Genomic DNA, 230,686 nt, shown 5'->3' on the forward strand with positions numbered 1-230,686 from the left:
TCACCAGAGCCTGTGCCTCGGGGCTGGCATCCAGCATGGCTTGGACGGCGCGCAGATAAACCTCTGTCTTGCCGCTGCCGGTGCTGCCATAGAGCAGGAAGGGGCCGGGGTTTTGCGCAATCTGCTCGAAAACCGAGGACTGCTCGGCGCTGAGCGCTATCAAAGGCATTGCGCTGCTGGCGTCAGGCGTATGAGCCACCGTCTCGGCGCTCGCCAGTGCTGTTTCGGCGGCCTGTGCCTTCCTGTGCTTGCCGGCTGGCGTCTTGGCTGTCTTGGGCGAAGCCAGCCGCCGGGCCAGTTGCTCGGGCGACATCTCGCGCAATTGTGGTGGCAGGGCGGCGACGGCGATTTCGCCGAGGCTGCGCTGGTAATAGTAGGCGGCAAAGGCCACCAGCCGTCGCCAGGCCTGATCCAGTGGCGCTATGCCCTGCAGCTGGGCGGCAATGCTGCGCAGCTCCACCCCATCGGGAATCGCTTCCGGGGCGGCCGGCGTATCCCAGACCACGCCCAGCAACTCCCTTTTTCCCAGGGGAACGCGTACCAGCGTGCCGGGCTCCAGCGGCGCGTCGCTACCGTAGCTCAACAGATCACCTACGGCGCTATGGGCAGGGGTCTGGACGGCAACGTGAACAGTATGGGACATGGGCTGGGATAAGGGGAAAGTGCTGCCAGGGCCGCAGCTTCTCAGAGCTATAGCAGATTTTGAGGCCTGCCAAGGCTTTGCGCTCTGTGGATAACTTTGTGAGAAAAAATACGCGCCAAAGCTCCAGTCAAGTCTGGTTCGCATCTGGAAGCCAGCGGGAGAACTGGGTGCATCAGTAATTAATAGATTAAAAACAAATACTTATATGTATTTCTGGTGATTTTCCGAGATGGGGCAGACGGGGCGCATGCAGGGACTCTGCCTTGCCAGATCTGTGCATAAATCAGGTGGTGAGGCACTGTCAACCGAGAACCTCCCTAAACTTAACTGCGCGCAAACCATGGTGCAAAGTCCTTAACTTCCCAAAAAAATAGCAGGAATGCAAGCAGCCGCGAGACCTGATGCCTCCTCAGAACATCCACATGTGGATAACTTCCTTCAATCGAGGCGGGAAGAAGTGAAAAAATAAAAAAGCGCCAAACACTGCTGGCGCCGAATTTCGAGAGTTCTGAGATTTAGTGGTTTGAAATCAATAACTTACCGCTTTTGTTCTGCGTCGTAGGCCAGGGATTGTCGTCCAATAACCACTTGATCTGCTTGGGTGATACGACCTTGTGATGCTGCAACCAACGCCCGGCAAGGCCGTTGTTGCAGCGGGAATCAGCCCTGAGCGCGCTGCAGGCGCGAGTGCTTGTGCACAGCTTCGACCAGCGCGGCCACATGTTCGGGCGGGGTGAACTGGCTGATGCCATGACCCAGATTGAAGATGTGGGTGGGGCCGGTGGTGCGTTTGTCGGTATGGGGCTTGCCAAAGCTGTCCAGCACGGCGCGCGCCTGGGCGGCGACCTGCTCGGGCGCGGCAAACAGCACATTGGGGTCGATATTGCCCTGCAGCGCCTTGCCGGGGCCGCCGATCTCGCCGCCCACGATGGCGCGAGCCTTGCCCAGATTGGCGGTCCAGTCCAGACCCAGCACTTCGCAGTCGATGTCCTTCATGTCGGGCAGCCAGATGCCTCCGCCCTTGGTGAAGACGATACGGGGCACATCGCTGCCGTCCACGCCGATGCGCTTGAGCCCGGCCAGCACGCGCTTGGTATAGGTCAGGCTGAATTCCTGGAAAGCGCCGTCGGCCAGCACGCCGCCCCAGCTGTCAAAAATCATCACGGCCTGGGCGCCGGCATCGATCTGGGCGTTCAGGTAGGCGGCCACGCTGTCGGCGTTGACTTCCAGGATGCGGTGCATCAGGTCGGGGCGCGAGTACATCAGCGACTTGACGGTGCGGTAGTCATCGCTGCCCTTGCCCTCGGTCATGTAGCAGGCCAGAGTCCAGGGGCTGCCCGAGAAGCCGATCAGGGGCACACGGCCATTGAGCGCCTTGCGGATATTGGTGACGGCGTCAAACACATAGCGCAGCTTGTCCATGTCGGGCACGGCCAGCTCGGCCACGGCGGCCTCGTCGCGCACGACCTTGGCAAAGCGCGGACCTTCGCCTTCGGCGAACGACAGGCCCAGGCCCATGGCGTCGGGTACGGTCAGGATGTCGCTGAACAGAATGGCCGCGTCCAGAGGGAAGCGTTCCAGCGGCTGCAGGGTCACCTCGGTGGCGTAGTCCACATTGGTGGCCAGGCCCATGAAGCTGCCGGCCTTGGCGCGGGTGGCCTTGTATTCGGGCAGGTAGCGTCCCGCCTGGCGCATCAGCCACAGGGGCGTGTAGTCAGTAGCCTGGCGACGGCATGCGCGCAGGAAGGTGTCATTGGTCAGGGGGGCGAAACTCATATGTCGATTGTCGCCCACTCCGGCTTTCCCATTCACCACAATCCCGAGCAGCAATTCAGCTCTCTGTGCAGGGATGGCGGCTGCCATGGTTTGTCATGCAACCGTCATCCAAGTGTCGCGCGGGCTTCATCTGCGTTTTCCACAATGACGCCACGCAGACACACCGTGTGGCACAGGCAGGCCGCCAACTGCGTCCAACACCGGAGGAAAGCAGACATGAGGCATCCCGAGATTCTTGATGCGCTGAATGGCCAGAGCATCGCGACGACACCGTCATCGGCTCCCTCGCTTTCCCATCGCCCCGCCAGTCCCGCACACGCTGCAGCGCCCGCTTTGCGCCTGCAGGTGCGCTGGGCCCGTCATCTGGACGAGGTCCGCCAGGCCCAGCGCCTGCGCTATCAGATCTTTGCCGAAGAAATGGGTGCCGTGCTGCAGACACCCGTGGCAGGTCACGACATCGATGTCTTCGACGATTTCTGCGAGCATCTGATGGTCTGTGATGAAGAGCAGAACAAGGTGATCGGCACCTACCGTCTCCTGACCCCCGCTCAGGCCCAGCGCGCCGGCGGTCTGTACAGCGATCAGGAGTTCGACCTCTCGCCCATCCACGCCTGGCGTGCGCAGATGGTGGAGCTGGGACGCAGCTGCGTGCATGCGGAGCATCGCCAGGGCGGCGTGATTCTGGCGCTCTGGGGCGCGTTGGCCGAGTTCATGCAGCGCAACCAGCTGGAGGCCATGGTGGGCTGCGCCAGCATTCCCATGCAGTACCCCGGTCTGGCCCATGGCGAAGGCCCGGCACGCATCTGGCAGCAGCTGCGCCAGAGCCATCTGGCCGAGCCCGAGTTGCAGGTGCGCCCGCGGGTGGCGCTGCCCGAGGAGCTGGCATGTGTCAGCAATGTCTCGGTGGATGCGCTGAAGGTCGAGCCGCCAGCGCTGATCCAGGGTTATCTGCGCGCCGGTGCCAAGGTGCTGGGGGCACCGGCCTGGGATAGCGACTTCAATACCGCCGATCTGCCCATCATGATGCGCATGCAGGATCTGCCTTCTCGCTATCGCCGACTGTTCGGACGCATGAAGTCTTGAGGCGGGAGCAGAAATCAAAAAGCCTGCGGCCGATGTCGCAGGCTTTTTGCATGGCAGGGCGTGCTATGCGGCGTGGCTGGGCTCATCTTCCAGGCCTTCGGCAAACAGGCCCAGCGCGGTAACCATCAGGCCCAGCATGAGGAAGGCATAGGCCGCAATGGACAGCACCAGGCTCATGCTGTAGCCCCACTGGAGAACCGAGCAGGCCCATTCCCAGGAAGCATAGAGCGCGGTGCACTGATTGCTGGCTGGCATGTGCACATACCAGGTGACGGCGATCCACATCAGGACCAGCATCACCACCGTGGTGCGCAGCTTGTGCGAGGGGGTCTGGTCCATGTTCTTGAGCAAGACCAGTGGTATGGCTCCGCCCCAGACAAACATCATCAGCCAGCTGAAGGCCGGCGCCTGTGCCAGTATCTGCTGCAGCCAATGCATCTTGGGCATGCTGTTGATGCTGGCCAGGATGTCCCAGGCAAAGGGCAGGGCCAGTCCGGCAATGGCCAGGCTGGCTAGCGCCAGTGCACGCAACAGGCAAAGACGTTTGTGAGACGGCTGATGGATAAGGTTGGCATGCATGGCTTACCTCCTGTGCAGTTCAGGCGGTCCGCAGCAGTCAACGCGTGCAAGGCTGGCAAAGGCCGAAAACTGCGGTTGCACCTGGCTTGTGGGCAATTCCAGTCTAGAGCTTTTGTCCGGTTTGTGCCATAGGTGCTGCCCTCCTGCGTAGAGTCGCGTTCCAGCGCGAATCGAAGCCAGACCGGAACCCGCCGGTTTGACAGGAGCGAGGCTGGTGTGCCGAGTCGTAAAGTTGATTGCGCCAGGTTCATGAACCCCGCCGACTCTGGCTTCTGCCGGCTCACGGGACTAAGCTTTGCATGCTCGACTCGGGGCGCCGGGCAAAGGAGTTCTTATGCTGAGCCAATCTGCTGTGACGACGATGCTGCCGGTAATGGATCTGGCGCGGGCCCGCGCTTTCTACGAGGAATGCCTGGGTCTGCAGCCCGGGGAGCTGCGACCCGACGGGAAATTTGTCTATCGGGTGGGCGGCAGCGCCCTGGCCCTGTTTCCCAGACCTGGCGGCACCAAGGCCGAGCACACGGCCATCAGCTTCCAGGTGTCCGATATCGCCGCGAGCATTCGGGAGCTGAAAGGCCGGGGCGTGGTGTTTGAAGACTATGACTTTCCTGATTTCAAGACCGTCGACCATGTCTGCGTGCTGGGGGCCGAGAAAGCCGCCTGGTTCAAGGACACGGAAGGCAATTACCTCTGCCTGCACGAGGAGCTGGAGCAGGCATGAGGGGGCGCAGCGCCCGGCACGCAGGGGCGACCTAGATCTGCTGGAGCGCGTCCAGCACTTCGCTCTTGGAGAGCAGCTCGCTCATCACCACCGGCGGCTTGCCGGGCAGGTACAGCACATAGACGGGGACGCCGCTGCGTCCCAGTGATTGCAGTGCCTGGGTGATGGCCGGGTCCTGGCGCGTCCAGTCGGCGCGTAGCAGCTGCACCTTGTGCTGCTCGAAAGCTGCCAGCACCTCGGCATTGCTCAGCGTGGTGCGCTTGTTGACCTGGCAGGTCACGCACCAGGCGGCCGTGAAGTCCACAAACACCGGCCGGCCCGAGGTCTGGGCAGACTGAACCTTGTCTGCCGACCAGGGTTGCCAGAGTTCACCGGCCTGTGCCCTGACCTGATTCGCAGGCTCGGCCTTGATCAGCGGCAGTGCGTAGTAGGCCACACCAATGGCCAGCAGCAAGGCGACAGCGCCGAGGCTCATGCGGCTCTTGCCGCGCAGGCCCAGGGCCCAGATCAGCGCGGCCAGCACCAGCAGCAGGGCCAGCAGGGCCGCGGCGGCATCCATGCCGCCCTGGTGGCCCAGCACCCAGACCAGCCAGACCACGGTGGCAAACATGGGGAAGGCCATGGCGTGGCGGAAGGTCTGCATCCAGGGACCGGGGCGGGGCAGCCAGCTCACGACGGCGGGCACGAAGCTGGCCAGCAGATAGGGCAGGGCCATGCCCATGCCCAGTGCGGCAAACACCGTCAGCGCCTGCGCCGCAGGCATATCGATGGCAAAGCCCAGAGAGGCACCCATGAAGGGCGCCGTGCAGGGCGAGGCAATGGCCACGGCCAGCACGCCGGACAGAAAGGAGTCCAGTATCGGGTTGCGTGCCTGGGCGCTGGCAATGCTGCTGGGCAGCAGACTGCCGAACTCGAACCAGCCGGCCAGATTCAGTCCCAGCACGGTGAACAGCGCTGCCAGCAGCGAGACCACCACGGGCGACTGCAGCTGGAAGCCCCAGCCCAGTTGCTGACCGGCCGCGCGCAGGCCCAGCAGCAGTGCGCCGAGTGCCACAAAGGACAGCACCACGCCGGCAGCATAGGCCAGGCCGCCCAGTTTCTGGGCCTGGCGGTTCTGGCCATGCACCGCAAACCCCAGTACCTTGATGGCCAGCACGGGAAATACGCAGGGCATGAGGTTGAGGATCAGACCGCCGATCAGGCCGCCCAGCAGGGCCGCCCAGAGGCTGCCTGCACTGGCCGTATTGCCCGCAGGTACGGCCTGTGAAGCGGTCTTGTTGGCCTCCAGAGCTGCGGCCAGGGCCGGAGAAACGCCTGCGAGCGCGGGGGCGCTCCAGCGGCCCTGCACGGCCAGCTCGCTGCGCCAGCCAGCGCTTTCGCCCCGCTCCAGCGCAGCAGCGCGCTCAGCGGGCGGCAGGGCCAGCACCACGGCCAGTTGCGCCGCGGTTTCGCCGCGCATATCGGACAGGGGCATGTTCTCGCCCACCCAGACGTTACCGTCCCAGTGCTGCTTCCAGTCCTTGCCCGACTCTGCGGCATGCTTGAAGGTGTCGGCGTTCTCGGGATAGAACTCCAGTGTCTTGCCCTTCAGGCTGGGGGGCAGTCCGGGTATGCGCAGTGTCACGCGGTCGTCGGGCAGTTTCGTGCCTTCGGCCTTGCCGGACTCGACAAGGGCCTGGCCGCCCTGGCTCAGCGCCTGCGGTTGGTCGGCCTGGGCCTGCACAAAGGCCTGGCTTTGCGGAGCGCTGCTGCCCTGAACGGGGATCTGCAGTTGGAAGTTGCCGGACTCGGGAATGCATTCCACGCGGCAGACCAGCCATTCGGCGGCCAGGCCCAGGTCCACCATGCCGGAGGCCGGTGCCTTGAAATCGGCCGCGACCTTGATGGGTACGGGCAGCAGCACCGTGTCCTCATAGCCATAGTTGACCAGGGGCCCTACGCGTAGCGCATGAGGCAGCGGCCATGCGATGGGGCCAGCCTCCAGGCCTGGGGGCAGCTGCCACTGCAGCACCGTGGGTAGGCCCGAATCGCCGGCATTCTTCCAATAGGTATGCCATTCGGGCTGATGGGTGATCTTCAGCCCCAGCCAGAAGACCTGGCCGGCGGTGATGCCCTCGGGGGCCTGGGCCACCAGCTCGGCCTGCACGCGCGGCGTCTGCACGGTGGCGCCACCCGAAGCCGAATTCTTCAGCAGGATCTGCGCGCCGGCACCGGTGGAGAAGGCACAGACCCAGACGGCCAGCGCCAGCATCAGCCAGAGTGAAAGGCGCTGCGAGAGGCTGCGGGGTCCGGTGGTCAGGGAAAGGGCTTGAGAAGACATGGCGGACGGTGGGAGTCTGTGGCGGTGTTTTTGGTTCCCTGCACGGGGGCGGCTGATTGGCAAAACCAATGCTTGCATAGGCGCATGGTATTGGACAGAGGGCGCGGGCGGACTCCATCATGGCCCGGCCAACAAGGCTCAAACAGCCCGCAGCCGGAGCCGGTCGCAGGAGTCCGTTGCCGGGCAATTACAGGAGACAAGCATTATGGTGAATACCTCACGCCGCCGCTTTCTTGCCACCTCGGCAGCCTGTGCTGCCACCGCGCTGCCCTGGCATGCGGCCGCTGCGTCAGCCTATCCGGACAGGTCGGTACGGGTCATCGTGCCGTTTCCGGCCGGAGGCACCACGGACGTGGTGGCGAGGCTGGCCATGCAAAAGCTCGGCGAAATCACGGGCCAGTCCTTTGTGGTCGACAACAAGGGCGGCGCCAACGGCGTCATCGGCTCCGAACTGGCAGCCCGCGCCGCACCCGATGGCTACACGCTGCTGATGAACACGGCAGGAGCGCAGACCCTGAGTCCCGTGCTCTACAAGACCGGCTACGAGGCGCTGGCCAGCTTCGAGCCCATCAGTCATCTATGCGATGTCGGTTTTGTGGTGATTGCGCGCAAGGACCTGCCCGTCAACAGCATGCAGGAGCTGATCGCCATGGCGAAGCAGGGTCGGCCGCTGAGCGCCTCCTCGGGCAGCAGCATGATCTCGCTGATCACCGAGCAGTTCAAGAAGGTGGTCGAGGTGCCCGGCATCGTCAATGCCCAGTACAAGGGCACGGGCGCGCAGATGCAGGCCGTGGTGGCGGGCGAGGTGGACTTCTCGTTCGATTCCTTCACCTCGGTGGAAATGATTCGCGCGGGCAAGGTCAAGGCCCTGGCCGTGCTGCTGCCCCAGCGTGCACCGGCCTTTGCCCAGGTGCCAACGCTGCGCGAGCTGGGCGTCAGTGGCATGGATTTCAGTTCCTGGTCGGGCCTGCTGGCGCCCAAGGGCACACCGCAGGAGATCGTGGGCTATCTGGCCCAGCAGATGGACAGGATCATGCAGATGCCCGATGTGATGGCCAGGCTCGCCGGCTACAACTACCTGCCGCGGCGCAGCACGCCCCAGGAGTTCGGACGGCTCATCGCCGCCGACCACGAGCGCTGGAAGCGCGTCGTCAAGGAAACGGGCATCACCCTGGGTTAGCGTCGCGCGGTGGCCCCCCCGCATCCGCGGCCAGGGTGGCCACGGTACTGGGCGGCTGGCCACCCACCTCGGCAGGGATGGCGATGCGCTCGCAGGGGGCGGCCCGGGCTATAAGTGCATCGCTGTCCACGGGGGCTTCTGCTTGCTCTGCGGCCGGCGTCTGTTCCCGGGCCGGCTCTGCAGCCGGGATGGCGGCCTGGGCCGGCAGCATGTGCGCCTTGCGCCAGTTGCCCCAGCGGTAATAGGCCAGCATCATCAGCATGGAGCAGACGGAGCTGATGGGAAAGCTCCACCAGATGGCATCCACGCCCATCACGGGTTGCAGCCAGCGTGCCACGGGAACGCGTATGCCCCACATGGCGATCGCCAGAATCAGCACCGGCGCCATGACGGCTCCCGTGGAGCGCACCACGCCGGCCAGCACAAAGGTCACGCCGAAGAAGAGGAAGGAGCCAATGGCAATGTGGTTGAGGTGGCGGGCCACCTCCAGCGAGGGGCTGCCGCCGGGCAGAAACCAGCCCAGCACATGACGGTCCAGCAGCACGATGAGGACGATCAGGCTGCCGGTCAGCAGAAGATTGCCCAGCATGCCGGCATTGGCCGTGGCGCTGACACGCTTCCAGAGGCCCGCGCCCACGTTCTGCGCCGCCATGGACGAACAGGCGGCGCCTATGGCCATGGCCGGCATCTGCACATAGGTCCATAGCTGCAGCGCGGCGCTATAGGCGGATGCCGTCTGCACGCCATGCTCGTTGACCATGGAGATCATGGCGATCATGGCCAGCGAGATCATCACGATCTGCACGCCCATGGGCAGGCCCTTGACCACCAGAGTGCGTACGATCGTCAGATCGGGCTTGAACAGCCCCAGCTGCCGGCGACCTATCCACAAGGGGTGGCGGCGCAGACGCAACCAGCCCAGCAGAGCCGCAAAGCTCACGGCATTGGCAATCAGCGTGGCGACTGCCGAGCCCTGGATGCCCATGCGCGGCACGGGGCCCCAGCCAAAGATCAGCAGAGGGTTGAGGGCCATGTCCAGCGCCACGACGACGAGCAGAAACCAGAACGGCGTTCGGGTGTCTCCCGCGCCGCGCAGGGCGGCCGTCACAAAGCTGAACATGAACAGCAGCGGAATGGCCAGAAAGATGACTTTGAGATAAGCCTCGGCCAGCGGCAAAGCCGCCTCGGGCGTGCTCATCCATTGCATGAGATGGCGCGACAGCGGCCAGCCCAGCACGGCAATCAGCAGTGAGACAACACCAAAAAACGTCGCACTGGTGCCAAGCACACGTTTGGCCTGCGCGATGTTTTTCGACCCCATGCTCTGGGCGATCAGGATATTGGTTGCCATGCTGATGCCGAACACCGCGCCGATCAGTGCAAACATCACGTTGTTGGCATTGGCGGTGGCCGTCAGTGCGGCCTCGCCCAGGTGACCGCCGACCCAGATGGCATTGACCGAGCCGTTGAGCGACTGCAGCACATTGCCGGCCAGGATCGGCAGGGCAAAGACCAGCAAGGTGCTGGCGATCGGGCCCTGGGTCAGGTCGCGGGTCTGGGGCTTGGAGTTGGCGGTGCGCGCACTCTGGCGCGAGGCGCTGGCGGAGGCTTCAGGCATCGGCCCATTGTGGGGCATGTCGACTGGTTGCGGTTGACGGGCGGTGGGCCCGGAATCCGGGGCATGTGGTGGTTTCGGGGCGCTGGCGCAGCTACGATGATGGCCATGAGCAATACCCCGACCACTCCCGCAAGCGCGCTTCCCCGCTGGCCCTCGCGCTTCTGGGCCCAGGCCTCGGCCCATGACTTTGCCCTGGCCCAGAGCAATGGACTGGCCGCAGACACCGTGGCCGTGCTGCCCGTGGCGGCGGTGGAGCAGCATGGTCCGCACCTGCCGCTGTCGGTGGATGCCCGCCTGATAGAGGGCGTCATCGATGCCGCTCTGGCGCAGCTGCCAGCCGAGCTGCCGGTGCTGTTTCTGCCGCCGCAGAACATCGGCTTTTCGGTCGAGCATACGCACTATGCAGGCACCTTGAGCCTGCAGCCGGCCACGCTGATTGCGCTGTGGACGGAGCTGGGCGCGTGCGTGGCGCGCGCCGGCATCAGGAAGCTGCTGCTGCTCAACGGTCATGGCGGCCAGGTCAGCGTGATGGACATCGTTGCGCGCGAGCTGCGCATCCGGCATGGCCTGCTGGTCTACAGCGCCAGCTGGTTCGGGCTGGTGGACGATGCGGCCAACCAGCAGTTCTGCGCGCATGAGCATCGCTTCGGCATTCACGGCGGCGAAGTGGAGACCTCGATGCTGCTGCACCTGGCGCCCGAGACCGTGCATATGGAACGTGCGCAGAACTTCGCTTCGAGCTCTGAGCAGCGGGCCGGCAAATACCACTTCATCGGCAATGGCCGCAGCGCCAAGCTGGGCTGGGCCATCGAGGACTACAACCCGGCCGGAGCCGTGGGCAACTCCGCCGCCGCGACGGCCGAGCGCGGCGCGGCCATGGTGCGTTCATCGGCGCAGGGCCTGGTGGGGTTGCTCGGCGAAATTCATGACCTGCCCCTGAGCACGGTCGGAAACCAGCCGCAGCCGCTTTGAATTCAGGAGCTTATTGCGCAATAGTAGTATGTATTTCCGATACATTTTGTATTGAAAATAAATGCTGTCAGTCGATACAAGCTACTTAAAAGATAGCAAAAAAACAGAAAGGCCCTGAAAGGCCACTGCAGCAATCTGTTTCATCGCGGGCCTCGTTCAACGCAAGCCGCCAAAAACTGGCGTGCTCCATGCGCGCGACAGCGAGCAAGACCTGGGCGGCGCCGCCGCCGCGCAGCGAGGCTGTCGTCCCCTTCCGGTGCGAAGCACCAGAGAGGGGGAAGGCGAGCCAGCGCCATAGATCTGCTCGCAGACACCGTAGGGCAGCGGCCGCAGCCTCTGTCAACGCCCTGAAAAACCGGCGCGGTCCCGCAAAGAGACACCGAGCAAGACCTAGGCGGCCCCCGCCGCCGCGCAGCGAGGCTGTCGTCCCCTTCCGGTGCGAAGCACCAGAGAGGGGGAAGGCGAGTCAGCGCCATAGATCTGCTCGCAGCCACCGTAGGGCAGCGGCCGCAGCCTCTGTCAACGCCCTGAAAAACTGGCGCGGTCCCGCAAAGAAACACCGAGCAAGGGCCGCCCCGCAGCGAAGGTGTTGTCCCCCTCCCATAGCGCGAAGCGCGTAGAGAGAGGGGGAAGGCGCGCCAGCGCCACAGGGGGAGCTTACTGTTTCGCAATCTTGGCCGTGGTGATGACATCGCCCCAGCGCTTGATTTCCGACTGCAGCAGCTTGGCGGTCTGCTCGGGGGTGCTGGCCTGGGCCTGCACATTGAGCTCGCGCAGCTTCTTGGCGACCTCGGGGTTGTTGACGGCGGTGTTGATTTCCTTGTTCAGGCGCGCGATCACGGGGGCGGGCGTCTTGGAGGGGGCGGCCAGCGCATTCCAGGACGAGGCCACAAAGCCCTTGACGCCGGATTCCTGGGCTGTGGGCACATTGGGCAGCAGCGGCGAGCGCTTCTCGCCCGTCACCGCGAGCAGGTTCACGGCCTTGGAATTGATCTGTCCCATGATGGGCGTGAGAATTTCCACGGCCGCATCGATCTGCTTGCCGCGCAGCGCGGTCACCACGGCGGGCGTGCCGTTGAAGGGCACGATCTGCGCGTCGATGCCGGCCGTGGTCTTGAACAGCTCTGCCGCCAGGTGCTGGGTGCTGCCCACGTTGATGCTGCCCAGGTTCAGCTTGCCGGGATTGGCCTTGGCATAGCTCACGAGTTCGCCCAAATTCTTGAAGGGCGATTTGGCATCGGTGATGACGCCGATGTCAAAGTAGCCCAGCGTGGAGATGGGCGTCAGATCCTTGACCATGTCGAAGGGCAGATTGTTGAACAGATTCACCGTGACGGCGCTGCCGTTGGACATGAGAAACAGCGTATGGCCATCGGGCGCCGCCTTGGCCACGGTGTCGGCCGCGACGATACCGCCCGCGCTGGGCTTGTTGTCGATGACCACGGGCTGGCCGAGCTGGGTGGACAGTTGCTGGGCCACCACACGGGCCGTCACATCGGCCACGCCCCCGGCCCCGAAGGGAACGACGATGCGGATGGGTCGGTTGGACAGGCCTTCGGCCTGGGCGGTGGCGGCAAATCCGCTCAGCAGGGCAGCCCCCGCTGCGGCACTGATCAGGGATTGGGTAAAACTGCGGCGTTTCATGCTTGTCCTTCTGTCTGAAACTTTTATCCCGAGAGTGTGCCGCCGAAAGATGCCCGCAGGCAGCCGCAAAGCGTTCTGTCTGCTATGCCGCACAGGTATGGCTAGTTACCGCTTGCTTGCAGGGTATCCATTTCCCAGTGATGCATGACCTCGCGCACTATCAGCAGGGCGGCTGCATGCTCGGGGGTCTGCGGCATCTGCGGATCGGCATGGCCAGGCTGCTGGGCCTGGCGCGCCAGCAGCTCGAACAGGTTCTCGATGGCCTCGCGTGACGCCTGGGGGGCTTGTGGATCGGCCGTGGCGCCATGGATCAGTTGCCGCAGCAGCGGGTCTGTCGTCTGCAGCAGACTGGCGCCTGCAGGCAGCCAGCGCCCGGCCGGCATGACGGCATCCTCGACATCGGCAATCGCGTTTTCCAGCATCAGCGCATTGGGCATGCGCTGGGCAAAGGCCTTGACCAGGGTGGCGATGCCGATGGGCAGCCGGTGCTGCTGCGCGCCTATGTCAAGCGTCAGCGTCGTATCGCCAAGACTGAGAAAGATGGAGTCCATTGCGGCCTTGTAGCACTTTGCGTTGGCCGGCTCCGGGCCTGAGGGGAGTCAGGCGCTGGTGATCCAGCTTCTGTATTCGGCGCTATCGAGATGGTTGAGCGTGTTGAAGCTTTGCAGCATCAAGCGCTTGGGACTGATGCTGAACTCCGTCACGGCAATATTGCGCAGTCGCATATTGAGGGCGATGGTCACCTCGGGCGCGGTGCCAAGCACCTGGCCCACGGCAGTGGAGATGGGGCCGCCGCTGCTGACCAGCAGCACGTTGCGGCCGCTGTGCTGGTGGCGTATCTCCTCGAGCACCTGGTGCACGCCGTCCGCAAAGCCGTTCCAGTCGGGCATGCCCTGCGGGCTGATGGTGCCTCCCATCCATTGCGCCAGTGCGTCGCACAGCAGGCGGAAATGATGGCGGTACAGCTCGGGCGTATCGGGCCTGGGCAGGGGGGCCGGGTGGATGGCGCGCAGCAGGGCTTCGCTGTCGTACTCGTTGAGTCCGGGGCGGTTTTGTGCCTCGGGGCTGGACGCGCTGTCCAGGCCCTGGACGATGCCGGCCAGCGTCTGCTGATGGCGCTTGAGCGTACCCGCATAGACGGCGTCGAACTTCAGACCTCGCTCACGCCAGTATTCGCCCAGACGCACGGCCTGTTCCTGGCCGCGTGGGCTGAGCTGGTCGTAATCATCCGCGCCAAACGAGGCCTGGCCATGGCGCACAAGGTAGAGGTTTCCCATGGCGCGGATGTTGGGCCTTGCCCGCTTGCGGCGCTGTCATGCCTGCGACCTGCTGGCGCTTGGGCGACAGCGCCGGGATGCCTATTTCCGCAACCGACGTCCGGATTGGCGTGCGGGCAGGGCATGCCTCTCGGTTAAGATAGTTGAGAGCTATTCTCAAAAACATAAAAACACGCTCCGCTTTCGATACTGGTTCACGGATCTCCTGCACTTGGCTGGCAGGAGACTTGCCGGTTTCGAGGCGGAGCGTGTTTTTTATGCCTGTCCACCTCCTGGAGCCCTTCATGTTTCGACGACCCCTGTTTGCACTGGCCGCCGTTGCCAGCCTGTGCGCCCCTGCGCTGTCCGCCCACGCCGAGGACATCACGCTCTACACCACCCGTGAACCGGCACTGATCCAGCCCTTGCTGGCGGCCTTCACGGCGCAGACCAAGATCGGTGTGAAGACGGTCTTCGTCAAGGACGGCCTGCTGGAGCGCGTCAAGGCCGAAGGCCCGCGCTCGCCTGCCGATGTGCTGATGACGGTGGACATCGGCAATCTGGTGGATCTGGTGGACGGCGGCGTGACCCAGCCCGTCAAGTCCAGCGTGCTGGAGGCGGCCATTCCGGCCCAGTTGCGCGCCGCAGACAACCAGTGGTTTGCGCTGTCCATGCGGGCCCGCGTGCTGTATGCCGAAAAGGACATGAAGATCGGCGCCTTCCGCTATGAAGACCTGGCCAAGCCCCAGTTCAAGGGCAAGGTCTGCAGCCGTGCCGGCCAGCACCCCTACAACACGGCACTGATCGCCGCCATGATTGCCCATGACGGCGAAGCCAAGACCGAGCAGTGGCTCAAGGGCGTCAAGGCCAATCTGGCGCGCAAGGCCACGGGCGGCGACCGCGACGTGGCGCGTGACATTCTGGGCGGCATCTGCGATGTGGGCCTGGCCAACACCTATTACGTGGGCCATATGAAGGCGGCCAAGGAAGGTACGGACGCACGCAAGTGGGGCGATGCCATCAAGGTCGTCAAGCCTACTTTCAACGATCCCAAGAGCGGCACGCATATCAATATCAGCGGCGCCTCGGTGGCCAAGCACGCACCCAACCGCGATCAGGCCGTGAAACTGCTGGAGTTCCTGGTTTCCGAGCCGGCCCAGAATATGTACGCCCAGGCCAACTACGAGCACCCTGTGCGCAAGGGCGTGGCGCTGGACCCCGTGGTGGCCCAGAGCATTGGCGAGATCAAGATCGATCCGCTGCCGCTGACCGAGATCGCCAAGCACCGCAAGGCTGCCAGCGTGCTGGTCGACAAGGTGGGATTCGACAAGTAAACACCCCTGAGCGGCCCCGCCGCTTCCCCTCTCTCTACGCACTGCGCGCCAGGGGAGGGGACGACAGCATCGCAGCGGGGCGGCGGGGCCGCCGAGGCCGTTGCTCGCTGTCCCTTGCTTAGGAGCATGCTTGTTTTAGCATTGCGCTCCTGTTTGAGCCCCTTTGCTGGGGCATGTCTGTTTCTGGGCGTTGGTCTTGTCGTGATCGTTTTGTCTTGATGTTTTCTTTTCTTCGTTCAGGGCTCAGGCCCGTCGGGCCGGTGTGGCAGGGCGCAAGCTGGTTGATTGCGCTGGGGGTGTTTGCGCCCATTGCCTCGCTGGCCTGGCTGGCGCTGGGCTCGGACTGGGCGCACTGGCAGGATCTGCTGCGCTATGTGCTGCCCGATGCCGCCGCCAATACGGCCTGGCTGCTGGGCGGGGTGGGCCTGGTGGTGCTGGTGGTGGGCACGGGCTGCGCCTGGCTGGTGACGGCCTGCGATTTTCCGGGACGGCGCTGGCTGCACTGGGCGCTGCTGCTGCCGCTGGCCATGCCGGCCTATATCGTTGCCTTTGCCTATCTGGATCTGCTGCACCCCATAGGCCCGGTGCAGGGCGCGCTGCGCTGGTTGCTGGGTTACGACAGCCCGCGTCAGTGGCGCCTGCCCGATCTGCGCTCCATGGGCGGTGCGATCTTCGTGCTGGGGTTCACGCTCTACCCCTATGTGTATATGACGGCACGGGCCATGTTCATGACCCAGCCGGCGCATCTGATGGAGGCCGCCCGCTCGCTGGGTGAGACCCGCTGGGGTGCTTTTTGGCGCGTGGCCCTGCCCATGGCGCGACCGGCGCTGGTCGTGGGCCTGAGCCTGGCGTTGCTGGAGACGCTGGGCGATATCGGTGCGTCCGAGTTTCTGGGCGTGCACACGCTCACGGTATCGATCTACACCACCTGGGTCACGCGCTCCGATCTGGCCGGTGCCGCGCAGATTGCCTGCTCCATGCTGCTGGCCGTGGTGGCCCTGGTCTGGCTGGAGCGTCAGGGCCGCAGTCGCCAGCGCTTTGGCTCGGCCCAGCGCATGAGGGCCATAGCGCCGCACCGTCTGCCGGCAGGCAGGGCCTGGCTTGCCACGCTGGCCTGCAGCCTGCCGGTGCTGATCGGCTTTGCCGCACCGGCGGCCTATCTGGCCTGGGAAAGCGGCAAGCGTCTGCTGCAGGGCTCGGGCGTCTCCGAGGGCCTGGTCTCCAGCCTGCTCAACACGCTGGGGCTGGCGCTGGGCGTGACCCTGATCGCGGTGGCTGCGGGTCTTGTCGTGGCCTGGGCCACGCGCGCCGGCATCAGCACGCGAGCGCCATCGCGCTGGCCTGCACAGCTGGCGGCGCTGGGCTACGCCGTGCCGGGCACGGTGCTGGCCATCGGCCTGTTGACGCCGGCGCTGGCATTCGACGCAGGGCTGGCCCAGCTGTTCGGCATGGACGGCCTGCCGCTGATGGGGCAGGGGATTGTGCTGGTGGCCGCCTGCGTGATTCGCTTCCTTGTCATGCCCGTGGGCGGGATCGAGGCCGGTCTGGTGCGTATCCCGCCGACGCTGGAGCAGGCCTCGCGCCTGCTGGGCGAAAGCCGCCTGGGCACGCTGCGTCGCGTACACCTGCCGCTGCTGCGGCCTGCCATGGCCACCAGTGCCATGCTGGTGTTTGTCGATGCCATGAAGGAACTGCCCGCCACCTTGCTGCTGCGCCCGGCCGATTTCGATACCCTGGCCACCTGGCTCTATGCCGAAGCCGCGCGCGGCACCTATGAGGAGGGCGCGATCGCCGCGCTGTGCATTGTGGTCGCGGGGCTGGTTCCCGTCATGCTGCTGGCGCGTGCCCAGCTGTCGGGTACTCAGCGATGAATGTGCACGAAAATCGGCTCAAGCGCTTATGGATATTGCGCAAGCAGCTATTGAATATGAATAGGATGAGCAGGACTTGTGCAAACAAGAATGCAGCAACAGCCGGCCTCCCGAGGCAGTCGCTCTGCCAGAACCTGTTTGCCCAAGTCTTGATGAAGTGACTGCATGACCGCCTCTCTACAAATTGCGCAGCTGCAACTGGGCTATGAAACGCCTACGGGTCTGCACACCGTGCTACAGGGCTTTGATCTGCAGGTGCCTGCAGGTCATATCGCCAGCCTGCTGGGTCCCTCGGGTTGCGGCAAGACCTCCGTGCTGCGTGCGATCGCGGGCTTCGAGCCGGTGCATGCGGGCAGCATTCATCTGGGCAAGGTGCTGCTCTCCGGCCCCGGCACGCATCTGCCTCCCGAGCAGCGCCGTGTGGGCATGATGTTCCAGGAGTACGGGCTGTTCCCGCATTTGACGGCAGTGCAGAACGTGGGCTTCGGCCTGCGCCGCATGGGCAAGCCAGAGCGCGACAAACGTGTGCAGGAGCTGCTTGCCGTGGTGGGGCTGGCGAATTCAGGTGGCAAGTTCCCGCACGAGCTGTCCGGCGGCCAGCAGCAGCGTGTGGCGCTGGCCCGCGCCCTGGCGCCGTCCCCGGCCTTGCTGCTGCTCGATGAGCCATTTTCGAACCTCGACGCTGCCACGCGAGAGCGCCTGACGCTGGAGGTGCGCGACATTCTGCGGTCTGCCGGGCAGACGGCGATTCTGGTCACGCACAACGCGCAGGAAGCCGAAACCATGGCCGACCAGATCTGCAGGATGACGCCGGCTGAGCTCTGAGTCGGCCCTGAGGTTTAAAGCAGGACGCGGCCTGAGGTCACGGTCACGGTGTGGCCGCCCACCCAGAGCTTGCCGTTGGCGGCGGTCTGCACATGAACCTGGCCGTCACGACCTACGCAAACGCCTTGCGCGGCGCTATAGGGCGTCTGCAGCAGACCTTCGCCCGTCAGCCATTGGGCCAGCGCTGCATTCAGGCTGCCGGTGACTGGGTCTTCGCTCGCTGTCTCACCCACCAGGGCGCGCACTTCCAGACGCGGCGGAGCTGAGGTCACTTTTTCTTGAGCGGCTTCTTCAGCCTGCTTGGCAAAAGCGCGGGCCTCGCGGCTGGAACGTCCAATTAGCGGGGCATCCTCTTCCACCTCATAAATGGCCGCCAGACCGGCTTTGGCTCCCAGCTTCTTGAGCGCTCCAAAGTCCGGCTCCACACTCAGCACCGTATCGGGGTGTTCGAGCAGCAGGCCCAGCCAGGGCGAGCCGTTATGGAGGCTGCGCGCCATCAGCAGTTGTTCACGCTGCAGGCCCAGCGCCTGCAGCACGGGGGCCAGCTCCTCTTCGGGAATTTCCTGGGAGTCGAGTGAAGGGGCTTCGAAAAACAGAGCGCCTTGCGCATCGCAGCCAATGGCTACCAGGCCTTTTTTGCACTCCTGCAGTACCTGTTCGGGGTTGCGCGGCTGGCCGCCCTGGGCCAGCCAGGCATGGCAGCTGCCCAGCGTGGGGTGGCCGGCAAAAGCCAGCTCGCCTGCGGGCGTGAAGATACGCAGCTGGTAGTCGGCGCCCGCAGCCAGCCCCTCGGGCGAGGGCTGCAGCACAAAAGTGGTTTCCGACAGATTGGTCCAGCGTGCGAAGGCCTGCATCTGGGCCTCGCTCAAGCCATCGGCACCCAGCACCACCGCCACGGGGTTGCCGAGCAGCGCGGTGCGCGTGAACACGTCCACGGTCATATAGGGGCGAGAGAGAGGGCTGGTATGTGCGGAGGCAGACATGGGCAGCGATTGTCGGCAAAAAGAAAAACCGGCGCTGCACGGAGGTTCGTGTCAGGCCGGTCGATGGGGCATTGCACATGCCATGGGGTATCAGAGACAGCGAGGAAGCGCCGCCGCGCACCGAGGCTGTCGTCCCCCTCCGGCGCAAAGCGCCAGAGAGGGGGAGGCGGCAAAGCCGCTCAGGGGGCCTTCAGATCACAGGCTGGCCTTGATGGCGTCGGCCAAAGATTTGATGCCGACGTTGATCTGCTCGGCAGACACCGTCACGTACGACAGACGCAGCGTGTTGTTCTGCGCATCGCCGGCATAGAAAGGCGCGCCGGGCACAAAAGCCATATTGCGCTCCACGGCCTTGGCCAGCAGGGCCTGGGCGTCCATGCCCGCAGGCAGCTTGACCCAGAGGAACATGCCGCTCACGGGACGTGTCCATTGCACGTCGAGGCCGGCCATCTCGCGCTCCAGGGCCATCAGCATCACATCGCGCTGGGCCTTGTACATGGCGCGGATGGTGGGCACATGGCGGTCCAGGAAGCCGTCCTTGATGACTTCGGCTACCACGCGCTGGTTGAAGCTGGGGGTGTGCAGGTCGGCAGCCTGCTTGGCCTGGGTCAGCTTGCCATACACGGACTTGGGCGCAACGATGAAGCCGATGCGCAGGCCCGGGGCCAGCACCTTGGAGAACGAGCCCATGTAGATCACGCCCTCGGGGTTGCGTGCAGCCAGGGGCAGGGGAGGCTCCTGTTCGTACCAGAGGTCGCCGTAGGGGTTGTCCTCGATGAGGGGAATGTCCAGTTCCCTGGCCTTGTCGACCAGGGCCTGGCGGCGCGCATCGCTCATGGTGCGGCCGGTGGGGTTCTGGAAGTTGGGCAGCACATAGGCCAGGCGGGCCTTGCCGGCACCGCTGCCGATCTGCTTGGCAAAGTCCTCGATCAGCATGCCTTCGTCATCGCTGTCCACGCCCACGGCCACGGGCTCCATGGGAGTGAAGGCCTGCAGGGCGCCCAGGTAGGTGGGCTTTTCGACCAGCAGACGGCTGCCCTTGTCCAGGAACACCTTGCCGATCAGATCCAGCGCCTGCTGGCTGCCGGTGGTGATCAGGATCTGCTCGGGATCGACGTTCCAGGGCAGGAAGTCGGCGATCGCCTGACGCAGCGGGGCAAAGCCTTCGGTGGTCGAGTACTGCAGGGCCGCGGCACCGTCACGCTGCATCACGGTCTGGCAGGCTTCGGTGAACGCGTCCAGGGGGAAGGCCTTGGGGGAAGGCAGGCCGCCAGCCATGCTGATGATGCCGGGGCGGTCGGTCAGCTTGAGGATCTCGCGGATGGCGGAGGAATTCATCTTGGCAGCACGTTCTGCCAGCGTCCAGGTTGTCATAAAACAGTACTCGATCTCTACGTTGCCAGCCCGGTCAGGGCTGGCCGGTGTGCACTCTCACGCCATTGTCGGGCATGTGCCGGCCCGAGCTTGGGGCTCGGAATGCAATCGCTGCGGCGCACAAGGCGCTGCAACTATGCACCAGCAGGTGGGGCTTATTGTGTCGCGGCCGGTTTGCCTGTGTGGGCTGGCGGGCAATTGCGACGGTGTGGTCTGCAGTCGGTGAGGCCGCAGACCGTGACCATAGCCCTGTGTGGAGGGCGGCCAAGAGAGGTTGATGGACTCAATATACGCCTGAGACCATTACAGTACCTATACAGACAGTCTCACAATTATGGCTTCTGTATTGGTACTCGCTTCAATACAGTTCGCGGCACATCACCATGTCCATCTCCCTGTCCCGCCAGGCGGCCCTGACCCTGACCCAGCAACTGGCCGAGCGTCTGGCCGAACGCATACGCACCAGGCTGCTGCCCGCAGGCGCGCGCCTGCCTTCGGTGCGTGAATGTGCGCGCCAGCAGGGCGTGAGTCCGTACACGGTGGTGGCCGCCTACGACCTGCTGCAGGCCCAGGGGCTGGTCGAGGCCAGGCCGCAACGCGGCTTCTTTGTGCGAGATATTGTGCAAAATCCGCTTCAAACGCAGGAGGGTAAAGCGCAGATAGCTATCAATGAGGGGGCGCTCAATACCCCGGTAGGCATCCCGCCGGGCACGCGCATCAACGCCACCATGCTGATCCGCGGCATGTTTGTGGAGAGCGTGGCCGGCAAACCCCAGCCCGGTGCCGGTGTGCTGCCCGCCGAGTGGCTCGATGCCGGCTTTCTGGTGGCGGCCATGCGCAAGGTCACCAGCGGGCAGGCGCTGCGCGAATCGCTGGTGCGCTACGGCGAACCCATGGGCGACAGCCGGCTGCGCGAGGCGCTGGCACGTCGCATGCAGCGCATAGGCATCGCGGCGGGGCCGGGCCAGATCATCACCACCCTGGGCGCGACCCAGGCGCTGGACATCGTGAGCCGGGCCCTGTTGCAGCCCGGCGATCCGGTGATGGTGGAAGAGCCGGGCTGGGCCGTGGAATATGCGCGCCTGGCCGCCATGGGCATGCGCGTGCTGCCGGTGCCGCGCGGGCCCGAGGGGCCGGACATGGCGGTGATGCAGCGCTATTGCGAGACCATGGCCCCCAAGCTCTATGTGAGTGTCAGCGTGCTGCACAACCCCACGGGTTACAGCCTGAGTGCGGCCAGCGCCCATGAGGTGCTGCAGATGGCGCAGCGTCATGGCTTTTATGTGGTGGAGGACGATAGCTACTGCCATATCGCACCCGATCATGCGCCGCGCGTGTCGGTGCTGGACCGGCTGCAGCGCAGCATCTACATCAGCGGCTTTGCCAAGGTGCTGGTGCCCAACTGGCGCCTGGGCTATCTGGCAGCGCCGCCCGAGCTGGTCGAGAGACTGCTGGACACCAAGCTGCTGTCCACCCTGTCCACGCCGACCCCCATGGAGCAGGCGCTGGCCCTGTGCATGGAGCAAGGCCAGCTGCGCCGCCATGCCGAGCGGCTGCGCCAGCATCTGGCCCAGGCGCGCACGCGCAGCGTGGCGCTGGCTCAGGCTGCCGGTTGCCGTTTTGTGGCCGAGCCTGCGGGCATGTTCGGCTGGGTGGATACCGGTGTGGATACCGAGGTGCTGACCCAGCTGCTGCTGGATCAGGGCTACATGATTGCCCCTGGTGCCATGTTCCATGCCAGCCGGGGCTCCAGCACCTGCATGCGCATCAATTTCGCGACCACGCAGGACGCCGCCTTCTGGCGGGTCTTCGAGCGGGCGGTGGCCCAGATGCGGGCCCAGGCACAGAAGTTGTAGAACGTGTTGACGATCTCCTCGCGCCGCGACAGAGTAGAGATCGTCAACACGTTCTTAGCCCAGCTGGATGGGGCCCTGATGGATATGGCAGCCGGTGCGCTGCAGCAGCTCGCCAAAGGCGTCGGACATGAGATAGTCGAACTCCACGGGGCGCTGCCTGCCTATGGCATCGCCCTCCACCACGCCGCTGGCCGGGTGGCACATCAGCAGGCCGCCAGCCGCCATATGCGGCAGCCAGCCGGCCATCTGCCTGCCATAGCTGGCGGTGTCGGGGGCATCAAAGCCATAGACGCCGCCAAAGCCATGGTTCATGGGGATGTCTGCATGGCGTAGCCGTCTGGTGGTGGCCCAGCCACCCAGCAAGGCAATGATGGCGGCCTTGGGGCTGCGCCACAGACCTGCGGCCGGTGCCGTGGAGCGCACCCAGGGCATCTCGTGCGCGGCGTAGCGGGCCTGGAGTTCCTGCTGCATGGCCGCTCGCAGACCCGGCAACTGATGCACATGCTGGTGGCCGTCTATGAAGTCCGGGGCCGTGCCCATGACCTGCTCGAAAGCATCGAGCTGTTCGCGCCAGGCCTGGCGCATCAGACCCTGCGGCATCTGCCGTGCATAGGCCAGGCGCAGTACCGTGCCCAGCGCCTGGGCTCCATGCTGTCCGCCATGGTCTTCGGTCAGATTGAAATGCAGACCCACCGAGAGCCGGGGACGCAACGCCCTTAATGCCGGCGCGGCTTGCAGCCAGAGTGGCGAGGTGGTCATGCAGCTGGTGGCCGACAGACGACCGGCAAGCGTCAACTGCTGCACGGCGTCGTCCACCAGCGGATGCAGGGCGTAATCGTCGGCACACAGCAGGATGGCGCGGGGGGCTTTCATGTGATTCATGCGGTGCTGCTTGCCTTGAAGGCCCAGAACTTGCTCATGACAAAAGTGCCTATGGCCACCAGCACCAGCACGGCGGCCAGACTCCAGAAGTAATGCCAGTGCAGCCAGTTCAGGGCGATGTAGTACAGCGCCTCGTTGGCGATAAAGGAAAGACAGGCCACGGCAAAGAATTTCGCCACCACCGGCCAGCCCCTGGCCTGCGCTGCTGAAAAAGTGAGCAGGGCATGACCGTTGTAGCTGACCACAAAGGCCACGAGAAACGCCAGCACATTGGCACCGAGCGGTGGCAGGCCCAGCAGTGACACCAGCAGGCCGACCACCGCCAGATGCGTGGCTGCTGCCGAGCCGCCCACCAGCACGAACTGCAGCAGCTGCGGCAGGCGGCGCAGTCTTTGCAGCGCGCCCACGATCACGATGGCTCGCGCAGCGGGCTGCGGTCTTCATCATGGGCCACCAGGTAGATGGGGCGGCGCTTGACCTCTTCGTAGATGCGACCGATGTACTCGCCCAGAATGCCGATGGACAGCAACTGCACGCCCGAGAACAGCATGATGCTGGCGGCCAGTGTGGGCCAGCCGCGCAAAGGGTTGCCAAAGAACAGGGCTTCGGCCGCAATCCACAGGCCATAGGCCAGAGCCAGCAGGGAAATGCCGGCTCCCACCATGCTCCAGACGCGCAGGGGCAGGGTGGTGAAGGAGGTCAGTCCCAGGAGGGCCAGAGACCCCAGGCGGCGCAGATTGAAGCTGGAGCTGCCCGCCGCACGGTCCCGGGGAACAAAGGGCAGGGCGACGGTCTTGAAGCCGACCCAGGCGTACAGACCCTTCATGAAGCGATTGTTCTCCGGCAAAGCCTTGAGGGCATCGACGACCTTGCGGTCCATCCAGCGGAAGTCGCCTGCGTTCGGCGGCATCTTGACCGAGCTGCCCGAGTTCATCACGCGGTAGAACAGCTGGGTGCCCATGCGCTTGGCGCCGCTTTCTGCGCCGCGGTCGGCGATCACGCCATAGATCATCTCGTAGCCCGATTGCCACAGCTCATGCATTTCGGCCAGCATCTCCAGCGGATGCTGGAAGTCGGCGTCGATCAGCAGCACGGCATTGCCCCGGGCGTGGTCTATGCCGGCAGACAGCGCGGCTTCCTTGCCAAAGTTGCGCGACAAGGCGAGATAGCGCAGCGGCAGCTCCTGCGCCAGACGCAGGCTCAGCTCATGCGTGGCGTCACGGCTGCCGTCGTTGACCACCACGATCTCGAAATCGGGCGTCAAGGCCCGAACCGTCTCGGCCAGCGCACGCAGAAACCCCTCGATATTGGCTTGTTCGTTATAGGCCGGCACCACGCAGCTCAGCCTCAGCGGCTGGCGCGGCAACTGGGCTGGCGGGGCTGCGGGAGCATATTCGGCGTGAAAATCGGTCATGGGGCAGGATTTTCGCGCAAGTCTGTAACTGCTTGCTGGGCCGGCCATGGTTTGCACTGCTTCAAAAAGGCCGTCGTTATACTCACGCCCCTATTGCTCCTGCTTCTTTCCTGATCGTCTGATGACCGCTGCTCAACGCGAATCTCTTGTTCTTGGCGGCCGTGCCGTTGCCGCCTTGCTCGCCGTATACGGCGTGATCTGGCTGGCCATTCACTGGGTGACGGCCCTGGCCGCGCCCGGGGACAACGTGGAGCAGCTGATCTGGATTCACTCCCTGGAGCTGGGCTATTTCAAGCATCCGCCGATGCCGACCTGGATCATGGCCGCCTCCGCGGCTGTCTTTGGTCCGTCCATAGGGCTGACCTATGTGCTGGGCGGCGTGCTCACACTGGGCTCATTGGCGATTTTCTGGAAGCTGCTGTGCGATATGCGGGGCCGGGCCTATGCGAGCGTGGGTCTGCTGGCGGCGCTGAGCATCACCTTCTATTGCGGGCGGCTCTACTACTACAACCACAACGTCGTGATGATGCTGTGGATTTCGCTGGCCGTGGCGCTGACCTGGCATGTCACGCAGAAGCCATCCCTGGCGGGTTGGGCCTGGCTGGGCCTGGTTTCGGGCCTGGGCATGCTCAGCAAATATCAGTATGTGCTTGCGCTGGGCGTGATCGGCCTGTGGTGGCTGCGCATTGGCGCCTGGAAGAACCCGGTCCATGTCAAAGGAGCAGCACTGGCTGCTGCGGTCGGCCTGCTGGTGCTGTCTCCTCATCTGTACTGGCTGAAAACCCATGACTGGATGCCCATGCATTACGCAGAGCGCACGTCCCTGGGTCTGCACCTGGATACGGCCGCGCGCATCAAGATGTCCTGGACGTTTGCGGTGGACTGGATCTTCAACCGCTGCATGCCTGCCTGGATCGTGCTGGGTGTGGCTCTCTGGTGGGGACGCCGCAGGGCGGGCAAGACTGGAGCGCAGACTGCGCCTGCCAAGGAGGTGCCAGTCGACGCGGACAGGTTGCTGCGCGAGTTCTGGCTGCTCTGGGGCCTGGTGCCGCTGCTGGCCATGCTGGTGCTGTGCCTGTTTACGGGCTCCTATCTACACCTGCAATGGGGCACGGCCTTCATGTTCCTGTGCGTGCCGGCCGTCATGGAGTGGGCGCGCTCGCCACGGAGCTGGGGTGCAGCCGGGGACATGCGTGCCGCCTGGCTGACGTTTGGGGTTCTGCAGGCGCTGCTGTTGCTGCAGTTCTGGCTGGCTTCGCCCATGGGGCTGTCGGGCTACAAGAGCACCCATCAGAACCATATCCCCGTGGACAAGATCGTGGAAGGTCTGGCGCCGGCGGCGCATCAGGCACTGGGCGGCCCTGTGGACATCATCATCGGTCCGCAGGCGCTGGCCGGGCGTATTGCGATGGAGCTGCCCGAGCGTCCGCGCGTCTATGTGGAGCGCAATCTGCAATACAGCCCCTGGATTCGTGAGGAGGAGCTGCCGAGCGCCCGCATCATCGAGGTGGTAGTGGCCCCGGACCCATTGCCTGAAGGCTTCACCCGCGCCTATGGTGTCTGGGCCTGGCGGCCGGTGAAGATCGCCAAGGGCGAGCACTGAGACCTGCCACAACAAGAATAGGCGAGCCTCTGGCTCGCCTTTTTGCTGGAGTTGCCGATTCGAGCCTAGCTGGCTGCGTGATAGATGCGTGCGCGGCCGGTCTGCGATGCGCCGCGCAGGCTGCTTTCGTAGGTGCTGTCTTCGGCCGCAGGCACCAGTGCCTTGGTACGGCGCTGGTTGAGCACGGAAAGCCGTGCCAGCTGGTCACGGACCAGGGAGATTTCGCGGTCCAGATTCTGCGCGCGCTCGCGCAGTGCAGGCGTCCAGTCGTCGGCCGAAAAGCGCCTGGCGAGCTGGGAGAACGCCACCATGGCGTCCCGCAGGCGGGTGCTGGACTGTTCCAGCGCGGATGCGTCCGGTGACTGCAGCGATGCCGAAACGGTCTGAATCACCGCATCCAGCGAATCGAGCATTTCCTGCAAGGTCATCGGGTCAGCCTCTGTTCGGGAGTTCAGCCGCGGGCGCTTCAGCCGCGGGCGTGAACCAGGAATTCTTCGGTATTGGCCAGCAGCTTGTCTGCCACGGCCTCGGCGTTGACGCGGAAGCTGCCATTGGCAATGGCTTCGCGCATGGCCTTGACGCGATCGGCATCAAAGTCGGTGTTGGTACGGCTTTGGCTGTCCAGGGCGCGGGCCGAGGACGAAAAGGACACGGGCACACCGGCGGTGCGCTCGGACAAGCCTTTGGTCGATTCTTCGGTGGCAACCGTGGTTGCGGATTTCGGGGCCTGCTTGGCGGCTGCAGCGGTCTGCTGCAGGTCCGGCTTATTGCCTATCTTCATGCTGGTTCTCCAATCGCCCTGTATCGGCGTAGGGCGCTGTAGCCTTGCTTTCGACAAGGGCGCGTAAAACTTGAGGAATATTTGGCACGGTCTTTAAAGTGAGTATGCACTCTCTTGTTATTGAACCAGAACCACGCCACTGGCATTGACCGTTCCTGTGACAAGGCGGCCATTATCCATGCGAACCCGTACCTGTTGCCCTTCTCCGGCTGCTGCCATCGCCTTGCCCGAGCCGGCAACGCTGAAACCGCCACCGTTGACCATCACCTGCACGGGCGATCCCGCCGTGAACAGGGCCGGCGGGCGCACCATGTTCTGGCGCAGAGCCTGCCCCGATGTCAGCGGACGCGCCGCGACCATGCCGATGAAATCCTCAGCATTGGCGAATACGGCAGCGCTGTCCTCGGCCCAGTCCACTTCTGCGGGGACGGCGTCCTCGGCGCTCAGCGTCTTGCCGGCGGGAATATTGCCCTGCGCTACCCAGGCCGGGCCATAGGCTCGCACGGTGATGGGAAGGAACACGTTCCAGGGCACGCTGCCCTGCACGCAGCGCAGGCCCAGCCGGGTGCGACCCCAGAGGCGACTGCCCGCAGGCAGATAGGGCTCGACCTTGGCGCAGGCTGCCAGTCGCAGACGCGAGTCCAGCTGGCCCATCTGGACCTCCATGCGCAAAGCCATGCCGTTGCCGGCCTGCACGGTCTCAGCCGACGGCTGGTGCAAAGCCGCATCGACAAAGCGCTGTCCGATCTGGCTGAGCTGCGCTGCGCCATCCTGGGCCTGTGCGCCAGCCGTCAGCAGCAGGGCGCCCAGACCCCATGCCGCAGCCAGGCCTTGAGAGGGGCGAAGGCGCGGAGATAGGGAAAAGCGGCCAGACATGCATCAATCCTTTGAAGTATCCGCAGACACAGGGCTGCAGACGATGCTGGCAAATATAGGCGCGACCCGGCTTGCGCAATGGCTTGAAGTGCCAGCGCAATACCGCTTTCTTCGCGCTTTAGTTTGCGCTGCCGATTTTCATAATCCTCGCATGCCGCAGTCCGTGGGCTCCGGCATCCCCGAATTCTGAAAGCGAGGCCGCAATGCTGAACAAAATGACCGAACGACTGGACTTCCAAAGCGAGGCGCTGCTGCTGCGCGCCGAGCGCCAGCGTGCGATTGCCAGCAATATCGCCAATGCCGACACCCCTGGTTATGTGGCGCGCGACTTCAATTTCCGCGAAGCCTTGATGGCCGCGACCAGCGGTCCCAAGCCCTTGACCCAGGCCAGCGTCACGACGGCAGGCCATATCCCGCTGCAGGCGCAGATGTCGGACGAGGCACTCAAGGCCAAGCTCGGCTATGCGGTCAATTCCCAGCCCAGTCTGGACAACAACACCGTGGATCTGGATCGCGAGCGCGCCAACTTTGTCGACAACTCCGTGCGCTACGAAGCCACGCTGCGCTTCATCAACGGCCAGGCCAAGACCATGCTCAGCGCCATTCAAGGCCAGTAAGCCCAGGAGCTCAACCATGTCCATGTTTTCCATCTTCAATATCTCGGGCAGTGCGGTCAGCGCCCAGTCCCAGCGTCTGAACGTGGTGGCCTCCAATCTGGCCAACGTCGATGCCGTGGCCGGCCCCGACGGCAGCGTCTACAAGGCGCGCCAGGTCGTGTTCCAGACCGTGCCTATGGGCAATGACGGCAGCGCAGGCGTCAAGGTCAATGCCATCAGCGAGGACAACACGCCCGGACGCCGCATCCACGACCCCAGCAATCCGCTGGCCGATGGCGAGGGCTATGTCACCCACTCCAACGTGAGCGCCGTGGACGAGATGGTCAACATGATCTCGGCGTCACGCTCCTATCAGAACAACGTGGAAGTCATGAACACGGCCAAGACGCTGCTGCTCAAGACTCTGCAAATGGGCCAGTAAGCCCGGGAACACACACATGATCTACGGCGCAAGCAGCGTGGACGGCACCACGACCAACACCACCAGCAATACCAAGAACTCGGTAACCGACCCCAACGAGGCGCAGGACCGCTTCCTCAAGCTGCTGGTGGCCCAGCTCAACAACCAGGACCCCATGAATCCCATGGACAACGCGGAAATGACCTCGCAGATGGCGCAGATCAACACCGTGACTGGCATTCAGCAGCTGAACCAGACCATGGCTTCCATGTCCAGCCAGTTCTCGGCCATGCAGGTGCTGCAAGGCACTTCCATGATCGGCCGCACGGTGCTGACGGAGGGCAACACCCTGGGCGTGGCGGCCGACGGCACGCATACCGCAGCCTTCGATCTGGAAAACCAGGCGGCCAGCGTCAAGATCCAGATCACCACGGCCAGCGGCGAGCTGGTGGACACCATCGATCTGGGGGGCGGCACGGCCGGTCGCAACTACTTCACCTGGGAAGGCAAGGACAAATACAGCGGCGACTCCTCGCAGCTGCGCTACAGCGTGGTTGCCACCAATGGCACGACCGCCGTGGCATCCACACCGCTGGCGCCCCATGCCGTGATCGCCGCCAGCTCGGCCAACGGCGCGCTGTCGCTGGAACTCGATAACGGCAGCAGCGTGGCTTATTCCGGCATCAAGGCCGTTTACTGATTGAGGAGCACATCATGGGTTTTCAACAAGGTCTCTCGGGCTTGAACGCCGCCAGCAAGAATCTGGACGTCATTGGCCACAACATCGCCAACTCCAGCACCACGGGCTTCAAGGCATCGCGCGCCGACTTTGCCGAAATGATCGCCAGCGCCATCGGCTCGGCCAGCGGTCAGAGCAGCGGCATCGGCGTCAACGTGGCCGCCGTGTCCCAGCAGTTCCGGCAGGGCTCCATCACTTCGACGGGCAACAACCTGGACCTTGCCATCAACGGCAACGGCTTTTTCGTGGTCAAGCAAAGCGACGGCAGCATCGCCTATACGCGCGCCGGCAACTTCGGTCTGGACAAGGAGGGCAACCTCAAGACCGTGGACAACGACAATGTCATGGGCTATGTGGTCGATCCCACGACCGGCAAGATCCAGTCGGGCGCCACTCCCGTGCCGATGAGCTTTCCCACAGGGCAGCCGATTCCCGCCAAGCAGACTTCCACGGTGAATGTGGAGCTGAATCTGGATGCGCGCGCCACGGCTGCCGCCGGCGACGCGACGGCCACGCCTCCCGTGGCTGCCACGCCGCGTGCCACCTATGGCACCTCGCTCAATGTGTATGACACCCAGGGCACGGCCATTCCCGTCAATCTGTATTTCGAGAAAGATGCCACAGGCAACACCTGGAACATCTTCAACTCGCTCGATGCCTCGGCCACTCCCATCGGCACGGCCGTGTTCGATGCCAGCGGCAAGCTCACCAGCGTCACGCCGAACGCCCCGACCACAGGATCGGGCACCACGCTGGACCTGAGCATCAGCGGCGGCACGGCCAATCCCAACGGCCTGCCCGCATTCGACGTGGCCTTCGATTTCGGCGGCCTGACCCAGTTCGGCACCAAGTTCGCCGTCAGCAGTCTCAAGCAGGACGGCTACACCTCGGGCGCGCTGACCGGCATCAATGTGGGCCGCGACGGCTCCATCGTGGCTTCCTACTCCAACGGCGTCACGCGTACCGAAGGTCAGATCGCCCTGGCGGCCTTCACCAATACCCAGGGTCTGGGCTCCATCGGTAACAACAAATGGGTGGCCACCTCCGACTCCGGTCCTGCGCTCAATGGTTCGGCCCAGACCGGCACCTTCGGCTCGCTGCAGTCGGGTGCGCTGGAAGAGTCCAACGTGGATCTGACGGCCGAGCTGGTCAACATGATGACGGCGCAGCGCTCCTATCAGGCCAACGCCCAGACCATCAAGACGCAGGATCAGGTGTTCTCCACCCTGGTGAATCTGCGGTAACGGGTAAGCCTCTGAGGCGCTTTGCGCCTCCTGACGGGACGCCCAGGCTGAGCGCCGGCATCCGGGGGAGGCGGAAAAAGCGAGTGATTTGACGCAAGAAAGGTCAGCATGGACAGAATAATTTATACATCGATGACTGGGGCCAATGCGGCTGCCCAGCGTCAGGCCGTGCTGGCCCACAATCTGGCCAATGCCGGCACCAACGGCTTTCGCGCCGAGATGTCCACCTTCCGCTCGGTGCCGCTGCAGGGCACGGGAGCCGGCACGCGCGTGTTTGCGCTGGAGGCCACCTCCGGCTATCAGGACACTCCCGGCCCAGCCCAGCGCACCGGTCGTGCGCTGGATGCCATGGCCATGGGGCGCGCCTGGTTTGCCGTGCAGGGGCTCGATGGCCAGGAAGCCTACACGCGCAACGGCGTGTTCGAGATCTCGCCCGAAGGGCAGCTGGTCAACAGCAATGGACAGGCCGTGCTCTCCGACGGCGGTGCGCCCATCGATATCCCGCCCGAGTCCACGATTTCCCTGGGCTCGGACGGCACGCTGACCGCCAAGATGGGCAATCAGCTGCCCGTGGCCGTGGGGCGCGTCAAGCTGGTCACGCCGCCCGTCGACGAGCCGCTGGTGCGCGGCGATGACGGCTTTTTCCGCGCGGCCCAGGGCGATGCACTGCCCAACGACGAGACGGCACGCCTGCTGTCGGGCTCGATCGAAGGATCGAACGTGAACTCCGTCGAAACCATGGTCGGCATGATCGCCGCCTCGCGCCAGTTCGAGCAGCAGATGAAGCTGCTGCAGACCGCAGAAACCAACGATAAATCCGCCAGCCAGCTGCTGAGCATGAACGGCTGATAGCCAAAGGAATACGTCATGATCAATTCGCTGTTCATTGCCAAGACCGGCATGGAAGCCCAGCAGACGCAGCTGGACGTGATCTCGCACAATCTGGCCAACGTCTCCACCACGGGCTACAAGCGCGCGAATGCGGTCTTCGAGGATCTGATCTATCAGAACCTGCGCCAGTCGGGTTCGCAGACCACCGAGCAGAACCAGCTGCCTACAGGCTTGCATCTGGGCCTGGGCGTGCGCACAGTGGCAACCAGCCGCAACTTTCTGCAGGGCAGCCTGCAGCAATCGAGCAATGCGCTGGATGTGGCCATCAACGGCAACGGCTTCTTCGAAGTCAATATGCCCGACGGCACGATTGCCTATACCCGCGACGGCTCGTTCGAGGTCGATTCCCAGGGCCAGCTGGTAACTTCCAGCGGCCTGCCCGTGGCCAATGGCATCACCATCCCTCAGGGCGCGACCAAGGTGTCAATCAGCCATGACGGCGTGGTCAGCGTCACCATGCCCGGCCAGGCTGCGCCGCAGCAGGTGGGCAATATCGCAATGAGCCAGTTCATCAATGCCGCGGGCCTGGAGCCGCGCGGCCAGAACCTCTACGTCGAGACGGCCTCCTCGGGACAGCCCCAGCAGGGCACGCCCGGCACCAACGGCCTGGGCACGATTCAGCAGGGCTATCTGGAAGCCTCGAACGTGAACGTGGTCCAGGAGCTGGTGACCATGATCCAGACCCAGCGCGCCTACGAAATGAATTCCAAGGCGATCCAGACTTCCGACCAGATGCTGGCCAAGCTGGCACAGCTCTGATTGATCACCATGTATTGAGGAGCAGCTTGCGCTTGACACATATGGTTTTCAGATCAATTCGATGCTGATTTCCATTCTGAGAAAGCGGTAGAAGCTCTGATTTCAATAGCGTGCATTGCGCACGCAGGGCACAAGGGGCGAAGCGCCTGACTGCCAAGGACTTGCCGCCATGTTCAAAGCCATTGTTTCCCATTGCCCGCCGCTCTGTGCCCTCGCCGGGGCCCTGCTGGTTTCGGGCTGCGTCACGCTCAATCCACCGCCGCCCGTGGACATGCCCTCGACGGCACCTCCCGTGCTGCAGCCGCGCGAGCAGACGGCCCAGAATCCCACCGGCAGCCTGTTCAATGCCAGCCGCTACCGCCCCATGTTCGAGGATCAGCGCGCCCGCATGGTGGGCGACTCGGTGACGGTGCAGATCGTCGAGCGCGTTTCGGCCAGCCAGAGCACGGACTCCAAGGTCGGGCGAGCCAACGAGCTGAGCACGGGCATCACCTCGCTGCCGCTGCTCAGGGGCGGCGCCGAGAAGACGGTGGCCGATGCGCTCACCCTGGGGGCCGAGAGCAAGAACGACTTCAAGGGCTCGGGAGCCACCAGCAGCAACAACACCTTCACAGGCTCGATTGCCACCACCGTGGTCGATGTGCTGCCCAACGGCCATCTGGTGATTGCCGGCGAGAAGCAGATCGGTGTCAACCACAACGTCGATGTGCTGCGTTTCACGGGAACAGTGGACCCGCGCTCGCTGCGTCCGGGCAGCACCGTGGCATCGACCCAGGTGGCCAATCTGCGCGTCGAATCGCGCAGCCGTGGCCAGGCCGGTGAAGCCCAGTCAATTGGCTGGTTGTCCCGGTTCTTTTTGAACGTTATGCCGTTCTGATTCTTCCGAGAATGGGCAGTATGAAAGTACTGTCCACGCTCCTGTCACTGCGCCCTGCGCACACCGCCTTGCTGGTGGTCGCAGCCCTCGGCGCCAGCGGGCTCACCCTGCCTGCGCATGCCACACGCATCAAGGAGGTTGCCGCCATCCAGGGCGTGCGCAGCAACCAGTTGACAGGCTACGGTCTGGTGGTCGGCCTCGATGGCACGGGCGACCAGACCACGCAGATGCCCTACACCAAGCAGGCGCTGGCCAATTATCTGGAGCAGATGGGCATCGCCCTGCCGGCCACGGGCAATGCGGCCCAGTTGCAGCTCAAGAACGTGGCGGCGGTGATCATCACGGCCGAGCTGCCGGCCTTCGCTCAGCCCGGCCAGGCCATAGACATCAATGTCTCCTCCATGGGCAACGCCAAGTCGCTCAAGGGCGGCACGCTGGTGGCGACACCGCTGCGCGGCGCGGACGGCGAGATCTATGCGCTGGCCCAGGGCAATGTGGTGGTCGGCGGAGCCGGGGCTGCGGCCGGCGGCTCAAAGGTGCAGGTCAACCACCTGAACGCGGGCCGCGTGCCGCAGGGCGCGCAGGTGGAGCGTGCAGTGCCAACCCCCGTCAACCAGGGCAGCACGATCACGCTGGGCCTGAATCAGACCGACTTCCAGACTGCCGACAAGATGGTGCGCGCCATCAACCAGCGCCTGGGTGCCGGTACGGCCATGGCCTTGGACGGCCGCACGGTGCAGGTCAACGCACCCATCGACCCGGGCTCGCGCGTGCGCATGATCGCCGAGATTCAGGAGATGCCCATCGAGACCTCCAAGCCGGCGGCCAAGGTGGTCATCAATGCCCGCACCGGCTCCATCGTGCTCAATCAGGCGGTGACCCTGGGCCCCTGCGCGATTGCCCACGGCAACCTGTCCATCACCATCAGCACCACGCCGGTCATCAGCCAGCCCGCACCGTTCTCGCAGGGGCAGACCGTGGTGGCGCAGAAGTCCGATATTCAGGTCAAGCAGGAGCCCGGCAAGGTCATCAACATGCCCAATTCGCCCCAGCTCACCGATGTGGTGCGGGCACTGAATTCGCTGGGCGCCACGCCCCAGGACCTGCTGGCCATCCTGCAGGCCATCAAGGCCGCGGGCGCGATGGACGCCGAGCTGGAGGTGATATGAGCACGTCATTGCCCCATTCTTCATCGCTGGCGGCCAGCAATGCGCTGGCTGTCGATGCACGTTCGCTCAATGCGCTCAAGACGGCGGCCGGCGAGAACAGCCCCCAGGCCGCACGCGAGACCGCCAAGCAGCTCGAATCGCTGTTCATGCGCGAGATGATCAAGAGCATGCGCGAGGCGACCATGAAGTCCGGTCTGCTCGACAGCGCGCAGGGCAATCTCAGCACCGACCTGCTGGATCAGCAACTTTCGGTGGCCATGGCGGGACAGCCCGGCGGTCTCACCGATGCCATCAGCAAGCAGCTGGCGCGCAGCATGGGAGTCGACGCCGCCGAGGACGCCGAAATTGCCGTGCCTTCCACCCTGAGCCTGAGCCGCAATGCCTGGCGCAATGTGGGCAGCAACGGCGCCTGGAGCGGCAGCCGCAGCCAGGCTGCGCAAACGATCAATGCCTATGCACCGGCTCCCAAGGGCCGCGACAATTTCGTCACGGCACACACCGGCGCGGCCCAGCGCGTGGCCAGCGAGAGCGGTATCCCGGCTCACTACATGATCGGCCAGGCAGGGCATGAGACGGGCTGGGGCAGGAGCGAGATCCGCAACAAGGACGGCAGCAACTCGTTCAACCTGTTCGGCATCAAGGCCGGCGGCAGCTGGACGGGCAAGGTTGCCGAAGTCACGACCACCGAATACATCAATGGCGCGCCCAAGAAGGTGACGGCCAAATTCCGCGCCTATGACTCCTACGAGGAGTCATTCCGCGACTACGCACGCCTGATCGGCAGCAATCCGCGCTACGAAAAAGCCATGGCCCAGACCGGTTCTGCCCAGGCCTATGCCAGCGAGCTGCAAAAGGCCGGCTACGCCACCGATCCGGCCTATGCGCAAAAGCTCAGCCGCGCCATCCAGAGCGTGGCCCAGGTCGCAGTCGCCAACGCCGGCAGCACCAACGTCGCAAGCCGTCTGGGCGCCAGCGCCCGTGCCGCCCAGATCAACAAGATCACCGAGAACCAGTCATGAGTCTTCTGAACGTGGGCGCACGCGCCCTGATGGCCAACCAGATCGCCCTGCAGACCACAGGGCACAACATCGCCAACGTCAACACCGCGGGCTACTCGCGCCAGAGCGTGGCCTTCCAGACCTCGGCGGGTCAGAACATCGGCAACGGCTATATCGGCAACGGCGCCGATGTGGCCACCATCTTGCGCAACTTCAGCGAGCTGCTCAACCGCCAGGCCGCAGCGGCCAGCGCGGTCAGCGCATCGGACGCGGCGCGCTCGCAGTCGCTCAATCAGATGCAGGAAGTGTTTTCGGGCGGCAGCAATGGTTTGGGCGCTGCAGTCAACGACATGCTGAATTCCTTTGCCGATGTGAGCAGTGCCCCCACGGATCTGACTTCGCGCAACGTGGTGCTCACACGCATGAATGAGCTGGCTGCGCGCTTTCGCTCGGCTTCCGGTCAGCTCGATGAGCTGGACTACAACACCAAGCAGCAGATGACCAACGATGTGAACGTGGTCAACAGCCTGGCCAGCCAGGTCGCGTCGCTGAACTCGCAGATCAGCCGGGCTGTGGCGACTGGCGGTGTGCCCAACGACCTGCTGGATCAGCGCGATCAACTGGTGCGTGACATCAACAAATATGTGCAGACCTCGCAGGTCGACGCCGGCGATGGCTCCATCACGCTGTTTGTAGGCGGCAGCCAGCCGCTGGTGATGGGGCAGACTGCCGCGCAACTCAGTCTCAAGGAGTCTGTGCAATACCCTGGCAGCGGCCAGATGAGCCTGTACTTCCAGCAAGGCAGCGGGCAGACGGTGGAGCTGACGGCCAATATGGTTGGTGGCGGTGAGCTGGCGGGTCTGCTGCAATTTCAGAACTCCGACTTGACCGAGGGCCGCAATTTGCTGGGCCGCATGGCGGCCACGCTGGGTGCTGCCATGAATCAGCAGCAGCAAAGCGGCCTGACGCTGGATGGCAAGCCGGGCGCTGCCCTGTTCACCGTGCCCAGCACGGTTGTGGGGCATACCTCGATTGCCGGCATCACGGCGCAGGCGCAGTTTGTGGATACGGCTTCCACCAGCATTCCAAAGACGCCGCTGGATTACACGGGCTATCAAGCCTCCGATTACAAGGTGCTGTTCAAGGACAACGGCGCGTTGTCACTGATTCGTCTGTCGGACAACAAAGTCACGGATTTTGCCGATATCAATGAGCTGGCAACGACCACGGTTGACGGTTTGCGCTTCAATGTATCGGGTGCCGGAGCAAAAGGCGAGTCCGTCCTGTTTCAGCCCTATGCCAATGTTGCGCATGACTTCAAGGCCCTGGTGTCCTCGCCGCGCGATCTGGCTGCAGCCAATCCGATTACAGCGGGCATGTCGCAGAGCAACAAGGGCAATCTGCAGCTGGCGGGACTGAAAGTCAATTCGGGTGACTTCACGGTGCCGCCTACGACTACCGGTGTGCAACTGAGCTTTCAAACCGATGCGCAAGGCAATATCAGCTATACCGTTTCGGGCTCCAGCAATGCTGGCAGCAACGTCAGTGGCAAGCCCTATGTGTCTGGCCAACCGATTGAGGTCGATGGCTGGTCCATCACGCTGACGGGGACGCCTCACGACGGCGATTCGGTACTGGTGGGCGATGCGCTGGATCCTCAGTATGGTGACGCCTATACGCGCAATGCCGGCAATGCGGGGGCCTTTATGGATCTGCGCGACGCCAAGGTGTTTGATGGTGGTACCAGTCTCAGCGACGGTTACTCGGCACTGATCGCTCAGGTCGGCACACGCACCCAGAGTGCCAATTACGCCGCCAAGCTCTCCAGCACGATTGCCGACAATCTGGAGGCTGACCGCACGGCTGTGTCGGGAGTCAACCTCGACGAGGAAGCCGCCAAGCTGCTGCAGTTCCAGCAGGCCTACCAGGCCTCGGCCAAGATGCTGCAGGTGGCACAGGGAATTTTTGACAGCGTGGTTCAGGCCGTGGGCCGCTGATCCGCAACAAGGAGCCAATCATGACCAATATCGCCCGCGTTGGCACGGCCAGCATGTATGACAGCTCGGTTCGCAACATCAATTCGCGCCAGAGCAATCTGGTCGACCTGATGGACAAGATTACCGCTGGCAAGCGCGTGCTGCGCGCCAGCGACGACCCGGTGGCGGCCGCCCAGGCCGAGCGCGCCCGTACCAGGCTGACACGCACCGAGTCCGATCAGCGCTCTCTGGACGCGCAACGAAATATCATCTCCTACGGCGAAGCGACTCTGGGCGAGGCCAACAAGGCTTTGCAAGACTTCCGCGATCTGCTGGTGAATGCGGGCAATGGCACGTTCAACCAGACCTCGCGCGATGCATTGGTGGCGCAGATGACGAGCCTGCGCGACCAGCTCATGGGCTATGCCAACCGCAAGGACAGCAATGGCTTGCCGCTGTTTCGCGGCCTCGACAGCTCCGAGCAGCCCGTGCAGGGCTACACGTTTGCGGGCCAGCCCGGTCAGTCCGGCAGTGGCGACAACAGCATTCCCAACTCGCTCGATGGTGCAGCGGCATGGATGAATGTGCCGACCGGAAACGGCGTGCTGGAAGTCAATGCAAACCAGAGCAACAAGGGCAAGGCCTGGGCCGATGTGGGCGTGATCTCGGACCCGTCCGCCGCAACCGCGCTGACCACGCCCGTCAGCGTCGAGTTCTCCATGGATGCCGACGGCAAGCCTCAGTACAGCCTGGATGGCGGAGCGACCTTCAAGCCTTACAAATCGGGTGAGGCGATCGAGGTGGCTGGCATGAAGCTGACCATCACGGGCGAACCTGCCGCCGGCGACAGCTTTACCGTGTCACCCAGCCAGCGCTCGAACATTTTCAGCGTGCTGGACAAGGCGATTGATGCCGTGCGCAACGGCAGCAATACCGATGGCTCCACGGCGACGGGGGCATTGACCCATGCCATCGCCAAGGGCCTGGCGGAAATCGATACCGGCATGAGCCGTATGCAGACCGTGCAGAGCTTTGCGGGTGACTTGCTCAACCGTGCCGATCGCATTGAAACCGGACTGTCCGCACAGTCGTTGCAGCAAGAGGCTGACCGCTCAAGAGCCGAAGATCTGGATATGATTCCCGCGCTTTCTGAAAAAGAAACCCAGACCGTGGGTCTGCAGGCGGCTCTGCAGTCTTATGCTCAGATCCAGAAGCTGTCACTGTTCAACTACATCGGCTGATTCCTGCGGGCTCTGCCCGTCTTGATGTCTCGTCGTTCACCTGTCCAAATCCTCCATGACCCAGTCTGCCCTCAGCTCTTTGACTCTTGGTTATCGGCCGCTCTGGGGACGTACGCGACGCCTGGCAGGGATTCAGCTTTATGTGCACGAGGACTCTGGCAGCTCTGCCGACATGGCGCATTTTCTGCGCACCGTGGATGAGATCTGGAGCCGTCAGGCGCCGCCGCTGCTGATATCGCCACAGTCCCGCCAGGTTCTGTGCAATCTTCTCGAGCATGCACCTCAGGGTAGCCCCTGGATCGAGGTGCGCGGTGACTGGTTGCAGCAGGATGAAGGTATTTACGAGCTGGTGCAGAAGGCCAAGGCGCGCGGGCTGATGCTGGTCTGGGGAGGATCGCTGGCCGATGTGCCCGATGCCGATGCGGCGCGCTGCTTTGCCAGCAGCCTGCTGAGCCTGCCGCCGCAAGGAGCCGCAGGACTGCCCAATGTGGTGCGCCCAAGCCAGCCGGCAAAGGATGCAGACAGGGAGGCCGCTTCGGGCTTTTTTGCCACCCAGCCCCTGAATCTGCTGGACGGCCAGATGTACCAGAGCCTGCAGAGCCTGGAGCTGGCGCGCTCCTGTCTCGACGAGCACGAAGCGGCCGCCGTGGCCGGCTGGCCTGTGGCAGACACCATGCAGGCTTTTCGGCTGCAGCAGCCCCAGCCCTCGCGCGATGCGCTCTTCAGGCTGATGAAGGCCATCGACAAGGAGCAGTCCCTGGATGTGATGGAAGAGATACTGGGTTCGGACCCGGTGCTGGCCTATCGCTTTCTGCTCTATACCAACTCGGCCGCGCTGGGCTTGCGCCGCGGCGTGGACTCGCTGCGCCGCGGGCTGGTGATGTTGGGGCTTGGCACGCTGGAGCGCTGGCTGGCCGACCAGCTGCCCCATGCCTGCACCGAACAGGATCTGGTGCCTCTGCGCACCCAGGTCGTGCTGCGCGCAAGGCTGGCCGAGCAGCTGATCGAGGCCGGGGTGAGCCTGGACCTGCAGCGCGAGATGTATTTGTGCAGCCTGTTTTCGCAGCTGGATCTGCTGCTGCATGAGCCGGTGGCCACCATCTTGCGACGCACACCGCTGAATGAGCGTATCTTCGATGCCATCGTCACGCGCACCGGTCCCTATGCGGCCGTGCTGCAGATGAGCCAGGCCCTGGAGAGCCGCGACCCGGCGCCCATCCGGCAGTTGCGCGAGCAGGAGGATTGGGAGGCCGAGGACCTCAACCGGATGCTGCTGCGCATGCTCGGTGAACTCAGGCTGGGCATGCCCCAGGCTCAGACCTGAGTGTCCGGATGAAAATTCACTGAAAACAGGCCTAATCCCATTGCAGATGGGGGATGGCAGCTATCAAACTGATGAATGTGCGATGGGGCAGAGTCGTGCATAAGCAGGGCTTGGCTGCCGCTTATCCACGCATTGCAGGGGCGCCGGATTCGGACAATTGGGACATCCAATCCGTCCGTGCGCCATGTCCGAATCCCAAGACAAAAACCTGCCCGCCACCGAACGCAAGCTGCAGAAGACGCGTGAAGACGGCCAAGGTGCGCGCTCGCGCGATCTGTCGCACCTGGCCATTCTGGGCACGGGCGCTTTGCTGGTGCTGATGGGCACCCAGCCCATGATGAATCATCTGCGCGAGGCCATGGCCCAGCAACTGGTGTTCAATGCCGTGACAGCCAAGACTCCGGCGCTGATGCTGGAGCGCTTTCAGTCCATGCTGATGCTGGGTCTTGGAATTTCCGTGATCTTCGCGCTGGTGACCACCACGGCCTCGGTGCTGTCCGGCGTGGCTGCAGGTGGCTGGATCTTCAGCTTCAAGCCCATTCAGCCGCGCTTTGGCAAGCTCAATCCCTTGTCTGGCCTCAAGAATCTGTTCTCCAAGCAGCAACTGACCACGGTGGTCAAGATGGTGTTCCTGACCATCGTGCTGGGCTTCGTGGCCTGGAAGTACATGAGTGCCAATATTGCCGAGATTGCATCGGTTTCGGCCCAGCCATCGCCCATGGCGCTCGCCATGGTGGGCTCCTGGCTGACCACGGGCGTCACCCTGCTGCTGGTCGTGGTGCTGCTGGTGGCCCTGATCGATGTGCCGTTGCAGGCCTTTCTCTTCAAGTCGCGCCTCAAGATGAGTCATGAGGAGGTCAAGCAGGAGCACAAGGAGTCCGAAGGCAACCCGCAGCTCAAGGGCAAGATCCGCCAGAAGCAGCGCGAGATCGCCGACCGGGCCAGCGTCTCGGCCGTGCCCAGAGCCGACTTTGTGGTCACCAACCCTACCCACTATGCCGTGGCACTGCGTTATGACGATGCCACCATGGCCGCGCCCCAGGTGATTGCCAAGGGCACGGATCTGGTGGCGCTCAAGATTCGCGAAATCGCGGGCGCGCATCAGATCCCGGTGCTTGAGTCGCCCATGCTGGCGCGCGCTCTCTATGCCCATGCCGATCTGGATCAGGCCATCCCCGCCGCGCTTTACACGGCCGTGGCCCAGGTGCTGGCCTATGTCTATCGTCTCAAGGCTGCACTGAGCGGCCAGGGTCCCATGCCCGATGCGCTGGGCGAGCCCCCCGTGCCTGTGGAGCTGGATCCGCACCGTGGCCGCACCCAGCCTGCGGCGGTCGATGCTGCTGCGCAGCAAGAAGGTAATCTGTGATGTCGTCGAATCCTCTGCAACTGTTCCAGAAGTGGTCTGGCTCCAATGCCGGCGCCCTGCAAGGGATGACTACTCCCATTCTGGTGGTGGCCATTCTGGGTCTGATGGTGTTGCCCGTGCCGCCCTGGCTGCTGGACACCTTCTTCACCCTCAATATTGCCGTGGCGCTGATGGTGATGATGGTGGCGGCCTACATGATCAAGCCGCTGGATTTCGCGGCCTTCCCTTCGGTGCTGCTGCTGACCACGCTGATGCGCCTGTCGCTCAACGTGGCGTCGACGCGCGTGGTACTGATGGAGGGCCACACCGGCCCCGGCGCCGCGGGTGCGGTGATCGAGGCTTTCGGCCACTTCCTGATCGGCGGCAACTTTGCCGTGGGTCTGATCGTGTTCAGCATTCTGGTGGTCATCAACTTCGTGGTGATTACCAAGGGCGCAGAGCGTATTGCCGAAGTCTCGGCCCGCTTCACACTGGACGCGATGCCCGGCAAGCAGATGGCGGTGGACGCCGATCTGAACGCCGGCCTGATCGACGAGAAGGAAGCCAAGCGCCGCCGTGCCGAAGTGGGCGAGGAAGCCAATTTCTTCGGCTCCATGGACGGAGCCAGCAAGTTTGTGCGCGGCGACGCGATTGCCGGCATCTTGATTCTGGTGATCAACGTCATCGGCGGCCTGATCATCGGCATGGCCCAGCACGGCCTGACCGCGGGCCAGGCGGCCGACAGCTATATCCTGCTGGCCGTGGGCGATGCGCTGGTGGCGCAGATTCCGGGTCTGTTGATCTCGGTGGCCTCGGCCATGGTGATCTCGCGCGTGGGCAAGGAATCCGATATGGGCCGCCAGATCGTGCAGCAGCTGTTCATGTCGCCCAAGGTGCTGGGCATCACGGCCGGCGTGATGATCCTGCTGGGCCTGATTCCCGGCATGCCGCATCTGGTGTTCATCAGCATGGGGGCATTGCTGGGCTGGGGTGCCTGGATGCTGGACAAGCGGGAGAAAGCCCGCGTCGCAGAAGAAAACAGCGCCGCGGCACCCCAGCAGCAGGCTGTGCAGGGTGACGGCGAAGCGAGCTGGGACGATCTGCAACCCGTGGATCTGCTCGGCCTGGAGCTGGGTTACCGCCTGATTGCCTTGGTGGACAAGAGCCGTCAGGGCGACTTGTTGACGCGTATCAAGGGTGTGCGCCGCAAGTTTGCACAGGAGGTGGGCTTTCTGCCCCCGGCCGTACATGTGCGCGACAACCTGGAGCTCAAGCCCAGTGCCTATCGCATGACGCTGCGCGGCGTCATGGTGGGTGAGGGCGAAGCCTTCCCCGGCATGTTCCTGGCCATCAATCCCGGCGGCATCACCACGCCGCTGATAGGCACGGCCACGACCGATCCTGCCTTTGGCCTGCCCGCGCACTGGATTGACGAGCGGCAGAAGGAAGCGGCACAAATGGCCGGTTTTACCGTCGTTGATTCGGAAACCGTGATGGCGACGCATTTGTCACACTTGATGCAAGTGCACGCGGCCAAGCTGTTGTCTCGTACTGAGACGCAGCAGCTCGTTGACCATGTGGCCAAGCTGGCCCCCAAACTCATCGAAGAAGTCATCCCGAAAATGGTGCCCATCACAACGTTCCAGAAAGTGCTCCAGCTGCTGCTGGAGGACTCTGTGCACATTCGTGATATCCGCACCATCATCGAGACGCTGGCCGAAAACGCCACGCAGACGGCCGATCCGGTGGAGCTGGCGCGTCGCGTGCGCATTGCGCTGTCGCCTGCCATCGTGCAGCAGATCTACGGTCCGACCCGCGAGCTCAATGTGATTGCCATCGAGCCCGGCCTGGAGCGTCTGCTGGTGCAGGCACTGTCGAACCCCAATGCGCCATCGCTGGACCCCGGCGTGGCTGAAATCCTCACACAAAAAGCGGTCGATGTGGCCAACCAACAGGAAGAGCTGGGTCTGCCCGCCTGCCTGCTGGTGCCGGACGTCATCCGCAACTCTCTTGCCAAGCTGCTGCGCCGTGTGGCGCCGCGTCTGCAGGTGCTCGCGCACAGCGAGATTCCCGAGACGCACACCATCCGCATCGGCCCGATTCTTAAAGGTGCAACCGCATGAATATCAAACGCTTTTACGCCCCGACTGCCCGTGAGGCCCTGGCCAAGGCGCGCATGGTTTTTGGCGACGGCACCCTGATTCTCTCCAACCGACAGACGCCGGATGGAGTGGAAGTCATGGCCACGGCCGAAGAGACCCTTCAGGACATGGATGCCGGCATGCAGACCGGCTCGCCCCTGCAAAAGGCACTGGAGCGCCGCGCAAGTGACGAAGGCATGAGCCTGCGCAAGGAGCACTCGCCTCTGGCCCCCGCTGCTGCCAGGCGCAGCCGGGGCGGTGAAGCCATGAGTACGCTGGAGCATGTGCAGGCGCGTCAGACGGCCAAGGAAGAGCAGGCCCGCGAGATGCAGATTCAGGCCAAGCCGGTCAAGGCCATCAATGAACTGGCCCAGCATTCCGTGCAGGACGATGTGGAGCAACTGTCCATGAGCACGCTGACCTTCCAGGACTATGTGCGCGAGCGCATGCTGCGCCGCCGCCATGAGTCGTCGCTGGACAGCAGCGAAGCGCTGCCCACCTTTGCCCAGCGCGTGCAGGAGCGCAACAACGAGCGCCCTGCCATGGCCGCCAAGTCTCAGGCAGCCAGCGCTGCGGTGATCCGCCACAATCCTCTGCGTCCCGAGAAGATCCAGCTCAAGGAAAGCGCCAGACCCGTCAGTACGGCTGCACCTCAGAACTTCATGCAGGAGATGCAGTCCATGAAGGATCTGATCGAGGAGCGCTTCAACACGCTGACCTGGCTGGGCCAGACGCGTCAGAACCCGATCCAGTCCAGCCTGATGCACAAGCTCATCCGCGCCGGATACTCGCCCGCACTTGCACGTGCGCTGATCGAGAAGCTGCCAGAGACGCTCTCCGCCGGCGACGCCGTGCGCTGGCTGATGCAGGTGCTGGAGCGCAATCTGCGCACCGATGCAGCCCAGCCTGCCATCTACGAGCAGGGCGGGGTGTTTGCCCTGGTCGGCGCGACCGGCGTGGGCAAGACCACCACCACGGCCAAGCTGGCGGCGCTGTGCGCGGCCAAGCATGGTCCCGCATCCGTGGGTCTGATCACGCTGGATACCTATCGCATCGGTGGCCATGACCAGTTGCGCACCTATGCCCGCATGCTGGGCATGGTGGCCCATCAGGCCCATGACAAGGCTGCGCTGCAGGACCTGCTCGGACTGCTGCAGAGCAAGAAGATGGTGCTGATCGATACGACCGGCGTGGCCCCGCGTGATCCGCGCAAGGACGAGATCATGGATGTGCTGGCCATTGAGGGCGTGCAGCAGCTGCTGGCCGTCAATGCAGCCGCTCAGGGCGATGCGCAGGACGATGTCATGCAGGCCTTCAAGGCGCGCGGATCGCAACACGCCATCCTCACCAAGGTCGATGAAGCCGTGAAGGTTGGTCCTTCGGTGGACACGCTGATCCGTCATCAGATCCAGCTGCGCGGCGTGACCAATGGCCAGCGCGTGCCCGAAGACTTCGAACGCGCCAATGCGCAACTGCTGGTCTCGGCCTCCATGCGCTCGGCGGCCAAGTCGGCCTTTGATCCCCAGTCGCTGGATCTGGACTTCTTCTTCACCCCTTCGTCCGCCAGCAGCGCAGAGGCTGCCCATGCTTGAGCGTCGCTCGCCATTGCATCAGGGCATGGCTCTGCATGTGAGCGATGCCAGCACCGCAGGCTTGCGCGTGCTGGCCGTGCTGCACAGCGCATCGGGTGCGGCTGCCGAGCAGGCCGTGCTCTGGCCGTTGTGCGCCCAGTTGCAGCGCCTGGGGCAGAAGGTGCTGGTGCTCGATGGCAGCCAGGCCGAATCCTTTCACACGCCAGGTCTTGCCCAGCTGCTGGCGCAGCATGCCTGGCAGGCTCAGGCGGGACTGCGCGCAAGCGTCGGCGACGCCCAGTCGGTGGCCAGCCTGCCCGCGCGACTGGGCCTCAAACAGCTCAAGGCCTCTGCCGACGAGATGGGGCTGGACATGCTGACGGCCCTGCAAGCCTATGTGCGCGGCTACACCACCGTTCTCATCTATGCGAGCAGCGAGACCCTGACGCCGCTGCTGCAAGGCCAGGGCCTGCAGCCGCTGCTGGTCGTGCCACCCGATTCCGAACACCTCATTGAAAGCTACCGTCAGCTCAAGCATCTGGCCTTGTTTGCCGGTGTAGAGTGCACGATTGCCGCACTGGAGGCACCGCTCGCGGCTGATGGTCCGCAGAAATACGACTGGAGCCGCAAGCAAAGCAGCTCGCAGACAGCCAAGCAAAACGCTCAGACACGCTTGCAGCGCCTGAATGCACTGCTACAGTGTTCGCAGCGCCATCTGGGCGATGCCCCGGTGCTCATGCGCTTGCGCTGGCGTCAGGCCAGCGATCTGCATCAGCTCACGCTGCACATGCTCAAGACGGCCTGCATCCTGCCCATGCAGGCCCAGCCCACGGCGGCTGCCGCGCCTGAATCCCTTGTCTGGAGCCATTGACTGCCATGTACACCGCCAAAGGCCAACTCGACCGCGACGCGCTGATTCGTCAGCATGTGCCGCTTGTGCGTCGAATTGCCTTGCACATGATCGCCAAACTGCCACCGAACGTCGAGCTGGATGACCTGATCCAGGTAGGCATGATCGGTCTGGCCGAAGCGCTGTCGCGCTTCGAGAGCGAGCAAGGCGTGCAATTCGACACTTTCGCCAGCCAGCGCATTCGTGGCGCCATGCTGGACGAACTGCGCGAAGGCGACTGGATGAGCCGTAGCTCACGCAAAAGCCAGAAGGAAATCGAGCAGGCGCTCAACCGCCTGGAACAGCGCCTGGGCCGGCCCCCGCTGGAGTCGGAGATCGCGGCCGAGCTGGGCATGGCCCTGGACGACTATCAGTCCCTGCTGGGCAAGGTGCGCGGCACGCAGCTGGTCTATCTCGAGGACATAGGCGGAGGTGACGGCGACGACGGCGACGACTATCTGGAGCGGCATGTGGCTGACTCTGGTGCCGACCCCTTTGCCTTGCTGCGTGACCAGCGCATGCGCTCCGCATTGGTCGAGGCCATCAAGGCCCTGCCGGAGCGCGAGCAGTATGTGATGGGCATGTACTACGAGCACGACATGAACCTCAAGGAAATCGCCGCCGTGCTCGGCGTGACCGAGTCGCGGGTCTGCCAGCTGCACAGTCAGGCCATCGCCCGTCTGCGCACCAAGATGCGCTCGCATTGAACACCTGAAACGGTCCGCCAGGAGAGCGGGCCATTGACCAGAACAAAGCCGCCGCTTGGGCAGATCCCATCTGCCCAAGCGGCGGCTTTGTTTTTGCAACGCAGCGGCATGGCTGCGTTTTTCTGCTTCATTGTCGATAGCGTTTGGCGTTCTGCGGCATTGGGTTCATGGATGTCTTGATCGTCGCTGCAAGCAAAAAGCCCTGTTGCATCGCTGCAGCAGGGCTTGGCTTGAGTGGCTTTGCAATCAGTGCATCACATGCGGCTGGCCGTCAAACATGTGCTCGAAACTGGCCAGCCAGGGCTCGGCGAGCACGCGAATCTGGGCATCGTTGCGCAAGATGCGTTGCATGATGCGCGCCTTTTCCTTGCGCAGTTCGGGCGCCAGCTTTTCGTCACGCGAACGAAAGCGCAGCTGCTCGATCAGCACGGCACAAGTGCCCTCATAGCGCGCAACACCGTCCCAGTCCTTGGCCTGGGCGGCCTGCAGCATCTTGGCGCTGCTTTCCTCAATGGCGCGGTAGAAGTCGATCAATGTGTGCTCCATATATGCATTGTTTTATTGCCCGGCTGCAGCAGCGGGAGCGGAACCGATTTCTTGCCAGCCTTGGGCGACAGGCTCCACCAGCGAGACTACCTCTTCCACGGCCTGCACGTCATTGCGCAAATTGGCATGAGTCAGGCGCTGGATGCAATAGTCATACAAGGCGCCCAGGTTAGCGGCAAGCTCTCCGCCCTGTTCGCGGTTGAGACTGCCCTTGAGGCCTTCTTCCAGGATGCGCACCGCACGACCCAGTTGGGTGCCCTTGACCTCTACCTCGCCGCGCTCAATCGCGCCGCGTGCAGCATTCAGGTTCTGCAACAGCCCTTCAAACAGCATCTGAATCAGGCGATGTGGCGATGCGCTTTCCACGCCAGACTGAGCACCTACCTGGCGATAGGCACTCGCAGCGCGGGAAAAAGAGGGGGTATACATGGCAGGCTTCCTTGTCAACGACTTACCTTGGATATCGGCAGTCGCTTTCCAAAATCAAGTTTTTTTTGGCCCCGTGCAGAACTGAGCCGCTTTACGCAAAGCGCGAATCTTCAGCTGCTCTTGTTCCAGGCAGCAATCTGGTTCTGCATATAGGTGCTGAGCGCCGAGATGGAGGACATCTGCGAGTCCAGTGCCGAGTATTGACGCGTCAGTTTGGCCTCCAGCGTCGTCGCTCCCGCGTTGATCTTGTCCTGGTCCTTTAGATTGCTCTTTTTGCGCAATTCGAGTGAGTCGGTCTTGCTGTTCAGCGTTCCGTCATAGGCCAGCAGCTCATCCGTGAATTTCTTCATGCTCACGGCAATGCCGCCACCGGTTCCATCGCTGGAAGACTTGGCTGCGAAAAGCGACTTGAGGGCGTCGGGTGAGTCCAGGGCCTTGTCCAGCTTTTCGGACTTGGTGATGCTCAAGGTGCCATCCTTGTACTCGATACCGATATCCGCCAGGCGCTTGAGATCGCCCGTGGCATTGCTGGCCGAGCCGCTGAGCAGGGAGCGCAGGCTGCTTTGCAGACTGATCGTGGCTGAATCGCCCTGGAACAGTCCCGATGGATCGTTTTCGTCGGTCGAGGATGTCTGTTTGCCGCTCTCGTCCCGCATGCCCTTGGTGGTCTTGGTCAACAAGTCGTTCAAGGCATTGAAAGCGTCTACAAAGTCCTGAATGTTCTTCTTGGTGGCGGTCTTGTCAGCCGTCACGGAGACGCGCGCAGGCTTGTCCACATTGGTCGCCTGATCGACGGTCACCTGGTTGACCGTGATCTTCAAGCCCGGCAGCACATTGTCGAAGTTGTCAGTGCTGGAGGCTTGCGTCACACCATTGATGGTGATCTTGGCATCCTGCGCCCCTTGGTTGGCAGGGATGGAGAAACTGCCCACGGCGGAGCCGCTATCCGTCACGCTGAATGCCGCATCTGCCCCCGTCGCCTTGGAGCGAAGCATCAATTGCTCGTTGCCTGCGCCATCACGCATCACCAGAGCCTGCATGCCGGAGGCCTTTTCATTGATTTTCGCGGCCAGCGTGGTCAGCGTGTCGCTGCTGGTGTAGTCGACATTCACCGGTACGCCAGTCTTGGTGTTCTGGATGCTCAACGTGCCTGCCGCACCCATCTTCTGATCCACGGCACGCGCAGCGTTCACCGATGTCTGCGATCGAGCGAGCTGGGTCACCGACACGTCATACGTCGCCGCGCTGGTAATGCCCGACACCGTCATCGACACTGCGGAGTTGCTGGAGTTGATGGTCATCGAATTCCAGCCGCTATCGCGCGTGAGCTTGGCATTCGCATCGGCCAGCGTGCTCGACAGCGACTTGATCTGAGCATAGGTCGAAATCTGGGTCTGGATGGTCTGCTGTTTGACCTGCAGTCCTGCCAAAGGCTGCTTTTGCAGAGACACCATCTTGCTGATGATGTCCGAGACATTCAGGCCACTGCCAATACCCACAGAGGAAACTGCCATTTTCTACTCCTTGCGGCCGTGGACTCCCGCAGTCCATGCCTATCACTGCCGCCCATTCTGGGGCAAGAAGAAAAAATCAAAAGCATGAAAAGCAGCATGAGGCCTTGTCTATCGCGGCTTTGGACTCGGGCCTCACAGCTTTTCCCGCCTCTTTCTCGGCTTTTTGGATGAGAACTTGAGTGCTTTTTACAGGCGCATGCAAAAAAGGCGGTCTCGCATTTGCAAGACCGCCATCAAAAAGCAAACTTTCACTAGAGCTTGCCTGCGATGCCTCTCATCGAGACGACGCAGGCAGCTACCGTCATCAGCGCAGCAGGCTCAGGACCTGCTGGGGCAGCTGGTTGGCCTGGGCCACCATCGCCGTGCCGGCCTGCTGCAGGATCTGCGTGCGGCTCAGGTTGGCGGTTTCCTTGGCGAAGTCGGCATCGGTGATGCGGCCGCGGGCTGCAGTGATGTTCTCGCTCTGGATGTCGATGTTCTCAACCGATTTCTCGAACCGGGTCTGGATGGCACCCAGGTCACCTCGGGAAGAGTTCACCTTGTCAATGGCCTTGTCGATACGCTGCAGAGCTTCCCAGGCACCAGATTGAGTGCTGATGTCCACCTGGTCAATGCCCTTGCCGCCGCCCGCGGTGGCGGCACCGGCCGTAACGTCCACTGCTGCGATGCTGCTGCCCGTGTCAATCTTGACGTTGGCAATATCGTCGCCATTGGCCTGATTTTCGGTGGCGCGCAGCTCGATCTTGGTCTTGTCGTCGCTCAGGAAGGCTGTCACGCCGGTGTCGGCCGTCTTGGAGTTGATGGCCGCCACCACCTTGCCCAGGGCTTCGTCCTCGGTCACATTGGCATCCTTGGCAATCTTGACCGAAGTCTCGGTGCCATTGGAGCCCGTGATCTTGATTGTCACATCGCCAGCCGAGATCGATGCCTGTGCCTGTGTCTTGACCGTTGCCGCAGTGACATCCGCTGCCTTGCCGTAGGTCGAGTTGCCGAGCTCATCGACCTTGGTATTGGCCAGAGCGCCCACGGTGATGTTGTCGCCGGAGTTGGCGCCCACCTGGAAAACTGCACCGGTGAAGCCACCGTCGAGCAGCTTGGCACCGTTGAAGCTGGTGGTCTTGGCCACGCGGTCCACTTCATCACGCAGCTGGGACAGTTCGGACTGCAGGGCTTCGCGGTCACTCTTGCTGTTGGTGGCATTGCCCGACTGCACAGCCAGTTCGCGCATGCGTTGCAGCATGTCGCCGACCTTGCCCAGCGCGCCTTCAGCTGTCTGGGCCAGGGAAATACCGTCATTGGCGTTGCGCGATGCCACGGACAGGCCGCGCACCTGGGTGCTCATGCGCTCGGCAATGGCCAGGCCGGCGGCGTCGTCCTTGGCGCTGTTGACACGCAGGCCCGAAGACAGGCGTTGCATGGAGGTCGCCAGCGAGTTGCCAGACAGCCCCAGATTGCGTTGTGCATTGATGGACACAACATTGGTGTTAATGGTCATTGCCATTTGAGTTTCCCCTTTTTCTAACGCTCACTCGGTGATATGGAATCCGATGGTTGGGAGCACACGAAAAACATGCGCATTTCCATCGACTCCTTTTTTTCAGGCAGTCTGGCTACCCGTTCTTGCCAAAGCCCTGCACTGAAGCTGGGGAGTTGCAGTGCAGGGCCTTGTGTTCATGTCAGGCCTCGCTGTAAGAGCGCATCGTCAAGGCCTGACTTCATTACTTCAGCAGGCTCAGCACTTGCTGAGGCAGCTGGTTGGCCTGGGCCACCATGGCCGTGCCTGCTTGCTGCAGAATCTGTGTGCGGCTCAGGTTGGCGGTTTCCTTGGCAAAGTCTGCATCAGTGATGCGGCCACGCGCTGCCGAGAGGTTCTCGCTCTGGATGTCGATGTTCTCGATCGACTTCTCGAAGCGAGTCTGGATGGCGCCCAGATCGGCACGGGCAGAGTTCACCTTGTCGATGGCCTGATCGATACGCTGCAAGGCTTCCCAGGCACCGGATTGGGTGCTGATGTTTACTTTGTCAATTCCCTTGCCGCCAGCTTCGGTGAAGCTTGCCGCGTCCACCGAGGCAATGCTGCTGCTGATCGAAATATTGGAGAGCGCATCGCCATTGGCGGGGTTTTCGGTCGCACGCAGCTCGATCTTGGTCTTGTCGTCGCTCAGGAAAGCTGTCACGCCTGTGTCTGCAGTCCGAGTATTGATGGCTGCGATCACCTTGCCCAGGGCCTCGTCCTCGGTCACGTTGGCATCCTTGGCAATCGTGACGTCGGCTGCTGCCTTGCCATTGGCGCCGGTGATCGTGATCGTCACATCGCCAGCCGAAATCGCCGCCTGCGCTTCAGATTTGACCGTTGCTGCGACCAACCCACCCGTCACTTCGCCATAAGCAGACTTGCCCAGCTCATCCACCTTGGTATTAGCCAAAGCTCCCACCGTGATGTTGTCGCCCGAGTTCGCACCCACCTGGAACACACCACCGGTGAAGCTGCCGTCCAGCACCTTCTGACCGTTGAAGGTGGTGGTCTTGGCCACGCGATCCACTTCGTCACGCAGTTGCGAGAGTTCGGCCTGCAGGGCTTCGCGGTCAGACTTGCTATTGGTGGCATTGCCCGACTGCACGGCCAGTTCACGCATGCGTTGCAGCATGTCGCCGACCTTGCCCAAGGCACCTTCTGCCGTCTGGGCCAGAGAAATCCCATCGTTGGCATTGCGAGAAGCCACGGACAGGCCACGCACCTGGGTGCTCATGCGCTCGGCAATGGCCAGGCCGGCCGCATCATCCTTGGCGCTGTTGACACGCAGGCCCGAGGACAGGCGTTGCATGGAGGTCGCCAGCGAGCTGCCCGACAGGCCCAGGTTGCGCTGGGCATTGATCGAAACAACGTTGGTGTTGATGGTCATGGCCATGATGGAATTCCTTTATGCAGACGGTATTGATGAATGGTTTGCTTGGTTGCCGGAGCCTTGCATTGCGGGCCTCTTTGGGCTTTGCTTGCCGCTTTTGCGGCTTGCCTGCTCCGTACAATGCAGTTATCGGGCTGTATTTTTTTTTCTTTAGCGTTTTTTCATCTCGCCCGCAGCAAGTCGCCCAAGGGCTTGCTGCGCCGGGCAGATTCTTTACAAAAGCCTCCGTATCAACAGCAGCATGCTGAACAGGCTTTTGGGCGTGAGTCCGCTTCATGGCTGAGAACCAGCCGGTGATGCCGGGGGCTTGGGAAAGCAGCAAGAAGGCGGGCAATTGGCGCTTTATTCGGTCGTATGCAGGTCAGCGGTTCATAGAAAAATCCTCTCATCGCTAGGTTTGCCAATCGCTTAACCAATGTCTTTGGTCACTGCAGCGATGCTCCAAGCCCTAATTCCGGAGGTTTCTAGACATGGCTGCTACCATCAACACCAACATCATCTCGATCAACGCCCAGCGCAATCTAGCCCTCTCAGGCACGTCGCTGGCGACCTCCATGCAACGCCTGTCCTCGGGCCTGCGTGTCAACAGCGCCAAGGATGACGCAGCCGGCCTGGCCATTGCCGAACGCATGAATACACAGGTGCGCGGCCTGCAGGTTGCATCGCGCAATGCCAACGACGGAATTTCCCTGGCCCAGACGGCCGAAGGTGCGTTGGGCAAGGTCGGCGACATGCTGCAGCGTATGCGCGAGTTGGCCGTGCAAGCCGGCAATGCCACCAACAGCAAGAGCGACCGCGAAGCGCTGCAGGCCGAAGTCAAGCAGCTGTCCTCCGAAATCGATCGTGTTGCCAAGCAGACCAATTTCAACGGCCAGAAGCTGCTGGAGGGCAGCTTTGCGGGTGCGGTGTTCCAGGTGGGCGCCAACTCTGGCGACAACATCACGCTGGGCGCTTTGGCAGATACACGGTCCTCGCAGCTGTCCTCGGTGTCCTATGGACAGTCGACAGTCTCCCCCGTTGCGACTGCCCAGCCCATTGCTGCAGGCCAGCCCCTTGCCGATTTCAGCACCGCTGCCGCCGATGTGACCATCACCGTTGGTGGTGGCTCTGCGATCAACCTGGGGCCACTGGCCGCAGCAGGCAGTCCCCAGGAGCGCCTGGGACAGATCGTGGAAGCCATCAACAACAAAACCGGTGATACCGGCGTGACCGCCTACCTGACCAAGATTGATGGTTCCGAGAACTACCAGGTGGACATCCTGTCCAACAAGCTCGACGGCAGCGGCAACCCTGTGTCCGTGACTTTTGGGGGCGCCGACTTCAGCGCGCCAAGCGTGGGCCTCAACCCTGCGGCCAATCCAGCTGGCATCAGCTTGACCGGTGGCGCTGCCCCTGCTGCAGGTTCCGTCAGCAAAGCTCAGGGCATCGAAGACATTGATGTATCCACCCAGGCGGGTGCCTGGGTTGCCTTGCAGAAGATCGACAGCGCCGTAGACCAGATCAACAGCGCACGAGCCACGCTGGGCGCCATGCAGAGCCGCTTCGAGAACGCGGTCAACAATATCGACATCCAGTCGGAAAACCTCTCGGCCGCACGAGGACGCATCGTTGATGCAGACTTTGCCAAGGAAACCGCCAACCTGAGCCGCACACAGATCCTGCAGCAGGCCGGCACGGCCATGGTGGCCCAGGCCAACCAGATTCCCCAGCAAGTGCTGCAGCTGCTGCAAAAATAATGTCTCGGGGTGGTGCTTCGACGCCGCCCAAGCTCTCAACTTTTAAAAATAAGCTGTTATCGCTTGCCAGTCTTTGCTTTCAGATAGAAATCTATTTGAAAGCGAGGCATAGCAAGCAGTAGCAGCTATTTTTTTATCATTTCTCGCTGTTCGGTAATTGCACTACCGCTGATAACATCAGCTATCCGCCACACAGGCTCAAAGACGGAAATCCAGCGGTGGCATGCGCATGGCCATCGCCCCTTGTCGAAGGGGGAGTCTGGTATTTCATCATCTATCTGCATTAAAAATGAAAAATCTGACTATCATTAAAAATAATGATAATCCTCCTCCGCTGGTTTCCATATTGATGGCTACATATAATCATGCGCCATATATAGAGCAAGCACTAAAAAGTATTCTTGAGCAAAAAACAAGTTTTGATTTTGAGCTGGTTGTTTGCGACGATGCCTCGACCGACAAAACAGCGGACATCGTAAAAGAGTTTCAGAAAAAATATAAGAATCTTACATTGCTGGAGCAGCCGAGCAATAGTCGCGGTATCAACAATCATTTTGACGGCTACCAATACATCAGCAGTAAATATATTGCCTTCTGTGAAGGAGATGATTACTGGGTTTCGGATGCAAAACTGGAAAAGCAAATAAATTTCCTAGAAGAGAATCCAGATTTTTCTGTGTGTGTCCACAAAGTGGAAATGCAGTTCGAGAAAGCCACATCTAACCAAAAGCAATACGTTTACAAAGATTTAGCCTCCAGCGACGAAAGAATTCGAGAAGGTATTTTCTACGCCGATGAACTGATTTCCAACTACTTCCTACATACAAGTTCATTTGTTTTTCGATATAGATTCAGTGAAGGCCTTCCCAAGTGGTTTAGAAAGTGGATGACGTTTGATCATGCCATACTGATGCTGCACGCGGTCGAAGGAAAAACAAAATACTTTGATGAGGTGATGAGTGTCTGGCGAAGAAATGAAACCGGGTTCTCATGGCTGCAAAATGTAGACAAAGGCGCCTTCTTCCAAAAGGAAGGCCATGGCTGGATAAATATTTATCAGGAAATGGATAAATTTTTTGCAGGTAGATTTCATTATCAGATCCGAGAGAGGATTTTGCTTTCCATACGCAACATGGTGAGCAATCATCTTGAGACGGGCAACCTTCCTGCAGCTCAAATAATACTGGAAAAGTATGAGGAATGGTGCGGAAAATTCTTTAAGGATAATGCTCCAATATTCCGTGCCATGGAGCTGGCTTTTCCAGACGATAAAAATTACGCACCTCCATGGCAGACAATAAAGAACTCTCCGCCAAAAATTAAAAAAGTTGGCGGTATGAAAAAGCTGGATGTGGAAATTATTTCCGAGGTCGAAGACAGCATTTGGCAAAGCTGGACAAAGGATAAAGAGTTTTCGACATTCTCATCGTTCAATTCAGCTTTGATAAATTGGGCATACAACCAGAGAATAAAAACCTTATGGCTGCCAAGTACTATTGCTGCTACATTGATAGAGCAATTGAATGCATTGAAAATACCCTATTATATATATTGTGTTAATAGTGATTTCTCTCCAAATATAGATTTCATAGAGCAGGCAAAATCTGGCGACGCGATTCTGATTCAGTCCTGGCTGGGTCAACCACTCCCGGAAAATATAAATAATGCCATTGCAACGCATAAGAATATTTACTGGATCGAGGATCGCTCGCAAACGAGCACTCCATCTCATAATAATGAGGCGGATGTCACCATCTACACACCTGTCCAAGTGCTGGGCGTTCCAGATGGGTGCATATTAGTTGGAAATGGCTTATCCAGTTTGCAGGAAATTGCTCCTGAAACAATCATCGATGAAAATTCATGGATTGAGCAGCACCAGAAATTGCTGGTGCAACAATTAGATTGCAATTCTCAGGATTTTTCAGAAGTCCTTAGTCAGGCTATTGCTATCAAAAATCCCATGCCAGTGGGTGCCATGAGTTCCTTGAGCATGGCTATGCTCAAAAGAATTTCTGCTCCATCTGTTATTTCTCGAACGCAATGCAATTTCAACTTCTTGAATGAAAAGTTGGGAAATTATTCATTCCTCAAAGAAAATAAGAATATAAATTTTGCCCCAAATTTCTTTCCATTTGTACTGCCAGATCACATTCCTGCACCTTTTTTCATAACTGCATTGCATCATCACGGAATTTTGTGTGAGGCTGTTTCCAATCAGCTTAAGGAAGTCGGGGCATTGACTTTGTTGGTGAGCAAGATAGTTCTTCTGCCATGCAATCATCAACTAGATCAAGAAGATGTTGAACACATTTCCAATGAAGTATTGAAAATACTTGGTGGAAACTCAAGATTTGGAACTCCTGGGACACGACCAGCTTAGTTGATGAAAGAAAATCATGGCATTCCTCACGCAAGACCAGATAAATGATATCGGCTTTAAGTATGTAGGGAAAAATGTAAAAATAAGCGAGAAAGCCTCTATTTACAATCCCGATAGGATCCAGATTGGAGACAATTCCCGTATTGATGATTTTTGCATCATTTCCGGGACATTGATAATCGGGCGCAATGTACACATTGCGACTTTCTGCAATGTGGTTGGTGGGGAACCTGGAATCACGCTGGAAGATTTTTCGGGCCTTGCTTTCGGATGCCATGTTTTCACGCAAAGTGATAGTTATGCGGGCGATGCCTTGACCAACCCAACAGTTCCTCAGCGCTACAGAAAAGAAACTAAAAAACCAATCCTGATCAAGAAGCATTCGATTGTTGGAACCAACTCCATTATTTTCCCCGGTGTCATTCTGGCCGAAGGAACATCTGTGGGGGCCAATTCAATGGTTACAAAGTCCACAAAAGAATGGACTATCTATTTTGGTAATCCTGCAAAAATAATAAGATCAAGAAAGCAGGATGCACTAAGACTAGAAAAAGAATATCTTGAATCAGAAGAAAACAGATAGCTAGAAATGAACGCTAAAGTAATCGAGTTTATTGGGCCCAGCGGGATTGGTAAAACCACATTTTTCAATCATTTAAAAGGTGTAATTGACCCTGCTTGGTTGGGAATGGATGATGTCAGAGAAATCGCAAAGACTCAAAATGTCAGTGAACCTGATGACATTGTCAGAACGATAATTTATCGTAAGAGAGAGAATGTCGAGAAGCTCAATCGATCGGAATTTCAGAAAAAGTTCATTGGTGATTATTTTAATGAAATTATCACATTGGATCAGCTTGTTTCAAGCTCAAAGAATTTGAAGTTAATAAATGATGATGGCGTATTTCACAATTTTTCAAAAGAAATATTAAGCGCATCAAAAGAGAAATATAACGAAGTTCAGAAGCTTCTTCTTAACAGGAAAATTATTTACTTCACAGCATCTTCAGAAAAGATACTGGATAACCTAAAGGAGCGTCATCAGAAAACCCCCGGTGCTTCTAATGATTGGTATGGGTATACACAAAAAAACTCAATATCAATCCAAGAGATGATAGAAATTTCTGTGAATGAAAGTGAAGAGATTTACAATCTAGTTAAATCGATGGGTGCTGCAGTAATGCGCATCAATTTGGACGAGGACAATATGGAAAATATAGAGAAAGCCCAGAATTTTATCGATGAGCATCCATGCTCAGTTGACTTCATAACTAAAGAAGATTTTATTCGCACCGCTGAGCTTAATAACAGCAAGCATTGGAAGACTCAGCCTTTGGAAAACCGGTGGGAGTACCATGAAAAATCGATTCAAATACTGAAATCACTGCAGATCAGCAATCCCGATGAAGTGCTGGAAATTGGTACAGTGGGCATGCAGTTGCTACCAGGCAGCGAAACCATGGATATCGAGGGTTACTGGAACTATGAAGGGAAAAATCCAACGTATCTACACGATGCCAGAAAAACGCCATGGCCTCCTGAGAAGAAGTACAAAGCGATTGTGGCCTTGCGCGTTTTTCAGTATCTGGCCCCTTTTCAAGATATCGCATTCAATGAAGCCAAAAAACTAGGCGAGAATCTTATAATTGTCACTCCTAGAGGTAGGGAATATATTCCCAAAGGTATGGAGGAAACAAAAGGGATAACATATGAGGAATTCCTGAAATGGAATGATGGAAACCCTCCAGATTTCCACCAGGAAATGAAACTTGGTGATTTTTATTACTGGAATTTCAAGAAATAACAATGAGATGCATTGATTGCACCTGTTTCATGTGCGAAATCAATGCATCTTTAATGAAGCATCATTAAAAATGAAAATAAGCATAATGCAGCCGTATTTTTTTCCATACATTGGATATTATCAGCTGGCTTATTCAGTGGATGAATTTATTTTCTTTGATGATGTCAACTTCATAAAGAAGGGCTATATTAACAGGAACGAAATTCTCCTGAATAAAGAGCGTTTTAGGTTCAATCTACCTATTCATGGTATCAGCCAGTTTAAAAAGATAAACGAACACTTCTATATTGAGGATTTCAGGAAGTTCAAGAATCACCTCACATTGGCTTATAGGGATGCCCCATTCTTTATGCCAGTGATGAGTATGATTGAGGAAATTCTTCAGTCGGAGAAATTTAACGTTGCAGAGATAAATTCAAAAACGCTGATATATGTTTTTCAATATCTGAAGATTCCTCGCTTATTCTCCTTCTCATCCGATCTGGATATTTCTGACTCCTACAGCGGAGAAGATAGAATTATCGAGATCTGCAAATTGAAGAAATGTAGCAGCTATCACAATGCTGCAGGAGGCAGAAATTTATACAAGAAAGAAAGTTTCTCCAAGAATAATATAGATATTGGATTCATGAAGAATGAAACTGAGAATTACATGCAAGGTAATTCCAGATTTATTTTTGAAAAAAATCTTTCCATGCTTGATGTTCTTATGTGGTGTCCTCCACAGAAAATTGTGGAGTTGCTCAAGCAGTATAAAATTGAAAGCTAGAAAATTTCAGCTCTGGAACAAACCCTCGAATATCTTGATGACTCTATTCTTCTGCGACGAGTTCATTTCCAGGAAAAATGGCAGCCCAAGCAGGGTTTTGTCCAGCAACTGCGCGTGAGGAGCATCCAGGCATAGCGTATGGGGTGGATGCAATGCAGGCATATTGGATAGCAATGGCTGATACCAACGCCTCGTCATAATATTCGCTGACTTGCAGTTTTTTTCTAACTGATTACGCATTACCTGATCAGGAAGACGAGCACACAACAACGTGGGTGCCATCAAGGAGCCGCCAGTACCACTTTTTTGCCATGTTAAACGGTAGGCACTTGCTTTATCCAATTCCTGGATCATCTCAGCCTGCAAATCCCGGCGTTGTTTTGCTCGCTGCTCCCATTTTTGTAAAGACACCAGGCAAATGGCTGCATGGTATTCACTCATTTTGGCATTGGTGCCACATTGACTGAGTGCTCCTATAGGCAAACCAGCGGCCGGATTTAGATTGATTCCAAAATTTGAAAGTTGCCGTACATGCTCAGCCAGACCTGGCCGTGTAGAAACGACCACCCCACCTTCAACGGCAGGCAGGCTTTTGGTCGCATGCAGACTGAACACCAAAGTCCCCTTCTTGCCTTGCAACCATTGACTACCATACGCAGCAGCAGCATCGATGACAACAGGGATTCCGGTCTCTTTCTCAAACAGCTCCCACGCCCCCATATCATGCGGCATACCGAATGTTGCAACAGGCATCACGGCATCGATCCGCGTCTGGGCGCAGGCTGTCCGAGCTATTTCCGGGGTCAGCATCCATGTATCTGCATCCACGTCAGCCAGCACCGCCTGATACCCTGCTCGCAATACAGCTGTAGCTGTAGCAACAAAAGTAAAAGCCGGCACCAGAATACGTGCATCTTTGGGTAAATTCAAGGCTTGAAGCACCAGCTCCAGACCCAGAGTTGCATTTGCGACTGTCGTGATGAATTCATTACTCAGGTCAAACTTTTCAGAGAATCTAGTTTCTAGCTCCTTTACCAAGGGACCAAAATTCGTGTAACTTCTGGATGCATGTATACGTTCCCAGAATGGCAGTATTTCTTGAGGCTCAGGAATATCTGGAACCAACAAAGGCAGTACGTCTATCTTTTTATTATCATCCATTGTGCTCTCCAATTAGATAAAATTCTCTATTTTTTCATTCACATGAAGAAATTCTTTTTTATCATTAATGAAGTTGATCCACATTAGACGATATGCTTTCTCCAACCCTTTAACCATTCTAGGGAAATTCATTAAGAAACTATTCCTTAATAACTCCCTCGCTTCATGACGCTGCCGTTGCATTCTCGAAGGATCATCTATTATTTTTAAGACGCAATCTATGTAGTCGTCCTCATTCTCTGCAATTTCACCGCCAAGCTTCAAGCTGCGCAAGGCGCGACTGGTCGTTGCACCAATATCTTCTTTTACATCCAAGGCAACAATTAATAGCCCCATCCATAAAGCATGCAGGGTGGTGGTGCCCCCGGAAACAGGCGAAGTATCCAGTGCTATATCCGCGATGTGACCAAGCTCCATGAACCTGTCCAACGGCTGCTGGTGCAGCACCGAAACGCGATCCAGCGGTAAATTTGCGGCTTCTACTCTGGGCTGCATATGTGCTTGTGCGGCCTCTGGATTTTCCTCTTTTACCATAATGATCAGGCGAATATCTGTTCTTTTATGCAGAATACGTGCCCACAGGCGAAGCATTTCATCGGTTATCTTTGAGGAGTTATTCAGAGATATTAAGGTGGGATACCCGTTTCGAAGCATGGGAGGCTCTTCACATAACGGGGCATAAAATGGTGGTGTATAGCAAAATGGGAAATCTAGACGAAACAATGTCTCGAAATAATTTTTCTCAACACTTGCGGGGCCTCCCAAGCGGTAATCCATGGCCTTCATCCCCAGCGTCTGCATATAGCCCAGCCAGGTCACCTGCACGGGGGCGGCACGGCGCGCGAAAACGCCCAGGCGGTGGCCCTGTGTATATCCGGACAAGTCCACGAGCACGTCGATTTCGTCCTGACGGATTCTTTCGCACAGCGCTTCATCGTCCATCTCCATCACATCCAGCCAATGCGGCACCAGGGAGCGCATGTGTTCAGTGGTGCTGTCGCTGGGGCCATTGGAGTAGACATGCACCTCGACGTTGTCCGGATTGTGGTGGGCCAGCACGGGCTGCATGAAAAAGGCCACCGAGTGCTGGCGGAAGTCCGCCGTTACGTAACCTACCCTGAGCTTCTTGCGCGGGCTGCGGTCTGCCACCTTCAAGGGTTTGGCCTTGCGCGTCAGCGGATCGGCAAAGCGCCTGCCCCAGTCGCGTGCCGCTTGCAGTGCCAGCATGGGGTCACGACTGGTGTGTGCGTGGATGTAGGCGCGCATCATCCATTGCGGGCCAAGATTGCCTTTCTTGGCAACCTTGTCTATCAGGTCACAGGCTTCCTGCTTGCGTCCCGTGCTGAACAGGGCCATGGCCATCAGATGCTCGGCCTGGACTTCCCTGGGATCAAGCTCCAGCACCGTCTGCAGCGCCTCGATCGCAGGCTTCCAGTCCGACATGCGCGTGTAGGCCAGGCCGATCAGCAGCCACAGTTTCGGATTGCGAACGTCCTGCGCCACCTGCTGCATCAAGGCGGTGAGCGCAGGCACAAACTGATTGGTCTTGATCAGCTGATGGATCTCTTCAAGCTCCGATGGCGTGGCTTGCTGCGGTGTTGAGTTCGCGGTGGTGGAGGGGGAAGACATTGGTACCCAGAGAAATGCAAAAAGTGCACTGGCATGCTGTGCGTAGAGAGCCCGATATGGTGCCACCTCAATATACCTGTCGCACTCTTGGTCATCGGCGAGTTAAGACCCCCAATAGCAGCCCATGAACAGGTACGTCTTTACCTTTCAATTCGGCTGCCGCCCTACAAAAGAGCCTGAAGCTGCCGATCTAGAGAGCAATCACCCGGCTTTTTTCCGTTAACAATCACGGCCCGCCCCCTCACAATCACTTCCCATGCTTGTTCTCATCGGTTATATCGTCGCCTTCGGCTGCATCTTCGGCATGTATGTGCTGCACGGCGGCAGCGTGGGCGTTCTTGTCAAGGCGCTGCCGTTCGAGATGGTGACCATTGGCGGTGGCGCCCTGGGCGCATTCATCGTCAGCAACCAGCCCAAGGTGCTCAAGGCCACAGCCAAGGCGATCCCTTCGGCGCTCAAGCCCTCGCGCTACAACAAGGCGCGCTATATGGAAGTGATGGCGCTCCTGTACGAGCTGCTGCAGAAGGCGCGCAAGGAAGGCCTGATGTCGATCGAGTCCGATGTGGAAGATCCGCAGTCCTCGACGGTGTTCCAGAACTATCCGCAGCTGATGGCCGACCACCATGTCGTCGAGTTCCTGACCGACTATCTGCGCATGATGGTCTCGGGCAATCTCAACTCGCATGAGATCGAGGCGCTGATGGACAGTGAAATCGAAGCCCATCATGCCGAGGCCCATGCCCCGGTGATGGCACTGAATCGTCTGGCGGGCGCCCTGCCGGCCTTCGGCATTATTGCGGCCGTGCTGGGTGTGGTGAACACCATGGCTTTCGTGGGGCAGCCCCCGGCGGTGCTGGGCGGCATGATTGCCTCGGCGCTGGTGGGTACCTTCCTCGGGATCTTGCTGGCCTATGCGCTGGTGGAGCCCATGGCCGCGCTGCTGGAGCAGCGTGCGCAGGATGCGGCCAAGGAGTTCGAGTGCATCAAGGCGACGTTGCTGGCCAGCATGCAGGGCTACAACCCGGGCACGGCCATCGAGTTCGGCCGCAAGGTGCTGTTCTCCACCGAGCGCCCAGGCTTTCTGGAGCTGGAGTCGCACGTCAAGGGTAAGAAGTGATGAGTGCCCGCTCTCGCCAGTATGTTGTGATGGAGCGCTGCCATGGCTGACAAGAAACTGCAGCCCATCATCATCAAGCGTGTCAAGAAGACCGCCCATGCCCACCATGGTGGCGCCTGGAAGATTGCCTATGCCGACTTTGTGACGGCGATGATGGCCTTCTTCTTGCTGATGTGGCTGCTGGGTTCGACCGCTCAGGGCGAGTTGCAGGGGATTGCCGCGTATTTCAATTCGCCGCTGAAGGTGGCGATGTCGGGTGGCAGCGGTGCGGGCAACAGCTCCAGCATCGTGCCAGGCGGCGGCAACGACCTCTCCAAGGTGCACGGCCAGGTGCGTCGTTCCGAGTCCGAGGACAATGCCAACCGCCGCTCCAGCCAGACCATGGGAAGGGCCGATGAGTCCGCGCGCGACGCGCAGCGTCTGCATGCGCTCAAGGCCAAGGTGGACACCATGATTGCCAACAATGCGCGCCTGAACGAGTTTCGCTCGCAGATTCGCACGGAGATCACGCATGACGGCCTGATGATTCAGATCGTCGATGACCAGAACCGCCCCATGTTCGACAGCGGCAGTGCCGTGGTCAAGCCCTACATGCGCGATATCCTGCGCGAGATCGGTGCGGCCATGGGCAATGCAGAAAATCGCATCAGTCTCTCGGGTCACACCGATGCCGCGCCCTACGGCAATGCCGATCGCGGCTACAGCAACTGGGAGCTGTCGGCCGACCGCGCCAATGCATCGCGCCGCGAACTCGTGGCTGCCGGCATGCCGCTGGATAAGCTGGCGCGCGTGGTGGGCATGTCAAGCAGCGACCTGCTGCTGCCCGAGGAGCCGCGCGCGGCGCAGAACCGTCGCATCACGATTACCGTGCTGACCAAGGAGGCCGAGCGCCGTGTGCTGGGCAACGACAAGGAGCGCAGCATGGAGCGCGTGGCCAGTGCCGAAGAGGCAGCCAGCACGATCAACCAACCCAAGGCCCGGCGCGCAGTACCCAGCGCTGTCGACAAGCAGTCTCTGGATGCCAAGGAAGAGTTTGTTGTAACAAACCCTGAAGTTGCTACAGAGGCTGTCGAAAAGCCTGACAATGCACGTCCAACGCCATGAGGTTGACAAATTGTTACCATCACGGCGTGAAAACTTGTTCCCACGCACCTATTCCGACCGAAAGGGCCTCTCGTGGCTAATGCCCTGCGATTTTTGATTGTTGACGACTTCTCCACCATGCGCCGCATCGTGCGCAATCTGCTCAAGGAGAGTGGCTTTGCCGATGCCGATGAGGCCGAAGATGGTGTGGTGGCCATTACCAAGCTGCGTGCTAGCAAGTTCGACTTTGTGGTGACCGACATCAACATGCCGAACATGAACGGCTTTCAGCTGCTCACCGAGATCAAGCAGGATGAAAAGCTCAAGCATCTGCCGGTGCTGATGGTGACCGCCGAAGCCCGCAAGGAAGATATCGTGGCTGCCGCCCAGGGCGGCGCTGCCGGCTATATCGTCAAGCCCTTCACCAAGGCCACGCTGGAAGAGAAGGTCAACCTCATCATCAAGAAACTAGACCTCTGAGCCATGAGTAGCGACCAGGCTTCCGCCAACGTCCACTACAAGATTGGCGTGCTCACGCGCCAGTTGCATAACTCGCTCAACGAGTTGGGCTATGCGGATCGTTTGCGCGGCAGTGCAGGGGAGCTGCCCGATGCGCAAAGCCGCCTGTCCTATATCGCCCGCCTGACGGGCGAAGCTGCCAACAAGGTGCTGGGCCAGGTCGAGGTGACGCAGAACCGCCAGGATGCGCTGGCCGAGCGTACCCGTGCCATGCGTGCAGAACTCATCAAGGATCCCGTGGCCGCAGTAGCCAAGGGGCGTGTGATGAACTATCTGCAGGAGGTGGAAGAGGGTACGGAGCAGACCAATAGCCATCTGACCGAGATCATGATGGCGCAGGACTTTCACGATCTCACCGGCCAGGTGATCGCGCGTGTGGTGGCCCTGGCGGCCGATCTGGAGTCGCAGCTGCTGGAGTTGCTGATCCAGACCTCGCCGGATGTTGCGCAGGCACCTGTCCTGGCGCCTGTGGAAGCCTTGCAGCCCAAGCTGGCAGGTCCGGTGGTGGATCCGGAAAAGACGGCAGACGTGGTGACCTCGCAGTCCCAGGTGGATGATCTGCTGGCCAGTCTTGGCTTTTAAAAATATTGCTGCCTGCGCTTTGCAGATAAGCACTTGAGCCCGAGAAGCCTGATCTTTTGAATGGATCGGGCTTTTTTATTGGGCGCTGCCAGGCGGGCAGGGCGCAAAAAGCCCGCATGTCACTACAACATGCGGGCAAGCCTTGGAGGGCAATCTGCCTTTTGAGCGATGTGCGGCGTCGCGCCGATCACACCTGCATATTCATCACATCGGAGTAGGCCTGCACCAGGCGGTTGCGCACATGCAGCGTGGCCTGAAAGCCGATCTGCGACTTTTGCATGGCCACCATGGTCTGCTCCAGGCTGACCGCGGGGTTTTCCAGCTGTACTTCGCGCTGCAGCTGGCTGGAATGGTTTTGAGCCGAGCTCACCGATTGCAGTGCATTTTGCAAAGCCTGGCCAAAGCCGCCGGCCACGGGCGCGGTGCCGGCGCTGCCGACCTTGGTGAGCTGGTTGCCCAGTTGGGCGGGATTGATTGCTGGGATCTTCAGGTCCATATCTTTATCCAACAGGCTTGGTGAGTTGGAGGTGATCGTAGGTTTTTCGCTTGATCGCAGACGGGCAATAAGTGGGTGAATCGGCTCGCTTATCGGGGGAACGCCATGGGCCCGAGTCCGAATAATCCACTGGACGCTAGACCTCGTGTGGGGTCTGACACCATGGAATCAAGATGTCTGCTGTAGCTGAAGTACCTGTCCCCAATGCCGTGCCCGGTGCCACGTATGCGCCCCGCCCTGCGCTTGCGCAGCGCTGGAGTGCGCTCGACCGTGGCCAACGTCTTCGCTGGGGCGCACTGGCGGCCTTGGTCGCCGTCGGTCTGGTGGCGGCGGCGGTGTTCTATCGCCAGCCCGACTACAAGATGCTGTTCTCCAACGTCAGCGACAAGGATGGCGGCGCCATCGTGGCGCAGCTGACGCAGATGAACGTGCCCTACAAGTACAGCGAGGGCGGCGGCGCCATCCTCATCCCCGCAGACCGTGTGCACGATGTGCGCCTGAAGCTGGCCACGCAAGGCCTGCCCAAGGGCTCGGTCACGGGCTTCGAGCTGATGGAGAACAGCAAGTTCGGCATCACCCAGTTTCAGGAACGCCTCAATTTCCAGCGCGGCCTGGAAGGCGAGCTGACCCGCTCCATCCTGGCGCTCAATGCCGTGCAAAGTGCCCGCGTGCATCTGGCCCTGCCCAATCAGAACGGCTTTTTTCGCGAGCAGCAAAAGCCTTCGGCTTCCGTGCTGCTGAGCTTGCATCCGGGCCGCATGCTGGACCGTGCGCAGATCGCGGGCATCGTGCATCTGGTCGCATCCAGCGTGCCCGAGATGGAGCCTTCGGCCGTGAGCGTGGTGGACGACACCGGCAAGCTGCTGTCGCAGTCGCCTGACGGCAATGCCGGCGGCGTGGACATGCAGCAATTCCTCTACACCCAGCAGGTGGAGCAGCAATATGTACGCCGCATTCTGGACATTCTGGAGCCCGTGGTCGGCAAGAACAATGTGAAGGCCCAGGTTTCGGCCGAGCTGGACTTCAGCCAGACCGAATCGACGTCCGAGCAACATCGTCCCAATCAGTCCACCGACGGCGGGGCCGTGCGCAGCCAGCAGGTGATGGAAACCAATGGCGACAAGACGGCCACTCCACCTACCGGCGTGCCTGGCGCGACCAGCAACCAGCCACCTCAGAACTCTACCGCACCCATCAACGGTGCCAATCCTGCGCCGCAGGCCGCTGGTGCAGGCCAGGGCAACGCCCAGGGCAACAAGCGCGAGTCCATCACCAATTACGAAGTGGACAAGACCGTCAAGGTCACACGTGGCAGCACCGGCACCGTCAAGCGCCTGACGGCGGCGGTAGTGGTCAATGCGCCGCTGGCCGCTGCCGCTGGCACCGATGCGGCGACAGCTGCAGCGGCAGCCGCAGTCAGCTCCGGCCTGCGTCCCCTGACGGCCCAGCAGCAGGAGCAGCTGCTCACGCTGGTGCGTGAGACCGTGGGCTATAGCGCCGATCGCGGCGACTCGGTGAATCTGGTCAGTGCGCCCTTCATGGACAGCGGTGCCGCACCTGCCGAGCTGCCGATGTGGAAGGACCCCGAGATTCAGGCCATGGCCAAGAGCCTGGGTGTGCCGATTGCGCTGGCGCTGTTTGGTGCCCTGGTGCTGCTGGGCCTGGTGCGCCCCTTGCTCAAGGGACGCAATACCAGCCCCGGCGGCCAGCTCAATGCCATTGAAGCCGAGGCACTGGACCGCCCCGCTCTGCCCGCACCTGCGAAGGATCTGTCTCCGACGAAGGAGCAGGAGCGACTGGATCAGGCCCGTCATCTGGCCAAGCAGAACCCGATCGCGGTGGCGAACATCGTGAAGACATGGATTAACGGAGAAGGCTAGCCCCCTGTGCGGCTGCGCCGCATCCCCGAGGGGGACGACAGCCTTGCTGAGGGACGGCGGCCGCCTAGGCCCTTGCTTGCTGTCACTGGCTAAAGAGTCGTTGGCAAAGCAGGCGATGAGCTGGCCCGGTTTTGGATCATTGAATAGAGAGTTTTGAATATGGACGATAGAGGTCTGAACGACGCTGCCATCTTGCTGGTCTCCCTCGGTGAGGAAGAGGCGGCCGAGGTGTTCAAGCACCTCACGCCCAAGGAAGTGCAGAAGCTGGGCGAGACGATTGCCCGCATGCGTGGCGTGACGCGGGAAAAGGTGGATTTCGTGATCGACCGCTTCACCAGCGATGCTGCGTCGCAGAGTCTGCTGGTGGACGATGCCAGCGACTATGTGCGCTCGGTGCTCAAGCGTGCCCTGGGCGATGACAAGGCGGCGCTGCTGATCGACCGCATCATGCAGGGCGGCGATATCTCGGGCATTGAAAGCCTGAAGTGGATGGACCCGCTGTCGGTGGCCGAGCTGCTGCGCGGCGAGCATCCGCAGATCGTGGCGGCAATTCTGGTGCACCTGGAGTATGAGCAGGCTGCGGCCGTGCTGATGCAGTTCCCCGACCGGGCACGCAGCGAGGTCATGCTGCGCGTGGCCACACTGGAAGGCATTCAGCCCACGGCACTCAAGGACTTGAACGAAGTGCTGTTCAAGGTGCTGGCGGGTGGCGACAAGGTGCGCAAGACCTCGCTGGGCGGCGTCAAGACCGCAGCCGAAATGCTCAATCAGATGGGCGGCAATGCCGATGTGGCGGTGCTCGATACCATCCGCAACTACGACCCCGAGCTGGCACAGAAGATCATGGACAAGATGTTCGTCTTCGACGATCTGGTCAAGCTCGACGACCGCTCGGTGCAGCTGGTGCTGCGCGAGGTGGTGTCCGAGACGCTGATCGTGGCGCTCAAGGGCGGCTCCATGGAAGTGCGCGACAAGATTCTGGCCAATATGTCCATGCGTGCGGCCGAGTCGCTGCGCGAGGACCTGGAAGGTCGCGGCCCCATGCGTCTGTCCGAAGTGGAAGCCCAGCAGAAGGAAATCCTCAAGGTCGTGCGTCGTCTGGTCGAGGAAGGCCAGGTAACCATCGGCAGCGGCCCGGAGGACAGCTATGTCTAAGGGCCAGCCACCGCGTTCGCACTCGCGCTTTATCCCGCAGGAAGAGATCGACGACAGCACCGTGGTGCAATGGCGCTTCGGCGCGGTGGATGCGCAGAGCGGTGGCGTCTTCGCGCCCGCACAGCCAGCGGCCTTCATCCCGGCAGGGACACCGCACTTCAACGGCTTTTCCCCTTCTATTGCCCATCAGCCGCAGCCACAACCCGAGGTGCAGGCTGTGGAGTCGGTGGAGCCGGCCGCCCCGGCTTTCGACGAGGAGCAGCTGCAGCAGATGCTGGCGCAGGCACGCGCCGAGGGCCATGCACAGGGCCTGGCCGAAGGCCGCACCCAGACCCAGCAGCAATGGCAGCAGCACCTGGACGACCATATCAATGGAGCAGGCCGCGAGAGCGCGCAACGTATCGATGGCGTGTTGCAGGGCCTGGAAGACAACTTCAAGCAGCTGCAGTCGGGCATGGCCCAGGAGTTGCTGAATCTGGCCTGCGACATCGCACGCCAGGTGGTGCGCCAGGAGCTGCGCAGCCAGCCCCAGGCCTTGCTGCCCGTGATTCGCGAAGCACTGGACATGCTGGTCGAGGAGAGCCGCCCGGTGACCGTGCGCCTGAACCCCGCAGACTTTGAGCTGCTCGATGAGGCCCTGCGTGCCGAGCATGGTGCGCACAGCCGTATCCAGTGGCTGGGCGATGCCACGATTGCCCAGGGCGATGTCAAGGTGGAATCCGGCGGCTCCGAGATCGACGGCGGTCTGGACAAGCGCTGGCGCCGTGCTGTGGCGGCTCTGGGGCTGGTCTCCACCTGGTATGACGGAGACAAGCCATGAACGCCTGGCAGCAGTTCATGAGCCAGGCGCGTGCTCGCTATGCCGAGCCGGTGCCATTGGAATGCCAGGGCCATCTCACGCGCCTGACCGGCATGGTGCTGGAGGCCTCGGGGCTGCGCGTTCCCGTGGGGGCGCAATGCCATATTCATCAGCACGGGCAGGAACCTGTGCTGGCCGAGGTGGTCGGTTTTGCCGGCGAGCGCGCCTTTCTGATGCCCGCGGGCGATATTCAGGGTCTGTCCAGCGGTGCCATGGTGACGCCGGCAGCTCCATTTGTTCCCGTGCCCCAGCTGGGCGTGGCGGAGACCGAGAAGGTCAGGCAGACCGTGGGCGTGCTGCGCCTGCCCATGGGCGATGGCCTGCTGGGGCGCGTGGTGGATTCGCAAGGAATCCCGCTGGATCGCGGCCCGGCGCTGGAAGGCGTGGTGCCCGAGGTGCTGGATCGCAACCCCATCAACGCCATGGACCGAGACCCCGTGCGGGAGTCGCTGGATACCGGTGTCAAGGCGCTGAATTCGCTGCTGACCGTGGGGCGCGGCCAGCGTCTGGGTCTGTTTGCCGGCTCGGGTGTGGGCAAGTCCGTGCTGCTGGGCATGATGGCGCGCTACACCCAGGCCGACGTGATCGTGGTGGGCCTGATCGGCGAGCGTGGCCGCGAGGTCAAGGAGTTCGTCGAGGACATCCTGGGCGCCCAGGACCGCAGCCGTGCCGTGGTGGTGGCCGCCCCCGCCGATGCGCCGCCGCTGCTGCGCATGCAGGGTGCCAGCTACGCCACGGCGATTGCCGAGCATTTCCGCGACAAGGGCAAGCATGTGCTGCTGCTCATGGATTCGCTGACCCGCTATGCGATGGCCCAGCGCGAAATCGCCCTGGCCATCGGCGAGCCGCCGGCCACCAAGGGCTATCCGCCATCGTGCTTTGCCAAGCTGCCTGCGCTGGTGGAGCGCAGCGGCAACGGCCTGCACGGCGTGGGCTCGATCACGGCCTTCTACACCGTGCTGTCCGAAGGTGACGATCAGCAGGATCCGATTGCCGATGCGGCCCGCGCCATTCTCGACGGTCATGTCGTGCTCTCGCGGGCGCTGGCCGAGACCGGGCATTACCCGGCCATCGACATCGAACAGTCGGCTTCGCGCGTCATGCACAACGTGGTTTCGCGCGAGCATTTCGAGCTGGCACGTCGCTTTCGCGCCGTCTATTCGCGCTATCAGAAGGGGCGCGATCTGGTGCAGGTCGGCGCCTATGTCCCAGGCTCCGATCCGCAGCTGGACGAGGCGATTGCGCTGCAGCCCGCCATGACCGGGTTTCTGCAGCAAAGCATGTTTGAAAGCTCCAGCATGGAGCAAAGCCTGGCCGGCATGGCGCAAGCCATGCAGCGGGGCTGAGACTAAACGGGTTAGCCAGAGGGAGAGTCGCAGATGTCGTCCTTGAATGCCTTGAACGTCGCCATTGAAGCCGCAGAACGCAAGCGCGATGCGGCCCGCACCGCCTTGCAGGAGCGTCAGCGCGCTCAGCAGGCGGCGCAGGCCCAGATGGATCAGCTGCAGGGCTATGTCCTGGAGATGCAGACGCGCTGGGGGGCCCAGGAAGGGCTGGCCGTGCAGCCAGAAGTCATGCATCACCAGTACCAGTTCATGGAGCGCCTGCAGCACGCCATCGGCTTGCAGACCCGTGTGGTGGCAGATCAGGACATTCGGCTGGAGACCGCACGCCAGGCCCTGCTGGCGGCCGAGCTGCGCGTGACCAGTCTGCAGAAAGTGGTGCAGGCCCGCCGCCGTGATGTGGCACTGGCCCAGATGCGCCGCGAGCAAAAAGATACTGACGAACGCGCCACCATGGCCTTTTTTCGACGCAGCTTCGGCCTGCAACTCCAGGAGGCCTGAGCATGGCGGAAACCAGAATTGATGGCCCGCGCGGCGGCGAAGCGCGCACCGGCAAGGCCATGGCACAGTCCATGAGCTCGGCCAAAAGCGCTACGGCCGCGGCAGGCGAGCCCGGCCAGGGCTTTTCATCGCTGCTGGCATCGCTGGACGGATTCGTGGCTGCCGGCCTGCCGCAGACGGCGCTGCAGCCTGCCGAGGTGCCGGACGTGAAGCTGGCTCCAGGCGAGCAGGATGAGCTGCTGATCGCTCAAGGCCATGCGCCGTGGATGACCCTGGTGGGACAGACCGCCCAGCTGGATGGACAGGGGGACACCGATTTGCGCCAGGGCGTGGCCACCGACTTTCTTTCAGGCAGAGGCCATGCCGCGCAACTGGCCCATCGCCAGGCTTTGCAGCCCGGGTCCGAGCAGGCGCATGCCGCATTCATGGGCAAGGATTTACATTCAGATCAGGCTCAAACGTATACGGTGAAAGCGCAAGCAGCTATAAGTTTTGATGAGGCTGCTTTACAGCCGCAGCAGGATTCAGCCGCGCAGGGGCAGGACGGTGGGTACAGCGCACTGGCTTCGGTGACTGAAGAGGCGCCTGCTGCGCGCATCGAGCCTGCCGTGCACAAGGCGCAGGCAGTGCCGCAGCAAGGCATCAGCCTGCAGGGCATGACGGCCGTGCAGCCGCAGGCCCTGGAAGGGCTCAAGGATTTGCTGCGTGCGGCCCGCTCGCCCCAGCAGGATGACGCTGCGCCGCAGGGCAAGACGGCGGCAGTGCAGGGCGGGGCAGACTTGCAGGCCGCAGCCGCAGCCGCAGGGGGCGCCCTGGGAGCGGCGAGCGCCGGCATGCAGGGCGGCGGCCAGAACAGCTCCGACTTCGGCCAGAGCCTGGCAGGACAGGATGCTGCACCGACAGAGCGCGAGCAGGAGGTGTCCGAGCAGGTAGCCTTCTGGGTGCATCAGAAAACGCAGAATGCCGCGCTGTCTATCCAGCATGAGGGCAAGGCTATCCAGGTCCAGGTGCAACTGAACGGCCAGGAGGCGCATGTGCGCTTTGCCGCGGGCGATGAGCAGGCACGTCAGCTGCTGGCTGACGGCCAGGCTCAGCTGCGCGAGCTATTGCAGGCGCAGGGGCTGAATCTGAGCGGCGTCAGCGTGGATGCGGGCGGTGCTGGCGCCCGGTCTGGGGGCGACAGCCAGGGCGAGGATGCCCAGCGCGGCCAGGCCAGGGTGTCCCGGGTTTCGGTCAATGCTGCCGAGCTGCCCATGGGTGCGGCCAGCGCACGCAATGGCGCGCGGCCGCTGCAGTCCGGGGTGGACCTTTTCGTGTAAATGATCAGAGTCGGTTCACGGAAGCAGTGAGCCGGACATGGTGCGAAACCCGGAATGAAGCCGGGTTTCGCGCTTTTATTCGGGCAATGGTCGGCAGGGCGGGCGGCGAATAATTCAGGCGTGGATCTTCCGTGTCGCGGCAATGGCTGCGGGGTGGATGCAGTCCCCCACTCTTGAGGAATACCCGCCGTGTCAGCCAATCCCAATGCCGCCCCTGTCGCACCTGCTCCTGCCAAAAGCAAGAAGCTGATCGTCATCGTGGCCATCGTTGCCGTGCTGGCCATTGTGGCTGCCGCGGCCTATGTGCTGATGATGCAGCGCCAGCACAGCAGCGCCGATGGCGAAGAAGAAGTCAGCGCCAAAGCCACAGTGCCCACTTTCCTGCCGCTGGACAATATGGTGGCCAATCTGGCCGATCCCGGTGGCGACCGCTTTGTGCAGCTGGGCATCACGCTGGAGCTGTCCGACGAAAAGACGGCTTCCACCGTCAAGCAATACCTGCCCAGCATCCGCAACGGCATTCTGATGCTGGTGTCCCAGCGCACGGCCGACGAGCTGCTGGCGCGCGAGGGCAAGGAAAAGCTGGCCGCCGACATCCTGACCGAGGTCTCGGCGCCGCTGGGCTTCGGCCCGAGCGCCAAGAAGCGTTCGCGTGACGACGAGGACGCCGACGAAGACAGCCCGCGAGCCAATCGCAAGGGGCCTGTGCGTCGCGTGCTGTTCTCCAGCTTCATCATTCAGTAAGCAGGGAGGGAGTGCATGAGCGATTCTTTTCTCTCCCAGGAAGAGGTTGATGCTCTTCTTGAAGGCGTTACGGGCGAAAGCCAGCGTTCCGAAGTGGTGGAGGTCGATCTCGGCCAGGTCCGCAGCTACGACATCTCCAGCCAGGAACGCATCGTGCGTGGGCGCATGCCCACCATGGAAATTGTCAACGAGCGCTTTGCCCGCAACTTCCGCATCGGCCTGTTCAACTTCATCCGCCGCAGCCCCGAGGTTTCCGTCGGCACGGTAACGGTGCAGCGCTACAGCGCTTTCCTGCGCGAGCTGGCCGTTCCCACCAATTTCAACATCATGGCCATTCGCCCGCTGCGCGGCAATGGTCTGATCGTCTGCGATCCCTCGCTGGTGTTCGGCGTGATCGACACGCTGTACGGCGGCACGGGTCGCCTGCAGACCCGCATCGAGGGGCGCGACTTCTCGACCACCGAGCAGCGCGTGATCAACCGCATGGTCAACGTGATCTGCGAGGAATACAAAAAAGCCTGGCATGGCATCTATCCGCTGGAGCTGGCCTATCAGCGCTCGGAAATGCAGCCGCAGTTCGCCAACATCGCCACACCCAGCGAAATCGTGGTCTCCACGGCCTTTCAGCTGGAGATCGGCGATATCTCGGGCTCCATCCACATCTGCATGCCTTATGCGACGCTGGAGCCTATTCGCGACGTGCTGTATTCGTCGACTCAGGGCGATGCCATCGAAGTGGACCGCCGCTGGGTCAAGGTGCTGACGCGCGAGATTCAGGCCGCGGAGGTCACGCTGGTGGCCGAGCTGGCCCGCGCCGATGCCACGGTGGAACAGTTGCTGGCCATGCGCCCGGGTGACTTTATCGAGCTCGACCGCGAGCCGCTGATTCGCGCCTCCATTGGTGGGGTGCCGGTTTTCGAGTGCCAGTACGGCACGCACAACGACAAATATGCAATCCGCGTGGAACGCAGCCTGCGCGGCGGCGATACCAGCTGGATGGGAGAGAAGCATGGCAATTGACGACAACAACAAGCCCGCGGGCGACGATCCGTTCTCCGGCTGGGCCGAGGCGCTGGAAGAACAGCGTCAGCATGACCAGGCCGTCGAAGGCCCCGACCTGTCCGATCAGGGTGGGCCGCTGGCGGGCGACGCCGCTCGCAGCTATGGCGATGTGCCGGTGCACGATATCAACATGGTGCTGGACATTCCGGTTCAGCTGTCCGTGGAGCTGGGCCGCACCAAGGTGCCCATCAAATACATTCTGCAACTGGCTCAGGGCTCGGTGGTGGAGCTCGATGCTCTGGCCGGTGAACCCATGGATGTGCTGGTCAACGGCTACCTGATCGCCCAGGGCGAAGTGGTGGTGGTCAACGACAAGTTCGGTATCCGTCTGACGGACGTGGTAACACCGTCCGAGCGCCTGCGCCGGGTCAGCCGTGGTTGAGAACACGGCCAACTCTGCGGCTGCTGCCCCCTCCATGTGGCCCACGCTGCTGCTGGTCGTCCTGTTCGTGGCGGTCATGGCGGCATTGCCCTGGCTGGTGCGCCGTCTGCAGCAGAAAAACCTCCTGCCGCGCGGCATGGGCATGGCCCGTGGAGCCTCTGCCGTGCCGGCGCAGGTGCTGGGAACGCTGGCCATTGGCCCGCAGCAGCGGGTGCTGACCGTGCAGCTGGGTGAAGGGGAGCAGGCCGTGCGCCTGGTGCTGGGCGTGACGGCGCAGCAGATTCAATGCCTGCATGTGCTGCAAGACCCGTCCGCGACTTTGCAATCGGCCCCTGCAGCCCATTCACCTGCCGTCTCATCGTTCACCGACTCGCTGATGCGTGCGCAGGCCGACGAAGCGGCCCGGAATTCTGGAAATGTCTAAATTCGTCTCTCGTGCTGCTGCAGCTGCCCTGTTGGCGATGCCCCTGATGGCCGCAGCCCAGGGCGCACCCGCCAGTCTGCCGCTGCTGGTAGGCCAGGGCGCGGGCGGCACCAGCTATTCGGTGCCCATCCAGACATTGCTGTTCTTCACGGCGCTGTCCTTTCTGCCCGCCATCCTGCTGCTGATGACGGGTTTCACCCGCATCGTCATCGTGCTGAGCCTGTTGCGCCAGGCGCTGGGCACGCAGTCTGCGCCGCCCAATCAGGTGGTGATCGGCCTGTCGCTGTTTCTCACCATGTTCGTGATGGGGCCCACGCTGGACAAGGTCTATCAGGACGCCTATCTGCCTTACACGCAGAACAGCATCAGCTTCGAGCAGGCCATTGAAAAGGCCGAAGCCCCCATGCGCGGCTTCATGCTCAAGCAGACGCGCCAGTCGGACTTTGCGCTGTTCAAGCGCCTGGCCAAGCTGGATGCGAATGTCACGGCGGAAACAGCACCTCTGCGGGTGCTGGTGCCGGCCTTTGTGACCAGCGAGCTGAAGACGGCCTTCCAGATCGGCTTCATGATCTTCATTCCGTTCCTGATCATCGACATGGTGGTGTCTTCCATCCTCATGTCGCTGGGCATGATGATGCTCTCGCCCGTGCTGGTGGCCCTGCCGTTCAAGCTCATGCTGTTTGTGCTGGCCGATGGCTGGAACCTGATCATCGGCTCCCTGGCGGCAAGCTTTGCTACATGAGATACCGCCCTGAGGCGCTTGCCTAGGCGGCCCTGCGCCATCTTCGGTGCGGGGCGGCCCTTCCCCGGTGTCTCGCACATTGAGCCGAGGCGGTTGCAAGCGTATTGGATTCATTGAATTTTTAAGAGAACGTCATGACCTCTCAGTTTGTTCTGACCTTTGGCCGCGAGGCGCTGACCCTGCTGCTCATGATCTCCATGCCGGTGCTGGGCGTGGTCATGGGCGTGGGCCTGCTGGTGAGCGTCTTTCAGGCCGTGACCCAGGTGCATGAGGCCACGCTGGCCTTTGTGCCCAAGCTCATCGCTGCCGTGCTGGTGTTTGCCGTGGCCGGACCGTGGATGCTGTCCACGCTGGTGGATTTCATTCGTCGCACCATAGAGAGCATTCCGGGTTCGGTGGGATGATTTCCTTTAGCGAAGCCCAGATCGCCGCCTGGCTCTCGCCGCTGATCTGGCCTTTTGTGCGCGTGCTGGCGCTGTTCACCGCGGCGCCCGTGTTTTCCCAGAAAGCCATTCCCATGCGGCTCAAGGTCGGGCTGGCTTTCCTGGTTGCGCTTTGCGCGCAGCCCGTGCTGGGCGAGCAGACGGTGGTCAGCATTGCTTCGGCCCAGGCGCTGGGCACGCTGGTGCAGCAGGTGGTGGTTGGGCTGTCCGTGGGCTTTGCCGTGCGCCTGGTGATGGCGGCCATCGAAGTCGCCGGTGAAGTGGTGGGTCTGCAGATGGGCTTGAACTTCGCGTCCTTCTTCGACCCGACCAGCAATGCCCAGCTCAGCGCCGTGGCGCGTTTCCTGGTGCAGATCGCCACCTTGCTGTTCATCGTCATCAACGGCCATCTGCTGGTGCTGATGGCGGTTCTCAAGAGCTTCCAGGCTTTCCCCGTCGATGGCAATTTCCTGCAGGCTATCTCCCAGATGCGGATTCACGAGATGGGCAGCGCCATTTTCTCCAGTGCTTTCTGGATTGCCCTGCCCATGATTGCCATGCTGCTCTTCGTCAACCTGGTGCTGGGCATCATCTCCCGGGTCGCGCCGCAGATGAATATCTATGCCGTGGGCTTTCCGGTCACCTTGACCGTGGGCCTGCTCGGCCTGACGGCCACTCTGCCCTTGCTGGAGCAGCCCCTGGTGGCCCTGCTGCAAAAGGGCATGGCAGTCTTCGGCGTCTAGGGCGAGCGAATATTCTTTTTATAGCTTGATGCGCTTTGCGGGCAAGCGCTGAAGCCGGGTTTGGCTTTCGGTCAGCGGCTCAGGGCGTATCGATCAGCCCATTCTTGATGGCATAGGCGGTTAGTTCGGCGTTGCTGCCCATGCCCAGCTTCTCCAGCACGCGTGCCCGGTACACGCTCACCGTCTTGGGGCTGAGCATCAACTCCTGTGCAATCTCGGTCTGGCGCTGACCGCTGGCAATCTTCAGCAGCGTCTGCATCTCGCGCTCGGACAGGGTTTCATGCGGCACCGGGGCCGCAGGCTGGGCCAGACTGTCGGCCAGCATCTGGGCCACCTCGGCAGTCAGGTATTTGCGTCCGCTGTGGACGGTGCGCACGGCGTCGATCAGCAGCACCGGATCTCCCGCCTTGTTGGCATAGCCGGCCGCGCCGGCCTTGATGCTGCGCAAGGCATACTGGTCTTCGGGGTACATGGAGACCATGATGACGCGGATCTGCGGATGCGTTTCGCGCACGCTGGCCAGTACTTCCAGGCCGCTGCGGCCCGGCATATTGATGTCCAGCAGCAGCACATCGCAGGTGGCATCGCGCAGTTGCTCACGCAGCTCGGCGTAGCTGCCAGCTTCTGCAGTGACGCTGATGTCCGTCGCCTCTGCCAGGGTGTCGCGTATGCCCCGGCGCAAAATGGCATGGTCGTCGCACAGCACCACGTGAATCAAGGTTGCTCTCCCAGGAAGTCAGATGGCAGACCGGGCAAGCGCGTGGTTGGGCGGCTCATGCCTGGGTCTCTGCCAGAGGAATGGTGAGGATGATAGAGGTTCCTCGGCCGGGGTGGCTGCTCACATCCAGCCAGCCCTGAATAGTTCGCGCGCGCTCACTTAGTCCGCGAAGGCCGAAGGAATGCGGTTTATTGCGCTCATCCTGGCTCAGGCCTATGCCGTTGTCTGTTACTTCCAGTGTCAAAAAACCCTCGTGGTCGGACAAATCCAGGGTCACCTGGCTGGCTTGTGCGTATTTGCTGATATTGGTCAAGGATTCCTGTGCCGTACGGTAGACCACCACCTGCTGCGCGGCTGCTATTTCCATATGCTCGCGGCTGGTGTGCAGCTGGGCGGGTATGCCGGTGCGGCGCTCGAAGTCCTGGGCCAGCCATTGCACGGCTGCCACCAGTCCCTGGTCCAGTACGGGCGGACGCAGGTTCTGCATGATGCGCTGGCTGGCGCCCAGTGCGTGCTCCAGCATCTCCAGCGCCGATCTGGCATGCTCGCGCTGCTTGCCTTCGGGGCTGTTGCGGATCAGCCAGGCCAGGTCGAACTTGACGGCAGTGAGCGAGCCGCCGATGTCGTCGTGAATCTCGCGCGAGATATTGGCGCGCTCCTGCTCGATGCTGGTGTGCAGGTGTTCGGTCAGCTCGGCCAGGCGCTTTTCGGACTCGGCCAGCTGCAGCGCGGCGCGGCGGCGGGCCAGTCGCGCTTCATGGACTTCCATGGCGCGCTTGATGACACGGGGCAGGCTGTTGATCTGGTCCTTGAGCAGATAGTCGCTGATTCCCAGGCGCATGATGTCCACTGCGGCGGACTCGCCGATGGCCCCCGACAGCAGCACGAAAGGGGGGGCGTCGGCACGGTTTCGCACCAGGTCCCAGACATCAAGCGCCGTGAAGCCGGGCAGATGATAGTCCGCCAGGATCAGGTCGAATTCCTGCGTCTCCAGGGCGTCGCTGACCTCCTGCAGACTGTCCACGGCCGTGAGCGTGCAGGGCAGCTGACCGCGCTTGAGGCTCAGGCGTGCCAGCGCCTGATCTGCGACAGAGTCTTCAATATGGAGGATTTTCAAGGTCTGATTCCGGAATTGAATATCGCCAAGGAGGCTATCATTGGATACATTTTGGAACATCGAGGGCTGTTGTCGTCAGGTCGTGGCAGTGTGGTCACGAGGGACGGACTGCTGATCGGTTCATTTCGTGGAGCATGGCGGCAGGGCCGTCATGATGGTTTTACGCAGTTGGAGTAACAATGCAGACGATGCAAAACCCTTCGGGTGTGCCTGCAGTTGCCGTGCCGGTGATGGTGGCTGCGGAGCTGCAGGATGCCTTGCTGGTCACGCTGCGTGATCTGCAGCGTCTTGAAGGGCTGCTGGACCATGCCACGCACAATCTGCTGGAGCGCTTCGAGCAAGTCAATGGGCAATTGTCGCAGCCGGCCTTGCCTGATTCCACTGCGCTGGCAACAGCACGTGAGTCGTTGCGCCTGGCTGTGACCGAGCTTCAGTTTCACGACATGTCGTCTCAGCTGATTGCCCATATGGCACACACCTTGCAAGCCTGTGCTTTCAGGCTCGGGGCTGCCGCCATGGGTAGGGACGAGGACGAGGCGGAGTCCGCCATCAGTCTGCCAAACCTGCCCGAAAAGCCCAATCCCGTCACGCAAAGCGAGATGGATGCCGGCTCCGTGGAGCTGTTTTGAACTTCTACCCTGTTTTCCGTTGCCCGTCTGTTGGAGCTGTACATGCGATCGATTCTGGCTGTTGATGATTCCCCCTCGATGCGAAAGATGGTGTCTTTCACATTGAGCAGTGCTGGTTTTAAGGTGGTGGAAGCCGTCGACGGTGTGGATGCGCTGGAAAAAGCGCAGGCGCAGAACATCGATCTGGTGCTGGCCGACCAGAACATGCCGCGGCTGGACGGCATCGGTCTCACGCGCAAACTGCGTGAAAACCCGAAGTTCAAGGGCACGCCCATCCTCATACTGACCACGGAATCCAGCGATCTGATGAAGCAGGCGGGCCGGGCTGCAGGTGCCACAGGCTGGCTGGTCAAGCCCTTCGATCCCAATCGATTGATCGAAGTTATTCAAAAAGTGCTGCGTTAAGCCGATAACAACGAATCACAGCAGGAAACACCATGGCGGATACACACCAGGATGGCGCAGGTTCGGGCGCAGACTTCGACCTTAGCCAGTTCTATCAAATCTTTTTCGAGGAAGCCAGCGAGAACCTCGACCAGATGGAGCAGATGCTGCTCAGCCTGGACCTTTCGGCCGCCAATGATGAAGAGCTCAACGGTATCTTCCGCTGCGCCCACTCCATCAAGGGCGGTGCGGCGACCTTTGGCTTCTCGGATGTGACCGAGCTCACGCACCGCATGGAATCCCTGCTGGATCGCCTGCGCCGCCACGAAATCACGCCCATCCCCGAGATGGTCGATGTGCTGCTGGAGTCGGCGGACGCCAGCCGCAGCCTGCTGGCACGTCACCAGTCGGGCGACGAGGGCGAGCCGGTTTCCACTGCGGAACTCGTGGTGCGCATCGAGGCCCTGGCCCAGGGCCTGACCGAAATTCCCCAGATCAACCGCAGCGCCGCGGCTGCCGAGCCTGTGCAGCAGGCGGCCGCTGCCGTCGCGCAGCCACCCGCTCAGGCGCCGGCCCCGGTCGCTGCCCAGGCGGCGGAGCCAGGCCCTGCGATCGGTACCGAGCCTCCCGAGGGTGCGCGTGAGCTGATGATCGAGATCGGTCCGCTGTCCCGGCTGGAGCTGGGCGACGCCATCAAGGAGCTGTTCCGCGACATTCCGGGTCTGGGCACGATCCAGGACCAGGCCAGTGCCAAGGCCGATCACCGTCTGTTCAAGGTCAGAACGGTGTCCACCGATGACGAGTTGCGTGATCTGTTTGTCTTCCATGTCTCCAAGGAGCAGGTGCAGATCAGCGAGGCGACCCTGCCGCAGTCCGCGGCCGAGCCCGTGGCCGAGCCGGAAGCCGTGGTCGATGAAGAGGCCGCCATGCCGCCCCACAATCTGCCGGCCGAAGAAGCCTACGGCTTTTTTGCGGGTGCTCCGGGCAGCCCCGAGGCTCAGCAGAATCAGGAGCATGGTGCGCTTGCCGGCGCTGGAGGTGCTGCGCAAAAGGCTGCACCCAAGGCCGCTGCAGCCCATATGGAGTCCACCAGCATCCGCGTGGATGTAAAGAAGGTGGACCAGCTCATCAATCTGGTGGGCGAGCTGGTTATCACCCAGGCCATGCTGGCACAGAACAGCCAGGGGCTGGACCCGACGACCTATCAGCAGCTGCTGGCCGGTCTGGCCGACCTGGATCGCAACACGCGTGACCTGCAAGAGTCCGTGATGTCGATCCGCATGATTCCCATGTCCACCGTGTTCAGCCGCTTCCCGCGCATGCTGCGCGACCTGGCGGGCAAGTTGGGCAAGAAGATCGATCTGGTCACGCTGGGTGAGGCCACCGAGCTGGACAAGGGACTGGTCGAAAAGATTACCGATCCGCTGACCCATCTGGTGCGCAACAGCGTGGACCACGGCATCGAGATGCCGGAGGACCGCATCGCTGCAGGCAAGTCCGAACATGGCACGCTGACGCTGGCGGCATCCCACCAGGGCGGCTCCATCGTCATTGAGGTGCGCGACGACGGCAAGGGCATGAATCGCGAGAGGATTCTGAACAAGGCCCGCGAGCGCGGCATGGATGTCTCCGACAGCATGCCCGACAGCGAGGTCTGGCAGCTGATCTTTGCGCCGGGCTTCTCGACGGCCGATGTGGTCACCGATGTCTCGGGCCGCGGCGTGGGCATGGACGTGGTCAAGCGAAACATCACCTCGCTGGGCGGCACGGTGGAGATCGAGTCCGTCGCCGGCGTGGGCATGAAGGTGGCGGTGCGTCTGCCGCTGACGCTGGCCATCATGGACGGCATGTCCGTCGGTGTGGGCGAAGAGGTCTATATCCTGCCGCTGTCCTCGGTGGTCGAGTCCTTCCAGGTCAAGGCCGACGATGTCAACACCGTGGCCAATGGCACCCAGCTGGTCAAGGTGCGCGACGAGTACATGCCGGTGATCGCGCTGGAGCGCACTTTCAAGGTGCCGCGCGCCGATGAAAGCCAGACCAGCAACATCATGGTGGTGGTCGAGGCTGAAGGCAGTCGCGTGGCGCTGCTGGTCGACGAGCTGCTGGGCCAGCACCAGGTGGTGGTGAAGAACCTGGAAAGCAATTACCGCAAGGTGCCCAATGTATCGGGTGCCACCATTTTGGGCGACGGATCCGTGGCGCTGATTCTGGATACGGGCGCTCTGGTGCGCCGTACCCGCCACTGAGGCAGCCAACCCGAACAACGCAGAGAGAGCCGACATGAACATCATCAACAAGACTGCCGAAGGCGTGGCCACCGGGGCCCGCGAATACCTGACCTTCCGCCTGGGCGAGGAGGAATACGGCATCGACATCCTCAAGGTGCAGGAAATCCGTGGCTACGAGCAGCCCACGCGCATTGCCAACGCACCCGAGTTCATCAAGGGCGTGGTCAATCTGCGCGGAACCATCGTGCCCATCGTGGACATGCGCCTGCGCTTCAACTGCTCCGAGGTGGAGTACAACGCCTTCACCGTGGTCATCATCCTGAACCTGCGCAATCGCGTGGTCGGAATTGTGGTGGACTCGGTCAGCGATGTGATGGAGCTGGCCGCCGATGCCGTGCGTCCTGCGCCCGATATCGAAAGCGCCATCGACAGCGGCTGCATCCTGGGCCTGGGCTCGGTGGGCGAGCGCATGCTGATCCTGCTGGACATCGAGAAGCTCATGGGCAATGTCGACATGGGCCTGGTGGCCTCCGAAGCCTGAGTGCGCCAGAGGTCTGTGTGCTGAACCTGGGACGTAACGCTTCATTCGCCGCCTCTCCTGCCCGGCCTGAGCAGGATGAGGAGGCGCTGCCGGGCGGCATGTCCGGTCCGCTGGCGCAGGGGCGCGAGTTCGTCTGGTCCAACCGCGACTTTGCCCGCGTCCAGACCCTGATCTACAAGCGTGCCGGCATCAGCCTGCATGATGGCAAGCACGCCATGGTCTACAGCCGTCTGTCGCGCCGCCTGCGCGAGACCGGGCATGAGAGCTTTGTCAGCTATCTGGACTGGCTGGAGAGCATCAACGACGGGCCTGAATGGCAGGAATTCGTCAACGCGCTGACCACGAATCTGACCTCGTTCTTCCGCGAACAGCATCACTTCGACATCCTGGCCCAGCATCTGCGCAGCCATAAACCCGGCGGCAATGGCTGGAAGGTATGGTGCAGCGCGGCCTCCACGGGAGAGGAGCCTTATTCCATCCTGATGACGGCGGTGGAGAGTCTCGGTGCCTCGGCCAGCTTTCAGCTCATGGCCAGCGACATCGATTCGCGCGTGCTGGAGACCGCCTCGCGCGGCGTGTACCGGGCAGAGAACCTCAAGGGCGTGAGCACCGAGCGGCTGCACCGCTTTTTCCTGCGTGGGCGTTCGGCCAACTCGGGGATGGTGCGGGTCAAGCCGGAGCTGCGCCGCATGGTGGACTTTCTCAACGTCAACCTGATCGCCGGCGACTGGCCGTTCCGGGAGACCTTCGACATCGTCTTCTGCCGCAACGTGATGATTTATTTCGACGCACCGACCCAGCGTCGCGTGCTGGAGCGCATTCATCAGGTGATGCGTCCGGGCGGGCTGCTGTTTGTCGGTCATGCCGAGAATTTCAGCGATTCGCGCGATCTGTTCGCGCTCAAGGGCAAGACCGTCTATGAGCGCCAATGAAGCTGAAGGGCAGGGCTGCAAGTCATGAGGAATCTGAGCTCTCCGCTGGATCTGCCAGGTGCTGGCGCTGCCAGACCCCTGCGCGGCAACAGCTTCGTGCCCCTGGGCTATCCTGATCCGGCCATGCCGGCGCCGGTCTCATCGCTGGAGCAGCTCAAGCGCCAGCCGCGCCAGCCGGGCGAGGCCTCGTTCTTCTACTACGACCCGCACTTCCAGCTCAATTCGGCCAAGGTGTTGCCGGGCGAGTACTTTGTCTCGCGCGACGAGATGGCCATCGTCACCGTGCTGGGTTCCTGTATCGCGGCCTGCCTGTGGGATCGTTTCATGCGCATTGGCGGCATGAACCACTTCATGCTGCCTGACGGCGATAGCAGCGACGTCTCGGGGCGCTATGGTTCGTACGCCATGGAGCTGCTGATCAATGAGATGCTCAAGCTGGGCGCAAGGCGCGAATCCATGCAGGCCAAGATTTTTGGCGGCGCCCAGGTCATGGCCAATTTCACGACCATGAATGTGGGTGAGCGCAACACCAGTTTTGTGACAGAGTATCTGCAAACCGAGCGCATTCCCATCGTCTCCGAGGACGTGCTGGATATTTATCCGCGCAAGGTGGTGTTTTTCCCATCCACGGGCAAGGCCATGGTCAAGCGCCTGGCACACGCCCATCCCGAGGCATTGGTGCAGCAGGAAATCACTCGCGGCAACGCGGCTGCGGTGGCACGCAATACGGCGGGCGGCTCGGTGGATCTGTTTTGAGGAAGGTTGAGCGTTGTTAAAGCCAAAAATCCGGGTGATCGTGGTGGACGACTCTGCGCTGGTGCGCAGTCTTCTGGCCGAGATCATCAATCGCCAGCATGACATGGAGTGCATCGGCTCGGCCAATGACCCGTTGATCGCGCGTGAAATGATCCGCGATCTGAACCCCGACGTCATCACGCTGGATGTGGAAATGCCCCGCATGGACGGCATCGATTTCCTCGGGCGGCTCATGCGCCTGCGACCCATGCCGGTGGTGATGATCTCCACGCTGACCGAGCGCGGTGCCGAAGTCACCATGCGCGCCCTGGAGCTGGGTGCCATCGATTTTGTGGCCAAGCCCCGCGTCGGCGTGGCCAACGGCCTGCAGGAGCTGGCCAGCCAGATTGTGGACAAGATCCGCGTGGCCGCCGTGGCCCAGGTGCATCGCCTGCCGGTGGTGCCGCACGGTGTGGCCGCGTCGGCGGGTACGGGCGCCAAGCCTGCGGCGCCCCGTGCGCAGGCGACTCCCGGTCTGCTGGGTCGCATCTCGACCGAAAAAATCATCGCCATCGGCGCTTCCACGGGGGGCACCGAGGCGATCCGTGAAGTGCTCACGCATCTGCCGGCCGACTGCCCGGCCATCGTCATCACCCAGCACATGCCGCCGGGCTTTACCACCAGTTTTGCGGCACGGCTCAACAGCCTGTGCCAGATGACGGTCAAGGAGGCCGCGCACGGCGAGCGTTTGCTGCCCGGCCATGCCTATATCGCTCCTGGCGGCAGGCATTTCTCCATCACGCGCAGCGGTGCCAACTATGTGGCCGTGGTCGATGATGCGCCGCCCGTCAACCGTCACAAGCCCTCGGTGGAAGTGCTGTTCAAGTCCGTGGCCGCCAGCGCCGGGCGCAATGCCTACGGCATCATGCTCACCGGCATGGGGGCTGATGGCGCCACCGCCATGCGCGAGATGCGCGATGCCGGCAGCTACAACTTGGTGCAAGATGAGAGCACCTGCATCGTCTTCGGCATGCCCCGCGAAGCCATTGCCCATGGTGCGGCCGACGAGGTGCTGCCTCTGCCGCAGATCGCTCATGCACTGCTGACCAAGCTGCGCGGCGGCTCGGATCAGGTACATCACCGTATCTAGGATTGCATAAAAAGAGAGCGCCTTGCGCTTGTCAGGTAAAGATTTCAGGCTTCTAGAGCTTTGAAATCAAGAACTGACAGGCGCAAGGCGCTCTCTTATTTGATGGCCTAATTATTCAGACAGTAAGGTCCAGCGCTCCAGCGCCTCCATCAGTGCTTCATCGATCTCCGCATCGCGCTGGTGCATGGCGACGGCCTTGGCGTTGTCGCTGGCAAACAGGCTGCCGTCGGCCAGTGCTTGCTGAATCTGCTTTTGCTCGGTCTCCAGTGCGGCAATCGTGGCTGGCAGGGTTTCCAGCTCGCGCTGATCCTTGTAGCTGAGCTTCTTCTTGGGGCTGGCCGCAGCGTCGGTGCGGCTTGCGACGGGCTTGGGCTCCTCCTTGGGGGCGGACTTGGCCTGCGCGGCTTCGGCCATGGCCTTGCTGCGGCGCGATTGCTCCATCCAGTCCGTCACGCCACCTTCGTATTCACGCCAGTGGCCGGGGCCTTCCCAGGCAATCGTGCTGGTGACCACGTTGTCGAGGAAAGTGCGGTCGTGGCTGACCAGAAAGACCGTGCCGTCGTAGCTTTGCAGCAGGTCTTCGAGCATGTCCAGCGTCTCGATGTCCAGATCGTTGGTCGGCTCGTCCAGCACCAGGACATTGGCCGGTCGCGCAAACAGACGGGCCAGCAGCAAGCGGTTGCGCTCGCCGCCTGATAGAGATCGGACCGGGGAATGCGCACGCGCCGGAGAGAACAGAAAGTCCGCCAGATAGCTCTTGACGTGCTTTTTCTGGTTGCCGATCTCGATCCACTCGCTGCCGGGGCTGATGAAGTCCTCCAGCGTGGCATCCAGATTCACCTGATGGCGCATCTGGTCAAAGTAGGCCACTTGCAGATTGCCGCCCAGGCGAACCTGGCCACTGTCCGGAGCCAGCTCGCCCAGAATCATCTTCAGCAGCGTTGTCTTGCCTGCGCCGTTGGGGCCCAGCAGGCCGACCTTGTCGCCACGCAAAATGGTGCCGCTGAACTTCTCGACGATCTTCTTGTCGCCAAAGGACTTGCTGACATCGGTCAGCTCGGCCACGATCTTGCCCTGATAGCCGTCGCCCTTGCCGGATGCGATATCCATGTTCACGCTGCCCAGCACATCACGGCGCTGGGCACGGCTGGCACGCAATTCCTGCAGACGGCTGATGCGGCTCTGGCTGCGGGTGCGGCGGGCTTCCACGCCCTTGCGAATCCAGACCTCTTCCTGGGCCAGCAGCTTGTCCGCCTTGGCGTTGATGACGGCCTCCTGGCTGAGCTGCTCTTCCTTTTGCAGCACGTACTGAGAGAAGTTGCCCGGGTAGGTGTGCAGAACGCCCCGATCCAGCTCCACGATGCGGGTGGCGATGCGGTCCAGAAAGCTGCGGTCGTGGGTGATCGTGATCACGCTGCCCTTGAAGGCAATCAGCAGCTCTTCCAGCCACTCGATGGAGTCCAGATCCAGGTGGTTGGTCGGCTCGTCGAGCAACAGGACATCGGGGCGGGCCACCAGAGCCTGGGCCAGCGCCACGCGCTTGCGGGTGCCGCCAGACAGACTGCCCACCAGGGCGTTCGGGTCCAGATGCAGGCGCTGCAATGTTTCTTCTACGCGCTGCTCCCAGTTCCAGGCATCATAGGCCTCGATCTGCGTCTGCAGCTCGTCCAGATCCTCGCCCTCGCCGCCAGCCAGGTAGCGCTCGCGAATCGCAATCACGGCCGCAATGCCGTCCGACGCCGACTCGAAGATGGTGTGCTCCGGGTTCAGGTCGGGCTCCTGCGCCACATAGGTAATGCGGACCCCGTTCTGCACCTGGAGCTGGCCGTCATCGGCCTTTGCCAGTCCGCCCAGAATCTTGAGCAGTGAAGACTTGCCGGCGCCGTTACGGCCGATCAGGCCGACGCGCTCGCCGGTCTCCAGGGAAAAATTTGCGTGGTCCAGCAGGGCCACGTGCCCGAACGCCAATTGAGCGTCTAACAAAGTAATCAGTGCCATCGTGCCAGCATTATCGTTGGCCTCCATAGAGACAGCGGCCGTAAGGCCGCTGTCTCTATCTCTGTCTATGGATGCAGCCCGGGCAAAGACCACGCTGGCAGATGAATCTTTTGTGTCAGAAGCGGCATGGCTAGGGTTTCACCTATGCTATAGTTCGATCCATCGCAGCAAACGACTGCCTCGCAAAAACTCAAAAGTTCTTGCGCAGGAATGCAAAATTTGTGATACACTACAAGGCTTCGCTGATCGCAGCAAGCAACGAGATCCAAAGTCAAGCTTCTTGATTTTGCGCTCGGCTCCTTAAAAAAATACAGCCGATAAGCGTGGGCGTTTGAGGGCAAGCAGCCAGTTCTTCGGAACAAACTCTTCGGAGTTATCAAACGCTCACAAAAACAGTAATGAGGAAGAATTAATTCTTCTTGATTCCGTCAAGTGAGTGAGCAGTCGAAAGACTTTAAATTCAAGATCGAACTATAGAGTTTGATCCTGGCTCAGATTGAACGCTGGCGGCATGCTTTACACATGCAAGTCGAACGGTAACAGGTCTTCGGATGCTGACGAGTGGCGAACGGGTGAGTAATACATCGGAACGTGCCTAGTAGTGGGGGATAACTACTCGAAAGAGTAGCTAATACCGCATGAGATCTACGGATGAAAGCAGGGGACCTTCGGGCCTTGTGCTACTAGAGCGGCTGATGGCAGATTAGGTAGTTGGTGGGGTAAAGGCTTACCAAGCCTGCGATCTGTAGCTGGTCTGAGAGGACGACCAGCCACACTGGGGCTGAGACACGGCCCAGACTCCTACGGGAGGCAGCAGTGGGGAATTTTGGACAATGGGCGAAAGCCTGATCCAGCAATGCCGCGTGCAGGATGAAGGCCCTCGGGTTGTAAACTGCTTTTGTACGGAACGAAAAGCCTGGGGCTAATATCCCCGGGTCATGACGGTACCGTAAGAATAAGCACCGGCTAACTACGTGCCAGCAGCCGCGGTAATACGTAGGGTGCAAGCGTTAATCGGAATTACTGGGCGTAAAGCGTGCGCAGGCGGTTTTGTAAGACAGTGGTGAAATCCCCGGGCTCAACCTGGGAACTGCCATTGTGACTGCAAAGCTAGAGTGCGGCAGAGGGGGATGGAATTCCGCGTGTAGCAGTGAAATGCGTAGATATGCGGAGGAACACCGATGGCGAAGGCAATCCCCTGGGCCTGCACTGACGCTCATGCACGAAAGCGTGGGGAGCAAACAGGATTAGATACCCTGGTAGTCCACGCCCTAAACGATGTCAACTGGTTGTTGGGTCTTAACTGACTCAGTAACGAAGCTAACGCGTGAAGTTGACCGCCTGGGGAGTACGGCCGCAAGGTTGAAACTCAAAGGAATTGACGGGGACCCGCACAAGCGGTGGATGATGTGGTTTAATTCGATGCAACGCGAAAAACCTTACCCACCTTTGACATGGCAGGAACTTACCAGAGATGGTTTGGTGCTCGAAAGAGAACCTGCACACAGGTGCTGCATGGCTGTCGTCAGCTCGTGTCGTGAGATGTTGGGTTAAGTCCCGCAACGAGCGCAACCCTTGCCATTAGTTGCTACATTCAGTTGAGCACTCTAATGGGACTGCCGGTGACAAACCGGAGGAAGGTGGGGATGACGTCAAGTCCTCATGGCCCTTATAGGTGGGGCTACACACGTCATACAATGGCTGGTACAAAGGGTTGCCAACCCGCGAGGGGGAGCTAATCCCATAAAGCCAGTCGTAGTCCGGATCGCAGTCTGCAACTCGACTGCGTGAAGTCGGAATCGCTAGTAATCGTGGATCAGAATGTCACGGTGAATACGTTCCCGGGTCTTGTACACACCGCCCGTCACACCATGGGAGCGGGTCTCGCCAGAAGTAGGTAGCCTAACCGCAAGGAGGGCGCTTACCACGGCGGGGTTCGTGACTGGGGTGAAGTCGTAACAAGGTAGCCGTATCGGAAGGTGCGGCTGGATCACCTCCTTTCTGGAAAAATGCTGCTTCAAATTGAACGTCCACACTTATCGGTTGTTGGAACAAGCCAGGTGGCCTGCTGAGTGACAGCGGGCTGCATGGAATGGGTCTGTAGCTCAGCTGGTTAGAGCACTGTGTTGATAACGCAGGGGTCGTTGGTTCGAGCCCAACTAGACCCACCAAGATTCCAATATCTGGTTCGAGGATCCCGGGGGATTAGCTCAGCTGGGAGAGCACCTGCTTTGCAAGCAGGGGGTCGTCGGTTCGATCCCGTCATCCTCCACCAAAAATGATAGCGCCGAAAGGTGCTATAATCGTTAGCTCAGCAGATGTGAAGCGCAAGCGGATCGGAAGCGAAAAAAACCAAATTCAATATAAAAGCAGTCTGCCTCAGACTGCTTTTATATTGATCTTTGATCAATAGGCTGTTCTTTAAAAATTCATAGAGTCGAAATCAGCGTTGCTGGTGGAAAGCGCAAACCAAGGTTTGTGCACCGTGCCGCCAGCAACATTTTGATTGCGTCAAAACAGATATTTTGCGAATGCAAATTTATCTAGTAATGACGAATATTCTCTAAGCTGTATCGAAAGATGCAGCCAAAGATATTCACATTACGGCATAACGCGTGAGGTGCAAGACCTCACCAGTCTTTGAACACCAGGCTTTGATTCTCGTTAAGAGAATCCAAAGTTATAGGGTCAAGTGACTAAGAGCATATGGTGGATGCCTTGGCGATGATAGGCGACGAAAGACGTGATAGCCTGCGATAAGCTTCGGGGAGCTGGCAAATAAGCTTTGATCCGGAGATTTCTGAATGGGGGAACCCACCTCGCAAGAGGTATCGTGCACTGAATACATAGGTGCTCGAAGCGAACCTGGAGAACTGAAACATCTAAGTACCCAGAGGAAAAGACATCAACCGAGATTCCGATAGTAGTGGCGAGCGAATTCGGAAGAGCCTTGCAGTGATAGTCGATCAGTTAACAAAACGGCATGGAAAGGCCGACCATAGTGGGTGATAGTCCCGTATGTGAAAACCGATCGGTGGTACTAGGCTGCAGACAAGTAGGGCGGGGCACGAGAAACCCTGTCTGAATATGGGGGGACCATCCTCCAAGGCTAAATACTCATCATCGACCGATAGTGAACCAGTACCGTGAGGGAAAGGCGAAAAGAACCCCGGGAGGGGAGTGAAATAGATCCTGAAACCGTATGCTTACAAAAAGTCGGAGCCCTTCGGGGTGACGGCGTACCTTTTGTATAATGGGTCAGCGACTTACATTCAGTGGCAAGCTTAACCGAATAGGGGAGGCGAAGAGAAATCGAGTCCGAATAGGGCGATTAGTCGCTGGGTGTAGACCCGAAACCAAGTGATCTATCCATGGCCAGGATGAAGGTGCCGTAACAGGTACTGGAGGTCCGAACCCACTAATGTTGCAAAATTAGGGGATGAGCTGTGGATAGGGGTGAAAGGCTAAACAAACTTGGAAATAGCTGGTTCTCTCCGAAAACTATTTAGGTAGTGCCTCAAGTATTACCGTCGGGGGTAGAGCACTGTTTAGGCTAGGGGGTCATGGCGACTTACCAAACCTATGCAAACTCCGAATACCGACGAGTACAGCTTGGGAGACAGAGCACCGGGTGCTAACGTCCGGACTCAAGAGGGAAACAACCCAGACCGCCAGCTAAGGTCCCTAAAACGGGCTAAGTGGGAAACGAAGTGGGAAGGCTAAAACAGTCAGGATGTTGGCTTAGAAGCAGCCATCATTTAAAGAAAGCGTAATAGCTCACTGATCGAGTCGTCCTGCGCGGAAGATGTAACGGGGCTAAGCCAGTTACCGAAGCTGCGGATGTGCCATTTATGGCACGTGGTAGGAGAGCGTTCTGTAAGCCTGTGAAGGTGTCTGGTAACGGATGCTGGAGGTATCAGAAGTGCGAATGCTGACATGAGTAGCGTTAAAGGGGGTGAAAAGCCCCCTCGCCGTAAGCGCAAGGTTTCCTACGCAACGTTCATCGGCGTAGGGTGAGTCGGCCCCTAAGGCGAGGCAGAGATGCGTAGCTGATGGGAAACAGGTCAATATTCCTGTACCGATCAATAGTGCGATGTGGGGACGGAGAAGGTTAGCTCAGCCAACTGTTGGAATAGTTGGTTCAAGCGTGTAGTCGTGCTCTTTAGGCAAATCCGGAGAGCTAAGATGAGGCGTGATAACGAGTGTGCTTGCACACGAAGTGAGTGATACCCTGCTTCCAGGAAAAGCCACTAAGCTTCAGCTATTGACGACCGTACCGCAAACCGACACTGGTGCGCGAGATGAGTATTCTAAGGCGCTTGAGAGAACTCAGGAGAAGGAACTCGGCAAATTGACACCGTAACTTCGGGAGAAGGTGTACCCCAAGTAAGTGAAGTTGTACAAACGGAGCTCAAAGGGGTTGCAAAAAATTGGTGGCTGCGACTGTTTAATAAAAACACAGCACTCTGCAAACACGAAAGTGGACGTATAGGGTGTGACGCCTGCCCGGTGCTGGAAGATTAAATGATGGGGTGCAAGCTCTTGATTGAAGTCCCAGTAAACGGCGGCCGTAACTATAACGGTCCTAAGGTAGCGAAATTCCTTGTCGGGTAAGTTCCGACCTGCACGAATGGCGTAACGATGGCCACACTGTCTCCTCCTGAGACTCAGCGAAGTTGAAATGTTTGTGATGATGCAATCTCCCCGCGGAAAGACGGAAAGACCCCATGAACCTTTACTGTAGCTTTGTATTGGACTTTGAACGGATCTGTGTAGGATAGGTGGGAGGCTTTGAAGTGAGGTCGCTAGATCTCATGGAGCCGACGTTGAAATACCACCCTGGTGCGTTTGAGGTTCTAACCTGGATCCATTATCTGGATCGGGGACAGTGCATGGTAGGCAGTTTGACTGGGGCGGTCTCCTCCCAAAGCGTAACGGAGGAGTTCGAAGGTACGCTAGTTACGGTCGGACATCGTGACGATAGTGCAATGGCATAAGCGTGCTTAACTGCGAGACTGACAAGTCGAGCAGATGCGAAAGCAGGACATAGTGATCCGGTGGTTCTGTATGGAAGGGCCATCGCTCAACGGATAAAAGGTACTCTGGGGATAACAGGCTGATACCGCCCAAGAGTTCATATCGACGGCGGTGTTTGGCACCTCGATGTCGGCTCATCTCATCCTGGGGCTGTAGTCGGTCCCAAGGGTATGGCTGTTCGCCATTTAAAGAGGTACGTGAGCTGGGTTTAAAACGTCGTGAGACAGTTTGGTCCCTATCTTCCGTGGGCGCTGCAGATTTGAGGAAGCCTGCTCCTAGTACGAGAGGACCGGAGTGGACACACCTCTGGTGTACCTGTTGTCACGCCAGTGGCATCGCAGGGTAGCTAAGTGTGGAAGAGATAACCGCTGAAAGCATCTAAGCGGGAAACTCGTTTCAAGATGAGATCTGCCGGGGCCTTGAGCCCCCTGAAGGGTCGTTGTAGACCACGACGTTGATAGGCTGGGTGTGGAAGCGCAGTAATGCGTTAAGCTAACCAGTACTAATTGCCCGTGCGGCTTGACCCTATAACTTTGGGCAAGTCTGGAAAAATGAAAGACAGAACGCAAGTTCTAGTTATGCCGAAAAGGCGCAATCGAAAAGCTGATTGAAGACTCTATGAATTCGTTGGATTGAAGGTGAGCGAGATTAAGAAGTTAATCGAGGCGCTGTCAATCTGACAAAAAGTTTATGCCTGATGACCATAGCAAGTTGGTACCACTCCTTCCCATCCCGAACAGGACAGTGAAACGACTTTGCGCCGATGATAGTGCGGGTTCCCGTGTGAAAGTAGGTCATCGTCAGGCTCTTACGCCAAAACGCCTGGCTCACGCCAGGCGTTTTCTTCTCCCTCCTTGTGCTGAGGGGTGAGAAGAAAACGCAAAAACGTTTTAAAAGTACTGTGAAAACAGTGCTACAATTGAAGGCTTCGCTGATCGCAGCAAGCAACGAGATTCAAAGTCAAGCTTCTTGATTTTGCACTCGGTTCCTTAAAAAAATACAGCCGATAAGCGTGGGCGTTTGAGGGCAAGCAGCCAGTTCTTCGGAACAAACTCTTCGGAGTTATCAAACGCTCACAAAAACAGTAATGAGGAAGAATTGATTCTTCTTGATTCCGTCAAGTGAGTGAGCAGTCGAAAGACTTTAAATTCAAGATCGAACTATAGAGTTTGATCCTGGCTCAGATTGAACGCTGGCGGCATGCTTTACACATGCAAGTCGAACGGTAACAGGTCTTCGGATGCTGACGAGTGGCGAACGGGTGAGTAATACATCGGAACGTGCCTAGTAGTGGGGGATAACTACTCGAAAGAGTAGCTAATACCGCATGAGATCTACGGATGAAAGCAGGGGACCTTCGGGCCTTGTGCTACTAGAGCGGCTGATGGCAGATTAGGTAGTTGGTGGGGTAAAGGCTTACCAAGCCTGCGATCTGTAGCTGGTCTGAGAGGACGACCAGCCACACTGGGACTGAGACACGGCCCAGACTCCTACGGGAGGCAGCAGTGGGGAATTTTGGACAATGGGCGAAAGCCTGATCCAGCAATGCCGCGTGCAGGATGAAGGCCCTCGGGTTGTAAACTGCTTTTGTACGGAACGAAAAGCCTGGGGCTAATATCCCCGGGTCATGACGGTACCGTAAGAATAAGCACCGGCTAACTACGTGCCAGCAGCCGCGGTAATACGTAGGGTGCAAGCGTTAATCGGAATTACTGGGCGTAAAGCGTGCGCAGGCGGTTTTGTAAGACAGTGGTGAAATCCCCGGGCTCAACCTGGGAACTGCCATTGTGACTGCAAAGCTAGAGTGCGGCAGAGGGGGATGGAATTCCGCGTGTAGCAGTGAAATGCGTAGATATGCGGAGGAACACCGATGGCGAAGGCAATCCCCTGGGCCTGCACTGACGCTCATGCACGAAAGCGTGGGGAGCAAACAGGATTAGATACCCTGGTAGTCCACGCCCTAAACGATGTCAACTGGTTGTTGGGTCTTAACTGACTCAGTAACGAAGCTAACGCGTGAAGTTGACCGCCTGGGGAGTACGGCCGCAAGGTTGAAACTCAAAGGAATTGACGGGGACCCGCACAAGCGGTGGATGATGTGGTTTAATTCGATGCAACGCGAAAAACCTTACCCACCTTTGACATGGCAGGAACTTACCAGAGATGGTTTGGTGCTCGAAAGAGAACCTGCACACAGGTGCTGCATGGCTGTCGTCAGCTCGTGTCGTGAGATGTTGGGTTAAGTCCCGCAACGAGCGCAACCCTTGCCATTAGTTGCTACATTCAGTTGAGCACTCTAATGGGACTGCCGGTGACAAACCGGAGGAAGGTGGGGATGACGTCAAGTCCTCATGGCCCTTATAGGTGGGGCTACACACGTCATACAATGGCTGGTACAAAGGGTTGCCAACCCGCGAGGGGGAGCTAATCCCATAAAGCCAGTCGTAGTCCGGATCGCAGTCTGCAACTCGACTGCGTGAAGTCGGAATCGCTAGTAATCGTGGATCAGAATGTCACGGTGAATACGTTCCCGGGTCTTGTACACACCGCCCGTCACACCATGGGAGCGGGTCTCGCCAGAAGTAGGTAGCCTAACCGCAAGGAGGGCGCTTACCACGGCGGGGTTCGTGACTGGGGTGAAGTCGTAACAAGGTAGCCGTATCGGAAGGTGCGGCTGGATCACCTCCTTTCTGGAAAAATGCTGCTTCAAATTGAACGTCCACACTTATCGGTTGTTGGAACAAGCCAGGTGGCCTGCTGAGTGACAGCGGGCTGCATGGAATGGGTCTGTAGCTCAGCTGGTTAGAGCACTGTGTTGATAACGCAGGGGTCGTTGGTTCGAGCCCAACTAGACCCACCAAGATTCCAATATCTGGTTCGAGGATCCCGGGGGATTAGCTCAGCTGGGAGAGCACCTGCTTTGCAAGCAGGGGGTCGTCGGTTCGATCCCGTCATCCTCCACCAAAAATGATAGCGCCGAAAGGTGCTATAATCGTTGGCTCAGCAGATGTGAAGCGCAAGCGGATCGGAAGCAGAAAAAAACCAAATTCAATATAAAAGCAGTCTGCTTCAGACTGCTTTTATATTGATCTTTGATCAATAGGCTGTTCTTTAAAAATTCATAGAGTCGAAATCAGCGTTGCTGGTGGAAAGCACAAACCAAGGTTTGTGCACCGTGCCGCCAGCAACATTTTGATTGCGTCAAAACAGATATTTTGCGAATGCAAATTTATCTAGTAATGACGAATATTCTCTAAGCTGTATCGAAAGATGCAGCCAAAGATATTCACATTACGGCATAACGCGTGAGGTGCAAGACCTCACCAGTCTTTGAATACCAGGCTTTGATTCTCGCTAAGAGAATCCAAAGTTATAGGGTCAAGTGACTAAGAGCATATGGTGGATGCCTTGGCGATGATAGGCGACGAAAGACGTGATAGCCTGCGATAAGCTTCGGGGAGCTGGCAAATAAGCTTTGATCCGGAGATTTCTGAATGGGGGAACCCACCTCGCAAGAGGTATCGTGCACTGAATACATAGGTGCTCGAAGCGAACCTGGAGAACTGAAACATCTAAGTACCCAGAGGAAAAGACATCAACCGAGATTCCGATAGTAGTGGCGAGCGAATTCGGAAGAGCCTTGCAGTGATAGTCGATCAGTTAACAAAACGGCATGGAAAGGCCGACCATAGTGGGTGATAGTCCCGTATGTGAAAACCGATCGGTGGTACTAGGCTGCAGACAAGTAGGGCGGGGCACGAGAAACCCTGTCTGAATATGGGGGGACCATCCTCCAAGGCTAAATACTCATCATCGACCGATAGTGAACCAGTACCGTGAGGGAAAGGCGAAAAGAACCCCGGGAGGGGAGTGAAATAGATCCTGAAACCGTATGCTTACAAAAAGTCGGAGCCCTTCGGGGTGACGGCGTACCTTTTGTATAATGGGTCAGCGACTTACATTCAGTGGCAAGCTTAACCGAATAGGGGAGGCGAAGAGAAATCGAGTCCGAATAGGGCGATTAGTCGCTGGGTGTAGACCCGAAACCAAGTGATCTATCCATGGCCAGGATGAAGGTGCCGTAACAGGTACTGGAGGTCCGAACCCACTAATGTTGCAAAATTAGGGGATGAGCTGTGGATAGGGGTGAAAGGCTAAACAAACTTGGAAATAGCTGGTTCTCTCCGAAAACTATTTAGGTAGTGCCTCAAGTATTACCGTCGGGGGTAGAGCACTGTTTAGGCTAGGGGGTCATGGCGACTTACCAAACCTATGCAAACTCCGAATACCGACGAGTACAGCTTGGGAGACAGAGCACCGGGTGCTAACGTCCGGACTCAAGAGGGAAACAACCCAGACCGCCAGCTAAGGTCCCTAAAACGGGCTAAGTGGGAAACGAAGTGGGAAGGCTAAAACAGTCAGGATGTTGGCTTAGAAGCAGCCATCATTTAAAGAAAGCGTAATAGCTCACTGATCGAGTCGTCCTGCGCGGAAGATGTAACGGGGCTAAGCCAGTTACCGAAGCTGCGGATGTGCCATTTATGGCACGTGGTAGGAGAGCGTTCTGTAAGCCTGTGAAGGTGTCTGGTAACGGATGCTGGAGGTATCAGAAGTGCGAATGCTGACATGAGTAGCGTTAAAGGGGGTGAAAAGCCCCCTCGCCGTAAGCGCAAGGTTTCCTACGCAACGTTCATCGGCGTAGGGTGAGTCGGCCCCTAAGGCGAGGCAGAGATGCGTAGCTGATGGGAAACAGGTCAATATTCCTGTACCGATCAATAGTGCGATGTGGGGACGGAGAAGGTTAGCTCAGCCAACTGTTGGAATAGTTGGTTCAAGCGTGTAGTCGTGCTCTTTAGGCAAATCCGGAGAGCTAAGATGAGGCGTGATAACGAGTGTGCTTGCACACGAAGTGAGTGATACCCTGCTTCCAGGAAAAGCCACTAAGCTTCAGCTATTGACGACCGTACCGCAAACCGACACTGGTGCGCGAGATGAGTATTCTAAGGCGCTTGAGAGAACTCAGGAGAAGGAACTCGGCAAATTGACACCGTAACTTCGGGAGAAGGTGTACCCCAAGTAAGTGAAGTTGTACAAACGGAGCTCAAAGGGGTTGCAAAAAATTGGTGGCTGCGACTGTTTAATAAAAACACAGCACTCTGCAAACACGAAAGTGGACGTATAGGGTGTGACGCCTGCCCGGTGCTGGAAGATTAAATGATGGGGTGCAAGCTCTTGATTGAAGTCCCAGTAAACGGCGGCCGTAACTATAACGGTCCTAAGGTAGCGAAATTCCTTGTCGGGTAAGTTCCGACCTGCACGAATGGCGTAACGATGGCCACACTGTCTCCTCCTGAGACTCAGCGAAGTTGAAATGTTTGTGATGATGCAATCTCCCCGCGGAAAGACGGAAAGACCCCATGAACCTTTACTGTAGCTTTGTATTGGACTTTGAACGGATCTGTGTAGGATAGGTGGGAGGCTTTGAAGTGAGGTCGCTAGATCTCATGGAGCCGACGTTGAAATACCACCCTGGTGCGTTTGAGGTTCTAACCTGGATCCATTATCTGGATCGGGGACAGTGCATGGTAGGCAGTTTGACTGGGGCGGTCTCCTCCCAAAGCGTAACGGAGGAGTTCGAAGGTACGCTAGTTACGGTCGGACATCGTGACGATAGTGCAATGGCATAAGCGTGCTTAACTGCGAGACTGACAAGTCGAGCAGATGCGAAAGCAGGACATAGTGATCCGGTGGTTCTGTATGGAAGGGCCATCGCTCAACGGATAAAAGGTACTCTGGGGATAACAGGCTGATACCGCCCAAGAGTTCATATCGACGGCGGTGTTTGGCACCTCGATGTCGGCTCATCTCATCCTGGGGCTGTAGTCGGTCCCAAGGGTATGGCTGTTCGCCATTTAAAGAGGTACGTGAGCTGGGTTTAAAACGTCGTGAGACAGTTTGGTCCCTATCTTCCGTGGGCGCTGCAGATTTGAGGAAGCCTGCTCCTAGTACGAGAGGACCGGAGTGGACACACCTCTGGTGTACCTGTTGTCACGCCAGTGGCATCGCAGGGTAGCTAAGTGTGGAAGAGATAACCGCTGAAAGCATCTAAGCGGGAAACTCGTTTCAAGATGAGATCTGCCGGGGCCTTGAGCCCCCTGAAGGGTCGTTGTAGACCACGACGTTGATAGGCTGGGTGTGGAAGCGCAGTAATGCGTTAAGCTAACCAGTACTAATTGCCCGTGCGGCTTGACCCTATAACTTTGGGCAAGCCTGGAAAAATGAAAGACAGAACGCAAGTTCTAGTTATGCCGAAAAGGCGCAATCGAAAAGCTGATTGAAGACTCTATGAATTCGTTGGACTGAAGGTGAGCGAGATTAAGAAGTTAATCGAGGCGCCGTCAATCTGACAAAAAGTTTATGCCTGATGACCATAGCAAGTTGGTACCACTCCTTCCCATCCCGAACAGGACAGTGAAACGACTTTGCGCCGATGATAGTGCGGGTTCCCGTGTGAAAGTAGGTCATCGTCAGGCTCTTACGCCAAAACGCCTGGCTCACGCCAGGCGTTTTCTTCTCCCTCCTTGTGCTGAGGGGTGAGAAGAAAACGCAAAAACGTTTTAAAAGTACTGTGAAAACAGTGCTACAATTGAAGGCTTCGCTGATCGCAGCAAGCAACGAGATTCAAAGTCAAGCTTCTTGATTTTGCACTCGGTTCCTTAAAAAAATACAGCCGATAAGCGTGGGCGTTTGAGGGCAAGCAGCCAGTTCTTCGGAACAAACTCTTCGGAGTTATCAAACGCTCACAAAAACAGTAATGAGGAAGAATTGATTCTTCTTGATTCCGTCAAGTGAGTGAGCAGTCGAAAGACTTTAAATTCAAGATCGAACTATAGAGTTTGATCCTGGCTCAGATTGAACGCTGGCGGCATGCTTTACACATGCAAGTCGAACGGTAACAGGTCTTCGGATGCTGACGAGTGGCGAACGGGTGAGTAATACATCGGAACGTGCCTAGTAGTGGGGGATAACTACTCGAAAGAGTAGCTAATACCGCATGAGATCTACGGATGAAAGCAGGGGACCTTCGGGCCTTGTGCTACTAGAGCGGCTGATGGCAGATTAGGTAGTTGGTGGGGTAAAGGCTTACCAAGCCTGCGATCTGTAGCTGGTCTGAGAGGACGACCAGCCACACTGGGACTGAGACACGGCCCAGACTCCTACGGGAGGCAGCAGTGGGGAATTTTGGACAATGGGCGAAAGCCTGATCCAGCAATGCCGCGTGCAGGATGAAGGCCCTCGGGTTGTAAACTGCTTTTGTACGGAACGAAAAGCCTGGGGCTAATATCCCCGGGTCATGACGGTACCGTAAGAATAAGCACCGGCTAACTACGTGCCAGCAGCCGCGGTAATACGTAGGGTGCAAGCGTTAATCGGAATTACTGGGCGTAAAGCGTGCGCAGGCGGTTTTGTAAGACAGTGGTGAAATCCCCGGGCTCAACCTGGGAACTGCCATTGTGACTGCAAAGCTAGAGTGCGGCAGAGGGGGATGGAATTCCGCGTGTAGCAGTGAAATGCGTAGATATGCGGAGGAACACCGATGGCGAAGGCAATCCCCTGGGCCTGCACTGACGCTCATGCACGAAAGCGTGGGGAGCAAACAGGATTAGATACCCTGGTAGTCCACGCCCTAAACGATGTCAACTGGTTGTTGGGTCTTAACTGACTCAGTAACGAAGCTAACGCGTGAAGTTGACCGCCTGGGGAGTACGGCCGCAAGGTTGAAACTCAAAGGAATTGACGGGGACCCGCACAAGCGGTGGATGATGTGGTTTAATTCGATGCAACGCGAAAAACCTTACCCACCTTTGACATGGCAGGAACTTACCAGAGATGGTTTGGTGCTCGAAAGAGAACCTGCACACAGGTGCTGCATGGCTGTCGTCAGCTCGTGTCGTGAGATGTTGGGTTAAGTCCCGCAACGAGCGCAACCCTTGCCATTAGTTGCTACATTCAGTTGAGCACTCTAATGGGACTGCCGGTGACAAACCGGAGGAAGGTGGGGATGACGTCAAGTCCTCATGGCCCTTATAGGTGGGGCTACACACGTCATACAATGGCTGGTACAAAGGGTTGCCAACCCGCGAGGGGGAGCTAATCCCATAAAGCCAGTCGTAGTCCGGATCGCAGTCTGCAACTCGACTGCGTGAAGTCGGAATCGCTAGTAATCGTGGATCAGAATGTCACGGTGAATACGTTCCCGGGTCTTGTACACACCGCCCGTCACACCATGGGAGCGGGTCTCGCCAGAAGTAGGTAGCCTAACCGCAAGGAGGGCGCTTACCACGGCGGGGTTCGTGACTGGGGTGAAGTCGTAACAAGGTAGCCGTATCGGAAGGTGCGGCTGGATCACCTCCTTTCTGGAAAAATGCTGCTTCAAATTGAACGTCCACACTTATCGGTTGTTGGAACAAGCCAGGTGGCCTGCTGAGTGACAGCGGGCTGCATGGAATGGGTCTGTAGCTCAGCTGGTTAGAGCACTGTGTTGATAACGCAGGGGTCGTTGGTTCGAGCCCAACTAGACCCACCAAGATTCCAATATCTGGTTCGAGGATCCCGGGGGATTAGCTCAGCTGGGAGAGCACCTGCTTTGCAAGCAGGGGGTCGTCGGTTCGATCCCGTCATCCTCCACCAAAAATGATAGCGCCGAAAGGTGCTATAATCGTTAGCTCAGCAGATGTGAAGCGCAAGCGGATCGGAAGCGAAAAAAACCAAATTCAATATAAAAGCAGTCTGCCTCAGACTGCTTTTATATTGATCTTTGATCAATAGGCTGTTCTTTAAAAATTCATAGAGTCGAAATCAGCGTTGCTGGTGGAAAGCACAAACCAAGGTTTGTGCACCGTGCCGCCAGCAACATTTTGATTGCGTCAAAACAGATATTTTGCGAATGCAAATTTATCTAGTAATGACGAATATTCTCTAAGCTGTATCGAAAGATGCAGCCAAAGATATTCACATTACGGCATAACGCGTGAGGTGCAAGACCTCACCAGTCTTTGAACACCAGGCTTTGATTCTCGCTAAGAGAATCCAAAGTTATAGGGTCAAGTGACTAAGAGCATATGGTGGATGCCTTGGCGATGATAGGCGACGAAAGACGTGATAGCCTGCGATAAGCTTCGGGGAGCTGGCAAATAAGCTTTGATCCGGAGATTTCTGAATGGGGGAACCCACCTCGCAAGAGGTATCGTGCACTGAATACATAGGTGCTCGAAGCGAACCTGGAGAACTGAAACATCTAAGTACCCAGAGGAAAAGACATCAACCGAGATTCCGATAGTAGTGGCGAGCGAATTCGGAAGAGCCTTGCAGTGATAGTCGATCAGTTAACAAAACGGCATGGAAAGGCCGACCATAGTGGGTGATAGTCCCGTATGTGAAAACCGATCGGTGGTACTAGGCTGCAGACAAGTAGGGCGGGGCACGAGAAACCCTGTCTGAATATGGGGGGACCATCCTCCAAGGCTAAATACTCATCATCGACCGATAGTGAACCAGTACCGTGAGGGAAAGGCGAAAAGAACCCCGGGAGGGGAGTGAAATAGATCCTGAAACCGTATGCTTACAAAAAGTCGGAGCCCTTCGGGGTGACGGCGTACCTTTTGTATAATGGGTCAGCGACTTACATTCAGTGGCAAGCTTAACCGAATAGGGGAGGCGAAGAGAAATCGAGTCCGAATAGGGCGATTAGTCGCTGGGTGTAGACCCGAAACCAAGTGATCTATCCATGGCCAGGATGAAGGTGCCGTAACAGGTACTGGAGGTCCGAACCCACTAATGTTGCAAAATTAGGGGATGAGCTGTGGATAGGGGTGAAAGGCTAAACAAACTTGGAAATAGCTGGTTCTCTCCGAAAACTATTTAGGTAGTGCCTCAAGTATTACCGTCGGGGGTAGAGCACTGTTTAGGCTAGGGGGTCATGGCGACTTACCAAACCTATGCAAACTCCGAATACCGACGAGTACAGCTTGGGAGACAGAGCACCGGGTGCTAACGTCCGGACTCAAGAGGGAAACAACCCAGACCGCCAGCTAAGGTCCCTAAAACGGGCTAAGTGGGAAACGAAGTGGGAAGGCTAAAACAGTCAGGATGTTGGCTTAGAAGCAGCCATCATTTAAAGAAAGCGTAATAGCTCACTGATCGAGTCGTCCTGCGCGGAAGATGTAACGGGGCTAAGCCAGTTACCGAAGCTGCGGATGTGCCATTTATGGCACGTGGTAGGAGAGCGTTCTGTAAGCCTGTGAAGGTGTCTGGTAACGGATGCTGGAGGTATCAGAAGTGCGAATGCTGACATGAGTAGCGTTAAAGGGGGTGAAAAGCCCCCTCGCCGTAAGCGCAAGGTTTCCTACGCAACGTTCATCGGCGTAGGGTGAGTCGGCCCCTAAGGCGAGGCAGAGATGCGTAGCTGATGGGAAACAGGTCAATATTCCTGTACCGATCAATAGTGCGATGTGGGGACGGAGAAGGTTAGCTCAGCCAACTGTTGGAATAGTTGGTTCAAGCGTGTAGTCGTGCTCTTTAGGCAAATCCGGAGAGCTGAGATGAGGCGTGATAACGAGTGTGCTTGCACACGAAGTGAGTGATACCCTGCTTCCAGGAAAAGCCACTAAGCTTCAGCTATTGACGACCGTACCGCAAACCGACACTGGTGCGCGAGATGAGTATTCTAAGGCGCTTGAGAGAACTCAGGAGAAGGAACTCGGCAAATTGACACCGTAACTTCGGGAGAAGGTGTACCCCAAGTAAGTGAAGTTGTACAAACGGAGCTCAAAGGGGTTGCAAAAAATTGGTGGCTGCGACTGTTTAATAAAAACACAGCACTCTGCAAACACGAAAGTGGACGTATAGGGTGTGACGCCTGCCCGGTGCTGGAAGATTAAATGATGGGGTGCAAGCTCTTGATTGAAGTCCCAGTAAACGGCGGCCGTAACTATAACGGTCCTAAGGTAGCGAAATTCCTTGTCGGGTAAGTTCCGACCTGCACGAATGGCGTAACGATGGCCACACTGTCTCCTCCTGAGACTCAGCGAAGTTGAAATGTTTGTGATGATGCAATCTCCCCGCGGAAAGACGGAAAGACCCCATGAACCTTTACTGTAGCTTTGTATTGGACTTTGAACGGATCTGTGTAGGATAGGTGGGAGGCTTTGAAGTGAGGTCGCTAGATCTCATGGAGCCGACGTTGAAATACCACCCTGGTGCGTTTGAGGTTCTAACCTGGATCCATTATCTGGATCGGGGACAGTGCATGGTAGGCAGTTTGACTGGGGCGGTCTCCTCCCAAAGCGTAACGGAGGAGTTCGAAGGTACGCTAGTTACGGTCGGACATCGTGACGATAGTGCAATGGCATAAGCGTGCTTAACTGCGAGACTGACAAGTCGAGCAGATGCGAAAGCAGGACATAGTGATCCGGTGGTTCTGTATGGAAGGGCCATCGCTCAACGGATAAAAGGTACTCTGGGGATAACAGGCTGATACCGCCCAAGAGTTCATATCGACGGCGGTGTTTGGCACCTCGATGTCGGCTCATCTCATCCTGGGGCTGTAGTCGGTCCCAAGGGTATGGCTGTTCGCCATTTAAAGAGGTACGTGAGCTGGGTTTAAAACGTCGTGAGACAGTTTGGTCCCTATCTTCCGTGGGCGCTGCAGATTTGAGGAAGCCTGCTCCTAGTACGAGAGGACCGGAGTGGACACACCTCTGGTGTACCTGTTGTCACGCCAGTGGCATCGCAGGGTAGCTAAGTGTGGAAGAGATAACCGCTGAAAGCATCTAAGCGGGAAACTCGTTTCAAGATGAGATCTGCCGGGGCCTTGAGCCCCCTGAAGGGTCGTTGTAGACCACGACGTTGATAGGCTGGGTGTGGAAGCGCAGTAATGCGTTAAGCTAACCAGTACTAATTGCCCGTGCGGCTTGACCCTATAACTTTGGGCAAGCCTGGAAAAATGAAAGACAGAACGCAAGTTCTAGTTATGCCGAAAAGGCGCAATCGAAAAGCTGATTGAAGACTCTATGAATTCGTTGGACTGAAGGTGAGCGAGATTAAGAAGTTAATCGAGGCGCCGTCAATCTGACAAAAAGTTTATGCCTGATGACCATAGCAAGTTGGTACCACTCCTTCCCATCCCGAACAGGACAGTGAAACGACTTTGCGCCGATGATAGTGCGGGTTCCCGTGTGAAAGTAGGTCATCGTCAGGCTCTTACGCCAAAACGCCTGGCTCACGCCAGGCGTTTTCTTCTCCCTCCTTGTGCTGAGGGGTGAGAAGAAAACGCAAAAACGTTTTAAAAGTACTGTGAAAACAGTGCTACAATTGAAGGCTTCGCTGATCGCAGCAAGCAACGAGATTCAAAGTCAAGCTTCTTGATTTTGCACTCGGTTCCTTAAAAAAATACAGCCGATAAGCGTGGGCGTTTGAGGGCAAGCAGCCAGTTCTTCGGAACAAACTCTTCGGAGTTATCAAACGCTCACAAAAACAGTAATGAGGAAGAATTGATTCTTCTTGATTCCGTCAAGTGAGTGAGCAGTCGAAAGACTTTAAATTCAAGATCGAACTATAGAGTTTGATCCTGGCTCAGATTGAACGCTGGCGGCATGCTTTACACATGCAAGTCGAACGGTAACAGGTCTTCGGATGCTGACGAGTGGCGAACGGGTGAGTAATACATCGGAACGTGCCTAGTAGTGGGGGATAACTACTCGAAAGAGTAGCTAATACCGCATGAGATCTACGGATGAAAGCAGGGGACCTTCGGGCCTTGTGCTACTAGAGCGGCTGATGGCAGATTAGGTAGTTGGTGGGGTAAAGGCTTACCAAGCCTGCGATCTGTAGCTGGTCTGAGAGGACGACCAGCCACACTGGGACTGAGACACGGCCCAGACTCCTACGGGAGGCAGCAGTGGGGAATTTTGGACAATGGGCGAAAGCCTGATCCAGCAATGCCGCGTGCAGGATGAAGGCCCTCGGGTTGTAAACTGCTTTTGTACGGAACGAAAAGCCTGGGGCTAATATCCCCGGGTCATGACGGTACCGTAAGAATAAGCACCGGCTAACTACGTGCCAGCAGCCGCGGTAATACGTAGGGTGCAAGCGTTAATCGGAATTACTGGGCGTAAAGCGTGCGCAGGCGGTTTTGTAAGACAGTGGTGAAATCCCCGGGCTCAACCTGGGAACTGCCATTGTGACTGCAAAGCTAGAGTGCGGCAGAGGGGGATGGAATTCCGCGTGTAGCAGTGAAATGCGTAGATATGCGGAGGAACACCGATGGCGAAGGCAATCCCCTGGGCCTGCACTGACGCTCATGCACGAAAGCGTGGGGAGCAAACAGGATTAGATACCCTGGTAGTCCACGCCCTAAACGATGTCAACTGGTTGTTGGGTCTTAACTGACTCAGTAACGAAGCTAACGCGTGAAGTTGACCGCCTGGGGAGTACGGCCGCAAGGTTGAAACTCAAAGGAATTGACGGGGACCCGCACAAGCGGTGGATGATGTGGTTTAATTCGATGCAACGCGAAAAACCTTACCCACCTTTGACATGGCAGGAACTTACCAGAGATGGTTTGGTGCTCGAAAGAGAACCTGCACACAGGTGCTGCATGGCTGTCGTCAGCTCGTGTCGTGAGATGTTGGGTTAAGTCCCGCAACGAGCGCAACCCTTGCCATTAGTTGCTACATTCAGTTGAGCACTCTAATGGGACTGCCGGTGACAAACCGGAGGAAGGTGGGGATGACGTCAAGTCCTCATGGCCCTTATAGGTGGGGCTACACACGTCATACAATGGCTGGTACAAAGGGTTGCCAACCCGCGAGGGGGAGCTAATCCCATAAAGCCAGTCGTAGTCCGGATCGCAGTCTGCAACTCGACTGCGTGAAGTCGGAATCGCTAGTAATCGTGGATCAGAATGTCACGGTGAATACGTTCCCGGGTCTTGTACACACCGCCCGTCACACCATGGGAGCGGGTCTCGCCAGAAGTAGGTAGCCTAACCGCAAGGAGGGCGCTTACCACGGCGGGGTTCGTGACTGGGGTGAAGTCGTAACAAGGTAGCCGTATCGGAAGGTGCGGCTGGATCACCTCCTTTCTGGAAAAATGCTGCTTCAAATTGAACGTCCACACTTATCGGTTGTTGGAACAAGCCAGGTGGCCTGCTGAGTGACAGCGGGCTGCATGGAATGGGTCTGTAGCTCAGCTGGTTAGAGCACTGTGTTGATAACGCAGGGGTCGTTGGTTCGAGCCCAACTAGACCCACCAAGATTCCAATATCTGGTTCGAGGATCCCGGGGGATTAGCTCAGCTGGGAGAGCACCTGCTTTGCAAGCAGGGGGTCGTCGGTTCGATCCCGTCATCCTCCACCAAAAATGATAGCGCCGAAAGGTGCTATAATCGTTGGCTCAGCAGATGTGAAGCGCAAGCGGATCGGAAGCAGAAAAAAACCAAATTCAATATAAAAGCAGTCTGCTTCAGACTGCTTTTATATTGATCTTTGATCAATAGGCTGTTCTTTAAAAATTCATAGAGTCGAAATCAGCGTTGCTGGTGGAAAGCACAAACCAAGGTTTGTGCACCGTGCCGCCAGCAACATTTTGATTGCGTCAAAACAGATATTTTGCGAATGCAAATTTATCTAGTAATGACGAATATTCTCTAAGCTGTATCGAAAGATGCAGCCAAAGATATTCACATTACGGCATAACGCGTGAGGTGCAAGACCTCACCAGTCTTTGAATACCAGGCTTTGATTCTCGCTAAGAGAATCCAAAGTTATAGGGTCAAGTGACTAAGAGCATATGGTGGATGCCTTGGCGATGATAGGCGACGAAAGACGTGATAGCCTGCGATAAGCTTCGGGGAGCTGGCAAATAAGCTTTGATCCGGAGATTTCTGAATGGGGGAACCCACCTCGCAAGAGGTATCGTGCACTGAATACATAGGTGCTCGAAGCGAACCTGGAGAACTGAAACATCTAAGTACCCAGAGGAAAAGACATCAACCGAGATTCCGATAGTAGTGGCGAGCGAATTCGGAAGAGCCTTGCAGTGATAGTCGATCAGTTAACAAAACGGCATGGAAAGGCCGACCATAGTGGGTGATAGTCCCGTATGTGAAAACCGATCGGTGGTACTAGGCTGCAGACAAGTAGGGCGGGGCACGAGAAACCCTGTCTGAATATGGGGGGACCATCCTCCAAGGCTAAATACTCATCATCGACCGATAGTGAACCAGTACCGTGAGGGAAAGGCGAAAAGAACCCCGGGAGGGGAGTGAAATAGATCCTGAAACCGTATGCTTACAAAAAGTCGGAGCCCTTCGGGGTGACGGCGTACCTTTTGTATAATGGGTCAGCGACTTACATTCAGTGGCAAGCTTAACCGAATAGGGGAGGCGAAGAGAAATCGAGTCCGAATAGGGCGATTAGTCGCTGGGTGTAGACCCGAAACCAAGTGATCTATCCATGGCCAGGATGAAGGTGCCGTAACAGGTACTGGAGGTCCGAACCCACTAATGTTGCAAAATTAGGGGATGAGCTGTGGATAGGGGTGAAAGGCTAAACAAACTTGGAAATAGCTGGTTCTCTCCGAAAACTATTTAGGTAGTGCCTCAAGTATTACCGTCGGGGGTAGAGCACTGTTTAGGCTAGGGGGTCATGGCGACTTACCAAACCTATGCAAACTCCGAATACCGACGAGTACAGCTTGGGAGACAGAGCACCGGGTGCTAACGTCCGGACTCAAGAGGGAAACAACCCAGACCGCCAGCTAAGGTCCCTAAAACGGGCTAAGTGGGAAACGAAGTGGGAAGGCTAAAACAGTCAGGATGTTGGCTTAGAAGCAGCCATCATTTAAAGAAAGCGTAATAGCTCACTGATCGAGTCGTCCTGCGCGGAAGATGTAACGGGGCTAAGCCAGTTACCGAAGCTGCGGATGTGCCATTTATGGCACGTGGTAGGAGAGCGTTCTGTAAGCCTGTGAAGGTGTCTGGTAACGGATGCTGGAGGTATCAGAAGTGCGAATGCTGACATGAGTAGCGTTAAAGGGGGTGAAAAGCCCCCTCGCCGTAAGCGCAAGGTTTCCTACGCAACGTTCATCGGCGTAGGGTGAGTCGGCCCCTAAGGCGAGGCAGAGATGCGTAGCTGATGGGAAACAGGTCAATATTCCTGTACCGATCAATAGTGCGATGTGGGGACGGAGAAGGTTAGCTCAGCCAACTGTTGGAATAGTTGGTTCAAGCGTGTAGTCGTGCTCTTTAGGCAAATCCGGAGAGCTAAGATGAGGCGTGATAACGAGTGTGCTTGCACACGAAGTGAGTGATACCCTGCTTCCAGGAAAAGCCACTAAGCTTCAGCTATTGACGACCGTACCGCAAACCGACACTGGTGCGCGAGATGAGTATTCTAAGGCGCTTGAGAGAACTCAGGAGAAGGAACTCGGCAAATTGACACCGTAACTTCGGGAGAAGGTGTACCCCAAGTAAGTGAAGTTGTACAAACGGAGCTCAAAGGGGTTGCAAAAAATTGGTGGCTGCGACTGTTTAATAAAAACACAGCACTCTGCAAACACGAAAGTGGACGTATAGGGTGTGACGCCTGCCCGGTGCTGGAAGATTAAATGATGGGGTGCAAGCTCTTGATTGAAGTCCCAGTAAACGGCGGCCGTAACTATAACGGTCCTAAGGTAGCGAAATTCCTTGTCGGGTAAGTTCCGACCTGCACGAATGGCGTAACGATGGCCACACTGTCTCCTCCTGAGACTCAGCGAAGTTGAAATGTTTGTGATGATGCAATCTCCCCGCGGAAAGACGGAAAGACCCCATGAACCTTTACTGTAGCTTTGTATTGGACTTTGAACGGATCTGTGTAGGATAGGTGGGAGGCTTTGAAGTGAGGTCGCTAGATCTCATGGAGCCGACGTTGAAATACCACCCTGGTGCGTTTGAGGTTCTAACCTGGATCCATTATCTGGATCGGGGACAGTGCATGGTAGGCAGTTTGACTGGGGCGGTCTCCTCCCAAAGCGTAACGGAGGAGTTCGAAGGTACGCTAGTTACGGTCGGACATCGTGACGATAGTGCAATGGCATAAGCGTGCTTAACTGCGAGACTGACAAGTCGAGCAGATGCGAAAGCAGGACATAGTGATCCGGTGGTTCTGTATGGAAGGGCCATCGCTCAACGGATAAAAGGTACTCTGGGGATAACAGGCTGATACCGCCCAAGAGTTCATATCGACGGCGGTGTTTGGCACCTCGATGTCGGCTCATCTCATCCTGGGGCTGTAGTCGGTCCCAAGGGTATGGCTGTTCGCCATTTAAAGAGGTACGTGAGCTGGGTTTAAAACGTCGTGAGACAGTTTGGTCCCTATCTTCCGTGGGCGCTGCAGATTTGAGGAAGCCTGCTCCTAGTACGAGAGGACCGGAGTGGACACACCTCTGGTGTACCTGTTGTCACGCCAGTGGCATCGCAGGGTAGCTAAGTGTGGAAGAGATAACCGCTGAAAGCATCTAAGCGGGAAACTCGTTTCAAGATGAGATCTGCCGGGGCCTTGAGCCCCCTGAAGGGTCGTTGTAGACCACGACGTTGATAGGCTGGGTGTGGAAGCGCAGTAATGCGTTAAGCTAACCAGTACTAATTGCCCGTGCGGCTTGACCCTATAACTTTGGGCAAGCCTGGAAAAATGAAAGACAGAACGCAAGTTCTAGTTATGCCGAAAAGGCGCAATCGAAAAGCTGATTGAAGACTCTATGAATTCGTTGGACTGAAGGTGAGCGAGATTAAGAAGTTAATCGAGGCGCCGTCAATCTGACAAAAAGTTTATGCCTGATGACCATAGCAAGTTGGTACCACTCCTTCCCATCCCGAACAGGACAGTGAAACGACTTTGCGCCGATGATAGTGCGGGTTCCCGTGTGAAAGTAGGTCATCGTCAGGCTCTTACAGTGAAAACCCCGTAGTCGCAAGATTACGGGGTTTTTTATTAGGTGCTTCAAAACGAGGAGCGCCTGTCGCATGCTGTCAAAGTATTGCAGCTTCAAAAATACCGGAAATCCATAAAAAGAGAGCGCTAGGCGCTCTCTTTTTATTCTTGCGTGGGTGCGTAGAAGCGCAGGATGCCGTTTTCATCCAGGCGCCGCGTCAGTTGTCGGCTGTACCAGAGATAGTGCAGGTGGGCCAGAGCCTCGCCCATGGCAAAAGTCATCTGGTGGGTGTCCAGCTGGCGTTTGAAGAGGATGGGAAGGATGTCGGCAGCGCTCAGTCCTTGCTGCCGGGAGGCTTGCATGATGTCGTTCAGGCGCTCCTGGTGGTGGTCGAGCAGCTGCTGGACACGGGTATGCAATCCTGTGAAGGGTTTGCCATGCGAGGGCAGAACATAGCTGTCCTGGGGGAGCTCGAAATAGCGCTTGAGCGATGTGAGAAACAGCTGCAGCGGATTGGCTTCGGGCTCGGAAGAATGCACGCTGACATTGGCGGAAATCCGGGGTAGAACCATGTCGCCGCTGATCAGTGTCTCGAGCTCGGCGCAGTACAGCGCCATGTGCTCCGGTGCGTGGCCATAGCCGGCAATGCATTGCCATGGGCGGCCGTTGATGTTGATCTGGTCGCCATCCATGATGCGGTGATAGATGTCGGGGATGGGGGCCACCAGGGAAGAGTAGTAGCTGCCACGGCCGCGCACATGGAGCAGAAATTCTTCATCTCTCTGTCCGTGCAGGCTGTAGAAGTCCGCACCGGACTCGCCACCGAAGCCATCCCTGTCCTTCATGGCGACGCGGGCGACGTTGTAATCGGTGGCGCTGATCCAGAGGGGGGCATTCCACTGCCGGCAGATCCAGCCGGCCAGGCCGATATGGTCGGGGTGCATGTGGGTGACGATGACACGCAAGATGGGCAGGCCTTGCAGCTCGGAGGCAAAGATCTGCTCCCATTGATCGCGCGCCTCGGTGCGGTTGACGCAGCAGTCGACGACCGTCCAGCCTTCGCGTGTCTGACCATGGAGATCCATCTGGCGATCACGCAGCAGCCAGAGGTTGATGTGGTCCAGGGCAAATGGCAAGGTCATGCGGATCCACTTGACGCCGGGTGCGACTTCCAGGGTCTGGGCCGGACCGGGCAAGGTATCGCCGAGCGGGTAATGAAGTGCGGATTCTTGGCTTGAGGTCATGAGGCTGTATTTCGTTTAGCATTGACGTTAACGTAAACGTCAGTTTTGTCAAAGCATTTTAGAGACCGGCCTGCCCCATGCAGTCGCCTGTGCGATGCAAGACTCGGAACTCCACGAAATCATGTCGACCATCTACACCATCAGCGATCTTGCCAAAGAGTTTGATCTCACGACCCGGGCCATCCGTTTTTATGAGGACATGGGCTTGCTGCAGCCCGAGCGCTCCGGCGCAGGCGGTCGCAACCGCGTGTACTCGTCCCGAGACCGCGCACGTCTGCGTCTGACACTGCGGGCCAAGCGCCTGGGACTGTCGCTGTCCGAGGCCAAGGAAATCATCGACATGTACGACAGCCCGCGCGATACGGGTGTGCAGTTGCGCAAATTTCTCGATGTACTGGCCATCCATCGCAAGCAGCTTGAAGCGCAGATGGCCGATCTGCAGGTGACTCTGGATGAGGTGCGAGAGCAGGAAAAAGAGGCACGCACACTGCTGAAAAGAAGCGAGAGCAAAAATGGCGCATAATTAACGTTTACGTAAACGTCAATTGAAGCGCTTCGCTGGAGAATTGCCCATGTCTGCTGCAGGTAGCACCGAGTCTCGTGATTTCGTCGATAGGGTGAGACAGAGCTTTGCCAAGCAAGGCGCGATGGCCACGATCGGTGCAGAGCTGACCCTGGTGGAGCCTGGCGCTGTGGATATCTGCCTGGACTGGGCTGCGGGCCTGACGCAGCAGCACGGCTTTCTGCATGCCGGCATGCTCTCCACTGCACTCGACTCGGCCTGCGGCTATGCGGGGCTGACGCTGATGCCAATGGATGCCGCAGTGCTCACCATCGAATTCAAGATCAATCTGCTGGCCCCGGCCAAGGGCCAGCGCTTTCGCATGGAGGGCCGGGTCATCAAGCCCGGGCGCACCATCACCGTATCCGAAGGCAAGGCATTTGCGATTGACCAGGGAAAAGAGAAGCTGGTTGCCACGATGAGCTGCACCCTGATGTGCGTGCAGCAGCGCGAAGGCATACAGCACTGACAAGACGATTCATCAGACCATATCTACAGGAGACAACCATGAGCCTTGCCAATCTGCCAGGACTGAACTTCCAGCTCGGTGAAGACATCGATGCGCTGCGCGATGCCGTGCGTGAATTTGCCCAGATCGAGATTGCTCCGCGTGCGGCCGAGATCGACCGCAGCGACCAGTTCCCCATGGATCTGTGGCGCAAGTTCGGCGAATTGGGCGTGCTCGGCATCACCGTCTCCGAGCAATATGGCGGTGCCGACATGGGCTATCTGGCGCATATGGTGGCGATGGAGGAAATCTCGCGCGCCAGTGCCTCCGTGGGCCTGTCCTATGGCGCTCACAGCAATCTGTGCGTGAATCAGATCAATCGCAACGGAAGCGAGGCGCAAAAGGCCAAGTATCTGCCCAAGCTCATCAGCGGCGAGCATGTGGGAGCTCTGGCCATGAGCGAGCCCGGCGCCGGCTCTGACGTGATCAGCATGAAGCTCAAGGCAGAGGACAAGGGTGGCTACTACCTGCTCAATGGCAGCAAGATGTGGATCACCAACGGGCCCGATGCCGACACCCTGGTGGTCTATGCCAAGACCGAGCCGGAGATGGGCGCGCGCGGCGTCACGGCCTTTCTGATCGAGAAGGGCATGCAGGGCTTCTCGATCGCGCAAAAGCTCGACAAGCTGGGCATGCGCGGCAGCCACACGGGCGAGCTGGTGTTCCAGAACGTGGAAGTGCCCGCAGAAAACATACTGGGCGGCCTGAACATGGGCGCCAAGGTCTTGATGAGCGGACTGGACTATGAGCGCGCCGTGCTGACCGGCGGCCCGCTGGGCATCATGCAGTCCGTCATGGACAATGTCGTCCCCTATATCCACGACCGCAAGCAGTTTGGCCAGAGCATCGGCGAGTTCCAGCTGGTCCAGGGCAAGGTGGCAGATATGTACACCGTGCTGCAAGCTGGCCGCTCTTTTGCCTATACGGTCGCTAAAAACCTGGATCTTCTGGGAACCGAGCATGTGCGCCAGGTTCGCAAGGACTGCGCCAGCGTCATCCTGTGGTGCGCCGAAAAGGCCACCTGGATGGCCGGCGAAGGCGTGCAAATCTATGGCGGCAATGGGTATATCAACGAGTATCCGCTCGGTCGCCTGTGGCGAGATGCGAAACTCTACGAGATTGGCGCTGGCACCAGCGAAATTCGCCGCATGCTCATAGGCCGCGAGCTGTTTGCTGAAACCTGCTGAAAAAGCGGGAGCTGCGCCGTTCTTTCAACCACAAAAAGAAGGATAGCTTCATGACAACGACCTCCATCGAAGAACTGTTTGTCCACAACCGCGAATGGGCAGACCAGATGGAGCGTGATCGTCCTGGTTTCTTTACCGGACTGATGGCGCAGCAAAAACCCAAATACATGTGGATAGGCTGCTCGGACAGCCGCGTGCCAGCCAACCAGATCACGGGTCTGGAGCCTGGCGAGGTCTTCGTGCACCGCAACGTGGCCAATGTGGTCGTACCCAGCGACCTGAACTGCCTGTCCACCATCCAGTACTCGGTCGATCATCTGAAGATCGAGCACCTGATGGTGGTGGGCCATTATGGCTGCGGCGGCGTGTATGCGGCGCTGAACAATCTGCGCCTGGGCCTGGTGGACAACTGGACCCGCCACGTGCGCGACGTGCGCGACAAGCACATCAAGCTGCTGGAAGGTATCTCCACCCAGTTCCGCCACGATGTGCTGTGCGAGCTCAATGCCATCGAGCAGGTGGTCAATGTGGCCCAGTCCACCGTCATGCAGGACGCCTGGGCCCGCGGCCAGAAGGTGACCCTGCACGGCTGGTGCTACAGCCTCAACAACGGCCACATCACCAACCTCGAAATGACCGTGCCAGGCGTGGGCGGTCTGGAGGATGTCTACAACAAGGCTGTCGAGAAGGTCGCTGCGCGCAAGCGTGACTGATCGCTGCCGCTGCGCAGTTGCAGCGCCCTCAGGCGGACCCAAGACCGGTGTCGCTTGTTCCGCTTGAGAGTGCTGATCACTTATTTGGAGCGACTGGCCCGCCATGTTTCCGCAACGACTGGACGCCCCCGAGGCCTATGCGATTGCGCAGGCCCTGATGCACGGCTACAACCAGCATTACCGCATGTTCAGTGCGGAGGCTGCCCGGGCCAAGCAACGCTTCGAGGCCATGGACTGGCCGGGCCAGCAGCAGGCTCAGCGTGAACGCATAGAGTTCTACGACCGCCAGGTGCGTGCCTGCATCCAGAGGCTGGAAGAGGAGTTTTCCGCCAGCCTGCAGAGCATGGCTGTCTGGCAGCAGGTCAAGCTCCATTACATCGGCCTGATGGTCGATCACCTGCAGCCCGAGCTGGCCGAGACCTTCTTCAACTCGGTCACCACCAAGATTCTGCACCGCACGCATTTCCAGAACGACTTCATCTTCGTGCGTGCGGCCGTCAGCACCGAATACCTCGAAAACACCGCGCCGGGGGCGGTACCCATCTACCGCGCCTATTACCCGGGCAATCTCGCCCAGCTCGAGGGTACGCTGCAGACCCTGTTCGAGCAGCTGCAGCTGCAATGCAGCTTCGAAAACCTGCCGCGCGACGTGCATCTGCTGGCCGAGCGCATACGCGAGAGGCTGGCAGGCCTGACGCTCAGGGCCAACTTCCAGCTCCAGGTGCTGTCCAGCCTGTTCTACCGCAACAAGGGGGCGTATCTGGTCGGCAAGATCATCACCGGCTATACCGAGCTGCCGCTGGCGATTCCCATACTGCATGGAGAGCAGGAGCAACTGATACTGCATGCGGCCCTGTTCGGCGAGGACGACCTGCATGCGCTGTTCAGCTTTGCGCGCGCCTACTTCATGGTGGAGATGGAAGTGCCCAGCGCCTATGTGAGCTTTCTGCGCAGCCTCATGCCGCGCAAGCCCAAGGCGGAAATCTATAACGCCCTGGGTCTGGCCAAGCAGGGCAAGACCCTGTTCTACCGCGACTTTCTGCATCATCTGCGCCATTCCAGCGATAAGTTGCGCATCGCGCCCGGCATCAAGGGCCTGGTCATGCTGGTGTTCGACCTGCCCAGCTTCCCCTATGTGTTCAAGCTCATCAAGGACCGTATCGCCAGCAGCAAGGATGTTTCGCGTCCTCAGGTCAAGGCCAAGTACCAGCTGGTCAAGAAGCATGACCGCGGCGGTCGCATGGCCGACACCATGGAGTACAGCCTGGTGGCCTTTCCCGAGGAGCGCTTCAGCGACGAACTGCTGGCCGAGCTGCAGGCCCAGGCCCCCGAGCAGATCGAGATCAGCGACCGTGATGGCGACGGGCAGATGGAAGTCATCATCAGCCACCTCTACATAGAGCGCCGCCTGGTGCCGCTGAACCTGTTCCTGATGGAGTGTCTGGCGGAAGCAGACACCAAGCCGGAGCGTCGCGCAGCCATGGAGCGGGCGATTCTCGAATACGGCAATGCCATCAAGGACCTGGTCGCCACGAATATCTTTCCCGGCGACATGCTGTGGAAGAACTTCGGCGTCACGCGCGGCGGCAAGGTGGTGTTCTACGACTATGACGAGATCGAATACCTGACCGATTGCAATTTCCGCCAGGTGCCGCAGCCACGCACTGAGGAAGAGGAGATGTCGGGCGACGTCTGGTACTCGGTCGGCCCCAGGGATGTCTTTCCCGAGACCTTCGGTCCTTTTCTGCTGGGCCACCCGGCCGTGCGCGACATCTTCATGCGCCATCACGCCGACTTGCTGGAGGCAGACTTCTGGCGTGCCCACCAGAGCCGCATCCGTGACGGCCATTTCCTGGACGTGTTTCCCTATGAGCGCAGCCGCTTTCTGCATGCCGGCGACGCAGGACTGGACACGCAGCGTTTCGAGAGTTCCGCCCATAGCCTCGTTTGAAGAGGCAGATCACATCCATCCATTTTTCAAGGAGACAAACCATGCATCAGGATCCCGTAGTCATCGTCAGCGCAGCCCGCACTCCCATGGGCGCGTTTCAGGGCGATTTTTCCGATCTGGCTGCCCATGATCTGGGCGGCGCCGCCATCAAGGCCGCGGTCGAACGTGCGGGCATCCGGCCCGAGCTGGTGGAGGAAGTGCTGTTCGGCAACTGCCTGATGGCCGGCCAGGGCCAGGCTCCGGCTCGTCAGGCCGGCTTCAAGGGCGGTCTGCCGCAGAGTACGGGCGCCGTGACCCTGTCCAAGATGTGCGGCGCGGGCATGGAGGCGACCATCCTGGCACATGACCAGCTCATCGCCGGCAGCCGCGAGGTGATGATTGCCGGCGGTATGGAGAGCATGACCAATGCTCCCTATCTGCTCAAGAAGGGGCGTGGCGGCTACCGCATGGGACATGACAAGATCTTCGACCACATGATGCTCGACGGTCTGGAAGACGCCTATGAAGCCGGCCGCTCCATGGGCACCTTCGGTGAGGACTGCGCCGCCAAATACCAGTTCACGCGCGAAGCGCAGGATGCGTTTGCCATTGCCAGCGTGCAGCGCGCCCAGGCCGCCGCGCAAAGCGGTGCTTTTGACGCCGAAATCACGCCCGTCACCGTCAAGACCCGCAAGGGCGACGTGACCGTCAGCGTTGACGAAGGCCCGGCCAAGGCCAAGCTGGACAAGATCTCCAGCCTCAAGCCTGCATTCAAGAAGGACGGCACCATCACGGCGGCGTCGAGCTCCAGCATCAACGATGGCGCTGCCGCCATGGTGCTGATGCGCGAGTCCACCGCCAAGCAGCTGGGCTGCAAGCCGCTGGCGCGCATCGTCTCGCATGCCACCTTTGCGCAGGCTCCCGAGTGGTTCACCACCGCGCCCGTCGGCGCGACCGAGAAGGCGCTGAAGAAGGCAGGCTGGGCCGTGGAGGATGTGGATCTGTGGGAGATCAACGAAGCCTTTGCCGTGGTGCCCATGGCGCTGATGGCCGATCTCAAGGTCTCGCATGACAAGGTCAACGTGAACGGCGGCGCCTGCGCCCTTGGACACCCGATTGGCGCCAGCGGCGCGCGCATTCTGGTCACCCTGCTGCACGCGCTGAAGACACGCGGCAAGAAGAAGGGCCTGGCCACGCTGTGCATCGGCGGCGGCGAGGCCACGGCCATGGCCGTTGAGCTGATCTGACGTCATTTGCTCAGAATCGTCACCAGTTTGCTCTACAGTGAACGCATGTTCAACGGATTGCACGCATTCGCGCTGAATGTGTGCAGTTCACATTGCGGAAATCATTCATGAGCGCAGACATTCACCACGACGAGAGCGAGACCATCAAGCCGCTGGAGCCGCAGCAGATTGATGCTTTCTGGGGCGATTTTTCCAACCAGCTGAGCCAGCTGGCGGAACTCGATCGTCAGGAGTTTGTGGAGAGCTCCAATGAGCTGCTGCAGCAATATGCGCCGGGCCTGAGCATGGAGCTGGAGGGCAAGCTCGGCGAAGCCGGCTCCCGTCTGGTGATTTCTGCCCATGGCAACACGGCGCAGTTCGAGAATGCGCAGGCCCTGGTGCGCCAGGCGCCACGTTTCGAGCATTACAGCGTGCAGGCGTTTCGCAGTCGCGCACTGGGCAGCAATTTCGGCATGCGCATGGACGGCTTCGAGCTGGCCTGCTCCGATATCCGCGTGGGCTACTACGATGCGGGAGGCATCATCGGGCTCAAGCTCTCGTTCGAGAAGCCCATAGCCCGGGACATGGCCGAGCATGCGCAGCACATGGCTTTCATCATGCTGGACCATGTACTGGGCGAGTGGGATTTTTCGGTGCGCGTGGGCCCGGTGGAATTTGTCGACGAGGCGGCGGCCGATGTCTACGGCTCCGCGCTGCTGTCGGAGTTTCCGCCGCTGTTCGATGGCTTCATCCGCCAGCAGCTGGGCCGCAGCTATGAATTCCCCCAGGAGGACAGCGACCGCTGGCTGTCTCTGGAAGTGCGCGCGCAGGATGCCGACGAGGACGCAGCCCCCGACATCCTGACCTTTCACGATGGTGCCAATGCCGTGGCCACGCGCGCCGATCTGTCGCACTTCATGGAGTGGCGCTTCAGCTTCTCCAGCCAGCAGGAGCTGGACGGCGTGCGCGATGCCCAGGATGCGCTGGACGAGCAGCTCAGCCGCGAGCAGCGCGGCATTCTGGCCTTCTCGCGCGTGGAAAACATGAGTGCCCGCGTGGCCACCTACTATGTGGAGGACCCGGCCCATGCGGTGCAGCTGGCCGGACAGCTGGGCCGCCAGCATGTGCCGGATCTGGAGGGCGAGCTCAGCGTGAGCTTCGACCCTTCCTGGAACGAGTTCCTGTCGCTGTACGCAGCCATCCACCGCAATGACCGTCCCGAGGAGGTGCTGGCCTCATGATCACATCGCGCGAGCAACTGATGCAGTTGTATGACCCTCCGGCCGAGCGCGCGTTGCTCAAGCAGCAGTGGGAGCTCGACAGGCACTGTCTGCGCTTCATCGCGCTGTCGCCCTTCCTGGTCATGGCCACGGGCGGTGCCGGCGGGGCCCTGCTCGATGCCTCGCCGCGCGGCGGCAAGCCGGGCTTCGTCAAGGCGCCCGATGCCAATACCTTGCTCATTCCCGATGCGGGCGGCAACAACCGGCTCGACAGCCTGAGCAATCTGCTCGACGATCCGCGCCTGGGCCTGCTGTTCCTTGTGCCGGGCTTTGACGAAACCCTGCGCGTCAACGGCAGCGCCCAGCTGCGCGACGAGGCGCATTACACGGCCTTGTTCGCCAGCGACCATTTCCGCCCCAAGCTGGTGATCGAAGTCCATGTGCAGGAAGCCTATCTGCACTGTGCCAAGGCGCTGATGCGCTCGCGCCTGTGGAGCGAGGAGGCCAGGGTGGCACGCAACGTCATGCCCTCGCTCAATCAGATCATCCATGCGCAGATGGGGCTGACGGCCCAGCCCGAGTCGCAGGAAAGCATGGTGGCCCGTTATGGGGCCATGATTGCCGCCGAGCAGATCAAGAAAAATTGATAGCTGCTTGCGCTTTTCATGAAAGGATTCTGAATGAAAAACACCTTGAAACCTCATATTCATAGGCGCAAGAAGCTATGGCTTTGATACTCATCATGGGCGCGTCGCGCGGCCTGGGCCGAGCCCTGGCCGAGGCCTATCTGGCGCAAGGCCATCAGGTGATTGCCACCGTGCGCAAGGCCGAGGACAAGGCCGATCTGCAGGCACGCGGTGCCCGGGTGCTGCAGGTCGATCTGGCCGATCCGGCCAGCGTCAGCGGCCTGGCCTGGCAGCTCGAAGGGGCCAGCATCGATATCGCGCTGTACGTGGCCGGTGTCTGGGACGGTCATGACGCAGGCGTGCCGCCTACCCAGCAGCAGTTCGATCTGGTGATGCACAGCAATGTGCTGGGCTTCATGCAGGCCCTGCCGCAGATTGCGCCCATGGTGCAGGAGGCCGGCGGCGTGATCGGCGCCTTCTCCAGCGGCATGTCCCTGCTGGGTGATGCGGACGAGAGCGCCTGGCTGTACCGCGTCAGCAAGGCTGCGCTCAATATGGCCGTGGTCTCGGCCTGCCGCCAATGGCCGGGCCTGACACTGCTGGCGCTGGACCCGGGCTGGGTGCAGACCGAGATGGGCGGTGCTGCGGCCCCGCTGTCGGTGAGCCAAAGCGTGCAGGGGCTGATGCAGGCCCTGGCGCAGGTCAAGCCCGAAGACCGTGGTCAGCTGCTGCGCCACGACGGCAGATACATCCAGCTTCTAGACGCCTAGCCCAGGCTGAACAAAGGGCATATAGCTATAAATATCGGAGACAACATGCTGCTGAACCAGGACCAGGAAATGATCCGCGACGCTTTGCGCGATTTTGTGCGCGAGCAGATCACCCCCCATGCCGCGCGCTGGGACAAGGAACATGAGTTCCCCAAGGAGGTGCACCAGGGGCTGGCCGCTCTCGGTGCCTATGGCATCTGCGTGCCCGAGGAACTCGGCGGTGCGGGCCTGGACTATGTGAGCCTGGCCTTGGTGCTTGAGGAAATCGCAGCCGGCGATGGCGGCACCAGCACCGTCATCAGCGTGACCAACTGCCCGGTCAATGCCATCCTGATGAAGTACGGCAATGCCGGCCAGCAGGAGCAATGGCTGCGCCCGCTGGCGCAGGGGCAGATGCTGGGTGCCTTCTGCTTGACCGAGCCCCATGTGGGCAGCGATGCCTCGGCGTTGCGCACCACGGCCGTGCGCGATGGTGGCGACTACGTGATCAACGGCGTCAAGCAGTTCATCACCAGTGGCAAGAATGGCGATGTGGCCATCGTCATTGCCGTCACCGACAAGGCGGCGGGCAAGAAGGGCATGAGCGCCTTCATCGTGCCCACCCGCAATCCCGGCTACCAGGTGGCACGCCTGGAGGACAAGCTGGGCCAGCACAGCAGCGATACGGCGCAGATCAATTTCGAGAACTGCCGCATTCCCGCCGCGAACCTGATCGGGGCCGAGGGCGAGGGCTACAGGATTGCTCTGTCGGCGCTGGAGGGCGGGCGTATCGGCATTGCCGCGCAAAGCGTGGGCATGGCGCGTGCCGCCTTTGAATGTGCACTGCAGTACAGCAAGGAGCGCGAGAGCTTTGGCCAGCCCATCTTCAACCATCAGGCCGTGGGTTTCAGGCTTGCCGACTGCGCCACGCAGATCGAAGCGGCCCGTCAGCTGATCTGGCATGCCGCCAGCCTGCGCGATGCGGGTCTTCCCTGCCTCAAGGAAGCTGCCATGGCCAAGCTCTTTGCCAGCGAGATGGCCGAGCGCGTATGCAGCGCCGCCATCCAGACCCTGGGCGGCTATGGCGTGGTGAGCGACTTCCCCGTGGAACGCATCTACCGCGATGTGCGCGTATGCCAGATCTACGAGGGCACCAGCGATGTGCAGAAGATCCTGATCCAGCGGGCGCTGGCCTGACGGGCTCCTGGGGGCAAAAGAGCGGCCTTGTCAACTGCCGCGCCGGGGCGCTGTGGCGCACCTGGGGACGCGCCGGTTGCCGACGTCACAAGGCCTGCTTAGGATGTGCTCAGCGGGAATGGTAACCTGCAGAGTCTTCAACCATTTGCAGCAGGAGTCCGGCATGCCTTTTGCCCAGGTCAATGGTCAGAATATCTACTACGAGGACACGGGAGGGCGCGGCCCGGCCCTGGTGTTCTCGCACGGCCTGCTCATGGATCACACCATGTTCGAGCCGCAGATACAGGCTTTGCAGGGGCAGTATCGCTGCATCAGCTGGGACGAACGCGGCCACGGGCAGACTGCGGATCCCGAGCATTGCGAGGCCTTCAGCTACTACGACTCGGCCGACGATCTGGCCGCCCTGCTCAAGTACCTGGGCGTGGAAAAGGCCGTGCTCGTGGGCATGTCGCAAGGCGGCTATCTCTCGCTGCGCTGCGCGCTGATTCACCCCGATGTCGTGGGCGCGCTGGTGCTGATCGACACCCAGGCCATGCTGGAGGATCCCGAGCAGATGCCGCACCACGAGGCGCTGCTCAAGGCCTGGATGGAGCATGGTCTCTCGGACGACATGGCGACCATCGTGGAGCACACGATCCTGGGCCAGGGCTGGCCCGGGGCTGCGCAGTGGCGCGCCAAATGGAAGCAGGCCTCGCCGATCAATCTGGGGCAGAGCTTTGCGACGCTGGCGCTGCGCGACGACATCAGCCCGCGCCTGGCCGAGATCAAGGTGCCGGCACTGGTGATTCATGGTGACAAGGATGCGGCCATCGGCGTGGAGCGCGCGCGCGCCATGTTCAAGGGCCCGCCCCATGCCCAGTGGGTGGATGTGGCAGGCGCAGGCCATGCGGCCAATCTCACGCACCCCGAACCCGTGAACGCGGCCATCAGGCAGTTCCTGGACGGCCTGCACTGAGGCTCAGGCCTCCCCGAGCTCGGCCATGCTGCGCTTGCGCAGCACCACGGTGATCTGGCCGTTGGTCTCTATCGTGGCGCGCTCCACCTCATGCGCGTTGAGACAGCCATTGGCGCGCAGGGCCGCTGACAGGTCTTCGCTCGTGATCTGCTCCTGCATCATCAGACCGGGCTGCACCACGCCCTGGTGAATCAGGACCTTGGGCCTGCCATTTACCAGCTTGCGCAGCCGGGCAAAGCGGTAACTCAGGTGCGAGAGCAGCGCATGGCAGCCCAGCAGCGTGGCGGCACTGATCAGGCCGCCGATCAGCGAGTTGTCGCCCGCGTTCATGGAGTTCTGTACCGCGTTGGACAGAATCAGCAGCAGCACCAGATCGAAAGGGGCGTACTGCCCGGTCTGGCGCCTGCCGGTCAGGCGCAGAAACACCAGCAGGAACAGGTAGACGCAGACTCCGCGAATCATGAACTCCCACCAGGGAACCAGCATGGAAAACATAGGCAGACCTTTGAGCAGCGAGCTGTGAACTGCTGCTACTGTGCTCTGGGGCGAGCGACTGTGCAAGCCGGCGGGCTCGTCTTGGCCGACAATGCAGCATTGCCAATCAAGAGTGCCAAAGTTGTGAAAGAAGCCGATAAAAAGCGGGACTGTCCTTGCGGACGCAAGAATGCCAAGGATCGGTCGCTGGCCTATGCCGATTGCTGCGGCCGCTATATCGATCACTGGGACACCCGGCCCGCTCCCGATGCCGAGGCTTTGATGCGCTCACGCTATACGGCCTTCGTGTCTGAGAACCAGGAATACTTGCAAGCCACCTGGCATGCCAGCCAGCGCCCGGCGCAGCTGGATTTCGATGCCGCCACCAAATGGCTGGGATTGGAGGTAAAGCAGTTCAGGCCGACCGGCGAGGCCTCGGCGGAGGTCGAATTCGTCGCCCGCTACCGCCTGGCGGGTCGCGCCGTGCGTCTGCATGAGCGCAGCCGCTTCGTGCTCGATGCCGGGCGCTGGTTCTACGTCGATGGCGAGCAGTTCTGAAGGTGCTTCGGCCGAGCTGACCCGGCTGCAGGCCGGTCTGCGCCTGTTGCAGTCACTGGCTTCGCGTGGCTCCTCCGAAATCGCGGCCTTGCTGATTCCGGCGCTGCTGCTGTGGGTCAGCACCCGCAACAGTCCCGCCGTCAGCGCAGGGCTGGCCTGGTGGTGGGGACTGATGGTCCTCATGGCACTGGGTTTTTTGCTGTTCCGCCGCTCGCTGCATCGCCAGTGGCGGTCGGCGCGCGACTGGGAGCCGCCACGACTGCAGGCCGCATTGACCGCATGGCAGCGGCAGCTGGCGCTGGCCGCGTTGATCAATGGCCTGCTCTGGGTCAGCGTGCTCGCATTTACCTGGGGCGAAAGCCATAGCGAGCTGCGCCTGCTGATCTATCTGGTGCTGCTCGGCGTGATGGCATCGGCCGCCACTTTTCTGGCGCCGGTGCCGCAGGTGTTCGCGGCCTTCATGGCGGGCATCTACCTGCCCATGCTGCTGTGCACGCTGCATTACTTTCCGCACAAAGGTCCTTATCTGCTGCCGCTGCTGCTGTTGTATGGCGCCATACTCGCCCGCCACGCCTGGGGCGCACGGCGTTTTGTGCAGCAGCAGATGGCGCATGAGCTGGAGCGCCAGGCGCTGGCAGAGCGCTACCGCGAAGCCAAGGAGCAGGCCGAGAATGCACTGGCCGAAAAGAACTGGTTTATCTCCGCCGCCAGCCACGATCTGCGGCAACCCCTGCATGCCATGGGTCTGATGCTCCAAGCCGCTCATCAGCGCAATCAGGATGACGATCTGGCGCAGCTGCTGCAGGAAATGCAGGCCTGCACGCGCGACCTGGGATCCATGTTCAATGACCTGATGGACCTGTCGCGCCTGGAGGGCGACAGCTTCGCACCACAGTGGCAGGCGGTCCCCATGAAGGCGGTGCTTGACGAAGCCCAACGCCTGTTTGCGCGCGACGCAGCGCAGCGCGGGCTGCGTCTGCGCGTCAGGCAGCCAGCCCATATGCCGGCGCTGTGTACGGATGCGGTGCTGCTGCGGCAGATGGTTTTCAATCTGCTGCAGAACGCGCTGCGCTACACCGAAGAGGGCGGGGTGCTGCTGGTGCTGCGGCGTCGGCAGGGACGCTGGTTGCTGCAGGTCTGGGACAGCGGCTGCGGCATGAGCGAGCAGGAATGCGCGCAGGTCTTCATGCGCCACTATCGCAGCCCTGGCCGGCGGCTGCGCGATGCTAGAGAGGGCGTGCCGGCACCATTGCGCGGGCGTGGCCTGGGCCTGTCCGTGGTGGCGCTGGCGGCGCAACGTCTGGGCGTGGAATATGGCGTGCAGTCGCTGCCGGGCAAGGGTTCTTGTTTCTGGCTGCGCTGGCCGCAAGATGCCGAGCAATGGCAGGCTTCGTCAGCGCTGCCGACGCCGCCGCCCTTGTCCGGGCAGCCGTGGTTCGCCCCCCTGTCAGGGCGCTGTCTGGTCGTGGAAAGCGATGCACAGCTGGCCCCGGTGCTGGTGCGGATCTTGCAGAGTTGGGGCGTTCAGGTGCAAAGAGCGGCCGATCTGTCCGAGGCGCAGCAACTGCTGGCCGGTGGCTGGCAGCCGGACTTCGTGCTGTGTGATCAGCGGCTCAAGGATGGTGCCCGCGGAATGGACTGCCTGATGCAGCTGCTGGACGAGCATCCACAGGCCAGCGGGGCCTTGATGAGCGGTGACGAGGCGGTGCTGGAGCAGGTGCAGGATCAGGGCTATCTGGCCCTGGCGACGCCCTTGCAGCCCGATCAGCTGCACGCCGTGCTGGCGCGCTGCATGGCGAGCCGCCAGGCTGCCTAGTCCAGATCGACCTCGATGCCGCGCATGCGTGTGATCAGCGCCACGCGGTTGCTGGCACCCAGGCGTTGCAGCAGGGCGGTGACATGCTCCTTGACCGTGTATTCGGACAGGTTCAGGGCCTGTGCGATGGCTCGGTTGGGCTTGCCTTGCAGCAACAGGCTCAGCACCTGGGACTGACGCGCCGTGATGCCCAGCTCTCTGGCGCTCATGTGCAAGGTGCTGCCCGCAGCGGATGCTGGCGGTGCGGCAGGAATGGGAGGCAGAGCCTCGAACCAGGAGCGGCCGGACAGCAGGGCTTGCACGGCCATTTGGAACACCTGAGCCGTGCTGCTCTTGTGCACAAAGCCATGTACACCCGCGGCTGCGGCCTTGTTGACGATGGCCGGGTGCTTGTCGCCGCTGGTCACCAGGATGCGCGTACCGGGCGCCAAGGCCAGGATGCTGTGCACGAACTCCAGTGATGCGCCATCTTCCAGCCAGAAATCCATCACGGTGATGACGGGCTCGCCCAGCGCAGCAATCACGGCCAGGGCCTCGTTGCCGTGGGCAGCACAGCGCACCTGGCGTACGCCGGCGCTGGTCATCAGTACCTGGGCCATGCCTTCGGCGACCAGTGGATGGTCATCCACCACCAGTGCATAGGGGGGCGCGCTCAGCTGGGTAATGCTCAGAATTTGCGGTAGATCGGGCATGAGCGTTCCTTTGGGGCTTGGTAACAAAGACCCCTCATCGGTAGGGAGCCAACTGGTGGCAAGCCTTCCGACAATGACTGTAAGACGACGCTGATGCTTATCTCTCAGTGTCGGGATATGGACATTTTCAACCAACATCAGGACTGAGGAGCAAGCCCGTGCCATCTCTCACGCAAATCACCCGTAGAACCGCAGCCCTGCTGCTGATTTCCACCCTGGCTGCCTGTGGCGGTGGCGGCGGCGACGGAGGCAGCGGCGCAGGCTCAGGAGGCGGCTCCGAAGGCGGCGGCAATACGGGAGGCGGGGACAACGGCGGCGGCAACAATGGTGGAGGTACCGGCGGCGGCACCGGCAATCAGGCCGTCACGGGGACCTACAAGATGGGCGGCCAGACGGCCACCAGCCATGCGCAGATGCTGGATGCCGCCAACAGCATGGGTGCCGACGGCTATGCGCTGTTCAGCTCCCTGGCGGGCTCGATCAGCCCAACCAGTACGGAGATCGGCGACTTCTATCTCACGGATACCGCGCATGCAGGCCGCAAGTTCAGCTATGTCAATCCTGCAGCGCAGCCATCGCGCACCGCCTTTCTGGCCCAGCTGAACCAACAGGGCAGCAGCGGCTATATGTACAAGTCCGATGCCGTGTTCAGCGATGTCAGCGACATCCGCAGCGTCTATGTCAAGGACAACAGCCGCAGCGACCAGTTCAGCTACCGGACGGTGACGCCCGTGGCCACGACCGCCGAAGCCTTTGCCACGGAGCTCAACGGCCAGGGCGCCGAAGGCTATCGCTATCTGGGTCCCCAGATCGTCAACAACGAGCTGTTCAGCCTGTATGCCAAGCGCAATGACAGCGTCACCTATACCTATCAGGTCGACAAGGTCGGCAGCGCATCCTCGGCTGCCGATGCTGCAGAAATGAGAACGCGCCTGGCACAGAAGGGTGCGGACGGCTGGTTCATCCGCGGCACGCAGGGGCTGGGCGGCGACCCGATGAACTTGAACTATGTGGATGTCTTCGAGAAAAGCTCGGCGCAGAATGGCGCCATCGAATATCTGGTCGAGGCCTCGGCAAGCAGTGATTCGCTCACGACCCAGCTGAGCAATATGAATGCCAATGCGGCCAACGGCTTCTTCTATTTCAGCGGCATCATGACTGCCGACAACAAGACCAGCACCATCTACGTCAAGAACAGCGCGTGGATGATCAATCCGCTCGCCGGAGTGACCTTCCCCTGAACCCGAAAAGGGCGTGAGCGCATAATCACGCCCTCCGTTTCTTGATACTAGGCGCCGTTGGGCGCCTTTTTCGCATCTTCCGATGCGCTGGTAATGTTCCCATGACTGCTTTTGACGCTGTGCTTTTCGACTGTGACGGTGTGCTGGTGGACAGCGAATCCATCACCAATCGCGTGCTGTGCACCATGCTCAACGAATCCGGCTGGGCGATCAGCCAGGAACAGTGCACGCGTGACTTCATCGGCAAAACGGTACGCAGCCAGGCGACCGTGATCGAGGCCCATACCGGCAAGCCGCTGACCGATGCCTGGATGGCAGAGTTCTACGAGCGCCGCAATGCCGCGCTGAGTGCCGAGCTGGTAGCCATCGACGGCGCACTGGAAGCGGTCAGGCAGATTCATGCACTGTGCGATGGACGCATTGCCTGCGCCTCCGGTGCGGACCGTGCCAAGGTGGAGATGCAGCTCACCAAGGCGGGCATGGCGCCTTATTTCGAAGGCCATGTCTACAGCGGTCATGAAATGCCGCGCAGCAAGCCCTTCCCCGATGTGTATCTGGCTGCGGCCGAGGCGCTGAAGGCCGATCCTGCCAGGTGCCTGGTGATCGAGGACACCATGACCGGGGTTCAGGCCGGCGTGGCAGCAGGTGCCACCGTCTGGGGCTATTTCCCGGCCGACCAGGGCCATGCCACGGCAGAGCAACTGCTCGAGGCTGGCGCCGCGTGCGTGTTCGGCGACATGGGCGATCTGCCCGCCATGTTCGACGCCGTGCGCAGGAGTGCCGCCAGCGCCTTGGCCGGCGATGTCGACGAGCACGACCTGCGCTGAAGCACTCTCAGTCCCAGATCGACAGCGCCTCGCGCAGCTGCTTCATGGGCTGATCGTCGATCACGCTGTTGTGCAGCAGTATCACGCGCTGCACGGGCCAGCTTTCGACCTGCTTCACCCAGCTGCGCACGGCGGCCCTGTCCCTGACCAGCAGGCGCACGGTGCGCGGCACGGTCAGGCGCTCATGCCCGCCCGTCAGGCCCAGATACATGCGTACCGGCAGGCTTAGCGGTCCCTGCCAGCATTGCAGCACGTCGGTGGCTATGAGGCTGCCGCTGGCCGGGTGGAACCACAGCGTCTCGTCGAGCATGGGAAGGCCGTCCAGCCGCAGGCATTGCAGCTGGCCCGCCCAGGGCGCCTCGGAGTCTGGCGGCAAGGGCTCCAGCAGCGGCAGATCGGGGCGCTTGCGCAGCACGCCCTGGGTGCCATAGATCCGGGCCTGGGGATAAAGCCTGGCCAGCTTGCCCACGAACAGATGGTGCATGGCGCTGGGGGCCACAATGGCTTGCAGCGGCCCCAGGGCATCGAGCGCCGCTTTCTGCCCGTCCGTCAACGGTACGGCAGAGTGCGAGAACAAGCTGCCGTCGGCCAGCCGGATCACGGTCATGCGGGTGCTGACCTTCATTCCTGCATTGCTGAAGTGATAGCTGAGAGCCCAGACTCCGTCAGCGATTGCCCGCCAGGTTTCTGTGGATTTGTGCACGGCGAACTCCTTTGCGTCAGACGGCACGCTGGCCGGCGGTCTTGCGAAACTCCGAAGGGGACAGCCCTGTCCAGAGGCGAAAGGCGCGGATAAAGCTCTTGTCGTTGAGAAAGCCGCAGGCCTGGGCCACACGCTTGATGGGGCGGCTGGTGCGCAGCAGCAGCGCAATCGCGCGCTCGCGCCGGATATCGTCCTTGAGCGCCTGCAGCGAAACACCTTCTTCCTTGAGCTGGCGGTGCAGGCTGCGCTGCGACAGATGCAGCTGGCGCGACAGGGTCTCGGCCGTCTGCTGCTCCTCCCCGCTGGCGGCCAGCAGATGGCGCACGCGCTGTACCAGCGTCTTCTCGCGCTGATAGGGACGCACCTGGATCGGCAGGGCGCGCTGCAGCATGCGGTTGAGGGCTGCCTCATCGCGCGCCAGCGGTGCCTGCAGCCAGCGCGCTTCGAACTGCAGGCTGGCAACTGGCGCCCCAAAGGCAATGCTGCCCGGCGCGAACAGCACCTTGTAGACATCGGCATGCGCGGGCTCGGCAAACGGGAAGCTGGCATGCAGCAGGCTGATCGGTTCGTTGATCAGCCAGCTGGCAAAGCCGTGGATATTGCGCAGCACCGATACCATGCAGAACTCGCGCATGCTTCCCAGCGGGCGGCCTTCATGCAAGGTGAGCGTGGCAATGCCGGCCTGCTCGCCGAGCTGCAGTTGCAGGTCCTGCGCAATCAGGCCGTGATGGCGGCACCAGCGCGCCAGCGCCAGGCCCAGATGGGGGGCGCTGATGCTGGCACGGGCCAGCATGCCGTAGCTGCCCCAGGGCAGACGGCGCTCGAACCAACCCAGGGCCTCGTCGTCGAGTTCGCGCATGGCCGCGTCGGAAAGCGCCTCCATCTGCAAGGCCGTGATGCGCTCTTCGGCATCATTGATCAGCTCTGGCGGGATTTGTGCCTTTTCCAGCGCGCCAAGCGCTGACATCTGCCTTGCTTCATAAGCACGGACAATCGCTTGGACAAACGCCATGGGGGTAATTGCCGGGTGCGATTTGAGCACAGAGCTGGCATGGTGTGGCAGTGGAGTCTTGACCAGGGAAGGGGTGAGCATTTGGCAATTATTGCAACCTTGCTGACCTCTTCTGAACAGGGCTTGCCCTTATTCTGAGATGCAGAAAACGGTGCTGAATGGACGCTGTGCAGCCAGTTTGCGGTTGGCTGCCGGCACGCAAGGAGACACAAGACCATGCCATCGCAAGTGAACCCGCTGACCGTCAGCTATGCCAAGGGGCGCACGGATGTGCCGCTGATCGAGCAGACGATAGGCGATTTTTTTGCCGCAATGGCAGGGCGCCAGGGCGCGCGTGACGCGCTGGTCAGCCGTCATCAGGGTCTGCGCTACAGCTATGCCCAACTGCATCAGGCCGCGCGCCAGCTGGCCAGCGCGTTGCTGTCTCGAGGGCTGGTCAAGGGGGACCGGGTAGGTATCTGGAGCCATAACAATGCCGAGTGGGTGCTGATGCAGCTGGCTACGGCTCAGGTGGGACTGGTGCTGGTCAATATCAACCCGGCCTATCGCACCTCTGAAGTCGAATACGCGCTCAACAAGGTGGGCTGCAAGGCGCTGGTATCCATGCCGCGCTTCAAGACCAGCGACTATCTGGGCATGCTGCGCGAGCTGGCGCCCGAGCTGGCGAGCTGCGCACCAGGCCAGCTGCAATCCAGACGCCTGCCTGCCTTGCGCACGGTGGTGTGGATTGATGCGGCCGGCCCAGGTGCGGCCGGCCCAGGTGCAGCGGATCTGGACGTCGAACAGCCCGGCATGCTGCGTTTTTCGCAGCTGATGGCGCAGGGCACCAGTGCGGATGAGCGCATTGATGCCATTGCGGCCACGCTCAGCAATCACGATCCCATCAACATCCAGTTCACCAGTGGCACCACGGGCTTTCCCAAGGGCGCGACGCTGACGCACCGCAACATTCTCAATAACGGCTTTTTCATTGGCGAATGCATGCGCCTCACACCCGAGGACCGGCTTTGCATTCCCGTGCCCCTGTATCACTGCTTCGGCATGGTGCTGGGCAATCTGGCCTGCTTCACCCATGGCTCGACCATCGTCTATCCGAATGACGGCTTCGATCCCATCACCGTGCTGGAGGCGGTGCAGGCCGAGAAATGCACGGGCCTGCATGGCGTGCCCACCATGTTCATTGCCGAGCTCGACCACCCGCGCTTTGCCGAGTTCGATCTCTCCACGTTGCGCACCGGCATCATGGCCGGCTCGCCCTGTCCCATCGAGGTGATGAAGCGCGTGGTGCGCGACATGCATCTGAGCGAGATCACCATCGCCTACGGCATGACGGAAACCAGTCCCGTGAGCTGCCAGAGCGATGCCGATACGCCGCTGGAAAAGCGCGTGGCCACCGTGGGCAAGGTGCAGCCGCATCTGGAGGTGAAGATCGTGGACCCGTCCACGGGCGAGATCATGGCGCCCGGCCAGTCGGGAGAGCTGTGCACGCGCGGCTATTCCGTCATGCACGGCTACTGGGACGACGAGGCCAGAACCCGCGAGGCCATCGATGCCGAGCAGTGGATGCACACCGGCGATCTGGCGACCATGGACGCCGAAGGCTATGTGAATATCGTGGGCCGCATCAAGGACATGGTGATCCGTGGCGGCGAGAACATCTACCCGCGTGAGATCGAGGAATTCCTCTATCGCCACCCCAAGGTGCAGGACGTGCAGGTGGTGGGCGTGCCCGATGTGCGCTATGGCGAGGAACTGTGTGCCTGGGTCATCGTCAAGCCCGGCCAGGAACTTGGCGAAGACGAGGTGCGCGACTTCTGCAAGGGACAGATCGCGCACTACAAGGTGCCGCGCTATATCCGCTTTGTCCAGGCCTTCCCGATGACGGTGACGGGCAAGATACAGAAGTTCAGGATTCGCGACGAGATGATCGAGTTGCTGGATCTGCGCCTGATCAAGACCGCCTGAAAATGGACTACCCCCTGTGCCGCTTCGCGACTTCCCTGCGCCGGGTGCCCCCCAAGGGGGACGACGCCCTTGCTGCGAGGCGGCTCTTGCAGGGCGTCTGTGACTTAGTGGTTGGCGTGCGTGCTGGTCATGGGCAGACCGGCAGCGCGGCGGGCGACCACGAGGCGCTTGCGCATGGCGATTTCCTGCATGTCCAGCTCGCTGACCAGGCTGCGCAGCGACTCGTCGTTGATGCGGTGGGCCTGTCTTTCGGCGTAGTAAAAGTCCCGTTCGGCATGAATGCACTCGATGCGGGTCTCGATCTCCATCACATAGCGCAGCTTGCGCTGGCGCACGACTTCGGGGGCCTCGCGCAGCAGCTCTATGCTCTGCGCGGCGCCGCTGCCGTCGTCGAGCAACTGGATGCGGTTGCGGTACTCCTGGGTCAGGTGACCGTTGACCTCCTGGCGCATCGCCACCCACTCGGGGTCGCGGCGCTGCATTTCTTCCTCGCTCAGCGTCAGCTTGGCCATGGCCGCCATGCAGGCCTGTTCGCGGGCCAGGCGCTCCTCGCGCACGGTGGGCGACTCTTCGTGCGGGGGCAGATGGCGCAGCACGATGGGCAGGCCCACGGCACCGATCACCAGCGTGAACAAAATCGTGCCCGTGGCGAGAAAGACCAGCATGTCGCGGCCCGGAAAGGGCTGGCCGTTGTTCAGCAGCATGGGCACGGACAGCGCACCGGCCAGTGTGACCGCACCGCGAATGCCGGCCAGCGTGGTGGCCAGATTCAGCAGTGGCGAGGGACGCTCGGACATCTTGCCCTGCCGGTGGGCGCGCAGCAGCGAGCCATGCACACCCAGGACCAGCCAGATCCAGCGCATCAGCAGCAGCGCAAACGAAATGGCAGCCACATAGCCGACCAGAATCCACCAGTCATGGCCTGCCTGATGCAGCGGCACGCCGATGATGGATGGCAGCTGCAGGCCCAGCAGCAGGAAGATGGCGCCGTTGAAGGCGGCTTCCACCATGCTCCAGGTGCCTTCGGTCTGCAGGCGTTCGCTGATGTAGCTGCTGCGCTCCAGATCGGCGAAATTGGTGGCGATGCCGGCGGCCACGGCAGCCAGAATGCCGGAGACACCGATCTTCTCGCCCACGATATAGGCGGCAAAAGGCAGCAGCACCAGCAGCAACACCATCTGCGTGGCTGCGACATCGCCCAGACGGCGCGTGATGGTGCCGCGCGCATGGCTGAAGCCCCAGCCTATCAGCGCACCCACACCCAGGCCGCCGACGGCCATCCAGGTGAACTCCTTGGCCACTTCGCCCCAGGAGAACATGCCGGTCAGCGTGGCGGCAATCGCAAATTTCAGCGCCACCAGGCCCGATGCGTCGTTGAGCAGCGACTCGCCTTCCAGCACATGCATCGTCTTCTCGGGCATGCCCAGATTGCGCGTGATGGCCGAAACGGCCACGGCATCGGTGGGCGAGATCACGGCGGCCAGGGCGAAGGCCACGGTCAGCGGAATTTCGGGAATCATCCAATGGACGAGATAGCCCAGGCCCAGCACGGTGAACAGCACCAGGCCCAGGGCCAGCAGCAAGATCGGCTTGGCCAGTGCAAAGAATTCACGCTTGGGAATGCGCCAGCCGTCGGCGAACAGCAGCGGCGGAATGAAGAGCAACAGGAACAGCTCGGGGTCGAACGCGATGTGCAGGCCGGCTTGCGGCCAGGCAATCAGCGCACCCAGCGCGATCTGAATCAGAGGCAGGGGAATGGCCCGGACATAGCGGGCCACAATGCCTGTCAGCGCTCCCAGCAGCAAGACAAGCAGAACAGTTTCAACAGCGTGCATGAGGCATTTTCTTCAACTGCCGTGGCAGCGCCGTGTCTGAGCAAGAAAAAAACCAAGTTCTCACATCAGTTATCAAGCGGCAAAGTACGAGCCGTAACTCCTGAAACAGGCGTGTGCCAAGCACGGGACGGCCAGCAAGGACCGCTCCGCAGCGAGGCCGTCGTCCCCCTAAGGGGGAAGCGGCGCAGCCGCTCAGGGGGCAATCATTTTTTAAGAGGCAAGCGATGAGCATTCTGGGCACACAACTGAATCCGCGTTCGGCAGATTTCCTGGCCAACGCCGCAGCCATGCAGGCGCTGGTCAATGAGCTGCATGCACGCTGCGATCAGAACGCGCTGGGCGGCAACGAGGCCGCGCGCGCCAAGCATGTGGCGCGCGGCAAGCTCCTGCCGCGCGAGCGCGTGCAGCGGCTGCTGGACCCCGGCACGCCATTCCTGGAGCTGTCGCCGCTGGCCGCGCTCAATATGTACAACAACGATGCACCGGGCGCGGGCGTGATTGTCGGCGTGGGCCGGGTCAGCGGCGTGGACTGCATGATCGTCTGCAACGACGCCACCGTGAAGGGCGGAACCTACTACCCGATGACGGTGAAAAAGCATCTGCGCGCACAGGAAGTGGCGGCACAGAACCGTCTGCCCTGCATCTATCTGGTCGACTCGGGCGGTGCCAACCTGCCCAATCAGGATGAGGTCTTCCCCGATCGCGAGCATTTCGGCCGCATCTTCTACAACCAGGCCAATATGAGCGCCCAGGGCATCGCCCAGATCGCCGTGGTCATGGGTTCGTGCACGGCAGGCGGCGCCTATGTGCCGGCCATGAGCGACGAGTCCATCATCGTCAAGAACCAGGGCACCATCTTCCTGGGCGGCCCTCCCCTGGTCAAGGCCGCCACCGGCGAGGTGGTCAGTGCCGAGGACCTGGGCGGCGGCGATGTGCACACGCGTCTGTCGGGCGTGGCCGACCATCTGGCCGAGAACGATCTGCATGCACTGGCGCTGGCTCGCCAGGCGGTGGCAAACCTGAACAAGGACAAGCCCATTTCCCAGGCCGATCATGCACCTGCCGCGCCCCTCTTCGAGAGCGAAGAGCTGTATGGCGTGATTCCCGTCGATACGCGCAAGCCCTTCGATGTGCGCGAGATCATTGCCCGCATCGTGGATGGCAGCCAGTTCGACGAGTTCAAGGCCCGCTTCGGCAACACCCTGGTCTGCGGCTTTGCGCGCATCGAGGGCATGCAGGTCGGCATCATCGCCAACAACGGCATCCTGTTTTCCGAGTCGGCCGTCAAGGGAGCACACTTCATCGAGCTGTGCTGCCAGCGCAAGACTCCGTTGGTGTTCCTGCAGAACATCACGGGCTTTATGGTGGGCCGCAAATACGAAAACGAAGGCATTGCCCGTCACGGCGCCAAGCTGGTCACGGCCGTGGCCACGGCAGCGGTGCCCAAGTTCACCATCATCATCGGCGGCAGCTTTGGCGCGGGCAACTACGGCATGTGCGGCCGCGCCTATTCGCCCCGCTTCCTCTGGATGTGGCCCAACGCGCGCATCAGCGTCATGGGCGGCGAGCAGGCGGCCAGCGTGCTGGCCACCGTCAAGCGCGACGGTATCGAAGCCAAGGGAGCTAGCTGGAGTGCGGAAGAGGAGGAACGCTTCAAGGCGCCCATCCGCCAGCAGTACGAAGACCAGGGTCATCCCTTCTACGCGACGGCACGCCTCTGGGACGACGGCGTCATCGATCCCGCCGACACGCGCCGCGTGCTGGCGCTGGGTCTGGCTGCGGCACGCAATGCGCCGATTGAGGACACCCGCTTTGGTGTCTTCCGCATGTAAGCACACGGAGGTCCGAACATGATGCGCTGCACCGTCGCCGCCCTGATGCAAGCGCTGCTGTCTGCAGCGCTGGCACTGTCCGTGGCGGCGCAGGCCCGGGCCGAGGTGCAGCAGTTCGATGCGCGCATTCCGGTCTGGGTGCCGGAGGCCGGCAGCACGCCCGCGCGCACTGCCGAGCTCGCAGGCCATGTCTATCGTCCCCTGGGTCTCGGACCCTGGGGGCTGATCGTGCTCAGCCACGGCACGCCCAGCGGCAAAGAGGCGCGCGAAGCCATGACCGATCGCTACGGCCCGCAGGCGCGCGCTCTGGCCGAACTGGGCTATGTGGTGGTGACGGGTTTGCGCCGCGGCTATGGCGCATCGGACGGTCCTCTGGCCGACCGCTACGGCAGCTGCGATGCCCCCGACTACGCCCATGCGGCCCAGGAGGCTGCGCGCGATGTGGCGGCCATCATGGCTTACGGGCAGAAGCTGCCCTATGTCGACAGCACGCATGTGGTGCTGCTGGGCAAGTCGGCCGGCGGCTTTGCCTCGCTGGCGCTGGCGGCCCAGCAACCCGCAGGTCTGCGCGGCGTCATCAATTTTGCCGGTGGCCGCGGTTCGCAGCAGCAGATGCGTGAGAAGACATCGGTCTGCGGCGAGGCGCAACTGCTCAAGACCGTGGCCGGCTTTGCCGCCACCAGCCAGGTGCCCCAGCTGTGGATCTATGCCGAGAACGATAGCTACTTTCGGCCGCCGCTGGTGCGCCAGATGGCGCAAAGCTATCTGGCGGCAGGCCGGAAGCTGACCCTGGTGTTCGTGCCGCCAAGCGGCGCGGAAGGACACCAGTTTTTTGACCGGGCCGCCAATATCGGGCAATGGCTGCCGCAGGTCCGTGAATTCCTGATGCAGCAGCTGCCGGGTACGGCGGCTGCGCAACTGCAAAGCCATAACTCACTGGGAGACAAGCCATGACCGCTTTGACTTTGACCGTGGACGGCGGCATCGCCCGCGTTACGCTGGCTCAGCCCGCCATCCGCAATGCCTTCAGCGATGCGGCGATTGCCGAGATCACCGCCGCATTCCTTCAGGTCGGCGAGCGTGCCGATGTGCGCGCCGTGGTGCTGGCCGCCGAAGGACCCGCATTCTGCGCGGGCGCGGACCTGAACTGGATGCGCCGCATGGCCGATTACTCGCGCGACGAAAACCGCGTCGATGCGGGTCTGCTGGCCGAGATGCTGCGCGTCATCTACGAATGCCCCAAGCCCACGATTGCGCGTGTGCAGGGCGATGTCTTTGCGGGCGGCATGGGCCTGGTGGCCTGCTGCGATATGGCGGTGGCGGCCGACACGGCAGGTTTCTGCCTCAGCGAGGTCAAGATCGGCCTGATTCCCGCCACCATCAGCCCCTATGTGATCCGTGCCATGGGTGCCAGGGCCGCGCACCGCTACTTTCTCACGGGCGAGCGCTTTTCGGCGCAGGAGGCGCATCGCATCGGCTATGTGCACGAGGTGGTCGATGCCGACGGGCTGGATGCCGTGGTCGACGGCTGGCTCAAGCATTTGCTGAGTGCCGGCCCCGCAGCGGTGCGGGCCTGCAAGCGCCTGGTGCTGGACATGGCCGAGCGCGAGATCAGCGAGCAGCTGATTGCGGCGACCGTGGAGTCGATTGCCACCATCCGCGCCAGCAGCGAAGGCAAGGAAGGCGTGCAGGCCTTTCTCAACAAGCGCAAACCCAACTGGCTGCCCGGATGAGATGACAGACCTGGCGGCCGGGGCGCTTCAGCCTGCGGGCTCGCATAGGAAATGAACACCATGGATATCTGGCAAACCATCATCGACTGGCTGCACCGCACCGGCCTGCACATCGATCCCGATACGGCCAGGGCCGTGGGCGATGCCGCGAGCCAGGTGGGCGATGTGGCCGCCAGGGCCGGGCAGGCCGTGGGACAGATGGACATGGCGTCCATGCTGGCGCTGGCGGCGGCTCTGGGCTGGGCCAGCGGTTTTCGCCTCTATGCCGTGGTGTTCGCCGTGGGCCTGCTGGGTGCCAGCGGTCTGATGCCGCTGCCTGGTGGTCTGCATGTGCTGCAGCACCCGATGGTTCTGCTCATCAGCGGCGGCCTGCTGTTCGTGGAGTTCTTTGCCGACAAGATTCCCGTGGTGGATTCGGTCTGGGACCTGTTCCAGAGCGTGTTGCGCATTCCGGCCGGTGCGGCGCTGGCAGCCTCGGTCTTCGGCGCCGACAACACCACCATGGCCATGGCCGCCGCGCTGATGGGCGGCACGCTGGCCGCGACCAGCCAGGCCGCCAAGACCACCACGCGTGCCCTCATCAATACCTCGCCCGAACCGTTCTCCAACGTGGGAGCCAGTCTGGCGGAAGACACGGTGTCGCTGGGCGCCATCTGGCTGGCGCTGACCAATCCGCTGGTGTTTGCCGTCGTGCTGCTGGTCGTGGTGATTGCGATGTGGCTGGTGATCTGGGCGCTTTGGCGCTTTCTCAAGGCGATTTTTCGACGCCTGCGCGGCAGTGGTGAGGCGCAGGATCCATTGCAAAAAACATAGCTGCTTGCGTTCGATGGATATGCGCTTAGCGGTGAATTGACCGATAAACGGAGACGATATGTTCAAGAAAATTCTGATTGCCAATCGTGGTGAGATCGCCTGCCGTGTGGCCGCGACCGCCCGCCGCATGGGTGTGAAGACCGTGGCCGTGTACTCGGATGCCGATGCCCAGGCCAAGCATGTGGCGGCCTGCGACGAGGCCGTGCACATCGGCGGCAGCGCGCCCAAGGACAGCTATCTGCGCTGGGAGCGCATTCTGGAGGCTGCCAAGGCCACGGGTGCCGAAGCCATCCACCCCGGCTATGGCTTCCTCTCCGAGAACGAGGACTTTGCCAATGCCTGCGCAGCGGCCGGCCTGGTCTTCATCGGCCCGCCCGCCAGCGCGATCCGCGCCATGGGTCTCAAGGCCGAGTCCAAGCAACTGATGGAAAAGGCCGGCGTGCCGCTGGTGCCCGGCTATCACGGACACGACCAGAACCCCGAGCTGCTGCACCGGGAGGCCGATCGCATCGGCTATCCCGTGCTCATCAAGGCCAGCGCGGGCGGCGGCGGCAAGGGCATGCGTCTGGTGGAAAAGAGCGAGGACTTTTCGGCCTCGCTGGAGTCCTGCAAGCGCGAGGCCATCAACAGCTTCGGCAACGATGCCGTGCTGATCGAGAAGTACGTGCTGCGCCCGCGCCATATCGAGATTCAGGTGTTTGGCGACACGCAGGGCAACTGCGTCTATCTGTTCGAACGCGACTGCTCGGTGCAGCGCCGCCACCAGAAGGTACTGGAGGAAGCACCGGCGCCGGGCATGACTGCCGCGCTGCGCCAGAAGATGGGCGAGGCCGCAGTGGCCGCCGCCAAGGCCGTGAACTATGTGGGCGCGGGCACGGTGGAGTTCATCGTCGAGCAGCCCGGCGGCTACGACCAGCCCGAAGCCATGAAGTTCTACTTCATGGAAATGAACACCCGGCTGCAGGTGGAGCACCCCGTGACCGAAGCCATCACGGGCGAGGATCTGGTGCGCTGGCAGCTGCTGGTGGCTTCGGGACAGCCTTTGCCCAAGGCACAGTCGGAACTCCGTATCCAGGGCCATGCCATCGAGGCACGCATCTGCGCCGAGAACCCCGAGAACAACTTCCTGCCCGCCACCGGTCATCTGGCCGTCTATCGCAAGCCCGAATGCAGCAGCTTCGAGATCAGCGATGTGCGCGTGGACGACGGCGTACGCGAGGGCGATGCGATCAGCCCCTTCTACGACTCCATGATCGCCAAGCTCATCGTCCATGGCGAGGACCGTGCCCAGGCGCTGGCGCGTCTGGACGCGGCGCTGGCTCAGACCCATATCGTGGGCCTGACGACCAATGTGCAGTTTCTGCGCCAGGTGGTGAAGAGCCAGGCTTTCTCCAATGCCTTGCTCGATACCGCGCTGATCGAGCGCGAGCGCGAGGCCTTGTTCGGCAAGGATTTCGTGGGCCGCGACCTGGCCGTCGCCGCTGCCATGGCCTGGCAGCTGCAGGGCGAGCAGGCCGCGCAAGGCGCAGACCCCTTCAGCCGCCGCGACGGCTGGCGCATGTCGGGCCGCTATGTGCGTGCGTTCGGCTTTGCCTACCGCGGCGAGGACTTCACGGCCGGGCTGGCCTACGGTCGCGGCGCGCAGGCGGCGCAGACCTATCAGCTCGGCATTGGCGAGGGCGAAGGCCGCAGCGATGCCGCGCTGCAGTGGCGCGCACTGGCCGACGGGCGGCTGGAGCTGGGCCTGGACGGCAAGCGCACGGTGGTCGTGGTCCATGCCCAGGGCGACCAGCTGTCCATCTTCACCGAAGCGGGCAGCACCCAGATTACCGTGGTCGACCAGCTGGCCCATGCTGGCGATACCGGCCATGAAGGCGGCCGCCTGACGGCGCCCATGCCCGGCAAGGTGGTGTCTTTCACGGTCAAGGCCGGCGACAAGGTCAGCAAGGGCCAGCCGCTGGCTGTGATGGAGGCCATGAAGATGGAGCACACGATTGCCGCCCCCGGCGATGGCGTGGTGCTGGAGCTGCTGTATGTGCCCGGCGACCAGGTCAGCGAAGGCGCGGAGCTGCTGCGCATCGAGGTGTCCGCCTGATCCGCCCAGGGTTGAACTGTTTAACAAAAAGAGCGGCTTGCGCTGGACTATCCATGAATTCAGTCACTTTCAATGGTGAAATCAAGACATGTAAAGCGCAAGGAGCTTCTTTTTTGATAGCGGTCCATTGGCCACCTGCGTCTGCAGCGGGCATGGCAAAGCGTTAGGCTTGGCATCCATGAAAGTCTTATTTTGCTGTGACGATACGCGGCCGGAACCCTGGCTCAAAGGTTTGCATGACGCGCTGCCGGGTGCGGAGGTTGCCATCTGGGAGCCGGGCGCAGCCCAGGCCGACTACGCACTGGTCTGGGCACCGCCCCAGCAGTTCCTTGACGAGCAGGCGGCCGGCCTGAAGGCCATGTTCAACATCGGCGCGGGCGTGGATGCCTTGCTGCCGCTGCGTATTCCCGCCGCGCTGCCCGTCTACCGTCTCGAGGATGCGGGCATGGCCGTGCAGATGGCCGAGTATGTGGCCCAGGCAGTGATCCGCTTCTTCCGTGGCCTCGATCGGTACGAGTCCGACATGGCGCAGGGCCTGTGGCAGCACCAGCGCAACCCCAGGCGGGTGGACTATCCCGTGGGCGTGATGGGCCTGGGCAAGATGGGCGAGCGCGTGGCCAGGGCGTTGACGGTGTTCGATTTCAAGGTCAATGGCTGGAGCCGCTCGCCGCGCGAGCTGCAGGGCGTCGAATGCTTCAGCGGCATGGACGGCCTGGACCGCTTTCTGTCCGAGACGCGCATTCTGGTCAACCTGCTGCCCCTGCACGACGAGACCCGCGACATCATCAACGCCCGCACGCTGGCGCTGCTGCAGCCCGGCGCCTATGTGATCAACGTGGGGCGCGGCGGCCATGTGGTCGATGCCGACCTGATTGCGCAGATCGAGTCCGGCCATGTCAGCGGCGCCATGCTGGACGTGTTCCGCGAGGAGCCGCTGCCCGAGAATCACCCGTTCTGGAAGCAGTCCGGGATCATCCTCACCCCCCATACCTCGGCCCGCACGCTGGCAGCGGACAGCATTGCCCAGATCGTGGGCAAGGTAGCCGCCATGAGCCGGGGTGAGCCCGTCACAGGTCGAGTCGACCTGAGCAAGGGCTATTGATAGCAAGGAGACAAGAATGAAGTACCCCGCACGCGTCAAGATCATCGATGTGGGCCCGCGCGACGGCCTGCAGAACGAAAAGCAGCCTGTGCCTGCCGCCGTCAAGATCGAGCTGGTGCAGCGCCTGCAGGACGCAGGCCTCAAGGAGATCGAGGTCACCAGCTATGTGTCGCCCAAATGGGTGCCGCAGATGGCGGACAACGCCGAAGTCATGGCTGGCATGGTGCGCAGAGCCGGGGTGCTGTATTCGGTGCTCACGCCGAATCTCAAGGGCTTCGAAGCCGCGCTGGCCAGCAAGCCCGACGAGATCGTGGTGTTCGGCGCGGCCAGCGAGGCCTTCAGCCAGCGCAACATCAACTGCTCGATTGCCGAGAGTATCGAGCGCTTTGCGCCCGTGGTGCAGGCGGCCCTGGAGGCAGGCATTGCCGTGCGCGGCGCCATGAGCTGCACCGTGGGCTGCCCCTACGAAGGCGAGATCGCGCCCGAGAAGGTGGGCTATCTGGCCGGGCTGATGAAGAGCATCGGCGTGCAGCGCGTGGATGTGGCCGACACCATCGGCGTGGGCACGCCCGTCAAGGTGCAGAAGGCGCTGGAGGCCACGCTGGCGCACTTCGATATCGACCAGGTGTCCGGCCATTTCCACGATACCTACGGCCAGGCCCTGAGCAACACGCTGGCGGCGCTGGATCTGGGGGTCTGGAACTTCCAGTCATCGGTCGCCGGACTGGGCGGCTGTCCCTATGCCAAGGGCGCCACGGGCAATGTGGCCACCGAAGACGTGGTCTATCTGCTGCAGGGCATGGGCATAGAGACCGGCATCGACCTCGACAAGCTGATCGATGCGGGCCAGTTCATCAGCGAGCATCTGGGTCGCCCCACGCAGTCGCGCGTGGCCAAGGCCTTGCTGACCAGGCGCGCGGGCTGAGGCCAAGCGCAGCCCGGGCAGGCATGGGCATTGTTACCATCGCCGCCATGCAAACAAGAACAAGTTTTTCGTGGGCCCTGTGTCTGGCGTCAGCTACCCTGCTGGGAGGCTGCGCCGGCATGGATGCCCAGGAGTGCAGGGACACGGACTGGGCCTATCTGGGTCAGCTCGATGCCATGGATGGCAGGCTGGACCTGTCCACCCGTGCCAGACGGCATTTCAAGGCCTGCAAGGACCAGGGCGTGCAGATGGATGCACGGGCCTATCAGCAGGGCTGGCTGCGCGGCCTGCAGGATTTCTGCACTCCCGAAAGCGGCAAGAGCTATGCGGAAGCCGGCAGAAAGTTCCAGCCGGGCTATTGCCCGGCGCCGCTGGAGGCGGCGTTTCTGCAAGGCTATGCGCCGGCGCGCGACCGCTATCAGGACAGGCAGTCGGTGCTTGAGCTGGAGCGTCGCATCGAGGCCAAGAGAAAAGAGCTGCGCGAGGCGCGTGACGCCAAGAACAGTGCCGGACATATCGCCTATGTCCAGAAAGACCTGCGTGATTTGCAGCTGGAGCTGGTGCAGCTCAGGCTCAAGCTGGCACAGTAGGGGCCGTGACGCTGCCGGATGGCGGCGCGATTTTCAGGAAAACATCATGTGTGGGTCAGAACTTCATGCGCTGCCGGAAGGCGTGCAGCGCGTCAGCCGCTTTTTGCAGGATGCCGGTCATCCGCATGCGCCGCAAATGCTGGACGGCGCGGCGCGTACCGCACAGGAGGCGGCAGACCAGCTCAGCATTCTGGTCGGGCAGGTGGCCAAGAGCATCATCTTCAAGCGCGGGAGCGATAGCGCGGCCGTGCTGGTCGTGACTTCGGGCGACAGGCGTGTCGATGAAAAGAAAGTGACGCAGCTGGTGGGCAAGGTCGGCCGCGCCGACGCGGACTTCGTCAAGGCCAGCACCGGCTTCTCGATTGGCGGCGTCAGCCCCGTGGCCCATGCAACCAAGGTGGTGACCTTGATCGATGCCGAGCTGCAGCGCTTCGAGACGGTGTGGGCCGCAGCAGGCCATCCGCACGGCGTGTTTCCTGCATCGCCCGCGCAGCTGCAGTCGCTGACCGCAGCCCCCTGGTCGGACGTGGTGGAGCAGGCATGAGTACGGAACTTCTTCAGGAGCAGCAGGCTCAGCAGCTGGCGCAACTGGCCGCCAAGGCCGAGGTGGCCCTGGTCTGGGCCGAGGCCGACCAGCCCGTGGCTTCGCCCTGCATCAACGTCTGCCGCATGACGCAGGACCGCAGCCATTGCCAGGGCTGCTTCAGAACCATTGACGAGATTCGCGCCTGGTCCAAGGGCGATGCCGAGCTGCGCCTGGAGATCTGGGGCCGGCTGCTGCAGCGCGCCGGCCTCGAGGACCCGCGCCAGGCCGAGATCTGATCACCCTTAGAGGAGAGTCGACATGAAGCACATCACCTGTTACCTGGACTTTGTGTCGCCTTATGCGTGGCTGGCGCTGGAGCAGATGCCCAAGGCGCTGCAAGGGCTCAGCTATCACGTGGACTATCGCCCGGTATTGCTGGGGGCCTTGCTGCAAGGCAATGCCAACCCCGGCCCGGCCGGCATTCCGGCCAAGAGACTGTGGACTTACAGGCATGTGACTTGGCTGGGTCAGGCGCTGGGCGTGGAGTTGCAGATGCCGGCACAGCATCCATTCAAGCCGCTGCCGCTGCTGCGGCTGGCGCTGGCCCATGGGCGTGACGGCAGCATCAACCGCTTTGTGGCGCAGGCCGTGATGCAGCATGTCTGGCAGGGCGGCCATGAGGCCAATGATGCGCAGCGCCTGCAGGAGCTGCGCGCGCAGCTGAAGGAGCAGTTGCGTCAGGAAGAGGACAGTGCCGAGGTCAAGCAATGGCTGCGCGGCAATACCGAACAGGCGCAGCAGGCCGGCGTGTTCGGCGTGCCGGCCTGGGTGGTGGACGGCCATGTCTTCTGGGGACTCGATGCCTTGCCCATGCTGCGCAGCTATCTGGAGGGCAATGCCTGGTTCGATGCGCAGTGGCAGGCGTCGGCCCAGGTGGAGTCAGGCCTGGGCTGAAGCCTGATTCAGGCCTGTAGAGCTGCAGGCCTGTCGTTCACTCTCTTACTGCGCTGTGGCCTGCTTGGCAGCGCCGCGATAGCGCTCCAGCCAGTGGGCATAGGGCGCGGGCAGGGTCCAGTCGGGGCGGGCCACGCCCAGGCTTTGCGCCAGCTGATAGGTGTAATGCGGGTTGGCCAGATGGGCGCGGCCGATCATGACCAGATCGACCTGGTGCTCGGCCACGATGCGCTCGGCAATCTGCGGATCATCCATGCCCCAGCCCGAAGCCACGGGCAGGCCGGCACTGCGGCTCACGCGCTGGGCAATCGGCGCCAGGAAGGCGGGCGTGCCCCAGGGGATCTTCACATCGGGAATCACGAAGTTGACGCTGACATTGAGCAGGTCCAGGCCGCGCTCGCGCATCTGGCGCGTGACGGCGATGGATTCCTCCAGGGTTTCTTCATCGCGGCCGTCGTACTCGATGACGCCGAAGCGCGCCGTCAGTGGCAGATGCTCGGGCCAGACCTCGCGCACCCTGGCCACGGTCTCCAGCAGAAAGCGGGCGCGGTTGCTGAAGCTGCCGCCATAGGCATCGTCGCGCTGGTTGCTGTGGGGCGAGAAAAAGCTCTGTGCCAGATAGCCGTGGGCAAAGTGCAGCTCCAGCCATTCGAAGCCAGCCGCAAGCGCGCGGCGGGCTGCCGCGACAAAGTCGGCCTGCACGCGGGCGATGTCCTCCAGCGTCATGGCGCGGGGGACGCGCGGCAGACCGCCGCCAAAGGCGATGGCCGATGGTGCGATCGGCTGCCAGCCGCGGGCATCGCCTTCGGCAATATGGTCGTCGCCTTCCCAGGGATTGTTGGCGCTGGCCTTGCGTCCGGCATGGGCGATCTGGATGCCGGGCACGGCGCCTGCGGCCTTGATGCCGGCGGCAATGCGCGACATGCCTTCGATCTGGGCGTCGTTCCACAGGCCGGTGCAGTCGGGCGAGATGCGGCCTTCGGGCGACACGCCCGTGGCTTCGACAATCACCAGCCCCGCGCCGCCGCGCGCCATGGAGGCGTAGTGGACCTGGTGCCAGTCATTGGTGAGACCGTCCACCGCGCTGTACTGGCACATCGGCGGAATGGCGATGCGGTTGCGCAGGGTCAGGCTTTTGAGAGTGAAAGGGGTAAAGAGTGCAGACATGCGGAGTATCGGTGGTGCGAATGGAATGAGCCGGCAGTCCTGCAGCAGAGCAGGATGCCAAAAGTTTGATAGCGACCTACGCGCTTCATGGCTGGTTTTCAGAATTAAAGACATCTGAAAATCAATGAATGAAGGTGCTGGAAGCTATCAAAAAATCAAGGACAGCGAGATTCGGAAAACTGCGGAGACCGGCCCCGGGCAATGATCTGCCTGGAGACGAAGTTTTCGGTGTTGCCCGGCATGAGGTTGGCGGGCCAGTGAATGCGGTGCATGCAGGGCTTCTGTCGAAGAGGATTGGGGAAATGATGGGGTCTGTGGTGAAATAAATCCAATCGATATTACTGATTTGTGAAATCATGCCGACTGATATCAAGAGTCTGGACCTGAATCTGCTCAAGGCCCTGGATGCGCTGCTGGACGAGCGCAGCGTGACGCGCGCTGCCGAGCGTCTGGCGCTGACCCAGCCGGCGGTCAGCGGCATGCTGACGCGACTGCGCGAGAGCTTCGACGATCCCTTGTTCGTGCGCACGCAGCGCGGCATCGCCCCCACGCTGCGCGCGCTGGCACTGGCTGGGCCGCTCAAGGAATTGCTGTGCAATGCCGAGGCGCTGCTGCGTCCCCAGGCCTTTGATCCGGCTACGGCACATATGACGCTGCGCATTGCCGCCACGGATTACGCGCTGCAGGCGGTGGTGCTGCCGTTTCTGGCTGTGTTGCGTCAGCGCGCGCCTGGTCTGTGTGTGGCCGTGGTGCCGGCCCAGCATCTGCCGCTGCACGAGCGGCTGGAGCGCGGCGATATCGATCTGGCGCTGGTTACGCCGGAGCGCACGGCCCCCGATCTGCATGCACGCCGGCTGTTCGACGAACGCTATGTCTGCGTGATGCGCCAGGGCCATCCCGATGCGCGCCGGCGCGGCCTGTCACTGCAGCGCTTCTGCGCTCTGGATCATGCGCTGGTGTCCTATGACGGAGGCAGTTTTCATGGTGTGACGGACGAGGCGCTGGAGCGCCTGGGACTGCGGCGGCGTGTGGCGCTTTCTGTGACCAGCTTTCTGGTGCTGCCCGAAATCCTGCGCAGCAGCGATCTGATTGCCGTCGTGCCGCGGCGTCTGGTCAAGCCCGACTCGGGGCTGGTGGTGCTGGAGCCGCCGCTGGAGATTCCGGGTTTCACCAAGACGGCTGCCTGGCATGCGCGCACCCATCGCTCTCCAGGGCACCAGTGGGCACGGGAGCTGCTGTTCGAGCTGGCGCAGGCCGACGGGATGGACGTGGAATGAGCGCGGCCCGCAGAAACCGTGGCGGTCTCTGCGGGCCGAGGTGAGGGCAGATTCCTGCCGGGGCCCGGCATGGTGCCAGGCCCTTCACCTCATCAGTGGCCGGATGCGCCTGCGGCACCCAGACCGGTTTCCGAACGCACTTGCTGCGCAGGGAACACGGCGCGCTCCTTGGCTGCCTGAGCGCTCTTGTCGAGCACGGAGAACAGCCACACGCCAAAGAAGCCGATCGCCATGGAGAACAGTGCAGGCGAGGCGTATGGGAACCATGCCGAGCCGGCCGGGTTGCCCAAGGTGCCTTCCCATACCGAGGGCGAGACAATGGTCAGGCCCACGGAGGAGACCAGACCCAGGAAGCCGCCGATCACGGCGCCCTTGGTGGTGCAGTCTTTCCACAGCACGGACAGCAGCAGGGGCGGGAAGTTGGCCGAAGCCGCCACGGCAAAGGCCAGCGAGACCATGAAGGCAATGTTCTGCTTCTCGAACACAATGCCCAGCAGCACGGCGACAAAGCCCAGGCACAGCGTGGTGATGCGCGAAACCCGCAGTTCGGAGGCGCTGTCGGCCTTGCCCTTCTTGATCACGGTGGCGTAGAGGTCGTGCGAGACAGCCGAGGCGCCAGACAGGGTCAGGCCAGCGACCACAGCCAGAATGGTGGCAAAGGCCACAGCCGAGATAAAGCCGTAGAACACATCGCCGCCCACGCTCTTGGCCACCAGCACGGCCGCCATATTGGCCGTGCCTGCGCCGCCGTGGATCACGCCCTTGGCCGTGTCTGCCATTTCGGGGTTGGTGAGCACCAGGGTGATGGCGCCGAAGCCGATGATGAAGATCAACACATAGAAGTAGCCGATCCAGGTCGTGGCCCAGAACACGCTCTTGCGCGCTTCCTTGGCGTCAGGCACGGTGAAGAAACGCATCAGGATGTGGGGCAGGCCCAGCGTGCCGAACATCAGCGCCATGCCGAAGCTGATGGCGGAGATCGGGTCCTTGATGAAGCCGCCCGGGCCCATGATGGCCAGGCCCAGTTTCTCTGCGACGGATGGCTCGGCACCGCCATTGGCGGCGATCTGGGTGCGTACCTTCACGCCTTCGGCAAACAATGCTTCGGGGCTGAAGCCGTATTTGGACAACACCATGAAGCCCATGAAGGTGACGCCGGCCAGCAGCAGGCAGGCCTTGATGATCTGCACCCAGGTAGTGGCCGTCATGCCGCCAAACAGCACATAGATCATCATCAGACCGCCGACCAGCACCACGGCAATCCAGTAGTCCAGGCCAAACAGCAGCTTGATGAGCTGGCCTGCGCCGACCATCTGGGCAATCAGGTAGAAGGCCACCACCACCAGCGTGCCGCAGGAGGCAAAAATCCGGAAGGGCTTTTGCTCGAAACGGTAGCCGGCGACGTCGGCAAAAGTGAAGCGGCCCAGATTGCGCAGGCGTTCCGCCAGCAGAAAAGTCAGAATCGGCCAGCCCACCAGAAAGCCGATGGAGTAGATCAGGCCGTCATAGCCGCTGGCCATGACGGAGGCCGAGATGCCGAGGAAGGAGGCGGCGGACATATAGTCGCCCGCAATCGCCAGACCGTTCTGAAAGCCGGTGATGCCGCCGCCTGCGGTATAGAAGTCGGAGGCCGACTTGGTGCGGCCCGCAGCCCATTTGGTGATCCACAGGGTTGCCACCACAAAGGCGGTGAACATGATGATGGCCGTCCAGTTGGTGGCCTGCTTGGCGGCGTTGCCGACGTCACCGCCGGCGGCCAGCACGGGCGCCGTTGCGGCCAGCGCCGCAGCGCCCGCCAGCCATTGGGAAGAGATGCGCTGCTTCATTGCTTGATGCCTTTGAGAATGTCGCGGGTGAGCTGATCAAACTCGTTGTTGGCGCGGCGCACATAGAGGCCGGTAATGATCACGGAAAAAATGATGACGCCCATGCCGATGGGAATGCCCAGCGTGGTCACTCCCGCGCCGATGGGCTGCGCCAGGAACTCCTTGTCGAACGCGATCAGCGCGACATAGCCGTAGTACACGATCAGCATCAGAACGGTCAGTGCCAGGCCCAGTCGATTGCGCTTGCGGCGCAGTTGCTGGTAGGCGGGGTTGCTTTGGATGGTCTCTATCACCGGGTCTCGCACAGCGTTGTCTCCTTTGAAGTTTTCCAGCCTGCCATCAGCTACGCGGTGGCTTGCTTGCAATGCATTCTGAGAAGCCCGTCTGACCGCCCCCTTACTTACGATATCGGTGTTTGCCCCCGGTTTTTCACATCGAAAAAAAACGGGTCCGGGTAAGTGCGGAGAGGGTCGGGTAATGCCCAGTCTTGAATTTTGGAGAAGCGATTTTTTGTAAGTTAGCGGTCAGTTGTCGCTTTGATATTGGGCAAACAGGTGAGTTGGCAGCGCCTGACATTCCAAAAACCTAGGAGACAAACATGGCCATCAATGCGACAGCAAACATGGGAGGTAAATCGGCCCCACGGCCGATGAGCCCGGAAGAGCGCAAAGTCATCTTTGCGTCTTCACTCGGAACCGTTTTCGAGTGGTACGACTTCTATCTATACGGATCTCTGGCAGCCATCATCGCCAAGCAGTTCTTCAGCGGTCTGGATGCGGGGTCGGCCTTCATCTTCGCCTTGCTGGCCTTTGCGGCAGGCTTCATCGTGCGCCCCTTCGGCGCGCTGGTGTTCGGCCGTCTGGGCGACATGATCGGGCGCAAGTACACCTTCCTGGTGACGATCCTGATCATGGGCCTGTCCACCTTCATCGTGGGGATCTTGCCCAACTACGCCAGCATCGGCGTGGCCGCTCCCGTCATCCTGATCGCGCTGCGCATGCTGCAAGGCCTGGCCCTGGGCGGCGAGTACGGCGGCGCTGCCACCTATGTGGCCGAGCATGCGCCGCAGGGCAGGCGCGGTGCCTACACCTCGTGGATCCAGACCACGGCAACGCTGGGCCTGTTCCTGTCGCTGCTGGTGATCCTGGGCGTGCGCACCATGCTGGGCGAAGAAGCGTTTGCCGACTGGGGCTGGCGCATTCCCTTCCTGGTGTCCATCCTGCTGCTGGCCATCTCGGTCTGGATTCGCATGACGCTGTCCGAGTCTCCCGCCTTCCAGAAGATGAAGGCCGAAGGCAAGGTCTCCAAGGCACCGTTGACGGAGTCCTTCGGCCAGTGGAAGAACCTGAAGATCGTGATCCTGGCGCTGGTCGGCCTGACTGCGGGCCAGGCCGTGGTGTGGTACACCGGCCAGTTCTACGCGCTGTTCTTCCTGACCCAGCAGCTCAAGGTCGATGCCGTCACGGCCAACCTGATGATTGCGGCTGCCCTGCTGATCGGCACGCCTTTCTTTGTGATCTTCGGTACGCTGTCCGACAAGATCGGACGCAAGCCCATCATCATGCTGGGCTGCATTCTGGCGGTGCTGACCTACTTCCCCGCTTTCAAGGCGCTGACCGAAGCAGCCAACCCCGATCTTGCCGCCGCACAGGCCAAGAACAAGGTGGTCATCGTGGCCGATCCTGCGGAGTGCTCCTTCCAGTTCAACCCCACAGGTACCACCAAGTTCACCAGTTCCTGCGACGTGGCCAAGCAGGTGCTGGCAGCCGGTTCCGTGAGCTATGAAACAGAGGATGCACCTGCCGGCACGCAGGCCATGATCCGTATCGGCTCGACCGAGATCCCTTCGTTCTCGCTCAAGGGCCTGCCCGCTGACGAGGCCAAGGCCAAGGACGGCGCCTTCAAGAAGACCGTGGCTGCAGAGCTGGCCAAGGACGGCTATCCCACCAAGGCCGACCCTGCCAAGATGAACAAGGTCATGATGGTCGTGATCCTGACCTATCTGGTGCTGCTGGTGACCATGGTCTACGGCCCGATTGCGGCCATGCTGGTGGAGCTGTTCCCGACCCGCATCCGCTACACCTCGATGAGCTTGCCCTACCACATCGGCAACGGCTGGTTCGGTGGTCTGCTGCCCACCATGTCCTTCGCCATAGTGGCGCAGACCGGCAATATGTACAACGGTCTCTGGTACCCCATCATCATCGCCGGTGTGACGGCCGTGATCGGTACGCTGTTCGTGCCCGAAACCAAGGATCGCGACATCTACGCCGAAGACTGATGTGAAGTGACGGTGCTGCAATTTATGCAGCATCACATCGAAGACCTGCAAGGCTCGTGCTTTGCAGGTCTTATGCCTTTTACTGCAGCACTAATGGGTTACAGCAGTGTGGCAACAAAGCATCATTGCGTTACTTTTTTGCGATGCAAATCATGCTTTTGAGAGGGGCCCACCTAGAATCACACCTAGCCGCGAGAGGGCCAACAACCTACAAGCCAATGCGGTGCAAAAACACTATCCCAGGATATAGGAGCATTGAATGACCAAGATGACTCGCATCGCTCTGGCCGCACTGGCTGTGATGGGCGCGACCACTGCAATGGCACAGAGCAGCGTGACGCTGTACGGCCGTATCAACACCACCGTCGAGCGTCAGAAGTCCGGTGATCAGTCCGTGTCCGGCCTGTACAACAATGCCTCGCGCTGGGGCATTCGCGGCACCGAAGATCTGGGTGGCGGCCTGAAGGCTGGCTTCACGCTGGAGTCCGGCTTCAACTCCGACACCGGCACCGGTTCCGCCTGGACCCATCCCACGACCGGCATGTCCTTTGCCCGTCAGAGCGAAGTGAACCTGTCGGGTGGCTTCGGCATGATCCGTCTGGGCAACTTCGTGCCCGAGTCCTACTATGCAACCGCTGACTACATCAGCATGCACAACCACGACACCGGTTCTTCTTCCGATGCGCTGTACTACGATCCCGTCTGGTTCGGCGGTCTGAGCACCAAGAACAAGGTCGGCTACCGCACCCCCAGCATGGGCGGTCTGACGGTGGATGCCTCCGTGTCGCTGCACGAGAAGGATCCTACGGTCGGTCCCCGCAAGAACGGCTATGACCTGGCCGCCAACTACGCCACCGGTCCTCTGCACCTGGGCGCTGGCTTCAGCAAGGTGGGCGACAACTGGCAAGCTGCCCTGCGCGGCCTGTACACCTTCGGTCAAGTGACCCTGGGTGCCTACTACCAGCGCAACAAGGACGACAACCAGATCACCGGCACCGGCGCCGGCTCGCGCAACAACTTCCGTCTGTCGGCCATGTATGCCCTGGGCGCTTCGGAGTTCCACGCCAACGTGGGTCACGCCAACAAGTGGAGCCACATCGCCGACTCCGCAGCCACTCAGTGGACTCTGGGCTACAACTACAACCTGAGCAAGCGCACCAAGGTCTATGGCTACTACACCAAGGTGAACAACAGCAAGGGTGCGAACTATGTGACCGGTGCTGCCGGCGCGGACTTCAGCTCCTTCGCTCTGGGCGTGCGCCACAACTTCTAATTTGTGCACCGCGCAAGCGGTGTCTCCAGCAGCTGCAGCTGATAATGCAGACCATTACTCCAAGTTCATACCCCATGTCGCGAGGCATGGGGTTTTTTCTTATGCGCAGCCCGACCTGTAGTAAGCCACGCGCAAACTCGATGGGGCTCAATGGTCGTGCTGACCGTAGCGGCGCAAGCCGCCGCCACGGCTGCTTTTCATAACGACTCTGGAGACTGATATGTGGAAGCTCGCGATTGGTTTTGTGGTGTTTGCCGCCGTGGCGCTGTTTGTCATCATGAAAGCGGGTGACAAGGTGGACATGAGCGGCGAAAAACATGGTGCGGATGCAATCCATGCACCGGCGGAGTCCAAATGAACATTGCCGCACCCGCGCAAAGCCCCGCAAGCCGGGGCTTTTTTTCGGCCGCTGCAAAACCTTAATGCACATGCGCAACCCAGGTTCTTGCCAGGACTGCCTAGAATGTTTGGCCTCCATTGAAAAGACCGCAGAACATGACGCAGGGCCTGATCCGTATCCGTGGTGCTCGCCAGCACAATCTTCGCAATCTGGACATCGACATCCGTACCGGTGAGCTGACCGTGGTCACCGGTCCCAGCGGCTCGGGCAAGTCCAGCCTGGTGTTCGACACCTTGTACGCCGAAGGTCAGCGTCGCTATGTGGAGACCTTCTCCGCCTATGCGCGGCAGTTCCTCGACCGCATGGACAAGCCGGCCGTGGACAAGGTCGAGGGTGTGCCGCCCGCGATTGCCATCGACCAGACCAACCCGGTGCGCAACTCGCGCTCCACCGTGGGCACGATGACGGAGATCAACGATCACCTCAAGCTGCTGTTTGCGCGTGCGGCCCAGCTGTTTGACAGCAGGACGGCCCTGCCGGTGCGCCATGACACGGCGGACAGCATTTACGCCGAACTGGCCCAGCGCTGCGAGGCGGCGGGCGATCCGCGCATTGCCATCACCTTCCCGGTGGAGCTGCCGGCCAATACCTCGGCCGAAGAGGTGGAGCAATGGCTGTCTGCCAGCGGCTTCACCAAGGTGCAGGCCGAGCGCGAGGTGGAGCGCGCTCATGCGGCCAGTGACGAAGTCGCCAAGGGCAAGAAAAAAGCCAAGCCAGCCCCCGAGAAGATCAAGGTGCTGGATGTGATCGCCGACCGCTTTCGCCTCGGCAAGGCCGAGCGCTCCCGTGCCATGGAGGCGATCGAGGTGGGCCTCAAGCGCGGCAGCGGCAGTCTCACGGTGTATGTGCTGCCCGAGAGCGCGGCAGAGGCGGCCGAGTCCGAGCTGTGGAAGTTCTCGCTGGGCCTGCATTGCCCTGAAAGCAATCTGACCTATCAGGAGCCGATTCCCTCGCTGTTCTCGTTCAACTCCGCGGTGGGAGCCTGCGATGCCTGCCGTGGTTTCGGGCGCGTCATCGGGGTGGACTGGGGTCTGGTGATTCCGAACGAAAAACTCACCTTGCGCACCGGTGTCATCAAGCCGATCCAGACGCCGGCCTGGAAGGAGATTCAGGACGACCTGATGCGCCACTCCGAGGCCGAAGGCATTCCACGCGATACGGCCTGGTCCAAGCTGACCCAGGCGCAGAAGGACTGGGTGATCGAGGGCTCGCCCAACTGGAACGGCAAGTGGAGCCAGACCTGGTATGGCATTCGCCGCTTCTTCGAGTACCTCGAAAGCAAGGCCTACAAGATGCATATCCGGGTGCTGCTGTCCAAGTACCGCAGCTATACCGAATGCCCGAGCTGCGGCGGTGCCCGCCTCAAGACCGAAAGCCTGCTCTGGCGCATTGGCAGCAAGCAGGCTGCGGATGCCGTGCTGCCGCCCGGCGACGAGAGCGGCAGATACCAGCGCTTCATGCCGCAGGCAGTGGGCTGGAGCCGTGAGCAGCTGGAAAGCCTGCCAGGCCTGTGTCTGCATGATCTGATGCGTCTGCCGATCACGCGCCTGCGCGAGTTCTTTGCACAGTTGGTGCCCAGCGAGGCAGCCGACAGGAACGATGGCGAAACCCAGGCCTTGAAGATGCTGCATGCCGAAGTCATGACGCGGCTGCAGTATCTGTGCGATGTGGGCATAGGCTATCTCACGCTGGACCGCCAGAGCCGCACGCTGAGCGGTGGCGAGGTGCAGCGCATCAACCTCACCACCGCTCTAGGCACTTCGCTGGTCAACACCTTGTTCGTGCTCGACGAGCCATCGATAGGTCTGCACCCGCGCGATATGGAACGCATCACCGAGGCCATGCAGCGCCTGCGCGATGCGGGCAATACGCTGGTGGTGGTGGAGCATGACCCGGCAGTGATGTTTGCCGCCGACCGCATGATCGACATGGGCCCTGGCCCCGGTGCGCGCGGCGGCCAGATCGTGTTCGACGGCACGCCAGAGGATCTGCGCCAGGCCGATACCCTGACCGGTGCCTACCTGGGCGGGCGCAAGCAGGTGGGTTTCGGCCTCAAGCGCATGGTGACCGAGAGCACGCCGCGCCTGATTCTCGAAGGCGCGCGCGAACACAATCTGCAGGGCATCAGCGTGGACTTTCCGCTGCAGCGCCTGGTCACCATCACCGGCGTTTCGGGCTCGGGCAAATCCACGCTGATCCAGGATGTGCTGGTGCCTGCGCTGATGCGTCACTTCGGCAAGCCCACCGATGCCGCAGGCGCATTCGAGCGCCTGCTGGGCGCAGACCATCTGGCCGATGTGATGTTCGTGGACCAGTCGCCGATCGGCAAGACGGCGCGCTCCAACCCGGTCAGCTATGTGGGCGCCTGGGATGCGATCCGCGAGCTGTTCGCCGTGGCACCACTGTCGCGCCAGCGCGGCTACACCGCTGCCAAGTTCAGCTTCAACAGCGGCGACGGCCGCTGCCCGACCTGCGGCGGCTCGGGCTTCGAGCATGTGGAGATGCAGTTCCTCTCGGACGTCTATCTGCGCTGCCCGGACTGCAACGGCACGCGTTATCGCCCCGAGATTCTGGAAGTGAAAATCGAGCGCAACGGCCAGCCGCTGAATGTGGCCGATGTGCTGGAAATCACGGTGGCCGAAGCCGCGCTGCTGTTTGCGCAGGACCGCGACGTGATCCGCGCGCTGCAGCCCATCGTCGATGTGGGCCTGGAATACGTGAAGCTCGGCCAGCCGGTGCCCACGCTGTCGGGCGGCGAGGCTCAGCGCCTCAAGCTCGCAGGCTTTCTGGCCGAGGCGGCCAAGGCGCAGTCCAAATCCAAGCAGTCGCTGGCCAAGAAAGGCACGCTGTTCCTGTTCGACGAGCCCACGACCGGCCTGCATTTCGAAGACATCGCCAAGCTCATGCGCGCATTGCGCAAGCTGCTGGAAGCGGGCCACTCGCTGATCGTCATCGAGCACAACCTGGACGTGATTCGCGCCAGCGACTGGCTGATCGATCTGGGCCCTGAAGGCGGTGATGGCGGCGGTCTGATCGTCGCCGAGGGCACGCCCGAAGAGGTGCGCCATGTGAAGGAGTCGCACACGGCCCAGGCCCTGCGCGAATACGACCTGGCCATGGGCGTGGGCGGCGAGGCGGTGCACGAAGTCGCTCCCATGCTCTACAAGCCGCAGCGCAAGGCACAGGCCGAAAAGGCGCCGCAGGCCAAGAACGCGATCGAGATCGTCAATGCCAAGGAACACAACCTCAAGTCCCTGAGTGTGGATGTGCCACGCGGCAAGTTCAATGTGGTGACCGGGGTGTCGGGGTCGGGCAAGTCCACGCTGGCTTTCGACATCCTGTTCAACGAAGGCCAGCGCCGCTATCTCGAATCGCTCAATGCCTATGCGCGCTCCATCGTGCAGCCTGCGGGCCGTCCCGAGGTTGATGCGGTCTATGGCATACCGCCCACGGTGGCCATCGAGCAGCGCCTGTCGCGCGGCGGTCGCAAGTCCACGGTGGGCACGACCACCGAGATCTGGCACTTTCTGCGCCTGCTCTATGTGAAGCTGGGCGTGCAGCATTGCATCCACGACGATGCCATCGTGCAGCCGCAGACCGAGGAAAGCATTGCCGCGCAGCTGATGACGAATTTCCGCGGCCAGACCATAGGCCTGCTGAGTCCGCTGGTCGTCAACCGCAAGGGCGTCTATACCGAGCTGGCCGACTGGGCCAGACCCAAGGGCTACACGCATCTGCGCGTGGACGGCGAGTTTCTGCCGACCACGGGCTTTCCGCGCATAGATCGCTTCAAGGAACACACCATCGAGCTGCCCGTGGCCAGCGTGACGGTGACCGCAGCCAACGAGAAGGAGCTGCGCGGCCATCTGCGCCAGGCACTGGAAATCGGCAAGGGCGTGCTGCATGTGCTGTCCGGCATCGAGAACCTGGCCGACGCCATGCAGGGCGGCCGGAGCACGGCCGGCATCGGCGCGCTGCAGGTGTTCTCCACCCAACGTGCCTGCCCGGTCTGCGCCACCAGCTATGCCGAGCTGGACCCGCGTCTGTTCTCCTACAACAGCAAGCATGGCTGGTGCCCCGATTGCGTGGGCACGGGCGTGAAGCTGACCAAGGACCAGCGCAAGGTCTATGACGACACCTTGCTGGCCGACGACAACCGGGGCCGGGAGGTGAAGTTCGAGGGCCAGGAGGTGGAAGACCTGGCCGAGGTGGAATGCCCCAAGTGCCACGGCACACGTCTGAACCCCGTGGCGCGAGCCGTGAAGTTTCACGACGAGGCGATTACCGATATCGCCCAGCTGTCGGTCAGCGATGTGCGCCAATGGATACAGAGTCTGGAGCTTACGGGCCGCGAAGCCGATATTGCGCGCGATCTGATTCCCGAGATTCAGAGCCGTCTCGAATTCCTTGAAGAAGTCGGTCTCAACTATCTGACGCTGGACCGCGGCGCCCCCACCCTGAGCGGGGGCGAGGCCCAACGAATCCGCCTGGCCGCGCAGCTGGGCAGCAATCTGCAAGGCGTCTGCTATGTGCTGGACGAACCCACCATCGGTCTGCATGCGCGCGACAACCAGATTCTGCTCAATGCCTTGCACAAGCTCGGCGACAAGGGCAACACGCTGGTGGTGGTGGAGCACGACGAAGACACGATTCGCCGCGCCGATCACGTGATCGATATCGGCCCCAGCGCCGGCATTCGCGGCGGCCGTCTGGTGGCTGAGGGCACGGTTGCCGACATCATGGCGGCCAAGGACTCGGTCACCGGGCGCTATCTGCTGCACGCCATGCGCCACCCTTTCAAGCCACGTCTGTGGGTGGGAGAGGGTGAGCCTCCGGTACAGCCGGCTGCTATCAATGCAGAAGCTTCTGACGCTGGCGATATGGAGGTTTCAGGCAAGAAACCATCCAAAGCCAAGAAAAAGAAAGCGGTAGCTGCTACTGAAAATGTGGTGCAGCAAGACAGCGATGCATTGCACTGGCTGACGGTGCTGGGCGCGAATCTGCACAATCTGCAGAATGTGGACGCGCGCGTTCCGCTCAAGCGCCTGGTGGCCGTGACCGGAGTTTCCGGCTCGGGCAAGTCCACGCTGGCGCGCGATGTGCTGCTGAGCAATGTGGCGGCCTGGGTACAGCAGCGCTCGACCAAGGCCGGCCGCGATGCCATGGATGCCGGCAAGTCGCCGGCGCTCGTGGGCTGCAAGGGGCTCAAGGGCTTCGAGACCATCGATCGCGTGCTCGAAGTCGACCAGACTCCGATCGGCAAGACACCGCGCTCCTGCCCCGCGACCTATATCGGCTTCTGGGACACGATTCGCAAGCTGTTCGCCGAGACCCTGGAGGCCAAGGCCCGCGGCTATGCGGCGGGCCGCTTCTCCTTCAACACCGGCGAAGGCCGCTGCCCGGCCTGCGAGGGCCAGGGCGTACGCACCATCGAGATGAGCTTTCTGCCCGATGTGAAAGTGCCTTGCGAAGTCTGCCACGGCGCACGCTTCAACCCCGAGACGCTGGCCGTGACCTGGCGCGGAAAGAGCATTGGCGATGTGCTGCAGATGGAGGTCGACGAGGCTGTTGAGTTCTTCGCCTCCATGCCCTCGATTGCTCATCCGCTGCAGTTGCTGAAAGACGTGGGTCTGGGCTATCTGACCCTGGGCCAGCCATCGCCCACGCTGTCGGGTGGCGAGGCCCAGCGCATCAAGCTGGTGACCGAGCTGACCAAGGTGCGCGACGATATCGGCCGCCGCGGGCAGAAGGCTCCGCACACGCTGTATGTGCTGGACGAACCCACCGTGGGCCTGCACATGGCTGACGTGGACAAGCTCATCCATGTGCTGCACCGCCTTGTCGACGGCGGCCACAGCGTGGTGGTCATCGAGCATGACCTCGACGTGATTGCCGAGGCGGACTGGATCATCGATCTGGGCCCCGAAGGCGGCAAGGACGGCGGGCGTATCGTGGCCTCGGGGACTCCCGAGGATCTGGTCGGCATCGGCACCCACACCGGAAAGGCGCTGGCACCGGTGCTGGCGCGTACCTGAGCTTTCACATGGCTCGTGAGCAAGTGGTGTTCTGGCAGGCGCAGGCGCCTGCCAAGCCGGCCTTCGGCGCGCCCTGCAACGGCTGCGGCCTGTGCTGTCTGGCAGAGCCTTGCCCCATGGGCATGCTGATCTCGCGCCGGCGCAAAGGGACTTGTGCGGCGCTACGCTGGGACGAAGCGGCGCTGCAGTACCGCTGCGGCGTGTTGCAGGATGCGGGCCGGGTGGCATCCGATGCTCCGGCCTGGCGTCGCGGGCTCTGCCGGCTCAGGCTGGCCCTGGCCAGACGCTGGATTGCGGCGGGGGCGGGCTGCGACGCCCATCTGCGGGCCGAGCCTGCGGAGTGATGTGGCCCGGCATGCGCTCTCGAAGCTGGGCGGCTTCAGCCATGCTCACCTATCGTCAAAGGACGCCTCGTCGCTGCCGAACAGCATGGGCCCGTCGTCGCGCAGCAGCTTGAGAATCTGCTGGGCAGCGGGCGACAGGTAGCCGTCCCTGCGGCAGGTCACGCCCAGGTGACGGCGTAGCGTGGTGGCGGCAAGGCGCACCTCCTTGAGCGTGCGGCTGCGCTCCAGCCGCAGCGTGTGGCGCGAGACGAAGGTCAGCAGATCCGTCTTCGCCACCATGCGCGGCAACAGCGGGATGGAGCCCGCCTCGACCTGTACCGTGGGCGGTGACATGCCGCGTGACGTAAAAGCCTGATCCAGCCACTGGCGACTGGGAATGTTGGCGCTGGGCAGGGCCCAGGAGTGCTGCAGCAGCGCGGCCGGCGTGATGCGGGATTTTGCGAAGATGGGATGCGTGCGGCTGGCAGCCACCACGACCACATCCTCGACGATGGGGTAGGAGACCAGTTCCGCATCGCCTTCGGCCGTCAGACCGATCAGCAGATCGAGCTGGCCTTCGCGCAGGCGGTCGCGCAGCTCCCAGCTCGGGCCGATCACGATGCTGATGGTGATCCTGCGCCCGCCGGCAAGCGCCTTGCTGCACAGCTCGGGCAGCAGATGGTCGGCGGCCACGGGGCCGCTGCCTATGCGCACATGGCCCGAAATCCCCTCGTTGAAATCGCGTACCTCGCGCAGCGCCTCCTGACTGGCGTTGCGCAGCATGCGTGCGCGGGCCAGCAGCACCTGCCCTGCGGGCGTGAGCTGTATGCCGCGCCCGGCGCGCTCGAACAATGCCCCGCCCACGGCCTGTTCCAGCCGCTGCATGCATTTGGTCAGCGCCGGCTGGGTGCGGCCCAGCTGTTCGGCGGCCCGTCCAAGGTGGCCCAGCTCGGCCACGATCTCGAAGAAGCGCAGATCGCGCAGATGCAGATCCATCGATGAATGAAAGTGATGATTGAATGAATATTATCGAATAGACGGAATGATTGATGCTGACAAGAATCCGGGCTCATCGGAGTCCTTATGCCAACACAAGCCTTTACCGTTTTCGTCACCGCTCCCAAGCTGGCTTCCAGCGGGTCGGATCTTCTTGCCAGGGCCGGTGCACGGGTGATCTATCTGGCGCCCGGCGATGACGCCGGGGCGGTGGAACGCATCATGGCCACCGAGCCCGTCGATGCCGTGATCTCGCGCACCCTGGAGCTCTCTGCATGCGCCATCGCCTCGTGCCCCACGCTCAAGGTCATCTCCAAGCATGGCGTGGGCGTGAGCAATATCGATGTGGCTGCAGCCGGTGCTCGCGGCATTCCGGTCTATGTGACGCCCGGGGCGAACGCGCAGTCCGTGGCGGAGATGACCCTGGGCCTGCTGTTTGCTGCGGCCCGCCGCATTGCCTGGATGGATGCGCAATTGCGCGGTGGCCGCTGGTCGCGCGCCCAGGACGGCATCGAGCTGTCCGGCAAGACGCTGGGCCTGGTCGGCTTCGGCCAGGTCGGCCAGCGTGTGGCCCAGGTTTGCCAGGCCCTGGGCATGCAGGTGGCCGCCTTCGATCCGGCGCTGCAGGCCAGCCCCGTGGCGGGTGTGAAGCTGCTGGCTTCGCTGGACGAGTTGCTGCCGCTGGCCGATGTGCTCAGTCTGCATGTACCGCTCAACCGACACACCCGCGGCATGCTGGGCGCGGCGCGACTGGCTTGCCTGCCGCAGGGCGCCATCCTGATCAATACCGCACGCGGCGAAGTGGTGGACGAGCCCGCACTCGTCGAGGCCCTGCGCAGCGGTCACCTGCATGCCGCCGGCCTGGACACCATGGCCGTGGAGCCCCTGCCTGCGGACTCCGCGCTGGCGGCCCTGCCGAACGTGGTTCTGACACCGCATGTGGGCGGTTCCACGCCTGCGGCGCTGGCCGCCATGGCCGCCGGTGCGGCCGCGAATGTGCTGGGCTGGCTGCAAGGCCGGCCCGTGGCCGCCAGCCGCTGCGTGAACCCCGAGGCCCTTGAATCCCATTCCTCTTTTTCCGGAGAACCTGCATGAGCAATAGTGCAAAACAATGGCCCGCGGGCTATCGCATCAATCCGCGCGTCCCTGGCCCCGAGGCCGAGGTCGTCGAGGCATTCAAGTCCATTCCCGTGGCGGCCATCGGCGACTCCATGAGCCGCAATGTCGGCACTCTGGGCCTGCGCCAATACCACGCCAGGCTTGATGCCGTGCTCTGCGGGCCGGCCGTCACCGTGCGGGTGCGCCCCGGCGACAACCTCATGATTCACAAGGCGCTGATGATGGTGCAGCCCGGCGATGTGCTGGTCATCGACGGCGGGGGCGATGTCTCCCAGGCCCTGGTCGGCGGTCTGATGCGCACCACCTGTGTGGCGCGCAAGCTCGCCGGGCTGGTGATAGACGGTGCCATCCGCGATCTCTGCGAATGGGCCGAGGACGGCATGCCGATCTTCGCGCGCGCTCACACCCATCGAGGTCCCAGCAAGGATGGCCCGGGCGAGATCAATGTGCCGGTTTCCTGCGCCGGCATGGCGGTGCTGCCAGGCGATCTGATCGTGGGTGATGCCGATGGCGTGATTGCCGTGCCTGCGGCGGATGCGGCCGAGATTCTGCAGCGCAGCCGGGCGCATCTGGTCAAGGAGGCAGCCATCCGCGAAAGCAATCGCGAGGGCACTGCCGACCCCGAGCGCTTCGATGCGGTGCTGCGCGCCAAGGGCCTGCCGGTCTGAGGCCGGACATTCTTTCAGGAGACAAGACATGCATAAAAGAATATTTCTGACGGCGGCTGCCCTGGCCGCACTGACCATGGGTGTGCAGGGCATGGCCAGCGCGGCGGGCGAATGGCCTCAGCGTCCGGTGCGCATGGTGGTGCCCTTCCCGCCGGGCGGCGGCACCGACGCCACTTCGCGGCTGGTGGCGGACAGGCTCAATCTGGGCATGGGCTGGACGGTGGTGGTGGACAACAAGCCGGGCGCGGGCGGCAACATCGGCCTTGATGCCGTGGCCAAGGCGGTGCCCGACGGCTACACCATAGGCATGGGCCAGGCTGCGAATCTGGCGATCAATCCCAGCCTGTATGCCAAGATGCCCTTTGATCCGCTCAAGGACTTCACGCCCATTGTCAGCGTGGCCCTGCAGCCGGTGGTGCTGACCGTGCGCGCCGGTTCGCCGTTCAAGAATCTGGGCGACTTCATCAAGGCTGCCAAGGCCAGGCCCGGCACCTACGGCATAGCCCAGGCCGGCAACGGCACGGTGGGTCACCTGGCCGGCGAGATGCTGGCGCGCCGCGCAGGCATCCAGATCCTGCAGGTGCCCTACAAGGGCGCGAACCAGGCGATGACGGATCTGCTGGGCGGACAGGTGGAGCTGTACTTCGGCAACACCGTATCCGTGATGCAGCAGCTGACCTCGGGCAAGGTCCGCGCCCTGGCCGTGACTTCGGCGCAGCGCGTGCCTTCCCTGCCCGATGTGCCCACGGTGGCCGAGCAGGGCTATGCCGATTTCGAGGCTTCGACCTGGCTGGGCCTGGTGGGCCCCGCGAACATGCCGCCCGATGTGGTCAGGCGCATCGGCGATGCCACCATGAAGCTGCTGGCCACCAAGGAGGTGCAGGACAAGCTGGCGCAGGAGGGCAGCATGCCGACGCCGGCCGGTGCGGAGAAGTTCGGCGCCTGGATCAAGAGCGAGCATGCCAAGTGGGGCAAGCTGATCCGCGAAGCCCAGATCAGGCTCAACTGAGTGCCTCGGGCCGGGGCGGGCGAGCAACCGCACCGGCGCCGCATTTCCTGTGCCCTGAAAGGCGTCTCCAGAGCAGCTTTTTCAATTGCAGAAAGCGCGCTTGGGGCGATTTCTTGCAACCAGTGCCAACGTTTCAGCGCCCATCTCATGCAAGCCCGATTCGATATCGAGAAATTCAACGCTCCTGCGTCGTCTGCGCCGTCCCGCGCGGATGCGCAGCCGGGCATGCCTCGCAGGCTGCGCGGCATTCTGTCTCTGGATGATTTCGAGACAGCGGCGCGCAGGCATCTGCCGGCGCCCATCTTTGCCTATGTGAGCGGCGGCTGCGAGACCGACAAGTCCCTGCGCGGCAACCGCGAGGTCTTCGACAGATACCGCTGGATGAGCAGCGTGCTGACCGACACCTCAGGGCGCACGCTGGCAACGACGCTGCTGGGGCAGACCTATGCAGCTCCTTTCGGTATCGCGCCGATGGGCATCAGCGCACTGTCCGCCTACCGGGGCGATCTGATCCAGGCGCGGGCTGCTGCGCGGGCCCATATCCCGGCCATACTCAGCGGCACTTCGCTGATCGCGATGGAAGAGGTGGCCAAGGCCAACCCCGAGGCCTGGTTTCAGGCCTATGTGCCCGGAGAGAAGGAGCGCATCCTCAGGCTGCTGGACCGTGTCGAGGTCGCAGGTTTCAAGACTCTGGTGGTGACGGTCGACACGCCGGTCTCGGGCAACCGTGAGAACAATATTCGCGCGGGTTTCTCGACACCGCTGCGGCCCAGCTTGCGTCTGGCCTGGGACGGCATCACCCATCCGCGCTGGCTGCTGGGTACGGCCCTGCGCACCCTGGTCTGTCATGGTATGCCGCATTTCGAGAACTCGCAGGCCACGCGCGGTGCTCCCATTCTCTCCTCCAGCGTCACGCGCGACTTCGGGGCACGCGACCATCTGAGCTGGGAACATCTGGCCCTGATCCGCCAGCGCTGGCAAGGCAATCTGGTCGTCAAGGGCATTCTGCGGCCCCAGGATGCGCTGTCCGCGCGCGATGCAGGGGCGAACGGCATCATTCTGTCCAACCACGGCGGCAGGCAGCTCGACGGCTCGATATCGCCCATGGATACGCTGGCGCAGGTGGTCGATGCGCTGGGGCACGAATATGCGGTCATGATCGACAGCGGCTTTCGACGTGGCAACGATGTGCTGCTGGCACTGGCACTGGGAGCCAAGTTCGTCTTTGTGGGCCGGCCCTTCAATTACGCAGGAGCCGTGGCGGGGGAGGCGGGAATCCTGCACGCGGCCGGCATTCTGGCCTCAGAGATCCGGCGCAATATGGCCTTGATCGGTGTGCAGAGCCCGCACGGCATGCGGCGCGAGCACCTGCATCGCCGCAGCTGATCCCGCAGGGCAAGGCCACGAATTGTTTGCTGGAGGCATGTGTGTATGCGGCGCCGGGGCCCCGAACGACGAGGCGTGCGCCCGGAAGCAGTTGCACCTTGACGAGAGGTCGTCTCTCCAGCCGTCGAAGGCCTGGCAGGTCCGCAGCCGGGACTGCTCTACATGAATGCAAATATTGTGCGACGCCGGGGCAGGAAGCCGGCTGCGCAACACTGAAAGCGAGCGATACGCTCAATAATGGCAGACAGAAAAGAGCGGCGTCACCAGGTTCGGACGCATGGTTGCTCCGGGTAAGCCGCTGATCTATGTCTGACACTGTTGTTTTACGTGGGCCCGAGCGGCCAGATCTGCTGCGCCACGAGGTGCTGGCCGATATCTTCGAAGCGACCGCCGCAGCCCACCCCGAACAGATTGCGCTGATCGAGGGACAGGGCGAGCAGCTGCGCCAGTGTAGCTATGCGCAGCTGGACGCCGATGCCAGCCGCGCTGCGCACCGGCTGATCGAGGCCGGCATCCGCCCCGGCGACATGGTGGGCCTGTGGCTGCCGCGCGGCATGGAGCTGCTCACGCTGCAGCTGGCGATCGCCAAGACCGGCGCTGCCTGGCTGCCCTTCGATGCCGAAACGCCCACCGAACGCATCGCCACCTGCCTCGGCGATGCGAATGCCAAGGCGCTGTTGATCTCGGAGCGGCAGACGCATCTGGTGCAAGCCCAGGCAGGTATTTCAGCGCAGGTCTTCAGCGATACCGCACTGCTGGCGCAACTGCCGGCGGGTACGGCGCTGCGCCGGCGTGATGGCGCGCAGCCCGGCCACCCGGCCTATGTGATCTATACCAGCGGCTCCACGGGCAAGCCCAAGGGCATCGCCATCACCCAGGGCAGCATCTGCCACTTTCTGCGCAGCGAGAATGCGCGGCTTGGCGTGCACCGGGGCGACAAGGTCTACCAGGGCTTCTCGGTGGCCTTCGACATGTCGTTTGAGGAAATCTGGATCAGCTACCTTGTGGGCGCGACGCTGTGGCTGGCGCCGCGCGAGATCGCCGGTGACCCCGAGGCCTTGCCGCGCGCGCTGGTGGAGCAGCAGGTGACAGTGCTGCATGCCGTGCCTACGCTGCTGGCGCTGTTCGCGCAGGATGTGCCGACTTTGCGCCTCATCAATCTTGGCGGCGAGATGTGCCCCGAATCGCTGGTGGCTCGCTGGGCCAACCGGGAGGATGGTGGTCAGCGCCAGATGTTCAATACCTATGGGCCGACCGAGGCCACGGTGTCGGCCAGCCTGGCCGAGCTGCGGGCCGGCGAGCCGGTCACCATCGGCACGCCGCTGCCCAACTACGGCCTGGTGGTGGTGCAGGTGATCGAGGCCGACAGTTTTCCGGCCGGCACCGCGCCCGCGCTGGTGGGCTTGCCGCAGGGCGAGGTCGGCGAGCTGTGCATCACCGGCCCCGGCGTGGCGGCTGGTTACCTGGGCCGCCCCGGGCTGACGGCCGAGAAATTCCTCGCCAACCCCTGGGCTCAGGGTCCGCACGATACGCGGCTGTACCGCACCGGGGATCTGGCGCGCATCGACGCACAAGGCCAGATCCACTGCCTGGGCCGGGCCGACGACCAGGTCAAGATCCGCGGTTTTCGCGTGGAGCTCGGTGAGATCGAGGCCGTGATGGCCCAGCAGCCGGGCGTGGGTACCACGGCCGTGCTGCTGCGTCAGGACGAGGGCATAGACCAGCTAGTCGCCTTCTACGTGCCCACCGAAGTCGCCGCACCGCCTGCGCATTCCACGCTGCGTGCCGCCCTGGCCGAGCGCCTGCCGCCCTATATGGCGCCCGCGCGCTTCGAGGCGCTGGCCGAGATGCCGCGCCTGACCTCGGGCAAGATAGACCGCAAGGCACTCAAGGTCCGGCAGCTGTCCGCAGCGATGGATGCTTCCGGCTCCGACCTGCCCGAAACTCCGGCCGAGGAAGTGCTGTTCGCGGCCCTGGCCCAGCTTTTCCCGGGGCAGTCCATACGCCGCGGGCTGGATTTCTTCAGCGACCTGGGCGGGCATTCCCTGTTCGCGGCGCGGCTGACATCGCTGCTGCGCGCCGATGCGCGCTTTGCCCGGGCCACGGTGAGCACCATCTACCAGCAGCGCCACATAGGACTGATCGCGGATGCACTGCAGGCCGCCATGCTGGCCGATGATGAAGCCACAGTGGGCGTTCCGCCGCGGCCGTTTCGCATCCATTCCGCGTGGCGGCGCTGGCGCTGCGGCGCGGCCCAGGCGGTGGCGATTCCGCTGCTGGTGCTGATCAAGATGGCACAGTGGCTGGCTCCGTTCTTCACCTATCACTTCTTCACTGGCGACGAGAACGACTCGGTCTGGTTTGCCGTGGCCATGTCGGTGCTGGCTTTCGCGATCGCCACCCTGGCCGAATTCGCAATCGCCTGGGCCGGCAAATGGCTGGTCGCCGGGCGCCTCAAGCCCGGGCGCTACCCGCTGTGGGGATGGACCTATTTCCGCTGGTGGTTTGCCGACCGGCTGGTGGAGGCCGTGCCCATCGCGATGATCACCGGTTCCTCGCTGCACCCGCTGTGGCTGCGTGCGCTGGGCGCGAAAGTGGGCCTTGAGACCAATCTCGGTTCCATGACGGTGCGTGCGCCCGACCTGCTGGTCATCGGCGACGGCGTGAGTGTGGGCAATGCCGTGAGCCTGGAGAATGCGCGCGTCGAAGGCGGTGAGCTGGTGCTGGGCCGTATCGCCATCGGCAACGAGGTCTGCATAGGCTCCTATGTGGTTGTGGAAGGCAATACCCGTCTCGAAGACTGGGCCCACCTTGAGGGGCAGTCGGCGCTGGCCGACGGCATGGTCCAGCCTGCGCGCAGCATCTGGGCCGGCTCGCCGGCGCGGGCCGTGGGCGAGTTCGACCCTGGCAGCCTGCCGCCGCGCCAGACGGCGGGTCGGCTGCGCCAGGCCCTGGAGATGCTGGTCTTCCTGGCGGGTGGGCTGCTGGTGGCCACGCTGTTCTTCATGCCGGTGTTCCCGACCTTCATGCTGATCGACGTGCTCGACGTCGAGGCGATCTCGGTGCGGCCGTTGCTGGAGCAGGGCGTGGTCGATGCGGGGGGAGCCTTCATGCTGCGCCTTCTCAAGTTCTTCGTGCTGGCCCTGCCATCCAGCCTGGTGCTGGTGGCATGCACGGTGCTGGCAGCGGCGCTGGTGCGCTATCTGTTCCTGCCGCGTACGCGGGCCGGTACCTGGTCGGTGCACAGCGGGCGTTACCTGGGTAAATGGCTGGTCAACCAGATCCAGGAGGCGAGCCTGTCCACGCTGCACGGCATCTACGCCACGGTCTACTCCTCCACCTGGTACCGGCTGCTGGGCGCCAAGGTCGGCAGGCAGACCGAGCTGTCCACGGCACTGGGCGTGGTGCCCGATATGTTGACGCTGGGTGACGAATGCTTTGTGGCCGATGCAGTGATGCTGGGCGACGAGCTCATCGACGGCGGCTGGATGACGGTCAAGCCCACGGTAGTGTCGCGCCGCAGTTTCATCGGCAACGGCGCCTATGTGCCCGATGGCTCGACCATCCCCGAGAATGTGCTCATAGGCGTGATGACGGCCGTGCCACGCAATGCGGACATGCAAAGTGGCGACACCTGGCTGGGGGCGCCTGCGATCAACTTGCCGGCGCGCGAGGTCGCACAGGGCTATCCAGAGCATCTGACGTTTGCGCCTTCTGCGTGGCGGCGAGTCGCGCGCGGGTTGGTGGAGGCCGTTCGCATTGCCGTTCCACATGCGCTGGTGATTGCCGTCGGCTATGCCATTGTGCTGGATGCGATGCCTCTGGCTTCTGAAGAGCGCTGGGGGGCCGTGGTGCTGGACCTGGCCATTTCGGGGGTGCTCTTCGGGATCGTGGCGTTCTTTCTGGTGGCGCTGTTCAAATGGCTGACGATCAGGCGCTACGGCAAGACGGCCGTGCCCATGTGGACACCTTTTGTCTGGCTCTCCGAGGCTGCGACCAATATGTATGAGGGCATGGCCGTGCCCAACTTCCTGCGTTACCTGCGTGGCACACCCTGGCTGCCACTGGCCATGAACCTGATGGGCTGCAAGATTGCGGCCAGCGTCTATCTGGATACCACCGACATCACCGAGCATGACTGCGTGACGATCGGCGCCCATAGCGAGCTCAACGCGCTGTGTTGTCCGCAGACTCATCTGTTCGAGGACCGGGTGATGAAGATAGACCATGTGTCCATAGGCAGCCGCGTGACCATGGGCGCGCGCTGCACTGTGCTCTACAGTGCCAGCGTAGGCGACGACGTACAGCTCGGGCCGCTGACCCTGGTGATGAAGGGCGAGACCCTGCCTGCGCGCACGCGCTGGGAGGGTGCACCGGCCGCACCGGCCCGGCGCCGCACCGGGACGGCCTGATGCAGATCCGGCCCTGCCTCCTTGCCGGCGAGCGGCGAGCCGGCGCGCCGCAGCTGCGGCTGGTCCAGGGTCTGGATGCCACAGACCGTGACAGGGCGCGAGGCCAGGCTCGGGTGGCGCTGCGAACCTGTCTGGCTCCGGAGCTAGGCTGTACCGAGGCCGAGCTGGAGGTCAGCAACCTGCGCAACCAGGCGCCGCGGCTGTTGCTGCGCGGCAAGCCGCTTGCGGCGCCGCACTGCTCCATCAGCCATGCGCCGGGACTGGCACTGCTGGCCTGGCATGACTTGGGGGCGGTAGGTGTGGATATCCAGGCCGTGGATGCGACCGCGCCGTGCCGCGAGCTGGAGGATGTGGCGCGCCTGTTTCTGAGGCCGGAAGCCGCTCGGAAGCTTCTGGATATTGCGCCGGATACTCTATTTTTTGAAGCGTTTGCGAGCGCCTGGACGCAGCACGAAGCCAGACTTAAATGCGCTGGCCTGGGTCTGGCTGAATGGAGTGGCTCGCTGCAGGCGCGACTGACGGGCATGAACTGTGCACCGCTGAAGCCCGCAGCTGGCTATGCGGGCGCCGTGGCCTGGTATGGCACTGCCGGCAGCGGCGGCGTGCGCTGAACAGGCTCTACATCAGGATTCGATCGCCCAAAAAAAAGGCTGCCGGAGGCAGCCTTGGCGGATGAGCGCAGTGCTTACTGGAAGCCCAGCGTATGCGGCAGCCAGGTGGACAGTGCCGGGATGAAGGTCAGCAGGCACAGCACGACGAAGTGTGCCAGCAGGAACAGCGGCATCTCGCGCGTCAGATCGGTGATGGACACGCGCGTGGACACGGCGGTCACGAACAGCAGGCCGCCGACCGGCGGCGTGATCATGCCCAGCGTGAGGTTGACGATCACCACCATGGCGAAGTGCGTTGGATCGATGCCCAGGCTGAAGGCGATGGGCGCAAGAATGGGCACCAGAATCATCACACCGGGCAGCGGCTCCATGAAGATGCCGAAGACCAGCAGCAGAATGTTCACGGCAATCAGGAACATGACGGGCGAGAGTTCCCAGCTCACGATCAGCTCGGACAGATACTGCGGAATGCCTTCCACCGTGAGCACCCAGGCAAATGCTGCCGAGGTCGCCATCACCAGCAGCACCGAGGCCGTGAGCATGGCCGAGCGCGCCAGGATGCCGGGCAGGGCCGACCACTTGAGCGTGCGGTAAACCCATTTGCCGCAGACCAGGGCATAGAACACGGCCACGACGGACGCTTCCGTGGGCGTGAAGATGCCGAAGCGGATGCCGACCACGATGAGCACGATGAGCATCAGCGCGGGGATGGCCTTGAAGCTGGTGCTCCACATCTCGCGTGCCGAAGGGCGCGGCTCGGTGCTGCGGTAGTTGCGCTTCTTGCAGACCCACCAGTTGACGGCCGCCATGGCCAGCGCGATCAGAATGCCGGGAATGAAGCCGGCCATGAACAGGCCGCCCACGGAGACATTCTCATCCTGCAGCGCATAGATGATCATGCTCACCGATGGCGGAATGATGGGGCCCACGATGGCGGTGCTGGCCGTCAGCGCGGCTGCATAGGGGCGGCTGTAGCCGGCCTTGTCCATCATCTTGACCATCATGGAGCCGGGGCCGGCTGCATCGGCCAGGGCCGAGCCCGAGATGCCCGAGAACATGGTCAGCGACAGCACATTGGCATAGCCCAGGCCGCCGCGCAGATGGCCGACGAACTGGGCGGCAAAGCGCAGCAGCACGGCCGTGAGCGCACCGCCCGACATCAGCTCTGCGGCCAGGATGAAGAAGGGCACGGCCATCAGCGGAAAGCTGTCGATGCCCGTGAACATTTCCTTGAAGACGATCAGCTGTGGATAACGTCCACCGACAAAGACTGCAAGGGCTGCCGAGATGGCCAGCGCAAACGCCACCGGAAAGCCCAGCGTGAGCAGGGCGATGATGGCAACAAATAAAGTGATACCCATGATGTTTCAGTCAATCAGTGATTCATGGCGCAGCGCATGAAACTGGCGCACCCCAAGTGAGATACACCGATGAAGGGCCTATGCCGGCCGCGCCGCCCCGCACCGAGGTGTGTCTCCCTCCCGCGAAGCGAGAGAGGGGGGGAGGCGCGCAGCGACTCAGATTCGTGGCGCAATGCATAAAACTGGGCTGACCCAGGCCAGGGACAGCGAGCAAGGGCCTATGCCGGCCGCGCCGCCCCGCAGCGAGGCTGTCGTCCCCCTTCCAGGGGGGAGGCGCGCAGCGACTCAGATTCGTGGCGCAATGCATAAAACTGGGCTGACCCAGGCCAGGGACAGCGAGCAAGGGCCTATGCCGGCCGCGCCGCCCCGCAGCTAGGCTGTCGTCCCCCTTCCAGGGGGAAGGCGCGCAGCGACTCAGGGGGTGTTTCATATAGACGCTGCGGCATCCGCATCCATTTCATCCGACTCTGCGAAGCTGCCTGCGGTGATGTAGCCGCGTGCGATGAACAGCAGATGGATCAGCATCAGCACAAAGCCCACAGGCATGGCGCCGTAGATATAGGAGATCGGAATGTCCGTGGCCGCCGTGGTCTGAAAGCGTGTGGCGTACACATACTGCGACGAGGTCACGGTCATCACGACAAAGAAGACCGCCAGGATCAGCACGACAAAGCCGCGCATGGCCTGCGCCTTGCGGGTGCTCACGCTGCGGTGCAGATTGTCGATGGCCACATGGCCGCCAAAGCGCAGCACCAGGCCGGAGCCCAGAAAAGTGACCCAGATCATCATGTGGCGGGCCACTTCTTCGGCCCAGACGATGGAGTCGCCCGTGGTGTAGCGCAGCACCACATTGGCGAAAACGATGCAGGCCATGGCCAGCAGCAGCAAGATCAGCAGCCAGCGATTGCCGGCCACGAGAGTGCGTTCGATACGATCAAGCATAGGAATGGGGGTGAGCAGAGGCAGCGGCGAAGCCTGCCGCAAGAGCCGGCTGCGTCACGGAGTTGAAGGCTGCGTCATCATCGGCGGGAATTGGCGCAAGTCCATTCGTGCTGACCGCAGCCGGGCAAGGACCTGCCGTGCCCAGGAGTGAGAAAAATGCATGGACCAGCCTCAGCGGAGGCCGTCCCATGGTGCCGTTGCTTACTTGACGGCGGTGATGGAGTCCAGCGTCTTCTGGCCGAACTTCTTGGCGTATTCCTTGTAGGCGGGCTCCAGCGCGGTGCGGAAGGCGGCCTGATCGACCTTCTCGACGACCTTCATGCCGTTGGCCTTGGCTTCTTCAACGCCCTTCTTCTCCACGTTGTCCACAAAGGCGCGCGAGGCAAGTGCCCCCTTCTTGGCGGCTTCCGTGAAGGCGGTCTTCTGGGCGGCATTCAGCGATCCCCAGAACGAGGGCGACACGATCAGGGCCATGGGGGCGTAGACGTGGGAGGTCAGGGTCAGGTGCTTTTGCACTTGCCACAGCTTGGCGGACACCAGCACGGAGATGGGGTTCTCCTGGCCGTCGATCGTGCCTTGCTGCAGCGCACCGATGACTTCGGGCCAGGACATGGGGGTGGGCGAGGCACCCAGGGTGCGGAAGGCCGTGATGTGCACGGGGTTCTCGGTCACGCGGATCTTCAGGCCCTTGAGGTCAGCCACGCCATTGACGGCATGCTTGTTGTTGCTCAGGTGGCGAAAGCCCTGCTCGCCCCATGCCAGCGCGATCAGGCCGCGCTTCTGGAACTTGGCCAGCAGGTCCTGACCGAAGGCACCGTCCATCACGGCTCGTGCGTGCTGGGTGTCGCGGAACAGGAAGGGGATGTCCACCACGCCCACATCGGGCACGAAGTTGCTCAGGGCGCCGGTGGAGACGATGGCGGCTTCCACGGTGCCCAGCTGCAGACCTTCGATCAGCTCACGCTCGCCACCCAGGGCGGAGGCGGGGAACTGCTTGAACTTGTAGGCACCATTGGTGCCTTTTTCCACGCCTTCGGCCCAGGCGTTGGCGGCAGCGCCGTAGTGGGAGTTGACGGCCAGCGCATAGCCAATCTTGACTTCCTTGCCCTGGGCAAATGCAGTGCCTGCGGTCAGGGCGGCTGTTGCTGCCACGGCCGTGGCGACGAAGGTGCGGCGAATCATGCGCATGGTGTTGGTCTCTCAGAAATGTTTTGAAATGAATCAAAAATTGTAGTGAGTGCCAACCGTGGGTTTTTACGCATCCGGGGGTCGTCTTGTACGGGTGGGTGCATCGTGTTTGGCGATGGATGGGCGTCAAAAAAGGCCTCTGTGCCGACAAGCACGGAGGCCTTTGAAAATGAGAGCTGCTTACGCTTGTTCTAAAACGATTTCAGATCGTTTTGATATTGAAATCGTTAAGCAATAAGCGGTTACAGCTACTATTTTTGCTGAGCCAGCAACTGATCGGCAAGCTGCACAAAGCCGTCGCCGCGCTCGGCCGTGGTCACATAGCGCGGCAGATGCCTGAGCTGGGGCACGAAGCGCGCGATATTGGCCACGCCCACGCTGTGGGGCATGTGCTCGAACATCTGCTGGTCGTTGGTCGAGTCGCCGATATACACCCAGCGCGCCAGCGTGGCGTCCAGATCGATGTCGAACAGCTCGCGCGTGATCCAGCGCGCACCTTCGAGCTTGTTGTGCTCGCCGAACCAGCCATTGATGTGGATGGAGCTGACGGTGGCATTCATGCCGGCCGCCTTCATGATGGCCACGCATTCATCGATCTGTGCCTGGGGCAGGTTCGTGAATTCGCTGTGATCCACGGCGATATCGCATTCGCGGCCGGCCGAGTCCGTGGCGCGTTTGGCGCCGGGCACGGTGGCCTCGATCTGCTCGAGCACCTGCTGCATGCGGGCAAAGTTGCGGGCGCGCTCGTCGGCCGCTTGCTGGTAGAGCTTGTCCAGGCCGCCCTGGGCATTGCGGCGCAGGGCCACGGCACCGTTCTCGGCCACGATGGCGTCCACGGGCCAGGCCGATGCAAACGGCACGCTCCAGCCGACGGGGCGGCCGGTGATGGGCACCACTTTCAGGCCCGCATCCTTGAGGCGCGCAATGGCGGCCACCACATGCTCGGGCACCACGCCGTCGGTGGTCAGCGTGTCGTCGATATCGGTCAGCACGCCCAGCAGCTTGGCAGGTGTCTGCAGCTCAGACAAAGGACGCAGAAATTCTTGGCTCACAACAAACTCTCAATGCATTGCAAAAGACGCTTGAACCTGGCGCGGCCCATCGGCGGGACGCCGAACAAGGGCCGCCCCTTACGCTCAGGGCGTCGTCCCCCGGCGGCGAAGCCAGAGAGGGGGAAGGCGCGAAGCGCCTCAGGGGGTGATCGCGCTCAGTTCGCTGAGCCCAGTGCCAGGCCCGCATGCTCGCGCAGCGGGTGGAAATGGATCTTGGGGAAACGCTCCTGGGCCAGGCGCACGTCATAGGGGCTGGTGCACAGATAGGCCAGGGTGTCGGCCGCATCATGCGCCAGACGCATGGGGTAGGCGTTCTCGAACTCGCGCAGCTCGGCGGGCGAGTCGGCCGTGATCCAGCGCGCACCGGTGTACTGGCAGCCTTCCAGGCGGACGTCGCAGTCGTACTCGGTCTTGAGGCGGTGCTGCACCACTTCGAACTGCAGCTGACCCACGGCGCCCAGCAGCATGTTGCCGCCGACATCGGGCTTGAAGACCTGAATCGCGCCTTCCTCGCCCAGCTGCATCAGGCCTTGCTGCAGCTGCTTGGTGCGCAGCGGGTTCTTGAGCACCACGGTCATGAACATTTCGGGCGCGAAGAAGGGCAGGCCGGTGAACTGCAGATTGGGGCCATCGGTGATGGAGTCGCCCAGCTGCACGCCGCCGTGAATCGTGAAGCCGATGATGTCGCCCGCATAGGCTTCGTCGACGGCTTCGCGGCGCTGCGACATGAAGGTCACCACGGATGTGGGGCGCAGCTCCTTGCCGGTGCGCTGCACCTTCATCTTCATGCCAGGGGTGTACTTGCCGCTGGCCACGCGCACGAAGGCGATGCGGTCACGGTGATTGGCATCCATGTTCGCCTGCACCTTGAACACCACGCCTGCGAAGGTCTTGTCTTCGGGGTTGATGGTGACTTCTTCGCGCTGGCGGTTCACTTCGGTGAAGGCAACGCGCGGGCCGGGCGGGGGCGACATGTCGACCACGGCGTTCAGCACTTCCATCACACCGAAGTTGTTCACGCCGGAGCCGAAGAACACGGGGGTCAGCTTGCCGTCCAGAAACGCCTGGTGGTCCCATTCGGCCGATGCGCCCTGGGCCAGTTCCATGCTCTCGATGGCATCGTCGTAGGCCTGGCCGAAACGGGCACGCAGTCTGTCGACTTCCGTCAGCGCAATGACTTCGAAGTCTTCGGGGCGCTTTTCGCTGCCGGCGGCAAACACCGTCATGCTCTGCGTCTGCAGATTGATGATGCCGCCGAAGCTCTTGCCCTGACCCACGGGCCAGGTGATGGGGCAGCAGGGCATGCCCAGTTCGCGCTCGACTTCGTCCATGATGTCCAGCGGGTCGCGCACTTCCCGGTCGAACTTGTTGACGAAGGAGATGATGGGCGTGTTGCGCTGGCGGCAGACCTCGATCAGGCGGCGGGTCTGCGATTCAACGCCGTTGGCCGCGTCGATCACCATCAGCGCCGAGTCCACGGCCGTCAGCACGCGGTAGGTATCTTCCGAGAAGTCCTTGTGGCCGGGAGTGTCGAGCAGGTTGATCACATGGTCGCGGTAGCTCATCTGCATCACCGACGAGGCCACCGAGATGCCGCGCTGCTTCTCGATTTCCATCCAGTCGGAGGTGGCGTGGCGCGAGGCCTTGCGGCCCTTGACGGCGCCGGCAATCTGGATCGCGCCCGAGAACAGCAGCAGCTTTTCGGTCAGCGTGGTCTTACCCGCGTCCGGGTGGGAGATGATGGCGAACGTACGACGGCGCCGGGTTTCTGGGGCGTATGACACAGTATTGAGAGCTGTAAATACAGCCGGAGAACGCCGGCTGTGACAACAAAAGGTGCAGCGGTCCGTTTGCCGCACCAGGCCCGCACCCATGCAGGGCAGACCTGTGAATAAGTCTTGAGGGCGCTTATTTTAACGGCAGGGCCAATTCTTGGAGCCGCTGCGGAAATGCGGGCCGGTCGACGCCATTGCCCAAGGCCGCTGGCTCCGGCAACTGGCAGATGCACAGCACAATAGGGGCCTTGTTTCCGGCCCTCATTTTTCCCTCATGAACAGCGCCCCGCAGGATGTGAATACCTCCTTACCTAACCAGTCTCCTGCCACTGCAGCTCCGGTATGGATAAAGCGCGGCACACCCGAGTACTGGCGGGTCAGCGTGGCGCTGTTCCTGGCGGGGTTTGCCACCTTCTCCCTGCTGTACTGCGTGCAGCCGCTGCTGCCGGAGCTGGTCCACAGCTTTGCCATCAGTCCGGCCCAGAGCGCTCTGGCACTGTCGGTCTCCACGGCCTGCCTGGCCGGATCCATCGTGCTGGCTGGGGCCTTGTCCGAGGGGCTGGGGCGGCGCAAGCTGATGTTCATCTCCATGGCCCTGGCGGCGCTGTGCAATCTGCTGGCTTCATTCATGCCGCAATGGCATGGGCTGCTGGCCGCGCGCGCGCTGGAAGGCTTGTTGCTGGGCGGCGTGCCCGCCGTGGCCATGGCCTATCTGTCCGAGGAGATCGATCCGCCCGGCCTGGGCTTTGCCATGGGCCTGTATGTGGGCGGCACGGCGCTGGGCGGCATGCTGGGCCGGGTCGGCATGAGCGCCATGACCGAGTTCTGGGGCTGGCGCCACGCCATGGCGGTGCTTTCGGTGCTCGATCTGCTGGCCGCCCTGGGTTTTGTCTGGCTGTTGCCCCATTCGCGCAACTTCATCAAGAAGACCGGGCTGGGCGCCAGATACCACCTGCAGGCCTGGGGTCGGCATCTGCGCCACCCGGGCCTGCCGCTGCTGTTCCTGATCGCCTTCGGCCTGATGGGCGTGTTTGTCAGCATCTACAACTATGCCGGCTTTCTGCTCAGTGCATCGCCCTATGGTCTGAGCCAGTTGCAGATCAGCCATATCTTCTACGCCTATCTGCTGGGCACGGCGGCATCGCCGATTGCTGGGGGGCTGGCCGACCGGCTGGGTCGCGGGCCGGTGCTGGTCGCGGGCACTTTGCTGATGGCCGTGGGCGTGGTGCTGACCCTGTTGCCGCCGCTGGCCGCCATCGTGACCGGCATGGTCCTGCTGACGGCCGGCTTCTTTGTCGCGCATTCGGTGGCCAGCGGCTGGGTGGGGCGGCTGGCCACCCAGTCCAAAGGCCATGCCTCGTCGCTATACCTCTGGGGCTACTACATGGGCTCCAGCGTGCTGGGGGCCGGGGCGGGCTGGTTCTGGTCGCGCTGGGGCTGGACGGGCGTGGGCTCCGTGGCCCTGGCCGTGCTGGCGCTGGTCATCGTGCTGGCCCTGCGCGTGCAGTGGCTGGCCAAGGTCGCAGCCGCGAACCGGGCCGCGTCTTGATGCCGTCTTGATATCGGCAAGCCCAATCTCTACCCGTTCTTGACGGGCGAATTCCTACAGTTCCTCCATCGCAATCAAGCCGCGTGAACGGCTTGCGGGAGGAATGAAATGAGCATCACCTGGATCGAAGCCCTGGCCGCCCTGACGGCGCTGGGGCTGTTTGCCTATTTGGGCTATGCGCTGCTGCGCCCCGAGAAATTCTGAAGGGGGCGCCATGCAAGTGCTGCAAGACCTTGTTTTTGTGAGTCTGACCGTGGTCTGCTTTGTCGGACTGCTGGGCTTTGTGCGCGCCCTGGCGCGTATCTGAAAGGGGTGGATCATGTGGCTACCCTGGATGGAATTCGCGGCCGTGCTGACGGCGGCGACCTTGCTGACGATTCCCATGGGCCAATGGCTGGCTCGCTGCTTTACCAGCGAGCACCACGGCTGGCTGGAGCGCCTGAGCTACCGTGCCATGGGCGTGAACCCGCAGGAGCGCATGGGCTGGCAGCGCTATGGCGCAGCCCTGGTGCTGAGCAATGCGCTGATGATGCTGCTGGGCTACGGGCTGCTGCGCCTGCAGGGCGCCCTGCCGCTGAATCCGCTGGAGATTGCGGCGCAGGCGCCCGACCTGGCTTTCAACACCGCCGCCTCCTTCATCACCAACACCAACTGGCAGGCCTACTCGGGTGAGAACAGCCTGAGCAATGCAACGCAGATGGTGGTCATCACCTTTCTGATGTTTGCCGGTGCCACCACAGGTGTCGCTGCCGGTGCCGGCTTTGTGCGCGGACTGGCGCGATCCAGTAGCAAGGATGTCGGCAACTTCTGGGTCGACTTCGTGCGCGTGTTCTGGCGCGTGCTGCTGCCGCTGTCCTTCATCATGGCCCTGGTCTATGTCTGGCAGGGCATTCCGCAGACCCTGCATGCCGAAGCCGTGGCGACGACGCTCGAAGGAGGCCGTCAGCAGCTGCTGATGGGGCCGGTGGCCAGCCTGGAAAGCATCAAGCATCTGGGCACCAACGGCGGCGGATTCTTTGCCATGAATGCGGCCCATCCCTTCGAGAACCCGACGCCGCTGACCAATCTGCTGCACATCCTCTCGATGCTGCTGATTCCTGCGGGCATGACCTACGCCTTCGGCTCCATGCTGCTGCGTCGCAAGCAGGGCTGGGTGCTGTTTGCAGCCTGCATGGTGATGTTCGTCGGCTTTCTGAGCCTGGTGTTCGTGTCCGAGCAGAACGGCAGCCAGCTGCTGGCGCGCTCCGGAGCCGATCAGCAGTACAGCCTGACCCAGAGCGGCGGCAATATGGAGGGCAAGGAGCTGCGCTTCGGCATTGCCGATACGGCCTTGTTCGTGGCGACCACCACTGCGGCCACCACGGGCTCGGTCAATGCCATGCATGATTCGCTGACCCCGCTGGGCGGCATCACACCGCTGGCCCAGATGATGCTCAACTGCGTCTTCGGCGGCGACGGCGTGGGGCTGATCAATCTGATTCAGTACGCCATCCTCACGGTGTTTCTGGCCGGCATGATGATAGGCCGCACGCCGGAATTCCTGGGCAAGAAGATCGAGGTGCGCGAGATCAAGCTGGTCATGCTCGCAGTGCTGGTGCCGCCGGCCTGCATTCTGGGATTCACGGCGCTGGCCGCGCTCTGGCCCGATGCCGCAGCCAGTCTCAACAACCGCGGCCCGCACGGCTTCTCGGAGATCCTCTACGCCTATGCATCGGCCACTGCCAACAACGGATCGGCCTTTGCCGGGCTGAACGCCAACACCCCGTTCTTCAACACCACCACGGGTCTGGCCATGCTGGCGGGACGCTTTCTGACGCTGCTGCCCATGCTGGCCGTGGCCGGCAGCCTGGCGGCCAAGGCCACCGTGCCCGCAGGGCCGGGAACATTCCCCACGGCCACACCGCTGTTCATGGGCCTGCTGGTGTTCGTGGTGCTGGTGGTGGGCGGTCTCACCTTTCTGCCGGCACTGGCCCTGGGTCCCGTGATCGAGCAGCTGCAAATGCTGGTGGGTCAGCTCTACGCCTGACGCCTTCTTCCAAGTGATGCCAATGGTCTGCAGTCCTTTTGCGGCTGCAGACCGGGGAGCAAACATGAAAACATCGACTCAAACTCTTTGCACCTCGGTGCAGCCCGGCCATGCAACAACGCAGCCCGAGGCGCAAGCCGCTTCCTGGCCCCGGCTGCTGGGCTCCAGCGTGCGTGCCGCCTTGCTGGTGATGGTGGTCTCGGGCATTGCCTATCCCCTGCTGACCACGGGCGTGGCACAGGCGCTGTTTCCCCATGCGGCCAATGGCAGCCTGATCGAGCGCGAGGGCCTGATCGTGGGCTCGGCCCTGATCGGCCAGCAGTTCACCGGGCCACAGTATTTCCACGGTCGGCCCAGCGCCACCATGGCGCCGGATCCGAACCAGGAGGGTGCAAGCCTTGCCGCTGCCTACAACGCAGGGCTTTCCGGTGCCAGCAACCAGGGGGCGACGCACAAGGACCTGTCCGAAGCCGTGGCGCAGCGTGTCGCCCAGTACCGCGCCGATAACGACATGGCCGCAGATCTGGCGGTGCCGGTGGATGCGGTCACCGCCTCCGCCTCGGGCCTGGACCCGCATATCTCGCTGGCCAATGCCAGGCTGCAGCTGCCGCGCGTGGCACAGGCGCGCCAGCTGCCCGAGGCCAGGCTTGTGGAACTGATGGACAGGGCCACCGAACCGCGCAGCCTGGGCCTGCTGGGCGAGCCGCGCGTGAACGTGCTGCAACTCAATCTGGCGCTGGATGCCTTGCAGCCCGCCAACAGCGCCGCGAAGGAGTAAGCCATGAGCGCAAGAAAAATGACGGCAGGCCGCAGCCTGCTTGACGCCGCGCTGGTGAAGTCGGCGCTCTGGGATGCGCTGCGCAAGCTCTCGCCACGCACGCAGTGGGCCAACCCGGTGATGTTTGTGGTGTATCTGGGGGCGATCCTGAGCAGTCTCTTGTGGTGGCAGAGCCTGATGGAGCCGGGCAGCGAGAACAGCGGCTTTGTGCTGGCGATTGCGCTGTGGCTGTGGTTCACCGTGCTGTTTGCCAACTTTGCCGAGGCCCTGGCCGAGGGCCGCAGCCGCGCGCAGGCCGCCAGCCTGCGCGGCATGAAGCGCGATACCGTGGCCAAGCTGCTGCAGCAGCCGCATTTCGGCAGCTCCTGGATTCCCATGCGCGCCAGCGAGCTGCGCAAGGGGGTGGTCATCTTCGTCGAGGCCGGTGACACGATTGCACTCGACGGCACGGTGATCGAGGGCGTGGCGTCGGTGGACGAAAGCGCGATCACCGGCGAATCCGCTCCCGTGATCCGCGAGGCCGGCGGCGACTTCTCGTCGGTGACCGGCGGCACGCGCGTGCTGTCGGACTGGCTGGTGGTGGAGGTCACGGTCAACCCCGGCGAGTCGTTTCTGGATCGCATGATCTCCATGGTCGAGTCGGCCAAGCGCCAGAAGACCCCGAACGAGATGGCGCTGACGATCTTGCTCGTGGGTCTGACGCTGGTCTTTCTGCTGGTCATCGTCACGCTGTGGCCGTTCTCGGTCTTTGCGGTGACGCAGGCCGGCACCGGCTCGGTGGTCGGCATCGCCGTGCTGATTGCGCTGCTGGTCTGCCTGATTCCGACCACCATCGGCGGCCTGCTGTCGGCCATCGGCGTGGCCGGCATGAGCCGCATGATGCAGGCCAACGTCATCGCCACCTCAGGGCGGGCCGTGGAGGCTGCCGGCGATGTGGACGTGCTGCTGCTGGACAAGACCGGCACCATCACCCTGGGCAACCGCCAGGCCTGCGACTTCCTGCCGGCGCCGGGAACGAGCGCCGCGCAGCTGGCCGAAGCGGCCCAGCTGTCCTCGCTGGCCGATGAAACCCCCGAAGGCCGCAGTGTGGTGGCGCTGGCCAGGGAGCGCCATGGCCTGCCCGAGCGCAGCAGCGCCGATTTCCCGGGCGAGTTCGTGCCCTTTACCGCACAGACGCGCATGAGCGGGGTCGATCTGCAGGGCGCTCAAGGCCTGCGCAGCTTGCGCAAGGGCGCTGCCGATGCTGTGCGCCGGCATGTCGAGGTGCTGGGCGGTAGCTTCCCGGCCCAGGTGCAACTGTCCGTGGATAACGTCTCGCGCAAGGGCAGCACGCCTTTGGTGGTGGCCGATGGCGCCAAGGTGCTGGGCGTGATCGAGCTCAAGGACATCGTCAAGCCAGGCATGCGTGAGCGCTTTGCCGAGCTGCGCCGCATGGGCATACAGACGGTGATGGTGACGGGCGACAACCCGCTGACGGCGGCCGCCATTGCCGCCGAGGCCGGGGTGGACGATTACCTGGCCGAAGCCAGGCCCGAGGACAAGCTGCAGCTGATCCGCTCGCACCAGGCGGCCGGTCGTCTGGTGGCCATGACGGGGGACGGCACCAACGATGCGCCGGCCCTGGCCCAGGCCGATGTGGCCGTGGCCATGAACAGCGGCACTCAGGCCGCCAAGGAAGCCGGCAACATGGTCGATCTCGACTCCAACCCCACCAAGCTGATCGAGGTGGTGGAGACCGGCAAGCAGATGCTGATGACGCGCGGGGCCTTGACCACCTTCAGCATTGCCAACGATGTGGCCAAGTATTTCGCCATCATTCCGGCCGCCTTTGTGGGTACCTATCCGCAGCTGGCCTCGCTCAACGTGATGCAGCTGCACAGCGCGGATTCCGCCATCCTGAGCGCCGTGATCTTCAACGCGCTGATCATCATCGCCCTGGTGCCGCTGGCCTTGCGCGGCGTGCAGTACCGCGCCGTGGGCGCCGCCATATTGCTGCGCCGCAACCTGCTGATCTACGGCCTGGGCGGGCTGATCGTGCCGTTTGTGGGCATCAAGCTCATCGACCTGCTGTTGACCGCGCTCCATCTGGTCTGAGCCTTTTGCCTTTCGGGGCTCCTCCGGGCTGCCTGGCTGCCGAGAAACGTGCAGCCGGGGCCGCCCTGTCTCTTTCGCATTTCCTATGTCTCAATCTTCCGTGAAGAAATTTCTGGCCGGACCCTTCCTGGCCGTGGCAAGTGCCTTGCTGCTGATGGCTGCTTCCGGCGCCACCCCCGCCAGGGCCCAGACTCCTGCCGACGAGGCTGCCGACAAGCCGCCCGTCACCGGTTCGCTCGGCCTGCTCAGCGACTATCGCTTTCGCGGCATTTCGCAAACCTGGCAGGGGGCGGCCGTGCAGGGCGGTGTGGAGCTGGCCCTGCCGCGCGGCTGGTATCTGGGCACTTCGCTGTCCAATGTCTCGACCCACAGCTACGGCCGGGGCCAGGGGCTGGAGCACGATATCTACGGCGGCTGGCGCGGCGATGTGGCGCCCGGCTGGCAGCTCGACGCCGGGCTGCTGCACTACCGATACCCCGGCGCGAGGCTGATGGCCGATGACGGCACTGCCAGGCGCTTTGACACCACCGAGCTCTACCTGGGCGCAGCGCATGGCGGCTTCAGCGCGAAGTGGTCTGTGGCGCTGACTCCTTATTTCGGGCTGGGAGAGAGCACGGCGGCTTCAGCCTTCGCGTCGGCGCTGCGCCCATCGGGCAGCAGCCGAGGCAGCCAGTATCTGGATCTGAACTATCAGCATCCGCTGGCCGATATCGCCACCCTGGGTCTGCATGGCGGCTATACCTGGGTGCGCAATTACAGCGATGTTTCCTATGCCGACTGGCGGCTCTCGCTGTCCAGGAGCTGGGGCGCGTGGACGGCCTCGCTGGCCTATGTCGGCACTTCGGCCGATGCCCGCTTCTACAGTGCTGCCAACGGCCTGGGCCAGTGGCGGGATCTGGGGCGCAGCGGCTGGTTGCTCGGACTGAGTGCCGGGTTCTGAGCGGGCTTGAGTGATACGCTGATCGTCCGATGCCTTCATCCACCAACACCTCCGCCGCGTCGCGCCCCGATCCCGACGCACTGCTCGCCCAGTTGCAGGCCGACAGCCAGCGCGCCCATCGTGGCAAGCTGCGCATCTACTTCGGCTCCAACGCCGGGGTGGGCAAGACCTATGCCATGCTGGCGGCCGCGCAGCGCGAGCGCCAGGCCGGGCGCAGCGTGCTGGTGGGGCTGGTGGAAACTCACGGCCGTGCCGAGACCGAGCAGCAGCTGCATGACCTGGAGCTGCTGGCGCGGCGTCAGCTGGTCTACCAGGGCCGGCAACTGGACGAGTTCGATCTGGATGCGGCACTGGCGCGTCGCCCGGAAGTGCTGCTGCTCGACGAGCTGGCGCACAGCAATGTGAGCGGCTCGCGCCATCCCAAGCGCTGGCAGGATGTGCAGGAGCTGCTGGAAGCGGGAATCGAGGTGTGGACCACGCTCAACGTCCAGCATCTGGAAAGCCTCAACGATGTGGTGGGCGGCATCGTGGGCATACAGGTCCACGAGACCGTGCCCGACCATCTGTTTGACGATGCCGACGAGGTCATCGTGGTCGACATCCCCCCCGAGGAGCTGCTCAAGCGCCTCAAGGCGGGCAAGGTCTATCCGCTGGAGCAGGCCGAAAGGGCCTCGCGCAATTTCTTCCGCCAGGGCAATTTGCTGGCGCTGCGCGAGCTGGCCTTGCGCCGCACGGCAGACCGCGTCGATGAGGACATGCGCGACTATCGCCGCGAGCGTGCCATCGACGATGTCTGGCCGACGCGCGAGCGCCTGCTGGTGGGCGTGGGCGGGCGCGCCGGCGACGATGCCCTGGTGCGCCAGGTGGCCCGACTGGCGAGAAGGCTGGAGGCCGACTGGGTGGTGGTCTATGTGGATGCGCCCGAGCGCCAGCATCGGCCCCGTGCGGCCCAGGAAGCCGTGCTCAGGACTTTGGCGCTGGCCGCGCGTCTGGGGGCGGAAACGGCCACCATTCCCGGCGCCCAAGTGGCCCAGGCCCTGGTGGACTTTGCGCGTGAGCGCAATGCCAGCCATCTGGTGCTGGCACGGGTGCATGAACCTTTGAGTCGCTGGCTGCGCTGGCGCTCCCCCAGTCTGTCCGAGCAGATTGCCGCGCTCGATCCCGGCCTGGACGTGCTGCTGCTGTCCGTCAAGCAGAGCAACAATGAAAGCGCCTTGCGCTTGCCGGCAGCGCGTGAACAGACCATTCCATGGAAGGGCTATGTGGGCGTGACCCTGGCCTGCCTGGCCGCTACGGCGGTGGCGGAGCTGCTGCTGCGGGTCTTCGATCCGGCCAATGTGGTCATGCTGTTCCTGCTGGTGGTGGTGCTGTCCGCCGTGCGCTGGGGACGGGGCCCTGGTGCCTGGGCGGCCCTGCTGTCGGTGCTGCTGTTCGACTTCTACTTTGTGCCGCCGCGCAACTCCTTCAGCGTCAACGATACCCAGTATCTGTTCACCTTCAGTCTGATGCTGGGCGTGGCCCTGGTCTGCGGCCAGCTCACGGCGCGGCTGCGCCACGAGGCGCGCGTGGCCGCAGAGCGTGAGAGGCGGGCCGGCGCGCTGGCCAGGCTGGCGCGCGATCTGTCCGGTGCGCTGACGCAGGAGCAGGTCACGCGCATTGCGCTGACCACCATGTCAGGCGTCTTCGACGCCCAGACCGGGCTGCTGGTGCCCGATGCCGACGAGCAGCTGCAGCTGGCGCAGGGCAGTGAGGGTCCGATCGACACCAGCGTGGGCCGCTGGAGCATGGAGCATGGCCAGATGGCCGGCTACGGCACCGATACCCTGGCCGCCGCGCCGGCGCTGTATGTGCCGCTGATGGCGCCCGTGCGCTCGCGCGGCGTGCTGGTGCTGCAGCTGCGCGCGCCGCAGAAACTGCGGGTGCCCGAGGAGCGCCGCCTGCTCGATGCCTGTGCCAGCCAGATCGCACTGGCGCTGGAGCGCGTGCATTTTGTGGAAGTGGCGCAGCAGACCCAGATTGCCATGGAGGGCGAGCGCATGCGCAACACCTTGCTCTCGGCTGTCTCGCACGATCTGCGCACGCCGCTGACGGGCATTCTGGGCGCCGCCCAGGCGGCCTTGCCGCATGCGCCCCAGGGGCCTGCGCATCACATGCTGCTGCAGATTCGCAATCAGGCCCAGGCGCTGCAGCAGCTGGTGGACAACCTGCTGGCCATGGCACGCCTGCAGCAGGGCGGCGTGCAGCTCAAGCGCGAATGGCTGCCGGTGGACGAGCTGGTCGGCAGTGCGCTGGCGCAGATGCGCGAGCGGCTGACAGCTCATGTGTTGCAGACCTCGATGCCGGCCGGGCTGCCCTTGCTGCAGCTCGATGCCGTGCTCATGGAGCGGGTGCTGGTCAATCTGCTGGACAACGCCATCAAATACACGCCGGAGGGCACGACCATCACCGTGGCCGCGCGCGTGCAGGGCAGCGACTGCGTGCTGAGCGTGCAGGATGCTGGGCCGGGACTGCCGGTGCATCTGCCTGTCGAACAGTTGTTCGAACCCTTTACCCGAGGGCAGGCAGAGAGCGCCGTGTTCGGCATGGGTCTCGGCCTGGCGCTGGCGCAGCGCATCGTGCAGGCCCATGGCGGACGCTTGCAGGTGACGGAGGCAGAGCCCGGGCCGGGCACCGTCTTCAGCATCTCGCTGCCAGTGCCCGAGCAGCCGGCCATGGACGAATGAGCCGACAATCCTGTGTATCACATGCAAATCCGAACATGACAAGCGCCGCACCCCGCATCCTGCTGATTGAAGACGACGCCAGCATCCGCCGCTTTGTGCGCCTGGCACTGGAGGACGAAGGCTGGCAGGTGTTCGAGTCCGAAACCGCCAGGCGCGGCCTGATCGAGGCCGCCAGCCGCCAGCCCGACGCGGTGGTGCTGGATCTGGGTCTGCCCGATGCCGATGGCAAGAGCGTGATTGCCGAGCTGCGTGGCTGGAGCCAGCTGCCGATTCTGGTCCTGTCCGCGCGCGAGCGGGAGGAGGAGAAGGTGGCGGCCCTGGACGCCGGTGCCGATGACTACCTGACCAAGCCCTTTGGCGTGCCCGAGCTGCTGGCCCGGCTGCGCGTGATGCTGCGCCGCCGTCAGCAGGCGTCGGCAGCAGACAAGCCCGGCAGCTGTGCGCGTTTCGGCACGGTGGTGGTGGATCTGGCGGCGCACGATGTCAGGCGTGACGGTGTGGCTGTTCACCTGACGCCCATCGAGTTCCGTCTGCTGGCGACCCTGATTGTCGGCCAAGGCAAGGTGCTGACGCACCGCCAGCTGCTGCTGCAGGTCTGGGGGGCAGAATATCTGGACCGCCCACACTATCTGCGCGTGCACATGGCCAATCTGCGCCAGAAGATAGAGAGCGATCCGGCCCAGCCCCGGCATCTGGTAACCGAGTTGCAAGTCGGTTATCGCTTGGTGGGCCTCGAAGGCTGATTCCTTTATAATCGCCGTCCATCCGAGGAGCGTTGCAGCGTTCCCCAGCCAGCCATGAGCTGGTCTGCGCGGGGCGTGAGGCTCGGATTTCATCCCGCAACGACGCTCGCCCACGCTTTCTGTGCGGTGAGCCGGTTCATTCCCCCTCTGCTGCAGAACGTGGTTTTTCATTCAAGATTTGGAGAAAACCATGAACGCTGCCGTGCGCTTCAACCCCGCTGATTCGGCCATTACCGATATTTCCCTGGCTGCCTGGGGCCGCAAGGAAATCAGGATCGCCGAAACCGAAATGCCCGGTCTGATGGCCGTGCGCGAGGAGTTCGCTGCTGCCCAGCCCCTGAAGGGCGCGCGCATCACCGGCTCGCTGCACATGACCATCCAGACCGCCGTGCTGATCGAGACACTGACGGCTCTGGGCGCGCAAGTGCGCTGGGCCTCGTGCAACATCTTCTCGACCCAGGACCACGCTGCTGCCGCCATCGCCGAAACCGGCGTGCCTGTTTACGCCATCAAGGGCGAGTCGCTGGAAGACTACTGGAACTACACGCACAACATCTTTGAATTCGGCGCCAAGGGCACCGAAGGCGAAGGCCCCAACATGATCCTGGATGACGGCGGCGACGCCACCATGCTCATGCACCTGGGCAAGCGCGCCGAGCAGGATCTGTCCGTGCTGGCCAACCCCACTTCGGAAGAAGAGCGCATCGTCTTCGCCGCCATCAAGGCCAAGCTGGCCGTGGACTCCACCTGGTACAGCCGCAAGTCGGCCCAGATCATGGGCGTGACCGAAGAGACCACTACCGGTGTGCACCGCCTCAACGAAATGTCGGCCAAGGGCACGCTGCTGTTCCGCGCCATCAACGTCAACGACTCGGTGACCAAGTCCAAGTTCGACAACCTGTACGGCTGCCGCGAATCGCTGGTGGACGGCATCAAGCGCGCCACCGACGTGATGATCGCCGGCAAGGTGGCTTGCGTGGCCGGCTACGGCGACGTGGGCAAGGGCTCCGCCCAGGCGCTGCGCGCGCTGTCGGCCCAGGTCTGGGTGACCGAGATCGACCCCATCAACGCCCTGCAGGCCGCCATGGAAGGCTATCGTGTAGTGACCATGGAATACGCTGCCGACAAGGCCGATATCTTCGTGACCACCACCGGCAACAAGGACATCATCCGTCACGAGCACATGGTTGCCATGAAGGATCAGGCCATCGTCTGCAACATCGGTCACTTCGACAACGAAATCGATGTGGCTTCGATCGAGAAGTACAAGTGGGAAGAAGTGAAGCCCCAGGTGGACCAGATCGAGTTCCCCGACGGCAAGAAGATCACCCTGCTGGCCAAGGGCCGTCTGGTGAACCTGGGCTGCGCCACTGGCCACCCCAGCTTTGTGATGTCCAACTCCTTCGCCAACCAGACCCTGGCGCAGATCGAGCTGTTCACCCGCCCCGACGCCTACGAAGTGGGCAAGGTCTATGTGCTGCCCAAGATCCTGGACGAAAAGGTCGCCCGCCTGCATCTGAAGAAGGTCGGCGCCATGCTGACCGAACTGAGCGACGAGCAAGCTGCCTATATCGGCGTGAGCAAGCAAGGCCCTTACAAGCCTGAAACGTATCGCTATTAATAGCACCCCCTGAGGCGCTTTGCGCCTTCCCCCTCTCTCTACGCGCTGCGCGCTAGGGGAGGGGGACGACAGCTTTGCTGCGCGGCGGCGCTTGCTCGCTGTCACTTTGCTAGGCTCTGCCAGTATTAGTGAGCGGCTGTCGTGGTTTAAATTTAATAGCTGCTTGCGCACGTCATATATAGATTTCAGATGAATATTTATCTGAAATCAAGCTGTATCAAGCGAAAACAGCTATCTAAAAAGATTTCTTTTGCCCGCTGCACCTTTGTGCAGCGCCTGGCGCCGGTTTATTTCAAAGGAAGCGACGCTATGCGCGCAGATGTTTTTCTGGTTGAAGCAGGTCATGCTGCCACCCGTTCCCAGGCCCAGCGCCTGATCGCCTCGGGTGTGGAGTGGCGCCTGACGCCGCTGGCGCCTTGGAAGAAAGTGGCCAAGAACGGCGATGACATTCCTGCCGGTGCCGAGCTGCAACTGCTGGACGCCGCCGAGGCCAAATACATCTCGCGCGGCGGGCTCAAGCTCGAGGGCGCGCTGGCCGCGACTGGCCTGAGCGTCAAGGGCTTGCGCTGTCTGGATGTGGGCCAGAGCACGGGCGGTTTCACCGATTGCCTGCTGCAGGCCGGTGCGACCCAGGTCATCGGCCTCGACGTGGGCCACGGCCAGCTGCACGAGCGCCTGAAGAATGACGAACGCGTGGTCTGCGTCGAGGGCTTCAATGCCCGCGCGCTAACGCCCGAGCTGCTGGAGAAGGCCTGCGACGAGGCGCTGTGCGAAGTCATCGAGGAAGAAGAGGACAACGACACCCAGCCCGTCGCCCCCTATGCCTGGATGCGCAACGGCGGTCAGGTCGATGAGGACTATGACGACAGCGACGATGCCAAGGAGCAGGATGTCGAGAGCTTCAAGGCCGAGCGCGCCGCCAAGGCCAAGGCCCGGGCCGAAGGTCTGGCTCCGGTGGAACTGCGCCGCAAGCCCGGCACCGAGAATATCGACATCAGCCCGGCTTTCGATTTCGTGACCGGCGATCTGTCCTTTATCTCGCTGACCCTGGTGCTGCCTGCTGTGGTGCAGCTGCTCAAGCCCCATGGCCAGTTGCTGATGCTGGTCAAGCCCCAGTTCGAGCTGCAGCCCGGCCAGATCGGCAAGGGCGGCATCGTGCGCGACACGGCCTTGTACGCCGAGGTCGAAAAGCGCATTCGCGACTGCCTCGGCGATCTGGGGCTGAGCGTCAAGCAATGGCTGGATTCGCCCATAGAAGGCGGCGACGGCAATCACGAATTCTTCGTCTGGGCCCAGCAGGGCGCTGAAGTCAAGGCTCCGGCCCCCGTCGTTGTCGACGAAGAGGCTGCGGCCAGGCCGGCCGTCAAGGCGGCCGCCAAGCGCCCTTCGCGTGCCGACATCAAGGCCCAGCGCGCCAAGCAGGAGCTGTATGAAGACCCCGAGGTGGCCAGCTTCGGCCAGCCCGGCCCGGCCCGCAGCAAGCAGAAAAAGCGAAACGAGCGCTGAGCAAAAGGCGCCACGAGCGTTGAGTAGAAAGCGCAAGCCGCGCTGAGCACAAGAGCGTGGCGGGTACCGAGCCTTCGGCGCCCGCCCATGACCCAGGATTCAGAGACATAGACCGCCATGAGCTTTCCCGTCAGCTTCGAGTTTTTCCCCACCAAGACGCCCGAAGGCGCTGCCAAGCATGTGGGCGTGCGCCAGGCCCTGTATGCGCGCAAGCCCGAGTTCTGCTCCGTGACCTACGGCGCGGGCGGCTCCACCCAGGCCGGCACCTTCACCATGGTGCGCGACATCCAGAACGAGGGCGTGGGCGCGGCCTCGCACTTTTCCTGCATCGGCGCCACGCATGAAAAAGTGCGTGCCGAGCTGAACGAACTCAAGGCCATGGGCGTCAAGCGCATCGTCGCCTTGCGCGGCGACCTGCCCAGCGGCTACGGCCTGGGCGGCGAGTTCCAGTACGCCAGCGATCTGGTGGCTTTCGTGCGTCAGGAGTTCGGCGACTGGTTTCACATCGAAGTTGCCGCCTATCCCGAAACTCACCCTCAAGCAAAGTCCCCTCGCAGCGATCTGGACGCATTTGTTGCTAAAGTGCGCGCTGGTGCAGATTCCGCCATCACGCAATACTTCTACAATGCCGACGCATACATGCGCTTTGTCGATGAGGTGAGGGCTCTGGGGCTCGACGTGCCGGTCGTGCCAGGAATCATGCCGATTACCAGCTCTACACAGCTGATGCGCTTCTCGGATGCATGTGGTGCCGAGATTCCGCGCTGGATTCGTCTGCGTCTGCAGGCGTTCGGAGATGACACCGCTTCCATTCGTGCGTTCGGTCTGGATGTCGTGACTCATCTATGCGAGCAGTTGCGCAGCCAGGGGGCTCCCGGGCTGCACTTCTATACGATGAACCAGAGCGTCGCCACTCTGGAGATCTGCGACCGTCTGGGTCTGTAAGCCAAAAGCTTGCCGGCCGCGAGGCGGCCGGTCTTGGGCGGCTCTCACTTGAGCTTTCAAGGAGATTGCGCCCGTGCAACCGAAATTTTGGCGCTTGCGTTGTTGTCAGTGGATAGGTCTTGCCGTCGTTACCGCGACCATGGCGGGCTGTGCTCCACTGCCGGAAAAGCCCGAGGAACAGGCCCCCGTCGCTCAGAGCCAGCCCCGAAAAAAGGGCGCGCAGCCCACGGTCTCCGCCCCGCTGCTTCCCGATGCCTATGCGCGCAGCAACTATCGCGACAAAGGTCTGGGCGTCAAGGCCAACAAGCCTGCGGATGCCGACAAGGCAGATCTGCCCGAAGACAGCAACAAGTACGAACTGAGCCCTCCACGTGAAAGCGACCAGGCGGGCCTGGCTTCCTGGTATGGCGAGCAGTTCCATGGCCGCAAGACGGCCAGCGGCGAACGCTTTGACAGCATGGACATGACGGCAGCGCACAAGACCCTGCCTTTCGGGACGCGTGTCTGCGTGCGCAGCTCCGTGACCGGCAAGAGCGTGGTGGTGCGTATCAATGACCGCGGCCCCTTCGCGCCCGGTCGCGTCATCGACCTGAGCAAGGCCGCAGCCCAGGAACTGGGCATGCTGGGTCTGGGCATCAAGCCTGTAGAGCTGTGGCAGCTGGAGGCCGATGAGGACGAGTGCCCGGCCACGCTCAATGCGTCGAGCCGAAAGCGTCACCCCAGCGTGGCGCAGGGCGCTGCCGCCGCCAAGACGCGCGCGGCGTCCGCGAAGCAGCCCACGCGCAAGGTGTCACATACCGCCAAGCGCAAGCGCTGAACCATTATTGCTGGTTGAGGGCGGCGCGCCGCCTGCAAAGCTGGTGCGCCTGGACTGCAGAGGGCCGGCAAGGGCCGACCCGCAGCCGCGCAATCAGCCGCCAGACTCCAGCGTGAATCCTGCGTTGCTGTCCTGACCCAGCAGCTTGACCAGCTGCGGCATGGCGGGCTTGAGCTGATCCTTGAGATTGAACGGCGGGTTGATCAGGAACATGCCGCTGGCGGGCAGGCCGCCGCGCTCGGAGGTCTTGTTGCTCTTGACCGTGAGCGTGGCATGCAGCCAGCTCTTGCCGGCCTTGGTGGTCATGGTCTTGAGCCGCTTGGGCAGATCATGGGCATCCGGGCGCGGGATGATGGGGTACCAGACGGCGTAAGTGCCTGTGGGAAAGCGCTTGAGGCTGTCCGCCACCATATCCAGCACGCGGCCGTAGTCCGTCTTCAATTCGTAGCTCGGATCGCAGAGCAGCAATGCGCGGCGCGAGGGCGGAGGCAGGAATTTCTTCACGCCTTCGAAGCCATCCTCGTGCAGGATGGCGACCTGGCGCCTGACTTCCAGCTGGGCCATGTTGCCGGTCAGCGAGCGCATGTCCGTGGGGTGTAGCTCGAAGGCCTTGAGGCGGTCATGGCCGCGCAGCAGCGCCTGGGAGATGAAGGGCGAGCCGGGGTAGTTGCGGATGGCATTGCCCTGGTTGAAGCGGCGCACCATCTGCAGATAGTCCTGCAGCACTGGGGCCAGCTCGGCCTCCTTGGCGGCAGCCAGGCGCAGCACGCCTTCTTCGGCCTCGCCGCTCTTGCTGGCGTAGTCACCGTCCAGGCGGTACAGGCCGGCTCCGCCGTGGGTGTCGAGCACCGTCAGCGCAGCCTCTTTTTGCGTGAGGTATTGCACGGTGGCAATCAGAACGGTGTGCTTGAGCACATCGGCGTGATTGCCTGCATGGAAGGCGTGGCGGTAACTGAACATAGAGATGGATGGTAACCAGCAGGGCAAGAGGGGAACAGCACTTTTTACCCTGTGGTCTTTAAAGGCTGTCGGCGCCTGGGTGCAGAGGGAGAAACAGGCGCTAGGGGCTGTTTCACAACAGGCTGCTGCACGAAAACACGCAGATTCTGGCGTTTTTGTATAATGGCGGGCTTCGCAGCGATTTTATGGTTCCCGCGGCGAAGGCTTGGGCCAAGTTTAAATGGGTCCGAGTAACCCCGCCTAAGAGGCTTCCTTTAAAAGACCTGTCTTTTTCAAGAAGAAGCACCGACCGCGGAAAAGGGACCGCCAAACCCTCTTGAAAGAGAAAACTCATGTCTACATTCAGCGCAAAGCCCGCTGAGGTGCAACACGAGTGGTTTGTGATTGACGCCACCGATAAGGTGCTCGGACGTGTCGCCAGCGAAGTGGCACTCCGTCTGCGCGGCAAGCACAAGGCCATTTACACACCTCACGTTGACACCGGTGACTACATCGTCATCATCAACGCCTCCAAGCTCAAGGTCACTGGTACCAAGAACCTGGACAAGGTGTACTACCGTCACTCCGGTTTCCCCGGTGGCATCACTGCTACCAACTTCCGCGACCTGCAAGCCAAGTTCCCTGGCCGTGCTCTCGAGAAGGCCGTCAAGGGCATGCTGCCCAAGGGTCCTCTGGGCTACGCCATGATCAAGAAGCTGAAGGTTTACGGCGGTGCTGAGCACCCCCATACCGCACAGCAGCCTAAGGCTCTGGAAATCTAAGGAGACCTAGATGATTGGTGATTGGAACAATGGCACAGGCCGTCGCAAGTCCAGCGTCGCTCGCGTGTTTCTGAAGAAGGGCTCCGGCAAGATTACTGTGAATGGCAAGGACATTCAGCAGTACTTCGGTCGCGAAACCTCCATCATGATCGCAAAGCAACCCCTGGTTCTGACTGAGAACCTGGAGACTTTCGACATTCAAGTGAACGTCCATGGCGGCGGCGAATCCGGTCAAGCCGGTGCAACCCGTCACGGCATCACCCGTGCCCTGATCGACTATGACGCAGCTCTGAAGCCTGCACTGAGCCAAGCCGGCTTCGTGACTCGCGACGCTCGTGAAGTCGAACGTAAGAAGGTCGGTCTGCACTCCGCACGCCGCGCCAAGCAGTTCTCGAAGCGTTAATCCGTTTCGCCTGCAGGAAAGACTCTTCGGAGTCTTTTCAGAAAAAGCCGCCTCGAATGCAAATTCCTGGCGGTTTTTTCATGGGCGGCCGCAGCCTTGTCCAGCGCTTGCGCAAAGCCCCCACTTGCACTGGCGACAAAGAGATACGGCCGGTATTCCCGAGCCCCTTGCTGTACCATTTCAGGCAATCAAGAAACTACGGAGTAATGCCATGAGCGCCGTTGCTGAAACCACGACCACCGAAATGCCTTCCCCCATCGTCTTCACCGACAGCGCTGCTGCGAAGGTGGCCGATCTGATTGCCGAAGAAGGCAATCCCGATCTGAAGCTGCGCGTTTTTGTGCAAGGTGGTGGCTGCTCCGGTTTCCAGTACGGTTTCACCTTCGACGAGATCACCAACGACGACGACACCACCATGACCAAGAACGGTGTCTCGCTGCTGATCGACTCCATGAGCTATCAGTATCTGGTGGGCGCCGAGATCGACTACAAGGAAGATCTGCAAGGCGCCCAGTTCGTGATCAAGAACCCCAATGCCTCGACCACCTGCGGTTGCGGCTCCAGCTTCTCGGTCTGAGTCGAATGATTGTCTGCGCGCCGGCCGTTCTGGTCTGGCGTTCGCATATTGCTTAAGCCGCTGCGAGTCAGCGGCTTTTTTATTGCCGTGTCGCCTTGTTCCGGAGCTGCCCATGGGTGAGATGCCCGTCACGCACCATAGTGCCCCCCATAAAGAAAGACTGCTGTGGCTGGTGGCCATAGGCTTTTTCATGCAGTCGCTGGACGCGACCATCCTCAACACGGCGTTGCCGGCCATGGCGACCGAGCTGGGCGAGAGCCCGATGAAGATGCAGTCCGTCATCGTGGCCTATGCGCTGACCACGGCCATGCTGATTCCGGCCACGGGCTGGGTGGCCGACCGCTTTGGCACGCGGCGCGTCTACGGCTGGGCGATCGGCCTGTTTGTGCTGGGTTCGGTGCTGTGCGCGCTTTCGCCCAGCCTGCCGTTTCTGATCGCGGCACGCGTGGTGCAGGGCGTGGGTGGGGCCATGATGCTGCCCGTGGGCCGGCTGGCCGTGCTGCGCACCTATCCGCGCGGCGAGTTCATCCGCGCCATGAGCTTTATTGCCATTCCTGGCCAGGTCGGCCCGCTGCTGGGGCCTACCCTGGGCGGCTGGATGGTGGAGTACGCCAGCTGGCACTGGATCTTCTGGATCAATGTGCCCGTGGGACTGATCGGGCTGTGGGCGACCTGGCGCTGGTTCCCGCGCAGCGCGCCCGTGGCCGTACACCGCTTTGACGGCACGGGCTACGCCATGCTGGCATTCGGCATGGTGGCCATTTCCATCGCGCTGGACGGCCTGTCCGGCATGGGACTGGGCATGGCGCTGGTGGTGGTGCTCATGGTGTTCGGCCTGGCCAGCCTGGCCAGCTACTGGATGCATGCGCTGCGCGTGGAAGAGCCGCTGTTTGCGCCGGGCCTGTTCAAGGTGCGCTCGCTGCGCGTGGGTCTGCTGGGTAATCTGTTCACCCGTTTCGGCAGCGGCGCTGCGCCGTTCCTGATCCCGCTGATGCTGCAGGTCGGCCTCAAGATGTCGCCCATGAACGCAGGCCTGATGATGCTGGCCACGGTCACCGGCAGCATGCTGGTCAAGCGCATCGCGGTGCGCACGGTGCAGCGCTATGGCTACAAGCGCGTGCTGCAGGTCAACTCGGTGATGCTGGCCCTCATGCTGGCTTCGTTCGGGCTGGTGGTGCCGGGCACGCCGGTCTGGCTGCTGCTGGTGCAGCTGTTCATCTTCGGCGGCTTCAACTCCATGCAGTTCTCGGCCATGAATTCGGTCACGCTCAAGGATATGGAGGGCGAGTCGGCCAGCAGCGGCAACAGCCTGCTGTCCATGGTGCAGATGCTGGCCATGAGCATGGGCGTGGCCCTGGCCGGAGCCTTGCTGACGGGCTTCAGCGATATGTGGCCGGCGCACAGCGACGAGCGCATGCAGGCCATTCGCGCCACCTTTGTGACGGTGGCCTTGATGACGCTGGCGGCCACGCTGGTGTTCAGCCAGCTCGATGCCGACGAGCCTGTACGCCCGGCTCCGGATGGTGGCGATGCCTGAAAATTTGATAGCTTGTAGCGTTTGTCAATAAACAATTTCAGATAGTTTTATCTATGAAATTGTTTATTGGAAGGCGCTATTAGCTATTGATAGGGGAGCGTGACTCGGCTTCCACTTCCTGGGACTTACCCGTAGGAAACGGGGTTTTGTACGGGTTCACCCTTGATTTTGGTCACGGATATATGACGCACTACATAGCCCCTATGAGCGCGTCCATATGAGAAGCTGCCCCTGCAGGCGTAGCCTTCGATCTTGACGAATGCTGCGTTTGGAATGCATCTTGCATGCAGGCATTCAATCTCACCCTGTCCCACGATCATGAGCACCAGTCAGAACTCTCAACCGATACGCTTCTTCCACCGTGGCGAGGTGGTGGAAGTGCAAGGCCCGCACCCCACACGCTCCGTGCTGCAATGGCTGCGCGAGGATGCCCATTGCACGGGCACCAAGGAAGGCTGCAACGAAGGCGATTGCGGTGCCTGCACGGTAGTCATCGGCGAGCTGGCCGAAGCCGGCGATACCGAGGCCGTCAACGGCCTGCGCCTGCAGACCGTCAATGCCTGCATTCAATTCCTGCCCAGCCTGCATGGCAAGGCCTTGTTCACGGTGGAAGACCTCAAGAGCCAGTGCGCGGGCAAGTCTGCCTGCGCCGGCAAGCCTGCAGGCCCGCAAAGCCTGCATCCGGTACAGCAGGCCATGGTGGAGTGCCATGGCTCGCAATGCGGCTTCTGCACGCCCGGCATCGTGATGACGCTGTGGTCGGCCTATGAGCATCACCAGCAGCAGGGCAGCGAGCCCACGCGCCAGCAACTGGCCGACGAACTCTCGGGCAATCTGTGCCGCTGCACGGGCTACCGCCCGATTCTCGATGCAGGTCAGCGCATGTTCGACCTGCCTGCCGTGCGACTGGATACGGCGCCCGTGGTGGCTGCGCTGCAAGGCCTGCAGGCCGAGGCCGGCAACGCGGGTCTGAACTATGCGGCCCCCCAGGGCCTGCGCACCGACTTCTTCCACGCTCCGCGCACGCTGGCAGAGCTGGCCAGCCTGTGCGAGACCAAGCCCAAGGCCCGCATCGTGGCCGGCTCCACCGATGTGGGGCTCTGGGTCAACAAGCAGTTCCGCGACCTGGGCGACATGATCTACGTCGGCGATGTGGCCGAGATGAAGCGCATCGAAGTACGGCCCGATGCCGAAGGCGGCGAGCTGTATATCGGCGCCGGGGCTTCGCTGGAGTCCGCCTGGAGCGCGCTGGTGCAGCGCTGGCCCAGCCTGACCGATGTCTGGCTGCGCTTTGCCTCCACGCCCATCCGCCATGCGGGGACCATGGGCGGCAATGTGGCCAACGGCTCGCCGATCGGTGATTCGCCGCCGGTGCTGATGGCGCTGGATGCCCAGATCGAGCTGCGCAAGGGCGAGCGCGTGCGCCGCATGCCGCTGACGGATTTCTATCTGGACTATATGAAGAACCAGCTGGAGGCGGGCGAGTTCGTGCAGGCCCTGGCGGTGCCGCTGGCGGCCATGCAGCGCCAGGTTCGCGGCTACAAGATCAGCAAGCGCTTCGATTGCGATATCTCGGCCCTGTGCGCCGGCTTTGCCATCGAGCTCGATGGCGAGATCGTGCAATCCATCCGACTGGCATTTGGCGGCATGGCGGCCACGGTCAGAAGAGCGGCGGGCGCCGAAGCGGCCCTGCTGGGCAAGCCCTGGAACCTGGAGAGCGTGAAGGCCGCACAGGCTGCGCTGGCCCAGGATTTCAAGCCCATGAGCGATATGCGCGCCAGCGCCGATTACCGCCTCAAGGTGGCGCAGAACCTGATCCAGCGTCTGTGGCTGGAAACGCGTGCCGATCAGCCGCAAAGTACCGAGGCGACCAGTGTCTGGAGCGTGATGCCTCATGTTGTTCCTGCCGCCGTGGAGCAAGGAGTCTGAAATGAATCACCCCCATGAACTGACGAATGAACTGGTGGCGGAAGCCTTTGCCGACTATCGCAAGAACCAGGCCTATCGCATCGACGAAGTGACCGAGGCCAAGGCCCATGATCAGGGCGCCCGCGTGGGCGTCAGCCGCAAGCACGAGTCCGCACACCTGCATGTGGCCGGCGAGGCAGCCTATATCGACGACCTGCCCGAACTCGAAGGCACGCTGCACTGCGCGCTGGGGCTCTCGCCCGTGGCCCATGGCCGTCTGACGGCGCTGGCGCTGGAGGCCGTGCGTGCCATGCCCGAAGTGGTGGAGGTGATCACGGCAGCCGATATTCCCGGCGTCAACGACTGCGGCTCCATCATTCATGACGACCCCATCCTCTGCGATGGCGAGATCCGCTACGTGGGCCAGCCGCTGTTCGCCGTGATCGCCCGCTCGCGCGATGCGGCAAGGCGCGCCGCGGCCCTGGCCAAGGCGGCCGCCACCATCAGCGAGCTGCCGCCCGTGCTGACGCCGCGTCAGGCCCATGAGCTGGGCCAGTACGTGATGCCGCCCATGCACCTGGAGCGCAGCACGCGCGAAGGCGGCGCGCGCGCCGCCATGGATGCCGCGCCGCACCGCCTCAAGGGCTCCTTCGATGTGGGTGGGCAGGAGCAGTTCTATCTGGAAGGGCAGATCAGCTACGCCACGCCCAAGGAAGACGGAGCAGTGCATATTCACTGCTCCACCCAGCATCCCAGCGAAATGCAGCATCTGGTGGCGCATGCTCTGGGCGTGGCTTCGCACAGCGTGCATGTGGAATGCCGGCGCATGGGCGGCGGCTTCGGCGGCAAGGAGTCACAGTCGGCGCTGTTCGCCTGCGTGGCGGCCGTGGCGGCCACCCGACTGCAAAAGCCGGTCAAGCTGCGTCTGGACCGCGACGACGACTTCATGATCACCGGTCGCCGTCATTGCTTCTGGTATGAGTACGAAGTGGGCTATGACGATGAGGGCCGCGTGCTGGGCGCCGAGATCTCCATGGTCTCGCGCTCCGGTCACTCTGCCGATCTGTCGGCGCCGGTGATGACGCGTGCGCTCTGCCATTTCGACAATACCTACTGGCTGCCCGATGTGCTCATGCATGGCTATATGGGCAAGACCAACACCCAGAGCAACACGGCTTTCCGTGGCTTCGGCGGACCTCAGGGCGCGATTGCCATCGAGAACATTCTGGATACGGTGGCGCGCAGCCTGGGGCGCGATCCGCTCGATGTGCGGCGCGTCAACTTCTACGGCAAGGGCGAGCGCAACATCACGCCCTATGAGCAGGTCGTGACCGATAACGTGATTCACGAACTGGTGGCCGAGCTGGAGGAGTCCAGCGACTACCGCGCACGCCGCGCGGCCGTGAATGCCTTCAACGCTAGCAGTGCCGTGCTCAAGCGCGGCCTGGCGCTGACACCGCTGAAGTTCGGCATCTCCTTCAATGTGGCCCACTTCAACCAGGCTGGCGCACTGGTCCATATCTATACCGACGGCTCGATTCTCGTCAACCATGGCGGCACCGAAATGGGCCAGGGCCTGAACACCAAGGTGGCGCAGGTGGTGGCGCATGAGCTGGGCGTGGCCTTCGAGAATGTGCGCGTGACGGCCACCGATACCAGCAAGGTGGCCAACACCTCGGCCACGGCGGCCTCGACGGGAGCTGACCTCAACGGCAAGGCCGCACAGGATGCCGCACGCCAGCTGCGCGAGCGTCTGGCCGAATGCGCCGCACGCCTGCATGGCGGCGATGCCCATGACGTGCGCTTTGCCAACAATGCGGTGCAGGTCAATGGCCAGAATGTGCCGTTTGCCGAGCTGGTGCGCGCCGCCTATCTGCAGCGTGTGCAGCTGTGGTCGGATGGCTTCTATGCGACGCCTGGCCTGCATTGGGATGGCAAGCGCATGAAGGGCCACCCCTTCTTCTACTTTGCCTATGGCGCAGCCGTCAGCGAGGTGGTCATCGATACCTTGACGGGCGAATGGAAGCTGCTGCGCGCCGATGTGCTCCATGACGTGGGCCGCTCGCTGAACCCGGCCGTCGATGTGGGCCAGGTGGAGGGTGCCTTTATCCAGGGCATGGGCTGGCTGACCACCGAAGAGTTGGTCTGGCATCCGCAAAGCGGCAAGCTCACGACCCATGCGCCCAGTACCTACAAGATTCCCACGGCCAATGACTGCCCGCCGGTCTTCAATGTGCGCCTGTTCGAGGGCGACAACTATGAAGACTCCATCCACCGCAGCAAGGCCGTGGGCGAGCCGCCACTGCTGCTGCCGTTCTCGGTGTTCTTCGCGATTCGCGATGCGGTGTCCGCCGCCGGCGAGCACCGGGCGAATCCGCCTCTGCAGGCACCGGCCACGTCAGAGGCCATCCTCAGAGCAGTGGAAGCCGTTCAAGGGCACACTGGCTAGTTTTTCCTCACAGGTGTTGTCGCCTTGCGGGGCGGCAGCCATTTGAGTCATGGCTGTTTGCCGCGGGGCAAGGCCATGTGCTGCGCCGTCCATTTGGCGGCGCAGGACCGGGCGCGTTCCTCGCGTTGCGCCTCGCATGCAAAACAACACGGAGACTATGCAATGAACTGGACAGAGCGGATATTCAAACTCAGGGAGCACAACACCAATGTGCGCACGGAACTGGTCGCAGGGCTGACGACCTTTCTTTCAATGGCCTACATCATGTTCGTCAACCCCTCCATTCTGGGGGATGCGGGCATGCCCAAGGGCTCGGTCTTTGTCGCCACCTGCCTGATCGCAGCGCTGGGGTCGACCATCATGGCGCTGTATGCCAACTACCCGATTGCGCTGGCGCCGGGCATGGGGCTGAACGCCTATTTTGCCTATGTGGTGGTGCTCAAGATGGGCTATACATGGGAGGCTGCCCTGGGGGCGGTGTTCGTCTCGGGATGCCTGTTCCTGATCTGCACGATGCTGGGCCTGCGTGAGCTCATCATCAAGGGCATACCGCAGTCCATACGTGTGTCCATCACCGTCGGGCTGGGACTGTTCCTGGCGCTGATCGCGCTCAAGACCGCCGGTGTGGTTGCTGCCGACCAGAACACCTATGTGACGCTGGGCGATCTGCACAAGCCCGAGGTCATCATGGCGCTGCTGGGCTTCTTGCTGATCGTGGTGCTGGACCGTCTCAATGTGCCGGGTGCATTGCTGATCGGCATTCTGGCCGTGACCGTGGCCTCGTTCTTCTTCGGCGGCAACACCTTCCACGGCATCTTCTCGGCGCCTCCCTCCATCGAGCCCACCTTCATGAAGCTCGACATCAAGACGGCGCTGACCACGGGCTTCCTCAACGTGGTGCTGGTGTTCTTCCTGGTGGAGCTGTTTGATGCCACCGGCACGCTGATGGGCGTGGCGCGCCGCGCCGGCCTGCTGGTGCCTGAGCGCATGGGGCGTTTCAACCGCTCGCTGCTGGCCGATTCGGGCGCTATTTTCGTGGGCTCCATCCTGGGTACTTCCAGCACCACCGCCTATGTGGAGAGCGCTGCCGGTGTGCAGGCTGGCGGTCGTACAGGCCTGACGGCTCTGACGGTTGCGATGCTCTTCCTGGCCTGTCTGTTCATCGCGCCGCTGGCCGGTGTCGTGCCCGGCTATGCCACCGCACCTGCGCTGCTGTTCGTGGCCTGCCTGATGCTGCGTGACCTGACGGAAGTGCAGTGGGATGAAACCACCGAAGCCATACCGGCAGTCGTCACCGCGCTGATGATGCCTTTCACCTACTCCATCGCCAACGGCCTGGCCTTCGGCTTCATTACCTATGCCGTGCTCAAGCTGTTCACGGGCAAGGTCAAGGAGGTGCACTGGATCATGTGGGTGATTGCTGCCCTGTTCCTGTTCAAGTTCATCTACGTCGGCGGTCACTGAGTCGTCAGGCGCCGATCGAACCCGGCATGGCTCGAAGGAGCCAGCCGGACAGGACATCCAAGAAGCGAAAAGCAGTCCGGCTACTGGTGGGTTGGGCTGCTTTTTGCATTGCGGGCGCCGGGCCTGCCGATGGCCTGTGCCTTGATGGGCAGACGCCCGGATGGTCATTCATTTCCCCGGGCCTCAACAACATTGATTTCATGAGCATATTGCCGAATCAAGGCTTGTGGTGCGTTCGTGCGCCTGGCCTCGATGGTCGCCTGCCGCCTTAAGTGCCTGACAGCACAGCGAAATCCATGCGCGTCCGCTGGACCGGCACCGGCGCTCGGATGAGTTGGTTGTTTCCAAATTTGAAATCAATATTTTTGAATCGATCGACGGCTCCCTAGCATCTGCCCCATTGCATACATGGGAGAAGAAAGTGGACAAGCGTCGATTTCTGCTGGCCGGGCCTTCATGGCTGGCAATGGCGGCAGCCGGTATCACCGGTGCTGCGCATGCTGCGGTGGACGCCAAGACCAGGCTGGTCGTCGCTGACCAGAGCGAGCTGATTCGCCATCTGCTGGATGCCAGCGGCGAACGCAAGAAGACCGGCTTTCAGCTGGAGCTGCCCAATTTTGCCGGCGGTCCGGCCATCTTCGAGGCCATCCGCGCCGGAGCGCTGGACATGGCCTATGTGGGAGACACACCTCCCATCCAGGCGCGTGCAGCAGGCGTGAACCTGCCCATCATCGCAACCTTCACCCGAGCCAGAGCGGAATATCGTTTGCTGCAACATGCCGGCGCCGGGGTGGAGCGGCTGAGCGATCTGCGTGGCAAGCGCGTGAGCTATGTCGAAGGCTCGGGGCGCCAGGTTTTCCTGATCGAGGCCCTGAACCGGGCGGGCCTGACGCTCAAGGATGTCACGCTGGTGCATCTGCGCGTGGCCGAACTCAACGATGCCTTGCGCGCCCGCGCCGTGGATGTCGCCACCATTGCCGAGCCGCATGTCACGCGGCTGTCCAGGCAGATCGGTGCGCGTGTGGTGCCCGATCCCCTGGAGCGTCAGCTGCTGCCTTCCACCTCCTATATCTATGCCCGTCCGGAGGTGCTGGCCGATCCGCAGAAGGCCGAGGCCATTCGCGAATTCCTGGCCTCCTTCGTGCGCGCGGGGCGCTGGAGCAATACCCATCGCAAGGAATGGGAGCAGCATTACCTGCGCAACTTCCAGCGCCTCGATGCCGAGAGCGCTGCGGCCATACAGGCGGCGCAGGCTCCGCTCGAGTTCCAGACCGCTGCACAGGCCCAGCCTCATCATCAGAAGCTCATCGACATCCTGCACAGCGCCGGCAGCCTGCCCCGGCGTCTGGATGCCAGGGACTCCTTTGTGGCGAGCTATGACGGCGTGATCGTCGCCAATCGCTGAGGAGCTGCCGTGATGACTCCGATTCCTCTGGAAGCGCGCGTGGCCGGCTGGCAGTCTCAGACCGGAGCGCCGCTTGCCGCGCCAGACCGCAAGACCCCGGCACTGGTGCCGGCCCGCCTGTCGCCGGGCATGCTGCTGGCCGGGCCGGCCCTGCTGTTGCTGTTGTGGGAGGCCGCATCGCGCCTGGGTTATCTCTCGCCCGAGACGCTGACCGCACCGTCTCAGGCATTGCGCACAGGCTATGAAATGGCCCTTGATGGAAGCCTGCTGCCGCATCTGCTGGCGTCGGCCGGGCGCGCCTACACAGGGCTGTTTCTGGGCATTGTGGTGGGCGTGCTGCTGGCGCTGGCTGCCGGACTGAGCCGCACCGGCGAGGCCCTGATCGATGGCCTGGTGCAGATCAAGCGGGCCGTTCCCACGCTGGCGCTGATTCCGCTGGCCATCATCTGGCTGGGCATAGGCGAGGCGATGAAGGTCTTCCTCATCTTCACCGCCGTGCTGATTCCCATCTATATCAACACCCATGCAGCGCTGCGCAGCATAGACATCGGTCATGTGGAGCTGGCGCAGACGCTGGGACTGTCGCGTGCCGAGTTCATTCGCAAGGTGGCCCTGCCCGGAGCCTTGCCAGGCTTTTTTGTCGGCCTGCGCATGGCGGTCTCGCTGTGCTGGACGGCGCTGGTGGTGCTGGAGCTGATCAACACGCAGACCGGCATCGGTTACTTGATGAACCGTGCGCGCGACTGGGGGCAGACCGATGTGATCGTGGTGGGCATTCTGATCTACGCGCTGCTGGGTCTGCTGTCCGACGCGGCGGTGCGTCGCCTGGAGGCACATGTGCTGTCCTACCGGAGGTCGCTGGGATCATGAACCGTCCATCATTGGCAGGTGCTGTGCACCTGCATGGCTTCAGCCGCAGCTTTCATGGCAAGCAGGTGCTCGACGACCTCGGGCTTGATATTGCGCCGGGGCAGTTCGTGGCGCTGCTGGGAGAGTCGGGCTCCGGCAAGACCACGCTGTTGCGCGCATTGGCCGGTCTGGATGTCGAGGCCCGGAGTTCGGGGACGGCGGTTGCACACGGCAATGTGTCCGTGCTGTTCCAGGATTCGCGCCTGCTGCCCTGGCTGACGGTGCTGGACAACCTGACGCTGGGTCTGGACGCCCAGGCTGTCCGGCCTGCCGCAGCGCAGTTGCTGCGCGAGGTGGGGCTGGCAGACAAGGCTGCGGCCTGGCCCGCCAGCTTGTCGGGCGGGCAAAAGCAGCGCGCGGCACTGGCTCGCTCCTTGCTGCGCGAGCCGCATGTGCTGCTGGCCGACGAGCCTTTTGGTGCCCTCGATGCGCTGACCCGCCTGCGCATGCAGGGCCTGCTGCGGCGCATGGTGGAGCGCGTGCGCCCGACGGTGATCCTGGTCACCCACGATGTGGATGAATCCCTGCTGCTGGCAGACCGGATTCTGGTGCTCAGGGACGGAAAGATCGCCGAAGACCATGCGCTGGATCTGGCCCATCCGCGGCGCCCCGACCACCCTGCTTTCATGCAGCTGCGCGCGACCTTGCTGCGCAGTCTGGGTGTGGAAGCCGAATTTGTCTGAAAGAAGCTGTGCCATGACGCGACAACTACACCTGAACCTGTTTCTGATGACGCGAGGCCACCATGAAGGTGCCTGGCGTCACCCCGGCGCCAATCCCAAGGCACTGACCGACCTGCAACTGTATGTGGATGCTGCCCGCATTGCAGAGGCCGCCAAGTTCGATGCCGTGTTTCTGGCCGACGGGCTGGTCGGGCCCGACAGCGGGCAAATGGCCTCTTCGGGTCAGCTCGAGCCGTTGCTGCTGCTGGCGGCGCTGGCGCAGCATACCGAGCGTATCGGGCTGATCGGAACGGCTTCCACCACCTACAGCCTGCCCTATACGCTGGCGCGGCAGTTCGCCACGCTGGACCACCTGTCCAAGGGCCGGGCAGGCTGGAATATCGTGACCTCCTGGTTGCCTCGGGCCGGCGAAAACTACGGACTGCAGCAGAATGTCGAGCATGCCGAGCGCTACCGCATCGCCGAGGAATTCGTGGCCGCAGTGGATGCGCTGTGGCGCAGCTTTCCGGGCGCTGCGGTGGTGGACGATGCCGCATCGGGCCAGTACCTGGACATCGGCCAGGTGCGCCCCGTCAACTATGCGGGCACGCATATCCGTACGCGCGGACCGCTGAATGTGCCGGGCAGCCCCCAGGGCCGTCCGGTACTGGTGCAGGCCGGCCAGTCCGATACCGGCCGGGCCTTTGCCGCGCAATGGGCCGAGGCCATATTCACGGCGCATGGCAGCAAGGAGTCGGCGCAAGGCTTTTATGCCGATATCAAGGGACAGGCGAGGGCGCTGGGGCGCCGGGCCGAGGATATCGTGATCCTGCCGGGCATCAGCGCCGCGATCGGCTCCACGGAGTACGAAGCCCGCCAGGTGTGGGAGGAGCTCGACAGCCTGACCAGCATCGAAGTGGGGCTGGGACGTCTGTCGGCCCGCTTTGGTGGCCATGATTTCAGCGGCCTGCCGCTGGACCGCCGCCTCACGCGCGATGACTTTCCAGACCCCGCGCTGGTGGAAGCTTCCAAGAGCCGCGCCATAGGCTATGTGGAGACCACGCTGCGCGACGGGCTCACGCTGCGTCAGCTGCTCAAGCGGCTGGCAGGCGCGCGCGGGCATCTTGCGATTGCCGGCACGCCCGAGCAGGTGGCGGACACGATCGAAGACTGGTTCCGCACGGGTGCTGCCGATGGTTTCAATGTGATGCCACCGGTGATCACGCAACAGCTGGAGCTGTTTGCCAGCGAGGTCGTACCCATTTTGCGCAAGCGTGGGCTGTTCCGCAGCGACTACCAGAGCAGCACGCTGCGCGGCCATTTCGGCTTGCCCGATCTGCCGGCCGTGCAGCACAGGCTGCAGGCGGATGCCGCAGTAGCGGCCTGAGCCTGCAGGCGGGAGGACAGCCGGCTATCAGTCTCAGGCGGGGTGGATGGCGCCCAGAATGCGCGGGCCGCCGGCGCCCGTCACGCTGGCCAGATTGCCGGGCAGGCCCAGCAGGCACTGGCGTGCCAGCCAGGCAAAGGCAGCGGCTTCCACTTCCAGCGGGGGCAGGCCGCGCTCAGCCGTGGAGCTCACCTTCACGCCCGGCAGCAAGGCGGCCAGGCGTTGCATCAGATAGGTATTGAGTGCACCGCCGCCGCATACCAGCAGTTCGGTGCCGCCCCTGCCGAAACGCCGGACGGCATGGGCGCAACTGGCGGCGGTGAATTCGGTAAGGCTTGCCTGCACATCGACCGCAGCGGCCTGCGCCGCATGCTGCTGCAGATGCCGCTCCAGCCAGTCGGCGTGAAACAGATCGCGCCCCGTGCTCTTGGGCGGCTCCTGGGCCAGATAGGGATCGCCCAGCATGGCGGCCAGCAGCTCGGGAAGGACCTTGCCGCTGGCAGCCCACCGGCCGCTCTCGTCATAGCCCTTGCCGGTATGGCGCAGGCACCAGCCGTCCATCAGTGCATTGCCGGTGCCGGTATCGAAGCCGAGCACCGAGCCGTCGGCACCCAGCACGCTGAGATTGGCAATGCCGCCGATATTGAGCACCAGGGCTGTTTCCCCGGGCTTGCCGAACACGCTTTGGTGAAAGGCCGGCACCAGTGGCGCACCCTGACCGCCCGCCGCCAGATCACGGCTGCGCAGATCGGCGACGACGGTGATGCCGGTCAGCTCGGCCAGCAGGGCGGGGTTGTTGAGCTGCAGCGTATAGCCCGTGCCATCGAACATCTGGGGGCGGTGGCGCACGGTTTGCCCGTGGGCACCTATGGCGGCGATCTGCCCGGCCCGGGCGCCGGCAGTGGTCAGCAGCAGCTGCACTACCTGCGCATAGTGGCGCACCAGTGCATTGGCGGCCAGGGCGGCGCGATGCAGTTCATCCTGGCCGTCGGCAGTATTGAGGGCCAGCAGCTCGGCGCGCAATGCCGCGCCGAAGCCGCAGCTGGCATGTTGCAGCACCTGGGTGCCACGGCTGAAGTCCACGAGAACCCCATCGACGCCATCCAGCGAGGTGCCGGACATCAGGCCGATATAGAGAGGGCTTTGGGCGGCTTGTTCAATGGCATTGGGCATGGCAGATCGGAAGGTAGGCTTACGGTTTTACTATCTTAGCTGTAGCGTTCGGTGCATGTCTGATGGGCGCTGCCAACGATCTTCATGCGCAAATGAAAAAGGGCTGCAATCTGCAGCCCTTGGTGTGCATGGCGACGCTGGCTCAGCGCGCGCTGGCCACGGCATACGATTGCGTGCCGGCGTTGAGTTCGATGCGCATCTGCGCGGCCTGCTGCTCGAAGGCCGGGCGGGCGGCCTTGGAGATGGGCTGGGCGGCGTCGGAGATCTGGGCAATGGTCAGCGGATCGCGCTGCTCGCCCTTGTCGCGGAACTCGAAGTGCAGATGAGGGCCGGTGGCCCAGCCCGTGGAGCCCACGGCGCCGATGATGTCGCCCTGGTCCACGCGCTGACCGCGCTTGACGTCAATGCGGCTCAGGTGGGCATAGACGGTGGTGTGCTGGTTGGCGTGGTCGACAAAGATCACATTGCCGTAACCGTTCTGCACGCCGGCAAAGGACACGACGCCGTCGCCCACGGTACGCACCTTGGTGCCGGTGGGAGCCGCAAAGTCGGTGCCCAGATGAGCGCGCCAGGTTTTCTGGATGGGGTGGACCCGCATGGAGAAGCCGCTGCTGATGCGCGAGAACTCCACGGGATAGTTCAGATAGGCCTGGCGCAGGCTCTTGCCGTCCAGCGTGTAGTAGGCGCCCTTCTTGCCGGCTTCCTGGAACCACATGGCCTGATGCGACTTGCCATTGTTGTAGAACTCGGTGCTCAGCACGCGGCCGGCACGCAGTGGCTCGCCATCGGCTTCCAGCGATTCATAGACCACCGCAAATCGGTCACCCTTGCGCAGGCCGCGGCGGAAGTCGAGCTCGCCCTGGAAGATGTCGGCCATCTGCATGGAGATGCTGTCGGGAATGTCGGAGGCATCCGTGGCGGCAAAGAAGGAGGAGCGAATCACGCCACCGGCCAGACGCGGGCTGGCCGTGAGCTTGCCGGTCTCGATCTTGGATTGCAGCTTGCCGTCCACGCGCTCCACGGTCAGGCGCTGGAAGCTGCCATCTTCGCCAGGAGCCCAGCGCACGGTCAGCTGGCTCAGTTGCTGGTCGGGCGTGGTTTCGGCGGACACCAGGCGGCCGGCGCGGCCCAGCACGTTCTGGCGCACGGCATCGTTGCTGCGCATGAAGGCTGCGGCCTGCGGATCGGCAATGCCAAGGCGCTGCAGCAGCGACTCGGTCGTGTCGTTGGCACGGGTGTATTCGGAACGGTAGAGGGAGAAGGACTGCAGATCCGTCAGATCGGCCAGATCCTGGCCGGCGGCCAGGGAGGTGACGGGTTCGGTCAGTGTGCGTACGGGAAGGTCGGCGGGGTCGGGCCCCAGGCTGGCCACTGCAAAGGCACCGCTGCCACCGGTCAGCAAAACAGTCGCCAGCGCGGCCGTGGCGCGCTTGGGGTGTTTTTGCAGAGCCGATGTCAGCCGTGCGATCAGAGCACCGCCGGCATTTTTCAAGCCAGTCATCAAAACATCAAATCCTTGGGAAAGCGTGTCGGTGGAGTTGGTATTTGTTACGACTGACACGTCTCCAGCAGCTCTACCGTGCCATAAGTCCATCCAAAGAGGTCTTTATGAGGGAGCAGTCTAGAATTGACCGTAACACCAAACCTCTAAGTATATCGGCCGCGTCCTACCTCGCCTGCCGAAAAACCCTTATGAATCAATCTGCTGTTACAAGTTTTCCCGTGACCGACAGAGTGAACCAGGCGCTGGAAGTCACTCTGCGTGGAGTCGATGAGCTGCTGCCCAAGGACGAGTGGGTCCAGAAACTGGCCAGGTCCGAAGCCACCGGTGTGCCCCTGCGCATCAAGCTGGGCCTGGACCCGACAGCTCCCGACATCCACCTGGGGCACACCGTGGTGCTCAACAAGATGCGCCAGCTGCAGGACCTGGGTCATCAGGTGATCTTTCTGATCGGCGACTTCACCACGCTGATCGGCGACCCTTCGGGCCGCAACTCCACGCGTCCGCCGCTGACGGCCGAGCAGATCAAGGCCAACGCCGAGACTTATTACACCCAGGCCGCCAAGGTGCTGGACCCGGCCAGGACCGAGGTGCGCTACAACAGCGAGTGGTGCGACCAGCTGGGCGCGCGCGGCATGATCCAGCTGTCGGCCAAGTACACGGTGGCGCGCATGATGGAGCGCAACGACTTCCATACGCGCTTCACCGACGGCAGCTCCATCAGCCTGCACGAGTTTCTCTATCCGCTGCTGCAGGGCTATGACTCGGTGGCGCTCAAGTCCGATCTGGAGCTGGGCGGCACCGATCAGAAGTTCAATCTGATGATGGGCAGACATCTGCAGGCCGAGTATGGTCAGGAGCAGCAGTGTGTGCTCACAATGCCTTTGCTGGTGGGCCTGGATGGCGTGCACAAGATGTCCAAGTCCAAGAACAACTACATCGGCATCACCGAGGACGCCAACACCATGTTCGCCAAGGTGCTGTCGATCTCGGACGAGCTGATGTGGGACTGGTACACCCTGCTGTCCTTCAAGAGCCTGGCCGATATCGCCGCGCTCAAGGCCGAGATCGAGGCCGGCGGCAACCCCAAGCATGCCAAGGTGGCCCTGGCCAAGGAAATCACCGCACGCTTCCACAGCGCAGCGGCGGCCGAGGCGGCCGAGCAGGATTTCATCAACCGCTCCAAGGGCGGCATCCCCGATGACATCCCTGAAATCAACCTGCCCGGTGCTCCGCTGGGTATTGGTGCGCTGGTCAAGCAGGCCAATCTGGCTGCATCGACCGGCGAAGCCAACCGCCTGATCGATGGCGGCGGCGTGCGCATCGACGGCAACGTCATCAGCGACCGCGCACTGAAGCTGGATGCCGGCACCTTTGTGCTGCAGGTGGGCAAGCGCAAGTTTGCGCGTGTCACGCTGAGCTGAGCGGCGCGTCACCGCTGCGCGCAATAGGGCAAGGCGCCGTCCTTGCCGACATGGTCTGTCGAAGGTATCAGCCATCAAAATGAGAGCTGCTTACGCTTGATACATCTACGTTTCAATTCATTTTGTATTTGAAACAATGGTGGATCAAGCGTTGGCAGCTCTCTTTTTTTATGGGGTCGGCTCGCCCGCGCCCCGCATGGCGTCGCGTGTCTGGCGGGCTTGCTCCATCAGCCACTGACAGAAAGCCTGTACCTCGGGTCGCTCGCTGCTGCGCGGGCCTTGCAGCAGCCAGTACGACAGCGGCGACGCCAGGCGATGTTCGGGCAATACCTCGATCAGGCTGCCGGCCGCCAGCGCATCGGCCACCAGCGGCAGGCGCGCGATGGCCAGGCCCTGACCGGCCAGCGCGGCCTGCACGATCTGGTGGGCGTAGTTGAAGTACAGCCAGCGCGGCGGCTGCAGCTGGTCGCAGCCGTTGGCGGCAAACCAGCGCTGCCAGCTCAGCCACTCCAGCTGGGGCATGCGATGTACGTCGCCGGTTTCAATCAGCGTGTAGTGGGCCGCATCGGCGGGGCTGCGCACGGCAGGGCCGCTTCTGAGTAAGGTGGGGCTGGCGACCAGCACCAGCTCTTCACCGAACAGGGCCTTTGCCGAGGCATCGGAGACGCCGGCGCTGTAGCGTATGGCCAGGTCCACATCGGTGGTTTCCAGATCCACCACTGCGTCGCCCGTGTCGATGCGAATGTCGATATCGGGATGGGCGCGCTGGAACGCCTCCAGACGCGGAATCAGCCACATGGCGGCAAAGCTGGCCCAGGTGGTGATGGCCACGCTCTTGCGGCCCACGGTCTGGCGGATCTGGCGCACCGTGGCGTCGATCGACTCCAGTGCGGGTTGCGCCGCATGCAGCAGCTGGGCACCGGCCCCGGTCAGCTCCACGGCGCGCGAATGGCGCAGGAACAGCGGGATGCCCACCTCGTCTTCCAGCGACTGGATCTGGCGGCTGACAGCGGACTGGGTCAGCGCCAGCTCGTCCGCTGCGGCTCGAAAGTTCAGGTGCCGGGCCACGGCCAGAAAGGCGCGCAGATGGCCGGCACCGATGGCGCGGGTACGAAGCAGCGGAGTGGGGCTGGTGGTGGCATGAGGCATGGCAGGGCAAGCATAAGGCGTTTGCAGCCACTGTTGCCCGCGCTTGCAGTTGCCGACGTCGGCTATGGGTCGATAATCAGGCGGTTTTCATCCCACAAATCAATATGACTGCACCTCTGGACATCGTCGTCATGGCTGCCGGCAAAGGCACCCGCATGAAAAGCCGCCATCCCAAGGTGCTGCAAAAGCTGGCCGGTCGCGCCCTGTTGCAGCATGTGCTGGACACCGCGGCGCAGCTCAAGGCGCGCTCGGCCGTGGTGGTGACGGGCCATGGTGCTGCGGAAGTGGAAGCTGCCATCACCACCGCCAATGGCGCGGATGGCTCCATGGACTTGAAGTTTGTGCGCCAGGAGCCCCAGCTGGGAACCGGCCATGCCGTGCAGCAGGCCGTGCCTGCGCTCAAGGACGATGGCCTGGTCGTGGTGCTGTCGGGTGATGTGCCGCTGACCCAGGCCGACACGCTGCAGGGTCTGCTCGATGCCGCAGGCAGCGACAAGATGGCGCTGCTCTCCGTGACCATGGCCGATCCCACGGGCTACGGCCGCATCGTGCGCAACGATGCCGGCACGGTGCAGCGCATCGTCGAGCAAAAGGACGCCAGCGAAGCCGAACGTGCCATCACCGAGATCTACAGCGGCATCATGGCCGTGCCTGCCAGGCATCTGACCGCATGGCTGGCCAGGCTCGACAACAACAATGCCCAGGGCGAGTACTACCTGACCGATATCGTCGCCATGGCCGTGGCCGACGGCGTGCCCGTGGTGGGCCACCGCATTGCCGATGCACTGCAGGTGGCAGGCGTCAACAGTCCGCTGCAACTGGCAGAGCTGGAGCGGGCGCACCAGCTGCGCCAGGCGCGTCAGCTGATGGAGCAGGGCGTGCGCATGGCCGATCCTGCGCGCTTCGACCTGCGTGACGATGCTCGCGGCACCAAGGCCAGCCTGAGCTGCGGCCAGGATGTGGAAATCGACGTGAACTGCATCTTTGCCGGCAAGGTGACGATTGGTGCCGGCGCCAGGATCGGCGCCAACTGCCATCTCAGCAATGTGAGCATTGCCGACGATGCCGTGATCCATCCCTTCACCCACATCGACGGCGAGAAGGCCGGTGTGGAAGTGGGCCAGGGCGCGCTGATCGGACCGTTTGCCCGCCTGCGCCCCGGCGCCAAGCTGGGTCGAGAAGTGCATATCGGCAACTTCGTCGAGGTGAAGAACTCCACCCTGGCCGACGGCGCCAAGGCCAATCACCTGGCCTACCTGGGCGATGCCACGGTGGGCGAACGCGTGAACTATGGCGCAGGCAGCATCACTGCCAACTATGACGGCGTGAACAAGCACCGCACCGTGATCGAGGCCGATGTGCATATCGGCAGCAACTGCGTGCTGGTGGCTCCCGTGACCATTGCCGCCGGCGGCACGGTGGGCGGCGGCTCCACCGTGACCAAGAACACCGAGGTGGGTGCCTTGACGGTCGGACGCGGCAGGCAGGTCAGCATCCGCAACTGGAAGCGCCCCGAAAAGCTGCCCAAAGCCTGATGGAACCCATGCAGCCAGTTGTTGAAAGCAAGGTGCCGCGGACGCTGGACGAGGCGCTGGCGCTGCTGGCCAGACGCGAGGCCGAGCTGGCCGCCTTGCGCACGGCCCAGCAGGAATGGGTGCATGCGGTCTCGCATGATCTGCGGGCCCCACTGCGCCATCTGCTGGCTTTCAACCCGTTGATTGCCGAATTGCTGCAGTCCCCCGGCCCTGGTGTCGAGGACCTCGAAGAGGCGCGCAGCTTTTTGCAGACCATGGACCAGTCCGCCCAGCGCATGGCGGCCATGTTCGAAGGCTTGCTGCAGCTGGCCCGGGCCCAGCGACATGTGCTGCAGCCGCAGCCCGTGGACTTGTCGGGCTTGCTGGGCAGTCTGCGCCAGCGTCTGCAGGCGGGCACGCAAGGCCGGCGCATAGAGTGGTGTCTGCCTGCTGCGGCTCCAAAGCTGCAGGCCGATCCGCATCTGCTGGAGCTGGCTTTGGATGCAGCTCTGACCAATGCCGTCAAATTCACGAGAGCCATGCCGCTGGCACGCATTCAGGTCGACGTGCAGCGCGACGGGCAAGGCGGCTGCTCCATCTCGGTGACAGACAACGGCGTCGGCTTCGAGCAGGCGCGCTCGGGCAAGCTGTTTGGCGTCTTTCAGCGCATGCATCGCGAAGCCGAGTTCGAGGGCCTGGGCATCGGCCTGGCGTTGGTGCGCGACGTCTGCCGCCGCCATGGTGGCGAGGCGGAAATTCAGGCACAGCTCAATGCGGGATGCCAGCTGCAGATGCACTTGCCCACCTGTCTGCCCTAAGTGGTCAGACCACGTCGCGGTCCAGGCTTTCCTGCCCGGAGCCCGCCGCGCTGATCCGTGTCGACTCGGGTCGCATGGGCATGGTGGAGGGGCTGTGCTGCCTCTCGGGCTGCTGGGTGGCATCCATCACCTGGTCGCGCCCGCCGCTCTTGGCGCTGTAGAGCGCGCTGTCGGCCGCTTTGATCCATTCGGTCACCGAGCCGAAACTGTCATCGGCTGCGGCAACGCCGATGCTTGCGCTGATCTGCAGCTGCGGATAATCGCGAACGCGTATCTGGGCAATTTTTTCGCAAATGCGCATGGCCACGGAATATGCCTCCCTGGCCGTGGTGTGCTTGCACAGCACGGTGAATTCATCGCCGCCATAGCGCCCTGCAATATCGTTGCTGCGCAGACTGTTTCTAATGGCCAGCCCGATCAGCTTCAAAACATCGTCGCCCACAATATGACCGTACAAATCGTTCACGCTTTTGAAACGGTCGATGTCAATCACCAGCAGACAGGTCTGCTCCTTGACGCTGCGGTGCTGGTGCAGGGCGGCACGGGCCTTTTTCCACCAGTAATCGCGGCTGTATACCGTGGTCAGCGGATCGATGCGCCCCAATAGCTTGAGCTGGAGATTCTGCCGGGCCAGAGTCTTGAGCATGCGGCTGTTGGACCAGCTGGCATAGGCGCTGTGCATAACGATCAGCGGCAGCAGGCTCAGCTGCACTGCCAGCGGCGCATCCCATTGCGGGCTGGGCGTGATGGCCAGGCTCATGAAAAACATGCCGCACAGCAGTGCGATCAGGGATGGCAGCCAGCGGCGCTTCAATCCGGTATAGAAGCGGTCGGCCACGCCTATGGCCAGAATGCAGATGCCGGGCAGCAGACTCCAGTGCATCAGAGCGATCCAGCAACCGACGATCAGCGCATCGATCAGGGAGTTGAAATACTCCGCTTGGAACTGATCCTGTTGCCGGCTTGAATGCAAGAAAGCAATATGTGGCCACGCCAGTGCACTTACCGCCGTGAATGCCCACCAGGCGAGATTGGTCGGGAGATATGACAGGCTCGCAGCTACCACTGCTCCGCCCAGTGCCATATAAGAGGCGCGCAGAGGATAGGTGCGTCGGTGAATATCTCGATGCAAGGGCATCTGGTGGATTTGGCTTAAGTCAAGATCGCGAGAATAATCGAATTAATACAATTTGTATCAAATATTAAGGCGCCTGCGCGGCATCTACACCACACATTGCGGTTCAAGAATAAAGGCGTGCAAGTCCCTAATGATGAGGGGCTGGCAAAGGCAGTTCGGTACTGAATTTGGCGCGTTTGAGACTGAAGAAGGCTTTGACATTGCGCACATTGGCGTCCTGCGTGAACAGCTTCTGGCTCAAGGCCAGATAGGCTGGCATGTCGGTGCTGGCCACGACGAGGACGAAGTCGGGGCCGGGAGAGACGCGCCAGCATTGCTGCACGCCGGGCTCGGCAACGGCTTTGTGCTCGAATTGCAGCAGCGAGGCGCTGTCCTGCCGGTCCAGCGAGACTTCCACAATGGCCTGCAGCCCATGGCCGGTGAAGCGCGCAATGTGTTCGCTGCTGAGGATGGCGACCTGTTTCTCGATCAGACCCAGCTCCTGCAGCCGCTTGACCCGGCGCAGGCAGGTGGCGGCAGACAGCTCCAGCAGCCGGGCCAGGGCCTGGTTGCTCAGGCTGGCATCCCGCTGCAATTGCTGCAGTAGCTGGAGGTCGATGTGGTCCAGATTGATGGAATTTTCATTCATTTTTATGAATTTTATTGAATAAAAATTCAAACTGCAGTAATGGTGAAATTTTTAGTCATTTTTAAAATTTTATTGAGTGAAAATTTTTCATTGCAGCAGATAGCATGCTCGCTCAATCAACCTAAGGTGTACCTCTATGTGTGGCATTGTTGCTGCGGTTTCTCATCGCAATATCGTTCCGGTTCTGGTCCAGGGTCTGCAGCGACTGGAGTACCGCGGTTATGACTCCTGTGGGGTGGCGGTGCAGGCCGCGGACACCAACGGCCTGAGCCTCGGGCTGCAGCGTGCGCGTTCCACAGCCCGCGTGGCCGAGCTGATGGAGCAGGTCAAGACCGAACATGTGGAAGGTTTCACCGGCATTGCCCATACCCGCTGGGCCACCCATGGCGAGCCTGCGGTGCGCAATGCCCATCCCCATTTCAGCCATGGCCCCGGCATCTCGGCCGTGGCCGATACCGATGCACCGGCACGCGTGGCCCTGGTGCACAACGGCATCATCGAGAACTACGAAGCCTTGCGTACCGAGCTGCAGGCCAAGGGCTATGTATTTGCCAGCCAGACCGACACCGAGGTCATTGCTCACCTGGTGGACAGCCTCTATAGCGGCGATCTTTTCGAAGCCGTGCAGGCCGCGACAGCCCGTCTGCATGGTGCTTACGCGATTGGCGTGATGCACCGGGACGAGCCCCAGCGTGTGGTCGGCGCCCGCGCCGGCTCCCCGCTGATTTTGGGTGTGGGCAAGGACGGCGGCGAGCATTTCCTGGCCAGCGACGCGATGGCGCTGGCGGGCGTCACCGATCAGATCGTGTATCTGGAAGAGGGCGACCTGATCGATCTGCAGCCGGGACGCTACTGGGTCATCAGCAGGAGCGGCGAGCGCCTGACGGAGCAGCAGCGTCCGGTCAGGACCGTGATGGCACACAGCGGCGCAGCCGAGCTGGGCCCTTATCGCCACTACATGCAAAAGGAAATCTTCGAGCAGCCGCGCGCACTGGGCGATACGCTGGAGGGCTTGAAGAACATTGCCCCCGAGCTGTTTGACGGGGTCACTTCGGAAGGCAAGACCGGTGCTGCTGCCTGGCGCGTGTTCAAGGAGATCGACCGGGTCCTGATTCTGGCCTGCGGCACCAGCTATTACAGCGGCTGCACGGCCAAGTATTGGATCGAGGCGATTGCCGGCATTCCCTGCAATGTGGAAGTGGCCAGCGAGTACCGCTACCGCACCAGCGTGCCCGATCCCAAGACCCTGATCGTGACCATCAGCCAGTCGGGCGAGACGGCCGATACATTGGCGGCCCTGCGCCATGCCCAGAGCCTGGGCATGAAGCACAGCCTGACCATCTGCAATGTGGCCACCAGCGCCATGGTGCGCGAGTGCGAGCTGGCCTATATCACCCGGGCCGGCGTGGAGATCGGCGTGGCATCGACCAAGGCCTTCACCACGCAGCTGGCCGGCCTGTTCCTGCTGACGCTGGCGCTGGCCCAGTCCAAGGGACGCCTGACGGAAGAGAAGGAGCAGCAGTATCTGACGGCCATGCGCCATCTTCCCGTGGCCCTGCAATCCGTGCTGGCACTGGAGCCGCAGATCATCAGCTGGGCCGAAGACTTTGCGAAGAAGGAAAACGCACTGTTCCTGGGTCGCGGCATTCACTACCCCATCGCTCTGGAAGGCGCGCTCAAGCTCAAGGAAATCAGCTACATCCACGCCGAGGCCTATCCCGCCGGCGAGCTCAAGCATGGCCCGCTGGCACTGGTGGACAGCCAGATGCCTGTGGTCACCGTGGCGCCCAACGACGAACTGCTGGAAAAGCTCAAGAGCAATATGCAGGAAGTGCGTGCGCGCGGCGGTGTTCTCTATGTGCTGGCCGATGCCAAGACCAATATCGAAAGCAGCGAAGGCATGCATGTGATTCGCATGCCCGAGAACTATGGTGCGCTGAGCCCCATCCTGCACGTGGTGCCGCTGCAGCTGCTGGCCTATCACACGGCGGTGGCACGCGGCACCGATGTGGACAAGCCGCGCAACCTGGCCAAGTCGGTCACGGTGGAATAAGCAGACGGTCTCTGCCGCGAAAAGCGTTCCTGGCTGAAGTCGCAGTTTCAGGCGACCCGGGAAAGTTTTTCTCGATGAAATCCAGGTGGAGCTGATGTCGGCTGCATCGCTAAATGGATGAAAAGCGCTCGTTGGAGCGCTTTTTCTATTGGGCGTCGGATGGGCTCGGCAGGTCAAGCTTCGGCCATCGGGTTGATTCAGGAGTGCATGGTGTTCTTCAACAAGTCTCAGGCACCGGCATCCGCATGTTCGTGTGCTACTGACCGGCTCTCAATCTGTGTCGATGCCTGCAACCAGCACAAAGGCAATACGAGCAGGTTTACCGGAGCGGTTGGCCCAGGCATGGTTGGTTCCACGCTGAATCAGAACATCGCCCGCTCGCAGCACGGTCTCTTCCTTATCCATGATGGCAATCAGCTCTCCTTCCAGCATGAGCGCGTAGTCCACGGAGTCCGTGCGATGCATGCCAGGATGCTCGCCGGGCTGAACATTTCGATGGGCATCGCCATACATGCGTGAAAACGTCGCATTCAAAGCAGCCTGAAGTTCCTGAGGGTCGGCGGGCTCGGCAGGAATATCCAGAATGCGTAGCACGGTACCAAGCGGCGGGGGCGCAACGCCCTGATGCAGATGAATGGTGTCGGGTGAGCCGATGTTTGCAGGGGCCGCATCAGTTCGCCATAGATTGGTGATGCGATATCCGGGACGTTCCGGCACGAAGCGGATTGCGGGCGATGGGCCATCTTCGGCCAGATAGGAACGTCCTTGCTCATCGTTGGCAGTGACGACGCGGCGAATGGGCGCTGGGGTTGTGTAGTTGCTCATGAGCTGACTGTGATGGATGGATTAGTTGGTGCCGGCATTGCGCTTGGCTGCCTCGCCCTGCTTGCGAAACTCGGTGGTAATGCGCTTTTCCCATTGCTGACGGCTTTGGTAGTGCACGACCTGATCACCGCTTTGGGCAATGCGTTTGACCGATTCAGACTTGGTGGCTTTGGCACAGGCATCGTCAAGCTTTGCCAGTGCGGCCTCAGGAACCCCACGGGGAACAAAGAGGCCTGCAAAAGAGTCTTCCTGCACCTTCATGCCCAGTTCCTTGAAGGTGGGAGTGTCGGGAAACGCGGGATGACGATGTTCCGAAGTAACGGCCAACAGCCGCAACTTGCCGGCACGAACCTGAGGTGCAGCAGAGGCTGCAATGCTGCTGACAAAGTCCAGGCGCCCTGCCAGCAATTCCTGGATCGAACCCGCATCACCCTTGTATGGGATGTGATTGAGTTGTAGCTTCTGGTCTCGCTCGAGCTGATCTATGGCTAGAAAAGGGGCCGAGTTGGGGTCGGGAGAGCCGTAGTTCAGTGATTTCTGTTTGGCGGCGGCAATCAACTCCGCGATCGTTTTGTAGGGGCTGTCGGCACGCACGCTTACTCCCAGAATGTTCTCGGTCACCCCGCACAGCGGTTGCACGGCATCAGGACTTAGCTTGAGTCCCTTGACGTAATGCGGTTGGATGGTGATGGGCGTCATGGGGGTAAAAGCCATGGTCAAGCCGTCGGCGGGAGATTGGGCCAGCACATTCATTCCAATGACGCCGGAGCCTCCCTCACGCGAGATCACGACGATGCTTTGACCCAGCTGCTTGTGCATTTCCTCCGCCAGAGTCCTGGCCATGACATCGGTCGAGCTTCCTGCGGCCCAGGGATTGATGATGGTCAGTGGCCTATGCGGAAAATTCTCCTGCGCCTGGAGCGAGCCGACTCCCAGGTAAGTGAGCCCCATCACGAGGGAGGGTGCATGGCGCCAGATGTTCATTGTTTGTCTCCTTGTATTTCTGAATTCAGTCAGTCGACTGAATGAATGTTGATGCAAAAATGGAGACTACGCAAGAGGACGATCACGTGACCTCACTATCATTCGCAGTCATGAGAAAAACTGCCTCCGTTGATGTTCCCGCCGTATCGGGGAGAAGGGCTGCCCTGCGCCAAGCCGAACAGGCGGAAGTCACTTCTTCGGGAGTTGACAGGCCACGTGCCCAAGCAAGGCAGCGCATGCTGTGCGCGGCTGAAAAATTGTTTGCGCAGCATGGTTACGCTGGGACATCGTTAAGAGCGGTGATGGCTGAAGCAGACGTGGATACGGGGGCGATTCACTATCATTTCAAGAACAAGCTGGGCTTGCTCAAGGCTCTTTTCGAAGAGCGCGTGCAACTGGTCAATGCGCAGAGAGAAGCCTTGCTGGCGCAACTTGAACAGCGTCATGCGAACGAGCCTCCGAGCATTGAAGAAGTGCTTCGGGCGTTCATTGCTCCGGCATTGCGCACTGCATATGGCTCGGACGAGTCCTCGTTCAACCGGGTGGCTGCCCTGTGTTCGGTGGATCCCCTGAAGGAAGTCCGAGAGGTCGTATTCAAAGCGTATGACAAAACCGCTCTGAGGTTCGCCTTGTTGCTGCGTCGCGTGACACCTCATCTGAGTGAGACGGAGTTTCAGTGGCGCCTGGAGTGCATGTATGGTGCGATGATGTATATCCGCTCAGACAATGGGCGTGTCAGCCATATGCTCAACGACAGGCATCGGAGTGATCCGGTGGAAAAGGTGATTGAGCAGTTGATTGCTTTCACGGCGGCAGGGTTCGCGGGATCGCAGATGGCGTGAGATGACGCATCGACAAGGTTGAGCGAGAGCTCAAAGCTTTGACGGCAGGCGGTGGGATGGATGGGAAAAGGAATGGACGCCGCATGAATCTTGGGTCTGTGCCTGCGGCACCCATTCGCAGGAATGAAAAAGCGCTCCATGGGAGCGCTTTTCTGTGTTGGCATGGCAGGTGGATGGCTGGCTTCAGCGCAGGCTAGACTCCTGCCGCTTTGAAGACCCGGCGCAGTACCTGCATGGGCAGAAACTTCACGCGGCGGCGTTTGAGTTCATGTCGGTAGAGGCGCTCCCTCTCAATGAAGTTGATTTTTTCTTTCATTGCGATGTGTCTGGATGGCTAACCCGACTAATCTAACAGCGTAGTGCGCATTTTCCGTAACACCCTGTCAGAGGGATTCGGCATTCACATCCCGGCGCTGAAACCTACATGTTCTGGCATGCATGCAGCCATACTGGTTCGCTCTGCACAAACGCCCCTTTCGGGGCGTTTGTGCAGAGCGAACTTGCTTACATATTATTGGGCAGCACGGTCACGATCTGCGGAAAGAACCACAGTATCACGAGCGCCAGCACCATCAGCAGGAAGTACGGTGCGCAGACGCGGGCCAGATAGGTGATCTGCTTGCCCGTCATGCCCTGGAGCACGAACAGGTTGAAGCCTACCGGTGGCGTGATCTGGGCGGTCTCCACCGTGATCACGAGGAAGATGCCGAACCATAGTGGGTCGATGCCTGCGGCCTGGATGATGGGCAGAACCACGCTGGAGGTCAGCACAATGGTGGAGATGCCGTCCAGAAAGCAGCCTATGAGAATGTAGAACAGCCCCAGCACCGCAATCAGCATGGCGGGCGAGAGGTTCAGGCTGCCCACGTATTCGGCCAGCTGGCGTGGCAGGCCGATATAGCCCATGGACAAGGTCATGAAGGCTGCACCGGCGAGGATCAGCGCAATCATGCAGTACAGGCGGGTGGCTCCGAACAGCGATTCCTTGAAGTTCTTCCAGGTCAGAGCTCCTTGCAGGGCCGACAGAATCAGCGCTCCCGTCACGCCTATGCCGGCCGCTTCGGTGGCGGTGGCAATGCCGCTGTAAATGCTGGCAATCACACCCGAGATCAGCAGCACGACGGGGATCAGGTGCCGCGACTCGTAGACTTTTTGCCTGAAGCTCATGGAGCTGTCGGCCTTGGGCACCTTGTCCGGGTTCATCAAGGCCCAGATCATGATCCAGCCGCTGAACATCAGTGCCAGCATGATGCCCGGCAGCACGCCTGCCATGAAGAGCTTGGAGATCGACAGCTCGGCCGACACGCCATAGACGATCAAGATGATGGATGGGGGGATCAGCAGGCCCAGCGTGGCGGGGCCGCCCAGCGAGCCGATCACCATGTTCTCGGGATAGCCGCGCTTGCGCAGCTCGGGCACATTCATCTTGCCCACGGTGGCGCAGGTGGCGGCCGAGGAGCCGGACACCGCAGCAAAAATCGTGCAGCCGATGACATTGGTGTGCAGCAGGCGGCCCGGCAGCGCGTTGACCCAGGGTGCCAGACCGCGAAACATGCTCTCGGACAAATTGGTGCGGTAGAGAATCTCGCCCATCCAGACAAACAGCGGCAAAGCCGTCAAGGTCCAGCTGCTGGCAGAGCTCCAGATGGTCATGGCCATGGCATCGCCCGCAGCGCGCGCGGTGAAGAACTCCATGCCGAACCAGGCAACGCCCGCCAGCGTCAGTCCGACCCAGACGCCCCCGCCAAGCAGGACCAGCAGCACCACGATCAGTGCAATGCTTGCGGTGATTTCATTCATGAGGGGTTCCCTCCTTCTCTGCCGCCTTGCGTTTGCCCAGCAGCTCCAGCACCAGTTCGTCACAGAACGCGATGAAGAAAACAATCGTGCCCAGAGCCATGAAAATCTGCGGAATCCACAGCGGTGTGGCGTCGATGCCCACGGAGATGTCTTCGATCTCCCAGGACTGCCAGACCAGCCGTGTGGAATAGAAAGCCAGAAAAGCCGAAAGAAGGGTGGCGACGCCCAGGGCGGTCAGCTCCAGCGCCTTGTAGGCTTGGCCCTTGAGCGCACCCAGCAGCAAGGTGACGCGGATATGTTCACCTTTCTTCAAGGTGCTGGCCAGGGCCATGAAGCCGGCACCTGCCATGGCGTAGCCTGCATAGGCGTCGGTGCCAGGGGCGCTGAAGCCAAAAAGCCGGCTGGTGATGGTCAGCAGCACCATCGCCAGCACGCCGATCATGGCGATGCCGGCAAGCCAGGCACTGCCTTCATATAAACCATTGAGTAACTTGCGCATGCTTGTCTTCCTGAGCGGATGAGGTCATCGGCCACCCGCCCCGAATGCCGGGGCCGGGCGAGCCGATGCAATCTGCGCCTTACTTGCCAGCCCTGTAGCCGTCGAGAATGGCCTGGCCGTCAGCGCCGGCCTTGTCCGTCCATTCCTTGATCACGGTCGCACCGATCTTGCCCAGGTCTGCCTTGAGCTGGGCGGAGGGCTGCTCGACCTGCATGCCGCCTTGCTTGAGGGCGGCAATCGAGCGCGCATCCACTTCCCTGGACTCTTTCCAGCCGCGCTGCTCGGCGGCGGCAGCGGCCTTGAGCACGGCCTCCTGCGTGCTCTTGTCCAGTGCGCCGAAGGCCTTCTTGCTCACGGTCACGGCATTCTTGGGAATCCAGGCCTGCACGTTGTAGTAGTACTTCAGGCTTTCAAACAGCTTGTTGTCGGCACCGGTTGCGCTGGAGGTGATCAGGCCATCCACCACGCCGGTCGCCAGAGCCTGGGACAGCTCGGCCTCCTGCACGGTCACGGGCTGGGCGCCGATCAGCTCGCCAATGCGGGCTGTGGTCGGGGAGTAGACGCGCCACTTCATGCCCTTGAGATCGGCCGCGGAGTTGACGGGCTTCTTGGTGTAGATGCCCTGGGGCGGCCAGGCCACGGAATACAGCAGCACCTGTCCCTGCTTGTCCAGCAGCTTTTGCAGTGTGGGCTTCTGGGCCTGGTAGAGCTTGTAGGCATCGTCATAGTTGCTCACCAGGAACGGGAGTCCATCGACACCGAAGATCTGCGACTCATTCTGAAAGCTCACCAGAAAGAATTCGCCCATCTGTGCATTGCCGGTCTGCACGGCACGCTTGATTTCGGGCATCTTGAACAGCGATGCACCAAAGTGCGGCGTGATCTTGAGCTTGCCGCCCGTGGCGGCATCCACATCCTTCACGAACAGTTCGTTGTTCTTGGAGTGAAAGTTTCCTGGTCCGTATGCGGTGGCGAAATCCCACTTGGTTTGTGCCATGGCATGACCGGCAATGCCGATGCCGGCGAGCAAGGTGGCGGTGGCGCAGAAAAAGCGACGCTTCATGAAAACTCCTCGGATAAGAGATGCGGACGAATGAACTCAGGCAAGAGTTGTGCCAAAAGTAGCATTTGTCTCAACAAACATCCATGAGGGATTTCAACGAGTTTTATGAAGCGTAGGGCGTTGTCTTTATGGTCTCTAGTGGGGAGTGAAGGATTGTTGAACAAAAATGGTCAGGGAGCCTTGATTCCTGCTTCTGCCAGACGCCGTGCATAGGCGGCCAGAATGATGCGCTCCGAGTGCACCAGATAGGCACTGAGTTCCTGCGCCGCCTCTGCGGGCCTGCCGGCTTCGAAGATCTGCAAGATCTTCAGGTTCATGCTCACATAGGGTGCATGCAGAAAATGCGGGTCGCGCAGCAGGCCGAAGGCCAGGCGCAGCTCCGCCAGCAGGTGCGAGAACATCTCGTTGAGGCGTTCGCTGTCGGCCAGGGCCACGATGGCTTTGTGAAACGCCATATTGGCGGTACCCACCTCGGACCAGTCCTCGGTCTCGCTGTGCCGCTGGCCGCTTTCCACGGCCTCGCGCATCCGCGTCAGTGCAGGGTGCATGGGGTAAGCCTGTGCAAGGGCCTGGCACTCGATCATGCGCCGCACGCGATAGATATCGATGATGGACGCCATGCTTGGCACGGCCACCGATACGCCCTTGTTGGGCTCATGCACCAGCAGACCTTCCTTGGTCAGCATGCGGAACACCTCGCGCAAGGTGTTGCGCGAAATATCCAGCGCTTCGCTGAGTGCCGCTTCGGACAGGCGCTGGCCCGGGCTCAGCACGCCCTTGACCAGCTGGCTGCGTATTTCTTCGGCGATGCGTTCGGTCAGATTCTGGACCTCTGCTGCGACTTTCATGGCATTCCCTTTTTGCTGTCGCCAGAGTGTAGCCATCGTTCTGTTGACTCAGAGAAGTCGAGAAGATTGGCGATACCTAGGGTTTGCTCTATTACAAAGTCTATTTGTTCTGCAAACAATTTCATTTGTGGAATCAATCTAAATAGATTGTTCAACAATTAGGGGAATGAGGCAGGTCTGAAACAGAGCTGCCCAGCCTTCCTCAAAAGAGCTGGGCGGGTTGCTGCGAGCGTTCCCGTCTTTGGTAGGGCCCGCCGCGCAGCGGATCAGGGCGTGATTTCCGGAGGCTTCCATGCCTGTAGACGTAAACCTGTGGCCGCTGATCGGCGTGCTCATCATCATTGCCGGCTTTGCGCTGCGCTTTAATCCCATGCTGGTGGTCATCGTGACCGCCATCGGCACTGCCTTCGCGGCGGGCTTTCCGCTGGACAAGGTGCTGGCCGCCATCGGGGCCGGCTTCATCAAGACCCGCAATCTGCCGCTCATCATCTTGCTGCCGCTGGCCGTGATCGGCCTGCTGGAGCGCCATGGCCTGCGTCAGCATGCGCAAAACTGGATCAGCTCCATCAAGTCGGCCACTGCCGGCCGCCTGCTGATCGTCTACCTGGCAGCGCGTCAACTTACCGCTGCCATCGGCCTGACCAGCCTGGGCGGTCATCCCCAGATGGTGCGTCCGCTGCTGGCGCCCATGGCCGAAGGCGCGACGGAAAGCCGTTACGGCAAGCTGTCGGTCAAGGTGCGCGAGAAGCTGCGCGCCATGTCGGCTGCCACGGACAACGTGGGCCTGTTCTTTGGTGAAGATATCTTCGTGGCCTTTGGCGCGATCGTGCTGATGACCACCTTCCTGAAGGAGGCCGGAATCGAGGTCGAACCGATCCATGTCGCGCTGTGGGGCATTCCAACGGCCATCTCGGCCTTCGCCATCCATGCCTTGCGCCTGCATCGCCTGGACAGGCAGCTGGCGCGTGAAATTGCTGCGGAAAAGAAAGCCGCCCAGGGAGAACAGGCATGACCATCACCATTCAATACCTGTACTACCTCGTCGGCCTGGTGCTGGCGGTGACGGCCGTGATGACGCTGCGCGACGGCAGCAACCCGCGCCGTTTCTCGGCGGGCCTGTTCTGGGCGCTGTATGCGCTGGTGTTCCTCGTTGGCGATCTGCTGCCGCCCGTATGGGTGGGGGCGGTGGCGGTCGTCATGGCCCTGATTGCCGGTTTCGGCGGCGTGATGGGCGGCAAGCATCAGCCGCGCACCGATGCACAGTACCTGGAAAGCGCCAGGCGCCTGGGCAACAAGCTGTTCGTGCCGGCGCTGGCCATCCCGCTGATCACCATGGTGGGCACGCTGTCGGCCAAGCATCTGGTCTTTGGCGGCACTCCTCTGATCGACCCCAAGAACAGCACCCTGGTCAGTCTGGGCATCGGCTGCGTGATCGCGCTGGTGCTGGCCTGCAAGATGACGCGCGAGACTCCCGTGCAGGGCCTGCGCGAGTCGCACCGCCTGATCGATGCACTGGGCTGGGCCCTGGTGCTGCCGCAGATGCTGGGCATGCTGGGTCTGGTGTTTTCGGATGCCGGTGTGGGCAAGGCCGTGGCCTATGTGACCACCACCTACATCAATATGGATGTGCGCTTTGTGGCCGTGGCCGTGTATGTGATCGGCATGGCGCTGTTCACCGTCATCATGGGCAATGGCTTTGCGGCCTTTCCGGTGATGACCGGCGGTGTGGGCGTGCCCGTGCTGGTTGGCGTCTACCATGGTGACCCGGCCGTGATGGCGGCAGTCGGCATGTTGTCGGGCTACTGCGGCACCTTGCTGACGCCCATGGCGGCCAACTTCAACCTGGTGCCCGCAGCACTGCTGGAAATTGACAAGAATGCCGTCATCCGTGCGCAGGTTCCCACGGCCATCACGCTGCTGATCGTCAATGTGTTCCTGCTCAACTTCCTGATGTTCCGATAAGAGAGAGTTGCCATGACTGAGGCTGCCCACCGAATCCTGCTGACCGGCTTTGAGCCCTTCGACAAAGATAGCGTCAACCCCTCGTGGGAAGTGGCGCGCGCGCTGAACGGCGAGCTGATTGCGGATGGCGTGGTGCATTCCGTGCAACTGCCCTGCGTGTTCGGTGCGGCCATGGAGGCGCTCGACGAGGCGCTGGCCAGGCTGCAGCCCACGCTGATCATCAGCCTGGGGCTGGCCGGCGGGCGCACTGAAATCACGCCGGAGCGTGTGGCCATCAATATCGACGATGCCCGCATTCCGGACAACGCGGGCCATCAGCCCGTCGACCAGTCCGTGGTGCGCGATGCGCCCGCTGCCTACTTCTCGACCCTGCCCATCAAGGCCATGGTGCGCCATCTGCGGGACGCGGGCATTCCGGCTGCGGTGTCGAACACGGCGGGCACTTTTGTCTGCAACCATGTGTTCTATGCCCTGATGCACAGGCTGTCGCGCCGTGCGGGCCCTGGCGTGCGCGGCGGCTTTATTCACATACCCGCGCTGCCGCAGCAGGCCGCGCGCCAGCCAGGCATGGCCAGCATGGCGCTGGAGACACAGATTCAGGGCATCCGCACAGCCATTCATACGGCCATGACGGTGCAGCAGGATTTGCAGGAACACGCAGGTCAGCTGCATTGATGCCGACCGGGAGAAGAATGATGAAAATGGATTTGAACAGCGATCTGGGCGAGAGCTTCGGCGCCTGGCGCATGGGCGATGATGCGGCCATGCTGGACATCGTCAGCAGCGCCAATGTGGCCTGCGGCTTTCATGCCGGCGACGCGGCCGGGATACTGGCCACGCTCAGGGCCGCCAAGGCGCGCGGCGTGGTCGTGGGCGCGCATGTGGCCTACCGCGACCTGTCGGGTTTCGGGCGCCGCAACATGGATGTGGCCAGCGGCGATCTGGTGGCCGACGTGATCTATCAGATCGGCGCTCTGCAGGGCCTTGCGCAGGCTGCCGGCACCAGCGTCCAGTATGTCAAGCCGCACGGCGCGCTCTACAACACCATTGCCCAGGACAAGCGTCAGGCCATGGATGTGATCAATGCCATCAAGGCCATCAATCCCAGGCTGGTGCTGATGGCGCTGGCCGGGGCGCCCCTGATCGAGTGGGCCCGCGATGCCGGCCTCAGCGTGGTGGCCGAGGCCTTTGCCGATCGCGGATACACGCCCGATGGCGCCCTGGTCTCGCGCCGCGAGCCCGGTGCCGTGCTGCACGACGAAAACCTGATCGCCGAGCGCATGCTGACCCTGGTGCGTGAGGGAGTGATCGAGGCCGTGGACGGAACTCTGGTGCGTGTGCAGGCCGACTCCATCTGCGTGCATGGCGACAGCCCCGGTGCCGTGGCCATTGCGCGCAACATCCGCCAGCGCTTCGAGCAGGAGGGCGTGCAGATCACCTCCTTTGTGGACACCGCGCCATGAGTGCCATGCGCTTTTTGCCCGTCAACCGCCACGCCATCCTGGTGGAGCTGGCCGACCTGCAGCAGACGCTGGTGCTGCTGGGGGCCCTGCAGGCTAGTCCCATTGAAGGCGTGCAGGAGCTGGTGCCTGCTGCGCGCACCATTCTTGTACAGTTTGCGCCCCATATCATCGGCGCGGCGCAGCTGGTGCGGCGCATTGCCGCCTGCGATCTGAGCGGCAGCGTGCAGCGCTCGGACGTGCTGGTGCAGATTCCCGTGCGCTATGACGGCGAGGATCTGGCCGAAGTCGCCCAGATACTGGGCCTCACGGCCGAAGAGGTGGTGCGCCGCCACACGGGCAGCGAATGGTCGGTGGCCTTTACCGGCTTTGCGCCGGGCTTTGCCTATCTGAGCGGCGGCGACCCCGTCTTCAATGTGCCGCGCCGGGCCACGCCACGTACCAAGGTGCCTGCGGGCGCCGTGGCGCTGGCCGGCAGCTTCAGCGCGGTCTACCCCCAGGCCAGCCCCGGCGGCTGGCAGATCATCGGCGTGACCGATGCCGCGATGTGGGATCTGGCGCGCGACCTGCCGGCCTTGCTGCAGCCCGGCTACCGCGTGCAGTTTGTCGATATTGCTACGCAAACAGAAGCTGCCAGCGCTCTATCCAGTTCGATTTCAGCTAGTAAAGTAGATGAAATCAATAAGGGTCGAACGCAAGCAGCTACGAATTTAAAAGCAAATGCTGCGGCCTTGCGTGTGCGCGCCACAGGCCTGCTCACGTTGTTTCAGGATAGAGGTCGCCATGGCCAGGCCGGCCAGGGCGTTTCGGCCTCGGGTGCCATGGATCAGGCGGCGTTCAAGGCGGCCAACCGGCTGGTCGGCAATGCCAGCCAGCAGCCGGTGCTGGAGACGGTAGGCGGTGGCCTGTCGCTGCAAAGCGTGGGCGAGAACGTAGTGGCCGTGACCGGCGCGGACGCTCCTCTCAGCATCACCACGGCCGACGGGCGCCGCTGGTCTGCGCCGCGCTGCGCCGCGATTGCGCTGGCCGATGGCGACACGCTGAGCCTGGGCCAGCCCGTGGCCGGTGCCCGCTGCTATGTGGCGGTGCGCGGCGGCTACGAAGTGGCTCCCGTGCTGGGCAGTGCTTCGACGGACACCCTGGCCCATGTCGGGCCGCCCGCTCTGCAAACTGGGCAGTTGCTGGCGGTGCTGCCGGCCCCCCATGCCGTGGTGGCCGAGCTGGCCCTGCCGCAGCAGGAGCTGCCGGCCCCGGACGGCGAAGTGTTGCTGGATGTGGAACTGGGGCCGCGTACCGACTGGTTCACGCCCGAGGCCGTAGCCTTGCTGGCCGTCCAGCGCTGGCAGGTCACGTCCCAGTCCAATCGCGTGGGCCTGCGACTGGCCGGAGAACAGGCGCTGACGCGCGCCGTGAGCAGCGAGCTGCCCAGCGAAGGCACGCCGCTGGGGGCCATCCAGGTTCCCGCCAGCGGCCAGCCCGTGCTGTTTCTGGCCGACCATCCGCTGACCGGCGGCTATCCCGTGATCGGCTGCGTGGCACCTCATCATCTGGATCTTGCGGGACAGATTCCCGTAGGGGCCTGGATTCGTTTCAACCCCATCCGCACCTTTGCAGAGCTGGTGCCTGCAGTCGCGGAGCGAGGAGTGACTTGATGAAAAAAGCTCTGATTGCCAATCGTGGCGAAAACAGCTGCGCAGCAGGCGGCGGCGGTCTCGCATCCCTGTCTTACGCTTGCTGAGGTGGCAACCATGATGACCAAAGTTCTGATGGCCAACCGTGGCGAAAACAGCTGCGCAGCAGTTGTTTCACCAGATTGCCGGGCCTGCGCAGCAGGCGGCGGCGGTCTCGCATCCCTGTCTTACGCTTGCTGAGGTGGCAACCATGATTACCAAAGTTCTGATTGCCAACCGTGGCGAAAACAGCTGCGCAGCAGTTGTTTCACCAGATTGCCGGGCCTGCGCAGCAGGCGGCGGTCTCGCATCCCTGTCTTACGCTTGCTGAGGTGGCAACCATGATTACCAAAGTTCTGATTGCCAACCGTGGCGAAAACAGCTGCGCAGCAGTTGTTTCACCAGATTGCCGGGCCTGCGCAGCAGGCGGCGGTCTCGCATCCCTGTCTTACGCTTGCTGAGGTGGCAACCATGATTACCAAAGTTCTGATTGCCAACCGTGGCGAGATCGCCGTGCGCATTGCACGCGCCTGTGCCGACTATGGCGTGAAATCCGTCGCCGTCTATGCCGATGCCGATATCGACGCCCTGCACGTGCGCCGTGCCGACGAGGCCTACGGCCTCCAGGGCGACAAGCCCGCCGACACCTATCTGAACATCGCCAAGCTGATTGCGATTGCCAAGCGTTCGGGCGCCGATGCCGTGCATCCCGGCTATGGCTTTCTGTCCGAGAGCGAAGCCTTTGCACAGGCCGTGCTGGATGCGGGTCTGGTCTGGATCGGCCCGCGCCCCGACACCATCGCCAAGCTGGGCGACAAGGTCGAGGCGCGCAAGATTGCGCTGCAGGTCGGTGCGCCGCTGGTGGCCGGCACGCCCGATCCCGTCAAGGATGCTGATGAAGTGCTGGCCTTTGCCCAGCAGCATGGTCTGCCCATCATCATCAAGGCTGCTTTTGGCGGCGGTGGCCGCGGCATGAAGATCGCCTGGCGCATGGACGAAGTGGCCGAGCTGTATGCATCCGCCGTGCGCGAGGCCGTGACGGCTTTCGGTCGTGGCGAATGCTTTGTCGAGCAGTTCCTCGACAAGCCGCGCCATATCGAGGCGCAGGTGATTGCCGACACGCATGGCAATGTGGTGGTGCTGGGCACGCGCGACTGTTCGCTGCAGCGTCGCAACCAGAAGCTGGTGGAAGAGGCTCCGGCCCCCTTCATCACCGATGCCCAGCGTGAACGCATTCACAGTGCGGCAAAGGCGATCTGTGCGCAAGCCGGCTATGTCAGCGCGGGAACCGTGGAGTTTCTGCTCAGCGGCAACGGCGCCATTTCCTTCCTCGAGGTCAATACCCGCCTGCAGGTCGAGCACACCGTGACCGAGGAAACCACGGGCATCGATCTGGTGCAGGAACAGCTGCGCGTGGCCGACGGTCTGCCGCTGTCCTTCACGCAGACTCCGGCACCACGGGCCCATTCCATCGAGTTCCGCATCAATGCCGAAGATGTGGGGCGCGGCTTTCTGCCCACGCCGGGTCTGATCACGCGTTTTGCCCCACCTTCGGGGCCGGGTGTGCGACTCGATTCGGGTGTCGAAACTGGCTCTGTGATCCCCGGAACGTTTGACTCCATGATGGCCAAGCTCATCGTCACGGGGGCCACGCGTGAGCAGGCCCTGGCCCGTGCCCGACGTGCGCTGGCCGAGTTCCGCATCGAGGGCGTGGCTTCGGTGCTGCCCTTTCACAAGGCCGTGCTGAATCAGGCCGACTTTGTGGGGGCTGCGGGCTTCAATGTCCACACCCGCTGGATCGAGACCGAATTTGCCGAGCCGCTGGCCGCAGCCGCCCGCGCCGAGCCCGTGGCTGACACCAGCCTGCTGCGCACCGCCATCGAGATCGACGGCCGCCGCGTGCAGCTGGGCCTGCCCGCCATGCTGCTGCAGGGACTGTCTGCGCCGGCGACCGGTGCGACCCAGGCCGCAGTGTCGCAAAACGTGGACCCCGATGCCGTCATCTCGCCGATCGCCGGCAATCTGCATGCCTGGAAGGTGGCCGATGGCGACGAGGTCAAGGAAGGCGATGTGATCGCCGTGATGGAAGC

The 230,686-nt window shown here is 61.6% G+C and carries 184 protein-coding genes, 8 tRNA genes, 12 rRNA genes and 1 riboswitch (2 of these 205 running past the window's edge); of the genes, 150 read left to right on the forward strand and 54 right to left on the reverse strand.

Translation table 11 applies throughout. The features are described from left to right. Positions 1-643 carry the start of a replication restart helicase PriA gene (priA, locus tag O987_RS02065; protein ID WP_043370666.1) on the reverse strand. The gene continues 1,589 nt to the left of window position 1, outside the view, so 643 of the gene's 2,232 nt are visible here — the first part of the coding sequence; its start codon is at positions 641-643; the stop codon falls past the left edge of the window. 660 nt (positions 644-1,303) lie between these two features. After that, the gene (hemE, locus tag O987_RS02070) at positions 1,304-2,419 is read right to left on the reverse strand and encodes a uroporphyrinogen decarboxylase (protein ID WP_003059247.1); all 1,116 of its coding nucleotides are present in this window, start codon (positions 2,417-2,419) and stop codon (positions 1,304-1,306) included. 216 nt (positions 2,420-2,635) lie between these two features. Here hemE and O987_RS02075 point away from each other — a divergent pair, with 216 nt between their 5' ends. Continuing rightward, a complete protein-coding gene (locus O987_RS02075) occupies positions 2,636-3,502 on the forward strand; it encodes a GNAT family N-acetyltransferase (protein WP_003059246.1) in 867 nt (288 codons plus the stop codon). Positions 3,503-3,565: 63 nt separating this feature from the next. Here O987_RS02075 and O987_RS02080 read toward each other — a convergent pair whose 3' ends face one another. Next, positions 3,566-4,081 (reverse strand): hypothetical protein, encoded by a 516-nt coding sequence (locus tag O987_RS02080; protein ID WP_043370667.1) that lies wholly within the window; start codon positions 4,079-4,081, stop codon positions 3,566-3,568. Positions 4,082-4,415: 334 nt separating this feature from the next. On the opposite strand from O987_RS02080, the gene O987_RS02085 reads away from it, so the two are divergent. After that, entirely contained in the window at positions 4,416-4,802 is a 387-nt protein-coding gene (locus tag O987_RS02085) for a VOC family protein (protein WP_003059244.1), read from the forward strand. Between the two features lie 31 nt (positions 4,803-4,833). On the opposite strand, the gene O987_RS02090 is transcribed toward O987_RS02085, so the two are convergent. Continuing rightward, positions 4,834-7,122, reverse strand: coding sequence for a protein-disulfide reductase DsbD family protein (locus O987_RS02090; RefSeq protein ID WP_043370668.1), 2,289 nt, complete (start codon positions 7,120-7,122; stop codon positions 4,834-4,836). Positions 7,123-7,327: 205 nt separating this feature from the next. Between O987_RS02090 and O987_RS02095 the strand changes: the two genes are divergently transcribed. Then, positions 7,328-8,302, forward strand: a complete 975-nt coding sequence (locus O987_RS02095; RefSeq protein ID WP_003059242.1) for a Bug family tripartite tricarboxylate transporter substrate binding protein — start codon at positions 7,328-7,330, stop codon at positions 8,300-8,302. On the opposite strand, the gene O987_RS02100 is transcribed toward O987_RS02095, so the two are convergent. Further along, positions 8,289-9,920 (reverse strand): MATE family efflux transporter, encoded by a 1,632-nt coding sequence (locus O987_RS02100; RefSeq protein ID WP_043370669.1) that lies wholly within the window; start codon positions 9,918-9,920, stop codon positions 8,289-8,291. The genes O987_RS02095 and O987_RS02100 overlap by 14 nt on opposite strands. Before the next feature lie 96 nt (positions 9,921-10,016). Here O987_RS02100 and O987_RS02105 point away from each other — a divergent pair, with 96 nt between their 5' ends. Then, the gene (locus O987_RS02105) at positions 10,017-10,892 is read left to right on the forward strand and encodes a creatininase family protein (RefSeq protein ID WP_003059240.1); all 876 of its coding nucleotides are present in this window, start codon (positions 10,017-10,019) and stop codon (positions 10,890-10,892) included. A 657-nt stretch (positions 10,893-11,549) separates the two neighbouring features. Here the strand turns inward: O987_RS02105 and O987_RS02110 are convergent. From O987_RS02110 to O987_RS02120, 3 genes are all read right to left on the reverse strand, one after another. Beyond that, positions 11,550-12,536, reverse strand: a complete 987-nt coding sequence (locus O987_RS02110) for a Bug family tripartite tricarboxylate transporter substrate binding protein (RefSeq protein ID WP_003059239.1) — start codon at positions 12,534-12,536, stop codon at positions 11,550-11,552. Positions 12,537-12,637: 101 nt separating this feature from the next. Next, entirely contained in the window at positions 12,638-13,087 is a 450-nt protein-coding gene (locus tag O987_RS02115; protein WP_043370671.1) for a hypothetical protein, read from the reverse strand. Between the two features lie 48 nt (positions 13,088-13,135). Further along, positions 13,136-13,813: a histidine phosphatase family protein gene (locus tag O987_RS02120; protein WP_043370672.1), complete on the reverse strand. Its 678-nt coding sequence runs from the start codon at positions 13,811-13,813 to the stop codon at positions 13,136-13,138. Between the two features lie 284 nt (positions 13,814-14,097). Here O987_RS02120 and O987_RS02125 point away from each other — a divergent pair, with 284 nt between their 5' ends. The 3 genes from O987_RS02125 (at position 14,098) to O987_RS02135 (ending at position 17,822) form a co-directional block, all read left to right on the forward strand. Next, positions 14,098-15,126, forward strand: coding sequence for an extracellular solute-binding protein (locus O987_RS02125; protein WP_003059232.1), 1,029 nt, complete (start codon positions 14,098-14,100; stop codon positions 15,124-15,126). Between the two features lie 218 nt (positions 15,127-15,344). Further along, positions 15,345-16,997 (forward strand): ABC transporter permease, encoded by a 1,653-nt coding sequence (locus tag O987_RS02130; RefSeq protein WP_043370673.1) that lies wholly within the window; start codon positions 15,345-15,347, stop codon positions 16,995-16,997. 165 nt (positions 16,998-17,162) lie between these two features. After that, the gene (locus O987_RS02135; protein ID WP_043370674.1) at positions 17,163-17,822 is read left to right on the forward strand and encodes an ABC transporter ATP-binding protein; all 660 of its coding nucleotides are present in this window, start codon (positions 17,163-17,165) and stop codon (positions 17,820-17,822) included. A gap of 14 nt (positions 17,823-17,836) precedes the next feature. Here the strand turns inward: O987_RS02135 and O987_RS02140 are convergent, their stop codons facing one another. Both O987_RS02140 and O987_RS02145 read right to left on the reverse strand, forming a co-directional pair. Further along, the gene (locus tag O987_RS02140; RefSeq protein WP_080731625.1) at positions 17,837-18,763 is read right to left on the reverse strand and encodes a PhzF family phenazine biosynthesis protein; all 927 of its coding nucleotides are present in this window, start codon (positions 18,761-18,763) and stop codon (positions 17,837-17,839) included. A 237-nt stretch (positions 18,764-19,000) separates the two neighbouring features. Next, positions 19,001-20,179 carry a PLP-dependent aminotransferase family protein gene (locus tag O987_RS02145; RefSeq protein WP_043370677.1) on the reverse strand — a complete coding sequence of 393 codons (1,179 nt, stop codon included), beginning with the start codon at positions 20,177-20,179 and terminating at the stop codon, positions 19,001-19,003. Positions 20,180-20,562: 383 nt separating this feature from the next. Between O987_RS02145 and O987_RS02150 the strand changes: the two genes are divergently transcribed. Next, the gene (locus O987_RS02150; protein ID WP_043370679.1) at positions 20,563-22,035 is read left to right on the forward strand and encodes a PLP-dependent aminotransferase family protein; all 1,473 of its coding nucleotides are present in this window, start codon (positions 20,563-20,565) and stop codon (positions 22,033-22,035) included. 54 nt (positions 22,036-22,089) lie between these two features. Here the strand turns inward: O987_RS02150 and O987_RS02155 are convergent, their stop codons facing one another. The 3 genes from O987_RS02155 to O987_RS02165 are packed head-to-tail and all read right to left on the reverse strand — an operon-like array spanning position 22,090 to position 24,331. Beyond that, positions 22,090-22,917 (reverse strand): ChbG/HpnK family deacetylase, encoded by an 828-nt coding sequence (locus O987_RS02155; RefSeq protein ID WP_003059220.1) that lies wholly within the window; start codon positions 22,915-22,917, stop codon positions 22,090-22,092. Continuing rightward, a complete protein-coding gene (locus O987_RS02160; protein ID WP_043370681.1) occupies positions 22,914-23,330 on the reverse strand; it encodes a GtrA family protein in 417 nt (138 codons plus the stop codon). Before O987_RS02160 ends, O987_RS02155 begins: the two co-directional genes overlap by 4 nt. Beyond that, positions 23,327-24,331: a glycosyltransferase family 2 protein gene (locus O987_RS02165; protein WP_043370682.1), complete on the reverse strand. Its 1,005-nt coding sequence runs from the start codon at positions 24,329-24,331 to the stop codon at positions 23,327-23,329. The genes O987_RS02160 and O987_RS02165 overlap by 4 nt, the downstream gene beginning before the upstream one ends. Before the next feature lie 121 nt (positions 24,332-24,452). Between O987_RS02165 and O987_RS02170 the strand changes: the two genes are divergently transcribed. Continuing rightward, positions 24,453-25,934, forward strand: a complete 1,482-nt coding sequence (locus O987_RS02170) for an ArnT family glycosyltransferase (RefSeq protein WP_043370684.1) — start codon at positions 24,453-24,455, stop codon at positions 25,932-25,934. Positions 25,935-25,999: 65 nt separating this feature from the next. Here the strand turns inward: O987_RS02170 and O987_RS02175 are convergent, their stop codons facing one another. The 3 genes from O987_RS02175 to flgA form a co-directional block, all read right to left on the reverse strand. Continuing rightward, positions 26,000-26,362: a hypothetical protein gene (locus O987_RS02175; RefSeq protein ID WP_003059212.1), complete on the reverse strand. Its 363-nt coding sequence runs from the start codon at positions 26,360-26,362 to the stop codon at positions 26,000-26,002. Positions 26,363-26,400: 38 nt separating this feature from the next. Then, positions 26,401-26,715, reverse strand: a complete 315-nt coding sequence (gene flgM / locus O987_RS02180) for a flagellar biosynthesis anti-sigma factor FlgM (protein ID WP_003059210.1) — start codon at positions 26,713-26,715, stop codon at positions 26,401-26,403. A 117-nt stretch (positions 26,716-26,832) separates the two neighbouring features. Next, a complete protein-coding gene (flgA, locus tag O987_RS02185) occupies positions 26,833-27,591 on the reverse strand; it encodes a flagellar basal body P-ring formation chaperone FlgA (RefSeq protein WP_043370685.1) in 759 nt (252 codons plus the stop codon). Here flgA and O987_RS28590 point away from each other — a divergent pair. The 18 genes from O987_RS28590 (at position 27,590) to O987_RS02270 (ending at position 46,479) form a co-directional block, all read left to right on the forward strand. After that, positions 27,590-27,781 (forward strand): hypothetical protein, encoded by a 192-nt coding sequence (locus O987_RS28590; protein ID WP_144244881.1) that lies wholly within the window; start codon positions 27,590-27,592, stop codon positions 27,779-27,781. The two genes, flgA and O987_RS28590, sit on opposite strands and share 2 nt — an antisense overlap. 13 nt (positions 27,782-27,794) lie before the next feature. Then, positions 27,795-28,208 carry a flagellar basal body rod protein FlgB gene (flgB, locus tag O987_RS02190; protein WP_003059206.1) on the forward strand — a complete coding sequence of 138 codons (414 nt, stop codon included), beginning with the start codon at positions 27,795-27,797 and terminating at the stop codon, positions 28,206-28,208. Positions 28,209-28,224: 16 nt separating this feature from the next. Then, positions 28,225-28,629, forward strand: coding sequence for a flagellar basal body rod protein FlgC (flgC, locus tag O987_RS02195; RefSeq protein ID WP_003059205.1), 405 nt, complete (start codon positions 28,225-28,227; stop codon positions 28,627-28,629). A gap of 16 nt (positions 28,630-28,645) precedes the next feature. After that, positions 28,646-29,308: a flagellar hook assembly protein FlgD gene (locus O987_RS02200; protein WP_003059204.1), complete on the forward strand. Its 663-nt coding sequence runs from the start codon at positions 28,646-28,648 to the stop codon at positions 29,306-29,308. Positions 29,309-29,322: 14 nt separating this feature from the next. Then, positions 29,323-30,591 (forward strand): flagellar hook protein FlgE, encoded by a 1,269-nt coding sequence (gene flgE / locus O987_RS02205; RefSeq protein ID WP_043370687.1) that lies wholly within the window; start codon positions 29,323-29,325, stop codon positions 30,589-30,591. A gap of 108 nt (positions 30,592-30,699) precedes the next feature. Next, positions 30,700-31,440 (forward strand): flagellar basal body rod protein FlgF, encoded by a 741-nt coding sequence (locus O987_RS02210; protein WP_003059202.1) that lies wholly within the window; start codon positions 30,700-30,702, stop codon positions 31,438-31,440. Positions 31,441-31,458: 18 nt separating this feature from the next. Continuing rightward, complete coding sequence (flgG, locus tag O987_RS02215) at positions 31,459-32,241, forward strand: flagellar basal-body rod protein FlgG (RefSeq protein WP_003059201.1); 783 nt, start codon at positions 31,459-31,461, stop codon at positions 32,239-32,241. Positions 32,242-32,410: 169 nt separating this feature from the next. Beyond that, complete coding sequence (locus O987_RS02220; protein WP_051962279.1) at positions 32,411-33,118, forward strand: flagellar basal body L-ring protein FlgH; 708 nt, start codon at positions 32,411-32,413, stop codon at positions 33,116-33,118. A gap of 20 nt (positions 33,119-33,138) precedes the next feature. Beyond that, positions 33,139-34,287: a flagellar basal body P-ring protein FlgI gene (locus O987_RS02225; protein ID WP_003059198.1), complete on the forward strand. Its 1,149-nt coding sequence runs from the start codon at positions 33,139-33,141 to the stop codon at positions 34,285-34,287. Next, positions 34,284-35,306, forward strand: coding sequence for a flagellar assembly peptidoglycan hydrolase FlgJ (gene flgJ, locus O987_RS02230; protein WP_003059196.1), 1,023 nt, complete (start codon positions 34,284-34,286; stop codon positions 35,304-35,306). Before O987_RS02225 ends, flgJ begins: the two co-directional genes overlap by 4 nt. Next, complete coding sequence (gene flgK, locus O987_RS02235; protein ID WP_043370689.1) at positions 35,303-37,282, forward strand: flagellar hook-associated protein FlgK; 1,980 nt, start codon at positions 35,303-35,305, stop codon at positions 37,280-37,282. Before flgJ ends, flgK begins: the two co-directional genes overlap by 4 nt. A gap of 20 nt (positions 37,283-37,302) precedes the next feature. Then, on the forward strand, positions 37,303-38,502 hold the full coding sequence (gene flgL / locus O987_RS02240) for a flagellar hook-associated protein FlgL (protein WP_043370691.1): 1,200 nt from the start codon (positions 37,303-37,305) through the stop codon (positions 38,500-38,502). 172 nt (positions 38,503-38,674) lie between these two features. Further along, positions 38,675-39,826 carry an HDOD domain-containing protein gene (locus O987_RS02245; protein ID WP_080731428.1) on the forward strand — a complete coding sequence of 384 codons (1,152 nt, stop codon included), beginning with the start codon at positions 38,675-38,677 and terminating at the stop codon, positions 39,824-39,826. Positions 39,827-40,010: 184 nt separating this feature from the next. Then, a complete protein-coding gene (locus tag O987_RS02250; protein ID WP_003059190.1) occupies positions 40,011-41,192 on the forward strand; it encodes an EscU/YscU/HrcU family type III secretion system export apparatus switch protein in 1,182 nt (393 codons plus the stop codon). Next, on the forward strand, positions 41,192-43,294 hold the full coding sequence (gene flhA / locus O987_RS02255) for a flagellar biosynthesis protein FlhA (RefSeq protein WP_003059188.1): 2,103 nt from the start codon (positions 41,192-41,194) through the stop codon (positions 43,292-43,294). Before O987_RS02250 ends, flhA begins: the two co-directional genes overlap by 1 nt. Then, entirely contained in the window at positions 43,291-44,904 is a 1,614-nt protein-coding gene (gene flhF, locus O987_RS02260; protein ID WP_043370694.1) for a flagellar biosynthesis protein FlhF, read from the forward strand. The genes flhA and flhF overlap by 4 nt, the downstream gene beginning before the upstream one ends. Beyond that, on the forward strand, positions 44,897-45,754 hold the full coding sequence (locus O987_RS02265; protein ID WP_043370696.1) for a hypothetical protein: 858 nt from the start codon (positions 44,897-44,899) through the stop codon (positions 45,752-45,754). Before flhF ends, O987_RS02265 begins: the two co-directional genes overlap by 8 nt. Before the next feature lie 5 nt (positions 45,755-45,759). After that, positions 45,760-46,479 (forward strand): RNA polymerase sigma factor FliA, encoded by a 720-nt coding sequence (locus tag O987_RS02270; protein ID WP_003059180.1) that lies wholly within the window; start codon positions 45,760-45,762, stop codon positions 46,477-46,479. 246 nt (positions 46,480-46,725) lie between these two features. On the opposite strand, the gene O987_RS02275 is transcribed toward O987_RS02270, so the two are convergent. From O987_RS02275 to O987_RS02295, 5 genes are all read right to left on the reverse strand, one after another. Then, entirely contained in the window at positions 46,726-47,025 is a 300-nt protein-coding gene (locus tag O987_RS02275) for a flagellar protein FliT (protein ID WP_003059178.1), read from the reverse strand. A gap of 12 nt (positions 47,026-47,037) precedes the next feature. After that, a complete protein-coding gene (fliS, locus tag O987_RS02280) occupies positions 47,038-47,454 on the reverse strand; it encodes a flagellar export chaperone FliS (protein ID WP_043370698.1) in 417 nt (138 codons plus the stop codon). A 110-nt stretch (positions 47,455-47,564) separates the two neighbouring features. Beyond that, positions 47,565-48,968 carry a flagellar filament capping protein FliD gene (gene fliD, locus O987_RS02285; protein WP_043370699.1) on the reverse strand — a complete coding sequence of 468 codons (1,404 nt, stop codon included), beginning with the start codon at positions 48,966-48,968 and terminating at the stop codon, positions 47,565-47,567. A 304-nt stretch (positions 48,969-49,272) separates the two neighbouring features. Beyond that, complete coding sequence (locus O987_RS02290; protein WP_043370700.1) at positions 49,273-50,469, reverse strand: flagellin; 1,197 nt, start codon at positions 50,467-50,469, stop codon at positions 49,273-49,275. A 217-nt stretch (positions 50,470-50,686) separates the two neighbouring features. After that, positions 50,687-51,877: a flagellin gene (locus tag O987_RS02295; RefSeq protein WP_043370701.1), complete on the reverse strand. Its 1,191-nt coding sequence runs from the start codon at positions 51,875-51,877 to the stop codon at positions 50,687-50,689. Between the two features lie 14 nt (positions 51,878-51,891). On the opposite strand from O987_RS02295, the gene O987_RS28595 reads away from it, so the two are divergent. The 6 genes from O987_RS28595 to O987_RS02325 all read left to right on the forward strand — a co-directional run bounded on the left by O987_RS28595 (position 51,892) and on the right by O987_RS02325 (position 58,566). Next, a complete protein-coding gene (locus O987_RS28595) occupies positions 51,892-52,122 on the forward strand; it encodes a hypothetical protein (protein WP_144244882.1) in 231 nt (76 codons plus the stop codon). Positions 52,123-52,344: 222 nt separating this feature from the next. After that, positions 52,345-53,610: a flagellin gene (locus O987_RS02300; protein ID WP_043370703.1), complete on the forward strand. Its 1,266-nt coding sequence runs from the start codon at positions 52,345-52,347 to the stop codon at positions 53,608-53,610. Between the two features lie 229 nt (positions 53,611-53,839). Beyond that, entirely contained in the window at positions 53,840-55,993 is a 2,154-nt protein-coding gene (locus tag O987_RS27685; protein ID WP_158407662.1) for a glycosyltransferase family 2 protein, read from the forward strand. 16 nt (positions 55,994-56,009) lie between these two features. Next, on the forward strand, positions 56,010-56,576 hold the full coding sequence (locus O987_RS27690; protein ID WP_080731430.1) for an acyltransferase: 567 nt from the start codon (positions 56,010-56,012) through the stop codon (positions 56,574-56,576). 6 nt (positions 56,577-56,582) lie between these two features. Further along, on the forward strand, positions 56,583-57,797 hold the full coding sequence (locus O987_RS02320; protein WP_043370709.1) for a hypothetical protein: 1,215 nt from the start codon (positions 56,583-56,585) through the stop codon (positions 57,795-57,797). A 70-nt stretch (positions 57,798-57,867) separates the two neighbouring features. Next, positions 57,868-58,566: a WbqC family protein gene (locus O987_RS02325; protein WP_043370711.1), complete on the forward strand. Its 699-nt coding sequence runs from the start codon at positions 57,868-57,870 to the stop codon at positions 58,564-58,566. 6 nt (positions 58,567-58,572) lie between these two features. Here O987_RS02325 and O987_RS02330 read toward each other — a convergent pair whose 3' ends face one another. Together O987_RS02330 and O987_RS02335 are read right to left on the reverse strand one after the other, a co-directional pair. Continuing rightward, the gene (locus O987_RS02330) at positions 58,573-59,727 is read right to left on the reverse strand and encodes a DegT/DnrJ/EryC1/StrS family aminotransferase (protein ID WP_043376026.1); all 1,155 of its coding nucleotides are present in this window, start codon (positions 59,725-59,727) and stop codon (positions 58,573-58,575) included. A gap of 12 nt (positions 59,728-59,739) precedes the next feature. Next, entirely contained in the window at positions 59,740-61,356 is a 1,617-nt protein-coding gene (locus O987_RS02335) for a glycosyltransferase (RefSeq protein WP_043370712.1), read from the reverse strand. A gap of 256 nt (positions 61,357-61,612) precedes the next feature. Here O987_RS02335 and motA point away from each other — a divergent pair, with 256 nt between their 5' ends. From motA to O987_RS02355, 4 genes are all read left to right on the forward strand, one after another. Beyond that, positions 61,613-62,473 (forward strand): flagellar motor stator protein MotA, encoded by an 861-nt coding sequence (gene motA / locus O987_RS02340; protein ID WP_003059167.1) that lies wholly within the window; start codon positions 61,613-61,615, stop codon positions 62,471-62,473. Positions 62,474-62,515: 42 nt separating this feature from the next. Further along, positions 62,516-63,577, forward strand: coding sequence for a flagellar motor protein MotB (gene motB / locus O987_RS02345; protein ID WP_043370714.1), 1,062 nt, complete (start codon positions 62,516-62,518; stop codon positions 63,575-63,577). 72 nt (positions 63,578-63,649) lie between these two features. Continuing rightward, complete coding sequence (cheY, locus tag O987_RS02350) at positions 63,650-64,036, forward strand: chemotaxis response regulator CheY (RefSeq protein ID WP_003059161.1); 387 nt, start codon at positions 63,650-63,652, stop codon at positions 64,034-64,036. 3 nt (positions 64,037-64,039) lie between these two features. Further along, entirely contained in the window at positions 64,040-64,657 is a 618-nt protein-coding gene (locus tag O987_RS02355; protein WP_003059158.1) for a protein phosphatase CheZ, read from the forward strand. 187 nt (positions 64,658-64,844) lie between these two features. On the opposite strand, the gene fliE is transcribed toward O987_RS02355, so the two are convergent. Next, positions 64,845-65,153 carry a flagellar hook-basal body complex protein FliE gene (gene fliE / locus O987_RS02360; RefSeq protein ID WP_003059156.1) on the reverse strand — a complete coding sequence of 103 codons (309 nt, stop codon included), beginning with the start codon at positions 65,151-65,153 and terminating at the stop codon, positions 64,845-64,847. A 173-nt stretch (positions 65,154-65,326) separates the two neighbouring features. On the opposite strand from fliE, the gene fliF reads away from it, so the two are divergent. The 13 genes from fliF to fliR all read left to right on the forward strand — a co-directional run bounded on the left by fliF (position 65,327) and on the right by fliR (position 76,729). Continuing rightward, complete coding sequence (gene fliF / locus O987_RS02365) at positions 65,327-67,033, forward strand: flagellar basal-body MS-ring/collar protein FliF (RefSeq protein ID WP_003059153.1); 1,707 nt, start codon at positions 65,327-65,329, stop codon at positions 67,031-67,033. A 159-nt stretch (positions 67,034-67,192) separates the two neighbouring features. Further along, positions 67,193-68,188 carry a flagellar motor switch protein FliG gene (gene fliG, locus O987_RS02370; RefSeq protein WP_003059149.1) on the forward strand — a complete coding sequence of 332 codons (996 nt, stop codon included), beginning with the start codon at positions 67,193-67,195 and terminating at the stop codon, positions 68,186-68,188. Then, positions 68,181-69,008, forward strand: a complete 828-nt coding sequence (locus tag O987_RS02375) for a FliH/SctL family protein (RefSeq protein ID WP_043370715.1) — start codon at positions 68,181-68,183, stop codon at positions 69,006-69,008. Before fliG ends, O987_RS02375 begins: the two co-directional genes overlap by 8 nt. Beyond that, positions 69,005-70,393, forward strand: coding sequence for a flagellar protein export ATPase FliI (fliI, locus tag O987_RS02380; protein ID WP_019043215.1), 1,389 nt, complete (start codon positions 69,005-69,007; stop codon positions 70,391-70,393). The genes O987_RS02375 and fliI overlap by 4 nt, the downstream gene beginning before the upstream one ends. Before the next feature lie 33 nt (positions 70,394-70,426). Continuing rightward, a complete protein-coding gene (fliJ, locus tag O987_RS02385; RefSeq protein WP_003059142.1) occupies positions 70,427-70,891 on the forward strand; it encodes a flagellar export protein FliJ in 465 nt (154 codons plus the stop codon). 2 nt (positions 70,892-70,893) lie between these two features. Then, positions 70,894-72,210: a flagellar hook-length control protein FliK gene (locus O987_RS02390; protein WP_043370716.1), complete on the forward strand. Its 1,317-nt coding sequence runs from the start codon at positions 70,894-70,896 to the stop codon at positions 72,208-72,210. A gap of 189 nt (positions 72,211-72,399) precedes the next feature. Then, positions 72,400-72,954, forward strand: coding sequence for a flagellar basal body-associated FliL family protein (locus O987_RS02395; RefSeq protein WP_003059136.1), 555 nt, complete (start codon positions 72,400-72,402; stop codon positions 72,952-72,954). A 15-nt stretch (positions 72,955-72,969) separates the two neighbouring features. Then, positions 72,970-73,974: a flagellar motor switch protein FliM gene (gene fliM / locus O987_RS02400; protein WP_003059133.1), complete on the forward strand. Its 1,005-nt coding sequence runs from the start codon at positions 72,970-72,972 to the stop codon at positions 73,972-73,974. Beyond that, positions 73,964-74,398 (forward strand): flagellar motor switch protein FliN, encoded by a 435-nt coding sequence (gene fliN, locus O987_RS02405; protein ID WP_003059131.1) that lies wholly within the window; start codon positions 73,964-73,966, stop codon positions 74,396-74,398. Before fliM ends, fliN begins: the two co-directional genes overlap by 11 nt. Before the next feature lie 34 nt (positions 74,399-74,432). Next, positions 74,433-74,822, forward strand: a complete 390-nt coding sequence (locus tag O987_RS02410; protein ID WP_043370718.1) for a flagellar biosynthetic protein FliO — start codon at positions 74,433-74,435, stop codon at positions 74,820-74,822. Continuing rightward, on the forward strand, positions 74,815-75,564 hold the full coding sequence (gene fliP / locus O987_RS02415) for a flagellar type III secretion system pore protein FliP (RefSeq protein WP_003059128.1): 750 nt from the start codon (positions 74,815-74,817) through the stop codon (positions 75,562-75,564). Before O987_RS02410 ends, fliP begins: the two co-directional genes overlap by 8 nt. A 134-nt stretch (positions 75,565-75,698) precedes the next feature. After that, on the forward strand, positions 75,699-75,968 hold the full coding sequence (fliQ, locus tag O987_RS02420) for a flagellar biosynthesis protein FliQ (protein WP_003059126.1): 270 nt from the start codon (positions 75,699-75,701) through the stop codon (positions 75,966-75,968). Next, complete coding sequence (fliR, locus tag O987_RS02425; protein WP_003059125.1) at positions 75,965-76,729, forward strand: flagellar biosynthetic protein FliR; 765 nt, start codon at positions 75,965-75,967, stop codon at positions 76,727-76,729. Before fliQ ends, fliR begins: the two co-directional genes overlap by 4 nt. 79 nt (positions 76,730-76,808) lie before the next feature. Here the strand turns inward: fliR and O987_RS02430 are convergent, their stop codons facing one another. Both O987_RS02430 and O987_RS02435 read right to left on the reverse strand, forming a co-directional pair. After that, entirely contained in the window at positions 76,809-77,447 is a 639-nt protein-coding gene (locus O987_RS02430) for a response regulator transcription factor (RefSeq protein WP_003059124.1), read from the reverse strand. Positions 77,448-77,502: 55 nt separating this feature from the next. Continuing rightward, positions 77,503-78,624, reverse strand: coding sequence for an ATP-binding protein (locus O987_RS02435; RefSeq protein ID WP_003059123.1), 1,122 nt, complete (start codon positions 78,622-78,624; stop codon positions 77,503-77,505). A 119-nt stretch (positions 78,625-78,743) separates the two neighbouring features. On the opposite strand from O987_RS02435, the gene O987_RS02440 reads away from it, so the two are divergent. The 7 genes from O987_RS02440 to O987_RS02470 are packed head-to-tail and all read left to right on the forward strand — an operon-like array spanning position 78,744 to position 85,163. Next, positions 78,744-79,193, forward strand: a complete 450-nt coding sequence (locus O987_RS02440; RefSeq protein WP_003059122.1) for a hypothetical protein — start codon at positions 78,744-78,746, stop codon at positions 79,191-79,193. A 42-nt stretch (positions 79,194-79,235) separates the two neighbouring features. Next, positions 79,236-79,598, forward strand: coding sequence for a response regulator (locus O987_RS02445; protein ID WP_003059121.1), 363 nt, complete (start codon positions 79,236-79,238; stop codon positions 79,596-79,598). Between the two features lie 32 nt (positions 79,599-79,630). Beyond that, complete coding sequence (locus O987_RS02450) at positions 79,631-81,823, forward strand: chemotaxis protein CheW (protein WP_003059120.1); 2,193 nt, start codon at positions 79,631-79,633, stop codon at positions 81,821-81,823. Positions 81,824-81,857: 34 nt separating this feature from the next. Further along, positions 81,858-82,346 carry a chemotaxis protein CheW gene (locus O987_RS02455; protein ID WP_003059117.1) on the forward strand — a complete coding sequence of 163 codons (489 nt, stop codon included), beginning with the start codon at positions 81,858-81,860 and terminating at the stop codon, positions 82,344-82,346. A 17-nt stretch (positions 82,347-82,363) separates the two neighbouring features. Next, positions 82,364-83,278 (forward strand): CheR family methyltransferase, encoded by a 915-nt coding sequence (locus tag O987_RS02460; protein WP_043370720.1) that lies wholly within the window; start codon positions 82,364-82,366, stop codon positions 83,276-83,278. A gap of 24 nt (positions 83,279-83,302) precedes the next feature. Then, positions 83,303-84,034 carry a chemoreceptor glutamine deamidase CheD gene (cheD, locus tag O987_RS02465; RefSeq protein ID WP_003059115.1) on the forward strand — a complete coding sequence of 244 codons (732 nt, stop codon included), beginning with the start codon at positions 83,303-83,305 and terminating at the stop codon, positions 84,032-84,034. A gap of 13 nt (positions 84,035-84,047) precedes the next feature. After that, positions 84,048-85,163, forward strand: coding sequence for a protein-glutamate methylesterase/protein-glutamine glutaminase (locus O987_RS02470; protein ID WP_200879586.1), 1,116 nt, complete (start codon positions 84,048-84,050; stop codon positions 85,161-85,163). A gap of 111 nt (positions 85,164-85,274) precedes the next feature. Here the strand turns inward: O987_RS02470 and O987_RS02475 are convergent, their stop codons facing one another. Then, positions 85,275-87,161 (reverse strand): ATP-binding cassette domain-containing protein, encoded by a 1,887-nt coding sequence (locus O987_RS02475; protein ID WP_043370722.1) that lies wholly within the window; start codon positions 87,159-87,161, stop codon positions 85,275-85,277. 468 nt (positions 87,162-87,629) lie between these two features. Between O987_RS02475 and O987_RS02480 the strand changes: the two genes are divergently transcribed. The 20 genes from O987_RS02480 to rrf (O987_RS02575) all read left to right on the forward strand — a co-directional run bounded on the left by O987_RS02480 (position 87,630) and on the right by rrf (O987_RS02575) (position 110,184). Continuing rightward, positions 87,630-89,162: ribosomal RNA gene (locus tag O987_RS02480) — 16S ribosomal RNA — on the forward strand. Positions 89,163-89,255: 93 nt separating this feature from the next. After that, positions 89,256-89,332, forward strand: a tRNA-Ile gene (locus tag O987_RS02485). A gap of 28 nt (positions 89,333-89,360) precedes the next feature. Continuing rightward, positions 89,361-89,436 (forward strand) — tRNA-Ala (locus O987_RS02490). A gap of 411 nt (positions 89,437-89,847) precedes the next feature. Continuing rightward, positions 89,848-92,725: ribosomal RNA gene (locus O987_RS02495) — 23S ribosomal RNA — on the forward strand. 166 nt (positions 92,726-92,891) lie between these two features. Further along, positions 92,892-93,004 (forward strand): 5S ribosomal RNA (gene rrf / locus O987_RS02500). A 351-nt stretch (positions 93,005-93,355) separates the two neighbouring features. Then, positions 93,356-94,888 (forward strand): 16S ribosomal RNA (locus O987_RS02505). A 93-nt stretch (positions 94,889-94,981) separates the two neighbouring features. Beyond that, a tRNA-Ile gene (locus tag O987_RS02510) sits at positions 94,982-95,058 on the forward strand. Between the two features lie 28 nt (positions 95,059-95,086). After that, positions 95,087-95,162: transfer RNA gene (locus tag O987_RS02515), tRNA-Ala, on the forward strand. Between the two features lie 412 nt (positions 95,163-95,574). Next, positions 95,575-98,452: ribosomal RNA gene (locus O987_RS02520) — 23S ribosomal RNA — on the forward strand. 166 nt (positions 98,453-98,618) lie between these two features. Then, positions 98,619-98,731 (forward strand): 5S ribosomal RNA (rrf, locus tag O987_RS02525). Positions 98,732-99,082: 351 nt separating this feature from the next. Then, positions 99,083-100,615 (forward strand): 16S ribosomal RNA (locus O987_RS02530). 93 nt (positions 100,616-100,708) lie between these two features. After that, positions 100,709-100,785 (forward strand) — tRNA-Ile (locus O987_RS02535). Between the two features lie 28 nt (positions 100,786-100,813). Then, a tRNA-Ala gene (locus tag O987_RS02540) sits at positions 100,814-100,889 on the forward strand. Positions 100,890-101,300: 411 nt separating this feature from the next. Continuing rightward, positions 101,301-104,178: ribosomal RNA gene (locus O987_RS02545) — 23S ribosomal RNA — on the forward strand. Positions 104,179-104,344: 166 nt separating this feature from the next. Further along, positions 104,345-104,457: ribosomal RNA gene (gene rrf / locus O987_RS02550) — 5S ribosomal RNA — on the forward strand. A gap of 351 nt (positions 104,458-104,808) precedes the next feature. Further along, a 16S ribosomal RNA gene (locus O987_RS02555) occupies positions 104,809-106,341 on the forward strand. Positions 106,342-106,434: 93 nt separating this feature from the next. Beyond that, positions 106,435-106,511, forward strand: a tRNA-Ile gene (locus O987_RS02560). Positions 106,512-106,539: 28 nt separating this feature from the next. Then, positions 106,540-106,615, forward strand: a tRNA-Ala gene (locus tag O987_RS02565). Positions 106,616-107,027: 412 nt separating this feature from the next. Beyond that, positions 107,028-109,905: ribosomal RNA gene (locus tag O987_RS02570) — 23S ribosomal RNA — on the forward strand. A 166-nt stretch (positions 109,906-110,071) separates the two neighbouring features. Beyond that, a 5S ribosomal RNA gene (rrf, locus tag O987_RS02575) occupies positions 110,072-110,184 on the forward strand. The 16S, 23S and 5S rRNA genes sit together here with 8 tRNA genes alongside, the layout of an rRNA operon. Before the next feature lie 147 nt (positions 110,185-110,331). On the opposite strand, the gene O987_RS02580 is transcribed toward rrf (O987_RS02575), so the two are convergent. Beyond that, a complete protein-coding gene (locus O987_RS02580) occupies positions 110,332-111,414 on the reverse strand; it encodes an MBL fold metallo-hydrolase (protein WP_043370724.1) in 1,083 nt (360 codons plus the stop codon). A gap of 121 nt (positions 111,415-111,535) precedes the next feature. Here O987_RS02580 and O987_RS02585 point away from each other — a divergent pair, with 121 nt between their 5' ends. From O987_RS02585 to O987_RS02635, 11 genes are all read left to right on the forward strand, one after another. After that, complete coding sequence (locus O987_RS02585) at positions 111,536-111,937, forward strand: MerR family transcriptional regulator (protein ID WP_003061601.1); 402 nt, start codon at positions 111,536-111,538, stop codon at positions 111,935-111,937. Between the two features lie 49 nt (positions 111,938-111,986). Then, entirely contained in the window at positions 111,987-112,445 is a 459-nt protein-coding gene (locus tag O987_RS02590) for a PaaI family thioesterase (RefSeq protein WP_019042456.1), read from the forward strand. A 38-nt stretch (positions 112,446-112,483) separates the two neighbouring features. Further along, entirely contained in the window at positions 112,484-113,671 is a 1,188-nt protein-coding gene (locus O987_RS02595) for an isovaleryl-CoA dehydrogenase (RefSeq protein ID WP_003059109.1), read from the forward strand. 50 nt (positions 113,672-113,721) lie between these two features. Next, positions 113,722-114,384: a carbonate dehydratase gene (can, locus tag O987_RS02600; RefSeq protein WP_003059108.1), complete on the forward strand. Its 663-nt coding sequence runs from the start codon at positions 113,722-113,724 to the stop codon at positions 114,382-114,384. A 103-nt stretch (positions 114,385-114,487) separates the two neighbouring features. Continuing rightward, a complete protein-coding gene (gene aceK / locus O987_RS02605) occupies positions 114,488-116,335 on the forward strand; it encodes a bifunctional isocitrate dehydrogenase kinase/phosphatase (protein WP_043370725.1) in 1,848 nt (615 codons plus the stop codon). A 41-nt stretch (positions 116,336-116,376) separates the two neighbouring features. After that, positions 116,377-117,561, forward strand: coding sequence for an acetyl-CoA C-acyltransferase (locus tag O987_RS02610; RefSeq protein WP_003059103.1), 1,185 nt, complete (start codon positions 116,377-116,379; stop codon positions 117,559-117,561). A 107-nt stretch (positions 117,562-117,668) separates the two neighbouring features. Further along, a complete protein-coding gene (locus tag O987_RS02615) occupies positions 117,669-118,781 on the forward strand; it encodes a hypothetical protein (RefSeq protein WP_043370726.1) in 1,113 nt (370 codons plus the stop codon). Continuing rightward, positions 118,778-119,407 (forward strand): MSMEG_1061 family FMN-dependent PPOX-type flavoprotein, encoded by a 630-nt coding sequence (locus O987_RS02620; RefSeq protein WP_003059100.1) that lies wholly within the window; start codon positions 118,778-118,780, stop codon positions 119,405-119,407. The genes O987_RS02615 and O987_RS02620 overlap by 4 nt, the downstream gene beginning before the upstream one ends. 77 nt (positions 119,408-119,484) lie before the next feature. Then, positions 119,485-120,156, forward strand: a complete 672-nt coding sequence (locus O987_RS02625; RefSeq protein WP_003059099.1) for an SDR family oxidoreductase — start codon at positions 119,485-119,487, stop codon at positions 120,154-120,156. A gap of 45 nt (positions 120,157-120,201) precedes the next feature. Continuing rightward, entirely contained in the window at positions 120,202-121,332 is a 1,131-nt protein-coding gene (locus O987_RS02630; protein ID WP_019042454.1) for an acyl-CoA dehydrogenase family protein, read from the forward strand. A 163-nt stretch (positions 121,333-121,495) separates the two neighbouring features. Continuing rightward, complete coding sequence (locus tag O987_RS02635; RefSeq protein WP_043376028.1) at positions 121,496-122,287, forward strand: alpha/beta fold hydrolase; 792 nt, start codon at positions 121,496-121,498, stop codon at positions 122,285-122,287. A gap of 3 nt (positions 122,288-122,290) precedes the next feature. Here O987_RS02635 and O987_RS02640 read toward each other — a convergent pair whose 3' ends face one another. After that, positions 122,291-122,782 (reverse strand): DUF421 domain-containing protein, encoded by a 492-nt coding sequence (locus O987_RS02640; RefSeq protein ID WP_043370728.1) that lies wholly within the window; start codon positions 122,780-122,782, stop codon positions 122,291-122,293. Positions 122,783-122,905: 123 nt separating this feature from the next. Here O987_RS02640 and O987_RS02645 point away from each other — a divergent pair, with 123 nt between their 5' ends. Both O987_RS02645 and O987_RS02650 read left to right on the forward strand, forming a co-directional pair. Next, on the forward strand, positions 122,906-123,319 hold the full coding sequence (locus O987_RS02645; RefSeq protein ID WP_043376030.1) for a YchJ family protein: 414 nt from the start codon (positions 122,906-122,908) through the stop codon (positions 123,317-123,319). After that, positions 123,303-125,135 (forward strand): hybrid sensor histidine kinase/response regulator, encoded by a 1,833-nt coding sequence (locus tag O987_RS02650; protein WP_043370730.1) that lies wholly within the window; start codon positions 123,303-123,305, stop codon positions 125,133-125,135. Before O987_RS02645 ends, O987_RS02650 begins: the two co-directional genes overlap by 17 nt. Here the strand turns inward: O987_RS02650 and O987_RS02655 are convergent. After that, positions 125,132-125,827 (reverse strand): response regulator transcription factor, encoded by a 696-nt coding sequence (locus O987_RS02655; RefSeq protein ID WP_003059077.1) that lies wholly within the window; start codon positions 125,825-125,827, stop codon positions 125,132-125,134. The genes O987_RS02650 and O987_RS02655 overlap by 4 nt on opposite strands. A 158-nt stretch (positions 125,828-125,985) precedes the next feature. Between O987_RS02655 and O987_RS02660 the strand changes: the two genes are divergently transcribed. Then, on the forward strand, positions 125,986-127,068 hold the full coding sequence (locus tag O987_RS02660) for a hypothetical protein (protein WP_043370732.1): 1,083 nt from the start codon (positions 125,986-125,988) through the stop codon (positions 127,066-127,068). A gap of 101 nt (positions 127,069-127,169) precedes the next feature. Then, entirely contained in the window at positions 127,170-127,895 is a 726-nt protein-coding gene (locus O987_RS02665; protein ID WP_003059073.1) for an HAD family hydrolase, read from the forward strand. A gap of 7 nt (positions 127,896-127,902) precedes the next feature. On the opposite strand, the gene O987_RS02670 is transcribed toward O987_RS02665, so the two are convergent. Both O987_RS02670 and O987_RS02675 read right to left on the reverse strand, forming a co-directional pair. Beyond that, positions 127,903-128,598 carry a DUF4336 domain-containing protein gene (locus O987_RS02670; protein ID WP_043370733.1) on the reverse strand — a complete coding sequence of 232 codons (696 nt, stop codon included), beginning with the start codon at positions 128,596-128,598 and terminating at the stop codon, positions 127,903-127,905. Between the two features lie 16 nt (positions 128,599-128,614). Continuing rightward, positions 128,615-129,691 (reverse strand): AraC family transcriptional regulator, encoded by a 1,077-nt coding sequence (locus tag O987_RS02675; RefSeq protein WP_043370735.1) that lies wholly within the window; start codon positions 129,689-129,691, stop codon positions 128,615-128,617. A 135-nt stretch (positions 129,692-129,826) separates the two neighbouring features. Here O987_RS02675 and O987_RS02680 point away from each other — a divergent pair, with 135 nt between their 5' ends. Beyond that, positions 129,827-131,575 carry an AMP-binding protein gene (locus O987_RS02680; protein ID WP_043370736.1) on the forward strand — a complete coding sequence of 583 codons (1,749 nt, stop codon included), beginning with the start codon at positions 129,827-129,829 and terminating at the stop codon, positions 131,573-131,575. A gap of 104 nt (positions 131,576-131,679) precedes the next feature. Here O987_RS02680 and O987_RS02685 read toward each other — a convergent pair whose 3' ends face one another. Then, on the reverse strand, positions 131,680-133,410 hold the full coding sequence (locus O987_RS02685) for a Na+/H+ antiporter (RefSeq protein ID WP_003059066.1): 1,731 nt from the start codon (positions 133,408-133,410) through the stop codon (positions 131,680-131,682). A 224-nt stretch (positions 133,411-133,634) separates the two neighbouring features. Between O987_RS02685 and O987_RS02690 the strand changes: the two genes are divergently transcribed. The 11 genes from O987_RS02690 (at position 133,635) to O987_RS02740 (ending at position 143,980) form a co-directional block, all read left to right on the forward strand. Beyond that, entirely contained in the window at positions 133,635-135,242 is a 1,608-nt protein-coding gene (locus tag O987_RS02690) for a carboxyl transferase domain-containing protein (protein ID WP_003059065.1), read from the forward strand. A gap of 18 nt (positions 135,243-135,260) precedes the next feature. Then, entirely contained in the window at positions 135,261-136,196 is a 936-nt protein-coding gene (locus O987_RS02695; protein WP_043370738.1) for an alpha/beta hydrolase family protein, read from the forward strand. Next, on the forward strand, positions 136,193-136,975 hold the full coding sequence (locus O987_RS02700; protein WP_043370740.1) for an enoyl-CoA hydratase/isomerase family protein: 783 nt from the start codon (positions 136,193-136,195) through the stop codon (positions 136,973-136,975). The genes O987_RS02695 and O987_RS02700 overlap by 4 nt, the downstream gene beginning before the upstream one ends. Positions 136,976-137,035: 60 nt before the next feature. Beyond that, complete coding sequence (locus O987_RS02705; RefSeq protein WP_003059061.1) at positions 137,036-137,788, forward strand: DUF4126 domain-containing protein; 753 nt, start codon at positions 137,036-137,038, stop codon at positions 137,786-137,788. Between the two features lie 58 nt (positions 137,789-137,846). Next, positions 137,847-139,883 carry an acetyl/propionyl/methylcrotonyl-CoA carboxylase subunit alpha gene (locus O987_RS02710; protein WP_043370742.1) on the forward strand — a complete coding sequence of 679 codons (2,037 nt, stop codon included), beginning with the start codon at positions 137,847-137,849 and terminating at the stop codon, positions 139,881-139,883. A gap of 178 nt (positions 139,884-140,061) precedes the next feature. Then, positions 140,062-140,985 (forward strand): 2-hydroxyacid dehydrogenase, encoded by a 924-nt coding sequence (locus O987_RS02715; RefSeq protein WP_043370743.1) that lies wholly within the window; start codon positions 140,062-140,064, stop codon positions 140,983-140,985. 16 nt (positions 140,986-141,001) lie between these two features. Then, positions 141,002-141,910 (forward strand): hydroxymethylglutaryl-CoA lyase, encoded by a 909-nt coding sequence (locus O987_RS02720; RefSeq protein ID WP_043370744.1) that lies wholly within the window; start codon positions 141,002-141,004, stop codon positions 141,908-141,910. A gap of 47 nt (positions 141,911-141,957) precedes the next feature. Then, positions 141,958-142,500, forward strand: a complete 543-nt coding sequence (locus O987_RS02725) for a DUF2799 domain-containing protein (RefSeq protein WP_235214238.1) — start codon at positions 141,958-141,960, stop codon at positions 142,498-142,500. A 46-nt stretch (positions 142,501-142,546) separates the two neighbouring features. After that, positions 142,547-143,044 carry a YbaK/EbsC family protein gene (locus O987_RS02730; RefSeq protein ID WP_043370745.1) on the forward strand — a complete coding sequence of 166 codons (498 nt, stop codon included), beginning with the start codon at positions 142,547-142,549 and terminating at the stop codon, positions 143,042-143,044. Then, the gene (locus tag O987_RS02735) at positions 143,041-143,322 is read left to right on the forward strand and encodes a DUF1289 domain-containing protein (protein ID WP_003059052.1); all 282 of its coding nucleotides are present in this window, start codon (positions 143,041-143,043) and stop codon (positions 143,320-143,322) included. Before O987_RS02730 ends, O987_RS02735 begins: the two co-directional genes overlap by 4 nt. Before the next feature lie 22 nt (positions 143,323-143,344). Further along, complete coding sequence (locus O987_RS02740) at positions 143,345-143,980, forward strand: 2-hydroxychromene-2-carboxylate isomerase (RefSeq protein ID WP_003059051.1); 636 nt, start codon at positions 143,345-143,347, stop codon at positions 143,978-143,980. Between the two features lie 45 nt (positions 143,981-144,025). Here O987_RS02740 and O987_RS02745 read toward each other — a convergent pair whose 3' ends face one another. Then, complete coding sequence (locus O987_RS02745) at positions 144,026-145,147, reverse strand: NADH:flavin oxidoreductase/NADH oxidase (RefSeq protein WP_043370746.1); 1,122 nt, start codon at positions 145,145-145,147, stop codon at positions 144,026-144,028. A gap of 356 nt (positions 145,148-145,503) precedes the next feature. On the opposite strand from O987_RS02745, the gene O987_RS02750 reads away from it, so the two are divergent. Further along, the gene (locus tag O987_RS02750) at positions 145,504-146,424 is read left to right on the forward strand and encodes a LysR family transcriptional regulator (RefSeq protein ID WP_043370748.1); all 921 of its coding nucleotides are present in this window, start codon (positions 145,504-145,506) and stop codon (positions 146,422-146,424) included. Positions 146,425-146,516: 92 nt separating this feature from the next. Here O987_RS02750 and O987_RS02755 read toward each other — a convergent pair whose 3' ends face one another. Next, positions 146,517-148,250 carry a cation acetate symporter gene (locus O987_RS02755; RefSeq protein WP_003059048.1) on the reverse strand — a complete coding sequence of 578 codons (1,734 nt, stop codon included), beginning with the start codon at positions 148,248-148,250 and terminating at the stop codon, positions 146,517-146,519. After that, positions 148,247-148,555 (reverse strand): DUF485 domain-containing protein, encoded by a 309-nt coding sequence (locus O987_RS02760; protein ID WP_003059047.1) that lies wholly within the window; start codon positions 148,553-148,555, stop codon positions 148,247-148,249. Before O987_RS02760 ends, O987_RS02755 begins: the two co-directional genes overlap by 4 nt. Positions 148,556-148,848: 293 nt before the next feature. On the opposite strand from O987_RS02760, the gene O987_RS02765 reads away from it, so the two are divergent. The 5 genes from O987_RS02765 to O987_RS02780 all read left to right on the forward strand — a co-directional run bounded on the left by O987_RS02765 (position 148,849) and on the right by O987_RS02780 (position 158,583). Next, positions 148,849-150,531 carry an MFS transporter gene (locus O987_RS02765; protein ID WP_003059046.1) on the forward strand — a complete coding sequence of 561 codons (1,683 nt, stop codon included), beginning with the start codon at positions 148,849-148,851 and terminating at the stop codon, positions 150,529-150,531. Positions 150,532-150,790: 259 nt separating this feature from the next. Beyond that, positions 150,791-151,804: a porin gene (locus O987_RS02770; protein ID WP_003059045.1), complete on the forward strand. Its 1,014-nt coding sequence runs from the start codon at positions 150,791-150,793 to the stop codon at positions 151,802-151,804. 220 nt (positions 151,805-152,024) lie between these two features. Then, positions 152,025-152,162 (forward strand): hypothetical protein, encoded by a 138-nt coding sequence (locus O987_RS29175; protein ID WP_003059044.1) that lies wholly within the window; start codon positions 152,025-152,027, stop codon positions 152,160-152,162. Positions 152,163-152,299: 137 nt separating this feature from the next. Continuing rightward, entirely contained in the window at positions 152,300-158,239 is a 5,940-nt protein-coding gene (gene uvrA, locus O987_RS02775) for an excinuclease ABC subunit UvrA (protein WP_043370750.1), read from the forward strand. An 8-nt stretch (positions 158,240-158,247) separates the two neighbouring features. After that, on the forward strand, positions 158,248-158,583 hold the full coding sequence (locus O987_RS02780) for a hypothetical protein (RefSeq protein ID WP_043370751.1): 336 nt from the start codon (positions 158,248-158,250) through the stop codon (positions 158,581-158,583). Positions 158,584-158,628: 45 nt separating this feature from the next. Here the strand turns inward: O987_RS02780 and O987_RS02785 are convergent, their stop codons facing one another. Beyond that, a complete protein-coding gene (locus O987_RS02785) occupies positions 158,629-159,558 on the reverse strand; it encodes a LysR substrate-binding domain-containing protein (RefSeq protein WP_043370753.1) in 930 nt (309 codons plus the stop codon). An 87-nt stretch (positions 159,559-159,645) separates the two neighbouring features. Between O987_RS02785 and O987_RS02790 the strand changes: the two genes are divergently transcribed. From O987_RS02790 to O987_RS27500, 6 genes are all read left to right on the forward strand, one after another. Continuing rightward, complete coding sequence (locus tag O987_RS02790; protein ID WP_043370754.1) at positions 159,646-160,653, forward strand: hydroxyacid dehydrogenase; 1,008 nt, start codon at positions 159,646-159,648, stop codon at positions 160,651-160,653. After that, complete coding sequence (locus tag O987_RS02795) at positions 160,650-161,345, forward strand: RraA family protein (RefSeq protein WP_043370756.1); 696 nt, start codon at positions 160,650-160,652, stop codon at positions 161,343-161,345. Before O987_RS02790 ends, O987_RS02795 begins: the two co-directional genes overlap by 4 nt. 28 nt (positions 161,346-161,373) lie before the next feature. After that, on the forward strand, positions 161,374-162,354 hold the full coding sequence (locus tag O987_RS02800; RefSeq protein WP_043370757.1) for a Bug family tripartite tricarboxylate transporter substrate binding protein: 981 nt from the start codon (positions 161,374-161,376) through the stop codon (positions 162,352-162,354). Positions 162,355-162,501: 147 nt separating this feature from the next. Then, positions 162,502-163,740 carry an alpha-hydroxy acid oxidase gene (locus tag O987_RS02805; RefSeq protein ID WP_043370759.1) on the forward strand — a complete coding sequence of 413 codons (1,239 nt, stop codon included), beginning with the start codon at positions 162,502-162,504 and terminating at the stop codon, positions 163,738-163,740. A gap of 305 nt (positions 163,741-164,045) precedes the next feature. Continuing rightward, on the forward strand, positions 164,046-168,152 hold the full coding sequence (locus O987_RS02810) for a Pls/PosA family non-ribosomal peptide synthetase (protein ID WP_043370761.1): 4,107 nt from the start codon (positions 164,046-164,048) through the stop codon (positions 168,150-168,152). Beyond that, complete coding sequence (locus tag O987_RS27500) at positions 168,152-168,763, forward strand: 4'-phosphopantetheinyl transferase family protein (RefSeq protein ID WP_051962104.1); 612 nt, start codon at positions 168,152-168,154, stop codon at positions 168,761-168,763. Before O987_RS02810 ends, O987_RS27500 begins: the two co-directional genes overlap by 1 nt. Positions 168,764-168,837: 74 nt before the next feature. Here O987_RS27500 and O987_RS02820 read toward each other — a convergent pair whose 3' ends face one another. The 5 genes from O987_RS02820 to O987_RS02840 all read right to left on the reverse strand — a co-directional run bounded on the left by O987_RS02820 (position 168,838) and on the right by O987_RS02840 (position 175,090). Further along, complete coding sequence (locus O987_RS02820) at positions 168,838-170,124, reverse strand: TRAP transporter large permease (protein ID WP_003059041.1); 1,287 nt, start codon at positions 170,122-170,124, stop codon at positions 168,838-168,840. 426 nt (positions 170,125-170,550) lie between these two features. Continuing rightward, positions 170,551-171,066: a TRAP transporter small permease gene (locus tag O987_RS02825; RefSeq protein ID WP_043376034.1), complete on the reverse strand. Its 516-nt coding sequence runs from the start codon at positions 171,064-171,066 to the stop codon at positions 170,551-170,553. A gap of 201 nt (positions 171,067-171,267) precedes the next feature. Beyond that, positions 171,268-172,254 (reverse strand): TRAP transporter substrate-binding protein, encoded by a 987-nt coding sequence (locus O987_RS02830; RefSeq protein WP_003059037.1) that lies wholly within the window; start codon positions 172,252-172,254, stop codon positions 171,268-171,270. 251 nt (positions 172,255-172,505) lie between these two features. Continuing rightward, positions 172,506-173,306 carry an HAD-IIB family hydrolase gene (locus O987_RS02835; protein WP_043370762.1) on the reverse strand — a complete coding sequence of 267 codons (801 nt, stop codon included), beginning with the start codon at positions 173,304-173,306 and terminating at the stop codon, positions 172,506-172,508. A 155-nt stretch (positions 173,307-173,461) separates the two neighbouring features. Next, positions 173,462-175,090 (reverse strand): peptide chain release factor 3, encoded by a 1,629-nt coding sequence (locus O987_RS02840; protein WP_043370764.1) that lies wholly within the window; start codon positions 175,088-175,090, stop codon positions 173,462-173,464. Between the two features lie 265 nt (positions 175,091-175,355). Here O987_RS02840 and O987_RS02845 point away from each other — a divergent pair, with 265 nt between their 5' ends. From O987_RS02845 to O987_RS02900, 12 genes are all read left to right on the forward strand, one after another. Then, positions 175,356-176,630 carry an MFS transporter gene (locus O987_RS02845; protein WP_043370765.1) on the forward strand — a complete coding sequence of 425 codons (1,275 nt, stop codon included), beginning with the start codon at positions 175,356-175,358 and terminating at the stop codon, positions 176,628-176,630. Positions 176,631-176,738: 108 nt separating this feature from the next. Then, positions 176,739-176,834, forward strand: coding sequence for a K(+)-transporting ATPase subunit F (gene kdpF / locus O987_RS02850; RefSeq protein ID WP_003059029.1), 96 nt, complete (start codon positions 176,739-176,741; stop codon positions 176,832-176,834). A 115-nt stretch (positions 176,835-176,949) separates the two neighbouring features. Then, complete coding sequence (kdpA, locus tag O987_RS02855; protein WP_043370767.1) at positions 176,950-178,656, forward strand: potassium-transporting ATPase subunit KdpA; 1,707 nt, start codon at positions 176,950-176,952, stop codon at positions 178,654-178,656. A gap of 64 nt (positions 178,657-178,720) precedes the next feature. Continuing rightward, positions 178,721-179,434 (forward strand): K(+)-transporting ATPase subunit C, encoded by a 714-nt coding sequence (gene kdpC, locus O987_RS02860; protein WP_003059023.1) that lies wholly within the window; start codon positions 178,721-178,723, stop codon positions 179,432-179,434. Between the two features lie 3 nt (positions 179,435-179,437). Further along, positions 179,438-181,528, forward strand: a complete 2,091-nt coding sequence (gene kdpB, locus O987_RS02865; protein WP_043370768.1) for a potassium-transporting ATPase subunit KdpB — start codon at positions 179,438-179,440, stop codon at positions 181,526-181,528. Positions 181,529-181,613: 85 nt separating this feature from the next. Further along, a complete protein-coding gene (locus tag O987_RS02870) occupies positions 181,614-182,468 on the forward strand; it encodes a TorF family putative porin (protein WP_043370770.1) in 855 nt (284 codons plus the stop codon). Between the two features lie 29 nt (positions 182,469-182,497). Then, positions 182,498-185,191: a sensor histidine kinase gene (locus O987_RS02875; RefSeq protein WP_043370771.1), complete on the forward strand. Its 2,694-nt coding sequence runs from the start codon at positions 182,498-182,500 to the stop codon at positions 185,189-185,191. Positions 185,192-185,226: 35 nt separating this feature from the next. Further along, positions 185,227-185,934, forward strand: coding sequence for a response regulator (locus tag O987_RS02880; RefSeq protein WP_043370772.1), 708 nt, complete (start codon positions 185,227-185,229; stop codon positions 185,932-185,934). 18 nt (positions 185,935-185,952) lie between these two features. Next, positions 185,953-186,049, forward strand: a riboswitch (S-adenosyl-L-homocysteine riboswitch). 75 nt (positions 186,050-186,124) lie between these two features. Continuing rightward, positions 186,125-187,555, forward strand: coding sequence for an adenosylhomocysteinase (ahcY, locus tag O987_RS02885; RefSeq protein ID WP_043370773.1), 1,431 nt, complete (start codon positions 186,125-186,127; stop codon positions 187,553-187,555). Positions 187,556-187,864: 309 nt separating this feature from the next. Further along, the gene (locus O987_RS02890; RefSeq protein ID WP_043370775.1) at positions 187,865-189,061 is read left to right on the forward strand and encodes a TlyA family RNA methyltransferase; all 1,197 of its coding nucleotides are present in this window, start codon (positions 187,865-187,867) and stop codon (positions 189,059-189,061) included. A 117-nt stretch (positions 189,062-189,178) separates the two neighbouring features. After that, entirely contained in the window at positions 189,179-190,006 is an 828-nt protein-coding gene (gene metF / locus O987_RS02895; protein WP_003061724.1) for a methylenetetrahydrofolate reductase [NAD(P)H], read from the forward strand. 139 nt (positions 190,007-190,145) lie between these two features. Then, positions 190,146-190,823, forward strand: coding sequence for a septal ring lytic transglycosylase RlpA family protein (locus tag O987_RS02900; RefSeq protein WP_051962105.1), 678 nt, complete (start codon positions 190,146-190,148; stop codon positions 190,821-190,823). Between the two features lie 93 nt (positions 190,824-190,916). Here O987_RS02900 and O987_RS02905 read toward each other — a convergent pair whose 3' ends face one another. Continuing rightward, complete coding sequence (locus O987_RS02905; RefSeq protein ID WP_043370778.1) at positions 190,917-191,783, reverse strand: 23S rRNA (adenine(2030)-N(6))-methyltransferase RlmJ; 867 nt, start codon at positions 191,781-191,783, stop codon at positions 190,917-190,919. A gap of 332 nt (positions 191,784-192,115) precedes the next feature. Here O987_RS02905 and rplM point away from each other — a divergent pair, with 332 nt between their 5' ends. The 11 genes from rplM (at position 192,116) to O987_RS02960 (ending at position 205,245) form a co-directional block, all read left to right on the forward strand. Next, positions 192,116-192,544 carry a 50S ribosomal protein L13 gene (gene rplM / locus O987_RS02910; protein WP_003059004.1) on the forward strand — a complete coding sequence of 143 codons (429 nt, stop codon included), beginning with the start codon at positions 192,116-192,118 and terminating at the stop codon, positions 192,542-192,544. A 10-nt stretch (positions 192,545-192,554) separates the two neighbouring features. Continuing rightward, entirely contained in the window at positions 192,555-192,947 is a 393-nt protein-coding gene (rpsI, locus tag O987_RS02915) for a 30S ribosomal protein S9 (protein ID WP_003059002.1), read from the forward strand. A 211-nt stretch (positions 192,948-193,158) separates the two neighbouring features. Then, complete coding sequence (gene erpA, locus O987_RS02920) at positions 193,159-193,524, forward strand: iron-sulfur cluster insertion protein ErpA (protein ID WP_003059000.1); 366 nt, start codon at positions 193,159-193,161, stop codon at positions 193,522-193,524. Next, positions 193,481-195,061, forward strand: coding sequence for a multidrug transporter subunit MdtD (gene mdtD / locus O987_RS02925; RefSeq protein WP_419177851.1), 1,581 nt, complete (start codon positions 193,481-193,483; stop codon positions 195,059-195,061). Before erpA ends, mdtD begins: the two co-directional genes overlap by 44 nt. A 318-nt stretch (positions 195,062-195,379) precedes the next feature. Next, positions 195,380-196,990, forward strand: coding sequence for a xanthine dehydrogenase small subunit (gene xdhA, locus O987_RS02930; RefSeq protein WP_043370780.1), 1,611 nt, complete (start codon positions 195,380-195,382; stop codon positions 196,988-196,990). Position 196,991: 1 nt separating this feature from the next. Continuing rightward, a complete protein-coding gene (gene xdhB / locus O987_RS02935) occupies positions 196,992-199,418 on the forward strand; it encodes a xanthine dehydrogenase molybdopterin binding subunit (RefSeq protein ID WP_043370781.1) in 2,427 nt (808 codons plus the stop codon). Positions 199,419-199,580: 162 nt separating this feature from the next. After that, positions 199,581-200,882 (forward strand): NCS2 family permease, encoded by a 1,302-nt coding sequence (locus O987_RS02940; RefSeq protein WP_043370783.1) that lies wholly within the window; start codon positions 199,581-199,583, stop codon positions 200,880-200,882. Between the two features lie 421 nt (positions 200,883-201,303). Then, complete coding sequence (locus O987_RS02945) at positions 201,304-202,287, forward strand: ABC transporter substrate-binding protein (RefSeq protein WP_034401197.1); 984 nt, start codon at positions 201,304-201,306, stop codon at positions 202,285-202,287. Positions 202,288-202,299: 12 nt separating this feature from the next. After that, on the forward strand, positions 202,300-203,157 hold the full coding sequence (locus tag O987_RS02950) for an ABC transporter permease (protein WP_043370784.1): 858 nt from the start codon (positions 202,300-202,302) through the stop codon (positions 203,155-203,157). Next, positions 203,154-203,879 carry an ABC transporter ATP-binding protein gene (locus tag O987_RS02955; RefSeq protein WP_003058985.1) on the forward strand — a complete coding sequence of 242 codons (726 nt, stop codon included), beginning with the start codon at positions 203,154-203,156 and terminating at the stop codon, positions 203,877-203,879. Before O987_RS02950 ends, O987_RS02955 begins: the two co-directional genes overlap by 4 nt. A 13-nt stretch (positions 203,880-203,892) precedes the next feature. Next, positions 203,893-205,245, forward strand: coding sequence for an LLM class flavin-dependent oxidoreductase (locus O987_RS02960; protein WP_043370786.1), 1,353 nt, complete (start codon positions 203,893-203,895; stop codon positions 205,243-205,245). A gap of 33 nt (positions 205,246-205,278) precedes the next feature. Here O987_RS02960 and O987_RS02965 read toward each other — a convergent pair whose 3' ends face one another. Together O987_RS02965 and O987_RS02970 are read right to left on the reverse strand one after the other, a co-directional pair. Next, the gene (locus tag O987_RS02965; protein ID WP_003058981.1) at positions 205,279-206,418 is read right to left on the reverse strand and encodes an anhydro-N-acetylmuramic acid kinase; all 1,140 of its coding nucleotides are present in this window, start codon (positions 206,416-206,418) and stop codon (positions 205,279-205,281) included. Positions 206,419-206,560: 142 nt separating this feature from the next. Further along, the gene (locus O987_RS02970; RefSeq protein WP_043370787.1) at positions 206,561-207,919 is read right to left on the reverse strand and encodes a M23 family metallopeptidase; all 1,359 of its coding nucleotides are present in this window, start codon (positions 207,917-207,919) and stop codon (positions 206,561-206,563) included. Positions 207,920-208,110: 191 nt separating this feature from the next. Between O987_RS02970 and tyrS the strand changes: the two genes are divergently transcribed. Continuing rightward, positions 208,111-209,343, forward strand: coding sequence for a tyrosine--tRNA ligase (gene tyrS, locus O987_RS02975; RefSeq protein ID WP_043370788.1), 1,233 nt, complete (start codon positions 208,111-208,113; stop codon positions 209,341-209,343). Between the two features lie 168 nt (positions 209,344-209,511). On the opposite strand, the gene O987_RS02980 is transcribed toward tyrS, so the two are convergent. After that, the gene (locus tag O987_RS02980) at positions 209,512-210,492 is read right to left on the reverse strand and encodes a LysR substrate-binding domain-containing protein (protein ID WP_003058974.1); all 981 of its coding nucleotides are present in this window, start codon (positions 210,490-210,492) and stop codon (positions 209,512-209,514) included. 104 nt (positions 210,493-210,596) lie between these two features. Here O987_RS02980 and glmU point away from each other — a divergent pair, with 104 nt between their 5' ends. Then, a complete protein-coding gene (gene glmU / locus O987_RS02985) occupies positions 210,597-212,027 on the forward strand; it encodes a bifunctional UDP-N-acetylglucosamine diphosphorylase/glucosamine-1-phosphate N-acetyltransferase GlmU (RefSeq protein ID WP_003058972.1) in 1,431 nt (476 codons plus the stop codon). After that, complete coding sequence (locus O987_RS02990) at positions 212,027-212,824, forward strand: sensor histidine kinase (protein WP_051962106.1); 798 nt, start codon at positions 212,027-212,029, stop codon at positions 212,822-212,824. Before glmU ends, O987_RS02990 begins: the two co-directional genes overlap by 1 nt. Before the next feature lie 4 nt (positions 212,825-212,828). On the opposite strand, the gene O987_RS02995 is transcribed toward O987_RS02990, so the two are convergent. After that, the gene (locus tag O987_RS02995) at positions 212,829-213,962 is read right to left on the reverse strand and encodes a diguanylate cyclase AdrA (protein WP_003058968.1); all 1,134 of its coding nucleotides are present in this window, start codon (positions 213,960-213,962) and stop codon (positions 212,829-212,831) included. Positions 213,963-214,089: 127 nt separating this feature from the next. Beyond that, the gene (locus tag O987_RS03000; protein ID WP_003058966.1) at positions 214,090-214,590 is read right to left on the reverse strand and encodes an Lrp/AsnC family transcriptional regulator; all 501 of its coding nucleotides are present in this window, start codon (positions 214,588-214,590) and stop codon (positions 214,090-214,092) included. Between the two features lie 136 nt (positions 214,591-214,726). Here O987_RS03000 and glmS point away from each other — a divergent pair, with 136 nt between their 5' ends. Then, a complete protein-coding gene (gene glmS, locus O987_RS03005; RefSeq protein ID WP_003058965.1) occupies positions 214,727-216,643 on the forward strand; it encodes a glutamine--fructose-6-phosphate transaminase (isomerizing) in 1,917 nt (638 codons plus the stop codon). 270 nt (positions 216,644-216,913) lie between these two features. Here the strand turns inward: glmS and O987_RS03010 are convergent, their stop codons facing one another. Both O987_RS03010 and O987_RS03015 read right to left on the reverse strand, forming a co-directional pair. Further along, positions 216,914-217,468, reverse strand: a complete 555-nt coding sequence (locus tag O987_RS03010; protein ID WP_003058963.1) for a cupin domain-containing protein — start codon at positions 217,466-217,468, stop codon at positions 216,914-216,916. A 21-nt stretch (positions 217,469-217,489) separates the two neighbouring features. Further along, positions 217,490-218,452: a tripartite tricarboxylate transporter substrate binding protein gene (locus O987_RS03015; RefSeq protein WP_043370790.1), complete on the reverse strand. Its 963-nt coding sequence runs from the start codon at positions 218,450-218,452 to the stop codon at positions 217,490-217,492. A gap of 41 nt (positions 218,453-218,493) precedes the next feature. On the opposite strand from O987_RS03015, the gene O987_RS03020 reads away from it, so the two are divergent. Then, the gene (locus O987_RS03020; RefSeq protein WP_019043053.1) at positions 218,494-219,294 is read left to right on the forward strand and encodes a TetR/AcrR family transcriptional regulator; all 801 of its coding nucleotides are present in this window, start codon (positions 218,494-218,496) and stop codon (positions 219,292-219,294) included. A 504-nt stretch (positions 219,295-219,798) separates the two neighbouring features. Here O987_RS03020 and O987_RS03030 read toward each other — a convergent pair. The 4 genes from O987_RS03030 to O987_RS03045 form a co-directional block, all read right to left on the reverse strand. Further along, positions 219,799-221,094, reverse strand: a complete 1,296-nt coding sequence (locus tag O987_RS03030) for a TRAP transporter large permease (RefSeq protein WP_003058954.1) — start codon at positions 221,092-221,094, stop codon at positions 219,799-219,801. Continuing rightward, the gene (locus O987_RS03035) at positions 221,087-221,593 is read right to left on the reverse strand and encodes a TRAP transporter small permease (protein WP_003058951.1); all 507 of its coding nucleotides are present in this window, start codon (positions 221,591-221,593) and stop codon (positions 221,087-221,089) included. The genes O987_RS03030 and O987_RS03035 overlap by 8 nt, the downstream gene beginning before the upstream one ends. Positions 221,594-221,672: 79 nt before the next feature. Continuing rightward, positions 221,673-222,656 carry a TRAP transporter substrate-binding protein gene (locus O987_RS03040; protein WP_043370792.1) on the reverse strand — a complete coding sequence of 328 codons (984 nt, stop codon included), beginning with the start codon at positions 222,654-222,656 and terminating at the stop codon, positions 221,673-221,675. Between the two features lie 170 nt (positions 222,657-222,826). Next, on the reverse strand, positions 222,827-223,504 hold the full coding sequence (locus O987_RS03045; protein WP_003058942.1) for a GntR family transcriptional regulator: 678 nt from the start codon (positions 223,502-223,504) through the stop codon (positions 222,827-222,829). 292 nt (positions 223,505-223,796) lie between these two features. On the opposite strand from O987_RS03045, the gene O987_RS03050 reads away from it, so the two are divergent. The 6 genes from O987_RS03050 to O987_RS03075 form a co-directional block, all read left to right on the forward strand. After that, complete coding sequence (locus O987_RS03050; protein WP_003058940.1) at positions 223,797-224,516, forward strand: DUF969 domain-containing protein; 720 nt, start codon at positions 223,797-223,799, stop codon at positions 224,514-224,516. After that, on the forward strand, positions 224,513-225,466 hold the full coding sequence (locus tag O987_RS03055) for a DUF979 domain-containing protein (protein ID WP_003058938.1): 954 nt from the start codon (positions 224,513-224,515) through the stop codon (positions 225,464-225,466). The genes O987_RS03050 and O987_RS03055 overlap by 4 nt, the downstream gene beginning before the upstream one ends. Positions 225,467-225,478: 12 nt before the next feature. After that, entirely contained in the window at positions 225,479-226,141 is a 663-nt protein-coding gene (gene pcp / locus O987_RS03060; RefSeq protein WP_003058936.1) for a pyroglutamyl-peptidase I, read from the forward strand. Between the two features lie 20 nt (positions 226,142-226,161). Then, the gene (locus O987_RS03065) at positions 226,162-226,929 is read left to right on the forward strand and encodes a LamB/YcsF family protein (RefSeq protein ID WP_003058933.1); all 768 of its coding nucleotides are present in this window, start codon (positions 226,162-226,164) and stop codon (positions 226,927-226,929) included. 5 nt (positions 226,930-226,934) lie between these two features. Continuing rightward, complete coding sequence (locus O987_RS03070; protein WP_043376037.1) at positions 226,935-228,578, forward strand: urea amidolyase family protein; 1,644 nt, start codon at positions 226,935-226,937, stop codon at positions 228,576-228,578. A 489-nt stretch (positions 228,579-229,067) separates the two neighbouring features. Then, positions 229,068-230,686, forward strand: the 5' portion of a protein-coding gene (locus tag O987_RS03075) for an acetyl/propionyl/methylcrotonyl-CoA carboxylase subunit alpha (protein ID WP_419177852.1). Its footprint extends 109 nt past the window's final position; only the first 1,619 of its 1,728 coding nucleotides appear in the window; its start codon is at positions 229,068-229,070; its stop codon lies off the right edge, out of view.

The sequence above is a fragment of the Comamonas testosteroni TK102 genome (assembly GCF_000739375.1).
GTDB classification, from domain to species: domain Bacteria; phylum Pseudomonadota; class Gammaproteobacteria; order Burkholderiales; family Burkholderiaceae_C; genus Comamonas; species Comamonas brasiliensis.

Bases quoted from the DNA above. Each gene is read 5' to 3' on its own strand.
- metF (WP_003061724.1), top strand. From the start codon at position 189,179: ATGAGCTTTCCCGTCAGCTTCGAGTTTTTCCCCACCAAGACGCCCGAA.
- O987_RS02450 (WP_003059120.1), top strand. From the start codon at position 79,631: ATGGCGGATACACACCAGGATGGCGCAGGTTCGGGCGCAGACTTCGAC.
- flgM (WP_003059210.1), bottom strand. From the start codon at position 26,715: ATGAAGATAGGCAATAAGCCGGACCTGCAGCAGACCGCTGCAGCCGCC.
- O987_RS02665 (WP_003059073.1), top strand. From the start codon at position 127,170: ATGACTGCTTTTGACGCTGTGCTTTTCGACTGTGACGGTGTGCTGGTG.
- flgB (WP_003059206.1), top strand. From the start codon at position 27,795: ATGCTGAACAAAATGACCGAACGACTGGACTTCCAAAGCGAGGCGCTG.
- O987_RS02155 (WP_003059220.1), bottom strand. From the start codon at position 22,917: ATGAATCACATGAAAGCCCCCCGCGCCATCCTGCTGTGTGCCGACGAT.
- O987_RS02130 (WP_043370673.1), top strand. From the start codon at position 15,345: ATGTTTTCTTTTCTTCGTTCAGGGCTCAGGCCCGTCGGGCCGGTGTGG.
- hemE (WP_003059247.1), bottom strand. From the start codon at position 2,419: ATGAGTTTCGCCCCCCTGACCAATGACACCTTCCTGCGCGCATGCCGT.
- O987_RS02755 (WP_003059048.1), bottom strand. From the start codon at position 148,250: ATGAAGCAGCGCATCTCTTCCCAATGGCTGGCGGGCGCTGCGGCGCTG.
- O987_RS02695 (WP_043370738.1), top strand. From the start codon at position 135,261: ATGATGCGCTGCACCGTCGCCGCCCTGATGCAAGCGCTGCTGTCTGCA.
- kdpB (WP_043370768.1), top strand. From the start codon at position 179,438: ATGAGCGCAAGAAAAATGACGGCAGGCCGCAGCCTGCTTGACGCCGCG.
- O987_RS02730 (WP_043370745.1), top strand. From the start codon at position 142,547: ATGTGTGGGTCAGAACTTCATGCGCTGCCGGAAGGCGTGCAGCGCGTC.
- rpsI (WP_003059002.1), top strand. From the start codon at position 192,555: ATGATTGGTGATTGGAACAATGGCACAGGCCGTCGCAAGTCCAGCGTC.
- O987_RS02650 (WP_043370730.1), top strand. From the start codon at position 123,303: ATGGCGAGCAGTTCTGAAGGTGCTTCGGCCGAGCTGACCCGGCTGCAG.
- O987_RS02680 (WP_043370736.1), top strand. From the start codon at position 129,827: ATGCCATCGCAAGTGAACCCGCTGACCGTCAGCTATGCCAAGGGGCGC.
- O987_RS02820 (WP_003059041.1), bottom strand. From the start codon at position 170,124: ATGGGTATCACTTTATTTGTTGCCATCATCGCCCTGCTCACGCTGGGC.
- O987_RS02615 (WP_043370726.1), top strand. From the start codon at position 117,669: ATGAGCGCAGACATTCACCACGACGAGAGCGAGACCATCAAGCCGCTG.
- O987_RS02295 (WP_043370701.1), bottom strand. From the start codon at position 51,877: ATGGCCATGACCATCAACACCAACGTTGTTTCGATCAATGCCCAGCGC.
- flgL (WP_043370691.1), top strand. From the start codon at position 37,303: ATGACCAATATCGCCCGCGTTGGCACGGCCAGCATGTATGACAGCTCG.
- O987_RS02275 (WP_003059178.1), bottom strand. From the start codon at position 47,025: ATGGAGCACACATTGATCGACTTCTACCGCGCCATTGAGGAAAGCAGC.
- O987_RS03065 (WP_003058933.1), top strand. From the start codon at position 226,162: ATGAAAATGGATTTGAACAGCGATCTGGGCGAGAGCTTCGGCGCCTGG.
- cheD (WP_003059115.1), top strand. From the start codon at position 83,303: ATGAGGAATCTGAGCTCTCCGCTGGATCTGCCAGGTGCTGGCGCTGCC.
- fliI (WP_019043215.1), top strand. From the start codon at position 69,005: ATGAACGCCTGGCAGCAGTTCATGAGCCAGGCGCGTGCTCGCTATGCC.
- glmU (WP_003058972.1), top strand. From the start codon at position 210,597: ATGACTGCACCTCTGGACATCGTCGTCATGGCTGCCGGCAAAGGCACC.
- O987_RS02390 (WP_043370716.1), top strand. From the start codon at position 70,894: ATGGCGGAAACCAGAATTGATGGCCCGCGCGGCGGCGAAGCGCGCACC.
- O987_RS02725 (WP_235214238.1), top strand. From the start codon at position 141,958: ATGCAAACAAGAACAAGTTTTTCGTGGGCCCTGTGTCTGGCGTCAGCT.
- motA (WP_003059167.1), top strand. From the start codon at position 61,613: ATGCTTGTTCTCATCGGTTATATCGTCGCCTTCGGCTGCATCTTCGGC.
- O987_RS02140 (WP_080731625.1), bottom strand. From the start codon at position 18,763: ATGACCGTGGACGTGTTCACGCGCACCGCGCTGCTCGGCAACCCCGTG.
- O987_RS02620 (WP_003059100.1), top strand. From the start codon at position 118,778: ATGATCACATCGCGCGAGCAACTGATGCAGTTGTATGACCCTCCGGCC.
- O987_RS02690 (WP_003059065.1), top strand. From the start codon at position 133,635: ATGAGCATTCTGGGCACACAACTGAATCCGCGTTCGGCAGATTTCCTG.
- O987_RS02455 (WP_003059117.1), top strand. From the start codon at position 81,858: ATGAACATCATCAACAAGACTGCCGAAGGCGTGGCCACCGGGGCCCGC.
- O987_RS02095 (WP_003059242.1), top strand. From the start codon at position 7,328: ATGGTGAATACCTCACGCCGCCGCTTTCTTGCCACCTCGGCAGCCTGT.
- flgE (WP_043370687.1), top strand. From the start codon at position 29,323: ATGGGTTTTCAACAAGGTCTCTCGGGCTTGAACGCCGCCAGCAAGAAT.
- O987_RS02950 (WP_043370784.1), top strand. From the start codon at position 202,300: ATGACTCCGATTCCTCTGGAAGCGCGCGTGGCCGGCTGGCAGTCTCAG.
- O987_RS02970 (WP_043370787.1), bottom strand. From the start codon at position 207,919: ATGACTGGCTTGAAAAATGCCGGCGGTGCTCTGATCGCACGGCTGACA.
- O987_RS02960 (WP_043370786.1), top strand. From the start codon at position 203,893: ATGACGCGACAACTACACCTGAACCTGTTTCTGATGACGCGAGGCCAC.
- flgC (WP_003059205.1), top strand. From the start codon at position 28,225: ATGTCCATGTTTTCCATCTTCAATATCTCGGGCAGTGCGGTCAGCGCC.
- O987_RS02125 (WP_003059232.1), top strand. From the start codon at position 14,098: ATGTTTCGACGACCCCTGTTTGCACTGGCCGCCGTTGCCAGCCTGTGC.
- O987_RS03030 (WP_003058954.1), bottom strand. From the start codon at position 221,094: ATGAATGAAATCACCGCAAGCATTGCACTGATCGTGGTGCTGCTGGTC.
- O987_RS02805 (WP_043370759.1), top strand. From the start codon at position 162,502: ATGCAAGCCCGATTCGATATCGAGAAATTCAACGCTCCTGCGTCGTCT.
- O987_RS02890 (WP_043370775.1), top strand. From the start codon at position 187,865: ATGCGCGCAGATGTTTTTCTGGTTGAAGCAGGTCATGCTGCCACCCGT.
- xdhA (WP_043370780.1), top strand. From the start codon at position 195,380: ATGAGCACCAGTCAGAACTCTCAACCGATACGCTTCTTCCACCGTGGC.
- O987_RS02655 (WP_003059077.1), bottom strand. From the start codon at position 125,827: ATGCCCGATCTACCGCAAATTCTGAGCATTACCCAGCTGAGCGCGCCC.
- O987_RS02580 (WP_043370724.1), bottom strand. From the start codon at position 111,414: ATGACCTCAAGCCAAGAATCCGCACTTCATTACCCGCTCGGCGATACC.
- O987_RS02640 (WP_043370728.1), bottom strand. From the start codon at position 122,782: ATGTTTTCCATGCTGGTTCCCTGGTGGGAGTTCATGATTCGCGGAGTC.
- O987_RS02135 (WP_043370674.1), top strand. From the start codon at position 17,163: ATGACCGCCTCTCTACAAATTGCGCAGCTGCAACTGGGCTATGAAACG.
- O987_RS02105 (WP_003059240.1), top strand. From the start codon at position 10,017: ATGATGGCCATGAGCAATACCCCGACCACTCCCGCAAGCGCGCTTCCC.
- O987_RS02165 (WP_043370682.1), bottom strand. From the start codon at position 24,331: ATGACCGATTTTCACGCCGAATATGCTCCCGCAGCCCCGCCAGCCCAG.
- O987_RS02715 (WP_043370743.1), top strand. From the start codon at position 140,062: ATGAAAGTCTTATTTTGCTGTGACGATACGCGGCCGGAACCCTGGCTC.
- O987_RS02080 (WP_043370667.1), bottom strand. From the start codon at position 4,081: ATGCATGCCAACCTTATCCATCAGCCGTCTCACAAACGTCTTTGCCTG.
- fliE (WP_003059156.1), bottom strand. From the start codon at position 65,153: ATGGACCTGAAGATCCCAGCAATCAATCCCGCCCAACTGGGCAACCAG.
- O987_RS02335 (WP_043370712.1), bottom strand. From the start codon at position 61,356: ATGTCTTCCCCCTCCACCACCGCGAACTCAACACCGCAGCAAGCCACG.
- O987_RS02610 (WP_003059103.1), top strand. From the start codon at position 116,377: ATGCATCAGGATCCCGTAGTCATCGTCAGCGCAGCCCGCACTCCCATG.
- O987_RS02245 (WP_080731428.1), top strand. From the start codon at position 38,675: ATGGCGCATTTTCTGCGCACCGTGGATGAGATCTGGAGCCGTCAGGCG.
- O987_RS02475 (WP_043370722.1), bottom strand. From the start codon at position 87,161: ATGGCACTGATTACTTTGTTAGACGCTCAATTGGCGTTCGGGCACGTG.
- O987_RS03045 (WP_003058942.1), bottom strand. From the start codon at position 223,504: ATGAAAGTCGCAGCAGAGGTCCAGAATCTGACCGAACGCATCGCCGAA.
- O987_RS02100 (WP_043370669.1), bottom strand. From the start codon at position 9,920: ATGCCTGAAGCCTCCGCCAGCGCCTCGCGCCAGAGTGCGCGCACCGCC.
- O987_RS02435 (WP_003059123.1), bottom strand. From the start codon at position 78,624: ATGTTCCAAAATGTATCCAATGATAGCCTCCTTGGCGATATTCAATTC.
- O987_RS02110 (WP_003059239.1), bottom strand. From the start codon at position 12,536: ATGAAACGCCGCAGTTTTACCCAATCCCTGATCAGTGCCGCAGCGGGG.
- O987_RS03010 (WP_003058963.1), bottom strand. From the start codon at position 217,468: ATGAGCAACTACACAACCCCAGCGCCCATTCGCCGCGTCGTCACTGCC.
- O987_RS02765 (WP_003059046.1), top strand. From the start codon at position 148,849: ATGGCCATCAATGCGACAGCAAACATGGGAGGTAAATCGGCCCCACGG.
- O987_RS28590 (WP_144244881.1), top strand. From the start codon at position 27,590: ATGCATCAATCCTTTGAAGTATCCGCAGACACAGGGCTGCAGACGATG.
- O987_RS02225 (WP_003059198.1), top strand. From the start codon at position 33,139: ATGAAAGTACTGTCCACGCTCCTGTCACTGCGCCCTGCGCACACCGCC.
- O987_RS02990 (WP_051962106.1), top strand. From the start codon at position 212,027: ATGGAACCCATGCAGCCAGTTGTTGAAAGCAAGGTGCCGCGGACGCTG.
- aceK (WP_043370725.1), top strand. From the start codon at position 114,488: ATGTTTCCGCAACGACTGGACGCCCCCGAGGCCTATGCGATTGCGCAG.
- O987_RS02955 (WP_003058985.1), top strand. From the start codon at position 203,154: ATGAACCGTCCATCATTGGCAGGTGCTGTGCACCTGCATGGCTTCAGC.
- O987_RS02145 (WP_043370677.1), bottom strand. From the start codon at position 20,179: ATGACAACCTGGACGCTGGCAGAACGTGCTGCCAAGATGAATTCCTCC.
- O987_RS02270 (WP_003059180.1), top strand. From the start codon at position 45,760: ATGTACACCGCCAAAGGCCAACTCGACCGCGACGCGCTGATTCGTCAG.
- O987_RS02780 (WP_043370751.1), top strand. From the start codon at position 158,248: ATGGCTCGTGAGCAAGTGGTGTTCTGGCAGGCGCAGGCGCCTGCCAAG.
- uvrA (WP_043370750.1), top strand. From the start codon at position 152,300: ATGACGCAGGGCCTGATCCGTATCCGTGGTGCTCGCCAGCACAATCTT.
- O987_RS02785 (WP_043370753.1), bottom strand. From the start codon at position 159,558: ATGGATCTGCATCTGCGCGATCTGCGCTTCTTCGAGATCGTGGCCGAG.
- O987_RS02905 (WP_043370778.1), bottom strand. From the start codon at position 191,783: ATGTTCAGTTACCGCCACGCCTTCCATGCAGGCAATCACGCCGATGTG.
- fliJ (WP_003059142.1), top strand. From the start codon at position 70,427: ATGTCGTCCTTGAATGCCTTGAACGTCGCCATTGAAGCCGCAGAACGC.
- O987_RS02265 (WP_043370696.1), top strand. From the start codon at position 44,897: ATGCTTGAGCGTCGCTCGCCATTGCATCAGGGCATGGCTCTGCATGTG.
- O987_RS02320 (WP_043370709.1), top strand. From the start codon at position 56,583: ATGAACGCTAAAGTAATCGAGTTTATTGGGCCCAGCGGGATTGGTAAA.
- rplM (WP_003059004.1), top strand. From the start codon at position 192,116: ATGTCTACATTCAGCGCAAAGCCCGCTGAGGTGCAACACGAGTGGTTT.
- O987_RS03015 (WP_043370790.1), bottom strand. From the start codon at position 218,452: ATGAACATCTGGCGCCATGCACCCTCCCTCGTGATGGGGCTCACTTAC.
- O987_RS02325 (WP_043370711.1), top strand. From the start codon at position 57,868: ATGAAAATAAGCATAATGCAGCCGTATTTTTTTCCATACATTGGATAT.
- O987_RS27500 (WP_051962104.1), top strand. From the start codon at position 168,152: ATGCAGATCCGGCCCTGCCTCCTTGCCGGCGAGCGGCGAGCCGGCGCG.
- kdpF (WP_003059029.1), top strand. From the start codon at position 176,739: ATGAGCATCACCTGGATCGAAGCCCTGGCCGCCCTGACGGCGCTGGGG.
- flhA (WP_003059188.1), top strand. From the start codon at position 41,192: ATGTCGTCGAATCCTCTGCAACTGTTCCAGAAGTGGTCTGGCTCCAAT.
- O987_RS03070 (WP_043376037.1), top strand. From the start codon at position 226,935: ATGCGCTTTTTGCCCGTCAACCGCCACGCCATCCTGGTGGAGCTGGCC.
- O987_RS02965 (WP_003058981.1), bottom strand. From the start codon at position 206,418: ATGCCCAATGCCATTGAACAAGCCGCCCAAAGCCCTCTCTATATCGGC.
- O987_RS02845 (WP_043370765.1), top strand. From the start codon at position 175,356: ATGAACAGCGCCCCGCAGGATGTGAATACCTCCTTACCTAACCAGTCT.
- O987_RS02745 (WP_043370746.1), bottom strand. From the start codon at position 145,147: ATGTCTGCACTCTTTACCCCTTTCACTCTCAAAAGCCTGACCCTGCGC.
- O987_RS02705 (WP_003059061.1), top strand. From the start codon at position 137,036: ATGGATATCTGGCAAACCATCATCGACTGGCTGCACCGCACCGGCCTG.
- O987_RS02090 (WP_043370668.1), bottom strand. From the start codon at position 7,122: ATGTCTTCTCAAGCCCTTTCCCTGACCACCGGACCCCGCAGCCTCTCG.
- O987_RS02330 (WP_043376026.1), bottom strand. From the start codon at position 59,727: ATGGATGATAATAAAAAGATAGACGTACTGCCTTTGTTGGTTCCAGAT.
- O987_RS02790 (WP_043370754.1), top strand. From the start codon at position 159,646: ATGCCAACACAAGCCTTTACCGTTTTCGTCACCGCTCCCAAGCTGGCT.
- O987_RS02120 (WP_043370672.1), bottom strand. From the start codon at position 13,813: ATGGGAAACCTCTACCTTGTGCGCCATGGCCAGGCCTCGTTTGGCGCG.
- O987_RS02150 (WP_043370679.1), top strand. From the start codon at position 20,563: ATGTCCATCTCCCTGTCCCGCCAGGCGGCCCTGACCCTGACCCAGCAA.
- O987_RS02700 (WP_043370740.1), top strand. From the start codon at position 136,193: ATGACCGCTTTGACTTTGACCGTGGACGGCGGCATCGCCCGCGTTACG.
- O987_RS02900 (WP_051962105.1), top strand. From the start codon at position 190,146: ATGGCGGGCTGTGCTCCACTGCCGGAAAAGCCCGAGGAACAGGCCCCC.
- fliD (WP_043370699.1), bottom strand. From the start codon at position 48,968: ATGGCAGTTTCCTCTGTGGGTATTGGCAGTGGCCTGAATGTCTCGGAC.
- O987_RS02290 (WP_043370700.1), bottom strand. From the start codon at position 50,469: ATGGCAATGACCATTAACACCAATGTTGTGTCCATCAATGCACAACGC.
- xdhB (WP_043370781.1), top strand. From the start codon at position 196,992: ATGAATCACCCCCATGAACTGACGAATGAACTGGTGGCGGAAGCCTTT.
- O987_RS02795 (WP_043370756.1), top strand. From the start codon at position 160,650: ATGAGCAATAGTGCAAAACAATGGCCCGCGGGCTATCGCATCAATCCG.
- O987_RS02210 (WP_003059202.1), top strand. From the start codon at position 30,700: ATGGACAGAATAATTTATACATCGATGACTGGGGCCAATGCGGCTGCC.
- flgG (WP_003059201.1), top strand. From the start codon at position 31,459: ATGATCAATTCGCTGTTCATTGCCAAGACCGGCATGGAAGCCCAGCAG.
- O987_RS02875 (WP_043370771.1), top strand. From the start codon at position 182,498: ATGCCTTCATCCACCAACACCTCCGCCGCGTCGCGCCCCGATCCCGAC.
- fliG (WP_003059149.1), top strand. From the start codon at position 67,193: ATGGACGATAGAGGTCTGAACGACGCTGCCATCTTGCTGGTCTCCCTC.
- O987_RS02250 (WP_003059190.1), top strand. From the start codon at position 40,011: ATGTCCGAATCCCAAGACAAAAACCTGCCCGCCACCGAACGCAAGCTG.
- flgJ (WP_003059196.1), top strand. From the start codon at position 34,284: ATGAGCACGTCATTGCCCCATTCTTCATCGCTGGCGGCCAGCAATGCG.
- mdtD (WP_419177851.1), top strand. From the start codon at position 193,481: ATGCCTCGACCACCTGCGGTTGCGGCTCCAGCTTCTCGGTCTGAGTCG.
- O987_RS02375 (WP_043370715.1), top strand. From the start codon at position 68,181: ATGTCTAAGGGCCAGCCACCGCGTTCGCACTCGCGCTTTATCCCGCAG.
- O987_RS02440 (WP_003059122.1), top strand. From the start codon at position 78,744: ATGCAGACGATGCAAAACCCTTCGGGTGTGCCTGCAGTTGCCGTGCCG.
- O987_RS02445 (WP_003059121.1), top strand. From the start codon at position 79,236: ATGCGATCGATTCTGGCTGTTGATGATTCCCCCTCGATGCGAAAGATG.
- fliF (WP_003059153.1), top strand. From the start codon at position 65,327: ATGTCTGCTGTAGCTGAAGTACCTGTCCCCAATGCCGTGCCCGGTGCC.
- O987_RS03020 (WP_019043053.1), top strand. From the start codon at position 218,494: ATGAATGTTGATGCAAAAATGGAGACTACGCAAGAGGACGATCACGTG.
- O987_RS02710 (WP_043370742.1), top strand. From the start codon at position 137,847: ATGTTCAAGAAAATTCTGATTGCCAATCGTGGTGAGATCGCCTGCCGT.
- O987_RS02625 (WP_003059099.1), top strand. From the start codon at position 119,485: ATGGCTTTGATACTCATCATGGGCGCGTCGCGCGGCCTGGGCCGAGCC.
- flhF (WP_043370694.1), top strand. From the start codon at position 43,291: ATGAATATCAAACGCTTTTACGCCCCGACTGCCCGTGAGGCCCTGGCC.
- O987_RS02735 (WP_003059052.1), top strand. From the start codon at position 143,041: ATGAGTACGGAACTTCTTCAGGAGCAGCAGGCTCAGCAGCTGGCGCAA.
- O987_RS03055 (WP_003058938.1), top strand. From the start codon at position 224,513: ATGACCATCACCATTCAATACCTGTACTACCTCGTCGGCCTGGTGCTG.
- flgA (WP_043370685.1), bottom strand. From the start codon at position 27,591: ATGTCTGGCCGCTTTTCCCTATCTCCGCGCCTTCGCCCCTCTCAAGGC.
- O987_RS02590 (WP_019042456.1), top strand. From the start codon at position 111,987: ATGTCTGCTGCAGGTAGCACCGAGTCTCGTGATTTCGTCGATAGGGTG.
- O987_RS02075 (WP_003059246.1), top strand. From the start codon at position 2,636: ATGAGGCATCCCGAGATTCTTGATGCGCTGAATGGCCAGAGCATCGCG.
- ahcY (WP_043370773.1), top strand. From the start codon at position 186,125: ATGAACGCTGCCGTGCGCTTCAACCCCGCTGATTCGGCCATTACCGAT.
- O987_RS03040 (WP_043370792.1), bottom strand. From the start codon at position 222,656: ATGAAGCGTCGCTTTTTCTGCGCCACCGCCACCTTGCTCGCCGGCATC.
- O987_RS02410 (WP_043370718.1), top strand. From the start codon at position 74,433: ATGTGGCCCACGCTGCTGCTGGTCGTCCTGTTCGTGGCGGTCATGGCG.
- O987_RS02770 (WP_003059045.1), top strand. From the start codon at position 150,791: ATGACCAAGATGACTCGCATCGCTCTGGCCGCACTGGCTGTGATGGGC.
- fliM (WP_003059133.1), top strand. From the start codon at position 72,970: ATGAGCGATTCTTTTCTCTCCCAGGAAGAGGTTGATGCTCTTCTTGAA.
- tyrS (WP_043370788.1), top strand. From the start codon at position 208,111: ATGAATCAATCTGCTGTTACAAGTTTTCCCGTGACCGACAGAGTGAAC.
- O987_RS02675 (WP_043370735.1), bottom strand. From the start codon at position 129,691: ATGCTCACCCCTTCCCTGGTCAAGACTCCACTGCCACACCATGCCAGC.
- O987_RS02995 (WP_003058968.1), bottom strand. From the start codon at position 213,962: ATGCCCTTGCATCGAGATATTCACCGACGCACCTATCCTCTGCGCGCC.
- O987_RS02175 (WP_003059212.1), bottom strand. From the start codon at position 26,362: ATGACCTTGCAGGAAATGCTCGATTCGCTGGATGCGGTGATTCAGACC.
- O987_RS27690 (WP_080731430.1), top strand. From the start codon at position 56,010: ATGGCATTCCTCACGCAAGACCAGATAAATGATATCGGCTTTAAGTAT.
- O987_RS02300 (WP_043370703.1), top strand. From the start codon at position 52,345: ATGGCTGCTACCATCAACACCAACATCATCTCGATCAACGCCCAGCGC.
- O987_RS02830 (WP_003059037.1), bottom strand. From the start codon at position 172,254: ATGCGCATGATTCGCCGCACCTTCGTCGCCACGGCCGTGGCAGCAACA.
- O987_RS02740 (WP_003059051.1), top strand. From the start codon at position 143,345: ATGAAGCACATCACCTGTTACCTGGACTTTGTGTCGCCTTATGCGTGG.
- glmS (WP_003058965.1), top strand. From the start codon at position 214,727: ATGTGTGGCATTGTTGCTGCGGTTTCTCATCGCAATATCGTTCCGGTT.
- O987_RS02870 (WP_043370770.1), top strand. From the start codon at position 181,614: ATGTCTCAATCTTCCGTGAAGAAATTTCTGGCCGGACCCTTCCTGGCC.
- O987_RS02800 (WP_043370757.1), top strand. From the start codon at position 161,374: ATGCATAAAAGAATATTTCTGACGGCGGCTGCCCTGGCCGCACTGACC.
- fliN (WP_003059131.1), top strand. From the start codon at position 73,964: ATGGCAATTGACGACAACAACAAGCCCGCGGGCGACGATCCGTTCTCC.
- O987_RS02630 (WP_019042454.1), top strand. From the start codon at position 120,202: ATGCTGCTGAACCAGGACCAGGAAATGATCCGCGACGCTTTGCGCGAT.
- O987_RS02085 (WP_003059244.1), top strand. From the start codon at position 4,416: ATGCTGAGCCAATCTGCTGTGACGACGATGCTGCCGGTAATGGATCTG.
- pcp (WP_003058936.1), top strand. From the start codon at position 225,479: ATGACTGAGGCTGCCCACCGAATCCTGCTGACCGGCTTTGAGCCCTTC.
- fliR (WP_003059125.1), top strand. From the start codon at position 75,965: ATGATTTCCTTTAGCGAAGCCCAGATCGCCGCCTGGCTCTCGCCGCTG.
- O987_RS02635 (WP_043376028.1), top strand. From the start codon at position 121,496: ATGCCTTTTGCCCAGGTCAATGGTCAGAATATCTACTACGAGGACACG.
- O987_RS02825 (WP_043376034.1), bottom strand. From the start codon at position 171,066: ATGCTTGATCGTATCGAACGCACTCTCGTGGCCGGCAATCGCTGGCTG.
- O987_RS28595 (WP_144244882.1), top strand. From the start codon at position 51,892: ATGCAGACGGTATTGATGAATGGTTTGCTTGGTTGCCGGAGCCTTGCA.
- fliP (WP_003059128.1), top strand. From the start codon at position 74,815: ATGTCTAAATTCGTCTCTCGTGCTGCTGCAGCTGCCCTGTTGGCGATG.
- fliS (WP_043370698.1), bottom strand. From the start codon at position 47,454: ATGTATACCCCCTCTTTTTCCCGCGCTGCGAGTGCCTATCGCCAGGTA.
- O987_RS27685 (WP_158407662.1), top strand. From the start codon at position 53,840: ATGGCCATCGCCCCTTGTCGAAGGGGGAGTCTGGTATTTCATCATCTA.
- O987_RS02685 (WP_003059066.1), bottom strand. From the start codon at position 133,410: ATGCACGCTGTTGAAACTGTTCTGCTTGTCTTGCTGCTGGGAGCGCTG.
- O987_RS03035 (WP_003058951.1), bottom strand. From the start codon at position 221,593: ATGCGCAAGTTACTCAATGGTTTATATGAAGGCAGTGCCTGGCTTGCC.
- flgK (WP_043370689.1), top strand. From the start codon at position 35,303: ATGAGTCTTCTGAACGTGGGCGCACGCGCCCTGATGGCCAACCAGATC.
- erpA (WP_003059000.1), top strand. From the start codon at position 193,159: ATGAGCGCCGTTGCTGAAACCACGACCACCGAAATGCCTTCCCCCATC.
- O987_RS02595 (WP_003059109.1), top strand. From the start codon at position 112,484: ATGAGCCTTGCCAATCTGCCAGGACTGAACTTCCAGCTCGGTGAAGAC.
- O987_RS02940 (WP_043370783.1), top strand. From the start codon at position 199,581: ATGAACTGGACAGAGCGGATATTCAAACTCAGGGAGCACAACACCAAT.
- kdpC (WP_003059023.1), top strand. From the start codon at position 178,721: ATGAAAACATCGACTCAAACTCTTTGCACCTCGGTGCAGCCCGGCCAT.
- can (WP_003059108.1), top strand. From the start codon at position 113,722: ATGACAACGACCTCCATCGAAGAACTGTTTGTCCACAACCGCGAATGG.
- O987_RS02355 (WP_003059158.1), top strand. From the start codon at position 64,040: ATGAGTAGCGACCAGGCTTCCGCCAACGTCCACTACAAGATTGGCGTG.
- O987_RS03050 (WP_003058940.1), top strand. From the start codon at position 223,797: ATGCCTGTAGACGTAAACCTGTGGCCGCTGATCGGCGTGCTCATCATC.
- O987_RS02585 (WP_003061601.1), top strand. From the start codon at position 111,536: ATGTCGACCATCTACACCATCAGCGATCTTGCCAAAGAGTTTGATCTC.
- O987_RS02115 (WP_043370671.1), bottom strand. From the start codon at position 13,087: ATGGACTCCATCTTTCTCAGTCTTGGCGATACGACGCTGACGCTTGAC.
- O987_RS02220 (WP_051962279.1), top strand. From the start codon at position 32,411: ATGTTCAAAGCCATTGTTTCCCATTGCCCGCCGCTCTGTGCCCTCGCC.
- motB (WP_043370714.1), top strand. From the start codon at position 62,516: ATGGCTGACAAGAAACTGCAGCCCATCATCATCAAGCGTGTCAAGAAG.
- fliQ (WP_003059126.1), top strand. From the start codon at position 75,699: ATGACCTCTCAGTTTGTTCTGACCTTTGGCCGCGAGGCGCTGACCCTG.
- O987_RS02170 (WP_043370684.1), top strand. From the start codon at position 24,453: ATGACCGCTGCTCAACGCGAATCTCTTGTTCTTGGCGGCCGTGCCGTT.
- O987_RS02810 (WP_043370761.1), top strand. From the start codon at position 164,046: ATGTCTGACACTGTTGTTTTACGTGGGCCCGAGCGGCCAGATCTGCTG.
- O987_RS02750 (WP_043370748.1), top strand. From the start codon at position 145,504: ATGCCGACTGATATCAAGAGTCTGGACCTGAATCTGCTCAAGGCCCTG.
- O987_RS29175 (WP_003059044.1), top strand. From the start codon at position 152,025: ATGTGGAAGCTCGCGATTGGTTTTGTGGTGTTTGCCGCCGTGGCGCTG.
- O987_RS02200 (WP_003059204.1), top strand. From the start codon at position 28,646: ATGATCTACGGCGCAAGCAGCGTGGACGGCACCACGACCAACACCACC.
- O987_RS03000 (WP_003058966.1), bottom strand. From the start codon at position 214,590: ATGAATGAAAATTCCATCAATCTGGACCACATCGACCTCCAGCTACTG.
- O987_RS02720 (WP_043370744.1), top strand. From the start codon at position 141,002: ATGAAGTACCCCGCACGCGTCAAGATCATCGATGTGGGCCCGCGCGAC.
- O987_RS02880 (WP_043370772.1), top strand. From the start codon at position 185,227: ATGACAAGCGCCGCACCCCGCATCCTGCTGATTGAAGACGACGCCAGC.
- O987_RS02980 (WP_003058974.1), bottom strand. From the start codon at position 210,492: ATGCCTCATGCCACCACCAGCCCCACTCCGCTGCTTCGTACCCGCGCC.
- kdpA (WP_043370767.1), top strand. From the start codon at position 176,950: ATGTGGCTACCCTGGATGGAATTCGCGGCCGTGCTGACGGCGGCGACC.